Source organism: Bradyrhizobium sp. USDA 4473 (assembly GCF_054063335.1).
Genome location: NZ_JBSSGE010000001.1, coordinates 4449778 through 4680463, shown reverse-complemented (window position 1 = coordinate 4680463; position 230686 = coordinate 4449778). Strand labels below are relative to the sequence as shown.

The 230686-nt window shown below is 64.2% G+C and carries 192 protein-coding genes and 6 pseudogenes (2 of these 198 running past the window's edge); 59 read left to right on the top strand and 139 right to left on the bottom strand.

Translation table 11 applies throughout. From position 1 onward, the window contains the following. From ACVW17_RS21685 to ACVW17_RS21675, 3 genes are all read right to left on the bottom strand, one after another. Positions 1-250, bottom strand: partial view of a flagellar hook-basal body complex protein gene (locus ACVW17_RS21685; RefSeq protein WP_456753812.1) — the 5' portion only. 1583 nt of this gene lie to the left of the window's left edge; the window shows 250 of its 1833 coding nt (coding positions 1-250); its start codon is at positions 248-250; its stop codon lies beyond the left edge, outside the window. A 223-nt stretch (positions 251-473) separates the two neighbouring features. Beyond that, complete coding sequence (msrB, locus tag ACVW17_RS21680; protein WP_456753811.1) at positions 474-989, bottom strand: peptide-methionine (R)-S-oxide reductase MsrB; 516 nt, start codon at positions 987-989, stop codon at positions 474-476. A gap of 74 nt (positions 990-1063) precedes the next feature. Next, positions 1064-2560, bottom strand: a complete 1497-nt coding sequence (locus ACVW17_RS21675; RefSeq protein WP_456797866.1) for an NAD(P)/FAD-dependent oxidoreductase — start codon at positions 2558-2560, stop codon at positions 1064-1066. A 95-nt stretch (positions 2561-2655) separates the two neighbouring features. On the opposite strand from ACVW17_RS21675, the gene ACVW17_RS21670 reads away from it, so the two are divergent. Then, the gene (locus ACVW17_RS21670) at positions 2656-3198 is read left to right on the top strand and encodes a SixA phosphatase family protein (RefSeq protein WP_456797865.1); all 543 of its coding nucleotides are present in this window, start codon (positions 2656-2658) and stop codon (positions 3196-3198) included. A gap of 145 nt (positions 3199-3343) precedes the next feature. Further along, positions 3344-3769 carry a universal stress protein gene (locus ACVW17_RS21665; protein WP_163159795.1) on the top strand — a complete coding sequence of 142 codons (426 nt, stop codon included), beginning with the start codon at positions 3344-3346 and terminating at the stop codon, positions 3767-3769. Positions 3770-3871: 102 nt separating this feature from the next. On the opposite strand, the gene ACVW17_RS21660 is transcribed toward ACVW17_RS21665, so the two are convergent. The 8 genes from ACVW17_RS21660 to ACVW17_RS21625 form a co-directional block, all read right to left on the bottom strand. Then, the gene (locus ACVW17_RS21660; RefSeq protein WP_456797864.1) at positions 3872-4381 is read right to left on the bottom strand and encodes a hypothetical protein; all 510 of its coding nucleotides are present in this window, start codon (positions 4379-4381) and stop codon (positions 3872-3874) included. 17 nt (positions 4382-4398) lie between these two features. Next, positions 4399-4719 carry a hypothetical protein gene (locus ACVW17_RS21655; protein WP_456753807.1) on the bottom strand — a complete coding sequence of 107 codons (321 nt, stop codon included), beginning with the start codon at positions 4717-4719 and terminating at the stop codon, positions 4399-4401. 72 nt (positions 4720-4791) lie between these two features. Continuing rightward, positions 4792-5247, bottom strand: coding sequence for a small heat shock protein HspD (gene hspD / locus ACVW17_RS21650; RefSeq protein ID WP_456797863.1), 456 nt, complete (start codon positions 5245-5247; stop codon positions 4792-4794). Positions 5248-5714: 467 nt separating this feature from the next. Beyond that, a complete protein-coding gene (locus tag ACVW17_RS21645) occupies positions 5715-6200 on the bottom strand; it encodes an Hsp20/alpha crystallin family protein (protein ID WP_456798989.1) in 486 nt (161 codons plus the stop codon). 212 nt (positions 6201-6412) lie between these two features. After that, the gene (locus ACVW17_RS21640; protein ID WP_456797862.1) at positions 6413-6736 is read right to left on the bottom strand and encodes a hypothetical protein; all 324 of its coding nucleotides are present in this window, start codon (positions 6734-6736) and stop codon (positions 6413-6415) included. A 445-nt stretch (positions 6737-7181) separates the two neighbouring features. Beyond that, entirely contained in the window at positions 7182-8573 is a 1392-nt protein-coding gene (locus tag ACVW17_RS21635; protein WP_456797861.1) for a serine hydrolase domain-containing protein, read from the bottom strand. A gap of 21 nt (positions 8574-8594) precedes the next feature. Then, entirely contained in the window at positions 8595-11138 is a 2544-nt protein-coding gene (locus ACVW17_RS21630) for an EAL domain-containing protein (RefSeq protein WP_456797860.1), read from the bottom strand. Between the two features lie 208 nt (positions 11139-11346). Next, positions 11347-11517, bottom strand: a complete 171-nt coding sequence (locus tag ACVW17_RS21625) for a DUF1127 domain-containing protein (RefSeq protein ID WP_456753802.1) — start codon at positions 11515-11517, stop codon at positions 11347-11349. Positions 11518-11764: 247 nt separating this feature from the next. On the opposite strand from ACVW17_RS21625, the gene ACVW17_RS21620 reads away from it, so the two are divergent. Further along, positions 11765-13108 (top strand): aminotransferase-like domain-containing protein, encoded by a 1344-nt coding sequence (locus tag ACVW17_RS21620; protein WP_456753801.1) that lies wholly within the window; start codon positions 11765-11767, stop codon positions 13106-13108. A gap of 46 nt (positions 13109-13154) precedes the next feature. On the opposite strand, the gene ACVW17_RS21615 is transcribed toward ACVW17_RS21620, so the two are convergent. Both ACVW17_RS21615 and ACVW17_RS21610 read right to left on the bottom strand, forming a co-directional pair. Next, positions 13155-13511, bottom strand: a complete 357-nt coding sequence (locus ACVW17_RS21615; RefSeq protein WP_456797859.1) for a hypothetical protein — start codon at positions 13509-13511, stop codon at positions 13155-13157. 88 nt (positions 13512-13599) lie between these two features. Continuing rightward, positions 13600-14214, bottom strand: a complete 615-nt coding sequence (locus tag ACVW17_RS21610) for a hypothetical protein (protein ID WP_456756492.1) — start codon at positions 14212-14214, stop codon at positions 13600-13602. Positions 14215-14297: 83 nt separating this feature from the next. On the opposite strand from ACVW17_RS21610, the gene ACVW17_RS21605 reads away from it, so the two are divergent. Then, positions 14298-14732 (top strand): hypothetical protein, encoded by a 435-nt coding sequence (locus ACVW17_RS21605; RefSeq protein WP_456753799.1) that lies wholly within the window; start codon positions 14298-14300, stop codon positions 14730-14732. A 26-nt stretch (positions 14733-14758) separates the two neighbouring features. Here ACVW17_RS21605 and ACVW17_RS21600 read toward each other — a convergent pair whose 3' ends face one another. Beyond that, on the bottom strand, positions 14759-16765 hold the full coding sequence (locus ACVW17_RS21600) for a S9 family peptidase (protein ID WP_456797858.1): 2007 nt from the start codon (positions 16763-16765) through the stop codon (positions 14759-14761). Positions 16766-16843: 78 nt separating this feature from the next. Continuing rightward, entirely contained in the window at positions 16844-18262 is a 1419-nt protein-coding gene (locus ACVW17_RS21595) for an MFS transporter (RefSeq protein WP_456753797.1), read from the bottom strand. Between the two features lie 592 nt (positions 18263-18854). Between ACVW17_RS21595 and ACVW17_RS21590 the strand changes: the two genes are divergently transcribed. The 7 genes and pseudogenes from ACVW17_RS21590 (at position 18855) to ACVW17_RS21560 (ending at position 27714) form a co-directional block, all read left to right on the top strand. Continuing rightward, a complete protein-coding gene (locus ACVW17_RS21590) occupies positions 18855-19931 on the top strand; it encodes a lysylphosphatidylglycerol synthase transmembrane domain-containing protein (RefSeq protein ID WP_456753796.1) in 1077 nt (358 codons plus the stop codon). 105 nt (positions 19932-20036) lie between these two features. Then, complete coding sequence (locus ACVW17_RS21585; protein ID WP_456753795.1) at positions 20037-21998, top strand: hypothetical protein; 1962 nt, start codon at positions 20037-20039, stop codon at positions 21996-21998. A gap of 299 nt (positions 21999-22297) precedes the next feature. Then, entirely contained in the window at positions 22298-23887 is a 1590-nt protein-coding gene (locus ACVW17_RS21580; RefSeq protein WP_456753794.1) for an ABC transporter substrate-binding protein, read from the top strand. 59 nt (positions 23888-23946) lie between these two features. Next, a complete protein-coding gene (locus tag ACVW17_RS21575) occupies positions 23947-24882 on the top strand; it encodes an ABC transporter permease (RefSeq protein WP_456753793.1) in 936 nt (311 codons plus the stop codon). After that, positions 24879-25700: an ABC transporter permease gene (locus ACVW17_RS21570; protein ID WP_456753792.1), complete on the top strand. Its 822-nt coding sequence runs from the start codon at positions 24879-24881 to the stop codon at positions 25698-25700. Before ACVW17_RS21575 ends, ACVW17_RS21570 begins: the two co-directional genes overlap by 4 nt. After that, positions 25697-26678: pseudogene (locus ACVW17_RS21565) on the top strand (ABC transporter ATP-binding protein). The gene ACVW17_RS21570 and the pseudogene ACVW17_RS21565 overlap by 4 nt, the downstream one beginning before the upstream one ends. Further along, positions 26671-27714: an ABC transporter ATP-binding protein gene (locus tag ACVW17_RS21560; RefSeq protein WP_456753790.1), complete on the top strand. Its 1044-nt coding sequence runs from the start codon at positions 26671-26673 to the stop codon at positions 27712-27714. The pseudogene ACVW17_RS21565 and the gene ACVW17_RS21560 overlap by 8 nt, the downstream one beginning before the upstream one ends. A 59-nt stretch (positions 27715-27773) precedes the next feature. Here ACVW17_RS21560 and ACVW17_RS21555 read toward each other — a convergent pair whose 3' ends face one another. Together ACVW17_RS21555 and ACVW17_RS21550 are read right to left on the bottom strand one after the other, a co-directional pair. Continuing rightward, entirely contained in the window at positions 27774-28337 is a 564-nt protein-coding gene (locus ACVW17_RS21555; RefSeq protein WP_456753789.1) for a DUF2147 domain-containing protein, read from the bottom strand. Between the two features lie 127 nt (positions 28338-28464). Next, positions 28465-29493 carry an NAD(P)/FAD-dependent oxidoreductase gene (locus ACVW17_RS21550; RefSeq protein ID WP_456753788.1) on the bottom strand — a complete coding sequence of 343 codons (1029 nt, stop codon included), beginning with the start codon at positions 29491-29493 and terminating at the stop codon, positions 28465-28467. A gap of 164 nt (positions 29494-29657) precedes the next feature. On the opposite strand from ACVW17_RS21550, the gene ACVW17_RS21545 reads away from it, so the two are divergent. Next, complete coding sequence (locus tag ACVW17_RS21545) at positions 29658-30119, top strand: acyl-CoA thioesterase (RefSeq protein ID WP_456753787.1); 462 nt, start codon at positions 29658-29660, stop codon at positions 30117-30119. 98 nt (positions 30120-30217) lie between these two features. On the opposite strand, the gene ACVW17_RS21540 is transcribed toward ACVW17_RS21545, so the two are convergent. Together ACVW17_RS21540 and ACVW17_RS21535 are read right to left on the bottom strand one after the other, a co-directional pair. After that, a complete protein-coding gene (locus ACVW17_RS21540; RefSeq protein WP_021078007.1) occupies positions 30218-30538 on the bottom strand; it encodes a 2Fe-2S iron-sulfur cluster-binding protein in 321 nt (106 codons plus the stop codon). Between the two features lie 152 nt (positions 30539-30690). After that, positions 30691-31068: an Hpt domain-containing protein gene (locus ACVW17_RS21535; RefSeq protein ID WP_456756491.1), complete on the bottom strand. Its 378-nt coding sequence runs from the start codon at positions 31066-31068 to the stop codon at positions 30691-30693. A gap of 379 nt (positions 31069-31447) precedes the next feature. Between ACVW17_RS21535 and ACVW17_RS21530 the strand changes: the two genes are divergently transcribed. After that, positions 31448-37393 (top strand): apolipoprotein A-IV repeat region-like domain-containing protein, encoded by a 5946-nt coding sequence (locus ACVW17_RS21530; RefSeq protein WP_456753786.1) that lies wholly within the window; start codon positions 31448-31450, stop codon positions 37391-37393. A gap of 207 nt (positions 37394-37600) precedes the next feature. On the opposite strand, the gene ACVW17_RS21525 is transcribed toward ACVW17_RS21530, so the two are convergent. The 3 genes from ACVW17_RS21525 to ACVW17_RS21515 all read right to left on the bottom strand — a co-directional run bounded on the left by ACVW17_RS21525 (position 37601) and on the right by ACVW17_RS21515 (position 40493). Further along, entirely contained in the window at positions 37601-38467 is an 867-nt protein-coding gene (locus ACVW17_RS21525) for an MlaD family protein (RefSeq protein ID WP_456753785.1), read from the bottom strand. 119 nt (positions 38468-38586) lie between these two features. Further along, positions 38587-39357 carry an ABC transporter ATP-binding protein gene (locus ACVW17_RS21520; RefSeq protein WP_456753784.1) on the bottom strand — a complete coding sequence of 257 codons (771 nt, stop codon included), beginning with the start codon at positions 39355-39357 and terminating at the stop codon, positions 38587-38589. Between the two features lie 2 nt (positions 39358-39359). Next, on the bottom strand, positions 39360-40493 hold the full coding sequence (locus ACVW17_RS21515; RefSeq protein ID WP_456753783.1) for an MlaE family ABC transporter permease: 1134 nt from the start codon (positions 40491-40493) through the stop codon (positions 39360-39362). 143 nt (positions 40494-40636) lie between these two features. Between ACVW17_RS21515 and dgcA the strand changes: the two genes are divergently transcribed. Then, positions 40637-41638, top strand: a complete 1002-nt coding sequence (gene dgcA / locus ACVW17_RS21510; protein ID WP_456753782.1) for an N-acetyl-D-Glu racemase DgcA — start codon at positions 40637-40639, stop codon at positions 41636-41638. Here dgcA and ACVW17_RS21505 read toward each other — a convergent pair. Beyond that, a complete protein-coding gene (locus ACVW17_RS21505; RefSeq protein ID WP_456753781.1) occupies positions 41608-42807 on the bottom strand; it encodes an MFS transporter in 1200 nt (399 codons plus the stop codon). The genes dgcA and ACVW17_RS21505 overlap by 31 nt on opposite strands. 75 nt (positions 42808-42882) lie before the next feature. On the opposite strand from ACVW17_RS21505, the gene ACVW17_RS21500 reads away from it, so the two are divergent. Both ACVW17_RS21500 and ACVW17_RS21495 read left to right on the top strand, forming a co-directional pair. Further along, positions 42883-44169: a hypothetical protein gene (locus ACVW17_RS21500; RefSeq protein WP_456797857.1), complete on the top strand. Its 1287-nt coding sequence runs from the start codon at positions 42883-42885 to the stop codon at positions 44167-44169. A gap of 119 nt (positions 44170-44288) precedes the next feature. After that, positions 44289-45851, top strand: a complete 1563-nt coding sequence (locus tag ACVW17_RS21495) for a caspase family protein (protein WP_456797856.1) — start codon at positions 44289-44291, stop codon at positions 45849-45851. 64 nt (positions 45852-45915) lie between these two features. On the opposite strand, the gene ACVW17_RS21490 is transcribed toward ACVW17_RS21495, so the two are convergent. The 4 genes from ACVW17_RS21490 to thiD all read right to left on the bottom strand — a co-directional run bounded on the left by ACVW17_RS21490 (position 45916) and on the right by thiD (position 50017). Then, positions 45916-46905 carry a threonine/serine dehydratase gene (locus tag ACVW17_RS21490; protein ID WP_456797855.1) on the bottom strand — a complete coding sequence of 330 codons (990 nt, stop codon included), beginning with the start codon at positions 46903-46905 and terminating at the stop codon, positions 45916-45918. 42 nt (positions 46906-46947) lie between these two features. Continuing rightward, the gene (locus ACVW17_RS21485) at positions 46948-48039 is read right to left on the bottom strand and encodes a glycosyltransferase family 4 protein (protein WP_456797854.1); all 1092 of its coding nucleotides are present in this window, start codon (positions 48037-48039) and stop codon (positions 46948-46950) included. Then, complete coding sequence (locus tag ACVW17_RS21480) at positions 48036-48848, bottom strand: UDP-2,3-diacylglucosamine diphosphatase (protein WP_050403538.1); 813 nt, start codon at positions 48846-48848, stop codon at positions 48036-48038. Before ACVW17_RS21480 ends, ACVW17_RS21485 begins: the two co-directional genes overlap by 4 nt. Before the next feature lie 371 nt (positions 48849-49219). After that, positions 49220-50017, bottom strand: a complete 798-nt coding sequence (gene thiD, locus ACVW17_RS21475; RefSeq protein ID WP_456797853.1) for a bifunctional hydroxymethylpyrimidine kinase/phosphomethylpyrimidine kinase — start codon at positions 50015-50017, stop codon at positions 49220-49222. Positions 50018-50220: 203 nt separating this feature from the next. Between thiD and ACVW17_RS21470 the strand changes: the two are divergent. After that, positions 50221-50467: pseudogene (locus ACVW17_RS21470) on the top strand (Lrp/AsnC ligand binding domain-containing protein). Positions 50468-50531: 64 nt separating this feature from the next. Here ACVW17_RS21470 and ACVW17_RS21465 read toward each other — a convergent pair. Continuing rightward, positions 50532-51461, bottom strand: coding sequence for a c-type cytochrome (locus ACVW17_RS21465; RefSeq protein WP_456797852.1), 930 nt, complete (start codon positions 51459-51461; stop codon positions 50532-50534). A gap of 167 nt (positions 51462-51628) precedes the next feature. Between ACVW17_RS21465 and ACVW17_RS21460 the strand changes: the two genes are divergently transcribed. Then, positions 51629-52051, top strand: coding sequence for a CHRD domain-containing protein (locus ACVW17_RS21460; protein WP_212015693.1), 423 nt, complete (start codon positions 51629-51631; stop codon positions 52049-52051). Positions 52052-52160: 109 nt separating this feature from the next. Here the strand turns inward: ACVW17_RS21460 and ACVW17_RS21455 are convergent, their stop codons facing one another. The 6 genes and pseudogenes from ACVW17_RS21455 to ACVW17_RS21430 form a co-directional block, all read right to left on the bottom strand. Next, the gene (locus ACVW17_RS21455; protein WP_456797851.1) at positions 52161-52607 is read right to left on the bottom strand and encodes a c-type cytochrome; all 447 of its coding nucleotides are present in this window, start codon (positions 52605-52607) and stop codon (positions 52161-52163) included. A 104-nt stretch (positions 52608-52711) separates the two neighbouring features. Then, a complete protein-coding gene (locus ACVW17_RS21450; RefSeq protein WP_456797850.1) occupies positions 52712-55021 on the bottom strand; it encodes a xanthine dehydrogenase family protein molybdopterin-binding subunit in 2310 nt (769 codons plus the stop codon). 128 nt (positions 55022-55149) lie between these two features. Continuing rightward, entirely contained in the window at positions 55150-56679 is a 1530-nt protein-coding gene (gene murJ, locus ACVW17_RS21445) for a murein biosynthesis integral membrane protein MurJ (protein WP_456797849.1), read from the bottom strand. A gap of 42 nt (positions 56680-56721) precedes the next feature. Further along, positions 56722-57873 carry a DegT/DnrJ/EryC1/StrS family aminotransferase gene (locus ACVW17_RS21440; RefSeq protein WP_456797848.1) on the bottom strand — a complete coding sequence of 384 codons (1152 nt, stop codon included), beginning with the start codon at positions 57871-57873 and terminating at the stop codon, positions 56722-56724. 50 nt (positions 57874-57923) lie between these two features. Next, positions 57924-58940: a Gfo/Idh/MocA family oxidoreductase gene (locus ACVW17_RS21435; protein ID WP_456797847.1), complete on the bottom strand. Its 1017-nt coding sequence runs from the start codon at positions 58938-58940 to the stop codon at positions 57924-57926. Between the two features lie 251 nt (positions 58941-59191). Next, positions 59192-60605 (bottom strand): annotated as a pseudogene (locus ACVW17_RS21430) (mannose-1-phosphate guanylyltransferase/mannose-6-phosphate isomerase). A gap of 348 nt (positions 60606-60953) precedes the next feature. Here ACVW17_RS21430 and ACVW17_RS21425 point away from each other — a divergent pair. Together ACVW17_RS21425 and ACVW17_RS21420 are read left to right on the top strand one after the other, a co-directional pair. After that, positions 60954-61919, top strand: coding sequence for a lysylphosphatidylglycerol synthase transmembrane domain-containing protein (locus ACVW17_RS21425; protein ID WP_456753769.1), 966 nt, complete (start codon positions 60954-60956; stop codon positions 61917-61919). A gap of 10 nt (positions 61920-61929) precedes the next feature. Continuing rightward, the gene (locus ACVW17_RS21420; protein WP_456753768.1) at positions 61930-62940 is read left to right on the top strand and encodes a glycosyl transferase; all 1011 of its coding nucleotides are present in this window, start codon (positions 61930-61932) and stop codon (positions 62938-62940) included. A gap of 5 nt (positions 62941-62945) precedes the next feature. On the opposite strand, the gene ACVW17_RS21415 is transcribed toward ACVW17_RS21420, so the two are convergent. The 6 genes from ACVW17_RS21415 to rfaD form a co-directional block, all read right to left on the bottom strand. Next, entirely contained in the window at positions 62946-63887 is a 942-nt protein-coding gene (locus ACVW17_RS21415; protein WP_456753767.1) for an NAD-dependent epimerase/dehydratase family protein, read from the bottom strand. Next, positions 63884-65098 carry a glycosyltransferase family 4 protein gene (locus tag ACVW17_RS21410; protein ID WP_456753766.1) on the bottom strand — a complete coding sequence of 405 codons (1215 nt, stop codon included), beginning with the start codon at positions 65096-65098 and terminating at the stop codon, positions 63884-63886. Before ACVW17_RS21410 ends, ACVW17_RS21415 begins: the two co-directional genes overlap by 4 nt. Positions 65099-65146: 48 nt before the next feature. Then, complete coding sequence (locus ACVW17_RS21405; protein WP_456753765.1) at positions 65147-67060, bottom strand: SDR family NAD(P)-dependent oxidoreductase; 1914 nt, start codon at positions 67058-67060, stop codon at positions 65147-65149. Between the two features lie 84 nt (positions 67061-67144). Then, positions 67145-68425 carry an O-antigen ligase family protein gene (locus ACVW17_RS21400; protein ID WP_456753764.1) on the bottom strand — a complete coding sequence of 427 codons (1281 nt, stop codon included), beginning with the start codon at positions 68423-68425 and terminating at the stop codon, positions 67145-67147. An 8-nt stretch (positions 68426-68433) separates the two neighbouring features. Further along, on the bottom strand, positions 68434-69906 hold the full coding sequence (gene rfaE1, locus ACVW17_RS21395) for a D-glycero-beta-D-manno-heptose-7-phosphate kinase (protein ID WP_456753763.1): 1473 nt from the start codon (positions 69904-69906) through the stop codon (positions 68434-68436). 12 nt (positions 69907-69918) lie between these two features. Beyond that, positions 69919-70899, bottom strand: a complete 981-nt coding sequence (rfaD, locus tag ACVW17_RS21390; protein WP_456753762.1) for an ADP-glyceromanno-heptose 6-epimerase — start codon at positions 70897-70899, stop codon at positions 69919-69921. A 137-nt stretch (positions 70900-71036) separates the two neighbouring features. Between rfaD and waaF the strand changes: the two genes are divergently transcribed. Continuing rightward, on the top strand, positions 71037-72098 hold the full coding sequence (gene waaF / locus ACVW17_RS21385) for a lipopolysaccharide heptosyltransferase II (RefSeq protein ID WP_456753761.1): 1062 nt from the start codon (positions 71037-71039) through the stop codon (positions 72096-72098). Here the strand turns inward: waaF and ACVW17_RS21380 are convergent. Then, on the bottom strand, positions 72080-73126 hold the full coding sequence (locus ACVW17_RS21380; RefSeq protein ID WP_456797846.1) for a glycosyltransferase family 4 protein: 1047 nt from the start codon (positions 73124-73126) through the stop codon (positions 72080-72082). The two genes, waaF and ACVW17_RS21380, sit on opposite strands and share 19 nt — an antisense overlap. A 131-nt stretch (positions 73127-73257) precedes the next feature. Here ACVW17_RS21380 and galE point away from each other — a divergent pair, with 131 nt between their 5' ends. Together galE and ACVW17_RS21370 are read left to right on the top strand one after the other, a co-directional pair. Beyond that, complete coding sequence (gene galE / locus ACVW17_RS21375) at positions 73258-74271, top strand: UDP-glucose 4-epimerase GalE (protein ID WP_456753759.1); 1014 nt, start codon at positions 73258-73260, stop codon at positions 74269-74271. A gap of 107 nt (positions 74272-74378) precedes the next feature. Beyond that, positions 74379-76190 (top strand): ABC transporter ATP-binding protein, encoded by a 1812-nt coding sequence (locus ACVW17_RS21370; RefSeq protein ID WP_456797845.1) that lies wholly within the window; start codon positions 74379-74381, stop codon positions 76188-76190. 3 nt (positions 76191-76193) lie between these two features. Here ACVW17_RS21370 and ACVW17_RS21365 read toward each other — a convergent pair whose 3' ends face one another. After that, entirely contained in the window at positions 76194-77381 is a 1188-nt protein-coding gene (locus ACVW17_RS21365) for a dipeptidase (protein ID WP_456753757.1), read from the bottom strand. A gap of 147 nt (positions 77382-77528) precedes the next feature. Between ACVW17_RS21365 and ACVW17_RS21360 the strand changes: the two genes are divergently transcribed. Further along, entirely contained in the window at positions 77529-78230 is a 702-nt protein-coding gene (locus ACVW17_RS21360) for a fumarylacetoacetate hydrolase family protein (RefSeq protein WP_456753756.1), read from the top strand. 62 nt (positions 78231-78292) lie between these two features. Here the strand turns inward: ACVW17_RS21360 and ACVW17_RS21355 are convergent, their stop codons facing one another. Further along, on the bottom strand, positions 78293-78559 hold the full coding sequence (locus ACVW17_RS21355; RefSeq protein ID WP_456753755.1) for a hypothetical protein: 267 nt from the start codon (positions 78557-78559) through the stop codon (positions 78293-78295). A gap of 178 nt (positions 78560-78737) precedes the next feature. Next, positions 78738-78959, bottom strand: coding sequence for a hypothetical protein (locus ACVW17_RS21350; RefSeq protein ID WP_456753754.1), 222 nt, complete (start codon positions 78957-78959; stop codon positions 78738-78740). 204 nt (positions 78960-79163) lie between these two features. On the opposite strand from ACVW17_RS21350, the gene ACVW17_RS21345 reads away from it, so the two are divergent. After that, positions 79164-79433: a hypothetical protein gene (locus tag ACVW17_RS21345; RefSeq protein WP_456797844.1), complete on the top strand. Its 270-nt coding sequence runs from the start codon at positions 79164-79166 to the stop codon at positions 79431-79433. Positions 79434-79436: 3 nt separating this feature from the next. Here ACVW17_RS21345 and ACVW17_RS21340 read toward each other — a convergent pair whose 3' ends face one another. Beyond that, entirely contained in the window at positions 79437-79865 is a 429-nt protein-coding gene (locus tag ACVW17_RS21340; protein WP_456797843.1) for an SPW repeat protein, read from the bottom strand. After that, a complete protein-coding gene (locus ACVW17_RS21335; protein WP_456753751.1) occupies positions 79840-81186 on the bottom strand; it encodes an MFS transporter in 1347 nt (448 codons plus the stop codon). Before ACVW17_RS21335 ends, ACVW17_RS21340 begins: the two co-directional genes overlap by 26 nt. Before the next feature lie 216 nt (positions 81187-81402). On the opposite strand from ACVW17_RS21335, the gene ACVW17_RS21330 reads away from it, so the two are divergent. Beyond that, positions 81403-82506: a trypsin-like peptidase domain-containing protein gene (locus ACVW17_RS21330; protein ID WP_456753750.1), complete on the top strand. Its 1104-nt coding sequence runs from the start codon at positions 81403-81405 to the stop codon at positions 82504-82506. A 116-nt stretch (positions 82507-82622) separates the two neighbouring features. Here ACVW17_RS21330 and ACVW17_RS21325 read toward each other — a convergent pair whose 3' ends face one another. Then, complete coding sequence (locus ACVW17_RS21325; RefSeq protein WP_456797842.1) at positions 82623-84320, bottom strand: NAD-dependent malic enzyme; 1698 nt, start codon at positions 84318-84320, stop codon at positions 82623-82625. Between the two features lie 381 nt (positions 84321-84701). On the opposite strand from ACVW17_RS21325, the gene ACVW17_RS21320 reads away from it, so the two are divergent. Together ACVW17_RS21320 and ACVW17_RS21315 are read left to right on the top strand one after the other, a co-directional pair. Then, complete coding sequence (locus tag ACVW17_RS21320) at positions 84702-86039, top strand: MFS transporter (RefSeq protein WP_456753748.1); 1338 nt, start codon at positions 84702-84704, stop codon at positions 86037-86039. Positions 86040-86374: 335 nt separating this feature from the next. Further along, a complete protein-coding gene (locus tag ACVW17_RS21315; protein WP_456753747.1) occupies positions 86375-86530 on the top strand; it encodes a hypothetical protein in 156 nt (51 codons plus the stop codon). A gap of 89 nt (positions 86531-86619) precedes the next feature. Here the strand turns inward: ACVW17_RS21315 and ACVW17_RS21310 are convergent, their stop codons facing one another. Beyond that, the gene (locus ACVW17_RS21310; protein ID WP_456753746.1) at positions 86620-87549 is read right to left on the bottom strand and encodes an aspartyl/asparaginyl beta-hydroxylase domain-containing protein; all 930 of its coding nucleotides are present in this window, start codon (positions 87547-87549) and stop codon (positions 86620-86622) included. Between the two features lie 388 nt (positions 87550-87937). Here ACVW17_RS21310 and ACVW17_RS21305 point away from each other — a divergent pair, with 388 nt between their 5' ends. The 3 genes from ACVW17_RS21305 (at position 87938) to ACVW17_RS21295 (ending at position 91840) form a co-directional block, all read left to right on the top strand. After that, positions 87938-89101 carry an ABC transporter substrate-binding protein gene (locus ACVW17_RS21305; RefSeq protein ID WP_456797841.1) on the top strand — a complete coding sequence of 388 codons (1164 nt, stop codon included), beginning with the start codon at positions 87938-87940 and terminating at the stop codon, positions 89099-89101. A 10-nt stretch (positions 89102-89111) separates the two neighbouring features. Beyond that, positions 89112-90830, top strand: coding sequence for an FAD-dependent oxidoreductase (locus tag ACVW17_RS21300; protein WP_456753744.1), 1719 nt, complete (start codon positions 89112-89114; stop codon positions 90828-90830). A gap of 215 nt (positions 90831-91045) precedes the next feature. Next, positions 91046-91840, top strand: a complete 795-nt coding sequence (locus tag ACVW17_RS21295) for an IclR family transcriptional regulator (protein WP_456753743.1) — start codon at positions 91046-91048, stop codon at positions 91838-91840. Positions 91841-91911: 71 nt separating this feature from the next. Here the strand turns inward: ACVW17_RS21295 and ACVW17_RS21290 are convergent, their stop codons facing one another. The 5 genes from ACVW17_RS21290 to ACVW17_RS21270 form a co-directional block, all read right to left on the bottom strand. Further along, positions 91912-93381, bottom strand: coding sequence for an HlyD family type I secretion periplasmic adaptor subunit (locus tag ACVW17_RS21290; RefSeq protein ID WP_456753742.1), 1470 nt, complete (start codon positions 93379-93381; stop codon positions 91912-91914). Then, positions 93381-95555, bottom strand: a complete 2175-nt coding sequence (locus tag ACVW17_RS21285) for a type I secretion system permease/ATPase (protein WP_456753741.1) — start codon at positions 95553-95555, stop codon at positions 93381-93383. The genes ACVW17_RS21290 and ACVW17_RS21285 overlap by 1 nt, the downstream gene beginning before the upstream one ends. Then, positions 95527-96858 carry a glycosyltransferase gene (locus ACVW17_RS21280; RefSeq protein WP_456753740.1) on the bottom strand — a complete coding sequence of 444 codons (1332 nt, stop codon included), beginning with the start codon at positions 96856-96858 and terminating at the stop codon, positions 95527-95529. The genes ACVW17_RS21285 and ACVW17_RS21280 overlap by 29 nt, the downstream gene beginning before the upstream one ends. A 29-nt stretch (positions 96859-96887) precedes the next feature. After that, positions 96888-97649, bottom strand: coding sequence for a hypothetical protein (locus tag ACVW17_RS21275; RefSeq protein ID WP_456753739.1), 762 nt, complete (start codon positions 97647-97649; stop codon positions 96888-96890). A gap of 221 nt (positions 97650-97870) precedes the next feature. Beyond that, complete coding sequence (locus tag ACVW17_RS21270; protein WP_456753738.1) at positions 97871-98995, bottom strand: calcium-binding protein; 1125 nt, start codon at positions 98993-98995, stop codon at positions 97871-97873. Positions 98996-99662: 667 nt separating this feature from the next. On the opposite strand from ACVW17_RS21270, the gene ACVW17_RS21265 reads away from it, so the two are divergent. After that, on the top strand, positions 99663-101348 hold the full coding sequence (locus ACVW17_RS21265; protein ID WP_456753737.1) for a glycosyltransferase family 4 protein: 1686 nt from the start codon (positions 99663-99665) through the stop codon (positions 101346-101348). Between the two features lie 144 nt (positions 101349-101492). On the opposite strand, the gene ACVW17_RS21260 is transcribed toward ACVW17_RS21265, so the two are convergent. Further along, positions 101493-104384: a beta strand repeat-containing protein gene (locus ACVW17_RS21260; protein ID WP_456753736.1), complete on the bottom strand. Its 2892-nt coding sequence runs from the start codon at positions 104382-104384 to the stop codon at positions 101493-101495. A gap of 612 nt (positions 104385-104996) precedes the next feature. Between ACVW17_RS21260 and ACVW17_RS21255 the strand changes: the two genes are divergently transcribed. Both ACVW17_RS21255 and ACVW17_RS21250 read left to right on the top strand, forming a co-directional pair. Continuing rightward, positions 104997-107132 carry a calcium-binding protein gene (locus tag ACVW17_RS21255; protein WP_456797840.1) on the top strand — a complete coding sequence of 712 codons (2136 nt, stop codon included), beginning with the start codon at positions 104997-104999 and terminating at the stop codon, positions 107130-107132. Between the two features lie 334 nt (positions 107133-107466). Next, complete coding sequence (locus tag ACVW17_RS21250) at positions 107467-109101, top strand: calcium-binding protein (protein WP_456753733.1); 1635 nt, start codon at positions 107467-107469, stop codon at positions 109099-109101. 98 nt (positions 109102-109199) lie between these two features. On the opposite strand, the gene ahcY is transcribed toward ACVW17_RS21250, so the two are convergent. From ahcY to ACVW17_RS21235, 3 genes are all read right to left on the bottom strand, one after another. Then, the gene (gene ahcY, locus ACVW17_RS21245; protein ID WP_456753732.1) at positions 109200-110627 is read right to left on the bottom strand and encodes an adenosylhomocysteinase; all 1428 of its coding nucleotides are present in this window, start codon (positions 110625-110627) and stop codon (positions 109200-109202) included. Positions 110628-110751: 124 nt separating this feature from the next. Further along, the gene (gene metK / locus ACVW17_RS21240; RefSeq protein WP_456753731.1) at positions 110752-111948 is read right to left on the bottom strand and encodes a methionine adenosyltransferase; all 1197 of its coding nucleotides are present in this window, start codon (positions 111946-111948) and stop codon (positions 110752-110754) included. A gap of 60 nt (positions 111949-112008) precedes the next feature. Next, positions 112009-113364, bottom strand: a complete 1356-nt coding sequence (locus ACVW17_RS21235; protein WP_456797839.1) for a hypothetical protein — start codon at positions 113362-113364, stop codon at positions 112009-112011. 208 nt (positions 113365-113572) lie between these two features. On the opposite strand from ACVW17_RS21235, the gene ACVW17_RS21230 reads away from it, so the two are divergent. Then, positions 113573-115300 (top strand): caspase family protein, encoded by a 1728-nt coding sequence (locus ACVW17_RS21230; protein WP_456753729.1) that lies wholly within the window; start codon positions 113573-113575, stop codon positions 115298-115300. A 103-nt stretch (positions 115301-115403) separates the two neighbouring features. Here the strand turns inward: ACVW17_RS21230 and ACVW17_RS21225 are convergent. The 6 genes and pseudogenes from ACVW17_RS21225 to ACVW17_RS21200 all read right to left on the bottom strand — a co-directional run bounded on the left by ACVW17_RS21225 (position 115404) and on the right by ACVW17_RS21200 (position 121193). Beyond that, positions 115404-116523, bottom strand: a pseudogene (locus tag ACVW17_RS21225) (cobalamin-independent methionine synthase II family protein). Positions 116524-116542: 19 nt separating this feature from the next. Beyond that, a complete protein-coding gene (locus ACVW17_RS21220) occupies positions 116543-117259 on the bottom strand; it encodes an ABC transporter ATP-binding protein (RefSeq protein ID WP_456797838.1) in 717 nt (238 codons plus the stop codon). Then, entirely contained in the window at positions 117252-118004 is a 753-nt protein-coding gene (locus ACVW17_RS21215) for an ABC transporter ATP-binding protein (protein ID WP_456797837.1), read from the bottom strand. The genes ACVW17_RS21220 and ACVW17_RS21215 overlap by 8 nt, the downstream gene beginning before the upstream one ends. After that, positions 118001-119032, bottom strand: coding sequence for a branched-chain amino acid ABC transporter permease (locus tag ACVW17_RS21210; RefSeq protein WP_456797836.1), 1032 nt, complete (start codon positions 119030-119032; stop codon positions 118001-118003). Before ACVW17_RS21210 ends, ACVW17_RS21215 begins: the two co-directional genes overlap by 4 nt. 7 nt (positions 119033-119039) lie before the next feature. Further along, complete coding sequence (locus ACVW17_RS21205) at positions 119040-119909, bottom strand: branched-chain amino acid ABC transporter permease (RefSeq protein ID WP_021080514.1); 870 nt, start codon at positions 119907-119909, stop codon at positions 119040-119042. Positions 119910-120011: 102 nt separating this feature from the next. Further along, complete coding sequence (locus ACVW17_RS21200) at positions 120012-121193, bottom strand: ABC transporter substrate-binding protein (protein WP_456797835.1); 1182 nt, start codon at positions 121191-121193, stop codon at positions 120012-120014. A 237-nt stretch (positions 121194-121430) separates the two neighbouring features. Between ACVW17_RS21200 and ACVW17_RS21195 the strand changes: the two genes are divergently transcribed. Next, positions 121431-121841 carry a hypothetical protein gene (locus tag ACVW17_RS21195; protein WP_456797834.1) on the top strand — a complete coding sequence of 137 codons (411 nt, stop codon included), beginning with the start codon at positions 121431-121433 and terminating at the stop codon, positions 121839-121841. Between the two features lie 97 nt (positions 121842-121938). Here ACVW17_RS21195 and purU read toward each other — a convergent pair whose 3' ends face one another. Then, on the bottom strand, positions 121939-122802 hold the full coding sequence (gene purU / locus ACVW17_RS21190; RefSeq protein WP_456797833.1) for a formyltetrahydrofolate deformylase: 864 nt from the start codon (positions 122800-122802) through the stop codon (positions 121939-121941). Between the two features lie 137 nt (positions 122803-122939). On the opposite strand from purU, the gene ACVW17_RS21185 reads away from it, so the two are divergent. Further along, the gene (locus tag ACVW17_RS21185) at positions 122940-123782 is read left to right on the top strand and encodes a uroporphyrinogen-III synthase (protein WP_456797832.1); all 843 of its coding nucleotides are present in this window, start codon (positions 122940-122942) and stop codon (positions 123780-123782) included. A gap of 10 nt (positions 123783-123792) precedes the next feature. Here ACVW17_RS21185 and fcl read toward each other — a convergent pair whose 3' ends face one another. The 3 genes from fcl to ACVW17_RS21170 all read right to left on the bottom strand — a co-directional run bounded on the left by fcl (position 123793) and on the right by ACVW17_RS21170 (position 126633). After that, complete coding sequence (gene fcl, locus ACVW17_RS21180) at positions 123793-124749, bottom strand: GDP-L-fucose synthase (protein WP_456797831.1); 957 nt, start codon at positions 124747-124749, stop codon at positions 123793-123795. After that, positions 124730-125815: a GDP-mannose 4,6-dehydratase gene (gene gmd / locus ACVW17_RS21175; protein ID WP_456797830.1), complete on the bottom strand. Its 1086-nt coding sequence runs from the start codon at positions 125813-125815 to the stop codon at positions 124730-124732. Before gmd ends, fcl begins: the two co-directional genes overlap by 20 nt. Positions 125816-125958: 143 nt before the next feature. Next, positions 125959-126633: a Crp/Fnr family transcriptional regulator gene (locus ACVW17_RS21170; RefSeq protein ID WP_456797829.1), complete on the bottom strand. Its 675-nt coding sequence runs from the start codon at positions 126631-126633 to the stop codon at positions 125959-125961. A gap of 414 nt (positions 126634-127047) precedes the next feature. Here ACVW17_RS21170 and ACVW17_RS21165 point away from each other — a divergent pair, with 414 nt between their 5' ends. From ACVW17_RS21165 to ACVW17_RS21140, 6 genes are all read left to right on the top strand, one after another. Continuing rightward, positions 127048-127869, top strand: a complete 822-nt coding sequence (locus ACVW17_RS21165) for an ABC transporter ATP-binding protein (protein ID WP_076858884.1) — start codon at positions 127048-127050, stop codon at positions 127867-127869. Beyond that, positions 127866-129794 carry an AMP-binding protein gene (locus tag ACVW17_RS21160; protein ID WP_456753716.1) on the top strand — a complete coding sequence of 643 codons (1929 nt, stop codon included), beginning with the start codon at positions 127866-127868 and terminating at the stop codon, positions 129792-129794. Before ACVW17_RS21165 ends, ACVW17_RS21160 begins: the two co-directional genes overlap by 4 nt. A gap of 208 nt (positions 129795-130002) precedes the next feature. Further along, the gene (locus ACVW17_RS21155; RefSeq protein WP_456753715.1) at positions 130003-130896 is read left to right on the top strand and encodes a branched-chain amino acid ABC transporter permease; all 894 of its coding nucleotides are present in this window, start codon (positions 130003-130005) and stop codon (positions 130894-130896) included. A 104-nt stretch (positions 130897-131000) separates the two neighbouring features. Further along, positions 131001-132074, top strand: a complete 1074-nt coding sequence (locus ACVW17_RS21150; RefSeq protein ID WP_456753714.1) for a branched-chain amino acid ABC transporter permease — start codon at positions 131001-131003, stop codon at positions 132072-132074. 51 nt (positions 132075-132125) lie between these two features. After that, positions 132126-133409 (top strand): ABC transporter substrate-binding protein, encoded by a 1284-nt coding sequence (locus ACVW17_RS21145; RefSeq protein WP_456797828.1) that lies wholly within the window; start codon positions 132126-132128, stop codon positions 133407-133409. 176 nt (positions 133410-133585) lie between these two features. Then, positions 133586-134425, top strand: coding sequence for an ABC transporter ATP-binding protein (locus ACVW17_RS21140; RefSeq protein ID WP_456753712.1), 840 nt, complete (start codon positions 133586-133588; stop codon positions 134423-134425). Between the two features lie 75 nt (positions 134426-134500). On the opposite strand, the gene ACVW17_RS21135 is transcribed toward ACVW17_RS21140, so the two are convergent. Beyond that, positions 134501-135652, bottom strand: coding sequence for an AGE family epimerase/isomerase (locus ACVW17_RS21135; protein WP_456753711.1), 1152 nt, complete (start codon positions 135650-135652; stop codon positions 134501-134503). Positions 135653-135747: 95 nt separating this feature from the next. On the opposite strand from ACVW17_RS21135, the gene ACVW17_RS21130 reads away from it, so the two are divergent. Together ACVW17_RS21130 and ACVW17_RS21125 are read left to right on the top strand one after the other, a co-directional pair. Continuing rightward, positions 135748-136971: a phenylacetate--CoA ligase family protein gene (locus ACVW17_RS21130; protein WP_456753710.1), complete on the top strand. Its 1224-nt coding sequence runs from the start codon at positions 135748-135750 to the stop codon at positions 136969-136971. Positions 136972-137075: 104 nt separating this feature from the next. After that, the gene (locus ACVW17_RS21125; RefSeq protein ID WP_456753709.1) at positions 137076-137606 is read left to right on the top strand and encodes an HAD-IIIA family hydrolase; all 531 of its coding nucleotides are present in this window, start codon (positions 137076-137078) and stop codon (positions 137604-137606) included. Positions 137607-137638: 32 nt separating this feature from the next. On the opposite strand, the gene ACVW17_RS21120 is transcribed toward ACVW17_RS21125, so the two are convergent. From ACVW17_RS21120 to rfbA, 6 genes are all read right to left on the bottom strand, one after another. Beyond that, the gene (locus ACVW17_RS21120) at positions 137639-138736 is read right to left on the bottom strand and encodes a DegT/DnrJ/EryC1/StrS family aminotransferase (RefSeq protein WP_456753708.1); all 1098 of its coding nucleotides are present in this window, start codon (positions 138734-138736) and stop codon (positions 137639-137641) included. A gap of 18 nt (positions 138737-138754) precedes the next feature. Next, complete coding sequence (locus ACVW17_RS21115; RefSeq protein ID WP_456753707.1) at positions 138755-139222, bottom strand: acyltransferase; 468 nt, start codon at positions 139220-139222, stop codon at positions 138755-138757. Continuing rightward, the gene (locus ACVW17_RS21110) at positions 139219-140280 is read right to left on the bottom strand and encodes a Gfo/Idh/MocA family protein (protein ID WP_456753706.1); all 1062 of its coding nucleotides are present in this window, start codon (positions 140278-140280) and stop codon (positions 139219-139221) included. The genes ACVW17_RS21115 and ACVW17_RS21110 overlap by 4 nt, the downstream gene beginning before the upstream one ends. Before the next feature lie 220 nt (positions 140281-140500). Then, a complete protein-coding gene (locus tag ACVW17_RS21105; protein WP_456753705.1) occupies positions 140501-141331 on the bottom strand; it encodes a methyltransferase domain-containing protein in 831 nt (276 codons plus the stop codon). A 114-nt stretch (positions 141332-141445) separates the two neighbouring features. Next, positions 141446-142504 carry a dTDP-glucose 4,6-dehydratase gene (rfbB, locus tag ACVW17_RS21100; protein ID WP_456753704.1) on the bottom strand — a complete coding sequence of 353 codons (1059 nt, stop codon included), beginning with the start codon at positions 142502-142504 and terminating at the stop codon, positions 141446-141448. Between the two features lie 11 nt (positions 142505-142515). Next, positions 142516-143406: a glucose-1-phosphate thymidylyltransferase RfbA gene (gene rfbA, locus ACVW17_RS21095; RefSeq protein WP_456753703.1), complete on the bottom strand. Its 891-nt coding sequence runs from the start codon at positions 143404-143406 to the stop codon at positions 142516-142518. 290 nt (positions 143407-143696) lie between these two features. Here rfbA and ACVW17_RS21090 point away from each other — a divergent pair, with 290 nt between their 5' ends. After that, positions 143697-145058: a hypothetical protein gene (locus tag ACVW17_RS21090; RefSeq protein WP_456797827.1), complete on the top strand. Its 1362-nt coding sequence runs from the start codon at positions 143697-143699 to the stop codon at positions 145056-145058. Positions 145059-145123: 65 nt separating this feature from the next. Here the strand turns inward: ACVW17_RS21090 and ACVW17_RS21085 are convergent, their stop codons facing one another. The 37 genes from ACVW17_RS21085 to ACVW17_RS20905 all read right to left on the bottom strand — a co-directional run bounded on the left by ACVW17_RS21085 (position 145124) and on the right by ACVW17_RS20905 (position 186068). Then, positions 145124-146428 carry a nucleotide sugar dehydrogenase gene (locus ACVW17_RS21085; protein WP_456753701.1) on the bottom strand — a complete coding sequence of 435 codons (1305 nt, stop codon included), beginning with the start codon at positions 146426-146428 and terminating at the stop codon, positions 145124-145126. Positions 146429-146586: 158 nt separating this feature from the next. Beyond that, a complete protein-coding gene (locus tag ACVW17_RS21080; protein ID WP_456753700.1) occupies positions 146587-147285 on the bottom strand; it encodes a WbqC family protein in 699 nt (232 codons plus the stop codon). 13 nt (positions 147286-147298) lie between these two features. Further along, positions 147299-148090 (bottom strand): ABC transporter permease, encoded by a 792-nt coding sequence (locus tag ACVW17_RS21075; protein ID WP_456753699.1) that lies wholly within the window; start codon positions 148088-148090, stop codon positions 147299-147301. Beyond that, positions 148087-148323, bottom strand: a complete 237-nt coding sequence (locus tag ACVW17_RS21070) for a hypothetical protein (protein WP_456797826.1) — start codon at positions 148321-148323, stop codon at positions 148087-148089. Before ACVW17_RS21070 ends, ACVW17_RS21075 begins: the two co-directional genes overlap by 4 nt. Before the next feature lie 61 nt (positions 148324-148384). Continuing rightward, a complete protein-coding gene (locus tag ACVW17_RS21065; RefSeq protein WP_456797825.1) occupies positions 148385-149314 on the bottom strand; it encodes an ABC transporter ATP-binding protein in 930 nt (309 codons plus the stop codon). Beyond that, positions 149314-150474 (bottom strand): ABC transporter ATP-binding protein, encoded by a 1161-nt coding sequence (locus tag ACVW17_RS21060; RefSeq protein WP_456753697.1) that lies wholly within the window; start codon positions 150472-150474, stop codon positions 149314-149316. Before ACVW17_RS21060 ends, ACVW17_RS21065 begins: the two co-directional genes overlap by 1 nt. A gap of 229 nt (positions 150475-150703) precedes the next feature. Continuing rightward, positions 150704-151375: a formyltransferase family protein gene (locus ACVW17_RS21055; protein WP_456753696.1), complete on the bottom strand. Its 672-nt coding sequence runs from the start codon at positions 151373-151375 to the stop codon at positions 150704-150706. 57 nt (positions 151376-151432) lie between these two features. Beyond that, positions 151433-152188, bottom strand: a complete 756-nt coding sequence (locus ACVW17_RS21050) for a hypothetical protein (protein ID WP_456797824.1) — start codon at positions 152186-152188, stop codon at positions 151433-151435. A 21-nt stretch (positions 152189-152209) separates the two neighbouring features. Continuing rightward, positions 152210-153154, bottom strand: coding sequence for a methionyl-tRNA formyltransferase (locus tag ACVW17_RS21045; protein WP_456797823.1), 945 nt, complete (start codon positions 153152-153154; stop codon positions 152210-152212). Continuing rightward, positions 153151-153903 (bottom strand): polysaccharide deacetylase WbmS family protein, encoded by a 753-nt coding sequence (locus ACVW17_RS21040; protein WP_456753692.1) that lies wholly within the window; start codon positions 153901-153903, stop codon positions 153151-153153. Before ACVW17_RS21040 ends, ACVW17_RS21045 begins: the two co-directional genes overlap by 4 nt. A 45-nt stretch (positions 153904-153948) precedes the next feature. Further along, a complete protein-coding gene (locus ACVW17_RS21035) occupies positions 153949-154812 on the bottom strand; it encodes a methyltransferase domain-containing protein (RefSeq protein WP_456753691.1) in 864 nt (287 codons plus the stop codon). Positions 154813-154827: 15 nt separating this feature from the next. After that, complete coding sequence (locus ACVW17_RS21030) at positions 154828-155748, bottom strand: NAD-dependent epimerase/dehydratase family protein (protein ID WP_456753690.1); 921 nt, start codon at positions 155746-155748, stop codon at positions 154828-154830. Positions 155749-155754: 6 nt separating this feature from the next. After that, positions 155755-157665, bottom strand: coding sequence for a hypothetical protein (locus ACVW17_RS21025; RefSeq protein ID WP_456753689.1), 1911 nt, complete (start codon positions 157663-157665; stop codon positions 155755-155757). Positions 157666-157940: 275 nt separating this feature from the next. Then, entirely contained in the window at positions 157941-159833 is a 1893-nt protein-coding gene (gene asnB, locus ACVW17_RS21020; protein ID WP_456753688.1) for an asparagine synthase (glutamine-hydrolyzing), read from the bottom strand. A gap of 33 nt (positions 159834-159866) precedes the next feature. Further along, positions 159867-160865: an NAD-dependent epimerase/dehydratase family protein gene (locus ACVW17_RS21015; protein ID WP_456753687.1), complete on the bottom strand. Its 999-nt coding sequence runs from the start codon at positions 160863-160865 to the stop codon at positions 159867-159869. Positions 160866-161001: 136 nt separating this feature from the next. Continuing rightward, on the bottom strand, positions 161002-162063 hold the full coding sequence (gene wecB, locus ACVW17_RS21010) for a non-hydrolyzing UDP-N-acetylglucosamine 2-epimerase (protein ID WP_456753686.1): 1062 nt from the start codon (positions 162061-162063) through the stop codon (positions 161002-161004). Continuing rightward, positions 162063-163121, bottom strand: coding sequence for an NAD-dependent epimerase/dehydratase family protein (locus ACVW17_RS21005; RefSeq protein ID WP_456753685.1), 1059 nt, complete (start codon positions 163119-163121; stop codon positions 162063-162065). Before ACVW17_RS21005 ends, wecB begins: the two co-directional genes overlap by 1 nt. A 2-nt stretch (positions 163122-163123) precedes the next feature. Further along, positions 163124-164056, bottom strand: coding sequence for an NAD-dependent epimerase/dehydratase family protein (locus tag ACVW17_RS21000; protein WP_456753684.1), 933 nt, complete (start codon positions 164054-164056; stop codon positions 163124-163126). A 13-nt stretch (positions 164057-164069) separates the two neighbouring features. Then, a complete protein-coding gene (locus ACVW17_RS20995) occupies positions 164070-165017 on the bottom strand; it encodes an NAD-dependent epimerase/dehydratase family protein (RefSeq protein ID WP_456797822.1) in 948 nt (315 codons plus the stop codon). A 23-nt stretch (positions 165018-165040) separates the two neighbouring features. Continuing rightward, positions 165041-166957 (bottom strand): asparagine synthase (glutamine-hydrolyzing), encoded by a 1917-nt coding sequence (gene asnB, locus ACVW17_RS20990; RefSeq protein WP_456797821.1) that lies wholly within the window; start codon positions 166955-166957, stop codon positions 165041-165043. 47 nt (positions 166958-167004) lie between these two features. Beyond that, the gene (locus ACVW17_RS20985) at positions 167005-168333 is read right to left on the bottom strand and encodes a hypothetical protein (protein WP_456753681.1); all 1329 of its coding nucleotides are present in this window, start codon (positions 168331-168333) and stop codon (positions 167005-167007) included. Positions 168334-168377: 44 nt separating this feature from the next. Beyond that, entirely contained in the window at positions 168378-169799 is a 1422-nt protein-coding gene (locus ACVW17_RS20980; RefSeq protein ID WP_456753680.1) for a hypothetical protein, read from the bottom strand. A 37-nt stretch (positions 169800-169836) separates the two neighbouring features. Further along, positions 169837-170427, bottom strand: coding sequence for an acyltransferase (locus ACVW17_RS20975; RefSeq protein WP_456753679.1), 591 nt, complete (start codon positions 170425-170427; stop codon positions 169837-169839). Further along, positions 170424-171362, bottom strand: coding sequence for a Gfo/Idh/MocA family oxidoreductase (locus tag ACVW17_RS20970; RefSeq protein WP_456753678.1), 939 nt, complete (start codon positions 171360-171362; stop codon positions 170424-170426). Before ACVW17_RS20970 ends, ACVW17_RS20975 begins: the two co-directional genes overlap by 4 nt. 116 nt (positions 171363-171478) lie before the next feature. Next, complete coding sequence (gene nusG, locus ACVW17_RS20965) at positions 171479-171994, bottom strand: transcription termination/antitermination protein NusG (protein ID WP_456753677.1); 516 nt, start codon at positions 171992-171994, stop codon at positions 171479-171481. Continuing rightward, the gene (locus ACVW17_RS20960; RefSeq protein ID WP_456753676.1) at positions 171994-172632 is read right to left on the bottom strand and encodes a winged helix-turn-helix transcriptional regulator; all 639 of its coding nucleotides are present in this window, start codon (positions 172630-172632) and stop codon (positions 171994-171996) included. The genes nusG and ACVW17_RS20960 overlap by 1 nt, the downstream gene beginning before the upstream one ends. Positions 172633-172770: 138 nt before the next feature. Then, a complete protein-coding gene (locus ACVW17_RS20955) occupies positions 172771-173988 on the bottom strand; it encodes a glycosyltransferase family 4 protein (protein ID WP_456753675.1) in 1218 nt (405 codons plus the stop codon). Further along, positions 173985-175076, bottom strand: coding sequence for a glycosyltransferase family 4 protein (locus ACVW17_RS20950; RefSeq protein WP_456753674.1), 1092 nt, complete (start codon positions 175074-175076; stop codon positions 173985-173987). The genes ACVW17_RS20955 and ACVW17_RS20950 overlap by 4 nt, the downstream gene beginning before the upstream one ends. Positions 175077-175084: 8 nt before the next feature. Beyond that, positions 175085-176899, bottom strand: a complete 1815-nt coding sequence (gene asnB, locus ACVW17_RS20945) for an asparagine synthase (glutamine-hydrolyzing) (protein WP_456753673.1) — start codon at positions 176897-176899, stop codon at positions 175085-175087. Positions 176900-177065: 166 nt separating this feature from the next. Beyond that, complete coding sequence (locus tag ACVW17_RS20940) at positions 177066-178247, bottom strand: glycosyltransferase family 4 protein (protein ID WP_456797820.1); 1182 nt, start codon at positions 178245-178247, stop codon at positions 177066-177068. Then, positions 178247-179176, bottom strand: coding sequence for an NAD-dependent epimerase/dehydratase family protein (locus tag ACVW17_RS20935; RefSeq protein ID WP_456753671.1), 930 nt, complete (start codon positions 179174-179176; stop codon positions 178247-178249). The genes ACVW17_RS20940 and ACVW17_RS20935 overlap by 1 nt, the downstream gene beginning before the upstream one ends. Before the next feature lie 3 nt (positions 179177-179179). Further along, a complete protein-coding gene (locus tag ACVW17_RS20930; RefSeq protein ID WP_456753670.1) occupies positions 179180-180031 on the bottom strand; it encodes a class I SAM-dependent methyltransferase in 852 nt (283 codons plus the stop codon). Further along, entirely contained in the window at positions 180021-180590 is a 570-nt protein-coding gene (locus tag ACVW17_RS20925; protein WP_456753669.1) for an acyltransferase, read from the bottom strand. The genes ACVW17_RS20930 and ACVW17_RS20925 overlap by 11 nt, the downstream gene beginning before the upstream one ends. Then, positions 180587-181429 (bottom strand): methyltransferase domain-containing protein, encoded by an 843-nt coding sequence (locus ACVW17_RS20920; RefSeq protein ID WP_456797819.1) that lies wholly within the window; start codon positions 181427-181429, stop codon positions 180587-180589. Before ACVW17_RS20920 ends, ACVW17_RS20925 begins: the two co-directional genes overlap by 4 nt. A gap of 146 nt (positions 181430-181575) precedes the next feature. Continuing rightward, positions 181576-182670: a glycosyltransferase family protein gene (locus ACVW17_RS20915; RefSeq protein WP_456753667.1), complete on the bottom strand. Its 1095-nt coding sequence runs from the start codon at positions 182668-182670 to the stop codon at positions 181576-181578. A 3-nt stretch (positions 182671-182673) separates the two neighbouring features. Then, entirely contained in the window at positions 182674-184512 is a 1839-nt protein-coding gene (asnB, locus tag ACVW17_RS20910; protein ID WP_456797818.1) for an asparagine synthase (glutamine-hydrolyzing), read from the bottom strand. Between the two features lie 2 nt (positions 184513-184514). Further along, complete coding sequence (locus ACVW17_RS20905) at positions 184515-186068, bottom strand: lipopolysaccharide biosynthesis protein (protein WP_456753665.1); 1554 nt, start codon at positions 186066-186068, stop codon at positions 184515-184517. 301 nt (positions 186069-186369) lie between these two features. Between ACVW17_RS20905 and ACVW17_RS20900 the strand changes: the two genes are divergently transcribed. Continuing rightward, entirely contained in the window at positions 186370-187563 is a 1194-nt protein-coding gene (locus ACVW17_RS20900) for a CaiB/BaiF CoA transferase family protein (RefSeq protein ID WP_456753664.1), read from the top strand. A gap of 97 nt (positions 187564-187660) precedes the next feature. On the opposite strand, the gene ACVW17_RS20895 is transcribed toward ACVW17_RS20900, so the two are convergent. The 9 genes and pseudogenes from ACVW17_RS20895 to ACVW17_RS20855 form a co-directional block, all read right to left on the bottom strand. After that, positions 187661-189172: a tripartite tricarboxylate transporter permease gene (locus ACVW17_RS20895; RefSeq protein WP_456753663.1), complete on the bottom strand. Its 1512-nt coding sequence runs from the start codon at positions 189170-189172 to the stop codon at positions 187661-187663. Positions 189173-189194: 22 nt separating this feature from the next. After that, positions 189195-189737 carry a tripartite tricarboxylate transporter TctB family protein gene (locus ACVW17_RS20890; protein WP_456753662.1) on the bottom strand — a complete coding sequence of 181 codons (543 nt, stop codon included), beginning with the start codon at positions 189735-189737 and terminating at the stop codon, positions 189195-189197. 76 nt (positions 189738-189813) lie between these two features. Further along, positions 189814-190911 (bottom strand): S-methyl-5-thioribose-1-phosphate isomerase, encoded by a 1098-nt coding sequence (gene mtnA / locus ACVW17_RS20885; protein WP_456753661.1) that lies wholly within the window; start codon positions 190909-190911, stop codon positions 189814-189816. Further along, on the bottom strand, positions 190908-191783 hold the full coding sequence (locus tag ACVW17_RS20880) for an S-methyl-5'-thioadenosine phosphorylase (protein ID WP_456753660.1): 876 nt from the start codon (positions 191781-191783) through the stop codon (positions 190908-190910). The genes mtnA and ACVW17_RS20880 overlap by 4 nt, the downstream gene beginning before the upstream one ends. A gap of 209 nt (positions 191784-191992) precedes the next feature. Then, complete coding sequence (locus ACVW17_RS20875) at positions 191993-192970, bottom strand: Bug family tripartite tricarboxylate transporter substrate binding protein (protein WP_456798988.1); 978 nt, start codon at positions 192968-192970, stop codon at positions 191993-191995. 438 nt (positions 192971-193408) lie between these two features. Beyond that, positions 193409-194206: an enoyl-CoA hydratase/isomerase family protein gene (locus ACVW17_RS20870; protein WP_456753659.1), complete on the bottom strand. Its 798-nt coding sequence runs from the start codon at positions 194204-194206 to the stop codon at positions 193409-193411. Positions 194207-194239: 33 nt separating this feature from the next. Further along, positions 194240-195434: pseudogene (locus tag ACVW17_RS20865) on the bottom strand (pyridoxal-phosphate-dependent aminotransferase family protein). A 116-nt stretch (positions 195435-195550) separates the two neighbouring features. Beyond that, positions 195551-196834 carry an MFS transporter gene (locus tag ACVW17_RS20860; protein ID WP_456753657.1) on the bottom strand — a complete coding sequence of 428 codons (1284 nt, stop codon included), beginning with the start codon at positions 196832-196834 and terminating at the stop codon, positions 195551-195553. Between the two features lie 105 nt (positions 196835-196939). After that, entirely contained in the window at positions 196940-198139 is a 1200-nt protein-coding gene (locus ACVW17_RS20855) for a pyridoxal-phosphate-dependent aminotransferase family protein (protein ID WP_456797817.1), read from the bottom strand. A gap of 132 nt (positions 198140-198271) precedes the next feature. On the opposite strand from ACVW17_RS20855, the gene ACVW17_RS20850 reads away from it, so the two are divergent. From ACVW17_RS20850 to ACVW17_RS20840, 3 genes are all read left to right on the top strand, one after another. Continuing rightward, entirely contained in the window at positions 198272-199024 is a 753-nt protein-coding gene (locus tag ACVW17_RS20850) for a GntR family transcriptional regulator (protein WP_456756489.1), read from the top strand. Positions 199025-199160: 136 nt separating this feature from the next. After that, positions 199161-202139, top strand: coding sequence for an FAD-binding and (Fe-S)-binding domain-containing protein (locus ACVW17_RS20845; protein WP_456753655.1), 2979 nt, complete (start codon positions 199161-199163; stop codon positions 202137-202139). Next, positions 202132-202560, top strand: a complete 429-nt coding sequence (locus ACVW17_RS20840) for a GlcG/HbpS family heme-binding protein (RefSeq protein WP_456753654.1) — start codon at positions 202132-202134, stop codon at positions 202558-202560. Before ACVW17_RS20845 ends, ACVW17_RS20840 begins: the two co-directional genes overlap by 8 nt. A 190-nt stretch (positions 202561-202750) precedes the next feature. On the opposite strand, the gene ACVW17_RS20835 is transcribed toward ACVW17_RS20840, so the two are convergent. From ACVW17_RS20835 to ACVW17_RS20825, 3 genes are all read right to left on the bottom strand, one after another. After that, positions 202751-203530 (bottom strand): enoyl-CoA hydratase/isomerase family protein, encoded by a 780-nt coding sequence (locus ACVW17_RS20835; RefSeq protein ID WP_456753653.1) that lies wholly within the window; start codon positions 203528-203530, stop codon positions 202751-202753. Positions 203531-203607: 77 nt separating this feature from the next. Then, positions 203608-205707, bottom strand: a complete 2100-nt coding sequence (locus tag ACVW17_RS20830; protein WP_456753652.1) for a molybdopterin oxidoreductase family protein — start codon at positions 205705-205707, stop codon at positions 203608-203610. Positions 205708-205830: 123 nt separating this feature from the next. After that, the gene (locus tag ACVW17_RS20825; protein WP_456753651.1) at positions 205831-206901 is read right to left on the bottom strand and encodes an extracellular solute-binding protein; all 1071 of its coding nucleotides are present in this window, start codon (positions 206899-206901) and stop codon (positions 205831-205833) included. 198 nt (positions 206902-207099) lie between these two features. Between ACVW17_RS20825 and ACVW17_RS20820 the strand changes: the two genes are divergently transcribed. Both ACVW17_RS20820 and ACVW17_RS20815 read left to right on the top strand, forming a co-directional pair. Then, positions 207100-208026 carry a tripartite tricarboxylate transporter substrate binding protein gene (locus ACVW17_RS20820; RefSeq protein WP_456797816.1) on the top strand — a complete coding sequence of 309 codons (927 nt, stop codon included), beginning with the start codon at positions 207100-207102 and terminating at the stop codon, positions 208024-208026. 33 nt (positions 208027-208059) lie between these two features. After that, positions 208060-208761 (top strand): molybdate ABC transporter substrate-binding protein, encoded by a 702-nt coding sequence (locus ACVW17_RS20815; protein ID WP_456753650.1) that lies wholly within the window; start codon positions 208060-208062, stop codon positions 208759-208761. 14 nt (positions 208762-208775) lie between these two features. Here ACVW17_RS20815 and ACVW17_RS20810 read toward each other — a convergent pair whose 3' ends face one another. Beyond that, entirely contained in the window at positions 208776-209582 is an 807-nt protein-coding gene (locus ACVW17_RS20810; protein ID WP_456753649.1) for an SDR family NAD(P)-dependent oxidoreductase, read from the bottom strand. Between the two features lie 81 nt (positions 209583-209663). On the opposite strand from ACVW17_RS20810, the gene ACVW17_RS20805 reads away from it, so the two are divergent. From ACVW17_RS20805 to ACVW17_RS20785, 5 genes are all read left to right on the top strand, one after another. Further along, the gene (locus tag ACVW17_RS20805) at positions 209664-210407 is read left to right on the top strand and encodes a GntR family transcriptional regulator (RefSeq protein ID WP_456753648.1); all 744 of its coding nucleotides are present in this window, start codon (positions 209664-209666) and stop codon (positions 210405-210407) included. Between the two features lie 44 nt (positions 210408-210451). Then, positions 210452-211474 carry a TRAP transporter substrate-binding protein gene (locus ACVW17_RS20800; RefSeq protein ID WP_456753647.1) on the top strand — a complete coding sequence of 341 codons (1023 nt, stop codon included), beginning with the start codon at positions 210452-210454 and terminating at the stop codon, positions 211472-211474. Between the two features lie 42 nt (positions 211475-211516). After that, positions 211517-212029: a TRAP transporter small permease gene (locus tag ACVW17_RS20795; protein WP_456753646.1), complete on the top strand. Its 513-nt coding sequence runs from the start codon at positions 211517-211519 to the stop codon at positions 212027-212029. Between the two features lie 15 nt (positions 212030-212044). Further along, positions 212045-213340, top strand: a complete 1296-nt coding sequence (locus ACVW17_RS20790) for a TRAP transporter large permease (RefSeq protein ID WP_456753645.1) — start codon at positions 212045-212047, stop codon at positions 213338-213340. Between the two features lie 187 nt (positions 213341-213527). Beyond that, positions 213528-214622, top strand: coding sequence for an amidohydrolase family protein (locus ACVW17_RS20785; RefSeq protein WP_456753644.1), 1095 nt, complete (start codon positions 213528-213530; stop codon positions 214620-214622). A gap of 50 nt (positions 214623-214672) precedes the next feature. On the opposite strand, the gene ACVW17_RS20780 is transcribed toward ACVW17_RS20785, so the two are convergent. The 7 genes from ACVW17_RS20780 to ACVW17_RS20750 form a co-directional block, all read right to left on the bottom strand. Beyond that, positions 214673-214942 carry a hypothetical protein gene (locus ACVW17_RS20780; protein ID WP_456753643.1) on the bottom strand — a complete coding sequence of 90 codons (270 nt, stop codon included), beginning with the start codon at positions 214940-214942 and terminating at the stop codon, positions 214673-214675. A 137-nt stretch (positions 214943-215079) separates the two neighbouring features. Continuing rightward, on the bottom strand, positions 215080-215817 hold the full coding sequence (locus tag ACVW17_RS20775; protein ID WP_456753642.1) for a Crp/Fnr family transcriptional regulator: 738 nt from the start codon (positions 215815-215817) through the stop codon (positions 215080-215082). 239 nt (positions 215818-216056) lie between these two features. After that, on the bottom strand, positions 216057-216896 hold the full coding sequence (locus tag ACVW17_RS20770) for a phosphodiesterase (RefSeq protein ID WP_456753641.1): 840 nt from the start codon (positions 216894-216896) through the stop codon (positions 216057-216059). Positions 216897-216905: 9 nt separating this feature from the next. Then, the gene (locus tag ACVW17_RS20765) at positions 216906-217964 is read right to left on the bottom strand and encodes an ABC transporter ATP-binding protein (protein ID WP_456753640.1); all 1059 of its coding nucleotides are present in this window, start codon (positions 217962-217964) and stop codon (positions 216906-216908) included. Next, positions 217961-218746, bottom strand: a complete 786-nt coding sequence (locus ACVW17_RS20760; RefSeq protein WP_456753639.1) for an ABC transporter permease — start codon at positions 218744-218746, stop codon at positions 217961-217963. The genes ACVW17_RS20765 and ACVW17_RS20760 overlap by 4 nt, the downstream gene beginning before the upstream one ends. 4 nt (positions 218747-218750) lie before the next feature. Then, positions 218751-219566 carry an ABC transporter permease gene (locus ACVW17_RS20755; RefSeq protein ID WP_106329293.1) on the bottom strand — a complete coding sequence of 272 codons (816 nt, stop codon included), beginning with the start codon at positions 219564-219566 and terminating at the stop codon, positions 218751-218753. 37 nt (positions 219567-219603) lie between these two features. Then, on the bottom strand, positions 219604-220611 hold the full coding sequence (locus tag ACVW17_RS20750; protein WP_456753638.1) for an ABC transporter substrate-binding protein: 1008 nt from the start codon (positions 220609-220611) through the stop codon (positions 219604-219606). Between the two features lie 185 nt (positions 220612-220796). Here ACVW17_RS20750 and ACVW17_RS20745 point away from each other — a divergent pair, with 185 nt between their 5' ends. Next, positions 220797-221948, top strand: a complete 1152-nt coding sequence (locus ACVW17_RS20745) for a zinc-dependent alcohol dehydrogenase (protein ID WP_456753637.1) — start codon at positions 220797-220799, stop codon at positions 221946-221948. A 35-nt stretch (positions 221949-221983) separates the two neighbouring features. Here ACVW17_RS20745 and ACVW17_RS20740 read toward each other — a convergent pair whose 3' ends face one another. The 8 genes and pseudogenes from ACVW17_RS20740 to ACVW17_RS20705 all read right to left on the bottom strand — a co-directional run bounded on the left by ACVW17_RS20740 (position 221984) and on the right by ACVW17_RS20705 (position 230456). Beyond that, the gene (locus ACVW17_RS20740; RefSeq protein WP_456753636.1) at positions 221984-222688 is read right to left on the bottom strand and encodes an ABC transporter ATP-binding protein; all 705 of its coding nucleotides are present in this window, start codon (positions 222686-222688) and stop codon (positions 221984-221986) included. Positions 222689-222691: 3 nt separating this feature from the next. Further along, a complete protein-coding gene (locus ACVW17_RS20735; RefSeq protein WP_456756487.1) occupies positions 222692-223462 on the bottom strand; it encodes an ABC transporter ATP-binding protein in 771 nt (256 codons plus the stop codon). Next, a pseudogene (locus tag ACVW17_RS20730) lies at positions 223459-224446 on the bottom strand (branched-chain amino acid ABC transporter permease). Before ACVW17_RS20730 ends, ACVW17_RS20735 begins: the two are co-directional and overlap by 4 nt. A gap of 7 nt (positions 224447-224453) precedes the next feature. Beyond that, positions 224454-225338: a branched-chain amino acid ABC transporter permease gene (locus tag ACVW17_RS20725; protein ID WP_456753634.1), complete on the bottom strand. Its 885-nt coding sequence runs from the start codon at positions 225336-225338 to the stop codon at positions 224454-224456. 51 nt (positions 225339-225389) lie between these two features. After that, positions 225390-226643 (bottom strand): ABC transporter substrate-binding protein, encoded by a 1254-nt coding sequence (locus ACVW17_RS20720; protein WP_456797815.1) that lies wholly within the window; start codon positions 226641-226643, stop codon positions 225390-225392. Positions 226644-226711: 68 nt separating this feature from the next. Next, the gene (locus tag ACVW17_RS20715; RefSeq protein ID WP_456798987.1) at positions 226712-229102 is read right to left on the bottom strand and encodes a xanthine dehydrogenase family protein molybdopterin-binding subunit; all 2391 of its coding nucleotides are present in this window, start codon (positions 229100-229102) and stop codon (positions 226712-226714) included. Next, the gene (locus tag ACVW17_RS20710; RefSeq protein WP_456753632.1) at positions 229099-229584 is read right to left on the bottom strand and encodes a (2Fe-2S)-binding protein; all 486 of its coding nucleotides are present in this window, start codon (positions 229582-229584) and stop codon (positions 229099-229101) included. The genes ACVW17_RS20715 and ACVW17_RS20710 overlap by 4 nt, the downstream gene beginning before the upstream one ends. After that, positions 229581-230456, bottom strand: a complete 876-nt coding sequence (locus ACVW17_RS20705; protein WP_456753631.1) for an FAD binding domain-containing protein — start codon at positions 230454-230456, stop codon at positions 229581-229583. Before ACVW17_RS20705 ends, ACVW17_RS20710 begins: the two co-directional genes overlap by 4 nt. Before the next feature lie 167 nt (positions 230457-230623). On the opposite strand from ACVW17_RS20705, the gene ACVW17_RS20700 reads away from it, so the two are divergent. After that, positions 230624-230686, top strand: the 5' portion of a protein-coding gene (locus ACVW17_RS20700) for an LLM class flavin-dependent oxidoreductase (protein ID WP_456756486.1). It continues 1035 nt past the right edge of the window; 63 of the gene's 1098 nt are visible here — the first part of the coding sequence; the start codon lies at positions 230624-230626; the stop codon falls past the right edge of the window.

Sequence of the window (230686 nt, the reverse complement as noted above, 5' to 3'; positions counted from 1 at the left end):
CCATGAAGGTCGCGACCGAGGCCGACTGCACGTCGCCCTGCACCGAGTTGGTCGAGCGCGACTGCGCGGTGACGCCGCCGGCGAGCTGCGCGGTCAACGCGGTCTGCGGGACGAGATCGAGAAAGGAGGTATCGATGCGCTTGAAGGCCGTGGTCTGCGAGTTGGCGATGTTGCCGGAGATGTTCTCGAGCGCGTACGACCCTGCGCGCAAGCCACCGACCGCGGTCGTAAGTGCGCCGAAGATACCCATGACATGTTCTCCAATTCTAATCCCGGCGGCTGGCAATCAGCAGGTGGCCGCATCGGCGGAGCACGTCGCAAGGGTCGTGCCAGGAAACGAACCGTAACAAAATCATGCGCTTGAAAAAAAAGCCCCGGCCGTTTAACCGGGGCACAATTGCCGGGCAGGCAACAATTGCCGGGACGGAGCGCTGTCGTGACCCGCGCTCCCTGGCTGAAGATGGCGGTACTCGTCAGGTCGCCGAGGGCGCGGCCGGGTGAAACACCAGCGCAAAGCCGTCCATGCAGTAGCGCAGTCCGGTCGGCTTCGGGCCGTCGTCGAACACGTGGCCGAGATGGCCACCGCAACGGCGGCAGTGCACCTCGGTGCGCACCATGCCGAAGGTGCGGTCCGACGTGGTGCCGACCGCATTCTCCAGCGGCTTCCAGAAGCTCGGCCAGCCGGTGCCGCTCTCATACTTGGTCTCGGACGAGAACAACGGCAGGTCGCAGCCGGCGCAGGCGAAGGTGCCCTTGCGGTGCTCCTTGAGCAGCGGACTCGATCCCGGCCGCTCGGTACCCTGGTTGCGCAGGATCTCGTATTGCTGCGGCGTCAGCTGCGCCTTCCACTCGGCGTCGGTCTTCTCGATCTCGAATTTCTCGGCGGCCTTGTTATCAGAGGCCTCGGCCGGCGAGGCGCGCAGCCAGCGGAAGGCGGCGAAGCTCAGCAGGCTGGCGACGGAAGCAAGCAGGATACGGCGATCGATCATCAATCATCTCCGATGCGGGCGGCCAAGTCGGGCCGAACGGGCTCGTCAACAAATACGAACCCCGTCGCTGGACGTTACATCCGCCCGTCGGTGATCCGCTCACTTTCTTGCGAGGCGCGAGGATACCGCGGCTCATCGTCCTCGACCGGCCGGGGCGCAGGCGGGGCCGCCGGCCGCATCGCGGCCCCCGGCGGGCGACGGGGCGCCGGTCCCCGGGTTCCCGCCTTGAGATTGGCCTCGGCGAGCCGCGCCTCACGGGCCTCCTCCCTGGCGCGCGCCCCCTCGCGGTAGCGCGCCAGGACGCCCGCCACGGAGGAAGCGCCCCTCGTCCACAGGCTGACGAAATGCCCGGCAACGCGGCCGGTGGTGCCGCCGGCCCAGACCAGTTCGAACGGCGAGAACAACCGCCAGCGGTCGTCGCCCCACAGGATACTGCGTGCGATCAACTGGCCCGCGAGCGCCGAGGTGCTGAGCCCCTGCCGGCCGAAGCCGCTCGCCACCCACAGGCCTCGGCGCAATTGTCCGATCTGCGGCATGCCGTGCACGGTGACGCCGACCGCGCCGCCGAACACATCGGCGACCGGAACCTTGCCGAGCTGCGGAAACACCGTGGCGATGCGGCGCTGCACCGCCGCGCTGAGCCGCTTCGGCCGCGCATTCCAGGTGGTTTCCGGACTGGCCCACAACAGGCGATCGCCGTCGACGACGCGGAAATGGTCGATGCCGTCGCTGTCGACGACCGAGCCGGGAAAGGCGATGGTCTCCGCCAGCCGTTCACCGAGCGGCTCGGTCAATGCCGCGTAGCGCCACACCGGCAGCAGCGTATCGGACAAGCGCTTCAGCGGCGAACCGAGATGGACATTGCCGGCGAGGACAATGTGGTTGGCGCGCAGCCGCGCCGTCGGCGTCACGATGCGTTTCCGGATGCCCGAGAAATCGATGCTGACGACCGGCGTCTCCTCGAAGATCCGCACGCCTGCCCGCACGGCCAGCGCGGCGAGCCCGTGGACATATTTGCGGCCGTCGATCTGCAACGCCCTGGGGTAATAGATGCCGTGGAAGTAGCGGCCGGTCCTGAGCACGCTGCGCACGCGATCGACCTGCCAGCCTTCGACCTCGGTGGCAAAATCCTCGCCCAGCGTCTGCAACCGGCTGATCAGCGCCTCGCCGATATCGACGTTGGAGACTTCCAGCGCGCCGTCGCTCGGCTTGATGCCGGGGATCAGATCCTCGGTGGCGGTGGCGCGGACATAGTCGGCGCCTTCTTTGGACAGCGCCCACAATTCGCGGGCATTGTCGAGGCCGACGCGCTCGATCACATCCGATATCGGCAGGCCATAGCCCGGCATCACAGTTCCGAGATGATGGCCGGAGGCGTTCCAGCCGACCTGGCGGCCCTCGAGCACGGCGACGCTGGCGCCAAGCCGCGCCGCCTCGCGCGCCACGGTCAGGCCGGCCAGCCCCGCCCCGACCACGCAAATGTCGACGTCGAGGTCGAACGCCAGGCGGTCGCGGAACGCCGAGGCCGCCTCGTCGGGGCCGTCCGCCGCACTTGTGGAAGTCTCGCTCATGGCGTTTCTTACGAACCGCTGCGGCGCTTGTCACCTTGTCCAGGGCATGAGCCTGTAGAATTAATTCGACCAGACCGAATCGAGAATGGAAGTTCATGCGCCGTTTGCTGCTGCTGCGTCACGCCAAGACCGAAACCGACGCGCCGTCAGGGCAGGACCAGGACCGTCGCCTCGACGAGCGCGGCCACCGCGATGCGGCGGAGATCGGCGGCTGGATCGCCCGCCATCCGCCCCTGCCCAACCTGGCACTGGTATCGCCGGCGGTCCGCACCACGCAGACCTGGGAGATCGTGCGCGACGCACTGGAGGGTGCGGGACCTGCGCCGAAAGTCGAATTCGTGCCGGACCTCTACGGCGCCGATCCGGCGCAACTGCTGACCGCGATCCGGATGGCGTCCGTTACCGATCCGAAGCGGCTGCTGCTGATCGGCCATAATCCCGGCATGCATGAGCTCGCCTTGACGCTGACCGGCAACGGCGAGGAGGCCGCCAAGCGCGCACTCGCCGACAATCTGCCCACCTCGGGGCTTGCCGTGTTCGAGTTCGCGACCGACGACTGGAATGAGGTCTCGTTCCGGCGCGGCAAGCTCGTGCTGTTCGTCAGTCCGAAACTGTTGAAGCTGGCCTCACGCAACTGACGCGAGCGGACAGCGCGGTTCCGTCATGCTATATTGAATTCCGCGCGACAGGGGGACCGGTTCGCGTCGATGCAACGAAGAAGAAGGCGCGCGTCCCGGCACAGGGACTAAACGGCTCCAGACCAATCGCGGACAGGAGGCGCAGATGTACAAGTCCATTCTCGTGCCGATCGACCTCGCCGATACCGATCTGGCGAAGCCGGCGATCGCAACCGCTGCAACGTTGTCGCAAACATGGAACGGCGCGGTGCGCCTGCTCAACGTGCTGCCGATGACACCGGTGATGCTCGCCGAATACGTCCCGGCGGATTTCGACAGCCAGCAGCGTGAAACGTCGGAAGAAGCGCTTGCCATCGTCGCGCGCGAATCCGGCATCGCGCCCGGGCGCATCTCCGGCGTGGTCCGCCAGGGCGGCATCTATCACGAGATCCTCGAAGAGGCCGCAAACATGAAGGCCGATCTGATCGTGATGACATCGCACCGGCCGGCGATGCGCACCTACTTCCTCGGCTCGAATGCCGGGCACGTGGTGCGCTATGCCAAATGCTCGGTGCTGGTTGTGCGGCACTAACGGGGGTGGGCCATGGGGCCGCCGCTGACGGCTCGGCCCAAATATCGAGGAACAACCCCATGCAAAGGAGCCGGCGGCTCACATTCTGCCCCTCGGAGCTTCTTAGGCGTCCATGGAAAGACCGTCCGGACCATCGCGCCCCTGGTGACGGCCAGATTTCTTGCCGTGATCGGCGGCGGGCTCGGGTTCCGGCTCCACACGGTGCAAGGCGTCAAGGATATCGTCGAAGCTGACGGCATTATCCTGAACGGACTGGCTTGGTCCCGGGACCCCGCAAGCGTTTGCGGCCCAGGATGACAGGATTGCCCGCTTCTCGTACCGTGTCAGATCGCAGTCGTCGACGACGTCCATGGGATGAGCGAACGCGCCGGCCGGGTTCAGCAGCGCGGCCATTTCAAGCGTTGTCGTTCGTCCCTCGATCCTCGGCAGCAGCGCGGAGAGGCGCTCGGGGAACGTCTCTCGCAGAAGTTCCGCCGCGGAAGCCTGCTCTTCGCTCAATCGGCGCTCGACATAGGAGCGCTCAAGATCCGAGAGACGCGTTGCCAGCAGCCTGCGATAGCGGTCGATATTCCTTTGATGCGCGCGCAGCCGTTGCAGGTTCGCTTCGAGCATGGTCCGACCTCCCCGCCTCAGGCAGCGATGGCACGTTCGGTAGAGCGCAATCTGCAGGGCTTGCCTCCGGGAGAATTCCGGGGACCGCCATCGAGCTCGCACAGCGCTTCGAGGATCTCGTCGATCGAAACCGGCTTCTTCAGTCCGGCAGGCGAGCGCATCGAGGGGCAAGATGCGATTGCGGAGGCATCCGACGCCCAGGACGCCAGAATTGCCCTCTTCTCGCCGGTTGTCAGGACGGGGTGATTCACCACGTCCTTCGGGTGCTCGAAGACCGTGCCGGGATGAAGCAGCGCGTTGAAGTCGAAAACATTGTCGTCGGCGGTCGTCGGCCGCATGGTATCCTCCTTTTCATTGACGACGAGCGGCAGCCGCGCGGCGCGTCGCGCGGCCGCCAATCTGAGCCCTGACTAGGCTGCCTTGGCTTCCAGCTTCTGGACGTTGTCGGCCGGCACGCCGTTGATCGCGATCCGGCGCGGCTTCATGGCTTCCGGGATCTCCCGGACCAGCTCGATCTTGAGCAGGCCGTTGTCGAACGCGGCGCTCTTGACCTGAACATAGTCCGCCAGATTGAACTGGCGCTTGAAGTTGCGGGTCGAGATGCCGCGATACAGGAAGTCCCGCTCGGCCTTGTCGGACTTGCTGCCTTCGATCGTGACCACGTTCTGCTCGGCCGTGATCGTGATATCGCTTGGCGCAAACCCGGCAACCGCCAGCGAAATCTGATAGCGGTCCTCCGCCAGCCGTTCGATATTGTAGGGGGGATAATTGTCCTCGCCGGCCCGTTGGGCCATTTCCGCGAGGTCAAACAGGCGGTCGAAGCCGACGGTCGAGCGCCACAAGGGAGAGAAGTCGTAAGTGCGCATAGCCAAATCCTCCTAAGAGCAAGATGGATACGAGCGGCACCGGACACGACCGGTGCCCGTCTCACTGCCCGGGCCCATGCGGCGCCCGGACGCCACCATTCGGTGGCGACTAAAAAATTAGCAAAGTCGCTTTTGGTTTCAAGAGGGACGCAGAAAATTTTCTGAAGACCGTTGGCGCTGGCCCGGCGCCTCCGGCTTTCGTTAACAAACGCCGAAAAACTTTCCGCTGGGCTCGGTTGCACCGGTGATGATTGCGGCCCGTGCACCGCCCATGGCGATGCCCCTTCACCATGAACGCAAGCAGCAATGCGGGCGGCGTCTTCGGCGCCGCCCGCATTGATTTGGCTTGGAGCACGATCCGGAAAAGTGTCGAACGGTTCTCCCTTGCGACAAACGCGGAACGCGTTTGCGCGAAGATCAGCTCGAGGCAAAAGCGCGAAGACGATTCAACGCAATCTCGTCGCGCTTTAATGGGCGTTGATTGCGACGCGCTTGACGCCTTCTCGCGGCTTGTCGGATTTCGGCAAGGAGATCGTCAGGACGCCGTTCTTGAACGACGCCTCCGCCTTGTCCTCGTGCACGCCCTCAAGCGGGATCTGGCGCTCGAAAGAGCCATAATAGCGCTCGGTGAAGTACTTCCCCTCGCCGTTGCGTTCGGCCTTCCTCTCGCCGCGGATGGTCAGGACGCCATTGGCAATTTCGACCTGGACGTCCTTCTCGGTCATGCCGGGCAGCTCCGCCGAGATGGTCAGGTTCTTGTCGCCATCGTTCAGCTCGAGCCTTGGCCAGCCGAAGCGGCCCTCCATGAGCGGGCTGGTGCCGCCGAAGCCGCGAAACACATCGTCAAACAGACGATTCATCTCCCGATGCAACGTCATGAACGGATCGTAGGTATCGCGCACGGGCGCAAGCTCCTGGTTCTTTGTCCAGGGAATGAGATCACGAATAGCCATGTTTCTTCTCCTGTCGGTACGGGTTTGTTCTCCTGTTGATACGGGGCGGTGCGGGCGCCCTGCGCCCACACCCGGCGTCCCGATGCTGTGACTGCGGTCAGATCTGCGGTTCTTTCAAGGGCCTCCTTTGATTTTTTTAAGCTGGAAGCGGCCGCCCGCCCTGCGATGCGGGCGGCCTCGATGCAGGCTGGGACATTCCGGCCTCGTCGACTTCAGCTGACGTGGGGCAGGTCCCGCTCGTCATCCCAGGGAAGGCGGAACATGCCCGGGTGGGTGCTGTCCGGCAGCAGCAGGGTGTCGACCTTGAACAGCGGCGCGTTCGGCTTCCAATCCATCCAGCGCATCGAATCGAGATAGCGGACGGGTGGGAGCGGCAGTGCATGGCCGGCTCGATCGGACGTCACTTTGGGCGTGCTGTCCATGGCGATGGCGCCGGTCGGCGACAACATCGCCAATGCGAAGGCGCCGGCAATAAATCTCCGGCTACGGCTGAAGGTCTCCCGGGCAGCGGAGACGGGTTTTCGATTCCTGGTCATCTCATCCTCCTGTCGGTACGAAGCTGATCCATCCGATCGTCAGAAAGCTGAGGACGAACATGAGCCAATGCAGTACAGCCGTCCCGCTTTTGCGCGATCGAGTTTGCATGCGTCTGCTCATCTTGGGTCTCCTGGTGTGTCTCTCCTTTCTCCTTCAAACGTGAGCCGGCCATCGTTGCGGATGGCCTGATCAGCAGTGCCTCGCCGGCGCCGCTGTCGCGGGCTTCGACTTCCTCGGCCTCGGCGACCAGCGTCCAGAACCGGCTCGGCGGCAACCGACTTGGGAATCGAAAAAATGCCCTTCAAGGGCCTGCCCAAATTTTTTTTGCGACTGACAGCGCCGGAACCTAATCTCGGCGGTCAGGCTCGATGAAATGCTGACCGAAGGCGCGATGGTCGCTATGCGCCGAAAAGCGGACACAGCGAGCCGACTGCTGCATGCAGATCACTGAGGCAGCACCACCCCGGCGATTTGCATGACACCGAGCTGGTCGAACAACTCAATCTGTTCACCGTTCAGCACTGGAATGTAGCAGCGACGTCTGGCACCCGGGTTGAGGATACAGAGCTTGTCCTCCGCGACCGTCCATGTCCCGGCCGCAGGTTCGAGGGCCTCGTCTCGGTGCGTATAGGTCATCCGGCCGTCGGGATCGAATCGCATTGTGCGCGGACCATCCCTGAGCTTGGGACCGAAGCTGATCGTCCTGCCCCGGAGTTTTGCGGCCAAGGTCTCCCCTGTCGGTCGTTCGCCGATCGCTGCGGTGAGCGAGGCATCGGGCCCGGGATCATAACCCTCGGCCTTCAGGATCAGCCAGAAGAGCCTGCCAAAACTACGCATGGAAGGTTCGGTGTAGGGCGTGTCGCGGTCGACACGATGCACCACGACGAGGTCGAGCGCGGGCACGACCAAGGCGTATTGGCCACCTTGACCTTCGGCCCAAAAGCTGCCCTCGGGCAAAGTCACCGTAGGCGCAACGGCACCACCCAGAAAGCCGGTCCACCAGAGATAGCCATAGCCCGGCCCGAACGCCGCTCTCGAATAGCCACGCGTGCTCTCTTCCACCCACTCCCGCGGCACGATCTGGTGTCCGGCCCAACTGCCGTTGTGCAGATAGAGAAGTGCAAAACGCGCCAAGTCCCGTGCGCTCATGCGGATCTCATAGGCGGGGTGGATAGACGCTTCGCCGCGGACGTAGCTGCCATCCTGTTGCCGGTAGTCCTGCATGCCGATTGGCTTTGCGATCTTTTGGTCGAGCGCCTCGAAGATGCCGCTTCCGGTTGCGTGCTCGTAGATCGTGCCGAGCGCGTTGAAGTCCCAATTGTTGTAGTACCAGAAGGTGCCGGGCGGGTGGCTGCCGCGCGGCGGTCGCATCTTGGCCATGTCCGGCGTCTCGTAGAGCGCTGCGTGGTAGACCCCGGAACGCGCTTCGAGGAGTTCGCGCACCGTCGCGCCCTTCTCGCTCCCGCTCAGGCCGGGCGGATTATCGTCGATGCCGAGTTCGCCAAGCGTGCTGTCGAGATTGATCAGGTGATCCGACACAGCGATGCCGATCAGGGCGCTGAGCAGGCTCTTGCGGACTGAAGCGACTTCCATCGGCTTCGTCGTATTGCCCCACTCCGCCACCACCTTTCCGTGCTGAACGATCACAACCGCGCTCGAGCGAAGTTGATCCGAAAAGGATCGCGCCTGGGCCAATGCGGTCTCCGACCAGCCCAACTCTGCAGGGGTGACATGCTCCCACTCCGCGGCTGGGAAGCCGTCTTCAGCTGTGGCAGGCCCGAACCGAACCAAACCGCCGAGCAGCACGACGGCGAAAACAATCTGGCGAATATACATTGGATCCCACCCGTTGTTCGCCTAGCCGCGATTCTGTTTCGGCTCGGTCCGGCGCGCCTCGCGCTCGATCGAGGCGGCGACCAGCGGCGCCTGGTCGGCTGCGATCGGCGGCGAGAACACGAAGCCCTGCACCAGGTCGCAATTGAGGGTGCCGAGCACATCCACTTCGGCCGGCAATTCGGCGCCCTCCGCCACCACGGTCATGCCGAGCCCGTGCGACAGCGCGATGATGCCGCCGAGCAGCTTGCGCTTCTCCGGCGCGCTGGAAATGCCGTCCACGAAGGCGCGGTCGACCTTCAGGCAGTCGAACGGCAGCCGTGTCAGATAGCCGAGCGAGGAATAGCCCGAGCCGAAATCGTCCAGCGCCAGCCGGGCGCCGAGGTCGGAGAGCGCCGTCAGCGTGCGGCTGATCCGCTGCTCGGTGTGATCGACGAACAGGCTTTCGGTCAGCTCCAGGCAGAGCAGCTTCGCCGGAAAGCCGGTCTCTGCCAGCACGGCCGCGACCGCCGCCTCGAAATCCACGTTCCAGATCTGCGCCGGCGAGACGTTGACCGAGACGGAGCGTGGCGGCAGCCCGGCATCGAGCCAGGCGCGGCCCTGCCGGCAGGCCTCGCGCAGCACCCACAGGCCGAGATCGACGATCAGCCCGGAGCTTTCGGCGATCGGGATGAACTCCGCCGGCGAGATCGGGCCGCGCTCGGGATGGCTCCAGCGCAGCAGCGCCTCGAAGCCGGTGACGCGGCCGGTCTTCAGGTCCAGCTGCGGCTGGTAATGCGCCTCGAGCGCGCCGGCCTCGACGGCGTGGCGCAGATGCCGGCCGAGATCGAGCCGCTCATCGACCGCCTGGGCGTAGACCGGCTCGAACAATTGCGCCCGGCCGCGCCCGGCCTCCTTCGCCATGTAGAGCGCGAGATCCGCATTACGCATGGCGGTTTCCGCTGTCGCGCCATGCTCCGGCAGGCGCGCGATGCCGATGGTGGCGCCGACCGAGGCCTCGCCCTCGATGAGTTCGACCGGGCCGGAGAGCTTGCCGATGAGCCGATCGGCAAGCCCGGTCAGCGCGGTGTCGGACGCGCCGTATCCGTCGGCCAGCACGGCGAATTCGTCGCCGCCGAGCCGGGCGATGAAGGCGCGCGGCCCCAATTCCTGCCGCAACGCGGCCGCCACCCGGATCAGCAATTCGTCGCCGGCGGCATGGCCGAGGGAATCATTGACCTCCTTGAAGCGATCGAGGTCGATCAGCAGCAGCGCGCCGCCGCGGCTGCCCGGCGCGCAGCCCTCGATCAGGCTGGCGAGCTGGCGCTTGAACAGCGCGCGATTGGCAAGACCGGTCAGGGGATCGCTGTAGGCGAGCTGCTCGAGCTGGCGCTCGGCCTCCTTGCGCTCGGTGACGTCCTGCACGGTGCCGATGATGCCGATCACCTTGTCGTGGGCGACCTCCGCCTTGCAGATCACGGCCAGATCGCGCGCCGTGCCGTCTGCGTGCAGCACACGCAGGTCGGTGGCCTCGGTCCTGCGGCTGCGCAGCACCCGCTTCTGCACCTCGCGGAAGCGCTCGGCGTCGCCGTCCAGGAAATAGGGCTTCATGCTCGCATCGGTCGGCTCGAACGTGCCGGGCGCAAAGCCGAGCAGCTGGTAGAGCTCGGGCGCCCAGACCGTGCGGCCGGTGTCCAGCCGGTAGCTCCAGGTGCCGATCTTGCCGAGGCGGTGGGCTTCCTCCAGCGCCCGCGTGCGCTGGTCGAGCAGCGCCTTGGCCGCGCGGAGCTGGGTGATGTCGCTCGACGTGCCGCGATAACCGCGGAAGCTGCCATCATCGGCGTAGATCGGCTTGCCGCTGGTGCAGATGCTGACGCGCGAGCCGTCCTGGCCGATCAGCGTATAGGTGAAGTCGCGAAAAGGGCGACGGGCCTCCATGTCGGCGCGGTGCTGCGCCATGGCCTCCGCGTCCTCCGGCGCATAGGCCAGTTCCCAGCGCGCCTTGCGGCCGGCGGCCACCGTCTGGAAGGCGGCATTGCCGGCGAGCGATTTGGGATAAGGCAGCAGGCGATGCTCGGCATCGCTTTCCCAGCACCAATCCGAGGCGGTCGAGACAAAATCGGCCAGCCGCTGCTCGCTCTCCGCCAGGCGCCGCAGCGCGGAGGTCTCCTCGGTGACGTCGCGAACAATGCCGGACACGCGCCGGACCTGACCACGCGCGTCGAAGTCCGGCTCGCCATGCACCACGCAGTCGAGCAGGCTGCCGTCGGAGCCGCGCAGCCGCGTCTGCACGGCATAGGGCCGCCCCTCCGCCCAGCAGGCCGCGTAATGCGACTCCAGAACCTTGCGGCTTTCAGGCAGATAGCGCTCGCGCACCTCAGCGATGGAGACGAAGCCGTCGACCGTCTCGAATTGGTAGAAGGCAGCTAGCTCCGGCGATATCCAGAATTCGGTCGCGGTGGCGCTCTGCGATTCCCAGTAGCCCATGCGGGCGAGCCTGATCGCACAGCGCAGCGACCGCTCCTCGTGCCAGCGGCGACGCGCTTCCCGGGTCGGGGCCTGCCCTTGCGACAATTTGCGAGCGGCCATCGGTCCCCAACTACCACGCTAGCGTACGCGGCGAATACGCTAGCATAGCGCGTCACAACCTTGCAGCGACGCAGATCACAAACCGGGGCTCTTCCGCTTCTTTGGTGTAGTTTCGGTGAATGCTGCAAACCGGCGCCGAGCTCGTTGTTTGAGCACGAAAAACCGCTGCGTCGTTTTCCGGATCACGCGCCAGCGCAGCAGCAGCAGCCTAACGCACCCGCACCAGTTCCAGATCGAGATCGCCGGTGACGGCGGTCTCGATCTGACAGCGCGAGATTCCGATGTCGCGCAGCGTCCGGTCGTCGAGCTGGCGCAGCGTCTTGATCGCCTCGCGGCGCATCCAATGGCCCGCCAGCGCATCGCCCGTCAGTCGGAGCAATCGGAGCAATCCGCCGCGCATGCTGGACCGCGCGGGCGTAGGGGCGGTTGAGGTTACCGTCGTCATCGTCTATCTCCTTCTATGCCCAGACGGCAAAGCTGTGCCGTTGACGCAAATGCCATTTCGCAGCCGCGCCGTCATCACCTCGGGTTGCTTTCGCGCTCCTCGGTACAATCATGGGCTTGTTTCCCCTTAAATGATCCGGTACATTGCTCGGAGCAAGCGAAACATTGTTCTCGGTGCAATAATGTCCCGGTTCGAATATCTGAAGCTGGCGGATGCGGTGGCCGCCGAGATCGCCAGCGGCGCGCTAAAGGCCGGCGACCGCCTGCCGCCGCAGCGTCATTTCGCCTATGACCGCAACATCGCGGTCTCGACCGCGAGCCGGGTCTACACCGAGCTGTTGCGGCGCGGGCTGGTGGTCGGCGAGGTCGGCCGCGGCACCTTCGTGTCCGGTGAAGCGCGCCGCGGCAATGTGGCCCCGCCCGAGCCGCGCGGCGCCCGCATCGACCTCGAATTCAACTATCCCCTGCTGCCGCACCAGGCGACGATGATCGCCAAGAGCCTGGAAGGGCTCGAGCGGCCCGAGGTGCTCGAAGGCGCGCTGCGGCCGGCCACCAGTTTCGGCACCCGGGCGGCGCGGACGATCTCCGCCGAATTCCTCGCACGCAAGAGCTGGTCGCCGAATCCGGATCAGATCGTGTTCACCGCCAATGGCCGGCAATGCATCGCCGCCGCGCTCGCCGCTGTTGTGCCATCAGGCGGACGCTGCGGCGTCGAGGCGCTGACCTATCCCTTCGTGAAGGGCATCGCCGCGCGGCTCGGTGTCTCGCTGGTGCCGCTTGCGATGGACGAGCACGGCGTCCGCCCGGACGCGGTGCAGAAGGCGCATCGCGAGGCGCATCTGTCCGCGATCTATGTCCAGCCCACGATCCAGAACCCGCTCAGCATCACGATGCCGGCCGAGCGTCGCGCCGAGCTGTTGCGCGTGGTGGAGAAGCTCGGCCTCGTCATCATCGAGGATGGCGTCTACGGCTTCCTCGATGACGAGGTGCCGCTGGCGTCGCTGGCGCCGGACAGCTGCATCGTGCTCGACAGCCTGTCGAAGAAGGTCGCGCCGGGCCTCGCGCTCGGCTTCATCGTCTCGCCGCCGCGGCTGCGCGAGAGCGTCATGGCCGCGGTGCGCTCGGGCGGCTGGACCGCGTCGGGCTACGCCTTCGCGGCGGGGCAGCGGCTGATGGCCGACGGCACCGCCGCCGAATTGTCACGGCTGAAGCGGATCGACGCCGGCCGCCGCCAGCAGATCGCGGCGAAGCATCTGGCCGATTTCGAGATCCAGACCAACCCGAAATCCTATCACCTCTGGCTGACCTTGCCGCCGCACTGGCGCTCGCAGACCCTGGTCGCGGCGGCAGCGCGCCGCGACATCGCGCTGACGCCGTCGACCACCTTCGCCGCCACGCCGGGCCATGCGCCCAATGCGGTGCGGCTCGCGCTTGCCGCGCCGCCGATGGAGCAGCTCGATCTCGGCCTGCGCACGCTTGCCGGCATGCTGAGCGCGACCGAAGAGGATTTCGATTCGACGGAGTGACATCGCATCTGCACTCCGAGTTGGCCTTCGGAACGCAGCACCAACATCAATAACCGCAGGCGGCGTACGTCTTTCGAGCGAGACGAAAATGCGCGCCCTCGGCAACGAAGTCGACATCGAGGCACTGGTCGCCTCTGCGATACTCTCCGATCACGCCGCACTGCAGATATTCGAGGTTGATCCGCCAGCGCTTCTCCTGCGGCGAGTAGGTCGCGAAGTCGTGCTGCGCGACAGGCGCCCCCTTGCAAATCCCGGCAACGTATTGCCGCACATCGACGGGCAGATTGTCGATGTGATGGTGATCAAGCGGATCATGCTTGTTGCCCACGCTGCCCTTGGAGAGAGCCGGATGCATGCTCAAGAGGATGAGGCATAGAGCCAGAATGGGGGTCCGGATTGTCATCTGACACTCCAGCTGAAAGCAAATCAGGCGCTAATATTACAGCGTGTTGCTTACAGCCCGCTTACAGTCGGTCGCGCGAAGCGCTGCTTCATTGCGCTTGATTGCGGGTGACCTTCGGCAGCAGCGCATCGGGCAACCGATCGAAACTGTAGCGCCGCGGATGGTTGCGGGTGACGAAGCCGCCGACCTGCCAGGTGAACAGCGCGGCAAAGCCGACCAGGAACAGCGCACCCATCCAGTTCGCGGTCCATAGCGCCATCAGCAGCAAGCCGAGCATTGCCACCGCAAGGCAGGCCAGCAGCGCCAGCGCGGCGGTGTATGTCTTCGGCCCGAGCCCTCCGACCAGCCGGGCCGTGCTGCCGGCCGCCTGCATCCTACGATGCAGCGCGACGATGAAGTCGCGATAGAGATGGCCCTGCGGCGCCACCAGCGTCGCGGTCTGCCAGGTGGTCGAGAGGATCGCGATTCGACCGCCTTTGGCGTTGTCGATGTCGGCGCGAAACCGTTGCTGCTGCATCGAGACCGGGCGATAGGACAGCTTCACGGCGGAGATGTCGGCGTAGTCCCAGACGCCGGACCGGCCGGCGATCCGCCACGCCAGCCCGTCCTCGGTCAGTTCGAACTGGTGCGCCGAGCCGATCAACGAGGCCTTGTACGCATAGCGCACCGCTGTGCCCTCGCCTGCCTCCGACCGGTCCTGCAACGTTGTTGGCAATCCGCCGTTCCACCTGATCGAGCGTATCCGCGCGCTTGCGCGGAAGGTCGGGCTTATCCTACAAGCGGGCCATGCCCGAGACGACCTATTTTCCACGCTACCTCATCCTCGGCGGCGCTATGATATCCGGCGTGCTGCTGGCGCTTGCCGTGCATATGCTCGGCGCGCGCTACGGGCTCGATCTCGGCGGCCTGTGGCGCTCCGATACCCGCGAATTCATGCCGGCCGGCGCGGCGATCGCCTGGTGGCTGATCGCATCCGTCGGGTTTTCCGGCGGCTACTTCACCGCCAATCTGATGCACAGCGCGGTCGCCGGCCAGATCCCGCAGCGGATGCGACAGTTCCTGATCGTCGTCGGCGTGCTGATGCTGGCGGGCGCCGGCCAGGCCGCCTCGGCGCCGAGCACGGTCTCGACCATTTCCGCCGTGGTCGCCGGCCTCGCCGCGCTGTGCCTCGGCGCCGTGATGGCGTTCTGCGGCGCCTATTTCGCCCTGCGCAAGGACTAGGACGCTTTCGAGCGGCGCGATCCGTCTCAGCCGCGCAGCCCGGGCACCAGTTCGGCTCCGGTCTCGACCTTGAGCGACGAACCCGCGAAGTCATTGCCAATCGGCTGGCAACGACCGCCAAGGTGCTTGGCGAGGAATGCTTCGGTGACACCATAAAAGGCGAGCCGATTTTCCGGCCGCACGAAGCCGTGCCCCTCGTCGGCGAATGTGACGTAGGTCACCGGCACGCCACGCTGCTTGAGCGCATTGACCATCTGCTCGGACTCGGCAGCCACGACCCTCACGTCGCGCATGCCCTGGGCGATCAGGATCGGCTTGGTGGCGCGATCGATGTGGGTCAGCGGCGAACGTTCGACCAGGAACGCGCGGCCGGCCTCGGTGTCGGGATCGCCGAGCCGGTTTTTCCAGACGCTGATCCACGGGCCCCAGTAGGGCGGGATCGTCGCCATGAATGTGACCAGATTGGAGATGCCGAACAGATCCACGATGCAGGCGAAGACGTCGGGCGTCTTGGTCGCGGCCACCAGCGCCGAATAGCCGCCATAGCTGCCGCCGAAGAAGCCGACGCGCTTCGGATCGGCGATGCCTTGCGCGATCGCCCAATCGACCGCGTCGATCAAATCGTCATGCATCTTGCCGCCCCATTCGTGGTCGGCCGTGGTGACGAAGGCTTTGCCGAAGCCGGTCGAACCGCGATAGTTGACGGCAAGCACCGCATAGCCGCGGCTGGCGAGCCATTGATGGACCGGGCTGAAGCCCCAGCTGTCGCGGTAGTAAGGACCGCCATGGATCACCAGCACCAGCGGCACGCGGCCGGCTTCGGCCTCGACCGGCCGGGTCAGGTAGCAGTTGAGGCGCAGGCCATCGCGCGCGGGGATCACCACCGGTTCCAGCTTGCGTAACGCCAGGCCGTCGAGTGCGCGGCGCTGGGTGAACAGCTTGTGCACCTCGCGCGTCTTGCGGTCGAGCAGCGCGTATTCGCCGCTCTCGGTATCGCGCTCGTAGTAGATGCTGCCGAGCCGCAGATCGTCGCTGTTGCTGACGAAGCTGATGTCGCCGGCGCCGTGCCGAGTCAGATCGGCGAGATTCTGGCTGACGCCCGGATCGATGGCGTGCCAGCGGACCCGGTCGGTGACCGCCAATGCCGCGATCGGCCGGCGGTGCTCGTCGAAGATCGCGCGCACGATGTCGGCGTCTTCGTCGGCGGCGAGCAGCGTGGTCTGGCGCGTCGCCATGTCGAGCGCGAAGAACGCCGCCTTGTCGCGGCCCCGCGAGTCGATCAGGTACATCGTGTTGCCGTCCTCGCTGAAATCGAGGATGTGCGTCGTGTCGGTATCGGCAATCGGCACCGTCGCGAACGGCGCCCAGCTGCCGTCCGGACGACGCTCGAACACTTCGGCAGAGCCATCGGCGGCCAGCCGCGTGGCGATGCGCAACTGGAATGCGCTGTCGGTAACCAGGCCGGCATAGTCCGGATTCTCGTAAACGAGCACGCTTGCGCCGGTCACGATGTTGACGCGGTACAGATCGAAATATCGCTTGTCGCGCTGGTTGTGCTGCAGCAGCATCTCGTCGGGAAACTTGCGATCGGATTCCTGCACGAACGACTTGACGCCGGCCTCCGGCGTCAGCGGCACGATCTTGCCGTCCGTGACGTCGACGCTGGCGGCGCGCCAGTTCTCGTCACCGTCGCGCTCGCGAAAGAACACCAGATGGCGGTTGGTATGGGCCCAGCGATACACGTTCGAGATGTTGCGGTCGGTGACGCGGGTGACCGGCCGCGCCGCCTTGAGGTCGGACAGCGGCGCGATCCAGAGATTGTTCACGCCGTCGAGCGGCGCAACCCAGGCGAGCTGCGTCCCGTCGGGGCTAAGGCGGACGTTGATGTAATCGGGATTGTCGAAGAATACCCGGCGCGCGATCAGACCGGGTGCTCCTGCGCGCGCCGAACCGGTCAGGTTGGCAAATGGCAGCGAGGCGCCGAGCATGGCGGCGCGGCGCAGCAACAGACGACGGTCGATTGGCGCAGACATCTGATCGGCCCCCTCGGCGACAGCCCTCGACGGTGCAAGGTTAAATGCCGCGCCGCGACCGCGCAACGACGGCCTGGCTCATTGCCGCGCTTGTGATGATGCGCCGATCCAGATCAGCGCGGCGGCGGCAAGCAACACGCCGGTGGAGATCACGAGTGCCACATGCAGGCCGGCGATGAAGGCCGCGGACCGGCCGACCAGGGAGCCGAACAACGCGACGCCGAGCACGCTGCCGGTCTGCCGGGTCGCATTCAGCACCCCGGCCGCGATGCCGGCGTGCCGCGGCTCAGCACTGCCGAGCAATGTCGATGTCAGGGGCGGCACCAGCAGGCCGAGGCCGCCGCTGATCGCGACGAGTTGCAGACAGATCGCGGGATAGCTCGTGCCGGGGCTGATGAACAGCAGTGCCAGACAACCGGCGGCGGAGACCGCGGCGCCAAGCGCGATCGCCGCCGGCGCGCCGATCCGCTCCGCGAGATGCGGCGCGATCAGGTTGGCGGGCAGCACCGCGCCGAGCATCGGCACGAACGCCAGACCGGTCGCAAACGCCGACAGCCCGTTGATCTGCTGGAAGTAGAGGCTGAGCACGAAGATCAGTCCGTAGAACGCCACATTCACCAGAAGACCGACCAGCGAGGTCAGCGCGAACATCCGACGGCTGAACAGCGAGAGCGGCAGCATCGGCTGCGGCGCGCGCGCCTCTTGCCAGATGAACAGCACGGAGAAGATCGCGGCGAGAACGAAGCCTGCGACCACGAACGGGCTGTCCCAGCCGAGCGCGCCGCCTTCGATGAGCGCGCCGGCCAAAGTGCCGAGCGCGGCAATCGCGGCGAGCTGCCCCGGCAGATCGAGCCGGTGCTGCTGATGGCGGGTGGTTTCGTCGGCAAAACGCCAGGCGAGCCAGAGGCCGGCCAAGCCGATCGGCAGATTGACCAGGAAGATCGCACGCCAACCGACCAGCGTAATCAGTCCGCCGCCGACAAACGGGCCCGCGGTCAGCGCAAGGCTCGCGCCGGCAGCCCAGACGCCGACCGCGCGTCCGCGCGCCTTGTCGTCCGCATAGGCGTGGCGCAGCAGCGCCAGCGAGTTCGGCACCAGGATGGCCGCGGCCAGCCCCTGCACGCAGCGCGCGGCAATCAGTGTCACCGCATCTGGCGCGACCGCGCACGCAACCGATGCCGCGGTGAAGATCGCAAAGCCCGCCATGAAGACGCGCTTGGCGCCGATCCGGTCACCGAGCGCACCCGCGGTCAGGATGAAGGCGGCAAAGGCGATTGTGTAGGCGCTGACCACCCATTGCAGTTCGGCAACCCCGCCGCCGAGCGAGGCGCCGATGGCATTGAGCGCAGTGTTGACGATGGTGACGTCAAGCTGCACGACGCCGTAACCGAGGCTCATCGCGGCGAGCGTCAATGTCGCCGCAAGCCCGGTCCTTTGTGGATCGGACGCCGCGCGCTCGTCCGGCGTGCGCCGGAGGTTCAGGAATGTCTGTTGCATGCTCTTGTCCTCGCTCTGGGCGACCAATGCGAGAGATAGACCTTCGTTTCTATGAAACACTTCGCCAATGATCGAAGTGTGTCATGGTCGACGCTGGCTGGGCCGTCGCCACCTTGCGCGGCGTTTTGCCTCAATAGACCTACGGACCGGCTCCGGCGCGCCGCGTCCCGGCCCGCACTCCACAGCCGGATCATGCGTGGACGCGGATCGACTTCACACTTTGGTAAACGCCAGCGCGGGCGCTGACGTCCCATGCCGATGCATATCGTCCATTCGCTGTGCGCCAGCTGCCCGCGACAGTGCCGAGACGACCACAAAATCGGCAAAAATACCGATGAAATCGCTGGGAACGATGGAACATGCAGTCGTTCCGTCATAGCGGACCCCACGTCTGCGACTCACATTCCGCAGAGCGAGAACATATGTAGCCAGTATGACAATGGCGCTGGACGAGGGTCGAAGCTTGGCTTGTCAAGGGCTGCACAACGCATCGGTTTTGCCTTATGGGTCATCGCGTACGGTGCGTTTGCCCGTCACCCGTCGCCGTCCGTGACCGGGTCCCACTGAAATTGCCGCCCCGCCGGGAGGATGAATGCTTCGGCTGCTGACCACGCTTGGGCGTGGTTTCAAGGAAAAGATCGGCTGGAAACGGCTCGGGATCGCCGCGAGTGTATTGATCATCGCGCTGGCGATCATGTCGCTCGTCCACACCCTGAAAGGCGTCGACACCGGTGTCATCCTCACCGCGCTGACCGACATCGCGCCGCACCGGATCGCGCTGGCGGCGCTCTGCGTGGTCGGAGCGTTCTGCACGCTGACCTTCTATGACTTCTTCGCGTTGCGCACGATCGGCAAGACCCACGTCCCCTACCGCATCGCAGCGCTGTCGAGCTTCACCAGCTACACGATCGGTCACAATATCGGCGCCACCGTCTTTACCGGCGGCGCGATCCGCTTCCGGATCTATTCCGATTACGGCCTCTCCGCGATCGACGTCGCCAAGATCTGCTTTCTGTCCGGCCTGACCTTCTGGCTCGGCAATCTGTTCGTGCTCGGCTTCGGCATGGCCTGGCACCCCGCGGCGGCATCGGCGATGGACCTGCTGCCGCCGGCGATGAACCGGCTGATCGCGCTCGGCTGCCTTGCCGGCATCGGCGCCTATTTCGTCTGGCTCTTGACCGGCGAGAAGCGCCGCGAGCTCGGCCAGAACGGCTGGAAGGTGGTGCTGCCGTCAGCCAAGCTGACGCTGCTGCAGATCATGATCGGCGTGGTCGATCTCGGCTTCTGTGCGCTTGCGATGTACCTGTTGATGCCGACCGAGCCGCATATCGACTTCGTCTCGCTGGCGGTCGTGTTCATCCTGGCGACGCTGCTCGGCTTCGCCAGTCACGCCCCCGGCTCGATCGGCGTGTTCGATGCGGCGATGCTGGTGGCGCTGCCGGAGTTCAGCAAGGAACAATTGCTGGCGACGCTGGTCGTGTTCCGCATCCTCTATTTCCTGATCCCGTTCGGGATCTCGATCTCGATCATGGGCATGCGCGAGCTCTGGCTCAACGTGGTGCAGCCCTGGCAGGAACGAAAGCGATTAAGCCAGGCCTGCACGGCCTCGGCGACCGTGCGGCAACCGATCGAAAGCCGGCAGCAGCGGATCAGGCAGCTGAAACGGTAACAGGCAACGTCGTCGGCCCGCATCCCGCTCACTCGATCCCGGATTTTCGATCCCCCCGCAGCCGCTTCTCTTATTTTCGCCGTACCGCTCGCGTCAAACCGCGCCATGATTGGCTTTTTGGTTCGATTTTCGTTTCGTGTGACGGTCTGCAGCGTGCTGCTCGGCAGCGCGCTGGCGGGGATACTCGCCTCGGCCGCCGAGGCGCAGGACGACAGCCAGCTGCAGATCTCCTGGGAGGTCCGCAACCGCTTCCGCCTGTTCCGCGAGGAACGCGACTTCCGCCTGCATGTCGAAAGCGGGCTCGGCCGCAGCGTGCTGGCCTCGGAACAGGCGCTGGAACTGCAGAGCGACGGCCGCGGCTGGGCGCGCAACACGGTCAACCGGCTCTGCATCGACCTGCAGGGCCGCGTCAACGAGCCCTGCACCCGCGACAACGTCAAGGAAAGCTATCTGACGCCGATCGATCACCCGATCACCGTGCGGCTCACCGGCCCGGTTCCGGTCGGCGCCACCTGCGCCTGGTCGTTCGACGACGGCGACGGACCGCAATCCCAGACCTTCGACTGCGCCGAGCCGGTCAATCTGCGGGTCCGCTACGGCCGCACCACGGTCGCGACCGTCGACGTCGCGAGCGGCGCCGAAGCCAACCAGCGCGTCACGACCCAGATCGCGGTGCGTGACTTGCTGATCGCCGGCCTTGGCGACAGCATCGCATCCGGCGAAGGCAATCCCGACCGCGCCATTGCGCTCTCCGACGAAGGGTTCTGCTTCCGCTCCTATCTCGGCGGCGCGCAATATTACCGGCCGAGCCGCGCCGGCTACAAAGGCGGCCGTGCCTGCGAGGCGCCGGATACCCTGACCAACTGGCAGCGCCAGAGCGCGCTGTGGCTCAACTCGGCCTGCCACCGCTCGCTCTACAGCTATCAGACCCGCACCGCGCTTGCGCTCGCCGTGCAATATCCGCACATCGCGGTGACCTATCTGCCGCTGGCCTGCACCGGCGCCAGCATCGCCGACGGCCTGCTCGGCTCGCAGCAGGCGCGCGAATGCCTCCCGACCAAGACCGCCAACACCTGCTCGGGCACCGTCAACGGCCAGATCGCCGAGCTGCGCACCGCGCTCGCCGCCGCCAAGCGCCGCCAGCCGGACCGCACGCTCGACCTCGTGCTGCTGTCGATCGGCGCCAACGACATCTACTTCTCCGGCCTCGTCGCCAACGTGATCGTCGACACCCCGACCGAACGCACGCTGTTCAGCCAGGGCGGGTCGCTCGCCAGCGTCGATGATGCCCGCTCGGCACTGGCGCGCGACCTGCCGGCCGGCTTTGCCAAGCTGCGCGAGGCGCTGAAGCCGCTGGTCGGCGGCGACCTCTCGCACGTGATCTATACCGCCTATGCCAACCCGGCGCTGGCCAATGGCGGCACGCCGTGCCCTGGCGGCCGCGCCGGCTTCGAGATTCATCCCGCCTTCAACGCCGACCCGCGGCGGCTCGCCGAGGTCTCGGGCTTCGTGCAGAACGAGTTCCTGCCGCAGATCAAGGCGCTCGCGCAGTGCCAGTCCGGCATCATCTGCCGCAATCCGCGCGCCGACCGCATGACCTTCGTCGATGCGCATCAGGATGCATTCGCAAGCCACGGCTTCTGCGCGCGCGCCTCGAGCGATCCGGAGTTCGACCGCGACTGCTTCGCCGCCAATGGCGACAGCTTCGAATCCGATATCGTCGCCGCCGCCAACCAGCCGCTGAAATGCGGCCGCAGCGCCGGCGAATACCGCGCCTATCTGCCGCGTGCGCGCTGGATCCGCGACGCCAATGACAGCTACTTCGCCGCGATGACCTACCCGCAGGGCCTGCCGTCCTCGATGCAGCCAACCGACATCCACGATGCGACATGGGGCATCCTGTCGGCGGTGTATGGTGGCGCGGTGCACCCGACTGCCGAAGGCCATGCGGCGATGGCCGATGCCGCGGTGCCGGCCGCCGCCAACGTTCTGCAGTTGAACACCGCGGTGCCAGAGGTGATTTCCGAGCCGGTCGCCCCGCTGCCGACTCCGCCGCAGCAGCGCTGAAGCGGTGATCCGCCGGCCAAATTTCATTCAATCGCAATTACTTAATTACCGTCCATTTGCAGACCAAAGAGGTGAGCGCGGCTGATTCAACTGCAGCGTGCGTTCTGCCGTTGCAACTCTGGATACGCACGGTCCCCCACCCCATGCTTTTCATTCGCCGGGCTCCCGATGGTCGTCCGGCGCTGGCGTTGAGCGTTCCACACCTATTGGAGCCGATCGCCATCACCACCGAACGTGTGCCTTGCGCTTGACGTGCTGCGAGTGGTCAACTCGCTGATCGATATTCCAGTTGGGGAAGCATGATGTTCAGGCGGATTGCGATCGTGGCCGGATTGGCACTGGCCCTATCGGGCGCGGCGGAGGCCCAGACTCCGCGCAAGGGCGGCACCATCAGGATGACGGCGCCCTACGGCTCAAGCTTCACCAGCATGGACATCCACACCACACCGCGCGCCCAGGACGAGATCTACGCCAAGGCCCTGCACCGCTCGCTCTACATCTGGGACTCAGCCGAAGGCAAACCGGTTCTGGAACTCGCCAAGGAGGTCACCGTCTCGGGCGGAGGTCTCATCCATACCTTCAAGCTGCGCGACGACGCCTATTTCCACAACGGCCGCAAGATGACGGCCGACGACATCATCTGGTCCTACAACCGCATCATGGACGGCACCAAGGCCTATCCCGGCGCACGCTTTGTCCGCGTGATCGAGGGCGCCGCCGAGGTCGAGAAGGGCCAGGCCAAGGAAATCTCCGGCCTGAAGAAGATCGACGACTTCACCCTCGAAATGAAGCTGACCGAGAAGGTCGATCCCGCCTTCTATTTCTTCACCGCGCTGACCTCGATCTATCCCGCTGATGAGGCGGCGAAAGAGAGCTTCATCCAGAAGCCGATCGGTCTTGGTCCGTTCAAATTCGTCGAGCACGTGCCGGGATCGCGCATCGTGCTGGACCGATGGGACCGGTTCTACAAGCCCGGCAAGCCCTATGCCGACAGGATCGTGATCTCGCTGATGGGTGAAGCCGCGGCGCGCGATGTCGCCTTCCGCAACAAGGAGATCGATACCTCGGTGCTCGGGCCCGCGCAATATGTCGCCTATCAGGCCGACCCCGACCTCAAGGGCACCATCGTCGAGGTCGCCGAGGTGTTCACGCGCTATATGGGGATGAATCCGATGTTCAAGCCGTTCTCCGACAAGCGGGTCCGGCAGGCCATCAACTACGCGATCGATGCCGATCTGATCATCAGCAAGCTGGTCAAGGGCAAGGCCTATCGCGCCACCAGCTGGCTGCCTTTGACCTCGCCCGCCTACGACAAGGCGATGAAGCCCTACCCCTACGATCCCGCGAAGGCCAAGCAATTGCTTGCAGACGCGGGCTATCCCAACGGCTTCGAGTTCGAATGGACCACCAGCCAGAATGAAAGCTGGGGCCTGCCGATCGTCGAAGCCGCCATCCCGATGCTGGACAAGGTCGGCATCAAGGTGAAGGTCAAGCAGGTCGAGACCGCGGTGCTGGCCGAAGTCATTCGCAAGGGCGACTTCCAGGCCTTCATCTATTCCCAGGCGACCGGCCCGGATCCGCAGGCCGCGCTGAAATGCTTTCACTCGGCGACGCCGCAATCGGCCTGCAACTACACGACCTTCAAGAACGCCGACTTCGACAAGCTGATCGATGCGGCCGGGCAGACCGACGACGCCGCAAAGCGCACCCAGCTGCTGCAAAAGGCCAACGCGCTGCTCCAGGAGGAAGCGCCGATCTGGTTCTTCAACTACAACAAGGCCGTCATGGCGGTGCAGCCCTGGCTCAAGGGCATTCAGCTGGACGCGACGGAACTGACCCATCAGAACGTCGAAGACCTCTGGGTCGACGACACCTCGCCGGCGAAGTGACAGTGCCATTGCGCTCCCTCCATCGCGAGCAACGACGGAGGGAGTGAGGAAAACGTCCAATGCTGTCCTTCGCGATCCGCCGAGTGCTGCAGACCATTCCGACCGTGCTGGCCGTCGTGCTGCTGATCTTCGTGCTGTTCAGCATCGTGCCGGGCAGCATCGCGTCGAGCATGGGCGACGACGGCCGCGGTCCGACTGACCCGCAGGTCGTGGAACGCATGAAGAAGCAGCTCGGCCTCGACGATCCCGTCTACGTCCGTTTCGGCTCCTATATCGGTCGGCTCACGACGGGTGATTTCGGGACCTCGTTCCGGACCCGTGAGCCGGTCACAACCATGATCGCGAAACGGATGTGGCCGACGCTGCAATTGATCTTCGCGGCGCTGGCATTTGCGATCGCGGTCGGCGTCCCGCTCGGCTTCGTCGCCGCGCTGCGGCCGGGCAGCATCGTCGACACGGTTTCGATGGTGCTGGCGGTGTCCGGCCTTTCGATGGCCAAGTTCTGGCTCGGGCTGCTGCTGATGTATCTGTTTGCATTGAAGCTCGGCTGGCTGCCGAGTTTCGGCTATGGCGACGGCGGGCTGAAATACCTGTTGCTGCCCGCCGTGACCCTCGGCGTCTCGCCGATGGCGCTGCTGGCGCGGACGACGCGGGCCGCGGTGCTCGAGATCATGACCGCGGATTTCGTCCGGACCGCGCGCTCAAAGGGCATGAGCGAAACCCGGGTCGTGACCTGGCACGTGATGCGCAATGCGCTCGTCATCATCCTCACGGTGATCGGCCTGCAATTCGGCGTCGTGATGGGCCAAGCGGTGGTGGTCGAGAAACTGTTCTCTTGGCCCGGCATCGGCTCGCTGCTGGTCGACAGCGTCCTGCAGCGCGACATCCCGGCCGTGCAAGGCACCATTCTCGTCGTGGTGCTGTTCTTTCTCGCGGTCAATACGTTGATCGACCTGCTCTACGGCGTGATCGATCCCAGGATCAGATACGCATGAAGCTTGGCACCAGCACGATCATCGGCGGGGTGCTGTTCGCGCTTGCGATCTTCGTCGGCCTGTTCGCGCCCTGGCTGGCGCACACCGATCCAGTCATGGGTGCCAATTTGATGAATGCGGAAGAGCCGCCGAACTGGATCTGGTGGTTCGGCACCGATGCGCAGGGGCGCGATATCTATTCCCGCGTCGTGCACGGCGCACGCATCTCGCTGACGGTCGGCATCGTCTCGCAGCTCGTCAACAGCGTGATCGGCGTGACGTTGGGTCTGACCGCCGGCTATTGGGGCAGCTGGTGGGACGATGTCGTCAACGCCCTGACCAATCTGATGCTCGCGATCCCCTCGCTGATCTTCGCGCTCGCCATCATGGCGGTGCTTGGACCCGGCCTGACCAGCCTCCTGATCGCGCTCGGGCTGACCAACTGGTCGTTCTCGTGCCGGATCGCACGGGCGTCGGCCTTGTCGCTCAAGAGCCAGGGCTATGTGCAGGCGGCAAAGGTGCTGGGCTACGGCGATCTGCGCATCATGATCACGCAGCTGCTGCCCAACATGCTCGGCCCCATCATCGTCATCAGCACGCTGGGCATGGGCGGCGCGATATTGGCGGAAGCCGCGCTTTCGTTTCTCGGCCTCGGCATCCGCCCACCCTATCCGAGCTGGGGCAGCATGCTGTCGGAGGCCCGCGACCAGATCACCACGGCACCGTGGCTCTCGGTTTTCCCGGGCCTCGCCATCTTCCTGACGGTGCTCGGCCTCAACCTGCTCGGCGACGGCCTGCGCGATATCCTCGATCCACAATCGCGGAGCCGGCGCACATGACGGCCCCTCCCTTGATCGAAGTCGAGAACCTGCGCATCGACCTCGACGACGGGGCGCGCCGGATTGCGGCGGTCGAGGGGGTTTCATTCCGCATCGATCGCGGCGAGACGTTCGGCCTCGTCGGCGAATCCGGCTGCGGCAAGAGCATAACGGCGCTCGCGTTGATCGGGCTGTTGCGCCGGCCGCTTTCGCTCGGTGCCGGCGCGATCCGCTTCGACGGCCGCGAGATCCAGGACCTTCCGGCGGCCGAGCAACGCACGCTGCGCGGCAACCGCATCGCCATGATCTTCCAGGAGCCGATGACGGCGCTCAATCCGGTCTCGCCGATCGGCCGGCAGATCGCGGAAATGTTCGTGCTGCATCAGGGCAAGAGCTGGCGTGACGCCGACCGGCTCGCCGTCGAGGCACTGGCGAGCGTCCGCGTCCCGGCGCCCGAGCGCAGGGTGAGGGATTACCCGCACCAGCTTTCGGGCGGCATGCGTCAGCGCGTGATGGTCGCCATCGCGCTCGCATGCGGGCCCGATCTCCTGATCGCCGACGAGCCGACGACCGCGCTTGACGTGACCGTGCAGGCGGAGATCATCGAGTTGATGCGGAATTTATGTGCCGAGCGCGGCACCGCGATCCTGATGATCAGCCACGATCTCGGCCTGGTCGCCAATGTCTGCCGCCGCGTCGCGGTGATGTATGCCGGCCGCATTGTCGAGGAGCGCGGGCTCGGACGCGCTGTTCCGCGCATCCGCGCATCCCTACACCAAAGGCCTGGTCGACTCGCTGCCGCGGCTCGGCACGCGTGCAGCACTCGGCCGGAGCAAGCTCAAGGAGATCGCGGGCGTCGTGCCGGCGATCGCGGATTTCCCGGCCGGCTGCCGGTTCAATCCGCGTTGCACGCAGGCGACCGAGATCTGCCGGACCACCGCGCCGGAGACGACACAGCTCGGCGACGGCGGGCTCGTCAGGTGCCATCACCATGCATGACGCAGCGCACGGCTCCAGCGACGATGTCATCCTCCGCGTCGAGGATCTCGCGGTCCATTATCCGATCGGGGGCGGCTTGCGAGGCGGCGGGCGGCGACTGTTGCGTGCGGTCGACGGCGTCGATCTCGAGCTGAAGCGCGGCGAATGCCTCGGTCTGGTCGGCGAATCCGGCTGCGGCAAGTCGACGGTCGCGCTGTCGATCCTTGGCCTGCAGACGCCGACGCGCGGCCGGATCGTGCTCGACGGCCAGGTCGTCACCGGCGGTCAATCGCTCGATCGCATGGCATTGGCCCGCATCGTCCAGATCGTGTTTCAGGATCCCTACGCCTCGCTCAATCCGCGCCAGAGCGTTCGTCGCACGCTCGAGGCGCCGCTGCGGCTGCACGGCGTGACGGCCAAAAGCGAGATCGACGGACGCATCGAGGCGATGCTGAGGCAGGTCGGCCTGCGGCCCGAGCAAGCCGGCCGCTACCCGCATGAATTCTCCGGCGGCCAGCGCCAGCGCATCGGCATCGCCCGCGCACTGATCCTCAATCCCAGGATCGTCATCTGCGACGAGCCGGTATCGGCGCTCGACGTCTCGATCCGGGCCCAGATCATCAATCTGCTGCTGGAGTTGAAGGAAACGCTCGGCCTCTCCTACATCATGATCAGCCATGACCTCGGCGTCGTCGAGCACATGAGCGACCGGGTCGCGGTCATGTATCTCGGCCGCATCGTGGAGAGCGGCGACTGGCGCGAAATCTTCGAACGGCCGGCGCACCCCTATACGCAAACCCTGATCTCGGCGATTCCCGATCCGCTGCGCCGCGCACCGCTTGCGACCACGAGGGGCGAGCCGCCCAGTCCGCTGAATCCGCCGGACGGCTGCGCGTTCAATCCGCGCTGTCGTCATGCCGAGGCGGTCTGCCGTCGCGCGCCCGCGCCATCGCTTGAAACGCGTCCCGACGGACACGCGGTCCGCTGCTGGCGGGCCGACGAGATCGCCGGCCAGATTGTTGCGGATTCCGCCGCAGCCTTCAATCGCGCGACCTGAAGTCGTTCGTGGGTGCAGGCCGCGTGCCGGAGTACGGCGAACAAGATCGAGAGCGAACCTTACCGCTTCTTCAGCGGCTGTGGCGGCGGCTGTTTCACCGCGGCGGCCTGCGCCGGCAGATACTTCGCGACGATCGCAGGATCGAGCTGCGCCATCGCGGTGTCCGGCAGCCGGGTCCAGACCTCGTCCTTGCCGAACAGCGAGATGCCGAGATAGCCGCGCATGGTCAGCGTCTGCCCATCGGCGCTCAGCGTCATCTTGGCCTTGTAGATCTTGCCATTGCGCGGATCGAGCACGTTGCCGCCCTCATAGGCGAGCCCGTTGCGCTTCATGTCGCGGATCAGGGGAATGCCGAGCCACGGCATATCCTTGCGATCGTCGGTGCATTTCGAGCAGACAGGATTGGGCGGATCGTCGGGCGATGCGAACATCTTCGCGATCATGCCCTCGTACACGCCGTTGCGCTCGACCACCAGGAACCAGCCCTCCGGCTTGCCGTCCTCGATCTTCTGCCAGAGGCCGGCTGCCGACAGCTCGGCCGCCGAGGCGGCAAGCGGAGCCGCCAGCGCAAAGGCCGTGGCGATCGCAAGGATCAGCCGAAGTCTGGACAGCGTGTTCCGCATCATCATCACCTGATCAATCGACGACCCCGAATAGCCGCAGACTACGGCCATTTCGCGGAGTGTTCCAGTACCCGCCCCGCGCAGGAACTGACCCGTGCCCCCGGCATTGGTCGCTGTCGGAGCGGAATCAGTTCACGCCAAGCTTCTTCTGCAAACTTGATGACGAGGTTGTGTACTGGAACACCAGCCGCTTGTCCGGATAGACGTAGCGATGCGCCTTCTGCGCCATCAGCGCGCCTTCGTGGAAGCCGGAGAGAATGAGCTTCAGCTTGCCCGGATAGGTGTTGATGTCGCCGATCGCGAAGATGCCTGAGACGTTGGTCTCGAACGCCGCGGTGTCGACCGGCACCAGATTGTTCTCCAGCGCGACGCCCCAGTTCGCCACCGGGCCGAGCTTCATGGTGAGCCCGAAGAACGGCAGCATCGTATCGCAGGCGATCGTCGACAGCGCATTGTCGTTGCCCTTCAGCGCGGCGCCCGAGAGCTGACCGTTGGCGCCTTCGAGCCCGGTGACCTGCCCGATCCTGAGGTCCATCTTGCCGTCGGCGACCAGCGTGCGCATCTGCTCGACGCTGTGCGGCGCCGCGCGGAAATCGTCGCGCCGGTGCAAGAGCGTGATGCGCTTGGCGATCGGATGCAGGTTGAGCGTCCAGTCGAGCGCTGAATCACCGCCGCCGACGATCAGGATGTTCTTGTCGCGGAACTGCTCCATCTTGCGCACGGCATAGAACACCGAAGTGCCTTCATAGGCCTCGATGCCGGGCACCGGCGGCCGCTTCGGCTGGAACGAGCCGCCGCCGGCCGAGATCACCACCACCTTGGCTTCGAACTCCTTGCCGGCATCGGTCTTCACGCGGAACAAGGGATCGCCGATCTTCTCGATGCTCTCCACCATCTCGTTGAGATGGAAGGTCGGGCCGAACGGCTTGATCTGCTCCAGCAGCTGGTCGGTGAGGCCCTGGCCGGTGACCAGCGGAATGCCGGGAATATCGTAGATCGGCTTCTCCGGATAAAGCTCGGCGCACTGCCCGCCGATCTTGTCGAGGATGTCGACCAGATGCACCTTCATGTCGAGCAGGCCCAGTTCAAACACGGCGAACAACCCGCAGGGGCCCGCGCCAATAATCAGCACATCGGTCTTGATCGCTTCGCTCATGTCCGCTTCTTTTCAGTTGAGATCGACTGCACGGTTCTCGCCTGTCCAGCCAAGCATGGGCCGGATCGGGACATGCATAATAGGGACAGCGGCTGGCGCGGCAACCCCTTGCCGAGCCTGCGCAACTCGGCTGTATGGACGGCAAACCGACGGAGATCCCCCTCGTGAATGCCCCTGTCCGTGCTGACGATGCGCCGCGCCTGGAAGACTTCCCCTATCGGCTGTCCGACAATGTGCGCTTTGCCGATCTCGACCCCAACGGGCACGTCAACAATGCGGTGTATGCGAGCTATTTCGAAACCGGCCGCGTCACGCTGGTGAAGGATCGGACCATGGGGCTGATGCCGGCAGGGCTTGGCTGGATCATGGTGCGCCTCGACATCCATTTCCGCGCCGAGTTGCACTGGCCGGGCCGGATCGAGCTCGGGCTCGGCCTCGTCAAGTTCGGACGGACATCGACCACCTTCGATCAGGTGGTGTTCTCGGAAGGACGCTGCGTGGCGTCGGCAAAGGCGATCACCGTGATGATCGATGAGGCCACGCGCAGGCCGACACCGCTGCCGGCGGAGGTCAAGGAGAACTTCCGCCGCTGGGTCCGTCGCGGTGTGAATCCGGACGGCGAATAGAAGCGTTTTCGAGCGAAGTGGACGCCGGTTCGCGTGAAGCAAACGCGTCAAAGCAAAAAGCGAGAGCTCGGTTCTGATTCGATCAGAACCGAAAAACTCTAGGCCTGCCGCTCGGGCGTCGACACGACCAGTCCGTCGAGCTCGTCGGTGACCTTGATCTGGCAGGACAGCCGCGAATTCGGACGCACGTCGAAGCCGAAATCCAGCATGTCCTCTTCCATCGGAGACGGCGCGCCGACCTTCTCGCGCCAGGCTTCATCGACATAGACATGGCAGGTCGCACAGGCGCAGGCGCCGCCGCATTCGGCTTCAATGCCGGGAATGGCGTTGCGGATCGCGCCTTCCATCACCGTCGCGCCGTTCTCGATATCAATGGAGCGTTTCTCGCCGGAATGGTCGATAAAGTGGATTTTGGCCATGATTGCTCGTGCTGCCGGAATGCGCCGGACGATGGATGGAAAGGTCCCGGCAGTCGTATAACGGGTCGGTCCGCGCAGCGCTAGCGCGGAGACCGAAAAGCTGTCAGCCCGGCCGGCAAGTCTCCTGGCCGGCCTGTGGAGATGGCTGGAGCCTAGGATCGGCCCAGAATCAGCTCGATCGCGGTCCGCGCCTCGGCGATCGCGGTCCCGAGCGCGGCCAGCGGCTGGGCCGGATCGGAACCGGCCGTCAGCGCGGTTTCCAGCCGGGCGGCGGCCTCGGCGACGCCAAAGGCGCCGATCGCCCGCGCCGATCCCTTCAGGGTGTGGGCGTGGGTCGCAGCCTCCGCCGGCAGTGCGGCCAGCTCCCCGAGAATCCGGGCCGACTGGGTCGAGAACATCGCCAGCACCTCCCGTTCGAGCTCCGGGTCGCCCAAGGTCATGCGCTGGAGGTGCTCGACGTCGATCGGGCCGTCGCCGGGGGCGAGCGGCGGCGATTGTGTCCATTCAACCCGTTCGAGATGAAGCGGCATGGCCTGTCCCTGTCGTCTCCGCCCGGCCCTGGCCGGCGGATCGTTGGCCCAGCCAATCACGAAACTGGTTAACGGATTGTTGTCGGGATGATCGGCAAAACCGCCTGATTCTGGACAATTTCCGGACACAATCGGCGTGCTGCGGCGGGAATTTCGAGTACCCATAAGGCCTTATGGCGCAAAGCTGTTAACGATGATTAAGAAAGTATTAATCGCAAGCATTTCATTCGCATCACTCTCCCCATAGGATGTTTGCGGATGTAGCGGACAAGCCGCCGAGGGGGCGCTTGCGCTCCGCTTGTGGGCACCGGCTTCGAGCATGCGTGGGGACGATCGCAGGCTCGCCGACGCGTAAATAGTGAGAGGGCTCAGACTGAACATGGCGAACACTCCCAAGAAGGTCAAAGATCCCACCGAAGTCGCGCTTTCTGCCATCCAGGAAGCCCTCAACATCAGCGAACAGGGCGCGGAGAACCGCAGCCCCCACAATGAAGGCGCCACGCCGCCCAGCCTGCCGTCGTCAGCTCCGGATTTTTCAGCGACATCGTTCGATCAGCGTCCGACTCCCGAACGTTCGGCGTTCGAGCCGATCGAGGAACCGCGCGCGCCGCGCCGCGCCGCCAATGACGACCGCGAGAGCATCGGCCAGATGCTGCAAACGTTGCAGGGAGGCCGCGCCCGCAACGCCTTCACGCTGTTCTTCGTCTGCTCCGGCGCCTGGCTGCTCGGCGGCGTCATCCTCACCATCGCGTTCTGGCCGGCGCTGCAGGCCTCGATGGCCCAGGGCACCGGCGTGCTGGTGCTCGCCGGCCTCGCTGCGCTGTTCGCCGTTCCGATCCTGCTGTTCTACTATCTCGCCAGCCTCGCCTCGCACGGCCAGCGCATGCAGATGATCGCGCAATCGATGGCGCAGGTCGCGATGCGCTTCTCCGAGCCGGAGAACGCCGCCGCCGATTCCATGGTGACGGTCGGCCAGGCGATCCGCCGCGAGGTCGCGGCGATGGGCGACGGCGTCGAGCGCGCGATCGCGCGCGCCGGCGAACTCGAGACCTTGGTTGCCAACGAGGTCGCTGCGCTGGAACGCGCCTATTCCGACAATGAGGTGCGCATCCGCGCGCTGCTGCAGGACATCGCCCATCAGCGCGACAATCTGGTCGGCCAGGCCGAGCAGGTGCGCAGCGCGATCTCCGGCGTGCAGATCGACCTGCGCCACGACATCGCGCTGATCTCGGACGCAATCGCCTCGCGCGTCGACGAGGTCGCCAAGAGCATCACCGGCGCGCTGGAAGAGCGCGGCCAGCACATCACGACTGCGCTGAGCCATGCCGGCGACAACATGATCCTCGCGCTCGGCGAGCGCGGCGGCGACCTGCTCGACCGCCTCGAGGAAGCCAGCGCCGAGACCACGCGCGCGGTGCTCGATGCATCGGAACGGCTCACCACCAGCCTCAACTTCAAGACCGGCCACGTCCATGACGAATTCGTCGACCTGGCCGATCGCGTCCACGAGATGCTGAACGAGCGCATCGACCGCATCACCGGCGAGTTCGAGCAGCGCTCGTCTGCGATTGTCGATGGCATCTCCGACCGCACCGAAGAGGTGCACGACTCCCTGAAGAACTCGGCAGACTCGCTGCTGCTCGAGCTCGAGCTGCGCAGCAACGACCTCGTCAGCAAGATCGACGACGCCGGCAACCGCCTCGCCGGCCAGATCATGACATCGGGCGACAAGGCGAGCGAGGCGCTCGACGTCACCGTCAATTCGCTGGTCGCCAAGGTGGTGGGCCAGACCGAGACCGCGCATGACTCGCTGTCGCTGCAGATGAGCGCGTTCGACGACCTGGTGAAGAACCACGGCAGCGAGCTCGCCGAGAAATTCGCCCGCGACTCCGGCACGCTCGGCGCGCTGATCACCCGCCATATCTCCGAATTCGACCGCACGGTGAAGACCTTCGGCGGCGATATCGTCGAGCGCATGGGCCAGCGCACCCAGGACATCGCCGACAGCTTGAAGACCTATGTCGACACCTTCGACCATCGCGTCACCAGCAATAGCGGCGAGATCACCGCCTCGCTCGACCAGCGCCTGCTGCAGTTCGAGACCACGCTCGGCAGCCGCGTCAGCAATCTCGACGCCTCGCTGACCGACAAGCTGTCGTCGTTCGACAGTTCGCTCGCCAGCAGGATCGGCTCGTTCGACGGCCGCCTGCAGTCGCTGGATGAGGCGATCGACGGCCGCATGAAGACGCTCGAAGTCACCTTCGAGAGCCGCGCCAAGTCGGTCACCGACACCATCGATGGCCATCTCGGCACGCTCGCGACCCAGCTGACCGAAGGCGCCACCCAGGCGATCCATTCGATCGACTCGCGCCTCGGCCTGCTCACCACGACCCTGACCGAAGGCACCGCGCAGGCGATCGCCGCGGTCGACCACCGTATCAACGGCGTCACCGAGACCATCGACGGCCACAGCATCCGCCTGGTCGACACCATCAACGGCCACAGCACCCGCCTCGCCGACACCATCAACGGTCACAACACCCGCCTGGTCGAGACCATCAGTGGCCATAGCTCGAACCTGACCGACACCATCTCGGCGCGCTTCGCCGACATCCAGCAGGGCATCGAGAGCCGCGTCGGCGTCATCGCGAGCGACATCGACACCCGCGTCGCGCAGTTCGAGGACCTCCTGGGCTCGCGCGTCGAGGCCGTCGCCGGCCGCATCGAGAGCAGCGGCCGCCAGGCCAGCGAGGACCTGATGTCCCGCGCCGAGCTGTTGTCGTCGAGCATCAAGTCCCATGTCGAGGACGCCGAGCGTTCGCTGACCAATCTCGTGGTCAACACCAGCGAAACCATCCAGACCGGCGCGCGCACCGCGCAGCAGGCGCTGCTCACCGTGTCCGCCGACGTCGGCAACCAGCTCAAGCTGAGCTCGGCCGAGGTCGAGGGCGTGCTGACCGCCGTCGGCACCTCCGCGGCCAACTCGATCCTCACCAGCGCCCGCGACGCCCAGGTGTCGCTGGTCTCCGCCTCCGGAGACGTCGCTTCGCAGATCAAGGCGCTGTCGGAGGATGTCGAGCGCACGCTGCAGGCCGCCGGCAGTGCCACCGCAGCCTCCGTGCTGTCCGGCGCCCGCGACGCGCAGACCACGCTGGTCTCCGCCTCGGTCGAAGCCGCAAGCCAGGTCAAGTCGCTCGCGGCCGACGTCGAGCAGTCGCTGTCGATGTCCGGCTCCGCCGCGGCCGAAGCGATCATGACCGGTGCCCGCGAGGCCCAGACCACGCTGATCGCGACGTCGACCGACGTCACGGGTCAGGTCAAGTCGCTCGCCAGCGACGTCGAGCGCTCGCTGTCGATGGCCGGCACCGCGACCGCGGAAGCCGTCGTCGCCTCCGCCCGCGAGGCCCAGAGCACGCTGGCCGGCGCATCCACCGAAGCCGCCAACCTGGTCCGCACGCTCGCGGCCGACATGCAGCACTCGCTCTCGACCGCCGGCACCGCGACCGCGGAAGCCGTCGTCGCCTCCGCTCGCGAGGCCCAGAGCACGCTGGCCGGCGCGTCGACCGACGCCACCAATCTGGTCCGCACGCTGTCGGCCGACATCGAACGCTCGCTGTCGATGGCCGGCTCCGCAACCGCCGAAGCCATCGTCGCCGCGGCCCGCGAGGCCCAGAGCACGCTGGCAGGCGCATCCACCGAAGCCACCGATCTGGTCCGGACACTGGCCGCCGACATGGAACGCTCGCTGTCGATGGCCGGCTCCGCCACCGCGGAATCGATCACCGCCGGCGCGCGTGAAGCCCAGAGCACACTGGTCAATGCCTCGACCGACGTTGCAAGCAAGGTGTCGGCGCTCGCCTCCGACATCCAGCGTGCGCTGTCGATGGCAGGCTCGGGCACCGTCGAGGTGCTGACCGCCGGCGCCCGCGAGGCGCAGAACACCCTGGTCACCGCCTCCACGGAAGCTGCCAACCACGTCAAGTCGCTGGCAGCCGATGTCGAGCGTACCCTGACGTCGGTCGGCACCAACACCGCCCAGTCGATCCTCGGCAGCGCCCGCGATGCCCAGACCTCGTTCGTGGCAACCTCCACCGAAGCGGCAGCCCAGATGCGCGCGATCTCCGTCGAGATCGAGCGCTCGCTGACCACGACCAGCGCGGAGACCGCGCAGACCATCCTGGGCAGCGCCCGCGAGGCCCAGAGCTCGTTTGCGGCGACCTCGGCTGATGCCGCCGCCCAGATCCGCACGCTCTCGACCGATATCGAGCGCGCGCTGGGCTCGGTCACGGCCAAGACCACCGACAACATCCAGACCTCGGCGCAGAACGCCCAGGCCGCATTGATCACGATGTCCAACGAGGTCTCGACCAAGGTCAAGACGACTTCCGCCGACATCGAGCGTTCGGTGCTGTCCGCGACCAGCGCATTCGGCTCGGCGATGACCGGCAAGACCGACGAGATCGTCACCTATGTGCAGCAGCAGACCGAGCGCCTGTCGCAGATGGTCGACGGCCGCCGCGGCTCGCTGGTCGAGGCGCTGACCGCCAAGACCACGCAGCTGTCGGCCGACATGGATCGCGCCACGGCAGACGCGTTGAAGGCGATCGAAACCCGCGGCCTCGCCTTCTCGCAGTCGATGGCGGCGCATGGCGGCGATGTCGCCCGCAACATCACCTCGGCCGGGGATCAGGCGACCGGCGCCGTGGCCAAGTCGCTCAAGGAGCTCGAGCAGGCCTCGCGCGCCGCAATCGACCAGTCGCGCCAGGTCTCGATCTCGGCCGTCACCGAGATGCAGGAGACCAGCAAGATCCTGCGCACCGACACGGTCGCGCTGTTCGAGCGGCTGCGCGAGGGCAACATCCTGCTGCAGGAAGTGTTGACCGGCGCCCACGACAACCTCAACTCGCTGGAGCGCGCGCTGGTGACCCGGGTGGCCGACTTCGTGTCCGCCATGAACGACGTCACCTCGCGCAACGGCGTGGCGACCCAGACGCTGGAAGACCAGCTGACGGTGTTCAACAGCAAGACCGGCAAGGCGCTGGAGGATCTCGGCGCACTGTCGAGCCAGTTCGAGACCCATGGCAAGGCGCTGATCGAGGCGGCTGCCGTGGTCGAACAGGCCAACCGCTCGACGACGGCTTCCGTCAGCGAACGCAAGGAGGCGCTGGAAGCGCTGGTCACCACCATCGACCTGCGCACCACCGATCTCGACCAGCGGCTGTCGCGCTTCACCGGGCTGCTCGATGAATCGCTCGGCGCGGCCGAGGAGCGCGCCCGCGATATCGCGCGCGTGGTGGCGGAGACCGCCGGCGCCGGCTCGGCTGCGATCAGCCGGCAGTTCGAGGCGGTGCGCCAGGCGGCCGAGAACGAGCGTCAGCAGACCGTCGACGCGATGAACGAGCTCTACCAGCAGAGCAACGCCGAGACCGATGCGATGTTCAAGGAATCGACGGAGAAGTTCTCCGCGATGGTCACGGCGATGAAGCAGATGGCGAGCGAGATGCACAGCGAGCTCGAGGCCACCCGCAACGAGCTGCGCCGCGGCGTGCTCGAGATGCCGCAGGAAGCCGCCGAGAACACCGCGCAGATGCGCAAGGTGATCGTCGACCAGATCGAGGCGCTCGCCGAGCTGAACCGCATCGTCGCCCATCACGGCCGCGGCCTCGACGTGGTCTCGACCAACCGCGCCAGCGTCCGCCACGAGGAGCCGGTGATGGCTGCCGCCGCTGGCGGCCGCGCCGACCTGCGGATGCGGGACGACGCACGGATGCGGGACAATGGCAACAGCGCTTCGACGCTGCCGCCGCCCGACCTCGGCATGGCGAGCTCGCGCCGCACCGAGGCCCCGTCGGTCAGCCCGGCGGGCCCCAACAACGGCGACGGCTGGCTGTCCGACCTGCTCAACCGCAGCGATGCGCCGCCGCCTGCCCCGCAGGGCCGCGACGCGCAGCAGCGCCCGCGTCAGCAGCAGCCGCAGCAGCCGGCCGCCAATCCGCTGGAGTCGCTGTCGCTCGACATCGGCCGGCTGATGGACCGCACGCTGGCCGCCGAGATGTGGGACCGCTACCAGCGCGGCGAGAACAAGGCGTTCAGCAAGCGCCTGTACACGCCGGCCGGCCAGAAGGCCTTCGACGAGGTGGCCCGCAAGTATCGCGCCGACCGCGGCTTCAAGCAGACGGTCGACCGCTACATCGCGGAGTTCGAGCGTCTGCTCGATGAAGTCGCCCGCGACGGCCGCGGCCAGCAGGAGCTGGCCGGTCACCTGACCTCGGAGACCGGGCTGGTCTACACCCTGCTCGCGCACGCCGCGGGACGGCTGGGGTAGAACTCACGAGTTGCGAATAGCGAACGAAAAACGGAGACCGAGAGGTCTCCGTTTTTGTTTGGGCTAACCGATCCGCAGACTGCGCATCTGCGATACCGCGCTGGCGCCAACTATCGTCATTGCGAGCGAAGCGAAGCAATCCATTTCGCCGCTTGCGGAGCAATGGATTGCTTCGTCGCTAGCGCTCCTCGCAATGACGATGCTACGTCACTGCCGCCGGCGCGGCCCGGGCGCCGCCGGGGCCGGTGCGGGCTCGGGGGCGGCGTTGTTGCTGCCGCCGAAGATCACCCGGCTCGGATTACGGTCGAAATTGTTCACGGCGCGGCTGATGTCGGCCAGCGTGCGGCGGCCGTCGTTGATCAGGAGATTGGAGCGCTTGTCGATGTTGTCGGCGAGCTCGCGGATCGACTTCACCATCAGGTTCAGCTCGCTGCCATTGTTGCCGCCGGCGATCGCGTTGAGGCCCAGCATCAGATTGTCGGCCTTGCCCATCACGCCGTCGACCTTGAGCATGACGTTGTCGATCTTCTCCGAGTTGCGCGCCAAGGCCTCGGTGAAGACCTCGAGATTCTTCAGCGAGTTCTTCACCGACTGCTGATTGTCGGCGACGATGCGGTTGACGTTCTGCAGGGTGGCGCGGATCGCCTCGGTGACGTCCTGCAGCGCATTGGGGTCGGCGGTCAGGACCGGGATGCCGTCCTCGTCCAGCGGCACCGGCGGGGCGGCCTCCTCGCCGCCCTTCAGCGAGATCGCGGCGACACCGGTGAGGCCCTGGAATTCGAGACCGACCAGGGTGTCCTTGCGCAGCGGTGCGGTGTTCTCGATCATCGCCAGCGCGATCACGCGGCGCGGATTGTCGAGCTTCACCGAGACGACTTCCCCTATTCGAATACCGTTAAAATTGACATTGCCGCCATTGCGCAGGCCCGACGCCGGCCCCTCGAAGATCACCCGCAGCGGACTGCGCTGCTTGGTGGTGTGCAGGCTCTGGAACCACAGCACGAAGCCGAACGCCGCGGCGATCACCGCCAGCGTGAAAGCACCGATCAAGACGTAGTTCGCCCGCGTTTCCATCAATTGCTCGCGTTAATCACTGTTGGGCTCTCGCGCAGCCGGCCTGCGCTCGAGCCCGTCGAATTGCTGTTGGCGCATGATCTCGTCGGACAACCGGTCTCCAGTTTCGGGATCATGGGCTAGGCCACAACGGCACGGGCGCGCTTGCCGTTGAAATATTGCTGCAGCCAGGGATGCTGCGATGCCTTCATGTCGGCGATCGATCCTGCAGCAATGATCTTACCGTTCCCTAAAACGGCGATACGGTCGCACGCGGTGTAAAGACTGTCGAGATCGTGGGTTACCATGAAAACGGTCAGCCCCAAAGTGCGCTGCAGGGTGCGCACCAGCTCGTCGAAATCGCCGGCGCCGATCGGATCGAGGCCCGATGTCGGCTCGTCGAGAAACACCAGCTCCGGATCGAGCGCGAGCGCGCGCGCCAGCGCGACGCGCTTGATCATGCCGCCGGACAGTTCGGACGGATAGCGATCGGCGACTTCGGGCTTCAAGCCGACCATCACGAGCTTCGCCACCATGATCTCGTCGAGCAGCCGCTGCGAGACGCGCAGATATTCGCGCGCCGGAAACTGGATGTTCTGGCGGACCGTGAGCGAGGAGAACAGCGCGCCCTGCTGGAACAGGATGCCCCAGCGCCGCTCCACGGCGCGGCGCTGCGACGAGCTCGCGGCATCGAGATCGACGCCGAACACCTCGATGCGGCCGGAGACTTTCGGCACCAGGCCGATGATGGTGCGCGTCAGCACCGATTTGCCGGCGCCCGAGGGGCCGACGAAGCCGAGGATCTCGCCGCGCTTGACGTCGAGGTTGAGGCCGTCGAGCACGCGCGTCTTGCCGAATTGCACGGTGATGTCGCGGACCCGAATGATGGCGTCGATGTCCTCTTCCGCCATGGTCACATCCCGATCGAGGCGAAGAAGATCGCGAACACGCCGTCCATCACGATCACGAAGAAGATCCCTTTCACCACCGATGCGGTGGTGTGCTGTCCGAGCGATTCCGCCGAACCCTGTACCGCCAGCCCTTCGACGCAGGCGACGATGCCGATCACCGCCGCCATGACAGGCGCCTTGACCATGCCGACGATGAAATGGTCGATCGATATGGCATCACGAAGGCGGAGCAGGAAGGCCTCCGGATCGACGCCGCCATAGAGCCAGGCGACGAGACCGCCGCCATAGAGCGCCGCCATCGCGCCGAGGAAGGCCAGGATCGGCAGCGCCAGGACCAGCGCCAGCATGCGCGGCAGGATCAGCACCTCGATCGGATCGAAGCCCATGGTGCGCAGCGCGTCGATCTCCTCGCGCATCTTCATCGAGCCGAGCTCGGCGGTATAGGCCGAGCCGGAGCGGCCCGCGACCATGATCGCGACCAGGAGCACGCCGATCTCACGCAGCACCAGCACGCCCAGCATGTCGACCACGAAGATGTCGGCGCCGAACCTGCGGAAGTGGAAGATGCCCTGCTGCGAGATGATGCAGCCGATCAGGAAGGTGATCAGCACCACGATCGGCACCGCGCGCCAGCACACCTGCTCGAGGTGATGCACCGTCGAGGTCAGGCGGAAGCTGCGCGGATGGATCAGCACGTGGCCCGCCGCGGCGATCACCGCGCCGAGCATGTCGACCAGGCCGATGATGGTGCCGCCGATGCCGGCCACGGTGCGCCCGATCTGCTCGAGCATGCCCGTGATCGACAGCGGATCGCTGACGACCCTGGGCGCCGGGCCGACGCGCCGGACCTCGTCGACCAGGCTGGAATAATTCGCCGACAGGCCCGCGATCTCGGCTTCCGCGCTGGGATCGCTGAGGCTGCGGCGCAGCCGCTCGATCAGCCAGGCGCCGAAGGTGTCGAGGCTCGCGACCTGCGACACGTCGATGAAGATGTGGGGACGGCTGCCGCGCAGCTTCTCGGCGTCGGACACGATCCGCTCGAGCGCGGGAGCAAAGCGGGCGGTCCAGTTGCCCGCCGCGCACAGCGCCAGTCCTTCGCCTTGGGCTATCCGCTCCAGTGTCGGGTCGCCGCTCACCTTTTGCCTACCCCTCAAGCCGGTTGGCCGCCGCTCACGCAGATCTCCGGCGGCTTGCCGGATCGGCTTGTCGAATCTGCCACTAACCAGCCATAGTTGGTTGCAGCTCGCAAGCTACGGTTCAGGAAATAGTAGACTTTAAAATGACTTCCACCCCACAAGGAGCGATTTCCCTGAACGCGCGGATCGAGCGCTGGCCGATCGCGGGGACGTTCACGATCAGCCGAGGCGCCAAGACCGAGGCGGTGGTTGTGGTGGCCGAGGTGAGCCAGGGCGGCTTCATCGGCCGCGGCGAATGCGTGCCCTACCCGCGCTACGGCGAAACGCCCGAGGCGACGTTGGAGGCGATCCAGGCCATGCAGGGGCTGCTCGCCAACGGCATGGGCCGGATCGCCCTGCAGGCTCGCATGCCCGCCGGCGCCGCCCGCAACGCGCTGGACTGCGCGCTGGCGGACCTCCAGGCCAAACGCGCCGGCCAGCGAATCTGGAACCTGCTCGGCCGGCCGGCGCCGGAACCGCGTACCACCGCCTATACGATCTCGCTCGGAACGCCCGAGGCGATGGCGGAAGCCACCGCCAAGGCCGCGCATCGCGCGCTGCTCAAGATCAAGCTTGGCGGCGATGGCGACGGCGCGCGGATCGCTGCCGTGCGCAAGGCCGCGCCGGCCTCCGAATTGATCGTCGACGCCAATGAAGCCTGGACGGACGACAACCTCGCCGCCAATCTCGCAGCCTGCGCCGATGCCGGCGTCACGCTGATCGAGCAGCCGCTGCCGGCGGGCAAGGACGAGGCACTGGCGCGGATCAAGCGCCCGGTTGCGGTGTGCGCCGACGAGAGCGTGCATGACCGCAACTCGCTGCAAGGCCTGCGCGGCCGCTATGATGCGGTCAACATCAAGCTCGACAAGACCGGCGGACTGACCGAGGCGCTGGCGATGGCGGATGTCGCCCGTGCACTCGGCTTCGAGATCATGATCGGCTGCATGGTCGCGACCTCGCTCGCGATGGCACCGGCGATGCTGATCGCGCAAGCCGCACGCTTCGTCGATCTCGACGGCCCGCTGCTGCTGGCCAGCGACCGCGACAACGGCCTGCGCTACGAGGGAAGCCTGGTCTATCCGCCCGACGCCGCACTCTGGGGCTGATGGGATAGGCGTCGACGCGCCAGCCACATCACCAGCCCGCCGATCGCCGCCATCACGGCCATCATGTCGTAGACACCGAGGCCGAAGCGCGCATAGACCATGCCGCTGACGATCGCCGTGGTGCTCGCGACGATGCCGCCGCAGGCGGTGAGATAGCCTTGCGCGCGCGCCATCACGTGCCCCGGCACATGCTGCACCATCAGGCCCATGACGCCGACCTGCGTCAGGCCGAAACTCAACCCGTGTCCGAGCTGGACTACGGCAAGCACTGCAAGCGGCGGCTCCTGCGCGGTGATCGCCCAGCGCGCCACGGCGCTGGCGGCCGCGATCATCACCAGCACCGCCGACGGCAGCGTGAAGCGCGGCGAGGCCGCAAACAGCACGATCTCGGCGAGGACGCCGAGCACCCAGAGAACCGCAATGGTCAGCCCGCTCAGCCCGGCCTGCTGCCAGGCGATCGATGCGAAGATGTAATAGGCGCCATGGCTGCCCTGGATCAGCGCTGAGGACACGATGATCGCGAGGAAGGTCGGATTGCGCAGCAACTTCGGCGCGCCGATCGCATGCGCGACTGAGGTCACTGGACGACCGAGCGGCCGCAAGGTCAGCCCGACCAGCGCGCCAAGCAGGGTCATGGCCGTGATGATCCAGATCAGATCGACCTCGGCGACATAGCGCAGCAGGAACCCGCTGATCAGCGCGCAGACCGCGAAGGCCGCCGAGCCCCACAGCCGCAACGGTCCGTAATTGAGGCCGAACTGCCTGACGCCGCGCAGCGCATAGGCGTCGGTCAACGGCACCATCGGCGTCCAGACGCAGCAGGTCAGCGCATAGACCGCGAGCAGCACGAATGGGTGGTGCTGGGTGCCGATCACCGCAAAGCCGAACGCGGTGGCGAATCCCGTGGCAATGATCGCGCCGCGCAGCATCTGGCGCCGCTCCGCCGTGGCGGTGACCAGCGGCAGCACGGTGAAGCGCGTCACCGGCGGCACCGCGGTGATGATGCCGATCCAGGTGGCATCGATGCCGATCGCCTTCAGCCACACCGTGAAAAACGGCAAGTGAACCCCGGTCATCCCGAACAGCGTGGCATAGAATGCCGCGAGGCTGCGCGCGAATCGCCGCGATGCAACCTTTGCTGCAATGGGGATTTGTGATTCGGAAGACATCAATTCAATTGCGATTCGCGCGATATCGTGGTGATCGTTAACCCAACGCGCAGTGATTTGCGCGGAGAGATTGTGATGGCCGAAGAAGCATTCGCCCTGTCGCCGATATCCGCCCGCGCGGCCCTGCCGAGCGAGGAGGATTATGCTGCGATCAGCGCGGCCTTCATGGAGACGTCGCGGGGCCGCTGGTTCCTCGGCGAATACGCCAAGCGCAACCGCAATGCCGACACGCGCATGGTGCTCGATGCGGTGGCGCGGATCGAGGAAAGCCTCAGCGCGCAGCGGCAGGCCGCCGCCGCGGCGATCAGGGACGAGCAGCTGGCCCAGACGCTGGCCGCCCTGCGCGGCGCGATCGAGGCTGCCCAGGCCTCCGCCATCTCAGCGCTTGACGGCATCAGCTTCGAACAGAACCTCGCGCCGGTGCGCAAGGGCGTGCGCGTGATTCGCGAAATCTCCTGGCGGCTGCGCGAGATCGGCAATGACGGCCGGATCTGCGACATCATCGATTCGCAGGCCAGCGCGATCGAGGCCGGCGCCGCCGAGGTGTCGATTGATGACGCCAAGGCCGTGCTGGAGACCGCCTTCGCGGCGCTGGCCCGCCGGCTCGGCGAGTTCGATCCGGACAAGGCGACGCCCGCGGCCGAACCTGTTGTGGCCGAGGCACCGGTCGCGGAGCCGCCCGCAGCTGCTCCCTCGCTGCCACCGGTGGCCGAAAGCGCCGCCGCCGATAGTGCGCCCCCGGAAGCCACGATGGCCGCCACGCCGCCAGCGCCGGCTCAGGAGCCTGCTACAATACCCCCCGCTGAGCCGGCCCCAGCCGCTGCGCCGCAGCCGAGCGAAGCCTGGATCAAGGCTGAAGCCGCACTGGCCGAAGCCGAAGCCGCAGAGCTTGCCCGCGTCACCGACGAGGCCGCCGCCGACGCCCAGGACGAAGCGGTGCTCGACCTGATCGCGATGGAGATGGGCGCGCCCGATCCGATCGACGAAGAGGCGATCGCAGAGGAGATGCGCGCAGCCGAGGAGATGCGCGTCGCGGAGGCGATGGCGGCCGAGCCCGAAATGATGGCACCCGCCATTCAGCCCGAGCCTGCACCGGCGCCCGAGCCCAAGGTTGAGATCAAGGCCGAGATCAAGGTCGAGCCCGCACCGGTCGCGGTCGCAGCCGTTGCCGAAGCGCCGGCTCCCGTGCCGCCGCCTCTCCCGCCCGCCGTCGAGGCTGCCGCCGCGCCCGCAGCGGAAGTCTCGCTCGGCTCGACCATCATCGCGAGCGGCCTGTTGAAGAAGCCGAATGTCGCAGCCAACGACCCGCTCGCGCCGATCCGCCGCATGAGCCAGGCCGAGAAGATCGCGTTCTTTTCGTAAGCGCGGACGATCTCCAACCGCGCACCTCCGTTGCGTGACCCAGCTCACGTACCGCGGCCGCATCTACGCCTAGCCTCCCACGACCGGGTCCCGCACCGGGATCAGCCTAGGAGTGCGCCATGGTCCGCCTGACATCGATGATGATATCGGCCGCATTGCTCGGCCTGTTCAGCCTTGCTGCGCCCCGCGCAGGAATTGCCGAGAGCGGCAACATCACCGTCGGCAATGCTGCGCAGGCGCCGGCGCAATCCGTCGATCAAGCCGCGTCACCGGCGATGCCGGCTGGCACGACGCCCGCTGCGTTGCGCGGAGCCGAGCAGCGCGTCGCACTGGTGATCGGCAATGCCAACTATCAGAACGCACCGAAGCTCGCCAATCCCGGCAACGACGCGCAGTCGATGGCCGAGCTGTTGAACGCGGCCGGCTTCGAGGTGATCGCCGCGACCGACCTCAGGCAGGGCGACATGGTGAAGGTGTTGCGGGACTTTTCCGACAAGGTCGCCGCGCGCGGCCCCAACACGGTCGCGATGATCTATTACGCCGGCCACGGCGTGCAGCTCGCCGGCGAGAACTATCTGATTCCGGTCGACGCCAGGATCGCGACGCCGTCCGATCTCGACGGCAATTCGGTGCGCCTCGTCGACGTGATGGGCACGCTCGAGAACATCCCGAGCCGGATGCGCATCGTGGTGCTCGATGCCTGCCGCAACAACCCGTTCCCTGACGTCAACGATGCCGGCCGCGGCCTTGCCGTCGTTGACGCGCCGAGCGGCTCGATCGTCGGCTATTCGACCGCGCCCGGCATGGAAGCGCAGGACGGCAGCAACGACGGCCACAGCCCTTACACCAACGCCTTCCTGCGCCTGGCGCGCCAGCCCAATCTGCCGATCGAGCAGCTGTTCAAGCGCGTTCGCCTCGAGGTCAACTCGGCAACCGACGGCCGGCAGACGCCGTGGGAAAGCTCGTCGCTGACCTCCGATTTCACTTTCTTCGGCGACACCGCGATGGCGGCGGCGCGCGCGCCGGCGAATGGCCCGGTGGTGCAGATGGCGTCGAACCTGCCGAACCGCTCGGTGCGCCAGGCCTATGACTTCGTGCTGTCGGAGGGCCGGCCGGACTATTATGAGGAATTCATCCGGCTCTATCCGCGCGATCCGCTGTGTGACCGCATCCGCTTCCTGTTGACCAACTGGCTACAGGTCGCGGCCTGGCACAAGGCGGTGCTCGCCAACACGCCGTTCGCCTACAAGACCTTCCACGACAATTTCGCCGGCAGCCCCTACGCGCAGCAGGCCCTGAAGCTGCAGATGCAGCCGAAGGCAGTGCCATTGATGCAGTTCACGCGGCTTTCGAGTCGTCAGACCTTCCGGCCGATCAATGCGGGTGCGCAAGGCGCGATCGGCAAGATCGTGACCCTGCCGGCGCCCGGCGCGAAGCCGGTCGGCATGTCGAACTCGATCGGCAAGAACAAGGTTGCGAACCTTCCCGCGGTGAATGCCGGCAGCAACACCTCGAACCGCGTCATGAAAGGCGACGGCAGGCAGCATGTCCGCACCGAGCGGCAGAGCATGCCAGTCAACCGGATGAGATCAGGCGGCAGCCATACGGCCTTCCATTCGGGTTCATCAGGCTCGCACGTCGGCGGAATCGGCGGCGGCCACGGTGGCGGGTTCAAGCACTGATCCGCAGCACAACAAAACGGGGGCAGTGTGACCACCGCCTCCCCTGCTTTTCAAAGTGCTGTCCTCAGGCGACGAGCTTCGCGAACAGGTCGGCATCGACATTGCCGCCCGAGAGCACGATGACGACGTTCTTGCCCTTGGCGTCGATCCGGCCAGCTAGCAGCGCAGCAAGACCGATCGCGCCGCCGGGCTCGACCACGAGCTTCAGCTCGCGATAGGCAAACGCGACGGCGGCACCGACCTCGTCGTCGGAGGCGCTGACGCCGTTTGCCAGCAGCTTGCTGTTGATGGCGAAAGTCAGCTCGCCCGGCATCATCGCCATCAGCGCATCGCAGATGGTGCGCGGCGCAACCGCATGCGCTTCGCGATGGCCGACCTTGAGCGACAAGGCATGATCGTCATAGCCCGCAGGCTCGGCGACGATCACCTGGGCCTGCGGATACTTGACCTTCACCGCGGTGGCGACACCGGCGATCAGGCCGCCGCCGGAAGCCGGCGCCACGACGATGTCGGGCACGAGCCCGAGCGCGGCCATGTCCTCGGCGATCTCGCGGCCGGCGGTGCCCTGGCCCGCGATCACCAAGGGATCGTCATAGGGAGGCACGAGCGTCGCGCCACGCTTGCTGGCGATGCCGCTGGCGATCGCCGCACGATCGTCGCGATCGCGATCGTACAGCACGACCTCGGCGCCGTAGGACTTGGTCCGCTCGCGCTTGGTGAGCGGCGAGTCCGCAGGCATCACGATGGTCGCCTGCATGTTGAGGATCTTCGCCGCCGCGGCCACGCCCTGGGCATGGTTGCCCGAGGAGAACGCCACGACGCCGCCGCTCCGCTTGTCCTGCGGGATCGAGGCGAGCTTGTTGAAGGCGCCGCGGAACTTGAACGATCCGGTCCGCTGCAACATCTCGGGCTTGAGGAAGACCCGGCTGCCGACGCGTTCGTTGAGAACGGGAAAGGCCAGCAGCGGCGTGCGCACCGCGAACGGCGCGACCACCCTTGCGGCGGCATCGATGTCCGCGGCAGCGACGGGTGGATTTAGAACGGTGTCCGTCATCCGCAATTTGTATCGCGACGGCAGGCAGCCCGGCAAGACGCTTTAGCGTGAGGTTTGGTGGCTCGCCGGCAATGCCGCAAAATGATGCTCTTCGGCACCGAATTCCAATGCCTCCCCCTCACCGTCCGGCGGCGCGGGGCGGACATTCATGCAGCGATCGATGAACACCCGGGCCGACGCCTGCCAGGTGTGGAGCGCGGCAAAATCGACGCAGGCCTGGCGCGGAATGCTGAGTGCCTCGAGGCAGGCGTGGTGCAGATCGTCGTCGAGCACGCCGACCGGCGCCGCGCCGATCACGTCGCGGGGACCGGTGACCGGAAAAGCGGCAACCGGCAGTCCGCTCGCCAGCGCCTCGAGCAGCACCAGACCGAACGTATCGGTGCGGCTCGGGAAAACGAACACATCGGCCGAAGCATAGATCTCAGCCAATTCTTCCCCATGGCGAGCGCCGAGGAACACGGCTTCCGGATATTTCCGCTCCAGCGCCGCCCGCGCCGGGCCGTCGCCGACCACGACCTTGGTGCCGGGCAGGTCGAGATCGAGGAATGCCTCGAGGTTCTTCTCCACCGCAACCCGGCCGACGCTGAGATAGACCGGCTGCGGCAGGCAGAGATCGACATCACGCGGATGGAACAGTCCGGTATCCACGCCGCGCGACCACAGCACCACGTTGCGGAAGCCGCGCTGACGCAGCTCGGCCGCCAGCGCCGGGGTCGCGGCCATCACCGCCCGGCTCGGCCGGTGGAACCAGCGCAGCGCACGCCACACCCAGCCTTCCGGGACCGGCGTGCGTGCCGACACGTATTCGGGAAAGCGGGTGTGGAAGCTGGTCGTGAACGGCAGGCCGTGCTTGCGGCAATAGCGGCGCACCGAGAGCCCGATCGGACCCTCGGTCGCGATATGGATGCTGTCGGGTTTGGCCGCCTCGATCAGGCTGGCGACCTTGGCCCGGTACGGCAGCGCCAGCCGGAGATCGCGATAGCTCGGCATCGCGAAGGTGCGGAACTCGTCCGGCGTCAGGAAGCTCACCTCGACGCCGAGCGATTTCGCCGCCTGCGCCATCATGGTCAGCGTGCGGACAACCCCGTTGACCTGGGGATGCCACGCATCGGTCGCGACCAGGATATGCGTCATGCAGCGCGTGCCGTCACTCGCGGAACGGGCGCGATCCGGCGCACCGGATCGGTCCAGGTGATGATCTCGAAATGGCCGTCCTCATGCTCGGCGAGCGCGGTGCAGCTCTCCACCCAGTCGCCGCAATTCATGTAGCGGATGCCGTGCTCGTCATGAATCGTCGCGTAGTGGATGTGTCCGCAGATCACGCCGTCGCAGCCGTGACGCCGCGCCTCTCCCGCCAATGTCGCCTCGAACGCGCCGATATAGTTCACCGCCTTCTTGACCTTCAGCTTGGCCCATTGCGACAGCGACCAATAGGGCACGCCGAACATCTTGCGGAAGAAGTTGACGAAGCGGTTCATCTGGATCGCGAAGTCGTAGGCCTTGTCGCCGAGATGGGCGAGCCAGCGCGCGTTCTGCACCACAAGATCGAAGATGTCGCCGTGGATCACGAGGTAGCGCTTGCCGTCGGCGCCGGTGTGGACGGTGTTCTCCACCACATCGATGCCGCCGAAATGCGTGCCGTAATATTTGCGCAGGAACTCGTCGTGGTTGCCCGGGACGTAGATCACCTTGGCGCCCTTGCGCGCCTTGCGCAGCATCTTCTGCACGAAATCGTTGTGCGTCTGCGGCCAGTACCAGTTCGACTTCAGCGCCCAGCCGTCGACGATATCACCAACGAGGTAGATCGTGTCGGCATCGTGAGAGCGGAGGAAGTCCAGCAGACGGTCGGCTTGCGAACCGCGGGCTCCGAGATGGACATCGGAGATAAACAAAGTGCGAAAGCGCCGCTCGGGGCTTTCTTCACTCAAGGAGTCGCTTCCCATGCCTGTGCACCTAACAGATTCCTGTGACAAGGCGATGACGATCCCCGCGACCCAAGGCCCCACAAACAGTTAACGAGAATCAGCACTACGCCCCTCCAATGCGGATAACAGCGGCGTGCGACAATCTGGCGACACGGGCGGTCGCCGCTGTGTGGAACGGGCATTACGGAAATGCACGGGAGCTCTCGTCCACCGTCATTGCGAGCGAAGCGAAGCAATCCATCGCCTCGCAAGCGGGGATATGGATTGCTTCGTCGCTGACGCTCCTCGCAATGACGGGCTTCACCGTTGCAAACGAACGTAATCCGGGGCCTTCGCGCGCGGAGGGTTCATTCCCGGATTGCGCTGCGCTTCATCCGGGCTACAGGCAATCAGTAGTAATTGTGAAAATGATGCACCGGCCCATGACCGTGGCCGACGGCAAAACGATCGGCGGCGGCGATCGCGTCCGTGATCCAGGCCTTGGCATGACGCACGGCAGTCTCCATCGTCTCACCCTTCGCGAGTCCTGCCGCGATCGCCGACGACAGCGAGCAACCGGTGCCATGCGTGTTTGCTGTCGCGATGCGTGGCGCCCACAGCGCGATGCTTCGTTCAGCGTCGATCAGATAGTCGATGCTGTCAGCACCATGTCCGTGGCCACCCTTGACCAGCACCGCGCGACATCCCATCGCCAGCAATCGCTTGCCTTGCCGCTCGACATCGGCTTCGCTCGAGGCGACCGGCTCGTTCAATAGCGCCGCCGCTTCCGGCAGGTTCGGCGTGATCAGCGAGGCCAGTGGAAACAGCATGGACTTCAGCGCATCGACCGCCTCGGCGGCCAGCAGCCGATCGCCTGAGGTTGCGACCATCACCGGATCGAGCACGACGTGGCGCGGCGCCCAGCGCGTCAGCCCTTCGGCGATCGCAGCGATGGTCTCAGCTTGCGCCACCATGCCGATCTTGACCGCACCGACATCGAGGTCGGAGAACACCGCATCAAGCTGGGCGGTGACGAATGCCGCCGGCACCGGATGGATGCCGCTGACCCCGGTGGTGTTCTGCGCGGTCAGCGCCGTGATCGCGGAGGCGCCATAGACCCCGAGCGCCGCGAAGCTCTTGAGGTCGGCCTGGATACCCGCCCCGCCGGAGGAATCCGAGCCCGCAATGGTGAGCGCGATCGGCGTCATCGTGCGACACCGGCGGTCGAGACGAATAAGATCGTGACAATTGGGACCATGGCCTGTCCTAGCCCGGCCGCGCACCGGCAGCAAGTTCGCCTGACTTTGCCGCGCGTTGGCCTTGAGTTGCCGTTGCGTTGCCCCTTCTTGTCCCCTTGCCTTGGCCGCCGGTTTTTGGCCTATAGTCGACCAAATCCCCGGAGACGACTTTGATGGTTCCTTTCTTCGTCCAGATCAAATGCAAGCTCGGCCAGTCCTACACCGTCGCCAACGCGCTGGCGGAAGCCGAGATTGCGTCCGAGATCTATTCCACCGCGGGCAATTACGACCTCCTGGTCAAGTTCTATGTCGACCACGACACCGACATCGGCCATTTCATCAACGAGAAGGTTCAGGTGATCCCGGGCAATCCAGGACACCCTCACCATCATCACCTTCAAGGCGTTCGGCGCGAAGTAGAGCATGATCCGGTAAAGTGCGAAGCGGCTTTCCGAGCGGATCATGCTGAAACAGGAACCCGCCGCTAGGGCTTCTTCTCGGGCTTCGTCGGCTTCGGCGGCCCCTCGACCGGCGGCAGCGACTTGATGTACTCGGCGATCGCGTCGCGATCACTTGATGAGAGCTGCGACGTGTTGCGGATCACGCGCACCATCGATCCGCCGGCGCTGTCGCCGTCCGGCGTCTGCCCGCTCTCGAGGAAATAGGCGACATCCTTCGCGCTCCAGTCCGCGATCCCTCTCGGCGTGATGTTGGGCACCCAGCCTTCGCCTTCCGGATTCGGGCCGCCGGCGAAGCGCTGCGCGGTGATGATGCCGCCGAGAAAATTCCGCGGGCTATGACATTCGGCGCAATGGCCGAAGCTGTTGACCAGATAGGCCCCACGATACCACTGCGCCGAGCGGCTTGCGTCCGCGATAAACGGCTTGTCGTCCATGAACAGGAATTTCCAGACCCCGACATTCCGCCTGATGTTGAAGGGGAATGGCAAATCATGGTCGCGCACCTTGCCGGCAACCGGCGGCAGGGTCTTCAGATAGGCGAACAGGTCGCGCACGTCATTGACCCTGGCGTGCTGATACGACGTGTAAGGAAACGCAGGGAAATAGTGCGTCCCTGACGGCGAGGTCCCCTTCATGACCGCGGTGACGAAATCGGCCTCGCTCCAGCGGCCGATGCCGTCGTTCGGATCCGGCGAGATGTTCGGCGCGTAGAAGGTGCCGAACGGCGACGGGATCGCGAGCCCGCCGCCCAATCTGGTGCGGTCGTCCTGCTTCGGCACGGCGTGGCAGGAGGAACATCCTCCCGCGTTGAACGTTGTGAGGCCGTTGGCCAGGTTGGGCTGGTAGGCGGGCAGCGCGCTCGCAGCAACGGTCGCGGGGATGGTCAGCCACCAGTACACACTGAGGCCGATGATGCTGGCGAGGCCGGCAAGGAGAAGAATTCGTCGCAACATTCACCGATCCGTCATTGGTCGCGTCAGCATATCAACCACTATGATGACAACCCGTCGTACAAGCTCTCATCAAATTTGCCGCAGCTCACGATCATTTTGGGAATAATTCGGCAAACCCGCTGTTGAAGAAACTGCAACCGTCCTGTGACGTCAAAGGGGAGAGAACCATGCCAAACAAGACCTTGCTTGCCACGCTGACACTCGGTGCTGCCGTCGCCCTCGCCGGTCCGGCCTTCGCCGAGAAGCTGCACGCCAAACTGGACGGCAAGTCCGAAGTGCCTGCCAACACCAGCGCCGGCACCGGCACTGCCGATATCGACTACGACGCGGCCAGCAAGAAACTCAGCTGGAAACTGACCTATTCCGGCCTGTCAGGCCCGGCCACGGCGGCGCATTTCCACGGTCCCGCCGAGGCCGGCAAGAATTCCGGTGTCGCGGTCGCGATCCCGAACGCGACGTCGAGCCCGGTCGAAGGCAGCGCCACGCTGACCGATGCGCAGGCCGCCGATCTGCTCGCCGGCAAGTACTATGTCAACGTCCACACCGCGGCCAACCCGGGCGGCGAGATCCGCGGCCAAGTCACGAAATAACGAGTCACGAAGTAACAAGTCACAACGTAAGACTTCAACAAGAAACGGCCGGCACAAAAAAGGGCGGACGTCTCACGGCGTTCGCCCTTTTCATTGACCGGATTGGTGATCAGCCCTTCTTGAGGCGATAGGTCTCGTGGCAGCCGCCGCACTGCTTGCCGATGACACCGAGCTCCGCCTTCAGGGTGTCGACATCCTTGATCTTGCCTTTGGCGTCCGCAACGGCCTTGGCATAGCTCGCGATGTGCTGCTCGAAGCCGGCCTTGTCCTCCCAGATCTTCGGTCCGGCCGAGTAATCGCCATCCGTCTTCAGGCCCTTGGAGCTTTCAGGGAACAGCGTCGGCAATTTCTTGGCGGTGTCCTCGAACTTCGCCAGTGCCGCGTCGACCGTCGCCTGGTCGTAGGGCTTCTCGCCCTTGACGATGGCCCCGAGCGCACCGGCGTTCTTGCCGGTCTCCTTCATCTGGGCCTGGGTCTGCTTGACCTGCTCCTGATCGGCCACGACCGCACCCATACTCAACACCAGCATCGCTGCAACGACGACGACCCGCTTCATCGGCAAAACCCCTCAATTCCGCTCTGTCCCGGTCCGCAGGTACGCGGCCGGCCTGGTTTGCAAAACACCGCAGGCGGAATCTTCATTCCGCCTGCGACAATTTATCAGAGATTATGGCGGCGCTGCGCCTCGCGGATCGCGATCCAGACCCGTTCCGGCGTGGCCGGCATGTCGATGTGGTCGATGCCGTATTCACGATGCAGGCCCTCGACAATCGCGTTGACGACCGCCGGGCACGAGCCGATCGCGCCGGCCTCGCCTGCGCCCTTCACGCCCATCGGATTGGTGGTGCAGGGCACGTTGTGGGTCTCGAACACGAAGGACGGCCCGTCGGAAGCGCGCGGCATCGCATAGTCCATGAAGGTGCCGGTGACGAGCTGGCCGTCGGTCGGGCTGTACACCGCCTGCTCCATCAGCGCCTGCCCGATGCCCTGCATCGCGCCGCCATGGACCTGGCCCGCGAGCATCAGCGGATTGAGCGTGACGCCGAAATCGTCAACGATGACGTAGCTGACGATCTTGATGATGCCGGTGGCGGGATCGATCTCGACTTCGGCGAGATGCGTGCCGTTCGGATAGGTGCCGTCGGCACTGGCAAACGTCGCGCTTGCATTCATCTTCGACGTATCGCCGCCGGGACGCTTGGCGAGATCAGCGAAGCTGACCGAGCGGTCGGTGCCGGCGATGCGGATGCGGCCGTCGGCGATTTCAAGATCGCCGGTGCCGGCTTCCAGCGCCTGCGCCGCGAGCTCCTTCAGCTTGTTGCCGAGTTCATGCGTCGCCCGCTGAACGCTGACGCCGCCCGACGGAATCGAGGCCGAGCCGCCGGTGCCGAGCCCGGTCGCAATCTTGTCGGTGTCACCCTGCAACACATGGACGCGCTCCGGCGGCACGCCGAACTGCTCGGCGACGATCTGCGCATAGGCGGTCTGGTGGCCCTGCCCGCTCGACTGCGTGCCGATCAGGACCGAGATGTCGCCATTGGGATCGAGTGCCACATTGGCGGTTTCCTCGCCCATCGTGCCGCAGACCTCGACATAGCTCGCCATGCCGATGCCGCGCACCAAGCCATCCTTCTTGGCCGCCTTGGCGCGCTTGGAAAACTCCTTCCAGTTGGCGATCTCCATGGCGCGCTTCATATGCGCGACGAAGTCACCGGAGTCGTAGACCTTGCCGGTCGCGGTCGTGTAGGGCAGCGACTTCGGCGGGATAAAGTTCTTGCGCCGGATCGCATCGGGCGTCATGCCGAGTTTTCGCGCGGCCGCATCGACCAGCCGCTCGATCACATAGGCGGCTTCGGGACGGCCGGCGCCGCGATAGGCATCGACCGGCACCGTGTTGGTGAACACGGTGCGGACACGGCAGTGGAAGGCCTGAATGTCATAGAGCCCCGGCAGCATGCCGGCGCCGCCATGCGGGATGTAGGGTGCAAAGGTCGAGAGATAGGCGCCCATGTCGCCCATCAGATCGACATCCATACCGAGGAATTTGCCGTCCTCGGCAAGTGCCATCTTCGCGGTGGTGAGGTTGTCGCGGCCCTGCGCATCGCCCATGAAATGGTCGGAGCGCTCGGCGGTCCATTTAACGCTCTTCTTGAGCTTGCGCGCCGCGACCGAGATCAGCGCATATTCGCGATAGGGAAACAGCTTGGTGCCGAAGCCGCCGCCGACATCCGGGCAGATCACCCGCATGTTCTCCTTCGGCATCTTCAGGATCATGTCGCAGAGGATCTCGCGCAGACGATGGCTGCCCTGGCTGCCGATCGTCAGCGTCAGATGATCCTTCTTGGCGTCGTATTCAGCGACCGCCGCGCGCGTCTCCATGAAATTGGTGATGACGCGCGGGTTGACGATCGTGATTTCGGCCACCGCATGGGCCTTGGCGAACGCGGCCTCAGCAGCGCCCTTGTCGCCGATCGAGACGTCGAACAGAACGTTCCCCGGCTTGTCCGGCCAGACCTGCGGCGCATCCTTCTTCACCGCATTGACGAGACCTGCCACCGCCGGCAGCGGCGTCCACTTGACGTCGATCGCCTCGATCGCGTCGCGCGCATGATCGACGGTGTCGGCGACCACGAAGGCGACGGCGTCGCCGACATGGCGCACCTCATCCTTGGCGAGGATCGGATAAGGCGGCGCGATGAACGGATCGGTTTCGAGATTGAACAGGCACGGCAGCCCGCCGAGCTCGGCGACATCGGCCGCGGTCAGGATCAGCGCCACGCCGGGCATGCCGCGGGCCTTGCCGGCATCGATCGTGTAGGTCGCGTGCGCATGCGGCGAGCGCAGCACCAGCGCGTGCAGTGCGGGAGACGGTGCGACGTCGTCGGTATAGCGGCCTTTGCCGCGAATCAGCGCGTCGTCCTCCTTGCGCCGCACACTTTGTCCGACGCCGAATTTGATGGGAGCTGCCATCGTCTCTCCAATTGGCTTGGTTGTTTGCGTGCATATTGGCGTGGTTGTCCGCGAAGCGCAAACCGCTTTCCGCCGCACGCGGCGTCATCGCACAGCCGGCTCCTATGCATTTGATTTGACAGGTAAAACTATACGCGTCGAAGGGCGAACAGCCAGCCGCGGCCGAACAGCGTGAGGATCAGGAAGCCGTAGACGAAGACGCCGACCACGATCAGCAGCAGCAGGATCATCTCGTCGCGGAAGAACCGCATCGGGGCAAACCACACATAGGCGAAATGCGAGGTCAGCCACAGCGCGAGCGCCAGCAGCACGCCGCACAGCGCGAAGGTGGCGAACGAGCGAATCAGTGCGCGATCGAACGCGAGATAGCCGCGGCGGACGGCAAACATCAGCACCAGCAAGAGATTGACCCAGGCACCGACGGCGGTCGCGAGCGCCAGCCCGACCTGCGCCAGCGTGCCGACCAGCGCGATCTTCAGCGCGACGTTGACCGCGACGCCGGTGAGCGCCGCCTTGACGGGCGTGGCGGTATCCTTGCGGGCATAGAAGGTCGCGACCGCGCTGCGGATCATCACGAAGGGAATGAGCCCGACCGCATAGGCCGCGAGCGTGGCGCCGGCGCTGGCGGCATCGGCCTTCGAGAACGCGCCGCGGGCAAACATTGCGCGCATGATCGGGTCGGCGACCGTCAGGAACGCCGCCACGAACGGCACCGAGAACAGCAGCGTGAAATCGAAGGCGCGGCGCTGCGCCGCCATGGCACCTGTGTGATCGTCGGCGGTCAGGCGCCGCGACATCTCCGGCAGCAACACGGTGCCGATCGCAATCCCGATCACGCCGATCGGCAATTGATTGAGGCGGTCAGCGTAATACAGCGCCGACAGCGCGCCCGCAGGCAGGAAGGTCGCGATGATGGTATCTGCAAACAGCGCGACCTGAGTTCCCATCGAGCCCAGCGTCGCCGGCCCCAGTGCGCGGAAAAAGCCGCGGACGTCCTCGTCGAGCTTCAACGGCGCGAACCGCGGCAGGCCGCCATGGCGTGCGAGGTCGCCGGCGAGCAGGACAAATTGCAGGAAGCCCGAGATCAGCACGCCCCAAGCCGCGGCATGGCCGGCGCTCGGGAAGAACGCTGCGAGCGCCAGCGTCATCATCATCGCGAGGTTGAGGAAGATCGGCGCTGCCGCGGCGCTGGCGAAGCGATGCATCACATTGAGCATGCCGCCATACAACGTCACCAGCGTGATCAGCAGCAGATAGGGAAAGGTGATCCGCGTCAACTCGATCGCGAGCTTGCGCTGCTCGGCGTCCTCGGTGAAGCCCGGCGCGAGGATGCTCATCGCCTGCGGCATGAAGGCCATCGCCACCACCAGCAGGATCACCTGCGAGGCGAACAGCAGCGTGAAGATGCGGTCGGCGAACAGCCGCGCCGACGCCTCTCCCCGCTCGCCATGGACATGGGCGTAGGCCGGCACGAAGGCGGCGTTGAAGGCGCCTTCAGCAAAGATCGCGCGGAAATGATTCGGCAGCCGCAGCGCCACGAAAAAGGCGTCGGCGACCGGTCCGGCGCCGAGGATCGCCGCGAGCATGATGTCGCGCGCGAATCCGGTGACCCGCGATAGCAAGGTATAGCCGCCGACGGTGAAGATGCGCCCAAGCATGGCTGCTTCTAGCGCATCATCACCCTACGTCAAAATGACCTATCAGGCCGAAAGCGCGCTGCGCACAGCCGCGATGACGCGGCCCTGCGCCGCCTCGTCGAGATAGGGGTGCATCGGCAGGGCGATGACGTCCTTCGACAACCGTTCGCTGACCGGCAGGCCGCCATCGGCAACCGGATAGTGGCTGTAGGCCGTCTGCTGGTGCACCGACTTCGGATAGTAGATCATGGTCGGAACGCCCTGCGCCTTCAGCGCGGCCGCGAAGGCGTCGCGATCGATGCCCTCGGACAGGCGGATGGTGTACTGGGCCCACACCGAGGTACAGCCCGGGGCAACGCGCGGCACCGCGACGAGGTTGCCGAGCGCGCGCGAATAGCGTTCCGCGACCTTGTTGCGTGCGGCGATCTCGTCGTCGAAGATCTTCAGCTTCTCGAGCAGGATCGCCGCCTGCATGGTGTCGAGCCGCGCGGTGAGGCCGAGCCGCACATTGTCGTACTTGTCCGAGCCCTGGCCGTGGACGCGGATGCTGCGCAGCGTGCGCGCGAGTTCCTCGTCGTCGGTGAAGATTGCGCCGCCGTCGCCGAAACAGCCGAGCGGCTTGGCCGGGAAGAAGCTGGTTCCGGTCGCGAGCCCGAAGGTGCCGAGCCTGCGGTTCTTGTAGGTGGCGCCAAAACCCTGCGCGGCATCGTCAAGTACGAAAAGCCCCTCGGCCTCGGCGACCGCAGCGATCGCATCGTGGTCGGCGCTCTGGCCGAACAGATCGACCGGGATCACGGCCACCGGCTTCAGCCCGCGCGCCCGCGCCGTCGCGATGCCGCGCTTTAGCGAGCTGACATCGATGTTGAAGGTCTCTTCGTCGACATCGACGAACACCGGCGTCGCGCCGGTCAGCGTCACGACCTCGCCGGTCGCACAGAAGGTGAAGGTCGGGCACAGCACCGCATCGCCCGGTCCGACATTCTTCGCCATCAACACCATCAGCAGCGCGTCGGTGCCGCTGGCGCAGCTCACCACATGCTTGGCGCCGGTATAGTCCGCCAGCGCCTTCTCCAGCGCGGTGACTTCCGGACCGTTGATGAACTGGCAGTGATCGAGCACGCGCGCAACCGCGTCATCGATCGACTTGCCGAGCCGCCGGCGCTGCGCGGAGATATCGATGAAGGGAATGGGCTCAAGCTGCATATGCTGGTTCATGGAAACTCTTTGCACGTGTTGAGTGAATGACAACAGCCGGTGAACGACGATCAGCCGGCAATGCGGCGCGGTCCCTTGCGGATCGTCGAGGCGGCAGGCCGCGCCGGCGATTCCAGGCAGCGGATCGCGATTTCGAGGCTGGCGACGCCCTCGTCGCCGGACACCGCCGGCAGCTTGCCGCTGCGCACGGCATCGAGGAAGGCGATCAGCTCGGCGCGCAACGGCTCGTCGTGGCCGACCGGCAGATGACGCATCGAATAGCTGCCGTCCGGCTTGAAGCCGAAGCATTCGGTGACCTGGCGCGTGAGCAGATCACCCATCACGTATTTGCCGCGGGTCGCGACCGTGACGTTGCGTGCCTTGAACGGCGTCAGCCAGTTGGTGTTGATGTGGGCGAGCACGCCGGAAGCGGTGCGGAATTGGAGCAGCGCGATGTCCTCACGCTCCGCGACCGCGCTGGAAAGCTGCGGCTGCACCTCGACGATGTCGGACTCGGTGAACCAGCGGATCAGGTCGATGTCGTGCACGGCGAGGTCGATCACGACGCCGACATTGGACATCCGCGGCGGGAACGGGCCGACCCGGGTGATGCCGATCGACAGGATGTCCTCGCCCGAGATCGCCTGCTTGATCGCGGCAACCGCCGGATTGAAACGCTCGACATGGCCGACCATCAGCGTGACGCCGGCGCGCGCGGCGGCCGCGACGATCTCGCGGCCTTCCTCGACGGTGGATGCGACCGGCTTCTCGACCAGGATGTGGATGTTGCGCGCGATGCAGGCGAGCGCGATCTCGTGATGCAGATGGGTGGGAGCCGCGATCGTCACCGCGTCGATGCCCTCTGCGAATAGCTGATCGAGGGTTTCAAAGGCGCGGCAGCCGACCAGGTCGATGGCGCGGGTGCGGTGCTCCGGAAGCGGATCGACGATGCCGATCAGCAGGACGCCGGGCAGTCCGGCCAGCACGCGGGCATGGTTGCTGCCCATCACGCCTGCGCCGATCACACCGACGCGCAAGGCGCGGCCGATATCGGCCTTCGCGCCGGCTGCGGACACTTTTGCATTCATATCGTAGACCCCAAGTAACGTTCTGGCGGTTGTCCCGGCTCCTCGGGGAGCCACACCGGCTCCGAGGGAATCAGCACCCAGGCCCCTCTTCCCGATCTGCGCCTTCGGCGCAAATCACCCCGCTTCGTTGGCAGCCGCTATAGCACGGCGTCACAAATGTGGCGAATGCCAACAACGAAATCCGGACACGTTTTGATTCAAAGAGTTACATCGCCCGCGGCTCAATTCCGAGCGCGGGGACCAGCTCGACCTCAGGTGCGCTGATAGTCGTCCTCGATGCGAATGATGTCGTCCTCGCCGAAATAGCTGCCAGTCTGCACCTCGATCAGCTCCAGCTGAATCTTCCCGGGATTCTCCAGCCGGTGCACCGCGCCGATCGGGATGTAGATCGACTCGTTCTCGTGCACTGTCTTGATCAGCTCGTTGACGGTGACCTGCGCGGTCCCGCGCACCACGATCCAGTGCTCGGAGCGGTGATGGTGCTTCTGCAAGGAGAGCCGCCCGCCCGGCTTGACGATGATGCGCTTGACCTGGTGGCGGTCGCCATTGTCGACCGACTGATAGGAGCCCCAGGGCCGATGCACCTTGATGTGGTCCTCGGTCACCTTAGGCGCCGCCACCTTCAATTTCGCGACCAGCCGCTTCAACCCGTTGGCGTCGTTCTGGCGCGACACCAGCACGGCGTCCTGGGTCGCGACCACGACGAGATCGTCGACGCCTTCGAGCGCGACCAGCGCACGATCGGTCGAGACGTTGCAATTGCGGGAGTCTTCGAACACCGCTGCGCCGCGTGCCGCATTGCCCTGGCCGTCCTTGTCGGAGAGTTCCCAGACCTGGCGCCACGAGCCGATGTCGGACCAGCCGCACGCCACCGGCACCACCGCGGCATGGGCTGTCTTCTCCATGACGGCATAGTCGATCGAGATCGCCTTCGCCGCGCCGAAGGCCGCGGCGTCAAGCTTGTAGAACCCGAGGTCCGCGCGTCGCGGACACAACCGACTGCTCCACCGCGGCAACGCTGTCCGCATCGACATTGCGATACTCGTCGAGCAGCACGCCGGCGCGGAACATGAAGTTGCCGCTGTTCCAAAGATAACCCGCATCGATATAGCCGGCTGCAGTTGCGCCATCCGGCTTCTCGACGAATTTCGCCACCGCGCGCACTTCGCCCGCGACCACCTCGCCCGGATTGATGTAGCCGTATTCGGTGGCGGGCCGTTCCGGCTTGACGCCGAAGGTCACGATGCGGCCGGCTTCCGCGGCCACCAGGCCGCCGCGGCACGCGGCGGCGAAGGCCGACGTATCCCGCACCAGGTGGTCGGCGGCGAGCGCCAGCACGATGGCTTCGCTGTCGCGGCTTTGCGCGAACGCCGCCCCGGCCGCGATCGCCGGCCCCGAGTCGCGGCGCATCGGCTCCAGCAACACATCAGCTTCGCGGCCGATCTCGGCCAGCTGCTCCAGCACCATGAAGCGATAGGCCTCGTTGGTGATCACGATCGGCCGCTCGAACAGGCCGGCATCGGAGACCCGCAGCAGCGTCTCCTGGAAGGTCGAGCGCGCCCCGAACAGCGACAGGAACTGCTTCGGATGCACCTCGCGTGACGCCGGCCACAGCCGGGTGCCCGCACCGCCGCACATGATCAGGGGAATAATTCGTCGATCCATCGATGCCTCAAGTCCTGTCGTGCAAGGCCTGCGGTGTCCATCCGCGGACGGACACCAAATTGGCCCGGCCGCCGCGGCTGGCGGCCCTGTTACCTGGGAAGCATTATCCGGGCAGTCACGCGCCCCCACGCGTCTGGTCGGATTTTACCGGTCTTGTAACCTCCCGGCGAGCGGCTGGCCGCCCCCCGTTCCGGCCTGTTTAGCCATCCCTTCGCGCCTGCCGCAATAGGGACCACTACGGGTATTGCCAGATCGGTGCGGAAACCATACCAAGGCGGCGAATTTGGGCGCGCGAAAGCGGTTTGCGCTGTTTTTGACACATCCTGAAACCTTGCAGCGCGAACGGAAATGCGCCGAATCCTGCTTTCGACCGTCAAGATCCTGATCTCGGCTGCGCTGCTGTATTTCTCGCTGCGCAAGGTCAATCTGCATGACCTCGCCTCCCGGATCCAGGCCGAGAGCTTGGGCTGGCTCGGCCTGGCGATTGCGGTCACGTTCCTGCAGATCTTCCTCGGGGTGCTGCGCTGGCGCGAGATCAGCGTAGAGTGCGGCGCGCCGCTGCAGACCGGGCAGGCGATGCGTTATAACGTGATCGGCACCTTCTTCAATCAGACCCTGCCCTCCTCGATCGGCGGCGACGCCGTGCGGCTGTGGCTGGTCGCGCGTGCCGGTGCGGGCTGGCGCGCCGCAACCTATTCGATCTTCGTCGACCGCGCGATCGGACTGATCGCGCTGGCCGTCGTGATCGCTGCCGCCCTGCCCTGGAGCTATCGGCTGATTTCCGACTTCCACGGCTGGACCGCCTTGCTGCTGCTCGACCTCGCCGCGCTCGCGGCCGGATTTGGTTTCCTGCTGATCGGCGTGTTGCCGTGGTCGTGGCTGAAACGCTGGTGGGCAACGCATCACATCCACGCCTGCGCCGTGATCACGAACCGGGTGTTGTTCAGCCGCCAGCACGGATTGTGGGTCGCGACTCTCTCGATCGCCATCCACGTGGTGACCGTCGTGATCGGCTGGTGCGTGGTGAAGTCGATCGCCGCCCCCGTCACCTTCGGCGAGATCTTCCAGCTGCTGCCGCCGGTGATGCTGATCACCATGATGCCGATCTCGATCGCGGGCTGGGGCGTGCGCGAGGCCACGATGGCACTGGCCTTCGGCTATGCCGGATTGATCGCCAATGAGGGCGTCAACATCTCGCTGCTGTTCGGCGCGGTCTCGTTCGTGGTCGGCGTGTTTGGCGGACTGGTGTGGATCGCAAGCCCGGAAAAGGCCGCCAAGGGCGCCGAGCCGATCGAAGTCCCGGGATCGCAATAACCGGACCACGATGAGCCATTTCGAAATCCTCCTGTCGTTGATCGCCGCGGTTATGGCCGCGTCGATCTCCGCTATCCTGATCCGGGCGACACGGCCACTGCTGCTGCGTGTCGCACTGGCGAAGCCGAATGCGCGGTCGTCGCACCGCATTCCAACGCCGCAGGGCGCCGGCATCGCGGTCACGGTTGCCACGCTGCTGGCGGGCGGGATCGTCATCGCGCTCGCCGGATCGCCGGACCTGACGATCCCGTTCATCGTGTTCGCAGCCTGCCTGTTCATCGCCGTGGTGGGCTTTGCCGACGACATCCGCTCGCTGCCGGTCGTGCCGCGGCTGTTGTTGCAGGCCGCCGCCGTCGCGGCCGTGGTGCTGTCGGCACCTGGCGACCTCAGGCTGGTTCCGGCTGTCCCGCTCTGGCTTGAACGCGGCCTGCTGCTGATCGCCGGCCTCTGGTTCGTGAACCTCGTCAACTTCATGGACGGGCTCGATTTGATGACGGCAGCCGAGGCCGTACCGATCACGGTCGCGGTCGCCCTGCTCGGCTGCTTCGGCCAGGTCCCGGCTGCAGCCGCGCTGGTCGCGGCGGCGCTGTGCGGGGCGCTGCTCGGTTTCGCGCCGTTCAACCGGCCGGTCGCGAAGATCTTCCTCGGCGATGTCGGCAGTCTGCCGATCGGCCTGCTGCTCGGCTGGTGCCTGCTCGAGCTCGCCTTGCATCAGCAGTTCGCCGCCGCGCTGCTGCTGCCGTTGTATTATTTGACGGATGCGACGGTCACGCTGATTCGCCGCATGGCGCGACGCGAACCGTTCTGGGCCGCGCATCGCTCGCACTTCTATCAGCGGGCGACCGACAACGGCTTCACGGTATGGCGCGTCGTCGGCGAGGTCTTCGCGCTCAACCTGGTGCTGGCGCTGCTCGCATTCGCTTCGGTCGCCCTCAACTCCCTCGCCGCTGATATCGCGCTGCTGCTGGCCGGCGTGCTCGCCGTCAGCTGGCAGCTGCGGCGGTTCTCGCGGCCGCTCTGATCAGGTCAGGCTTCCGTTTTGCGCAGCGCGCGCTTCAGTCCCTCGTCGAGGCTCAGTGGCTGCCGCCAACCAGTGCCCGCGATCTTGGAGAGATCAAGTTCAAGCGAGGCGTACAGGCTGTCATAGGCCTCCTTGCGCCCGCTCATCGTGAGCGACACCTTCAACAGCGGCGGCGGCAGCCAGAACAGGCGCGGCGAGGTTTCTGCCGCGCGGGCAAGGCGCTCAACGAACTCCCGCGTCGAGACCTGCTCGCGATCGGCCACTAGAAACACGTCGTAATCGTTCCCTGGATGCGACAACCGGTGCAGGATGAACGACGCCAAGTTCTCCGCCGACACGAACGCGCGACGATTCTTGACGTAGGCGAGCGGAAGCGGCAAGCGATTGATCACCGCGCGCTTGAGCAAGGCGAAATTTCCCTTGGCACCGGCCCCGTAGATCAACGGCGGCCGGATCACGGTCACCCTCATGCCGCTGCCTGGCGCAATTTCCTTCAAGCCGACTTCGGCAGCGGCCTTCGAGTTTCCATAGAGGCCGCGGGGCGTCAGGACATCGTCCTCGCGAAATGGCGGGCGCCCGTAATTGCTACGCCCGTGCACCAGGATCGTGCTGACGAAAATGAAATCCCGGACACCCGCCGCGGCCGCGGCACGCGCCAGATGCAGCGTGCCTTCGATATTGACATTGCGGTAAAGCTCGATCGCCTGCTCGTCGGACTGCTGGTGAACGCGGGCCGCAAGATGAACAACGACGTCGACGCCGTCGAGAGCGGCGCGCCAATCGGTGGCTGGACTGAGCGAGCCGATCGCCACGTCGTTGGCGTCTTGCGGCGTGGTTCGCACCGCGCTGCGCACCATCCAGCCATTGCGCGTCAGCGCGGGCACCACATGGCGACCGACAAAGCCGCTGGCACCCGTCACCAGTACCGTCCGCCGACCATCGCTCATGCCGTGCGCTCCACTTCGCGATTGGATAGCAGCTCCGCAACCAGCGCGGCATAGCTCGCCAGCGCCCGCTCCGGACTGAAGGTCCGCGCGGCCGCGACGGCGCGCTCGGCCATCGCAGCGTCCTGCGATCGCGACGCTAGGCGGATGGCGTCGGCGAGTTGATCCGGTCTGCCCGGAGTGACCACCCAGCCCAGCCGGTTTTCGCTGACGGTCAGCGCCGCCTCGGCCTCGGGCTCGGAGACCAGGATGACGGGCCGGCCGGCCGCAAGCAGGTTGTAGAACCGGCTCGGCACCGACACGCCGGCGACGTCCTTGCGATAGGGAATGAGCCAGACGTCCGCGCTGGACAGCAACGCGTCCAGTTCGCCGTCGGCGACACGCTCGACCAGCGTGACGTTGGCAAGCTGCGCCGCGGCTTGCATCTCTTTCAATCGCGCAAAGCCCATACCCCAGCCCGAGAGCAGGAAATGGATGTCGCTCTCGTGGCGCAACAGCTGCGCTGCGTTAAAGACGATGTCCGGATCGTGGGTGAAGCCCAGATTGCCGGACAGGCCGACCACGAAACGGGCGCCGATCGCCTTGCGAAACGGATTGTCGGGGCTGACGGGACGATTGCCCGGGGCAAGCGTAGCCCAGTTCGGGATGAACCTGATCTTGTCCTGTGTCATGCCGCCATAGCGCAGCAGCAACTTCTCGGCATCGCGGCCGATCACGATGACGATGTTCAATGCACGGAACATCAGCGCGTTGATCGCGCGCATCGCCCGCGCTACCAGCGAGGCTGGCCGCAGCAGCCCGGCCATCACGAGCACATCGGGAAACAGGTCGTGCAGGATCAGCGCCGACTTCGCGCCCTTCAACCGTGCCGCGGCGGCGACCGCATAGGGCAGCGCAAACGGGGCGGTCACCGTCAGCGCGACATCGCCGCGCTTGAGCCGCGACAACAGCGCGAAAAAGATTCTGCCGGTGAACAGCGCCTCGGCGAGCGCGCGCTTGACCAGCGCCGCCTTGCCCGGCAGCCAATTTCTGATCTCGACGACGACAGGTCGTCCGGCCTCCGGCGCGCGCGCCGAGCCTGGCATCCCCGAGACCACCATCACGTCCGTCTCCTGCGCGATCCGTTCGGCGATCGCGGCCATGATCGCGGCGGTCGTGCTGTGGTCCGGCGGATAATGCTGGCTGACGACCACGACTTTTCGAGAATGAGGCATCAATAGCTTTCGAAATAGTCCTGCCCTATCCTCCGCAGGACGGCGCGGTCAGGCGGCATTCGATCCGAACTCGGGCACGGCATCCTGCAGCACGGCGCGGATGGTCACTCGATCGTCTCGCTCGATCGCATCCTCCAGCGCCGCGAGCCACTTGCGCAGCGTCGACATCGGCGGCTGGTTCGGCTTGGCCGCCATCACGCCGGCGACGCCGATCTCGAGCGTCGGCTCCTGGCTCGCGAACAGGATCTCGTTCAGCCGCTCGCCGGGCCGGATGCCACTGAACACGATCTCGACGTCGACGCCCGGTTGCAGGCCCGACAGGCGGATCATCCGCTCGGCGAGATCGACGATCTTCACCGGCTGGCCCATGTTCAGCACATAGACCGAGACGTCGGGCCGCGCCGGCGTCATGGCGTGCGTCGCCGCGGTGATCACGAGATCGCAGGCTTCGCGGATCGTCATGAAGTAACGAACCATGTCCGCATGGGTCACCGTGATCGGCCCGCCGGCCTCGATCTGCGCCTTGAATTTCGGCACCACCGATCCGTTGGACGCCAGCACGTTGCCGAACCGCACCGAGATCAACCGCATGTGCGGCTTGCCCTTGGCCTCGGTCATCAGGTCGTGGTCCAGCGCCTGGCAATACATCTCGGCGAAACGCTTGGTCAGGCCGAGCATCGACACCGGCTCGATCGCCTTGTCGGTCGAGATCATCACCATCGCGCTCGCGCCCGCGGCACGCGCTGCATCGGCCACGTTCACGGACCCGAAGATGTTGGTCTTGACCCCCTCGCTCCAGTCACGCTCCAGGATCGGCACATGCTTGAGCGCCGCGGCATGGAACACGATGTCGGGCTTGAACTCGCTCATCAGGCGCGTGATGCGCTCGCGATCCCGGATGTCGGCGATCCGCCCTTCGATCTCGGGCCCGCTGTCGCGCGCAGCCAGCGCCTCGGTCACCGCATAGAGCGCCGGCTCCGAGTTCTCGACCACCAGGAGGCGCGCCGCCCCGAAAGTCGCAACCCGCTCGCAGATTTCCGCGCCGATCGAGCCGCCGCCGCCGGTCACGATGACGGACTTACCCTTCACCAGCGTCTCGAGTCGCGCGTAGTCGATCTTCTGGCTTGGGCGCAGCAGCAGATCTTCGACCGCGACATTGGTGAGCCGCGGCGCGTCGCCGCCCTCCAGCGACGGCAGCCGGCTGACCATCAGGCCGAGCCGTCTGGCGCGCATCAGCACGCTTTCCGGATGCGCGTCCGGCTCAAAGGCCGAGGGTGTCATGACCACGCGCTTGATCGGCCGCTGGCGGCTCTCGAAATCGCGAATCACGGCCTCGATGTCGTCGACGCCGCCGACCACCGGAATGTTGCGGATCATCTGGCCGCGATCCGCGGCCGACGGCGACAGCACGCCGACCGGCCAGAGCCGCTTGATGGCGCCGTTCTCGATGCCGCGCAGCACGACTTCCGCATCGGCGGTGCGTCCGACCAGCAGCGCCGGCGCGGCGTTGTCGGAGCGGGCGTGCAGGCGCGTGCGCGAGTAACGGAAATAACGATAACCGAGCCGCAGCGCGCTCAGCGCGAACACCTCGAGGAAGAAGAACAGGACGATCGTGATCCGGCCGAGGAACACCGGACTGTGCGAGTTCGCTCCCTTGAAGAAGTAGACGTAGTCCAGCACGACCAGCGCCAGCGTCAGCACCGCGGCGACCCGCAGGATATTCACCGCGTCCGGCAGCGAGGTGAAACGCCATTTCGCGGTGGTCAGATTGGAGAAATAGCTGACGACAACGCTGAACAGCACGAACCAGGGCAGAATGCGCAGCAGATGCGGCAGTCGATCGGTGAGCAGGCTGCCTTCGAAACGCAGGTAGAAGCTCGCCAGCAACGCAAACGTCGTCGCCAGAGCGTCATGCGCCAGGATCAGGAAGTTGCGCAGGGTAAGTTGTGAAAGACGCGTCATCTAATGGACGGGTTGCCGGCAACTGGGAATTCGCGATGGGACATTGGCAGGCTGATAGCGTATCTGCAGGGCCCTTGCCAGCGATCACGGACGGATCGGAGGCCCGGGTTCCATATCGGCCCCCGCTCGCCCCTTCAACGCCATGCCGCCGGCAACCCCGACGCCCAGCACATACATCCAGCCTTCGTGAAAGTCGAAGATGTGTGAATTAAACAACGAACTTGAAATATTCTGCACCACGACGAGAAGTCCAATCCAATTGACGAGACCGTCGCCGCGGAACAGCACCAGGTGCAGCAGCCACATCGCGTACAGGATCGCCACACCCACAATGCCCCACTGCACGGCGACGTTCAACGTCTGATTGTGCGGGTTGCCGATCACTTCGCTTGAGGCTTCCCTCACGCCGCCGGTCGCGACGCGCTCGAACAGTCCTCGCGTCGCTCCGGTGCCGTGGCCGATGACCGGAGCCTCGGCGAAGAATCCGAGCGACTTTCGCCAGAATTCGAGCCGCAGACCGAGCGAGGTCGGCTCATTGCGCTCCATGTAGAGCTTGTAGTCGCGCTGGAACGACTCGGCCGTCCAGCGCAGTTGTGGCGATGCGTACCACGCCACCACGGACGCCGCGGCGGCCGCGCACAGGATCAGGACGATGCTGCGCCAGCGCAGATGGAGCAGCGCGAACACCGCGAACATAATCGGAACCGTCACCAACGCCGTCCGCGACACCACCACCATCGCCAAGTTGGCGAACAGGCTGAGCGCAACCGCGATCAACAGCACCGCCGGCCGGACGCGCTTGGCCCGCAGCAGCATCACGATCGGATAGGCCAGCCCGACCGCGCACAGGGTGAATTCCTGGCTCTGGTCGATGTAGTTCTTGACGAAGACGCCCTGCTCGCCCGGAGCCGGCGCCCGCAGCGCGAGATGCGGATAGGCAAGCACCAGCCAGGACATCAGCATCAACAGCGTGCAGGACACGACGAAGGCCGCGAACACCCAGGTGCCGCGGGTCGAGCGCTGGAAATGATAGAGCAGGACCGGAAGCACCAAGAGCTTCGCGGTCGGCCCGACCGCATACAATCGCGCCCCCCAGGCGGCGTCGGACCACAGCGTGCCTGTTAGCGCGAGACAGAACAGCGCGATCGGCGCCACGCAGATCGGCCGTTGCAGCAGCGCCCAGAACGCCTTCAGGTCGACCGTCGGCGCGATCGCGATCAAGAGCACGACGCCGAAGATGCCGACCAGCGAGGTCGACCACGGCAGCGACAGCGCGATCAGCACCGCGACCACGTCGGTCGTGGCCTGCCAGCGCGCCGGATCGCGCCACGCCGGGCACGCCGCGGCGCCTGCCGGGGATGCCACGCTCGCGCTCACGCCTTGCCCTCGCGGGCGCGGGCCACCAGCGAGGTCGTGCTGTGGCCGGCCAGGATCTCGACCAGCACCACCTCGCCGCCGGCGGCCTCGACGATCTCGTGGCCAACCACCTGCTCGCGGGTATAGTCGCCGCCCTTGACCAGCACGCTCGGCCGCACCTTGGTGACCAGGTTGATCGGCGTGTCCTCCTCGAAAATGGCGACGAGATCGACGGCCTCCAGCGCCGCCAGCACCTCGGCGCGGGCGCGCTCGTTCTGCACCGGACGCCCCTCGCCCTTCAGCCGCTTCACCGAGGCGTCGCTGTTCAGGCCGACGATCAGGCGGTCGCAGGCGCCGCGCGCGGCGGTCAGCACCTTGACGTGTCCGGGATGCAGGATGTCGAAACAGCCATTGGTGAAGCCGATGCGCAGATCCCGCCGGCGCCATTCCGCAAGATGCGCGTCGATGTCACCGCCGGCCGGAACGATCTTCTCCTCGGCCACCAGCGAGGCATGCGGCAGGATCCGGCGCCGCAACTCATCGGACTTGACGATCGCTGTGCCGGTCTTGCCGACTGCGACCGCGGCTGCAGCGCTCGCGATCCGCAGCGCGGCTTCCCAATCGGCACCGCCCGCCAGCGCAAGCGCCAGCGCCGCGGCAACGGTATCGCCAGCCCCGGAGACGTCGCGCACCTTGACCGGTAGCGCCGGCACATGGATCGAGCCGCCGTCCCGCGTCACCAGCGTCATGCCGCGCTCGCCCTGCGTCACCAGCATCGCCTCGCAATCGGCGAGATACATCGCGTCGGGCGCAGCCTGCGCGATGCTGTCCTGGCTGTCGGCGCGGCTGCGGGTCGCCTCGGCGAATTCCTTGCGATTCGGCGTCAGCACGGTCGCGCCGCGATAGATCGCCAGATTGGCGCTCTTGGGATCGACGATCACGCGCTTGCCAGCCTGGCGCGCGGCATCGATCACGTTGCGGATCACGCGCGCGGTGAGCACGCCCTTGGCATAGTCGGACAGCAGCACGATATCGGCACGCGCGAGGCACGGCAGGATCGCGTCGATCAGCTGCTGTTCGATCGCGGGCGCGGCCGGCGCGGCGAGCTCCCAATCGGAGCGCAGCATGTGGGTCGAGAACTGTTCGGAGACGAAGCGCACCTTGCGCGTGGTCGGACGCGCAGTGTCACGCACCAGCACGGTCTCGATCCCGGCCTCCTTCGCCAACGCCTCTGACAGCATCGTGCCGGCGGCATCCTCGCCGATCAGGCCGACGAAGATGCAGCGGCCGCCGAGCGAAGCGATATTGCGCGCGACGTTGCCGGCGCCGCCGATATTGGTCTCGCTGCGCCGAACCGCGATCACCGGTGCCGGCGCCTCCGGCGAGATCCGCGATACGTCGCCATAGACGAATTCGTCGAGCATGAGATCGCCGACGCAGAGCACGGTCTGGCCCGACATGGCACGCGAGATCGTTTCAAAATCGAACATCAGTCATCCGCTCTAGCGATAGCGATCGGCACGATCGAGAAAGCCTTTCACATAGGCCCCGACCGCGTCTTCCAACCGTGTGAAACCGCCATTGTATCCGGCGCGCGCGAGGCGATCGACGACGCTCTCGGTGAAGTACTGGTAACTGCCGCGAATCTGCTCGGGCATGTCGACATACTGGATGTTCGGCGAAAGCCCGAGCGCGCCATAGGCCGAGACGATCAGATCCTTGAAGCTGCGCGCCTGGCCGGTGCCGACGTTGAACAGGCCGGAGACCCGCGGCGTCGCGATCAGCCACATCATCACCCGCACGACGTCGTCGACATAGATGAAGTCGCGGCGCTGGTCGCCGTCGGCGATGCCCTCGCGATGCGACTTGAACAGCTGCACGACGCGGCCCGCCCGGATGTCGTCGAAGCGGCGCGCCAGCACGCTCATCATCGGGCCCTTGTGATATTCGTTGGGGCCGAACACGTTGAAGAATTTCAGCCCGGCCCATTGTGGCGGCAGCGGTTCGCGCTTCGCCACGCGCTCGGCAACCGCGAGATCGAACAGGTTCTTGCTCCAGCCATAGAGGTTCATCGGCCGCAGCCGCTTGAGCGCGTCGACCGATCCATCGTCGTCAAACCCCTGCTCGCCGTCGCCATAGGTCGCGGCCGAGGAAGCATAGATCAGCGGGGTTGCGGTCGCGGTGCACCAGTCGAGAAGACGTAGCGGTGTCCTGAAATTGGCTTCCATGACCGCATCACCATCGGTCGCGGTGGTCGACGAGATCGCGCCGAGATGGAGGATGGCATCCAGCCGACGGCCCTGCAGCCAGGCCATCAACTCGCCCGGCGGCACAAAATCGGCGATCTGGCGCTTGGCCAGGTTCCGCCACTTGCCGTCGTCCCCAAGAATGTCGCAGACCGCGACGTCGCTGCGGCCGGCGTCATTCAACGCGGCCACGACGTTCGACCCGATAAAACCGGCGCCCCCGGTTACCAGAAACATGATGAAATCCCGCCAGATTCCTTTGCCAGCCGCCAGCTTTGCCCCACTCCCGCGCCACAGGCAACGACGGCTTTACCTCTCATCGCGAACCGGTTACCGACTGGGCCGCGCCCGGTCCGGCTTTGGCCTATTTAGAAATGAATATTGATTCAATATCTGACATCGAAACACAGGACACCGAGGATACCAGACCGATCCTCGTCGTACCCTATGTTTGGATCGGCGATTTCGTGCGCGGCCACACCGTGGTCCGGGTGCTGCGCAAGCGCTGGCCCAACCGGCCGGTCGATCTGCTGACCACCCGCCAATGCGCCCCGCTGGTGGACTACATGCCCGGGGTCCGGGCCGGGATCGTGTCCGACCTGCCGCGCAGCCGGCTTGCCCTCGGCCGGCAGCGCTCGCTCGCCGCTGAACTGCGCAAGCGCAACTACGCCACCGCGCTGGTGCTGCCGCGCACCTGGAAGGCGGCGATCGCGCCAGCGTTGGCGGGGATTCCCGAGCGGATCGGCTTCTTCGGCGAGGCCCGGTTCGGCCTGATCAACGCGATGCGCTGGGGCGAAAAGCAGCAGCCGCGCTTCATCGACAAGAACGCGATCCTGGCGCTGCCTGAGGGCGCGGCCCGTCCGCCCGAATGGCCGGTGCCGCAGCTTCGGGTTCCGGCAGACGAGATCGGGCGCTGGCGGCAGGCCAACGGCCTCGGCAACGGTCCGGCCATCGCGCTCGGCCCCGGCTCGGTCGGCGTTTCGAAGCGCTGGACCTATTACCCGGAAGCCGCGCGGCTGTTCGCCGAACGCGGTTTCGAGGTCTGGGTGGTCGGCGGCCCCGGCGAGAACGCGATGGCGCAGGAGATCGTGGCGATCGGCGGCCCGCGGGTCCGCGACCTCACCGGAACCGATTTGCGCAACGGCGCGCTGGCGATGGCCGCGGCCAGCGTCGCCATCACCAACGACTCCGGGTTGATGCACATCGCGGCCGCGATCGGCACCCCGACCATGGGCATTTTCGGCCCGACCGATCCCCATCTCTGGGCTCCGCTCAATGGCCTCGCCGAGACGGTGGTGACCAAAAGCAAGCCTTCGTGCCAGCCGTGCCAGCGCACGGTCTGCACCATGAACGACCATCGCTGCATGCGCAGCATCGCGCCCGAAGAGGTCGTGGAGCTCGCGCAGCGCGTGCTGGCTCAGATCAGCGTGCGATAGACCGCAGCGATCGCGTTCGCCTCGGCATCGAGGCTGAACTTATCCACAACTCGTTGCCGCGCCCGCGCGCCCATGGCCACGGCAGATGCCGGATCACGCATCAAGGGCTCGAGCGCCGCTGTCAAGGCGTCCGCATCGCCCGGCGGAATCAGCACGCCGGTGGCGCCATCCTCGACGACGAATTCGGCGGCGCCCGCCCGCGCCGCCACCAGCGCGGCGCACGCCGACATCGCCTCGATCAGGGTCAGGCCAAAGCCTTCGTTGCGCGAGGTGAAGGCATAGATCGTCAGCCGCTGATACCAGCGCACGACCTCCTCGATCGGCAATTCCCCCGTGACGACGATGCGCGATTGCAGCCCGGCGGCCTCGATCTTCCGCTTCAGCTCGTTGGCAAAGGCCAGTTGCTCCGGCACCACCGCGCCGACGATGATTGCGGTGAAATCGGGATAGCGCGGCAAAAGCCTGCACATCGCTTCGACAAAGACATCGCTGCCCTTCTGCGCGCGCACCCGTCCGAAGCAGCCGATCGCATAGCGCCCCGGCAATCCGCTCTCGGCAAAGGCTGCGGCCCGATCGGCCGGCGGCGCATAACGATCGGTGTCGACGCCGTGCATCACCACCGTCGCCTCGCGCTTCAGGTACGAGGCCGACAGCGGGCTGGTGGCGATGATCGCATCCATGTTGCGGATCAGCCAGCGCGTCAGCCAGGTGTGATGACGTTGCGCCGCTGACGTGAACAGCAGTTTCAGCGGCCAGCCGAGCGCGCGCAGCACGAGGCCTGCGATCATCTCGTCATTGCGACGCGCGTGCCAGATCACGGGCCGTGCGCGCCGCCACAGCCGCATCAGATCGGCAAATCCGATCGCGTCGATGCCGTCGGGGCGATGCGAGCCGAGCCAGGCCGCGCGAAACATCTTGGCAAGCTTCGGCGCGACCATGCGGTTGGTCGCGGTGACACCCGAATAGCGTCGATGCAGATTGGGCACGATGAGCTCAAGCTCGCCGGCTGCTGTGTTCTCGATCGGCACGCAAGTCTCCGTTTCGTGCCAGTTCCTATACGCAACATTAAGCATAGTGGCCAGTTCGGCCGCGGCGAAACCCCCTCTTCACCGCACTCCCGTTAGCATCGTCGGTTAAAGATATCGGGAGAGCTCTCACCATGACCGTGCTCGTGACCGGCGGTGCCGGCTATATCGGAAGTCACATGGTTCATGCGCTGGTCGATGCCGGCGAGAGCGTCGTCGTGATCGACAATCTCTCCACCGGCTTCTCCGCGTTCCTGCCCGAAGCTGTTCCGCTGTTCATCGGCGATGCCGGCGACGAGAACCTGGTCGAGGGCGTGATCGCACAGCACGGCATCGACAGCATCATCCATTTCGCCGGCTCCGTCGTGGTGCCGGACTCGATGCGCGATCCGCTGGGCTATTACCGCAACAACACCATGACGACGCGCAGCCTGCTCAATGCGGCGGTGAAGGGCGGCATCAGTCGCTTCATCTTCTCCTCGACCGCGGCGGTCTACGGCAATCCGGACCAGGTGCCGGTGCCCGAGATCGCGCCGACCCGGCCGCTGTCGCCCTATGGCTCATCGAAATTGATGACCGAGATCATGCTGCACGACGTCGCCTCCGCCCATGGCATGAGCTACGTCGTGCTGCGCTACTTCAACGTCGCCGGCGCCGACCCGAAGGGCCGTGTCGGCCTTTCCACCATCGGCGCCACCCATCTGCTCAAGATCGCGGTCGAGGCCGCGACCGGCCAGCGCGCCAAGATCGACGTGTTCGGCACCGACTATCCGACCCAGGACGGCAGCTGCGTGCGCGACTTCATCCATGTCAGCGACCTGGTCGAGGCGCATCGCTCGGCGTTGTCCTATCTGCGCGGCGGCGGGCAATCGGCCACGATGAATTGCGGCTATGGCCGCGGCTATTCCGTGCTCGAGACCATCGAGGCGGTGCGCCGGGTTTCGATGCGCAATTTCGCGGTCGCCTACGCCGGACGCCGGCCCGGCGACATCATGACCATGGTGGCCGATACGGCGCGGATCCGCTCAGTTCTCGACTGGACCCCGCGGTATGATGATCTCGAGACCATCGCGAGCCACGCGCTGGCCTGGGAGGAGAAGCTGTTCCGGGAGCGCGGCGGCGCCGCGCGACAGGCAGAATCGGCCTAAAAATCAAGCCGTTATCAAGTCGTTATTGGACTTGAAAAAGCCCCGCCAAGCGGGCAAGGAGGACCGCAACCTGACGGCCGGCGCTACCCGCCGTCAATGGAACGCGGATGGCTCAGTTTCCAAAGAAGATTACCGACGATCCCTATGGCGCGGCGATCCTGATTCGCCGCCTGGTCACGGAGCAGGGGATCATCTACTGGCGGCGCTATCTGACGGCGTTCGCCCTGATGGCTGTGGCGGCCGGCGCGACAGCCGGCGCCACCTACGTGCTCGGCCAAGTCATCAACCAAGCCTATGTCGACAAGAACATCCCCGGCATCGCGATGTTCGCCGGGATCACGGTGATCCTGCTGTTCATCAAGGGCGTGGCGACCTACGGCCACATGGTGATCCTGTCGAAGATCAGCAACGCCATCCTGGCGCGGAACCAGCGGCAATTGTTCGCCAAGCTGATGAGCGAGAGCATCGGCTTCTTCTCGCAGCGGCACTCGTCGGAGTTCCTGGCGCGGCTCACCGCCGGCGCCAAGTCGATCACCGACGTGCTCAACATGCTGGTCAATGCGATCGGCCGCGACTTCCTGATGCTGATCAGCATGGTCGCGGTCATGGTCCGGCAGGACCCGCTGATGTCGTTCATCGGACTCGTCGCGGTGCCGCCGGCGATGCTGGTGCTGCGCAAGCTGGTGAAGCGGATCAAGGGCCTTGCCTATAACCAGTTCACCGGCACCGCCGACATCATGGAGACGATGCAGGAATCGCTGCAGGGCATCCGCACCGTGAAGGCGTTCACGCTGGAAGATGCCATGCAGCAGCGTATCGACGAGAACATCGCGATCGTCGAGCGCAACGCCAACAAGATGGCGCATGTCGCCAACCGCTCCAACCCGCTGATGGAGATGCTCGGCGGCTTCGCGGTCGCCGGCTGTCTGATGTATGGCGGCTACAGCGTGGTGGCGCTCGGTTCGACGCCGGGCCAGTTCTTCACCTTCCTGACCGCCTTCCTGATGGCGACCGAGCCGGCCAAGCGGCTGGCGCGGCTCAATATCGATCTCAACAGCCAGCTGGTCGGCGCGCGCATGCTGCTCGAGGTGGTCGACAGCCCGGCAAGCGAGCAAGCCGACGACGACAAGCCGGCGCTGAAACTGTCCGACGCGCGGATCGAGCTGCGCGATGTCGGCTTCGCCTACCGGCCGAGCGAGCCGGTGCTGAACCACATGAGCTTCACAGCCGAGCCCGGCAAGGTCACCGCATTGGTCGGCCCCTCCGGCGGCGGCAAGTCGACGGTGCTCGCACTGCTGCTGCGCTTCTACGAGACGCGCGAGGGCGAGATCCTGATCGACGGCCAGTCGATCCTGTCGGTCTCGCGCAAGTCGCTGCGCCAGCAGACCGCCTATGTCGGCCAGGACGTCTATCTGTTCCGCGACACCATCCGCGCCAACATCGCCTTCGGCAAGCAGGGCGCCACCGAGGCCGAGATCATCGACGCCGCCAAGGCGGCCTGCGCGCACGACTTCATCATGAGCTTCCCGCTCGGCTACGATACGCCGGTCGGCGAGCACGGCACGCAGCTGTCCGGCGGCCAGCGCCAGCGCATCGCGGTCGCCCGCGCGCTGATCAAGAACGCGCCGATCATCCTGCTAGACGAGGCCACCGCCGCGCTCGACTCGGAATCCGAGAAGCAGGTGCAGGAGGCGATCGAGCATCTCTGCCAGGGCCGCACCACGATCGTGATCGCGCACCGCCTGCACACCATCATGCATGCCGATGCGATCCTGGTGGTCGAGGGGGGCACGATCGTCGAGCGCGGGCGGCATGAGGAGCTGCTGCGCCGCGGCGGCCGCTACGCCTCGTTCTTCCGCCTGCAGCACCATCACGACCCGTCGCCGCTGGCACTGGCGCCGATCAGCGCCACCGGCTGAGGCTCATTGCCTGTCGTCCTTGGCGACAAGGCCTGCGCGCAGCACGCGCAGGACGTTGCCGCCCATCACCTTGCGGACGTCGTCATCGGAGAATCCGCGCGACATCAGCGCCTGGGTGACGGCGACGATCCCGCCGGCATCAAAGCCCGTGGTGGTCGAGCCGTCGAAATCCGAGCCGAGGCCGACATGGTCGATCCCGACCAGGTCGCGGACATGGGCGATCGCCTTAGCGACATTGCTCGGATCGAGCGAGCACACCGCCCCTTGCCAGAAACCGATGCCGACCACACCGCCGGTACGCGCAATGCCCCTGACTTCGTCGTCGGTGAGATTGCGGTTGATCTTGCAGGTCGCCTGAACACCGCCATGGCTTGACACAACCGGTCGTGTTGCCATCGCCAGCACGTCGGCAACCGCCGCGTGGCTGGCATGGGCGAGGTCGACGATCATGCCGATCGCCTCCATCCGCTGCACCACCCGGCGGCCGAGCGGCGTCAGGCCGCCCTTGGCGACGCCATGCATCGAGCCCGCGACATCATTGTCGAAGAAATGCGCGAGGCCGGCCATCCTGAAGCCGGCGGCGTAGAGTACGTCGAGATTCTCGATCTTGCCCTCGAGATCATGCAAGCCCTCGATCGACAGCATGCCGCCGACCACCGTCGCGCCGCTGGTGCGGTCGGCAAGCAGGCGATCGATATCGGCCGGTGTCCTGATCACGCGAAGCCGCCCGGCCGACTGCTCGGCGAAGCCTTGCAGTTTCTCGGCATGCCACAGCGAGCGCTGCAGCAGCGAGAACCAGGTCCGCGGCGGTTGCAGATCGATGATCGCGAGGTTCGTGATCGTGTCGCTGTCGCCGCCATTGGCGTCGTAGTTCTGGCCCTTCGGCGACTTGGTCACCGACGAGAACACTTGCAGTGCGTAATGCCCCTCGATCAGGCGGGGCAGGTCGATATGGCCGCGGTCGGATCGCGCGAGCAGGTCGCGCTTCCACAACAGGCTATCGGCATGCATGTCCGCCACATCGAGGCTCGCCTGCAGGGCCTGTGCGGCGGGCGCGATGTCCACGGCCACGTGCTGGACCTTGTTCTGCCCGCGGTCGATCCGTTCCGGGGTGATCACAAAGAAACGGACGGCGGCGGCGACCAGGACCGCTGCGACCAGCGCAACGCCGAGGGAAAGCCATTTCCGCATCGGCATCACCGCCGGCCAGCGATGGGCACACCCGGCGGAAAGCTCGCCTCACATCTGCGTCTGGTGCAGCCGCAGCCCCTAGCCCCCAGCGCCGTAACCGCGTAAACACGGCCCGCGCTGCCTCCTTCAACCCTTCGGGACCCGTTCATGAACGCCGCTTCCACCGTCATTCCGCTTCCCCCGCAGCCCTCGCTTCCCGTTGTCGGCGAATCCGGCACCTATCCGGTCCGCCGCATCTGGTGCGTCGGACGCAACTATCTCGAGCATATCAGGGAGATGGGCAATGACGAGCGCGCGCCGCCGTTCTTCTTCGGCAAGCATGCCGACATGCTGGTGCCTGATGGTGCGACGATCCCCTATCCGCCGCTGACCAAGGACCTGCATCACGAGGTCGAGCTGGTCGTGGCGATGAAGAGCGGCGGGCTGAACATTCCCGCCGACAAGGCGCTCGAGCATGTCTACGGCTATGCGGTCGGCATCGACCTGACCCGCCGCGACCTGCAGATCGCCTCGCGCAAGAAGGAGCGGCCCTGGGAGGTCGGCAAGTCGTTCGACTATTCGGCGCCCTGCTCCGCGATCCAGCCGGCTTCCAAGATCGGTCACCCGACCGCGGGCAAGATCTGGCTCACCGTCAACGGCAAGGAAGCCCAGAAGGGCGACCTCACCGAATTGATCTGGAACGTGCCTGAGATCATCTGGCAGCTGTCGCAGCAGGTGAAGCTCGCCGCCGGCGACCTCATCATGACCGGCACGCCCGCGGGCGTCTCGCAGCTGCAGGTCGGCGACAAGCTCGAATGCGGCGTCGACGGCGTCGGCAAGCTCACTGTGACGATCGGCAAGCCGGAATAGACCCCGGATTCGCCTCATCATCAGGCTGCGGCCCCGAACCTGGTTCGGGGCCGTTTGCTTTTTCAGAATTGCTCATGGCCGGGATGATTGGGGTCGCCCAAATATCCGCCGCCTCCGCTGCCACCGGCACTGTCGCCGCTATAACCACTTCCGAGGCCCGGCGACGGATCGATCGGCTGACGATGCGGGCCGCCCGAGCCGCCCGGGGGCAGTTTCGCGCCCACATTCTTCGGCGGCGCCATGGGAAGTCTGCCCGCCTGCGCGGAGTTCAGCGCGGTCACGCCGAACGCGACAACGGCAACGAAGGCAAGAAGCGAATTGCGTGTCATGCGACGTCTCCTTGAACTCGGGCCGGGCACCATGCACCAGCTCCGACGCCGCAGTCGTCACACGATCGCATCAGCCTGGCTGTGAGGCGGGTCACGCTCAATCCCGGCCCCTTCCCGACGCCCTTGTATCGTCCCGGAAACCCCGGACCAAAGGTCCGGGGCTTTGCGCGGCGTGTACTCAGCGCATCGTGCCGGGCATGCAGGGCGGTTCGGTGAAGGGCGCGGTTGCGAACGAGCCGACGTTCGGCGCCCGCACGCAATCGGTGGTCTTGCTGCTGACCGGTGTCGTCGCCTGAGCATGGGCGCGCCGCGCCGCAGCATTGCTGCCGGCGGCGGACGCCTGAGCCGAATACGCAGCTGCCGCAACCAGAGCAACCGTCACGAGGGTCAATTTGGTCATTGGGTTTCTCCGCAATGGGTGAAGCCGACCAAGCTCGGCTCCTGTGACTAGGGAGCGTCATCGCCCTATCATTATTTCATCACGTGCGATCACCGAACCGAGAGCGCTTCATCACGCGCATCGAGCGGGAATATCGGAACGACAGAGGCACTCCATTTCATCAGGGCCGCCTGCAAGCGCGGCGATGACGGTATGGAGATTCTCATGAGCAATTGTCGGCGGCTTGGCAGGCAGGTTGGCCTGGCCGCAATCCTGTCTGCGACAATGGCGACAGCTTGCTTCGCACAGGTATCGGTGCAGGAGCCTAGCGCCTACGCATCAAACGAGACGGCGACGCGGCCATGGTCGGCGCCGGTCGGCCATCGCCAGCCGCGCGCCGCCGACATCCCCGCGGCAGCGGCGTCGCAGCAGACCATCGATCAGGAAGACGCGATCGTCGATCGGAAGATCAGAGGCATCTGCCGCGGCTGCTAGCTTCTAATGCTTTGCTGTGGCCTGCGACGCTGCCGACCCGAGATGCGTCTTCTCGTACTCGAGCCACAGCTCGAGCAGCGCCATGAACGCGACTACCGCACCCGCCGCAATGGCAAAATGCATCGCGCGGGTGTGGGTGAAGCCGAGCAGCCAGGGCGAGACGATCAGCCAGCATCCGACGACCAGGTTGATCCATTCCTCCCAGACTGAGAACGCTGCGATCGCCGCCAGCGACATGATCGCGATCGCGGCGCCACTGATCCTGAGATCGATCGCGGCCGTCGGGTTGGCGTGTGCGAACAGCCACGGCGCAGCGAGCAGGAAGATCGCCGCGACGAGGTTGTAGAGATCGAGTGCCGATTCCTTGCGCCATTTCACCATCGTCTTCTCCCTTGCTGTCTCGAACTCACCGCCGGTGCGCGGCTGCGGCATTGATGTCCTTGCCGGTGTAGTCGGTCATCAGCGCGGTCGCGACCAGCGTGATGACGGCGCAGAGCGCGACATAGATCGCGATTGCGGTTGCCGAATGATAGCTGCCGAACAGCCAGGCCGCGATCAGCGGCGCCGGTCCGCCGGCGATGACAGATGCGAGCTGGTAACCGAGCGAGGCGCCGCTGTAACGCAGCCGTCCGGTGAAGCTCTCGGCGATCAGGGCGGCCTGCGGCCCGTACATCATGTCGTGCGGGATCAGCGACAACACGATCGCAAGGAAGATGATCGCCGCCGATCCGGTGTTGAGCATTGCGAAATAGATGAAGCCGAAAATTCCGGTCACGACCGCGCCGATCATGTACATGTTCTTGCGGCCGATCTGGTCGGACAGGTGCCCGAACACCGGGATCGAGACGAACGACAGCACCGAGGCCGAGAGCACGGCGGTCAGCAGGAAGTCGCGCGACACGTGCAGCGTGCCGATGCCGTAGGAAAACACGAAAGCGGTGAAGATATAGAACGGCGCCTGTTCGGCCATCCGCGCGAAGGCGGACAGCAGGATCTCCTTTGGATGATCGCGGATGACGGTCAGCATCGGTGTGCGGTCGAGCTGGCGCTCGGCCAGCAGCTTGCTGAACACGGGCGTTTCCAGAATGCCGAGCCGGATATAGAGACCGACTCCGACCAGAACGATGCTGAGCGCGAACGGAATGCGCCAGCCCCAGGCCAGGAACTGCTCGCCCGACATCTGGCTGAACGCCAGCACGGCAAGGTTGGCGAGGAACAGCCCGCAGGGCACGCCGAACTGCGGCCATGACGCGACCAGGCCGCGGGAGCGATCATTGCGCGCCCACTCCATCGACATCAGCACCGAGCCGCCCCATTCGCCACCGACGCCGACGCCCTGGATGAAGCGCAGCACGGTGAGGATCACCGCGCCCCAGATGCCGATGCTGGAATAGGTCGGCACCAATGCGACCGCAGCGGTCGCAAGGCCCATCAGCAGCAGCGTCGCGATCAGGGTCGACTTGCGGCCGATGCGGTCGCCATAATGCCCGAAGATCGCGGCGCCGATCGGGCGCGCGACGAAGCCGACCGCATAGATCGCGAATGCCTCCAGCGTACCGACCCAGGGGTCGGAATGCGGAAAGAACAGTTTTGCGAACACCAGGCCGGTGACGGTGCTGTAGAGGAAGAAGTCATACCACTCGATCGCGGTCCCGACCGTGGAGGCGATCACCGCACGGCGCAGCTGGAGCTGGTGTTCGGATGGCGTGAGCTGGCTGGCGTCGAGGCCAATTGATGGGCCAAATATTGCCATGGGGGCGTCTCCCTTGGACAAGCCCCCGGATGAATTTTTGACCGTTTGGGTCGTTTGAACGCAAACGATACGGCGGACCGGAAGTTCCAACTGAAGGGAACGCAACGGCTAAAACTTTAGTCGAGCCATTGCCGGATAAGGCGTCGAGGCGAGCATTTGCCGCGCGGCCACAAAGTTTTCCAAATTCGAACCTACGCGAAAAACGGGGTGACGAAGATGGCTCGCATGCGTTCATTCTCGATCGGAGTCTTGCTGCTGGTGCTGTCGGCGACCAGTCCTGCCGCGGGCCAGATCCCGGATCTCAGGACCGGCGGTTCGGTCCCGACATTGGCGCCCCTGGTCCGCCAGATCACCCCGGCCGTCGTCAACATCTCCGTGCACGGCCGGATTCGCGAGGACAACCCGCTCTACCGTGACCCGGTCTTCCGTGAGTTCTTCGACATCCCGAAGCAGATCGAGAAGGAGGTCAACGCCACCGGGTCGGGTGTGATCGTCGACGCGCAGCGCGGCTATGTGCTGACAAACAATCATGTGGTCGAAGGCACCTCGGTCGTCCAGATCACGACCAAGGACGGCCGTCAGTTCTCCGCCAAGGTGGTCGGGCGCGACCCGCCGACCGATGTCGCCGTATTGCGGATCCAGGATCCTGGCGGACTCAAGGCGCTGCCGCTCGGCGATAGCGACGCACTGGAGGTCGGCGACTTCGTACTCGCGATCGGCAATCCGTTCGGCCTCGGCCAGACCGTGACCTCGGGCCTCGTCAGCGCGCTGGGGCGCACCGGGCTAGGCAAGCAGGGGTATGAGGATTTCATCCAGACCGATGCAGCGATCAATCCCGGCAATTCCGGCGGCGCGCTGGTCAATTTGCGCGGCGAGCTGATCGGCATCAACTCGGCGATCATCTCGCCGGCCGGTGGCAATGTCGGAATCGGATTTGCGATCCCGGTCAACATGGCACGGCGCGTGATGGAGCAGATCATCGCCACGGGACGGGTCGAGCGTGGCCGGATTGGAGTTGCGCTGCGGGACCTCCATCCGTCCAGCAACAGGGGCCGCACCGAAGGCGCCGTGATCGCCGAAATCGCGGCGGATTCGCCGGCAGAGCGGGCCGGATTGCGCAAAGGCGACGTCATCACCATGGCCGACGACCGCCCGATCCGCACCGCGGCGCAGCTCCGCAATCTGATCGGCCTCGCCCGCATCGGCCAGGAGGTGAAGTTCACACTGCTGCGCGACGGTGCCACCGGCAGCGCGGTCGTGAAGGTGGCGCCGCCGCTGGAGCAAAGCGGCACGCTGACCAGCGGGAATTGGCTTCGCTAACGCCTGATGCGAATAGGTTGAGCAGGAGCGGCGTCGAAGGTTCACCGCTCCCTTTGGACACGCGGATTTCTGAGCCGACGCATATCGCGCCAATACGCGACGGATGGCGCTACTCGTCAGCCCGCCACGCTGCGCCGATGCGGTACGTAGCGCGGGGTCCAGACCTTGGCCTGGATGCGGGCTTCGACCTGGTCGATCGGAATATCCTTGGCGAGCCCTTCCTTGTGCGCCTGCAACGCCACCGCGAGCGCAACGGTCTGTGAGACTTCGCGCAGCGCGCTGACCGGCGGCAGCAGATTGTGCTTCGGGTTGTTGCGCGCCGGCGAGGCGCTGGCCAATGCCTTGGCGGCCGCCATGAACATCCCGTCGCTGACCCGGCTGGCGCCCACCGCGAGCGCGCCGACGCCAACGCCCGGGAAGATGTAGGAGTTGTTGGTCTGGTCGACCTTGAAGCGCACGCCGTCGCGCATGATCGGCGGGAACGGGCTGCCGACGCCGATCAGCGCCCGCCCCTCGGTCCAGGCTTCGATGTCGGAAGGCGTTGCCTCCTCGCGCGACGTCGGATTGGACAGCGGGAAGATCACCGGCCGCTTGTTGCACTCGGCCATCGCGCGCACGATCGGCTCGGAGAACGCGCCGGCCTGGCCGGAGACGCCGATCAGGACCGTCGGCTTGGCGTTGCGCACGACGTCGAGCAGCGCGATCTTGTCGGGATGGCTGAGCTGCCAGCCGGCGATCGCCTCCTTGTTTTGGACGAACGGCAGCTGGAACGGCGCGAGCCCGCTCATGCCTTCGAGCAGCAGCCCGTCGCGGTCGACCATGAAGAAGCGTTTTGCGGCCTCGCTCTCCGACAGCCCGGCATCAATCATCGCGACACGGATCAGGCTGGCGATGCCGCAGCCGGCCGAGCCGGCGCCAAGCACGGCGACGCGCTGCTCGGTCAGCGGCACACCGGTGACGTTGATCGCGGAAAGCAAGGCGCCGGTCGCCACCGCCGCGGTGCCCTGGATGTCGTCGTTGAAGGTGAGGAGCCGGTCGCGATAGCGCTCGAGCATGCGCGTCGCGTTGTTCTTGGCGAAATCCTCCCACTGCAACAGCACGCGCGGCCAGCGCTTGATCACGGCCGAGACGAATGCCTCTATGAAGTCATCATATTGCTGGCCGCGGACGCGCTCGTTGCGCCAGCCGATATAAAGCGGATCGGCCAGGCAGTCCGGATTGTCGGTGCCGACATCGAGCATGATCGGCAGCGTCGTCGCCGGATGCAGGCCGCCGCAGCCGGTATAGAGTGCGAGCTTGCCGATCGGGATGCCCATGCCGCCGGCGCCCTGGTCGCCGAGGCCGAGAATCCGCTCGCCGTCGGTGACGACGATCGCCTCGACGTGATCGAAGCGCGGATGGGCGAAAATGCGGTCGATCCGGTGCTGGTGAGGAATGCTGAGGAACAGCCCGCGCGGCTTGCGAAACAGCCGGCTGAATTTTTGGCAGCCCTCGCCGACGGTCGGCGTGTAGACGATCGGCAGCAGCTCTTCCAAGTTGCCGACCAGGAGCGCGTAGAACAGCGTCTCGTTGGTGTCCTGCAATTCACGCAGAAAGGCATAACGCTCGATGTCGGTCTCGTAGCCGCGCAACGCCTCGAGACGGCGCGAGACCTGCTCGTCCAGCGTCAGGATGTTGGGCGGCAGCAGGCCATGCAGGTCGAATGCCTCGCGCTCGGCCTCGGAAAACGCCGTGCCCTTGTTCAACTGCGGGTCGGCGAGCAGCTCATAGCCGCTCAGCGCGGTGGTGGCGAAATCTGCAGTGGACTCGGACATGACAAGGCCTTTCGCTACGGAGGTCAGCGGCACTGTAGCACTTCGACGCCAGCGACCGGAACCCGAACCCCGGCTCGCCAGCTCTTGTCAAGCCATGAGGCCGCGCCGGTTGCCTCGCAGCCACTGATGACAGTGCGATGAAGCCGGCACCGATGCCCGGATTGCGTGCGCCGGCTGCGATGCGCCTGTGGAACGTTGCATGGTTGCTAATCACATCATCGCGAGCGCGAGACCGATGGTCGTAGCGGAGAGGCGATCAGGACCGCGAGCAACATGTCGTCCATGTCGAAATCGCAACGCAGGCTTGGCAACTTCCGTTCTGGTTCGACGCCAGCTGCGCCGATACTGTCCGGCAAAACAACAGGTGAGGAAAAACGAATCATGTCGGGAATGCAGTTTGCGACGCCACGTCTGAAATCGATTCAGCGCGTCGCGCTGGCTCTGCTGGTCGTTGCCGGGGTCGTCAACTACATTGATCGCGCGACGCTTGCGGTGGCCAATCCGCTGATCCGCGAGGAACTCGGATTGTCCATTGCGGACATGGGTTATCTGCTTTCGGCGTTCCTCTGGGCCTACGCGTTCTCGCAGCTCCCCACCGGCGCGATGGTCGACCGGCTCGGCCCGCGCCTGCTGCTCACCATGGGCCTCAGCCTGTGGTCGCTGGCGCAGCTCGTCGGCGGGCTGGTGCAGAATTTCGGCCAGTTCTTCGGCGCCCGCGTCCTGCTCGGAATCGGCGAAGCCCCGCAATTTCCGACCGGCGCGCGCGTGGTCCGCGACTGGTTCAATCAGCGTGACCGCGGGCTTGCCACCGGCGTGTTCAATTGCGCATCATCGCTCGGCACCGCGATCGCCGTACCGCTGCTGACCTACCTGATGCTGACCTTCGGCTGGCGCGCGATGTTCGTGATCATGGGCGTCGCCGGCCTTGTCGTCGCCGCCTGCTGGTACCTGCTCTATCGCAATCCCGAGCAGGTCGCGCTCACCGCGCAGGAGAATGCCTACCGGACGCAAGCCGATCCGCCCGGCGGGCGCACCAAGGTCACATTCCGCGACTGGTCGCTTCTGTTCCGCTTCCGCACCACTTGGGGCATGATCTTCGGCTATTTCGGCTGCATCTACCTGACCTGGATCTACACCGCTTGGCTGCCGGGTTATCTCGAGATCGAACGCCATATGAGCGTGAAGTACACGGGATGGGCCGCCGCGGTGCCGTTCGCCTGCGGCGTGGTCGGCGGCGTGCTCGGCGGATACATCGCCGATTTCCTGGTGCGGCACGGCGTCGAGCCGCTGCGGAGCCGGCGCTATCCGGCCGCGATCGCCCTGCTCGGCACAGCCGCGTGCACGGTGGCCGCGGCCTATGTCGAGAGCAACGCGCTGGCGATCGCCTTCATCTCGATCTCGCTGTTCCTGGTCTATGTGACCAGCACCTGCGCCTGGGCTCTGAGCTCGGTCGCGGTCCCGACCAATTGCACCGCCTCGATCGGCTCGGTGCAGAATTTCGGCGGCTATCTCGGCGGCGCGCTGGCGCCGACCGTGACCGGCCTGATCGTGCAGACGACCGGTTCGTTCGTGCCGGCGCTGGTCGTCGGCGCCCTGATCGGCGTCGTCTCGGCCGGATGCTATCTGTTCATCGTCGACCAGCCGATCACGGCGGCCGACATGGATGCCGCGGCCGACGCCATCGGCTCACTCGGCGTCGGCGCGAATCGGGAACCGTAATTCCGAACAGGCAGCGGAGAAATCGTAGGGCGGATTGCGCTTCGCTAATCCGCCCTACCGCATCTTACGCATTCACATCAGCGCGCATTCGACGTCACCGCGGCATGAGGATCGGCGCGTCCACAACATACCTTGGTATGCCGTTCTCATTCGTTGTGATGTCCTGTGCTGACGCGTGTACAGTTGAGCGGTGGCAGGCGATTCTTAAACTCGCAGCTACGTCAACGGATGCGCATGAGTTCCGTGATCGGGATCACTGCTCCGAAGCGTGAGTCGCGAAACGATCGCGACAAGCAAATGCCACCTGGAACGCGGGATCTACGAGGAACACTCCGATGATCGTCAACATTCAGAAGCTGGACGGCCTGTGGCACCTCATCATCGGGTCGTGCAAGATCCGAACGCCGTTCCTGGAGACCCAGGACCGGGAGTGGGTGGTCGCGTACGCCCGGCGCGTCTACCCCGGCGCCAAGGTTTTCGAGCGCGACTGACGCTGCTGCGCCGCGCAGCTTATCCCGCAGACAAAAGCCCCGGAGCATGCTCCGGGGCTTTTGCTTTCAACGTGGCAACGCCGCGGCGATCAGCGCAGCGCCGACATCACGATCAGGCCGAGGATCAGCGCGGTCGCGGAATATTTGAGCGTGTAATATACGTTCCGATTCCATTCCTTGACCTTGCGGCTGGCGAGATGGATCTCGTAGAGCTTCCCGAACACCTTGTTCAGCGCGCCGACATGCTCACCGTCGACGTTCTGGGTCGCCGACGCCTTGACGATGTTGTGGCTGACCCAGCGGTTGATGCGGGTCATGAAGCCATACTTCATCGGACGCTCGACGTCGCAGAACAGGATGATGCGGTTGACGTCGGTCTTGTTCTCGGCGCTGTGGATGAAAGTCTCGTCGAACATGAAGGCCTCGCCGTCGCGCCAGACGCATTCGACGCCGTCGACGAGAATGCAGCACTCATTCGAGTTCGGCGTGACGAGGCCGAGGTGATAGCGCAGCGAGCCGGCGAAGGGGTCGCGATGCGCACCGAGCTTGCCGCCGGGCGGCAGCATCGCGAACATCGCGCCGTGCACGTTCGGGATCGAGTTCAAGAGCTCCACCGTCTGCGGGCACAGCGTGCGCGCCGACGGCAGGAAGTCGTCGTACCATTTCAGGTAGAATCGCTTCCAGCCGCTCTTGAAGAACGAATAGAAGCCCCAGTCGTTGTTCTTGGCGGCGGCGCGGATGAAGCCCTCGTCGAACAGCCGCGTAGCCTCGTCACGGATCGTCTGCCAATTGTCGGAGAGCATTTTGAGCTCGGGAAACTGCTCGACCGGAATCACCGGCGTGTTGGGCACCGCGGAGCCCGCATACATCAGCACATTGTAGGGCGCGAGATAGGTCGAGTGATCGCCGAGCTGGCGGGCGAAGCGGAGCCGCTGCTTGCCGCGGAAGTGGACGTAGAGTGTGGAGGCCACCAGCACGTAAAGAATGACGAGCTGCGGCGCGAAGAGCTGTCTCAACATGATCCGTCTATGATCGCAGCCCGCCGACGCCCTTGATGCGCCGCCCCCTGCAGCCTTCCCCCGTGACGGGTGGCTCAGTCAGGGCGGCGAAGCGCGCTACCGTTCCGCGAAAATCCCCTGTTTCATAGTAACTTGGTACTTCAGCAAGCTCTGGCGCGAGCCGAAAGCCTGCTGCCGTGCCATCCCGGATGAGCCATGTAAGCGTCTACTCACCAAATGTGAAGCACCGCCTCATTCGAAGAAGTATCTTGTGGCAACATTCCCACACGATGATTTGCCATTGACAAACTTATTAGATAATTCCTAATCGTAAGATGAACCGCCGAAGATGCGGACATCCAGGGAGGAATGATGAGACATTTGTTGGGCGGCAGCCATTCTCGCGGCGATGACCACGGCCGCGCACGCCCAGATTTCCGATGACGTCGTGCGCATCGGCGTGCTGACCGACCTGTCGAGCTGGGGACGCGACAATTCCGGTCCCGGTTCGGTCGAGGCGGCCAAGATGGCGGTGGAGGAATTCGGCCCGACCGTGCTCGGCAAGCCGATCGAGATCATCTCCGCCGACCACCAGATGAAGACCGACGTCGGGGTCCAGATCGTGCGCGGCTGGTTCGACAACACCAAGGTCGACGCCGTCGTCGACATTCCCAACTCCGGTATCGCGATCGCCGTGCACAACATGGTGCGCGAGCGCAACAAGATTGCGCTGTTGTCCGGTCCCGGCGCGAGCTCGCTGACCGACGAGCTGTGCAGCCCCAACACCGTGCACTTTACCTACGACACCTACGCGCTTTCGAAGGTGACGGCGTCGGCGGTGATCGCGGAAGGCGGCAAGTCCTGGTACTTCATCACCGCGGACTACGCTTTCGGCCAGCAGCTCGAGAAGGATGCGACGCGCTTCATCAACGAGATGGGCGGCAAGGTGCTCGGGGGCGTCAAGCATCCGACCAACACCGCCGACTTCTCCTCCTTTGCACTGCAGGCGCAGAGCTCGAAGGCCGATGTAGTGGCATTCGCCAATGCCGGCCAGGACACCGACAATTCGATCAAGCAGTCCGGCGAGTTCGGCCTCGTGCGGGGCGGCCAGAAGCTGGTCGGCCTCCTGATGTTCGACACCGACGTGCATGCGATCGGCCTCAACGCCGCGCAAGGCACCTACATGACGACGGCGTCCTACTGGAACATGGACGAGAAGACCCGCGCCTGGTCGAAGAAATTCTTCGCCCGCACCAACGTGATGCCGACCATGATCCAGACCGGCGTCTACGGCTCGGTGCTGCACTATTTGAAGGCGATCCAGGCCGCCGGCACCGATGATCCCAAGGCGGTGATGGCCAAGATGCGCGAGCTGCCGATCGAGGACACCTTCGTGCATGGCGGCAAGCTGCGCGAGGACGGCCGCGTGATCCGCGACATGTATCTGGCCAAGGTGAAGAAGCCCTCGGAATCTAAGGAGCCGTGGGACTATCTTGACATCATCAAGACGGTGAAGGGCGAGGACGCCTTCCGTCCGGTCTCCGAGTCGAAGTGCCCGCTGCTCAAGAAATAGGATCGATCGCGTGGCCCACGAAGAAACCTATGAATGCGACGCGCTGGTCGTCGGCTCCGGCTGCGCCGGGCTGTCGGCGGCGGTCACCGCCGGCCATCACGGACTGAAGGTCCTCGTCGTCGAGAAGGAGCCACGCTTCGGCGGCACCACCGCGCGCTCCGGCGGCTGGCTGTGGATTCCCGGCACCTCGCTGGCCAAGGCCTGGGGCATCGAGGAAAGCCCTGACCAGGCCAAAACCTATCTGCGCCACGAGGCCGGCAACAGCTTCGATGCCGCGCGCGTCGATGCGTTCCTGACCGAAGGACCGAAGGCGGTCGACTTCTTCACGACCAGCACCGCGGTTCGCTTCGACATGCCGCTGACCTTCCCGGACTATCACGCCGAAGCACCCGGCGGCGCGCAGGGCGGCCGCTCGATGGTGACGCGGCCATTCGATGCCCACGAGCTTGGGCCGGCCCTCAAGGATCTCGGCAGCCCCCTGCCCGAGCTCACCGTGTTCGGCATGATGCTCGGCTCCGGCAAGGAGATCGTGCATTTCATGCGCGCGACGCGGTCGCTGAGCTCGGCGGCCTATGTCGCCAAGCGATTGTCGAAGCACGCCATCGACGTGATGCGCAACGGCCGCGGCATGACCCTGACCAACGGCAATGCGCTGGCCGGACGGCTGGCGAAATCCGCCTTCGACCTCAAGATCCCGCTCTGGCTCAACTCGCCGGTGCGCGAATTGATCGTCGAGAACGGCGTGGTGCGCGGCGCGGTGGTCGTGCGCGAGGGCCGTGCCATCCGCGTCGACGCGAGGCGTGGCGTCGTGCTCGCCTGCGGCGGCTTCCCGCACGACGTCGCACGGCGGCAGAAGATGTTTCCGCATGCGCCCACCGGAAAAGAGCATTATTCGCCGGGCCCGCCCGGCAACACCGGCGACGGCCTGCGGCTTGCGGAATCCGCCGGCGGCCGCATCGACGATTCGCTGCCGAATGCTGCGGCCTGGGTGCCGGTCTCGGTCACCACGCGCAAGGACGGCTCGAAGGGCGTGATGCCGCATTTCATCGACCGCGCCAAGCCCGGCGTGATCGCCGTGATGGCCGACGGCAAGCGCTTTGCCAATGAAGGCAATTCCTACCACGACTTCGTGCAGGCGATGATCAAGGCGGCGAAGCCTGGCGAGGAGATCGCAGCGCACCTCGTATGCAATCATGCGACGCTGCGCAAATACGGCCTCGGCTGCGTGCCGCCGCGGCCGATGCCGCTCGGCCATCATCTCAAGACCGGTTACCTGAAACGCGGCGCGACGCTCGCGGAGCTTGCCGCGCAGACCGGCATCGATGCAAAAGCCCTCGAGGCAACAGTCGCCGAGTTCAACATGACCGCGGCCGAAGGGCGGGATCCCGCCTTCGGCAAGGGCTCACGCGCCTACAACCGCTACCAGGGCGACGCATTGCACGGGCCCAATCCCTGCATCGCGCCGATTCAGCACGGGCCGTTCTACGCCATCAAGATGGTGATCGGGGATCTCGGCACCTATGCCGGAATCCGGACCGACGCCAATGCCCGTGCGCTCGACGCCGACGGCCAGCCGATCGAGGGCCTCTATGCGGCCGGCAACGACATGGCGAGCATCATGGGCGGCAACTATCCCGGCGCCGGCATCACGCTCGGCCCCGCGCTGACCTTCGGCTATATCGCGGGCAAGCACCTCGCGGGTGCAATGGAGGAGCGAAACGCAGCATGAACCGACTCCCGTCGCCCTGAGGAGGCCGCAACGCGGCCGTCTCGAAGGGTCGACGGCCCGACTGTGGCCGTGCATCCTTCGAGACGCCGCTTCGCGGCTCCTCAGGATGACGGAGAAAGACGGATGCAGTGCGCCAGGATTGTGGTGCCGTCACGCGTCTCGCGGACGGCATGGTTTCCTGCTAATTGCGACAGCACGAACGCGAACAGGGGCACATGGCCAGAGAAAGCCGCGGCATACAGTCGATCGAGGTCGGCGGAGAATTGCTTCGCGCGCTCGCGCGCAGCGGCGAGCCGATGATGCTGCGCGATCTCGCGCGCGAGGCCGGCATGCCACCGGCCAAGGCCCATCCCTATCTCGTCAGCTTTTCCCGCATCGGCCTGATCGAACAGGACGAGACCACCGGCCGTTACGAGATCGGTGCATTGGCGCTCGAGCTCGGGCTGATCAGCCTGCGCCGGCAGTCCGCGGTGCGGATCGCAACGCCGCGCATCGCCGCCCTTGCCGACAGCATCAATCACGCAGTGTCGCTGTCGGTGTGGGGCACCCACGGCGCGACCGTGGTGCGGCTCGAGGAGCCGAGCCATCCCGTGCACATCGCGATGCGCGTCGGGTCGGTGGTCGCGCTATTGGAGACCGCGACCGGCCGGGCCTTCGCCGCCTTCATGCCGCCGAACGCGATCAGGACCGCGCTCGACAGCGGCCTCGACCGCCTCGGCGTCGGCTTCAATCCGAAGCGTGAGACCGCCGGCGCCAAGATCACGGAGCTGCTCGCCGAGGTCCGCAGCCGCGGCCTTGCACGCGCGATCGGCGATCCCCTGCCCGGCGTCAACGCCTTCGCCGCGCCGGTGTTCGATCACGCCGGCCACGTCGCGCTGGTCATCACCGCGATGGGCCCGGAAGGCACCTTCGACGCGGGCTGGGACAGCGCGATCGCAACCGCCCTGCGCAGCTGTGCCGGCGATATCTCGCGGCAACTCGGACACAGCACGGTGCAGACATCAAGCTGATGGAGGCTGCCCCCTCCGGTCGGGAGAAGGCCTTCTCGTTATGCTGCATGCGGAGCGGAGGGAGTATTGGCTCAGCGCTCCCTGAAGGCCTCGGACGTAACCTTTGTAAGCGGCGAGAGCAGATAGCTGATGATGCGGCGATTGTCGGTCTTGACTTCGGCGGTCAGGGTCATGCCCGGCGTGAGCGGGATGATGGCATCATCGATCTTCATCGCCGTCTCCTCCAGCGCTATAGTGACGAGGAAGACGAAATTCTGCGGCTGCCCCGGCGCGCCCGGCTGGTTTGCCATCGCATTCACGGTGCTGGTCGGATTGGCCTGCTGGCGTCGAGCGGTCTGTTCATCGATCGCATCATTGGCCACGTTGATGACCTTGCCGTGCAGCGATCCGAAGCGGGTGAACGGGAAGGTATCGACCTTGACCACGACGTCCTGGCCGACTTTGACGAACCCGATATCGGTGTTCGAGACGTAGACCTCGGCCTGCAGTTTCCCGCCGTCCGGGACGATGCTGAGGAGCTGCTGGCCGGTGGTGACCACCTGGCCGAGCGTGGTGACGGCAAGCCCCTGTACGGTTCCGGAGGTCGGGGCAAGCAGTTTGGTGCGGGCCAGCTTGGTATTGGCCTTGGCATATTGCTGCACGGCGTCGTCGAGCTTCTTCTCGGCGTCGGCAAGCTTCGTGCTGTTGTCAGCGATGAAAGTCGCGAGATCCTTGTCCTTCTCGGCTCCCAGTTCGGCGATCGCGGCCTCGGTCTCGAGCAGCTGGCCCTTGTCGCTGGCAAGCGACGATCGTGACTTGTCCAGCGACTCCAGCGCATCAAACAGGTTGATCTTGGTGCCGACCTCGAGCTTGAGTGATGCCTCGCGAACCGCCACGCGGTCCTGCAGTGTTTTGATCAGTTCGGTCTGATAGGCGATGCTCATGTTCAGACGTTCTCGGGTCGCGTGCTTCTGCGCGATCTGCTTCTCCAGCGTCCCGAGCGTCTCGGCGAGCTGGGACACGTCCGCCGCCAGGACACGCGTCTCACGGCCGCGGAAACCGGGCGGTACATCGTCCTGCCATTCGATCTCGGTAACCGGAAGCAGCGGCTTGAGCGGCCAGGCCTTGGCCTGATCGATCGCCACTTTCCGCCGCGCGACCTCCGCGCGAAGCGCGCTCGCCGCCTCGCTTTGCCGCCTGGCCTCGGCCTCTGCCTCGGCGGCATCAAATGTCATCAACTCCTGCCCGGGCTCGACATGCATTCCGTTGGTCACAGACAGCGAGACCACGGTACCCGGATCGAAAGGCTGGATGAACTTGGTTTGGCCGGACGGAACGATCTTACCGAGCGCCACGGCATGCACGTCCAGCTTGCCGAACACCGACCAGGCAAGCGCCGCTGCCACGAATGCGCAGATCGTGAGCATCAGCGCCACCTTGACCGGCGACGCAGGAGTTTCCAGGATTTCGAGCGCGGACGGCAGGAACTCGCGGTCGGGACCGCGAACGTCCGACTTGAACGGAAAGAGAGCCTGGCGAACCGGCGTGACGTCCTTGCCCATCACTTTGTCCAATCATTCTGCAGCGACCACAGACGCGCGTAAAGGCTGCCGCTGTTTGCAATCAGTTGGTCGTGATTTCCCTGCTCGACGATCTTCCCGTCGGACATGCCGATGATCCGGTTGCACGGCCGCACCGCGGCGAGTCGGTGCGCGATGATGATGACGGTACGCCCCTTGGTGATGGCGCGCATGTTGTTCTGGATGATGCGTTCGCTCTCGTAATCGAGCGCGCTTGTCGCTTCGTCGAGGATCAGGATCCGCGGGTTGGTCGCAAGCGCTCGGGCGATGGCGATGCGTTGACGCTGCCCCCCCGAGAGGTTGCTGCCGCGCTCCTCGATCATCGTGTCATAGCCTTGCGGCAGCGCACCGATGAACTCGTCCGCACCGCCCAGACGCGCGACGTGCATCACCTGCGCACGCGTCATGGCGGGGTTGGCCAGCGCGATGTTCTCGTGAATCGTCCGGTTGAACAGCAGGTTTTCCTGCAGCACGACTCCGATCTGCCGGCGCAGCCAGCTCGGGTCGAGTTGCGCCACGTCCACGCCATCGAGCAGAACCTGGCCACGCTCCGGCAGATAGAGCCGCTGAATCAGCTTGGTCAACGTCGACTTGCCCGAGCCTGATGGCCCGACGATCCCGATCACTTCGCCGGCCTTCAACCGCAGCGAGACGTTGCGCAGAACCTCGGGGCGGCCAGGCTGATAGCGGAACGAGACCTCGCGCAACTCGATATCGCCTTTCGGTGGCGGCAGCGTCGGCAGGCTTGCCGGAATCGGCTCGACCGGCGTGTTGAGAATGTCGCCCAGTCGTTCGACCGACACCTGAACCTGCTGCAAATCCTGCCACAGTTGCGACAGCCGCAAGATCGGCTGCAGGACCTGGCTCGAGATCATGTTGAAGGCGATCAATTCGCCGACCGTCATCGACCCGGAGATCACCGCCTGCGCGCCAAATAGCAGGATCATCGCCGTGGTGAGCCTGCCGACATACTGGATCAGATTCTGCCCGAGGGAGCCCAGCATCGACGCTTCGAAGGATGTGCGTACATACGCGGCCAGCCGGTCTTCCCACTCCGCCTGCATGATCGGCTCGACACTGGCGGCCTTGAGCGTCAGCGCGCCGACGATCGACTCGACCAGGAATTGCTGGCTACGTGCGCCGCGATTGAATTTCTCCCGGATCTTCTCGCGCAGAAACGGGCGGATCAGGCCCGCGATGAGGATGTAGAGCGGCAGCGTCGCCAGCACGACGAGCGTCAATGGCACGGAATAGAGGAACAGGACACCGACGAAGACAAAGGTGAAGAACAGGTCGAGAAGCGACGTCAGTCCCTGGCCGGTGAGGAAGTTCCTGATGGTCTCGAGCTCGCGCACGCGCGCGATCGTCTGGCCTGTTGCACGGGTCTCGAAATAGGCGATCGGAAGCCGGAACAGATGATGGAACAGCCGCCGCCCGAGTTCGACATCGATGCGGTTGGTGGTATGGCTCAGGGCATAGGTCCGAAGGTATTGCAGCGTCGCCTCGAACAGGCCGAGCGACACCATGCCTACGACCAGCACGATCAACGTCGACATCGCCTTGTGAACGAGCACCTTGTCGACCACGAGCTGGAAGAACAGCGGCGTGATCAGGCCGAATATCTGCACAAAGAACGAGGCCAGCAAGACGTGCGAGAGCACGCGCCGGTAACGCCAGATCGACGGCAGGAACCAGCTGAATCCGAACGTCTTCGGATCGATGCCGGCGCCGCCGGCCCGCCGCGTGACCAGCACGATCTCGCCGTTCCATTGCTGGGACAATTGCTCGAGATCGACTTCGGCGGTGGCGCGCCGCACAGGGTCGGCCAGACGGAACTGGCCGGTCTTGGCGCCGGGCGCGAGCACCAGGAAGCCGCCTTCCTTGAGTCCGATAATGGCCGGCAACGGACACCTTGTCAGACGCTTCGCCGTGGCGTTGGTGATCCAGCGCGCCTTCAACTCCAGACGTTTTGCGGCCGCAACGAGGTCCGCGGACTCGGCCATCCGTCCGGCCAGCCCCAGTTCGTGGCCGAGCTGCCGCGGATCGGCGGCGATGCGGAAATAGCCCGCCACCAGCGCCACGGAATACAGGCCCGTGTCGACCTTTTCGACCGACGCCGGAGCGTCGTCATCGCGGATTGCTGATTGCAACGTCATGACTATCCCTTGCTACCACCGCAATACCGCTTTCAACACCAAGGACCCGTTCGACGCTTGCTCTTGCCGGTTTGCCGGGCCTGGCCGGATCGAACTGTCGAACAAATTCCATCCATTCCGGCAGGCAGCGCCGCTTCAGATCGTACCGATCGACGATGGTGCGGCGCGCAGCTTTCCGCAGGCCCTGAAACCGCGACGGCGCCGCCAGCGCCTCGATCGTGAGCTCGGCGAGCCGTTCCGCGTCAAAGAAATTGACCAGCAGTCCGTTCTCGCCGTCGACGATCACCTCTTCGACGGGCGCCGTCTTCGAGGCGATCACCAGCGCGCCGGCGCTCATCGCCTCCAGCATCGACCAGGACAGCACGAACGGATAGGTCAGATAGAGGTGCGCGCTCGATATCTGCATCAGCGCGACGAATCTGTCGTACGGGATCGATCCGACGAAATGCACCCGATCGAGCGGCAGCGAATCCCGGACCTCTTCCAGGAAGATGTTTTTCCAGCTGCGGCCGTCCCGCGGCCGCGGTCCATAGGACGCGCCATCGCCTCCCACGATCACCACCTGGGCGTTCTTTCGCTCCGCGAGGATCGCCGGCAGCGATCGCATGAAAATATGATAACCCCGGTAGGGTTCGAGATTGCGGTTGACGAAGGTAATGACTTCGTCCTTGGCGCCGAGCGTCCGGCCGTTCGGCAGCACGAAGGTCGCTGCCGGATCGGGTGCCACGACGTCGGTGTCGATGCCCTCGTGCAGCACCTGGATCTTCGATTGCAGATGCGAGGGATATCGCGCCCTTTGCCACTCCGTCGGAGCGACCGCGGCGTCGGCGTCGGCCATCGAGAGCAGGATCGGCGCGTTGTTCAGGCGCGCGGCATAGCGTTCGTTGAACGTCAACGTCGCGCGGAACTCGGGATCGAAACCGATATTGGCCCCGTCGGCCGAATAATAGAACTCGGCGTGGACCGCGAGCTTCGCCGACGGCCAGACGTCGCGCACCGCGAGCGCTTCGCCCCATCCGACATGGCCGAAGACGAGATCGGGAACGTACCCTTGATCCCTCAACTTCAGCATTTCGTCGGCGGCATGCCGTCCACGCACCACGTGTTGCGAGAAGGAAGCCGCTAGCGGAGAGGGCTTGCCAATATTCGCTTCATTGAAGCGGTAGCGCCGGACCGGCACGATTTCCGGCCTGGTGTTACGACTATCGCAGAGCGCCAGGACGTCGTCGCCGGACTTTTTCAAGAGCTGCGCGATGTGTCTGAACTGCGCCGGAAAGTTCTGGTGAATGAAAAGAACGCGCATGATCTGATGTTCGGTTTGAAATGATTTTCCTAGCGCTGCTTCTCAATAAGCAACGTCTTCGGCCGCCGCGATCTGGCGGTCTCGAACAATGAATAGGTCCGGCTGACATAGTTGGTCACCGAGGATACGCCCTGCATGTACTCGCGCAGCTGTGGCGTCATGTCCGCCTCGACCAGACGAACGGGCCGGGTCGGATCCTGGAATTCGAAGCGAACGTAGAACCACGGGTCGCCGCGCTTCAACACCAGCTCTTTGCTGATATCGTGCCATTCGAACGCCCACATCATCGGACGCGGCCAGATATGGATCGGCAGTCGGCCGCCGATCATGACGCCCGGCAACGGCGTCGAATAGTAGTGATTGAAAGCGGGCAACTGCATCATGTAGGCGAGTTCATCGGCCAGGAAGATGTAGGGGCTCGCAATTTGCAGAATCGGCCGCTTGGGATGCCGCCATTCCTTTGGGGAATTGAGCCGGACCAGTTCCGCAAGCGCCTTGGGCCGGATCGTGGCCATGTCGCCCGCCGTACTGCGGAGCCGTGGCTCGTTGGTCTTCGGATCGAGTTCGATACGGATCTGAATGTCGACGGGGCAATTGACCTGGAATATCCGCGAGTCGTGATCGATCACGGCAGGGCAGAACGACACGCTCTTGGCGTGCGAGGTGCGCTTCTCTTCCCGGGTGAGCCGGCTCGGCGCCTCCCAGATGAAGGTGGCCTTGGTGGTATCAAGCGTCCAGCCGACCTCGACAGCCCGGCTGAGGGATACCTTCTTCTTCAAAAAATCAAACATCCCCTGAACCTCTGCCGGCCATCATAGATTGCCTGGGCCGGCCCCTGCAATTGACACCCCCACCGCAGCCACCTCCGCAAAAACACGGTGAGAAACACTCCGCGCCCGGCCGCTTCGAGAGCGGACGGGCGCTTTCGGTCTGAAACCGGGGGTCGTGGACCATCCAGCTCCGGTTGCGGCCGCGAAAAGGGCCCGGGAGAGTACTCCCGGGCCATTTCGCGTTAACTGACAATCGAGAAATTCGACGCCGTGACCGTCGATGCGGTAGCCCCATTCAGCCAGACCGCAGTGTCGCTGTCGACCTGGATGACGAAGTACGCGCCGTTCTGGAAGGAATGCGACAGCACGTCCGCGAACGAGGTGAAGCCGGAACCATTGAACTGCACGGTATCGGTGGCCGCGTTGAAGTCCTGGACCACCTGGACGCTCGGCACGTCGTTGGAGACGAACGTGTTGTTGCCGCCGCCGCCGAAGTAGTAGTTCACGCCTTGGCCGCCATCGAAATAGTCGTTGCCGGCACCGCCGAGAAGCACGTCGACGCCGTCACCCCCGTACATGGTGTCGTCGCCGTTGCCGCCGTAGAGATAATCATTGCCCTTGGCACCGTACAGGACGTCGTTGCCGTCGTCGCCGTTCTCGACCACCGAACCCTGGGTGGCGATCAGGACGTCGTTGCCCGCTCCGCCATAGGCGTTGCTGAGATTGCCAGCGCTCAAATAGATCCAGTCGTCGCCGGCATCGCCTTCGATCAGATCGACGCCGTCGTTGCCGACCATCGTATCGTTGCCATTGCCGCCATATGACGTGTCGTTGCCGTCGCCGCCGTACGTCAGATCGTTGCCGTCGCCGCCGAACAACAGGTCATCGCCACCGCCGCCTGCCAGCACATCGTCACCCGCACCGCCGTACAGACCAGGCGCGACACTGATGCCGGCGGCCACGATATTGGCGCCGCTGTCATTGCCGTCGCCGCCGAAGATCGTATCGTTACCATTCGAACCATACAGTGCGTCTCGGCCGGCACCGCCGTCGATTATGTGGGCCTGAGTGGTTAGGCCGAACGTATCATCGTTGATATAGTCGTCGCCGGCGCCACCGTACTCCTGCTGAACGACGGCGCTATTGCCGCCCTGGATCCAGTCATTTCCGTCGCCGCCATAGAAGTTGCCCCAAGCAGGACTTGTCCACAGGGCGTACAGGTAGTCGTTACCTTGGCCGCCTTCCCAGTAGTCGAAACCGACGATGCTGCTACCCAGCGTGTCGTTGCCCTGGCCGCCGTAGAGTGAGTCATAACCAGCTGTGGAGCTGACGCTGTTGTCAGTGCTGTCGCCGTAAAACACGGGCATAGAATGTCTCCGTCAATATGGGCTCTCGGTCGAGCCAGCCAAAAAACACGAAGGCAGCAGCAGAATAAAATTAAGAGCTGCCCGACGAACCGGCCTCGAGAGGCCGGGCGTAAAAATAAGCCGTTAACCTAGCATCCAACTGTTTTGGTATCGGCGCTGGGTGCGAGGTTCAATGGAAACGAAAAAACACCTACCTTAACTTCCAAAGCCGGCGGTGGAGCTGGGTGATCGGCGTTGGCACCAAGTGCCGGAGTTGCGAAGATGTGCGGTCCGGCTTGGAACAGTGCACGCGGCTCGGCAACAGAGTCCCGGAGCCTGTCTTGCCTGCTAACAATAGAGGAAATCATCGCCGATTAATGTGGTCGCGCTCACACTTGGTTCGACCGACCAGAAGGCCATGTCGCTACGCACCATGGAACAGCTCCGTCAATATCCGGGCTCTTGGTCGAGCCCGCTGAAAATATCCGGCGACGCAGCGTTGACGTCACCCCGACAAAATGGCCGCGGAGGCCAGACCTGCAATAGACTGATACGCTAACACGGTCTTGGCCAACCACGCTATCGCTCGCAGGTTGCAGGTTCAAGGAGATTGCAAAAAGAAAACGGGTTCCAATATCTTGCCCTCTCCTGATATCAATCTCCGGTTTAATTTATTTTGGATAACCAGATGTCGTTTCCGACTGCCGCGATCTCGTATCTTCCCGAAGCCTACTCGCTTGGCGATAAGCGAATCATGGGACGCCAGGCCGCTGGCGCCGGATTTCTTAAGGCGCTCGCGCGCGAGAAACCGGAACGGCTGTTCTGCTACACGCCAAAGCGGGAATTCGTCGACCAGTTCGCGACCGACATCCGGCGCTCCGGATCGGATGCCACCACCATCGAATGGCTGCCGCCGCCGGCGCACCGACGGCTTGGCGAACCGGGGTTGCTGTATCTGCCCGATCCCGGCCTCAGCCAGTATGCCTGGCGACGGGCGCGGCATTCGCCCCGCGCCTACAGCCTGTGCGGCATCACGCACACGACGATGACACATGTCGCGATGGGCATGCTGTCGTCGATGCCCCTCAGTCCACTCGAGCATTGGGATGCCGTGATCTGCACCTCGCTCGCGGTGCACAAAAGCGTTGACCAGTTGCTCTCGGCACAGGCCGCGTTCCTGAAGGCGAGGCTCGGCGCGCGGCGCATGCCGATCCCGCAGCTTCCGGTTATCCCGCTCGGGGTGAACTGCGCCGACTTCACGTTTCGCGATGGCGAACGGCAGCGCGCCAGGCAGATGCTGGGCATCGACGACGATGAGATCGTCTTGCTCTACGTTGGACGGCTGTCTTTCCACGCCAAGGCCCACCATGTTCCGATGCTGCTGGCTGCGGAACAGGCCAGCAAGGGGCATAGGGTCGTGCTGGTGCTGGCGGGTTGGTTCGGCAAGGACGCCACCGAGCAGCTCTTTGTCCGCGAGTGCTCGGAATTCGGCCCATCGCTGCGACGCATCTTTGTCGACGGACGCAAGCCCAAGGACCTCAGGGCCGCATGGGCGGCAGGAGACATTTTCACCTCGCTTGCCGACAATTTTCAGGAAACGTTCGGGCTTACGCCGGTCGAGGCAATGGCCGCCGGACTGCCGGTCGTGGTGTCGGACTGGAATGGCTACAAAGAGACCATCCGTCACGGCACCGATGGCTTCCGGGTACCAACGTTCACCCTGCCACCCGGTTCGGCCGAATTCCTGGTCGAGCGGGCAGACTTCGGCTTCGACAACTACGATACCTACACGGCACTGACGAGCGCAATGATCGCCGTCGACATTCCCGCCGCAGCAGCCGCCTATGCCGCACTCTTTGCCAATCCCGATCTGCGGCGACAGATGGGCGCGGTGGGGCAGAAGCGCGCGCGCGATCATTATGACTGGTCGCAGATCATGAAGCTGTATCGCCAGCTGTGGACCGAACTCGCCGACCGCAGGCGAAGCAAAGTCGAAGGCACAGTTCCGGCCGGAATGGTTCGTCCGGACCGGCTCAATCCATACACCATGTTCAACGGCTATCCGACCCGAACGCTCGAGGGCGCATGTGCGTTCGCGCTTGGCGATGGCGTGGACCGCAAGGAAGTGCAACGCAGGCTATCAGCCGAAAGCATCGGTCGTGCCGCACAGACACTGACCAGGCCGCAGGCCGTGGACGGCATCGTCAACGCATTTGAAAAGCATGGTCCATCATTGTCGATGTCGGAACTGGTTAAACACACACCCGACATCCCGCGCGATGTCGTCGACAGAACGGTGATGATTCTCGCCAAGTGTGGCGTTCTCAGGCTCTTGCCCAACCCGCACGCGACGCCTTCCGCGAGCAAACGATAATCCGGCAGCCGGCTGTCCTGCTCGCAGCTTCACCGCACCGACCCCCGGGAACGGGATCACAAATGAGAAGGCCGCCTCAACCGGCGGCCTTCTTTGGAGCGTATTGCAGTCAAAACTCCGGAGATCAGGGCCCGGTCTCAATTCTCAACTGAACTTGAACATGCTCGCATCGAGCTGTGCCGGCGCCACGCCGATCAGCCAGACCGCACTGCCGGCAGCATCGGTGATGATCGTGGTGTTGATCCCGGCAACGTAGGTCTCGGCCGCCTGTACGTCGGCAAACGAATGCAGCGATGTCCCTGCAAAGTTCACGAAGTCATTCACGCCGCCCGTATTGAAGTCCTGGACGACCATGACCTCCGAAGAGGCGTCGCTGATCACGAACGTATCGGAGCCACCACCGCCCCAGGCGTAGTCAACGCCGCCGCCACCGCTGATGACATCGTTGCCGCTGCCCATCAGGAACACGTCGACGCCGCTGCCGCCGGTCACCGTATCGCCGCCGTTGGAGCCATAGACGTAGTTCTGGCCCGAACCGCCGTAGATGACATTGCCGTCGGCCTCGCCCGACGAGATGAAGATGTTCAGGCCCGAGCCGCCGTACATGGTGTCGACGCCTGCGCCGCCGTAGAAGTAGTTGGTGCTGTTCCCGCCATAGAGATAGTCGGTGCCATCACCGCCAAACATCACGTTGACATCGCTTCCGCCGGTCCCACCCGAGCCGATCAAGGTATCGGTGCCGGCCCCGCCAAACAGATAGTTGAAGCCGGCGCCTCCATAGAGCACATCATTGCCGTCCTCTCCCAGCAACACGTCGAGGCCGTTGCCGCCGATCAGGACGTCATTGCCGGCGCCGGCATAGATATAGTCGTTGCCGTCGCCGGCATCGCCATAGTCGTCGCCATTGCCGAGAACGAGCACGTCGTTTCCGGCGCCACCGGTCGCGGTATCATTGCCGTCACCGCCGTAAAGCGAGTTATTGCCGGCATTGCCCGTCAGGACGTTGTTCAGCGCGTTGCCGGTGCCGAAAAGATTGCCCGAACCGTCCAGGATCAGATTCTCGACGTTGGCGGTCAGGCTGTAGTTGATCGTGGTGTGAACAGTGTCGGTGCCTTCACCGGTGTTTTCGACCACCACGTCGCCGGGATCGTCGACGTAATAGGTGTCGTTGCCCAGCCCGCCGGCCATCGTGTCCGCACCGGCCCCGCCGTCCAGCGTGTTGTTGCCTGCGCCGCCCGTGATGAAATTGGCGAGCGCGTTGCCGGTACCCGAGACATTGTTGGACGTCGCGATCGCGAGGTTTTCAACGTTGGCAGCGAGCGTGTAGTTGAAGTTACCGACGATCACTGCCGTGTCGGTGCCCTCGCCCACATTCTCGGTGATGGTGTCGCCGGGATTGTCGAGAATGTAGGTATCATTGCCGGCACCGCCGACGAGCGAATCTGCGCCGCCGATACCGTCGAGCAGATTGTCGCCGCCGTCACCGATCAAGGTATCGTTGAAATTCGACCCTCTCAGTCCTTCGATCGAGGTGTAGGTATCGCCGGCAGCGTCGCCGGTGTTCGAGGCCGGATTGGCCAGGCTGGCCAGCACGCCGGCCGCGGCGTTGACATACTCCGCAACGTCGTTGCCGGCTCCGCCATCGAGCGCGTCGGCACCTGCGCCACCACGCAGATTGTTGTCACCGCCGTCTCCGGTCAGCGTGTCGTTGAAGGCCGAGCCGATAATGCCTTCGATCGAGCTATACGTATCGCCCGCGGCCTCGCCGGTATTGCTGGCCGGATTTGCAAGACTGACGACCAGCGCCGTCGCCGCATTGCCGTAGTCCGCGTAGTCCGTGCCGGCGCCGCCGACGAGCGAGTCGGCGCCGAGGCCGCCTCGCAGGTTGTTGTTGCCTCCGTCGCCGATCAGGGTGTCGTTGAAGTTACCTCCCTGGATGCCTTCGATCGAGGTGTATGTGTCGCCGGCAGCTTCACCGGTGTTCTGGGTGGGATCCGCTAGGTCGGCCACAATGCCCGTGGCCGCATTGCCGTAGTCGGCGTAGTCGTACCCCGCTCCGCCATCAAGCGAGTCCGCGCCGGCGCCACCGCGCAGGAAGTTGTTGTTGGCGTCGCCGATCAGCGTATCGTTGAATGCACTGCCTCTGATCGCTTCGATCGAGATGTAGACGTCTCCGGCGGCTTCTCCGGTATTCAGCGCGGAGTTCGCCAGATCGGCAACGACCCCGGTTGTTGCATTGAAATAGTCGGCATAGTCAAAGCCGGCGCCGCCATCCAGCGTATCGGCTCCGAGACCGCCCTGCAGGAAGTTAATTCCGGAATCACCGACCAGATGATCGTTGAAGTCGCTGCCGCGCAATCCTTCGATCGAGATATAGGTGTCGCCGGCCGCTTCGCCCGTATTCTGGGTCGGGTCTGCGAGGTCTGCCGTGATGCCGACGCCCGAGTCTGAATAGGAAGCGAAGTCGAAGCCGGCACCGCCGTTGAGCACGTCGGCTCCGGCGCCGCCGCGCAACGTATTGTTGTTGGAGTCGCCGATCAGCGTGTCGTTGAAGGCCGAGCCTCTGATCTTGGAGATGTTGGAGTAAGTATCGCCGGCTGCTTCGCCGGTGTTCTGGGTGGGATCGGCGAGGTCGACCACAAGCCCGGCGGATGAATTGGCGTAGTCGGCATAGTCATTGGCCGAGCCGCCGATGATCGAGTCGGCCCCCAACCCGCCCTGCAGGTAAGAGGTGTTTCCATTGCCGATCAGGGTGTCGTTGAAGTTGCTGCCGATCAGGCCTTCGATCGATGTATAGGTGTCACCGGCCGCAAAACCCGTATTGACGGCTGGGTTTGCCAGGCTCGCTTTAATGCCGACGCTGGAGTCGATGTAGGATGCAAAGTCTATCCCGGTTCCGCCGTCCAGGGAGTCGGCGCCATCGCCGCCGATCAGCGTGTCATTGCCGGCAAGTCCCAGCAGCGTGTCATTCGTGTTCGAGCCGTTGGGTGTTCCGGTTACGGTGTCGTTGCCTGACGTGCCTGTAAATGTCGCCATGATATAATCCCCTTGCGTGGTCAAAAAAGTCGTTGTGCAATGCGAGTAGTCGGCAGAATCCAGATCTCGGCAGGAGAAACGAAGCGGGAAACGCCGATTGGCTAAACAGAGCGTGAGAGCAAAAACGACAGCAGTGCAGCAGCGAAAGAGCTGCCGCTCAGTTAGTGCGTTGAGTTGATCAGGTGACGAAAATCCAATCGGGGCGCGTTCAGCCGACCTGGACCGGCAATGAGTTCCCCCTCCCCTTTTCCAATATTAACGAAATAGTAAATATGGAAACAATCTAAGCGAGAGGATTTACGCGAGTCAACGCTCATCTGCACGACGATTGTCGCGGAATTCGCCTGGTCGATCTGCGGACCAGCTCACGGCAGCGCCACGAGCTCGGGTGGGTAGTCTCGTCGGCCGCAAGCTTGCGACTATGCGCTGCGGTGCACTCGCAACCGCAACATGATTCCAGAGCCTGGCATGAAGACAACATTGCGTTCAGCTTGACGACGATAGGTCGCAGACGCTTTGGCCAGGATCTCGGGCATCGGCACTTGCCGGAACCGAAAATCACTGGAAACTGCGCGTCGATTGCAAATGTCAGGGAAGGTGGAGGATCAAGCGATGGGAAGCGTATGGCGAAACCCCGTACTGATCGCGAGCGTGCAGCCCAATCCTCCTGTCAACGGCACCGATAACGGGTCCAACAACCTCGATGCACCTGTGCTCGCCGCCATCGGCAACGACCAGATGGCGATGGTCTACATGCAAGGTGGCTATGCCAACTTCCCTGACCTCAGCTACCGATCCATCGCTCTGCAACGGGTCGATCCGCTCGGCAATACGTTCGGGACCCCGATCACGATCACCAGCAGTTCTTACAGTCCGACCTTGATCGGCTCGGTCGTTTCGTCGCCTGGCGTGACCGCGCTCTCCACTGGATCGGTCGCCGTTTCCTACACTTACGGATCCTACAACACGGGCACGCTGCGGACCGACGTGTTCGCGAAGATTGTCGCGCCAGACGGCACCGTCGGGGCGGAAATCAAGCTCAATACCACCGCGGGCAACCAAACCAACGCAACGATTACGGCCGTGGCAGGCGGCGGATTTCTTGCGGTCTGGCAAGATGCCATTTCCCCTCTACCGGGCGGCGTCGGCGGCGACGGCTCCGGCTCGGGCATCAACGCCCAGCTGTTCGATGCCGCCGGTAACAAGATCGGTTCCGAGTTTGCGGTCAACACGACGACCGCCGGGAGCCAGACCACCCCTTCGGCGACGACGCTCACCAATGGCAACATCCTGGTCAGCTGGATCAGCGGCGCCAATGTCGAAGCGCAGATCTACACCTCGGCCGGCGTTGCGGTCGGATCGGAGATGACCTTGTCGACCGCGCCCGGGCCCAGCGCCTCGGTCGGCTACGACAAGGTCGTCGCGCTCTCCGGCGGCGGCTTCGCGCTGGTGCGGGACTACACGAACTCGATCATCGCTGCCCTCAACCCCGTGATCGATGTGCAGGTGTTTGACGCGACGGGCACGGCGGTCGCGCCGGCGCTGCAGATCGACGGTGTCGGCACCGGCTATTTCATCAATTCAATCGACGCAGCCGCGGCGAGCGACGGCGGCGTGACGGTGACCTACAGCGCCAACGACGCGATCGTTGGGGTCACGGCGGTCAGCCGCTACCACATCGCAAGCAACGGATCGCTTGGTGACGCCAGCACGGTGACGACAGCCTCGAACAGCACGTCGGCAATCGGCGCGGCCGCGATCGCCATGTATGGCGACGGACGCGAGCAGATCGTCTGGGAGCAGCACCAGCCCGGCTTCGCCGACACCTTGCAGGAATCGATCTACGACGATCGCAACACCACGACGTTTTACGCGACCGCCACGCAGCCGACCGCGGTCGGCAGCATCTCGAACGACCTGATCTACGGCCACGCCGGCGCGGACACGCTGTATGGCTACAGTGGCAACGATGTTCTTGTCGGCCAGGGCGGTGACGACATCGGCTATGGCGGCGACGGCAATGATTATTTCTATGCCGGCGCCGGCAACGATACGCTGTTCGGCGATGCAGGGCTCGACGTGCTGCTTGGCGAAGACGGCAACGACGTGCTCTACGGCGGCACCGGCTTCAACTATCTCTATGGCGGCAACGGCAATGATATTCTGAACGGCTCGGGCGGCGCGGCTCCCAGCGACGTCAACGTGATGTACGGCGGCGATGGTGCCGATCTGCTGTATGGCGGCGCCGGCACCAACTATTTTTACGGCGGCGCCGGCGTCGACACCATGTACGGCGGATCCGGTCTCAACATCTTCATCTCGTCGGGCGAGAGCGACGGCAATGTCATCTATGGCGGCACCGGCCAGAACTATGTCTATGGCTCGAACGGCGGCGACACCGTCACCGGCGGCACCGGCGTTGACGTTTTCCTGATGGGTTCCGGCAACGACAGCATCACGGGCGGCGGCGGCGTTGATTATGCCTCGGGCGGCGGCGGCAGCGATACCTTCACCCTCAACGATTCGACGTCCGAGGTGATGGTGATCCAGGACTTGAATGCCGGCGGCGTCAACGACCTGATCAATTTCGCTGGCACGTCGCTGCACTCCTTCGCCGATGTCCAGGCGGCGTCATTCTACGTGGCCGGTACCAACACCACCATCATCACCGACGCCGCAGGCAACGCGGTCTGGCTGACCGGCGTCGCTCCGGAACAACTGGACGGCAGCATGTTCAAGTTCAGCTGAATGCTTCGGGCCCAGACGGCATCTGCAACGCCCGGCTTGATCCGCGCCGGAGCCGCTAGTAAATGTTACCGCTCGTTGTTGAGCCTTGCGAGTGCCCCGCGCTAGGCCCCCAACACCGGAACCGTCACGGCCGCGAACCTCTCGATCGTGAGCTAAAGATTTTTTAGGCGGGCTTTTCCGCGCCGAACGCCCCCCGAAAATTCCGCGGGCCGAGCGAGTTTTTTCGCCTCGGATCAACTAAAAGTGGTATCAAGCGTCGATAAAGCGAAATTATTCAAATGCATCTTGCAACGGGCGGTTGGATCGGGCGGACGATTTTACTGAGGGGTAGGAAATGGCTTGGACTTATACTGTTCAGCTCAGCGGTAGCGCTGGAGCGGCGACGGATTCGGCCCTGGTTTACGACCTGCAACAGGCGCTAAGCGTCTGGCAGGACTATATCGGCGGCATCGGCAATCTTGTTGTCGACCTCAATATTACGACCACCGCCGTGGGGCGGGCAGATGGCGGGCCGACGTCGTCCTATTATGTCGGAACCAACGGCGGCTTCGACGTCTATGAGCCTTCGAGCCAGTACGAACTGACGACGGGACAACACCTCAGCGGCACGACGAGCGACATCACCATCGATGTCGACACCTCCTATCTGCAATATCTCGATCTGGACTACGGTCTGAGTCCGAGTAGTCAGGTCCCGTACAACAAGCTCAACCCGATCGACGTGTTCCTGCACGAGGTGATGCACGGGTTCGGGATGACGGGCTGGTACAGCCAGAGCGGTCAACTCCCCAGCAACTATGAATCGACCTTTGACACTTTTATCCAGAAGTCCGGATCGCTGGCCTATTTCATCGGTGCGCATGCGGAGGCCGCGTATGGCGGCCCGGTACCGCTGACGACGGACAGCAACGACGGGGAAAACTACTATCACTTCGGCAATCAGCAATCCGACTTCAACGCCTCGCCATCAACAGTCACGGACCCGCTCACGCTGGATCTGATGAATGGGATCGTGTTCTTCGACGACTACCAATACGTCGTTTCATCGCTCGATCTCGGAGTGCTGAAGGACCTCGGATACAGCGTCCGTGGCTACGCCGACGACACCATGTACGGCACGGTTGGTGCGGACTCGCTCTATGGAACGGCATCAAACGACCTGATCTCCAGCGGCGCAGGCAACGACATCATCGTTGCGGGCGCCGGCTTCGATACCATCGACGGCGGCGACGGTAACGACTACATCTACGCCGGCGCCGACGCTGACGTTTTGAGCGGCGGCAACGGCAACGACGTATTGCTCGGCGAAGACGGCGATGACGTGATCTATGGCGGCACCGGCTTCAACTATCTGTTCGGCGGCAGCGGCAATGACACACTGGTTGGCGCGGGCGGCACGTCGGCCAGCGACGTCAATGTGATGTATGGCGGCGACGGCGCCGATTATCTGTTCGGCGGCGCCGGCACCAACTACTTCTATGGCGGCGCCGGCGTCGACACGATGTATGGCGGCTCGGGTCTGAACATTTTCATCTCGTCGGGCGAAACCGACGGCAATCTGATCTACGGCGGCTCCGGCCAGAACTACGTTTACGGCTCGAACGGCGGGGACACCGTCACCGGCGGCACCGGCGTCGACGTCTTTCTGATGGGCTCGGGTGCGGACGATATCACCGGCGGTGGCGGCGTCGACTACGCCTGGGGCGGCGGCGGCAGCGACACCTTCAACCTCAACGACAAGGCGTCCGATACCGAAGTGATGGTCGTCGAGGACTTCAACGCCGGCGGCGTCAACGACTTCGTCGATTTCGCAGGTACCTCACTGCATTCGTTCGCAGACGTCCAGGCTGCCGAATTCTACGCGGCCGGCATCAACACCACCATCATTACCGACGCCGCAGGCAACGCGGTGTGGCTGATCGGCGAGGCACCCGCACAACTGAACGCGGGCATGTTCAAGTTCAGCTGAGAGTGTTGGCTTCACGCCGTGGGCGATAAACGCGCCCGCAGCAAAAAGCCCCGGACGATGCCGGGGCTTCTCACGTGATCGATCGCAATGACCGCAGCTCAATAGCGGTAGTGATCCGACTTGTAGGGACCTTCCTGCTTGACGCCGATATAATCGGCCTGGTCCTTGCGCAGCTCGGTCAGCTTGACGCCGATCTTGGCGAGGTGCAGGCGGGCGACCTTCTCGTCGAGCGTCTTCGGCAGCACGTAAACCTTCTTGGCGTACTTGCCGTCCTTGTTGTTGGCGAACAGCTCGATCTGCGCCAGCGTCTGGTTGGTGAACGATGCCGACATCACGAAGGACGGGTGGCCCATCGCATTGCCGAGGTTCACGAGGCGGCCCTCCGACAAGAGGATGATGCGGTGCTTGTCGGGGAATTCGATCTCGTCGACCTGCGGCTTGATGTTGGTCCACTTCAGATTGCGGAGCGAAGCGATCTGAATCTCGTTGTCGAAGTGGCCGATGTTGCAGACGATGGCGCGATCCTTCATCGCGCGCATGTGCTCGATGGTGATGATGTCCTTGTTGCCGGTGGCGGTGACGAAGATGTCGGCGCGCGGCGCGGCATCTTCCATGGTCACGACCTCATAGCCTTCCATCGCCGCCTGCAACGCGCAGATCGGATCGACTTCGGAGACCATGACGCGGCAGCCGGCCTGGCGCAGCGAGGCCGCCGAACCCTTGCCGACATCGCCGAAGCCCGCGACCATTGCGACCTTGCCCGACAGCATCACATCGGTACCGCGGCGGATGCCGTCGACCAGCGACTCGCGGCAACCATAGAGGTTGTCGAACTTCGACTTGGTGACGCTGTCGTTGACGTTGATCGCCGGGAACAGCAGCGTGCCCTTGTTGGCCATCTCGTACAGGCGATGCACGCCCGTGGTGGTCTCTTCCGACACGCCCTTGATGTTCTTGGCGATCTCGGCGAAGTAGCCCTTCGGCTTCTCCTTCAGCAGGCGCTTCACCAGCGCGTAGAAGATCTCCTCTTCTTCCGAGCCCGGCTTGTCGAGGAATGCGGTATCGCCCTGCTCGGCGCGCACGCCGGCATGCACCAGCATGGTGGCGTCGCCGCCGTCATCGAGGATCATGTTTGGCGTGCCGCCGCCGTGCCAGTCGAACAGCTTGGCGGTGTAGTCCCAGTACTCGGTCAGCGTCTCGCCTTTGATCGCGAACACCGGAATGCCGGCAGCCGCAATCGCGGCGGCGGCATGATCCTGGGTCGAATAGATGTTGCAGGAAACCCAGCGGATATCGGCGCCGAGCGCGGCCAGCGTCTCGATCAGCACGGCGGTCTGGATCGTCATGTGCAGCGAGCCCGCGATGCGCGCGCCCTTCAGCGGCTGCTTGGGGCCGAATTCTTCGCGGGTGGCCATCAGGCCGGGCATCTCGGTCTCGGCCAGCGAGATCTCCTTGCGGCCGAAATCGGCGAGCGCAATGTCCTTGACGATGTAGTCGGTGAAGCCGGGCTTCGTGGGGGCGTTCATGTGAGCGTCCTGTTGTTGAATTGGTCATTCCGGGACCCCTCAAAGAGGCGAACCCGGAAGCTCGAGGTGACGGATAAGGATTCCGGGTTCGCTCGCTCCCGCGAGCGCCCCGGAATGACGCAAGTCAGAGCGCGCGCTTGAGCTGTTCGACGAGATCGGTCTTCTCCCAGGAGAAGCCGCCCTCATTGTCGGGCGTGCGGCCGAAATGACCATAGGCCGAGGTGCGCGCGTAGATCGGGCGGTTGAGGTCGAGATGGGTGCGGATGCCGCGCGGCGTCAGATCCATCGCCTTGGCTGCCGCCTTCTCGAGCTGATCCTCCGACACCTTACCGGTGCCGTGGGTGTCGATGTAGATCGACAGCGGGCGCGCCACGCCGATTGCGTAGGCGAGCTGCAGCGTGCAGCGGTCGGCGAGACCGGCCGCGACGATGTTCTTGGCGACGTAGCGCGCGGCATAGGCGGCCGAGCGGTCGACCTTGGTCGGATCCTTGCCGGAGAACGCGCCGCCGCCATGCGGAGCCGCGCCGCCATAGGTGTCGACGATGATCTTGCGACCGGTCAGGCCGGAATCGCCGTCGGGACCGCCGATGAAGAACTTGCCGGTCGGATTGATGTGCCAGATCGTCTTGTTGCTGATCCACTCCTGCGGCAGCGCCTCGCGCACATAGGGCTCGACGATGTCACGGATCTGCTTCGAGGTGAGGTCCTCGACCAGATGCTGGTGCGAGACCACGATCTCGCGGACGCCGACCGGCTTGCCGTTTTCATACTGCACGGTGACCTGGCTCTTGGAGTCCGGACCGAGCACCTTCTCCTTGCCGGAGTGGCGCGCTTCGGAGATCAGGCGCAGGATCTTGTGGGCATAGAAGATCGGCGCCGGCATCAGGTCCGGCGTCTCGTTGGTGGCATAACCGAACATGATGCCCTGGTCGCCAGCGCCCTCTTCCTTGACCTCGCCCGGCTGCAGCGCGTCGACGCCCTGCGCGATGTCGGCCGACTGCGGATGCAGCAGGATCTCGATGTCGCAGTTCTTCCAGTGGAAGCCGTCCTGCTCGTAGCCGATGTCCTTGATCGCGTTGCGAACGACGCTCTCGATCTGCTCATTGGTGACCGAGCTCGGGCCGCGCGTTTCGCCGGCGATCACCACCTTGTTGGTGGTCGCGAGCGTTTCGCAGGCAGCGCGGATCTGCCACGGGTCGATGCCCGCTTTCGGTCCCTCGCGGTAGAACAGGTCGACGATCTCATCGGAGATACGATCGCAGACCTTGTCCGGATGGCCTTCGGAGACCGACTCGCTGGTGAAGAGATAAGACGCGCGCATCAACTAAACCCCTTGTTTCGTCGAAGTCCGACGTTGGTTGGTGAATATGTCCCCGGAATGTCAGTCTCGTCGCCGTGAGATGACGTAGGATTCGTCGTAGAACCACAGCCCGTTGTGTTTGCGGAGAACCTCGCGTGTGGCCTCGAGAGCTCGTCCGTTTTCGGTCGTTTCGGTCAACCGCTCGTCTTCGATCTGCGCGACATATACCGCCGCATTCCACGCCGCAAAGGCCGTCGAGGTTCCGATCGAGCCGGTCACCTCATTGGGCAGCGCTTCCATATCATATCGAAAGATCGAACGGTTATCGGCGTAGGCGTTGAAGTTCAGCTCGCGTCCGGCGGAGCCCAACTCGTATTTCACGGCGCGCAGTATCTCATGGCGGCTGACGGCGAAAGGATTTTCTCCGGGCCACACCGCTTGAATCATTTCGAGCCCGGGATCGCCGCCGTGGGAGTGGATTCCTATCAACCGTCCGCCGCCGCGCAGCGCGCGGGCGAGCGGCGCGATGATCCGCTTGGCGCGGAAGTTCACCGAGGATTTGGCGCGGTAGGGCTGCGAGGCGATCACGAGATCGAAATTAGCCTCGGTGCGGCCGGCCCGCGGAATGATGGAATCGAGCAGGAAGCGGTGATCATCCCGATACAGCACCAGCGCCACCGGCCGCTCATAGATCGGCATCGCATTGCCGGGGCTCAGATTCGCTCGCCAGTTCTGCTCAAGGAATGGGCCGAGTTCGGCGATCTGGGCCTCGAATTCCCCAGAGGACGCACCCCGCAAGGCCACCTCATGCCAGATCATGCTGGCGGCGGCCGCGGAATTCTTCGGCGTCAGCCAGGGTGCCTCGGCGTAGTACATGTTGGTGAAGACGAAGACGCTGGCCGGATGCTCGAACAGGCGGTCGGGGACCTTGTCGAGGGTGAGACGGACGTCCTCGAGGCTCAGTTCCTTGCCGGCGATATAGAACGGCATATGTGGGAAGCGGCCATGCATGGCACGCAGGACCCGCGCCAACACGGTGCCGTCGCCCATCCCGGCATCGAATACCCGCAGCGCCGGCGGCCGGGGGTGGATCGCGGCCAGTTCCAGCGCCACCCGGTCGGCGATCACCCGCTTCTCGCTGCAGGTGTGCACGAACAGCAAATAGCGCTGGCGATTCTCGAAGAACCGGAAATTGCCCCGCGGATCGCGCTTTTCCGGCGGCACCACGAGGCCGCGCGGCGGCGCCACACCGCCCGGCGTGGACGTCGCGATGAAGCCGTTGATGCGGTCGAGCGTGTCGATGGTGATGCGCTTGCCCTCGCGCAACCGGTGCACCAGCTTGCCGTCGTTGACGGCACGGCGGCCGAACGTCGTCTCCGCCATGTCGGAACGGCGGCAGAAATCCGTGATCTGACTGAGGATTTCGTCGTTCTTCATGGGGCCAAGGGCGGACGGCGGTGTGGGCAGCGGTGAGTGGGACAAAAGTGGGCAGAGATCGTGCGTGACGGCGTGTTACCACCATTTTCCCACCAATTGAACCCCTTCCGCGGCTCCATCACCAAACAGTCATGGATTGCACCTGGATCGCCGTTTCAACCGCCTCGCCGTCGCCGATCACCATGACCGCTCACCCCGGGGATGACCGATGCGCCGCCTGCTCCTGATTCCCTGCCTGCTTGCCGCCCTGCTGTGGGCGGCGCCCAATTTCGCCCAGACGCGCGCCCAACTCGGCCCGCTCTGCACGACCGACACCACGCCCGCCGACCAGATGATCGACGCCTGCACCAAGATCATCGCGTTGAAGGTGTTTTCCGGCGAGAAGCTCGCCACCATCCATTTCTGGCGCGCGGTCGGCTGGAACAAGAAGGGCAACTATGCGCAGGTGATCGCTGACGCCACCGAGGCGTTGCGCCTCAAGCCCAGCACCGCCGTCTACAATTTGCGCGGGTCGGCCTATTACGACAAGGGCGAGTACGACATCGCGATCGCCGACTTCAACGACGCGCTGCGCATGGGGCCGCCAAGCGGCATCATCTTTCACAACCGCGGCAACGCCTATCGCGGCAAGGGCGACTATGCCAAGGCGATCGCCGACTACGACGCCGCGATCAAGGCGGGCCCGAAGTCGGCGTTTTCCTACCAGAACCGCGGCTCATCGAAGCAGGCGCTCGGCGATCTCGACGGCGCGCTTGCCGACATCAACGAGGCCGTGCGGATCGACCCGTCGCTGCCGCAACCGCTCATCAGCCGCGCCGTCATCTGGCGGGCCAAAGGCGACATCGCACGCGCGATCGCGGACACCACGGAAGCGATTCGACTGGCGAAGGCGAAGGCGCCAGCCAACATCATGACGCCGCCAGGCAGCGTGCTGATCTCAGCCTATACCCAGCGCGGCCTCGCCTATGAGGCCAACGGCGACGCCGCGCATGCCAAGGAGGATTACGCCGCGGTTCTCGAGGGCGCCTCCTCCGATGCCGGCAGCAAGGCCAACCAGGCCACCGCCAAGGTGCGGCTCGCGCTGCTCAAGGAGGCCGACGCGGCGCCGCGCAAGACGGCATCGTCACCTGCCGCCGAGAGCAGCCCAGCTCCCGCACCGCCGGCGCCCACCGCTGCACCAGCCGCCCCCGCAGCGCGCATGCAGGCCGCCACAACCGGCCGGCGCGTCGCGCTGGTGATCGGCAACGGCGGCTATGCGCATGTGAAGGCGCTGCCCAATCCGCCGAACGACGCGCGCGCCATCGCCAGGAGCCTGCGTGAGATTGGCTTCACCGTCACCGAAGGGCTCGACCTCGATCGCTATGCGATGCAGACGACGATCCACGATTTCCTGCGCGAGGCGGCGCGGGCGCAAATCGCGGTGGTCTACTACGCAGGTCACGGCGTGCAGGTCGACGGCAGCAACTACCTCGTGCCGGTCGATATCGAGTTCAAGGCAGGAAGCCGCATGACGGACGCGATGGTCGACATGGACACCATCATGGCCGGCCTCGACGATCAGATCCGCACCAACATCCTGATCCTCGATGCCTGCCGCAACAATCCGATGGCGCCGCAGCTGGCCTCCGCAGGCCCGAGCCGCGGCATCGAGGCCGGCTCCGGCCTTGCCGCGCCCGCGACGCTCGGATCCGGCTCGACGCTCGGCGCCGGCACGCTAATCGCGTTCGCGACCGCGCCGGGCCAGATCGCGCTCGACGGCGAAGGCGCCAACAGCCCGTTCTCGGCAGCGCTGTCGCGCCATGTCGGCACGCCCGGCCTTGAGGTGCAGCAGATGCTGACGCGGGTCCGCGCCGAGGTCGTCGCCGCGACCAAGGGCAAGCAGGTGCCTTGGTCGAACTCCTCGCTGCTCGGCGAGGTGTATCTGGCGGAGCAGTGACGGTACAAGAGACAGCGTCATTCCGGGGCGATGCGAAGCATCGAACCCGGAATCTCGAGATCACGGGTTCGCGCTTTGCGTGCCCCGGGATGACGCTAGCGCGTCACTTGCCCCACACCTCGTTCGCGACTTCGACGGCGAGCCGCAGCTTGGCCCACTGCTCTTCCTCGGAGAGGATGTTGCCTTCCTCGGTCGAGGCGAAGCCGCATTGTGGCGACACCGCGAGCTGCTCGAGCGGGGCGAACTTCGATGCCTCCTCCAGCCGCCGCTTGATGTCGTCCTTCTTCTCGAGCTCGCCGAACTTGGAGGTGATGACGCCGACCACCACGACCTTGTTGCCCTTGGGCAGGAAGCGCAGCGGCTCGAAGCCGCCGGCGCGATCGGAATCATATTCGAGGAAATACCCGTCGTAATTGGTGCCTCCGAGCATGGTCTCGGCGACCGGCTCGTAACCACCGGAGGAGATCCAGGTCGAGCGGAAGTTGCCGCGGCAGACATGCGTGGTGATCACCATGTCGGACGGCCGATCGGCGATCGCGTAGTTGATGACACGCGCGTAGATCTCCTGCAGGCCGTCGGGATTGTCGCCGCGGTCGCGCGACTTCTGCAGTTCCTACCGGCGAGCACAGATAGGCCCACACCGTGTCGTCGAATTGCAGATAGCGGCAGCCTGCATCGTAGAACGCCTTCACCGCTTTGCGGTAGGTCTTGCCGAGATCCTGATAGAATTCCTCGAGGTCCGGATAGACCTCCTTCGAGATCAACTTGCGGCCGCCGCGGAAGTGCAGCACGGCCGGCGAAGGGATCGTCATCTTCGGCGTGACATGGGCCTGGTCGGCGTATTTCTTCAGGAACCTGAAATGATCGAGCATCGGGTGCTGATCGGAGAAATCGAGCTTGCCGATCACCCTGATGGCGTCGTGCCGGGTCTGCACGCCTGCGAACTGGATGCCCATGTCGGGATGAAACAGTTCACAGCCGGTCAGATGGCTGAGGAAGTCGAAGTGCCACCAGGAGCGGCGGAACTCGCCGTCAGTCGCAAGCTTGAGGCCGACCGAGGCCTGCTTGTGCACGACCTTCTCGATCTCCATGTCCTCGATCTTGCGCAGCTCGTCGGCCGAAATCTCGCCCTTCTCCAGTTTGGCGCGGGCCTCCTTGATCTTCGGCGGCCGCAACAGGCTGCCGACCTCGTCGGCGCGGAACGGAGGCTTGGTTCGCTGCATGGTCAACTCCCGAACGTTTCTAATGTGCTTTGGCCCCGGAGACGCCGAGATGGCGCTCGAGGACGGACGGATCGGCTTTCAGCGCACTGCTTGCGGCATCGTGCACGATCGTGCCGCGTTCCAATATCACAACGCGGTCGGCGAGCCCCAGAATCTTTTGCGCGTTCTGTTCCACGATGATCGAGCAGATGCCGCCGGACCGCGTGATGGTTCCGATCGCCTTTAACAATTCCTCAACGATGATCGGCGCGAGGCCTTCGGTCGGCTCGTCCAGCAGCAGCACTTTCGGGTTCAAGGTCAGCGCGCGGCCGATCGCCAGCATCTGCTGCTCGCCGCCGGACAGCTGGTTGCCGAAATTGCCGCGCCGCTCCTTCAGCCGCGGAAACATCTCGTACACCCGCTCGACCGTCCACGGCCCGGGCTGCGCCACCGCGGTCATGTTCTCTTCCACCGTCAGCGAGCGGAAGATGTTGCGCTCCTGCGGCACCCAGCCGATCCCGGCGCGGGCACGCTGGTCCGGCCGCATCGCCGTGATGTCGTGGCCCGCGAGCGCGACGCTGCCGCCGAAGCGGCGCGTGATCCCGACGATCGAGTTGATCAGCGTGGTCTTGCCGGTGCCGTTGCGACCGAGCAGCGCGAGCACCTGGCCCTCAGCGAGCGCCAGCGACATGTCGGGCAGCACCACCGCCTCGCCGTACCCGGCACGCAGGCCCTGGATGGAGAGCAGGTCAGGCATCGGCGGCCTCGCCGAGATAGACCGCCCGCACCTGCGGATCGCGCGCGACCTCTTCGGGTGCGCCCTCGGTGAGCAGGCCGCCATTGACCAGCACCGAGATACGGTCGGCGAAGGAGAACACGAGGTCCATGTCGTGCTCGATCAGCAGCACGGTGACGTCGCGCGGCAGTGCCGCGACCGCCGCCAGGATATCGTGGCGCTCGCTTTCGGGCACGCCGGCAGCGGGCTCGTCGAGCAGCAGCACCCGCGGCTTGGCGGCGATCGCAACCGCGATCTCGAGCAGCCGCTGCTTGCCGTAAGGCAGCGTCGAGGTGAGCTCGGTCATCACGTCGAGCAGGTGGAAGCGCGACAGGATCTCGGCGATCTCGGCGTTGACCTCGTTCCGCGTGCCCATCCGCCGCCACCAGTCGCCGCCGCGGCCCATTCGCTGGGACACCGCAAGCCCGATGGTTTCGAGCGGCGTCAGGTCGGCATAGAGCTGGTTGATCTGGAAGGTACGCGACAGCCCGCGCAGCACCCGCTTGTGCACGGAGAGGCCGGTGATGTCGTGTCCTTCGAGCAGTATCTGCCCGCTGTTCGGCGTCAGCACGCCGGTGAGTTGATTGATGACGGTGGTCTTGCCCGCACCGTTCGGCCCGATCAGCGCGTGGCGGGCGCCCTGCATCACCTTCAGCGAGAGGTCGCGGGTGACGCGAAGACCGCCGAAGGATTTTTCGAGATTGCGGGTTTCCAGCGCGATCGTCATGACGCATCACCATCGGGCACCGCGACAGTCGACTTGCGGCCGGCGGACTGGCGGATGATCAGGTTCGGCACGAACAGCACCCAGCGATGAATCCGCGCGCGGCCGACCATCACGATCACGACCAGCACGAGACCGATCCAGAACAGCCAGTATTGCGGGGTGATGCTCTGAAACAGCTCCTGCAGCATCTTGAACACGACGGCGCCGATCAGGCCGCCATAGAGATAGCCGGTGCCGCCGATCACCAGCACCAGCATCAAATCGGCCGAGCGCTCGAAAGAAAACACGTCGAGCGAGGCGAGCGCCGTGGTCTGGGTGAACAACGCGCCGGCAATTCCGGCATAGAAAGCAGCGAGCGTATAGACCGCGATCAGGCGGCGGTTGACCGGCATGCCGATCGCGGCCGCGCGCAGCGGATTGTTTTTGATCGCGCGCAGCGACAGGCCGAACGGCGAATGCACGACGCGGCGGGCGAGCAGGAACAGGATGAACAGCACGGTCAGCGAGTAGAACAACCCGGTCTTGCCGAACATGTCGAAGGCGAACAGCCCGAGGATCGGCTGCATCTCGATGCCCTGCAGGCCGTCGGTACCGCCGGTGATGTTGGAAAAGCGTTCGGCAAGTGCTTCCAGCAGCAGCGCGATGCCGAGCGTCACCATCAGCCGGGTCAGGTCGACGCCGCGGATGACGAGGAAACTGGTCAGAAAGCCGAGCACCGCCGCAACGAGACCGGCGGCGATCAGCGCGATGACCGGCTCGTTGATGATGCCATGCAGCGCCAGCAGCCCGGCCGAATAGGCGCCGACGCCGAAGAACGCCGCATGGCCGAGCGAGACGATGCCGGCATAGCCGAGGATCAGGTCGAGCGACAGCGCGAACAGGCCGAGCCGCACGATGTCGGTCATGATCAGGTAGCGCGACGGGAACATGAAGGCGCAGGCCAGCGCCAGCACCCAGAACGCGATCTCGCTGATCCGCCAGCGCGCGGTGGCCATCGCATGAGTGGAGACGTCGGACAGCGCGGTCATGACGGCCTCACCGCGCCGCGGTGCGGCCGAACAGGCCGTTCGGGCGCCAGAGCAGGATCACGATCATGACGGTGTAGATCACGAAGGGGCCGACCTTCGGCACGTAGTATTTGCCGGCGACGTCGGCGATGCCGAGCAGCAGCGAGGCCAGGAACGGACCGGTGATCGAGGAGGAGCCGCCGACGGTGACGACGATCAGGAAGTAGATCATGAACTTCAGCGGGAAGTACGGATCGAGCCCGAGGATCTCCGCACTCAGCGCACCGCCGAGACCAGCGAGGCCGCAGCCGAAGGCAAAGGTGAAAGCGAACACCTGCGGCACGTTGATGCCGAGCCCGATCGCGGCACGCGGATCGTCGACCGCGGCGCGCAAGCGGCTGCCGAACCGCGTCTTCGCCAGGATCAGTTGCAGCGCCAGCGTGAGCAGGCCGCAGATCACGACGATCATCAGCCGGTAACGGCCGATGCCGACGCCGAACAGGTCGATCTGGCCTTCCAGCGCCGCCGGCAGCTTGATGAAGACCCGCGACGATCCCATGATGTAATCGACCGCCGCAACCGACATGAACACCAGACCGATCGAGAACAGCACCTGATCGAGATGGCTGCGGCTATAGAGATGGCGATACAGCGTCCGCTCCAGCGCGATGCCGATCAGCGCACTTCCGACAAAGGCGAGCGGCAGCGCCGCGAAGAACGGCCAACCGGAATTGTTGACCAGCACGGCGCAGATATAGCCGCCGGCCATCGCGAAGGCGCCGTGCGCGAGGTTGACGAAATTCATCAGCCCGAGCGTCACCGCAAGCCCACAGGCCAGCACGAACAGCAGCATGCCGTAAGCGACGCCGTCGAACAGGTTGGTGAGGATTGAGGCCATGAAGTCAGCTTAACCGAGAAGACGCAAACGACACCACGTCAACAGGATCGTCATGGCCGGCTGGTCCCGGCCATGACGTGGAGGGAGGCGGAGCTTCGCGCGTCACTTCTTGGTCTTGCCGGAATCCTTGACAGCCTCGAAGGTCGCGAACTCGACATTGTAGAGCTCGCCGTCGACCTTCTCGACCTTGCGGATATAAATGTTCTGCACGATGTCGCGGGTTTCCGGATCGATCGAGATCGGGCCGCGCGGGCTCTCCCACTTCATGCCCTTCATCGCCTCGATCAGCTTGTCGCCATCGGTAGCACCACCGGTCTTCTTCAGCGCCTCGTAGATCAGATGAATGCCGTCATAGCCGCTGACCGCCATGAAGCCGGGACGATTGCCGAACGCCTTCTTGTAGGCGGCGACGAAATCCTTGTTCATCTGCGACGGATGCGCGGCGGAATAAAGATGCGCGGTCACGGCGCCGAGCGCGGCATCGCCCATGTTGTTGAGCAAATCGTCGTCCATGACGTCGCCGGGGCCGATCACCTTGATGCCGCTCTTGTCGAGCCCGCGCTCGGCATATTGCTTCATGAAGTTGCCACCCTGCCCCGCCGGCACGAACACGAACATCGCGTCGGGCTTGGCATCCTTCATGCGTTGCAGGAACGGCGCGAAGTCGGGATTGGCGAGCGGGACCTTGACCTCCTCGACGATCTCGCCGCCGCCGGCGGTGAAATGCTGCTTGAAGAAGGTCAACGCGTCGTTGCCCGGCGCATAGTCGGAGGTCAGCGTCGCGACCTTCTTGATGCCGTTCTTGACCGCCCAGTCGCCGATGATGGTGGAGGACTGCGCCAGCGTGAAGCTGGTGCGCACGATGTAGGGCGAGCGCTCGGTGATGATCGAGGTGCCGGCGGCCATCACGACTTCCGGGATCTTGGCCTGCGTCGCCAACGGCGCCGCCGCAAGCGCCGCGGGCGTCACGCCGAAGCCCGCGATGAAGTTGACCTTGTCGTTGACGATCAGTTCCTGCGCCAGCCGCTTGGTGTTGTCGGGCACCGCGGCGTCGTCCTTCAGGATGATCTCGATCTTCTTGCCGGCGACGGTATCGCCCTTCTGCTGCATGTAGAGCTTGATGGCGTTATCGATCTGCTTGCCGGTCGAGGCCTGGCCGCCGGTCATCGGCAGGATCAGGCCGATCTTGACGGCGTCCTCCGCCCGCGCCGGCAGGCTCGCGCACAACCCCGGAAGCACCGCCGAGGCGGCACCCCACAGCAGCATCTTGCGACGATTGAACATCGACATCCCTCCCCCTTCCAATCTTCTGCATCGAGCCGAGTCCCCCGGCCCTTAACCCAAGCATGTCACGGCCAAGCCGCAACGCGACAAGGCGTCTCCCCGTGCCCGCTGTCAATCGGACGATGGGCGTGTGTCGCGCGCAGTCATCGGATCGTTGCAACAGCAACCAGTATCAGGGTACCAGAATTTTCCCACGAAACTCAACGTCCCGAACGGCGTGCCCCGGTCGCCGTGCGCTTGATTTATTTGTACGATCGTACAAATGAAGCCGCGATGTCAACAAACAAGCACAATTGCAGCCGAACGGTCGCGGCCGAGATCATCATCCATAAAGACCAGGGCTGTATCCTGCCGCCAATGCCGATCCTCACCCGCCCGATCCCTGTCCTGACTGCCCTCGCGCTCGCAGCCTGCGCGCTCGGGGGATGCAGCACCATGAACCAAAAGCTCTCGGCGGGGATGGCCGACTACATTCCGGCCTGGGCCGGCGGCCTGCCCGCAGACGCGCCACCGCGGGCGGGCACCCCGGAATACGACAAGTTCATGCAGGAGCGCGAACGCAAGCGCCTGATGCCGGCGGCCGAGCGCGGCGACGACGCCAGCAAGCCGTCAACGCCAGCCTCCACACCGCAGAACGCGACTCAATAAAGCGCGACGAGATCAGGCTGAAGCGTCATCGCGCTTTGGCGCCCTGTCTGAGCATGATCCTTTCGGAAAGCTGCTTCGCACCTTTCCGGATCAAGCTTTAATCCACGAACACCACAGTCTTGCGCCCATTGAGGATGACGCGGTCGGCGAGGTGGTAGCGGATCGCGCGCGCCAGCACGCGGCGCTCGATATCGCGGCCCTTGCGCACGAGATCATCGGGGGTGTCGCGGTGGCTGATGCGCTCGACGTCCTGGTCGATGATCGGTCCCTCGTCGAGATCGCTGGTGACGTAATGCGCGGTGGCGCCGATCAGCTTGACGCCGCGCTCATGCGCCTGGTGGTAGGGCTTGGCGCCCTTGAAGCCCGGCAGGAAGGAATGATGGATGTTGATGCAGCGGCCCGACAGCCGCGCCGACATCTCGTCCGACAGGATCTGCATGTAGCGGGCCAGCACCACGAGGTCGGTCTGGGTGTCCTGCGCGAGCTTCCAGACCGCGTCTTCCTGCTGGCGCTTGGTCTCTTTGGTCACCGGCAGATGATGGAACGGGATATCGCCGAAATCGAGCGAGCCATAGGTCTCGCGCGGGTGGTTGGAAACGATCGCGGTCGGGATCATCTCGAGTTCGCCGGTGCGCCAGCGATAGAGGATGTCGACCAGGCAGTGATCGGACTTGGACACCAGCAGCATCACCCGGCGGAGGCTGGCGCGATCGCGCATCTGCCAGTCCATGCCGAAGCGTTCGGCGATCGCGGCAAAGCCGGTCTGCAGCGCCGACAGCCCGACGGCGAGGTCGGCGGCGGTGAACACCACGCGCATGAAGAACTTGCCGGTCTCGACGTCGTTGAATTGCTGGGCGTCGAGGATGTTCTGGCCGTTATGCGCCAGGAAGGTCGAGACCGCGGAGACGATTCCCGGCCGATCGGGACAGGACAGAGTCAGAACGAATTGATGGTCGGGCATGCCAATTGACCAAAGCTTGAGCAGATGTGTGGAACAGTCATTTTCGGCCCTCGTCTATCACCGCCGGCGGCCTTGCGCCAATGCCGCCGCAGGGGTCAAATCGAACAAATGACGGCAATGTTAGTTTAAGGACCATCATGGCTGACCGGCTGAATGGCTACCGCATCCTGATCCTCGAGACGCGCGAGGAGGCGCAGTTTTCCCGCCTGCTCACCGAGCAGGGCGCGGACGTGCTGCAATGCCCGATGTTCACCATCCACGATGCGCCAGATCCGGCCCCGATCGAGGCCTGGATTCGCCGCGCCATCGAGCGGCCGTTCGACGACCTGGTGCTGATGACGGGGGAAGGCCTGCGCCGGCTGATGAAGGTCGTGCGCCGGATCGGGGTCGAGGCGGAGTTTGTCGGCAGCCTCGGCAAGGCGCGCAAATTCGCCCGCGGGCCGAAGCCCGGGCGGGCGCTGCGCGAGATCGGCCTGGAGCCGCAGATGACGACCGAGAAGCCGACCTCGGAAGGCGTCGCCGAGATGCTGTCGAAGCAAGACGTGGGCGGCCATCGGCTCGGCTTGCAGCTCTATCCGGACAAGGACCACAGCACCCTGATCGGCGCGATCAAGGCGCAGGGCGCCGACGTCGATACCGTGCTGCCCTATGTCTATGACGCGCAGGCCGCCGACGCCAACATCGTCACCGCGATCGAGGAGATGGCACAGGGCCGCATCGACGCCATCGCGCTGACCAGTTCGGGCCAGGTTCGCCGCCTGATGGAAGTCGCCGAGAAGCATCGCTGCGAGGCAGAGTTGCGCGAAGGGCTGAAGCAGACGCCGATCGCCTCCGTCGGACCGGTGGTGTCGGACGAGTTGAAGGCCTACGGCCTGCCCACCGATATCTATCCGGCGAACGATGCGTTCTTCATGAAGCCGCTGATCTCGGCGATGGCGACGGCGCTGGCAAAGGCGCCGCCGCGGACAGCGGCGAAATAGCCGCTCGGCGTTATTCCGCCGCCTGCTTGGTTTCGCTCAGATAGGCCTGGTACGCGCGCTTGATGCCCTCCTCGAGCGAGGTCGAGGCGCGCCAGCCGAGCTTGGCGAGCCGGCCGACGTCGAGCAGCTTGCGCGGCGTACCATCGGGGCGCGAGGCGTCGAAGCTGATCTCGCCGCGATAGCCGACCGTGGCGGCAACCACGCGGGCGAATTCGGCGATGGTGATGTCCTCGCCGGTACCGATATTGACCAGCTCCGGCGAGGAATAGGTCTTCATCAGGTGGATGCAGGCGTCGGCGAGATCGTCGACATAGAGGAATTCGCGGCGCGGCGTGCCGGTGCCCCAGACCACGACATTGCCGGCGCCCGAGATCTTGGCCTCATGGAAACGGCGGATCAGCGCGGCGACGACGTGGCTGTATTCAGGATGATAATTGTCGCCGGGGCCGTAGAGGTTGGTCGGCATCACGCTGATGAAATCGGCGCCGTACTGGCTGCGATAGGCCTCGGCCATCTTGATGCCGGCGATCTTGGCGATGGCGTAGGGCTCGTTGGTCGGCTCCAGCGGGCCGGTCAGCATCGAGTCCTCGCGCAACGGCTGCGGCGCCAGCCGCGGATAGATGCAGGACGAGCCGAAGAACATCAGCTTCTCGCAGCCATTGGCGTGGGCCGCCTGGATCACGTTGGTTGCGATCGCCAGATTGTCGTAGAGGAATTCGGCCCGCAGCGTGTTGTTGGCGACGATGCCGCCGACCTTGGCCGCGGCGAGGAACACCGCCTGCGGCCGCTTGGCGGCAAACCAGGCGTTGACCGCGGCCTGGTCGCGCAGGTCGACCTCGCTACGGGACACCGTCAGCAGATCGACCTGTTCGCGCGCCAACCGGCGCACCACCGCCGAACCGACCATGCCGCGATGGCCGGCAACAAAAACCGTCTTGCCCTTCAGTTCAAACGCCGTGCTTGCCATTGGCCGCATCCTGCCTGGCCTCGACGAGATCGCCGGCGACCATTTCCTTCACCAGTTGCGCGAACGACGTCTTCGGCGCCCAGCCGAGCTTGGCGCGCGCCTTGCTGGCGTCGCCGATCAGAAGATCGACCTCGGTCGGACGGAAGTAGGTCGGATCGATCTGCACCAGGGTCTTGCCGGTGGCCTTGTCGACACCGACCTCCTCGATGCCCTTGCCGCGCCATTCGATGGTGCGGCCGACCTCCGCAAACGCCAGCTCGACGAACTCGCGGACCGATCGCGTCTCGCCGGTCGCGAGCACGAAGTCACCGGGCTCGTCCACCTGCAGGATCCGGTGCATGCCCTCGACATAGTCGCGGGCATGGCCCCAGTCGCGCTTGGCATCGAGATTGCCGAGATAGAGCTTGCTGTCCAGTCCGAGCTCGATGCGGGCGACGCCGCGCGTGATCTTCCGGGTCACGAAGGTCTCGCCGCGGATCGGGCTCTCGTGGTTGAACAGGATGCCGTTGCTGGCGAACATGCCATAGGCCTCACGGTAGTTCACCGTGATCCAGTAGCCGTAGAGCTTGGCAACGCCGTAGGGCGAGCGCGGATAGAACGGCGTGGTTTCCTTCTGCGGCACTTCCTGCACGAGGCCGTAAAGCTCCGAGGTCGAGGCCTGGTAGAACCGCGTCTCCTTCTCCATGCCGAGGATGCGGATCGCCTCCAGCAGGCGCAGCACGCCGATCGCATCCGCGTTGGCGGTGTATTCCGGGCTCTCGAAACTGACCTGGACGTGGCTTTGGGCCGCGAGGTTGTAGATCTCGGTCGGTCGAATCTGCTGCACCAGGCGGATCAGATTGGTCGAATCGGTCATGTCGCCGTAGTGCATCAGGAACGGCACATTGCCGACATGAGGGTCCTGGTAGAGATGATCGACGCGGGCGGTGTTGAGCGAGGACGAGCGACGCTTGACCCCGTGCACGGTATAACCAAGGCTGAGCAGATATTCGGCGAGATACGCGCCGTCCTGTCCGGTAATGCCGGTGATCAGCGCAACGCGCCGCTTTGAGTCCTGAGCCGCCATATCATCTCCAGAGAGCGCGAAAACCGCGCGGTCCCGACGAGGCCGGTCTGTAGCAGACGGCTTCCTCCAAGTCTAATGGCATAATCGTTTGCAAGATCAGGACTTTAGAGCACCCGAAATGGCTCGGTCCGACCCGGCGCCGGTCATTCCCCGTAGTGGCGCAGCCGGTCGAGCTCGATGATCGTCACCCCGCCATATTCGAGCCGCAGCAGCCCCTCGCGCTCAAGCCGCTTCAGGCACTGGTTGGCGTTCTGGCGGGAGATTCCCGACAGCGCCCCGATCTCCTCCTGGGTGATCTCGAGGTGCAAGGTGAGTTCGGGGTAGAGAATCGGATTGAACAGCGAGGCGATCGAGCGCGCCAGCCGCGCGGTTGCGTCGAGCGTCCGGCCGTATTCGAGCAGCGCGATGAACTGGCCGAGCCGCTCGTTGAGCTGTCCCACCAGGAAGCGGTTGAAGCCGACGCTGTTCTCGAACAGCCAGACGAAGGTCCGGCGGTCCATCATCGCCAGCCTCGTGTCGCGCAGCGCGACCACGTCGTAGCGCCGCGTCTCGTTCTTGAGGACGGTGCCCTCGCCGAACCACGCGCCGGCGGTGAGGCCCGCGAAGCTCGCGGCCTTGCCGCCGCGCGAGACGATGCCCATCCGCGCCAGCCCGGTGACGATGCCGGTCCAATATTGGAAGTTGTCGCCACGCATGAAGATGAATTCGTTGGCGCGGTAGGATTTCTCGGAAATGCCGGCGCGCGCGATATCGATTTCTTGCTCGCTCAGTTCGCGCGACCAGGCCGCGATGCGCTTCAGGTAATCAGCAGCGATCATTCTAGCGACGGCATCCCACCCCAAAGACCAGACACGATATTGCACCGCAGCAATGTCGTGCACCAAGTCGTGCGCAAAGTCAGGAACCCGCCTCTTGGAATGCCAGCGAAAATTCCTGACCAATTGTCGGGCACATGACAATTCAACCTATCGCTTTCTCGTATTCAGAGCCACCTCGCGTAACGCCGCGCGCCGCTCCTCGATGGATCGCGGACAGCGGACGACGCGAGAGACGGGCTTGCAGGCAGGGTGCGGCGTTACCGCGCATGATGCAGGCGATCGGGGCAAGCGATGCTCCCGAACGCCGGCATCATTAGTCGGATGGTCTCCCTTCGGCGGCCCGTATAAGATCGAGGCAAGATCGAAGCGAAAGATAAAGAGCGCACCAAAGCGCCCGTATCTGGAGGGAACAGGGTGGCCAACAGTCTCGAGGTGCGCGGAGTCTCATTGCGCTTTGGCGGCGTCCGCGCGTTGACCGAGGTGAGCTTCGGCGTCAACGAGGGCGAGCTGTTCTCCATCATCGGCCCGAACGGCGCCGGCAAGACCTCGATCGTCAACTGCATCTCCGGCCGCTACCGCCCCACCGAAGGCCAGCTGTTCTACCGTGGCCAGGACATCACCGGCCTCACCCCGAACGCACGGCCCCGGCTCGGCATCGGCCGGACCTTTCAGAACCTCGCGTTGTTCCACCACATGAGCGTGCTCGACAACATCATGGTCGGCCGCCATCACCTCCTGAAGAACAATTTCATCACGGGCTCGCTGTACTGGCTGACCGGCGCCCGCCGCGAGGAGCTGGAGCACCGCCGCAAGGTCGAGGAAATCATCGACTTCCTCGACCTGCAGTCGGTCCGCAAGGCGACCGCCGGCACCCTGCCCTACGGCCTGCGCAAGCGCGTCGAGCTCGCCCGCGCGATGGCGCTCGAGCCGCAACTGATCCTGCTCGACGAGCCGATGGCCGGAATGAACTTCGAAGAGAAGGAAGACATGGCGCGCTACATCGTCGATCTCAACGAAGAGTTCGGCATGACGGTGATGATGATCGAGCACGACATGGGCGTCGTGATGGACATTTCCCACCGCGTCATGGTGCTCGATTTCGGCCGCAAGATCGCCGAGGGCGATCCGGCCACCGTGCTCGCCGACCCCCACGTCAAGCGCGCCTATCTCGGCGAAGAGGACGAGGCACTGGTCGATCCGGACGACAAGCCGGCGGTGCGGGAGAGCGCGGCATGATGGACTATGCCGGTCGGGCCGCGCAGGCCGACACCTTCCCCAAGATGCTGCGCCTCAACGCCAGGGAGCACGGCAACGAAATCGCGCTGCGCGAGAAGGATTTCGGGCTGTGGCGTGAATTCACCTGGAACGACCACCAGACGCGCACCCGTGATTTCGCGCTCGGCATGGTCGAACTCGGCCTCGGCCGCGGCGACGTGATCGGCATCATCGGCGACAACCGGCCGGATTGGGTCGCCGCCGAGATCGCTAGCCACGCCATCGGCGCGTTGAGCCTCGGCCTTTACCGCGACGTGCTGGACGAGGAAGCCGCCTACCTCCTGACCTATGGCGAGGCCAAGCTGGTGTTCGCGGAGGACGAGGAGCAGGTCGACAAGCTGCTCGGCCTTGCCGACCGGGTGCCGCATCTCAAGCACATCATCTATTCCGACCCGCGCGGCATGCGCAAATACGACGATCCGCGCCTGATGGAGGCGAACAAGCTCGTCGAACTCGGCCGCGACCGCGCCGCGCGCGAGCCTGGCCTGTACGACCGGCTGGTCGACGCCACTGATGGCGAGGACGTCGCGATCCTCTGCACCACCTCGGGCACGACGGCCAACCCGAAGCTCGCGATGCTTTCGGCCGGACGCGTGCTGCGGCACTGCGCGACCTATCTTGCCTTCGATCCGAAAGGGCCGGACGACGAATATGTCTCGGTGCTGCCGCTGCCCTGGATCATGGAGCAGATCTACGCACTGGGCAAAGCGCTGCTCTCCCGGATGAAGGTCAATTTCGTCGAAGAGCCCGACACCATGATGCACGACTTCCGCGAGATCGCACCGACCTTCGTGCTGTTCGCGCCGCGGGTCTGGGAATCGATCGCGGCCGACGTCCGTGCCGGCGTAATGGATGCCTCGCCGTTCAAGCAGCGCCTCTACGAGCTCGGCATGAAGACCGGGCTTGCGGCGCTCGCCGAGGGCAAGCGCTCTGTTTTCGCCGACCAGCTCCTGTTCCGCGCGCTGCGCGACCGGCTTGGCTTCACCCGGCTGCGCTCGGCGGCGACCGGCGGCGCGGCGCTCGGGCCGGATACCTTCAAGTTCTTCCAGGCGATGGGCGTGCCGCTGCGGACACTGTATGGCCAGACCGAGCTGCTCGGCGCCTACACGCTGCATCCCGCGGGCAAAGTCGACCCCGACACGACAGGCGTGCCGATGGCCGACAACATCGAGATCCGCATCGACAATCCCGACGTCAACGGCGTCGGCGAGATCGTGGTGCGGCACCCCAACATGTTCCACGGCTATTACAAGAACCCGGACGCCTCGGCCGCCGACATCAAGGACGGCTGGATGCATTCGGGCGACGCCGGCTACTACAACGACAACCGGCAGCTCGTGGTGATCGACCGCATCAAGGATCTCGCCGAGACCTCGCGCGGCGAGCGTTTCTCGCCGCAATATATCGAGAACAAGCTGAAGTTCTCGCCCTATGTCGCCGAGGCGGTCGTGCTCGGCGCCGGCCGCGACGCGCTCGCCGCAATGATCTGCATCCGCTACTCGATCATCTCGAAATGGGCCGAGAAGAACCGGATCTCGTTCACGACCTACACCGACCTGTCCTCGCGCCCCGAGGTCTATGCGCTGCTGAAGAAAGAGGTCGAGACGGTCAACGCCACCCTGCCGCCGGCGCAACGCATCTCGCGCTTCCTGCTGCTGTACAAGGAGCTCGATGCCGACGACGGCGAGCTGACGCGCACCCGGAAAGTCCGCCGCGGCGTGATCAACGAGAAATACGCCGACATCATCGAGGCGATCTACCGCGGCAAGGCCAAAATCCCGGTCGACACCGTGATCCGCTTCCAGGACGGCTCCACGCAGCGCGTCCGCACCACGCTCGAGGTCGTCGATCTCGGCCGCGCGGCCATCGCGGAGGCCGCGGAATGAGACAGCCTCAAGCGATGGCAGTTGATGCGCCCTCTCCCCTTGTGGAAGAGGGCTGCACTGCCGGTAGACACGAACTCGCTTCGGTGAGGGGTCCTCTCTCCACAATCCCGATGCGGAGACAACCCCTCACCCGGCTTCGCTTTGCGAAGCCACCCTCTCCCACAAGGGGAGAGGGTGCAGCCGCCGCAGTCCGGAGCTACCACACCCCATGAACACCCAGTTCCTGATCCAGCTGATCGTCAACGGCCTCGTGGTCGGCACGCTTTATGGCGTGGTCGCCATGTCGTTCGTGCTGATCTACAAGGCGACGCAGGTCGTGAATTTCGCGCAAGGAGAGCTGCTGCTGGTCGGCGCCTGGGTGTGCTGGGCATTGCTGACCAAATACCAGCTACCGTTCTGGATCGGCATGCCGATCACGCTGGTGTTCATGTTCATCTTCGGCATCGCGATCCAGGTCGTGATCCTGCGTCCGATGATCGGCGAGCCGATCATCTCGGTCATCATGGTGACGATCGGACTCTCGACGGTGTTCCAGGCCGCGCTGAAGTGGATCTTCGGCGTCAACCCGCAGCCGTTCCCGCATATCTTCCAGAGCCAGTCAGTCAGCCTGTTCGGGCTGCAGATCCAGACCGTCTATGTCATGAGCCTCGTGGTCTCGCTCGCCATGATGGTCGGCATGGCCTGGTTCTTCCGCGCCTCCAAATACGGCCTTGCGATGCGCGCCACCGCCTTCAACCAGCAGGTCGCGCAGTCGCTCGGCATCTCCGTGAAGAGCGTGTTCGCGATGGCCTGGGCGATTTCGGCCACGGTCTCGGCAGTCGCCGGCGTCGTGGTCGCGGTGGTCAACGGCGTATCGTCCGGCCTCTCCGCCTACGGCATCAAGGTGTTTCCGGCCGCCATCCTCGGCGGGCTCGACTCGGTCGGCGGCGCCGTGCTCGGCGGCATCATCATCGGACTGTTGGAAAACGTCGCCCAATATGTCGACAGCCAGTATCTGCACTGGGGCAATCTCTACGAGATTGCGCCGTTCTACGTCCTGATCATCATCCTGATGATCAAGCCGTACGGCCTGTTCGGCACCAAGGACATCGAGCGGGTCTAGGCATGGTCGCCGAAAAGTGGAAACCGGTTTTCGGAAACGACCATGCCCAGACAAAAAGGGGCGTGACGATGACTTCACTCCGGCAGGGAGCACAATAGAGCCCCATGGCAACGAGCACCCTCATTCCGTCAGGCGATTTCCGCACCAGCTATGCGGCCGACACCACCATCTTCCCGACCGCGACCAGCCGCAATTTCGCGATCCTCGGCATCGTGCTCGCCTGCTTCGCGCCGATGCTGCTGTCCAATTACCTGCTCTCGATCGCGATCCAGATCGGCATCTTCGCGATCGCGGCCCTCGGTCTCAACGTCCTGGTCGGCTTCACCGGTCAGATCTCGATCGGCCATGCCGCGTTCTTCCTGTTCGGCGCCTTCACCTCGGCCTACATCTCCAACAACGCGCCGATCCCGGTGTTCTTCGCCATCCCCCTCGCCGGCGTGATCACAGCGCTGGTCGGTCTGATCTTCGGCGTGCCGGCGGCGCGGCTGAAAGGGCTCTACCTCGTCATCGCGACGCTCGCCGCGCAGTACATCCTGCTCGACTTCTTCTCGCGCGCCGAATGGTTCTCGGGCGGCTCCGTGCCGGCCAGCGCCAACCCTTTCTCGATCTTCGGCTACACCCTGCGCGGCGACCGGCAGTATTTCTACGTCGTGCTCGCCTACATGGTGGTCAGCTATCTGCTCGTCACCAACCTGATGCGCACCCGCGACGGCCGCGCGCTGGTCGCGATCCGCGACCACTATCTCTCCGCCGAGATCATGGGCATCAACCTGACCAAGTACCGGACGCTGTCGTTCGGGCTGGCCGCGTTCTTTGCCGGCATCGCGGGCGCGCTCTATGCGCATTATCAGCTCGTCGTGTCCCAGGAAGGCTTTGGTATCGAGCGCTCGGTGCTGTTCCTCGCCATGGTCATCATCGGCGGCACCGGCTCGGTGATGGGCACGCTGATGGGCACGGCCTTCGTGGTGCTGCTGCCGGAATCGATGGAGTGGCTGAGCGCCTGGCTGAAGGGCGGCGCCATCGACAAGGCGCTGCAGCTCAACAACAACATCACCTTCCTGCGCGAGATCGCGATCGGCCTGATCATCATCGGCTTCCTGATGTTCGAGCCTGATGGCCTCGCGCATCGCTGGCGGCAGATCAAGGCCTACTGGAAGCTTTATCCGTTCTCGCACTGACGCATCGAGCAACTCAAATTCGGTTCAACGAATAAGCAGGAGGAAACAACAATGACGATTAGATCCCTTTTGAGCTCGGTCTCCCTCGCGCTGCTGATCAGCAGCGCAGCCGCCACCGCACAGGCGCAGATCGCCATCGGCCATCTGCAGGACCTCTCCGGCGGCACCTCCGACGTCGGCACGCCCTATGGCCAGGGCGTCGCCGATACGTTTGCCTGGGTCAACAAGAACGGCGGCATCGGCGGCAAACAGCTCAATGTCGACAGCAACGACTACGGCTACCAGGTTCCGCGCGCGATCGCGCTGTACAAGAAGTGGTCGGCGCCCGACGGCAAGGTCGCCGCAATCATGGGCTGGGGCACGGCAGACACCGAAGCCCTCACCGGCTTTCTGGCGCAGGACAAGATCCCGGACATCTCCGGCTCCTATGCGGCCGCGCTGACCGATCCGGAAGGCACCAGCGGCAAGGCCAAGCCCGCACCGTATAATTTCTTCTATGGTCCGAGCTATTCGGACTCGATGCGCGCAATGCTGACCTGGGCCGCCGAGGACTGGAAGTCAAAGGGCAAGCCGGGCAAGCCGAAATTCGTTCATATGGGCGCCAACCATCCCTATCCGAACGCCCCCAAGGCGGCCGGCGAAGCGCTTGCGACCGAGCTCGGCTTCGAAGTGCTGCCGCCGCTGGTGTTCGCGCTCTCGCCCGGCGACTACTCGGCACAATGCCTCAGCCTGAAGAGCTCCGGCGCGAACTATGCCTATCTCGGCAACACGGCGGCCTCGAACATCTCGGTGCTGAAGGCCTGCAAGACCGCCGGCGTCGACGTTCAGTTCCTCGGCAATGTCTGGGGCATGGATGAGAATGCGGCGAAGACCGCCGGCGATGCAGCCGACGGCGTCATCTTCCCGTTGCGCACGGCGGTGAGCTGGGGCGGCAACGCGCCCGGCATGAAGACGGTGATGGAGATCTCCAAGATGTCCGACCCGTCGGGCAAGGTCTATCGGCCCGTGCACTACATCGCCGCGGTCTGCAGCGCGCTCTATCTGAAGGAAGCGCTCGACTGGGCCGTCAAGAATGGCGGCGCTACCGGCGAGAACGTCGCCAAGGGCTTTTACCAGAAGAAGGACTGGGTGCCGGCAGGCATGGACGGCGTCTGCAATCCCTCGACCTGGACGGAGAAAGATCACCGCCCGACCACGAAGGTCGATCTCTATCGCTCGAAGGTCTCGGGCGCGACCGATGGCGACATCAACGACCTGATGGCCAAGGGCACGATCAAGCTCGAGAAGGACAAGACCGTCGAACTGCCGCGCAAGCCGGAATGGTTTGGCTGGTGAGGTCGTGAGGCCGGCACCAGCGCAGCCTCGACAACAATCGTCATCCCCCCGAAAGCGGGGGATCCAGTACGCCGCGGCCTCTCGTTTGGTCTCTGGCGCCTCTGGAATACTGGGTCACCCGCTCTACTGCGCTGTTGCGCACGAGGCGCGGGTGACGACAGCGGAGAATAATCGAGATGAACGAAACCCTCGAAGCCACCCGCCCGGTGCCGACGGCCGTCCCGCCGCCGCCGCTGCTCAGCGTCAACAACATCGAGGTCGTCTATGACGACGTCATCCTGGTGCTGCGCGGCCTCAGCCTCGGGGTGCCGAAGGGCGCGATCGTGGCGCTGCTCGGCGCCAACGGCGCCGGCAAGTCGACCACGCTGAAGGCGATCTCCGGCCTGCTCAAGACCGAGGATGGCGAGGTCACCCGCGGCGAGATCCTGTTTGAGGGCCAGCGCATCAACGGCATCGATCCGGACAAGATCGTCCGCCGCGGCATCTTCCAGGTGATGGAGGGCCGCCGCATCGTCGCCGACATGACGTCGCTGGAGAATCTGCGGCTCGGCGCCTTCACCCGGCGCGACGGCGAGGTCTCTGATGATATCGACATGGTGTTCAAATATTTCCCGCGCCTGAAGGAGCGCACCGGGCTCGCCGGCTATCTCTCCGGCGGCGAGCAGCAGATGCTTGCGATCGGTCGTGCGCTGATGGCACGCCCGAAGATGATCCTGATGGACGAGCCGTCGATGGGGCTGTCGCCGCTGCTGGTCAAGGAAGTATTCGCGATCATCAAGGAGATCAACCGCGATCTCGGCGTCACGATCCTCTTGGTCGAGCAGAACGCGCGCGCCGCGCTGTCGGTCGCGAGCCACGGCTACATCATGGAACAGGGCAAGGTGGTGCTCGACGGCTCCGCCGACGAGCTGCGCGACAATGAGGACGTCAAGGAGTTCTACCTCGGCGGCGCCGGCGACCAGCGCAAGAGCTTCAAGAATTTGAAGAGCTTCAAGCGGCGCAAGCGCTGGCTGTGAGGCCATGGCGCGCTTTTCGCGCGGAGTTGAGGACCAGTTCGCGTGCAGAAAGCGCTTGCAGCCATCAAGACGGTTCTAGCCGAGCACCTGCTCGGCTTCGGTGACCGCGCAGAGCACATGGTAGAACGACGACGCCGGGATCGTGGCGACCAGCGAATTGCCGTCACGGTCGAACTGGTCGTACCAGCCGCCGGCCACCGGATGGCTGAGATAATGCCGCTCCAGCAGCACCAGCGCCGCGCGCGCCTCGTCCGCGGCGCCGGCTTCGCCCGACTCCGCCTGCGCCGTCCAGGCTTTCGCCAGCTCGCTCTGCGGCCACAGCCGCCTGGTGTGGCGGCGAATGTTGCCCTCGGCATCGCCCTCGTCGACAAGGCAGCCGGTGGCGGCGTCGCGATAGCGCAACGCCGAGGCCAGCAGTTCGCCGCGCGGGCGCCCGGTGGGGCAGCCGGTGATGCGCTCAAATCCCTTCAGCAGCCAGATCCACTCCGCGAGGTGCCCCGGCTCGACGCTGACCGGCGGGATCTTCGACCAGTCCTCCTCGAAATATTCGCCGAGGGTGCGCGTCTGCTTGTCGTAGAGATTGGCCAGGAACAGCGCGAAGAAATCGCCGGCGCGGTTCTGGAACGACAGATCGTGGGTCGCGTCGAAGCAGGCGATCATCGCCTCGAACAGATGCATCTGCGGGTTCTGCCGGCGCGGCATCGACGGCGGCAAGCCCTCGTGAAAACCGCCATGGGACGAGCGCAGCTGCGTATCGAGAAACGCCAGCAGCGCATCGATCTCGGCGCGGACCTGCGCGTCCTGCTCGAGGCCATAGACGGTCGCCAGCGCGAGCAGGATGAAGGCATGGCCATAGGTGTCGCGCAGCGGGTCGAGCACGCTGCCTTCCGCGGTCAGGCTGTAGACGAAGCCCGGCCGGCCGTCGGGCGCCTTGGCCTTGGCCAGCAGGTAGTCCAGCCCCTCCAGCGCGATCGCGCGCCCGTCCGGATACCAGCCCAGCTGGGCCGCCTTGGCGTAGCAATAAATCTGGCGCGCCTGCACCATGACCCGGCGCGGCGCCGCGTGATCAGCTGTCCCATCCTGACGCAACCGGTCGACGAAGCCGCCGGCGGTGCCGTCCCAGCCGGTGGTCGACCACAGCGGCAGCGCCTGGTCGATGATGCGGCGCTTCAATCTCGCGACGACATCGGCGGCCCCGTCCGCCGCAACGCTCTCTGCCTCAGCCATCGTGCTTCCTGGAACCGTCCCACTGTCAGCGGTCACCGTCTGATAGCACGGGCGGACCGGCACGCAACCTGCGCACATCCTCTCAAGGACCTGACATGACCGACCATTACGATGCCCTTGAAACGCGCGATCCGGCCGCGCGCGAGGCCGCGCTGTTCGCCCGCCTGCCGGAGGTGCTGGGCAAGGCGATAGCGGCGCCTGCCTACGCCAACCTGCTCAGGGGCATCGACCCTGCCTCCATCACCAGCCGCGAAGCGCTGGCGGGGCTGCCGGTGCTGCGCAAGTCGGAACTGCCGGCCCTGCACAAGGCGGCGCCGCCATTCGGCGGATTCGTGGCCGACAAGCCCGGCTCGTTCGCCCGGCTGTTCACCTCGCCCGGACCGATCTTTGAACCCGAAGGCCGCCAGGCGGACCCCTGGCGCGGCGCGCGGGCGCTGTTTGCGGCCGGCTTTCGCGAGGGAGATGTGGTGCTGAACACCTTCAGCTATCACCTGACCCCCGGCGGCTTCATCTTCGACGTGTCGGCACGGGCACTCGGCTGCGCGGTGATCCCGGCGGGCCCGGGGAATACCGAGCAGCAATTCGAGCTGATCGAGGCCTATCGCCCGATCGGCTATAGCGGCACGCCGGATTTCCTGAAAATCCTGCTCGACGCCGCGGCCAGCGCCGGCCGCGACGTCTCCTCGATCAAGCGCGCTCTGGTCTCGGGCGCCGCATTTCCGAAATCGCTGCAGGAGGAGATGAAGTCGCGCGGCGTCGAGGCCTATCAAGCGTTCGGCACGGCCGACCTCGGCCTGATCGCGTTCGAGACGCCGGCGCGCGAGGGAATGACGGTCAATGAGGATTTGATCCTGGAGATCGTCAAGCCCGGCACCGGCGATCCCGTCGCGTCCGGCGACGTCGGCGAGATCGTGGTGACCTCGCTCGATCCGCACCATCCCTGGATCCGCCTCGCGCTCGGCGATCTGACGGCCGCCCTGCCCGGCGCGAGCCCGTGCGGACGCACCAACATGCGGATCAAGGGCTGGATGGGCCGCGCCGACCAGACCACCAAGGTCAAGGGCATGTTCGTACGACCCGAGCAGATCGCCGAGATCGGCAAGCGCCATCCCGAGCTCGGACGGCTGCGTCTCGTGGTCACGCGCGCCGGCGAGGCTGATGCGATGACGCTGCGGGCCGAATGTGCCTCAGCGCCGGCGGCCCTGTTGAATGAGGTTGCGGCAACACTGCGTGCCGTGACGAAACTCGGCGGGGCTGTCGAGCTGGTCGGTAGCGGCTCGCTGCCGAACGACGGCAAGGTGATCGCAGACGAGCGATAACCGTCGAAATCACCCGAAGCGTGATCGATCCGCATTTGTCGCGCGCGGCATTGTGAACTATTGAGCAGGCTCATGCCGCGTGGAGACGAACGGATCATCAGCTCATGAGCAGCGCTTCAACGAATCAGCCGCGACGACCGGCGGTTTTCTTCGATCGGGACGGCGTCTTGAACAGGGACATCGGCTTCCTGTTCGAGAGTCACAGATTGATCTGGATCGACGGCGCGCGCGAGGCAGTGAAGGCTGTCAACGACCAGGGCTACTATGCATTTGTCGTGACCAATCAGTCCGGCGTTGCACGAGGTCTCTATGAGGAAGCACACGTCCAGCAGCTCCACGACTGGATGGCGGCTGAGCTCGGCAAGATCGGCGCCTATATCGACGCCTTCGAGTACTGCCCGTTCCATCCTGAGGGGACCGTTGAGCAGTATCGGCAGGACAGCCATCGCCGCAAACCCTCGCCGGGCATGATCAATGATCTGCTGGAGCGTTTCCCGGTCGATGTCGGACGCAGCTTCCTGGTCGGCGACCAGCCGAGGGATCTCGAGGCGGCGCGCGCCGCCGGTCTGAAGGGATACCTGTTCGCAGGCCCCAATCTGGAGCTGTTCCTGAAGCCTCTGTTGCAACGCAGCTGAGCGCCGCGCGAGGCGCGAGGCCAGGATCGAGATCAGAACCTTCGGACCAGCTCGATCACCTCGTCCTGCTGCTCGCGCGTGATCTCGGCGAACATCGGCAGCGAGAGAATCCGGCCCTGATCGCGATGCGCGTTCGGGAATTGCTCCGGCCGGTGGTCGAAGCGCGCATAGGCCGGCAGGAACGGCAACGCGGTGGGATAGTTGATCGCGGTCTGCACGCCGTTGGCGTTGAGATGGGCGGCGAGCGCGTCGCGGCGTGGATGTCTGATCGTGTAGAGATGATAGACGTGGCTGCGCCCCGGCGCGACCTCAGGCACCACGACGTCCTCGATCTGGTTGAGGCCGGCATCATAGACTTCGGCGGCGGCCTGCCGGGCTTCGGTCCAGGCGGCGAGATGCGGCAGCTTGGCCGACAAGATCGCGGCCTGCATGCCGTCGAGCCGGCTGTTGACGCCCTCGGTGTTGTGCTGGTGCTTCACCAGCCCGCCATGGCGCGCCAGCATGGCCATCTGCTCGGCCAGCGCCTTGTCATTGGTGACGACCGCGCCGGCGTCGCCCATCGCGCCGAGATTCTTGCCGGGATAGAACGAATAGGTTGCGGCCTCGCCGAACGTGCCGACCATGCGGCCCTTGTAGCGCGCGAGATGGGCCTGGGCGCAATCCTCGATCACCCAGAGCTTGTGCTTCTGCGCGATCGCCATGATCGCGTCCATGTCCGCGGGCTGGCCGTAGAGATGCACCGGGATGATGCCGACCGTGCGCGGCGTGATCGCCGCCTCGATCGCTGCGGGATCGATCGTGAACGTCGCATCATCAGTGTCGCAGAACACGACGGTGGCGCCGGAATGGGTGATCATCGCCGCGGTCGATATCCAGGAATGCGCCGTCGTGATCACCTCGTCGCCCGGCTTCACCTTCAGCGCCCGCATCGCGAGATAGAGCGCGTCGGTGCCGTTGGCGCAGGAGACGCAATGCGCGACCTCCGCGGCCGCGGCGAATTCGCGCTCGAAGGCGTCGACATAGCCGCCGCGGATGAAGGCGTTGTCGCGGATCACGCCGGCGATCGCCGCATCGATCTCGCCCTTGATGGACTGGTACTGCAATTGCAGGTCGGCATACGGCACAGCCATCGATATTCCCCTATTGCCCTATTGGCTCGCCAGCAGCCGGCGCGCCGGATTGCCGGCATATGTGCCCGGCGTCGTGATGTCCTTGGTCACAACCGATCCCGCACCGATGACGACGTCGTCGGCGATCCTGACCGGCATGATCGTGGCGTTGGAGCCGACCGACACGCGGTTGCCGATCACGGTCTCGCGCCACAGCTCCTTGCGTCCGCGCGCCGGGCCGCCCGTGGAGAACGTGTCGTTGACGAACATCACACCGTGGCCAACGAAGCAGTCCTCGCCGATGGTGACCAGTTCGCAGACGAAGGCATGCGACTGCACGCGGGTGCGCGCGCCCACCACCACGCCCTTCTGGATCTCGGTGAACGGCCCGACGAAGCAATCGTCGCCGAGCGTGCAGCCATAGAGATTGCAGGGCTCGACGATCTTGACGCGTTCGCCGAACGCGACGTCACGGACGCTAGCCTGATGCACGTCCGGCCGATTCACGAAACGACACCCAGCCGGCTCAGCCGCGGCGTGAAGCGCAGCGCGACCTCCTCGCCGGTCTCGATCGATTCATAGAGCGCCGAAATCAGCTCCAGGCTCTTGCGGCCCTCGAGCCCGTCGACCAGCGCCGCGCGCTGGTTCTCCAGGCAATCGACCACGTGATGATAGTAGGCCTGATGGCCGAAGCCGTAGACGTTGGGCGGGTTGACCGAGAACTTCTCCACCACGTCCTTGTCCGACGGCAGCTCATTGACGAAGCGCCAGTGCCGGATCTGGTTGACGGCGAAACCGGAAATCTCGACCGTGCCCTTTTCGCCGAGGATCGACAGCGAGCCCTCGAGATCGGTCGGACGCGCCGCGGTGGTCGCCTCGATGATGCCGAGCGCGCCGTTGCGGAACTTGAGCGTCGCGACCGCCGTGTCCTCGGTTTCGATGTGGGCGAGCGCCGTCGCCGCGCGTGCATGCACGCTGACGACGTCGCCGAAGAACCACTCCAGCATGTCGACATGGTGGCTGGCCTGATTGGTCAGCACGCCGCCGTCATAGGCCCAGGTGCCGCGCCAATCGTCCTGGTCGTAATAGGCCTGGTCGCGGCACCAGCGCACCCGCACGGTCCCCAGGATCAGCTTGCCGAAGCGGCCGGCATCGAGCGCCTCGCGCGCCTTGACCACCGGCACGTTGAAGCGGTTCTGCTTGACGATGAACATCTTGACGCCGGCCTCGTCGCAGGCCCGGATCATGTCGTCGGCGTCCTGCAGCCGCAGCGCCATCGGCTTCTCGACCACGACGTGCTTGCCGGCTTTGGCGCAGGCGATCACATGCGCGGGATGCAGCCCGCTCGGCGTCAAGACGGCAACCGCATCGATATCCTTGCGCGCCAGGAACTCGTCCATGTCGCAATGGGCCGGGACGCCGAACTTGCCGGCAACCGCATCGGCGCGCGCGCGAATCGGATCGCAGACCGCGACCAGGCTCGCCCCGGCGATGTGATTGCCACCCAGGAGATCGGAATGACGCTTGGCGATACGCCCGCATCCGAGCAGGCCAAATCTGATCATGCACAGGCCCTGTCTTGTCTCGTGGCCGACCGTTGCGGCCGGCCGAAGAGCCGAGGGAACAAGCGGCCTTGCGGCCACGCGGTAAGGTCCATTACCCGGAAAACTCGGGATTAGGCAAGGCCATGCGCCAAACCCGCCGCTAGGCTGGCGCCATCATCGCGTCCTAGCCTGCGCAACCGATCAGTCTCGAAATTTGCGGCCTCAAACCAGGACATTTGGCTCAGGCGCCCGACTTGTTGCAGCTCCAATAGATGTCGAGTCCGCAGTACCGCGGAATTGGCGAGGCAAGGAGCTGAGGACGCTTCCATCGTGTGAATGGGCGCTCCTGATCGGCGTTCTCGGGAGTGGCCTGAAAATTCGAAAATCCCGCACAGAGCGTCCGCAGAGACCTGGCCGAGATGAACTCGGTCGCCGGCGCGAGCGAACCGTCCTGCGTTTTATCATAGGCGCCCGTTTCGCCGTCGCGGAAGGTCCCCCGATAGCCTCCGAGTTCACGCATCATATAGCGGAGCGCTCGCTTCGGCTCGAGCACGAACTGCCGATAGGAGTAGGCGTAATAAACCATGCCGATGAGGCGTCCGCCCGGCACCAACAGCCGGCGGCAGGCCGCGATCGCGGCAGCAAGGTTGCCAGTATGATGCAGGCAGCCGATCGCGACGACCGCATCAAACGAATTGTCGGGAAGCGAGTTGCTGAGGATGCTGCCTTGAACGGCCCTGCCCTTCAGCCCGCTCTGCGCGATCCGGTGATTGACCATCGTGCACGGATTCGCAGCGATATCGAGGCCGGTGAAGTCCGCGCCGCTCTCCGCGATCTTCTGCGAGACGCTGCCGTAACCAAGCCCGATCTCGAGCACGCGCTTGCCGCGCATCGACTTCCAATCGATGTATTTCTCGAGATACGGATAGAACTGGAAATAATTCTCGTCGTAGCGACGCAGCGACTCCATCGAGGAATCGGTGATCCCCCACGCCCGCGCGGCCGCGGAGCCGCACAATTCGTCCCAGAACGCCGCATTGGCCGCGTCGATCGCCTGTTGAGTTTCAGTCATTGCGGCCCCTACCTGCTTCAGCCAAGGAATGTGTCCCGACGCATCCGACGCCGAATATCCGGTATTGCTCGTTCTGCCAACAACCAAAGCCCCGCGAGCTCCGAAGCGCGTCTGCTATCCCAACCGCTGGGCTTGGTAGCCTCGCCGCAGAATCTCGTCCCACCAAGGCCTATTATTAAGGTACCAATATACCGTCTTCCTGATGCCAGTTTCGAAACTCTCTTGCGGGTTCCAACCGAGGTCCCGCTCGATCTTGGATGGATCGATGGCATAGCGGCGATCATGACCCGGACGGTCCCTGACGAACGAGATCAGGCGCTTGTGCGCGCCCGCCTCGGCTCCCTTGGCCTGATCGAGCAGTGCACAGAGCAGTTCCACGACCTCGAGATTCGTTCGCTCGCTCCTGCCGCCAATATTGTAGGTGTCCCCCACTCTCCCGTGCTGAAGAACGCGGATCAACGCGTCCGCATGATCCTCGACATACAGCCAGTCACGGACGTGCTGACCGTCGCCGTAAACAGGCAGCGCCTCGTCGGCCAATCCCCGGATGATCATGTGAGGGATCAGCTTCTCGGGAAACTGAAAGGGTCCATAGTTGTTGGAGCAATTTGTCACTAGGGTCGGTAGTTCGTAGGTCTCGTGCCACGCACGTACGAGATGATCGGAAGCGGCCTTGCTGGCCGAATAAGGCGAATTCGGCGCGTAGGGGCTCGTCTCCACGAAATGGCCATCGATCCCCAGCGTGCCGAACACCTCGTCCGTCGAGACATGAACGAGCCGGAATGCGTCGCGCTCGGCAGGGTCCGACGCGCGCCAGTAGCGGAGGGACTCCTGCAGCAGCGTGAAGGTACCCACAACATTGGTCTGAATGAAATCGCTGGGAGCGTCGATCGAGCGATCGACATGGCTTTCCGCAGCAAGATGGATGACCGCCTGAGGCCGGTAATGATCGAACAACCTGCGCAAGTCCGGGCCGTTGCAGATATCCGTTTGCGAGATAACGTAGCGTTCGCTGCCGGCTGCCGACGGTACCGAGTGAAGGCTGGACGCGTAGGTCATCTTGTCAACATTGACAATCGAAGCGTCGGTGCAGGCCAGCAAACGGCGTATGACGGCAGAGCCAATGAAGCCGGCTCCCCCGGTGACAAAGATAGTTGCTCTGCTAGGCAGCACTGGCCCCGACCTCAGTTCGACGGCCTGGAATTTGCGAACAGATCATAGATCGACAGAAGATACTCGCCATAGCTGCTCTTCGCATTACGAAGTGCGGCGCTACGAAATGCCTCGAGCGAGATGTAGCCGAGCCTCAGCGCGATCTCTTCCGGACACGCAATCCGCAGGCCCTGGCGCTGCTCGAGAATTTGGACAAAATGACTCGCTTCGACCAGCGAGGCGTGCGTCCCGGTGTCCAGCCACGCGAAGCCGCGTCCCAAAACCTCGACATGCAGATCGCCGCGATTCATGTAGGCGCGATTGACGTCCGTGATTTCCAGTTCGCCTCTGGGCGAGGGCCTGATCGAGGACGCAATCTTCAGCACGTCGTTGTCGTAGAAGTACAGACCCGTCACCGCGAGATTGGATTTTGGCCGCCGCGGCTTCTCCTCGATCGAGATCGCCTTTCCATCCGCGTCGAGCTCGACGACACCGTAGTCCTGAGCGCGCTTGGCGACATAGCCGAAAATCGTGGCCCCCGAGACTCTCGCGGCGGCGCGCGCCAGCATTTCAGGGAGTCCATGACCGAAGAAGAGATTGTCGCCGAGGATCAAGGCGACGTTGTCGTCAGCGACGAAATCGCGCCCGACAATGAAGGCATCGGCAAGCCCGCGCGGATGATCCTGGCTGGCATACTCCAGCTTGAGGCCGAAATCCGAGCCGTCGCCCAACAATCGGCGAAACAATGGCTGATCCTGTGGCGTGGAGATAATCAGAATCTGGCGGATGCCGCTCAGCATCAAGGTCGACAGCGGATAATAGATCATCGGCTTGTCGAATATCGGCAGGAGCTGCTTCGAAACCACGGTCGTCACCGGGTAGAGGCGCGACCCGGTACCACCAGCAAGAATGATGCCCTTCATCCAATCCCGCCTGTGCAATTATCCCAATAGTCTATCAGAGGCCCGCGGTTCGGCAAACGCGCCGCCCGGTAACGGGCGCGTGGTGCCCCCGAAGGAGCAAGACGCATTTGCGCTCTTGGGCAGGAATAATAGAATGAAGCACAAGCATAATTCTTGTCGTCTTCCCTATGTCGTGCCATGTCCTTGACCCAAGAGGGGACATCGGTTGGCGATCGTGTAGGGATGGTCTGCCGATACGAAATCAACAGCGAACCAGTCCAAACGCACAGCCGATACGGCGGTAGATGAGAATGAACGATCGCGCTATTGAGCTGGAGCCTGGTTTCGGTTGGCGCCAGGCGAAACTTGCCCTGCTGGCTTATGCCCACATCGTGGTGTGCTGCATCTCGCTCTACTGCATCACGGTCACCGAATCCTTTCCAGGCATCATCGGCTTCGACAAGTCGCATCTTGCGGCTGCAATCGTGAATGTCCTGGCGTTCAGCCCGGTCGTGATCGTGTTCGCAATCGGTCGCTTCAGCTTCGGATACCTGGTCGGCTTCTACTTCTACGTCATGGTGCTTGGATATCTCTGGCTGATCGAATTTTCACTGCTTGATTACGATCACCGCCTGGCGCTCGTCTCGATCGTGCTGTCGGCATTTGCGTTCCTCGCCCCTGCGCTGCTCATCACCGCGCCCATGCGGCAAGTTGTCGTGATGCCGGAACGCGCCTTTCACATGATGCCGTCCGTTATCTTGCTCGTCTCAGCGGTCATCATCGGCGTCGGTTCTCTGTACAATCTCAAGCTTGTCGACCTCTCGGAGATGTACAAATACCGCGCGGAGGTGGCGCTACCGGGCGCCTTGCGATACGCGACCTGGATCGCCTCAAATGCGCTGCTGCCGCTCGCCTTTGCCTGCTTCGTTACCAGCAAGCGGTTCTGGCAGGCCGGCATCGCGCTGCTTCTGATGCTTCTGTTCTACCCGATCATGCTGACCAAGATGGCGCTGTTCGCGCCGGTCTGGCTGCTGTTTCTCGCGCTCATCTGCAAGCTGGCCGAGGCCAGGGTCGCTACGATCCTTTCGTTCTTCGTGCCCGTCCTGATTGGCGCGATCCTGTTCGGCCTGGTCAAGATTGGCCTGGTTCCTTTCAAGCCCGGGATGGTCTATTTCGGTACCGTCAACAACAGGATGATCGCCATCCCCTCGCTCGCCCTCGAGGTTTACAACAACTACTTCTCCGCGCACCCGCTGACCCATTTCTGCCAGATCAACGTGGTGAAGCTCGTGGTCCCGTGCGCCTACGACGAGCCGATATGGGCTGTGATGGCCAAAGCCTACGATCTCGGGGCCTTCAATGCTTCGCTGTTCGCCACCGAAGGAATCGCTTCGGTCGGCCTTGTGCTTGCCCCGCTGTCCGCGCTGGGCTGCGGCCTGATCATCGCACTCGGAAATCGCCTGTCGTCCGGCTTGCCGTCGCAATTCGTACTGCTATCCGCCGGGCTCCTGCCTCAAGTTCTCCTCAACGTACCGCTCTCGACAGCACTGCTGACCAACGGCACCGTGCTGCTCTTCCTGCTCTGGTACGTTACACCGCGGTCGGCCTTCGATCGGAAGACCGCATCGACCGCCACGCTAACCGAACATCTGCAAGAGGCGCACGCCGGCTAGCGCTCCGAACGCAGCGGCCACCGCTCTTCAACAGACCGCACCGGCTGCGAGGGCAGCCGGTACGCCTACGCGCGAATGATGTTGTCTGCCGGCTGCGGGAACTTGCCACGGCAGTCGACCAGCAGCGGAGCATGCGCGCCGAGCAGTTGATAGTCGAACTTGTCGTGATCGGTCGCGAGCAGGACACAGTCGAAGCGCCGCAGATTATCCTCGGTGAGCGCGACACTCGACAGGTCGAACGAATGCGCTCGCATTTTCGGGAAGGCGGGGACGTGCGGATCGCTGTAGGCGATCTTGGCGCCGAGATCGCGAAGCCTTTCCATCAGGAGGACCGAAGGCGATTCGCGAACGTCATCGACGTTCTTCTTGTAGGCGATCCCGAGAACCAGGATCGAGCTGCCGCTGATCGACTTGTGTCGCTGATTGAGGGCCAGCGAGATCTTCGACACCACGTAGTCCGGCATCGAGGAATTGATCTCACCGGCGAGCTCGATGAAACGCGTGTGCATCCCATATTCCCGCGCCTTCCAGGTCAGGTAGAACGGGTCGATCGGAATGCAGTGGCCGCCGATGCCGGGACCGGGATAGTACGGAACGAACCCGAACGGCTTGGTCGCCGCGGCGCGGATCACCTCGTGAATATCGATCCCCATCTTGTCGGCGACCATCTTCATTTCGTTGACGAGGCCGATGTTCACCGAACGATGGATGTTCTCCAGCAGCTTGGTCAACTCGGCGGCCTGCGTCGAGCTGACGGGAACGACCTTGTCGATCACCTGGCGATAGAGGGCGATACCGGCCTCGAGACAGGCGGGGGTGCAACCGCCGCAAACCTTCGGGATCGACCGGGTCGAAAAATTCTGGTTGCCGGGGTCTTCGCGTTCCGGCGAGAAGACGAGAAAGATGTCGCGGCCGACGGTGAAGCCGCACTTCTCGATACGCGGCTTCAGCTCCTCCTCGGTCGTGCCCGGATAGGTCGTGCTTTCGAGCGACAGCACCATCCCCCGGTGGAGATATGGCAGCAGCGACTCCGTCGTATTCAGCACGAAGCTGAGATCCGGCTCGCGATATTTGTTGAGCGGGGTCGGGACGCAGAGGATCAACGCGTCGACCTCTTTCGCACGCGAGAAATCCGTGGTCGGCTCGAAGCCGAGCTCGGTTGCTCCCTTGATGCTGTCGCTCGAAATATGTTCGATGTAGGAACGCCCGGCCCGAAGTGCATCGACCTTGGCCTGGTCGATATCAAAGCCAACAACCTTGTAACCGACCTCGCTGTAGCGAAGCATGAGCGGCAGGCCGACATAGCCCAAGCCCACGATGCCAATCTTGGCGGTCTTGCGGTCCAGCCTATCGATGAGTTCGGTATTCATGTCTAACGCTCATAGGTGTGTTGTGTGTTCAAATCAGCGTGCCGAAAAATCCGCAAGGTCGAGCGCCTTTGGCGACGGTTGCATAGACGCCCCGCCCCCCTCCGACAAGCCCCAAAAGCAGGGCCAGTCGTGGCCCTTGCCCCTGGCAGGAGCGGCTCTCAAGCCCGTCCACCCGCCGTTGCCGGCCACCCGTCCCACATCAAATAGTCGATCACGGAAAGGCCCGGAATGAAGGCCTCGTCCGGGCCATAGCGCAGGGGCACGAAACCCTGGTTTACCAGACGGATGCCGTGTTCCTGGAACAGGCCGTCCTGCTGATAGCCTCCGGCACCGCCGCCGGCAAGGTAAGCATCCCCGCCGACCGCTTTGACGAGCGATATCAGCAGTTCCGTCGCCTTGCCTGCATGCGGCAGCTCGGACTGCCGCTGAAATCTCGTCGCAAAGCCGAGGTGCTCCGCGATCGCCTTAATGGCCGCGATGTTGAATGCGGCGAGGTTCGTTTCATGCTGCTCGATCAGGGGCTGCAGCAGCGCCATCGCCTCGCCAAAGTGAGGCGCCTTGCCGTAACTTGCCCGCAGCGTCGCAATCATCTTGCGACGCCAGGGCCGGCCGTCGTCGATCTCCGCGGCATTGATGGGTGCCCCGAAGGGCAGCCGACGGACCGGACAGGTGGCCCAGCGCGCCTCGCCCTGGATCGCAATTCGTACCCTGTTCGACCACGAACCCATGCCGCCCGATCCCGAGCGCGGATAATCGACGGCATCGAGCAGCACGAACACGTCTGCTCGCCGGATCTTGTCAAAGTATCCGAGCCACGGAAAGAAGTTGGGTTGATGGATCGCAACGAGGCACCCCATCGCAAGACACTCGCTACAGCCGCGTATCGAAGAACGATTTGAGCCGGCGGAACCACCACAGCCCGGCCCAGAAGGCCGCCGCGCCAACCACTGCGAGATAACAGATCATCCAAAGGCTCGGCATCGCCCCGTCCACGACAGCCATGCGGTAGCACTCCGCGATGACATAGAACGGGTTGAATTGCAGAACGGGCCGAATGAAATCCGGATAGGACGACAGTGGGTAGAAGATCGGAGAGGCGAACAGCAGGACGGTGAGCACATTCGGCAGCGCCAGGGCGGTATCCCGCACAAAGACGTTCAGCGCGCCCAGGAATAATCCCAGCCCCGACACGAACAGGATGTGCAGGGCCACGATCAGCGGCAGCGCCAGATAACCCGGACCCGGCATCTCGCCTGAAACGACCTGCAAGGTGAATATGATGGCGAACGCGACGACGAGCGGCACGATCCCCATCAGGGCGCCCACCATCGGCAACAACTCCGACTTGAAGGCAATGTTCTTCACGACACCGGCATTTCCGACCACGGACGTCGTTGCCGCCGACAAGCCTTCACTGATCGCGAGCCACGGCCCGTAGCCGCTGAGCAGCCAGATCACGTACGGCAAGGCGCCGGTACGCCCTGGCAACCGTCCTGGAAAAACCACCGTGAACACGAACGTGAAAATGCACATCAGCATCAGCGGCGACAGCACCGCCCACACCAGGCCCAGCGCCGACCCCAGATAACGGTCGCCCAGCGTCATGCGGAACAAATTGTTCAGCATGCCGAGGTCTCGCCGATCAAAACCCGCCAGCATCATGTCTTGACATCCTCAAGGCGTCGCGCGGCGATCCGCGGAGGATAGAAGATCAGCGGACGCCCACCGACTTGCCCTTCCTCGTCGATGACCTCCAGCACGCGCGACGTGACTTCCCCGTCGCATCCCTGACCGAGAAGCGCAACATCGAAGCGATACAGATCGGCTCCCAGCACGAAGGGATCCATATTGATGGTGACCGTGAAGGGTCCCGACGCCGGCAGCGCCTTGCCCACCTCTCCAAGACGCCGCCGCCAGACCAGTCGTCCGTCGACCCGTGTCAGAACAAGCTCGAGATCATGCGTTGGCCGGGCCGGATCGATCCGGCCCCCGCACCACGATCGCCAACGGCACCATCGCAAGCGCGGTCGCCTTGCATGCGTCTCCGCGTTGAATGATTTCGACGGCATCGAGCTGAAGCGGATGAAGCGGTGCGGCCCTACTCACCAAGCGCCCTTCAAACTTGCGCATCAGCTCCGCTTCATCCGCCTCGCGCACGGCGGCCTCATAGGCCTTGGTGACGACCTGGGGCGAGCCGTCCATGACGAGCCTGCCGCCGTCGAGCCAGAGGCATCGTGAGCACATTTCCACGATCGAACCCAAGCCGTGACTCACGACGATGACAATACGGCCGCTGGCCGCGACTTCCTGCATGCGCCGCGTCGCCTTGGCCGCGAAGAAGGCATCGCCGACCGAGAGCGTCTCGTCGATGACGAGAATGTCGGGATTGATGAACGCGCCCATCGAGAACGCGAGACGGGCCTTCATTCCCGAAGAATAGGTTCGCACCGGGCGATCGATGAATTCACCGAGTTCGGCGAACGCGATGATTTCATCGGCGACTTGATCGATCTGCTGACGGCTGCGGCCATGCACGGCAGCGTCGAGGAAAATGTTGTCGCGGCCGCTCATGTCCTCGCGCAACACTGCGCCCACGGTAAGCATCGCGTGCAGGTCGCCGTCGACCTCGACGGAGCCCGAGGTCGGCTCTGTCAGCCCCGCAATGATTGAAAGCAGCGTCGTCTTGCCGGCACCGTTGCGGCCGATGATGCCGACGCGTTCGCCCTCAGCCACCTCAAAGCTGATCTGGTCGAGCGCCTGCACATGACGCGTCGTGATTTCGCGCCTGCCGGTGCGCAGCGCCTCGATCAGCGACACGGGGCCGCCGCCATGGTCGGCAAGCGCAAACACTTTGCTGACGTCCTTCACCCGAATTGCCGCGCGCATCAACCGACCACTTTCCACTCGGCCGGCAGACTGAAACCGCGCCCGTCCACCCCCTCGACGCCGAGCTCGAGCCCGTTGCCGTCGAGCCAGCTGAAGCCGTCGAGGACAATCTTGACCGTCGAATTGTGTGGGTCCGGCATCACAAGGTGCATACTGATCTGATAGCTGCCTGGCGGCAGCGGTAGCGCCGGAATATCGACGCTGAACGCGTAGCGCCCCGGCTCTTCGCCGACAGGCGTGGTCCGGCGCGACATCAGCCCGGTCTCCCAGCCGTAGGCCGGCTGGAGGCGCTCGACCGCCACCACCACACCTACCTCCGCCCGGGCGAGGATCTCGACCTTGGCCTCAAGGCTGAAATCCGTTCCCGTCATGATCGTGCGCGGATAGACCGGCGCGCTCGCGAAGCGCGCGATGCCGTCCCGGTAGGTCGATTTAGCCTGCTCGCCGTAGAGATAGCGCCGCACGGCACGCTCTGCCGGCCCGGAAAAAACCACCTTGCCGCGGTCCAGCACGTGCGCCGTTTCGCACAGGCGCACAATCGCCGACCAATCGTGCGTCACGAGGACACCCGATGCCCCGCCTGAGACCCGTTCGCGCAATCGCCGCCAGCACTTCGACTGAAAATGCTGATCGCCGACCGCAAGCACCTCGTCGAGCAGATAGACTTCGTATTGCCCGGCGGTCGCGGTCGAGAAATAGAGCCGCGCGCTCATCCCGGCCGAATATGTCAGCACCGGATCCTCGAACCGATCTCCAAGTTCGGAGAAGTCGTGAATATCCAAGATCATTGCCGCGCGCTCGCCGGGCGAAAACCCATGCACGGTCAACAGCCGATCGGCGTATTGTCGCCCCGTGAGCTCCGGATTGCCAACGAGGCCTAGCTCATAGAGGCCCGACATGGCCCCGTGCACTGCGACCCGGCCGGAATCCGGCGCGTAAACGCCGCCGATGACCCGAAGCAGTGTCGACTTGCCGGCCCCGTTGCGGCCGAGCACCCCGAGGAACTGGCCTTTGGGCACATCGAAGCTGACGTCCTCCAGCGCCGTGAAATGAGGGACATCACCACGCAGTCCAAATGCCAGTCGCCAGGCGCTGCCGCCGTCGACAAGTGCAAAGCTCTTCGAGACACCCTGACAGGTGATCGCAACGGCCCGCGACATCATGCCTTCGTGCGCCGCCGGTGCCGACAATCAGCTGTAAAGTCAGTGAACGGGTGTTCAAACATTTTCGAGATCGAAGTACGCATTCATTTCTGTAGGCGGAGACCGCCTGCCGATTCGCTGTCCGATACACGTCCATTGGGGACGCCAAACGGCCGGCTCGTCGTCTAGCTCAAGGCGCAACCGAATCCAACGGCTATTGCGCAGGTCCGGGGTGGTTCTCACCGGCTCAACAGTTGCGGCCTTTCTTCTTGTCGATGCGAAAAGTCCAGCCTTGAATTTCCACGGTTAGATTGTCGTACATCTCGCCGTCGAACGCCCGGAACCGGCGTGCGAACTCGGCCTCCGAGATATCGGCTGGAATGCGACACGCGGCCAGGAAATCGGCGCGGGTATGTTTGGGCTGCCCCCAGGCCATGTCGGCCAAAGGTGGCATCGGTTGCTCGGCACAGATCAAGCGTGCGTTCGCCTCGATCAACCGAACTCCCGCGGCGTTTGCCAACCGGAGCAGCTCACCAGGCTTGATGGCTTCCGGCACGTCGAACAGCTCCGTCGCAACGATTGGACCCGCATCGACGCTCGCTGTCATCACATGCAGCGTCGCCCCGTAGCGGGTCGCCCCGGCGTAAACAGCAAAATGGTGCGGATCCCGTCCAGGAAACGCCGGCGACGCCGCGTGGAGATTATACGCCGGCCGCGACATGGATTTGAGCAGCGCCGCCGGAACAATCACCCCGGTGCCGAACGCCAGCAGCGTGGTGCGTTGATCGAACTCCACCTTTTCCAGATCGGCCAAGGCGCGAGCCACGACGACTTCGCAGCCGACCTCGGCCAGTATCGCATTCAGGCGAGCAAGATCATCTCCCTCGAAGACAGTTAGCAGAACAACCCGGTGCAGCACAGAAAATCCTTACTCGACCAGCAAGCGACACGATGAATGTTCGTCCAGCCCCGCCGATCACCGGATGTTCGGACGATCATGCGTGGCTGTGATCTCGTCGTACCAGCGACCCATCGCGCTCGCGTAGCCGTCAATGGCTCTTTGCAACCTCTCCCGCGGCGGCATGACTTCGGGGGTCCACCACTCCGGATGCGTAAGCACCTGCAGCCGCTCATCCGTCGCCTGCTCGAGCACGGTCTTGAGGCGCCGGTGGCGCCAGACGCCATTGCTATCCGATACATAGCCATAGCTTGCCCTCAGCGAGCGGCCATACGCGTTGACCATGCCGGCGATGATATCGTCCTCGAGTTCGGACGGATCGAGAATGCCGAACAGATGGAAACTGATCGCCAGGGGCTGCGAACCGAATTCACCGGCGATCAAATCGCGCTCACGGGTTATTGCCTGCAGCAAGGCCGGCCCTCGCAGCGTCTGTCCGTAATATGTCGGATCGAAATGCAGCGCGATGTCGTGCCCCAGCGACCTTATCCTGCGTACACACTGAGCCACGTCTGCCGACATCAGATTATAGTAGAGACACCTCGGAAACAGGAAATATGTCGCCTTGACGCCCTCCTCAGCTTCGATCTCCGCAAGTTTCAAGGCGCGATGCATCGAGGCGTCACAGTCGTGGCGCCAAAGGATCGTGCGGCTGGCACCGGCCGTCGAAAAATCAACGAACCGATAGGATGCCTTGGCGAGCCGAAGCAAATCCCGATAGCTTGCCTCGGTGAAGTCCACGAATTCCAGTTCATGCTGACGATCGGACAACATCGATAGTCAATCCTATCTGGTTCAGATCAGCCGGTTACGAAGAGAGCTCAAAACGAACTGCTTCGCGCTCTTCGTTGTGACGGTGCCGTCCAGCTCCAGATCCGTCAGCCTCAATAGCCCGTCGCCGGTCGCAATGACGGGATCGCCGGCCGCGGTATGGACGACCTGTCCGGGCACCGCAACAAATGGCTCGCGATGCGCCTCTACGCGCGCGCCCCAGACCAGAACTTTCGTATCGCCTTCGAGCATGGTGAAGGCGCCCTCAAATGGCCGTCCGGAAGCGCGAACAAGCCGCGAGATGGTCTGGGCAGACTGCGCCCAATCGATCCGCCCATCCGACGCGCGTCTCGGATAACATCGCAGACCAAGTTCCGGGCTGGTCGGCTGCGGTGCCAGGCTGAGATTACCTTGTGCCACGGTCTCGATCAGGTTCGAGAACTGAACCGGCACTTCAAGTCGCAGCCAGTCGTAGACATCGGCGATCGTGGTCTCGGCATCGATCGGAAGAAAGGACTTTGCAGCGACCGGTCCGGCATCCAGTCCGTCCGACATTTGATGGATCGTCAAACCGATACGTTCCTCACCGAGCAATATCGCCCAATTCGGACACGCATTGCCCTTGAAGCGAGGCAGATCACCCGGATGAGAATTGAAAATTCCATGGGTGAACTGGGCTCGGACAACCGGCGGTATCAGACCGACCCAATTCATCGAAATCGCGGCATCGCAGCGCGCATCCTGCAGCGCCGCGATTGTGTCTGGCTGGTCAAGTCGCGAACCGAGCAGGAAGCGGGCGCCGATGTCCGCAGCCCATCTCTCGTAGTCGGCTTCCTTCTTCAATTCATGGCCCGATGCCCGGCACGTGGCGACGATCGGAATGTCATGCCCAGCATCGTGGATTCGTCGCGCCGCCTCGAACAGCATCTCGGTTCGACCGATCACGCCGATCCTGAGCTTGCGGGTCACGACGCACCTCCGATCTCGGTGTCGCCGGACGATTGATCCCACGGGGCGGCAACTTCCGAGATTGTGAACGACTGGGCGCAGCGCAGACGGGCCAGGCACTGGTCGAGGAACCAGCCAGTTCCGGGTTGTGTTCTGCTGGCAGGACTCAGATCGCTTCGCCGCCACTGCGGAAGCGGTCTGCTCGACTTGAGCGCCTCATAGACCGCCACACCGTTCGAGTTCAGCCACGCATGCACCGGGTGAAAATTCAGGACCTTGAGACCCGGCGAGCGCAGCCATCCCGGCTCTGCCGACCACTTGTGTCCGGCGATCATGAACATGTTGTCCTGGAAGACATGCGGGATGCGGACGAGTTCGGCTCCGCCGGGGCTGTAGCGAAGCTTGTGCGGCCTGACGTCGCGCGTCAGAGGCAAATAGATCGAACAATCCACTTTGAAGCCGTAGGTATCAGCCATCAACTGAAGCAGCCGCTCCGACTGATGGAGCGAATGCGTCCGCACGACAGTTGCCGCGTCGAACCATCTCCGCATGGTCTGGAGCACTTCATCCGGAGTTGCCCCCTGCGTGCTGCCGGCGAGAAAATTTGGATGCACTCCGACTTCAAACAAAGGATTGCCCAGCAGCCGGGAAACCGCCGCGCTCTGATGGGTTGCAAACCAGGTTGCGCGGACGTTCGCCTCGATCACGCGCTCGGCAATGTCGTCGATCATCCAGTCCGGCGCCCAGTCGATATCGAATGTCAGAACCATCAGAGACTCTGAAAGCATCGAACAGCCTTGCATGTCGTCGCAGGTCTACTGTTTGGTCGCTTCGAGATAGATGCCGAAGCGATGCGGATCACCCTTCCAGCCATATCTCTTGATGCGAGCAACTGAAAATCCTCTCAAGGCACCTTGAATCTCATAGTCGCGGAAGTGATGAAAATGGATCGAGTCTCGATAGAGCTCGGCGCGTTCCGTCCAGATCAGGGTTGCCAGATAAAGCTTTCCCCCCGGCCTCAGCACGCGCGCCGCTTCGGTTATGGCCGTGTGGTGGTCGAGAACGTGATCGAGGCTGGTCAGGAACGCGACACAATCGAAAGTATCGCTGGCGAACGGAAGGAATTCGGCCATCCCGACGACCCGAAAGTGGTCGCGTCTGCCGAGCGACGGTTCGATCCCAAGATATTCGCAAGAGGCCGGAAACAAGCGGCGGCTCAAGTCCGGGTTGTCGCAACCGACGTCGAGTACAAGGCCCTGGGCTGTTGCGACGAGGCTTCGGGAGCGGAACAGATGGCGCCTATACCAATGGTCCTGCAACGGCGTATTTGGCTCGCCGACCGCGTTTTTGATCGCGCACAAGTATAGATACTGGTCAAAGGCGTTCTTTATCGATCCGATCGACAAGGTCTCGATCGGCAGATCGCAGAAATGTCGCGCAGCCTGCGGCAAGAGGACCGGCAACTTGTCCTCGATCGGAAACGATTCGCCTGCCCCCGTCGTTAGAGCCAATCCATTGAAATGAAGTGGCAGGCCGGAGTCGGGCGAAATGAGCATTTCATTGATTCGACCGAATTCGACGGCGCTGGCATGCCCTTCGGGGTAGTCAAACGTGGGATCGAAAAGATCTTCATTTTCGTCGATGACGACATCGCGCCAAGGCGCTCTCAGCCAATCCATGAGTGTTCAAGCTTTCTAGAACTGGCCCGCGCGCGATAGCCCGTCTCTGAGTCCGGTCGCCGGCGGCCCGAGCAATTGCACCATTCGGTCGATCGCGCCGACATAATCTTCAGGCTGCTTGTCGACGGTTTCGATCGTGAAACGATGATTCGACGCGCTCGCAATCATCTCTGCAATTTCCTGAAGCGACGCGACCTCGGGGCCGGCGACATTGATGGCATGAGACTCCTTGAGCTCCAACGCCGCGATAGTCGCCTGTGCTGCATCGTCGAGAAAGATCGGGTTGAGGCGTGGGCCGCAGGACTTGGCAAGGCGGATCGGCTCTCCGCGCGCAATGGCCCCCCTGATCCGGGCAATGAGAAATTCCCTACTTTGTCCTGGACCGTAGACAAAGAAATATCTGAGGCGTGAGACGACAAAATGCGGCTCAAAACAGCGCAGCAGCGTTTCAGCGGACACCTTCGCCTGAAGATAGAAGCCCAGCTCATTAGTCGGTCGAATGGGCGCATCCTCGTTCAATGCATGCGCGGATGGTCCATAGATTCCGCCGGAAGAGGCCAGGACGAATTGGCGAGCGCCATGACCGACCCCGTATTCCGCCAAGCGTGCGGCAGCGGCGATCGAAACCGCGGCTATCGCGCCTGTCTGCCGGGGAAACTCCTTCCAGCCGCCTGCTTGCGCAAGGTGAATGATTGCATCGATCCGACCGACCTGTTGCAGGTCAGATGAAAAATTACCCGACAGATCGGCTTCCACGATGCGCACATTGCTGGAACGCGCCAGCTGCGTTCCCGGCCTGATCAACGCCGTTACGGACGCTCCCCTGCCCTGCAGCAGGCTCAGCAGGCGGGAGCCAACGAACCCGGTTGCGCCCGTCAGCAGGACGTGGCGATCCGCCAGATCCAATCCGGAATGCCCGATATTCTGCGAAGCCATTCGCTCTTACTCTAGCGTCGCGGGAGGCCGGCCATGCCGATGCAGGTGGTCGTAAACCCGTTCATAGCGTTCGGCCAATACGTCCCTGGACCACCAGCGCTCCGCGTGCGCGCGGCTCGTGGCGCCGATGCGGGCGCGTTCGCCCGGATCGGCCACCAGGCCCCGCAGCACCTCGTAGATGGTTTCCTCCGACGCGTCGACGATCGGACACTCGGCAATGGCCTGGACGGCGGGCAGACCGCGTGCCTCGACCTTGTTGACCCGACCAACGACGGGACGCCCGAGCATCATGCCTTCGCGCGCAGTGGCGCCATAGCGGCCATAGTTGAGCTGATCGACGATGATGTCGGCTTGTGCGAGCATCCAACGATTGTCGGCGCTCGGCACGTCCTTGCGGAATAGCAACCGGACCGGATGCCCCTCCGCCTTCAGCCGATCGATCGCAGCAACGACCGCGCCGGTCCCCTTGACGTTGACGCCCTGGCGGGTGCGCATCTCATAATTGCCGACCGAGTGATAGATCAGGATTTCACCGTCGGCCTTGGGCTCGCGCCACAATTCGGGCACGGGAATTGTCCTCCCAAGTTCCGGGTCCCAGAACTCGGGATCGACAGCAAAGGTGAGCGGCTCGCGAAAAACAGCCGCCGCATCCCGGAAATCGAGCGGGGGATCGGTCTCGATGCAGATCAGATCCGCCAGTTGCCGGACCTTCCAGCCCCAGGCAGACATGCGATGATCGGAACAGATCTCGGGCCGCTCGCGCCAGGCGCATTTCGGGCACATTCCGGGGCTCCAGGCCTCGAAGCCCGTTTGCGTGATCAAGTCATGGCATCCCGTGATGCTGTAGGCGATCTTCGCGCCGCGTCGCTTCAGTTCCAGCACATCCCAAGGGATGCTGTCGTGATTTTTCGAGATGTCGTCATAGTTGTAGGGAAAGAACGACAGCGTCCCTACGCCGGCGAAATGAAACATGTCAAATCGCTCGGCCGCTTCCTGGAATCGCTCACGCAAGACCTGTTGCTGTTTGTTGGCGTCCGCTTCGAACAGGTTCCAATCGTGGCCGTGGAAATGCTGGGCGTAGTCGGAGTTCGGGTCAATGATCGCCATCGACACGGCATCCCAGCCACGCTTGCGCAACGAGCCGGCCAGAAAGTGAAAGTTGTAATAGCTCGGATTGACGAAGAGAACCGAACGGCGGCGGGGAACGGCAGGATCCCTCTCAGGCCGCGGAACGTCTCGAATCGGCTCCTCGCCATAAGGCGGATTGAGGGTGGGCGGCTGCCCCGCGGCTTCGATATGGTGCAGCGCCATCAGGCTTTTAGGGAAAGCAAGACCAAGCGCGATCATCAGCCGACGGCGGCGAACGTCAGGATTGGCCTGCTCCGGCCGGAATCCGAGGGGCCAGGCCGTTAAACTCCCTGCGCCACCGGTTGCTTGATCAGAGGTGATCAAGGTCCTCCACACCAATTCGTTGTCGCGCGTCGACGAAGCGATCAACGCGCGCACAGCGAGACAGCTCTTCTCCGACCAACGATCGTCGCGAGACTGGGGATCGCCGGATATGCACTCGGCCAGCTTCCACTCGAGGGCCGTATCCCGGGCCCACTCCCGTAATTCGGATTTGTTCGGTACAAGTGCAACCAGATCTGCCGGAAGGTCCGCTCTAACCTGGAGCAACGTAACCGAAGTCGACGCGCGGATCGGCAATAGCCGCAAGCGGCGAGACCTGGTGCCCACCATTCGGAACAGGACGGAAGCGTAAGTCCCACCAAACGGCTTCATACCCGTGATCACGGCATCTTTGGCGCGAAGGACGCGCATCGCGTCAACCTCTGCCTTCGACTCCGAACGTGCGGTCCGTAGGGTATCCTTCCACTTCTTCGCGCGGCGTACCACGTTGAACGGAATGGTAGTCATCAACGACTTCAAAACTGGCGACCTTTCGTGGGGCCGAGCGACCCTGCAAACATCTGGATTACAGATGGCCAGCCGGCTACTCCGGATCAAGGAGCTGATGTCCTCAGCCGGCACTTTAGGTGAGGCAAGTCGGTCGGCTCCGAGATCGGAAGATCAACTCGGCATCGGCGGTACAGCATCCGGGCGTTGGCGACGACTCAGCTCTACACACATCGATCCGACAATTTGTCTTTGTTGAGATCGCGCGGGAAATTGCTCGCGGCTCTGCTGGGATATCACCCGCGGTTCTCAACATGTGCACGCAACGCGTATTCAACGTTGATCAGCGACCAAATCAGCAGTCTGCGGTTCTCCCGGCCGTTGAGGTGATCATCGACCAGCTCCCTAATCGGCTTGGGATCGAGATAGCTATAGATCTTCGCCTGATCATCGAACAGGACGCTGCGGACGAAGTCGATGCTCTGACCCTTGAACCAGCTTGCGTCAGGACCAGAGAAGCCTTGCTTCTCGCGTTCCACGACTTCCTGGGGGATGTGCTGCTGCATCACGTTTCGCAACAGCATCTTGCCATCACGGGCCTTCTGAAAGTACCTGGCCGTTTTCCTGCCCAGCTCGTTTTCGTCCAAGGCCACGACTTCATCGAGCTTGCCGAGCTTCATCCGGACCGGAAGCTTCATGGCAAAGTCGACGAGATCGTTATCGAGGAACGGCACGCGCGTCTCGAGCGAATGCGCCATCGACAGCTTGTCTTCCATGGTCAACAAGCCATGGAGAAACGTCTTGGCTTCCAGATAGAGCGAATGATTGACGTAATCCTCCGGACGGGTCAGACGCTCGGCGTGCTGATTGAACATGTCCCTGAAGATATCGCGGGTCGATACGCCCTGCACGTCGCTCCAGACCGGAGCGAAGACACGCTTCAGCACATCGTTGGGCATCAGCCGTTGCCAGTACTCGTAGTACTTGTCGATGTACTCCTCGAAGCTCTGGTTGACGACCGCCCGGTAATAACGCCAGGGATAGCCGCCGAAGATCTCATCGCCGCCGGTTCCTGCAAGGACGACCTTGTTGAACTTGCTGGCGAGCTGAGCGACGTAGTAGTTCGGATAGCTCTGTCCAACGCGCGGCTCTTCCAGATGCCATGCCAGCTTCGGCAGCACGCGCTCCATGTCACCGGACTTGAGCACCATTTCGTAGTGTTCGGTACGAAACAGATACGACATTCGCTCCGACGCCGCGCGCTCGTCGTAGTAAAGCTCGATACCGGACACGGAGCTCAGGTCGAAGCCGCAGGTGAACGTGCGCATGTAGCTCAGTGACTGCGCCGCGATCGCTGTGACCGTGCCTGAGTCCATTCCGCCCGACAGATACGCGCCGATGTCCACGTCGGACACCAGTTGCCGCTTCACCGCCTGCTGAATCAGATGGTCGAGCTCATCCTGATAGTCCGCCTCCGACCGGGCGGTTTCCGGCTCATGAAAATTGTAATCCCAGTATCGCGTCGGTCGTGGCTGCGTTCCGGGCGCATCCTCAGACGATATGCTTAGATAGCAGCCTGCCGGAAGAATGCGGACACCCTTGAGCAGGGTCCGGTCCGTGAAGAAATTCTGGAATGTGAAGTATTCCAGCAAGCCCTCGGAATCGAGCTGCGCGTCGAAGTTTGGAGCGGCACGAAACGCCTTCGATTCCGATGCAAACAGCAACTGGTTGCCGCCGAACCAATAGTACAGCGGCTTGATCCCGTAGCGATCCCGGGCAAGCGTAAGCCTGCGTTCCTTGCGGTCCCACAGCGCGAAGGCGAACATGCCGTTGAAGCGCTGCAGGGCACCAAGCCCCCAAGTCGCGATCGCCTGCAGCAGGACTTCGGTATCGCTGGTCGACCTGAAGACATGTCCCTGCGCTTCGAGCTCGGCGCGGAGCTCCCGATAATTGTAGATCTCGCCATTGTACGAAATCACAGACCGGCCGTCGGCGGTATGCATCGGCTGCGCGCCGGTCGGGCTCAGATCGATGATCGCCAGCCGGCGATGCCCGAGACCGATCGAACCGTCGATCCAATGGCCTTCGCCGTCAGGGCCACGATGCGCGATCGCCTGCGTCATTGCACGCAGCACATCCGGCGACACCGGCCGCCCATCGAGGTTAAGAATGCCCGCGACGCCGCACATGTCTAAATCCGCTTGACCTCGGACCGCAGGGGTTTACTCAATGCCAGCCTTGGCGCGGCGCCGCTCGACTCCCGCGCGATGCCTCGACCGCCATTCGATCAGCATCTGCAGGCCTTCGCGCAAATCGATCTCGGCGGTGAAGCCGATTTCGTCGGCTGCACGCTTGGTGGAGCCGACTCGATTGCGCACGAACGTCGCATTGCTGCGCGGCGCATATTGGATCGGCTGGTTCGACCCGGTCAGCTGCAGCAGCATTTCCGCGAGTTCCTTGAGCGAGGTGCGCTCGCCCGTTCCGACATTGTAATAGCGCGCAACCGTATCGGCCGACATCGCGCAGATATTTGCGCGCGCGCAATCAAGCACCGACACAAAGTCGAACGCTTCCGAGCCATCTCCCAGGATCGTCGGCCCTTCGCCGCGATCGATCGCGTCGAGCATCTTCATGATAACCGCGATATAGGCGCCCTGATAGTCCTGCCTCGGCCCGTAGACGTTCATGTAGCGCAGGCCGACCGCGGGCAGGCCGTAGCGATGACAGAATGCGGTGGCCATCGCCTCACCGGCGATCTTGGTCGCTCCGTAGAAGTTCTTGTTGTTGAACGGATGATCCTCGGTCATCGGTTCTTCGATGGCGTCACCATAGACCGATGCCGACGACGAATAGACCAGACGTTTGATCCGGTTCGCGACGCAGGCTTCGAGCACGTTGAACGTGCCACGGATGTTGGTGTCGAACGCCGCTCGCGGAAATTCATGACATTGCAGCAGCCACAGCGCGGCAAAGTGGAACACGCCATCCTTGCCCTTCATCGCGGCATCGAGGATGTCGGATTGGCAGACATCGCCGCCCGCCTCGAATATCTTGACCCGTGGATCGCTGAGAATCCGGTCGAGATTCTCGAGGGAGCCGCGCGCGAAATTGTCGTAGATCACGATCTCGCCGACGTCGTGCTTCGCGAGCTGCTCGACTGCATGCGAGCCGATCAATCCGGCTCCGCCGATGACGAGGAACTTCTTGCCATTGACTTCCAAGGCTGACCTCTTGGACTGGAGTTTTACGCTTCACCGCGAGCGGACAATGTCGAGCTCGCGGCAAGGTTAAGATGAGTGTCGGACGCCGGGACGACCGCCGTGCTGCCCACAGGTGCGAACCCCGTCGGCTATGGTCTCAGCCTGCTGCATGCAGTGGGGCCTGGGCCCGCAGCAGCTCCGCGATCGCGAAAGCCGCCTGGCCCTCCCCGTAGTCTGTGATGTCGTTCCGCGCCAGATGCGCCGGTCCTTTCCAGAGCCGGTTCCAGCCGTTTTCGACCGTCTCGGTCCACTCGGTTTCATCACGCAGCGTCACGCACGGCACCCGATGAAAATAGGCTTCCTTCTGCAGGCCGCCGGAGTCCGTGTAGACGTCAGTGGCGTGATGCAGCAGCTTTGCCATGTCGAGATAGCCGACCGGGTCGATGATGCGCAGCCCGTCAAGGCTCACGCCCAGCCGCGAGGCCGCGGCGCGGGTGCGCGGATGCAACGGCAGCACCACGGTGCGCCCGCGCGACTGCTCCAGCAGGAATTGAACGACCTCGCGGAGCCGCTCCGGATCATCCGTATTCTCCGCGCGGTGCACGGTTGCGAGCGCGTATCGCTTCGTCTGCAACTGCAACTCGGTCAGGATCGTGGAGCTGCCCTCGGCCTTCTCCAGCGCGAACAGCGTAGCGTCGTACATCACGTCGCCGACGTGATGTACGCCCTTGACCACGCCCTCTGCTGCCAGATTCGCGATCGCCGTCGCCGTCGGGCAGAGGTGAAGCGTCGAGAGATGATCCGTCACGATGCGGTTCAGCTCTTCCGGCATCCGCCGGTTGAAGGAACGCAGCCCGGCTTCGACATGGGCAACCGGAATGTGGATCTTGGCCGCGGCGAGCGAACCGGCCAGCGTCGAATTGGTGTCGCCGTACACCACCACCCAATCCGGCTTTTCGGCAAGCAGGATCGGCTCGATTTCCATCAGCATCCGCCCGGTCATGTCGCCGTGACCACCGCCATTGATGTCCAGATGATGCTTCGGCTTCGGGATCGCCAGTTCCTCGAAGAACAGATCGGACATGTTGGCGTCGAAATGCTGCCCGGTGTGAATCATCACCTCCGCCAAGCCATCCGTTTCACGGATCGCCCGGCTGACCGCAGCGGCCTTGATGAACTGCGGTCGCGCGCCGACCACAGTGAGGATCTTGATCGACATCAGGAATACTTCGCGACGTCGGGCACGTGGGTCACGTGATTGCGCATGCAGCCGAGGATGCGGCGGCGGTTTTCCTGCGTCCAGGCGATGGTCCGCCTAAGGCCATCCTCATGCGCCACGCTTGCAACGAAGCCGAGCTTCTCGCGCGCCTTCGCCGGATCGCCGAAACGCTGGCCCGACCGGTCCCAGTCGCGTGCCGGCGTGAGCGCGATCGGGGTCTTGTTGCCGGTGATCGAATTCACCCGCTTCGCCAGTTCAAGAATGCTGGTCTCGACGCCCGAGGCGAGATTGTAGATCTCGCCGGGATCACCCGACAGGGCGCAAGCCATCAAGCCGCGCGCCATGTCCTCGACGAAGATGAAGTCGCGAGACGCGATTCCGCCATTCTCGACCGGCAGCGCTTCGTCGTGCAGCGCCTTCCAGATGAAGGTCGGGGTGACGTTCCGCCAAACCGTGTGAACGGTGCCGCGCCAGCGACCAGCACCCAGAATTTCGCCCGGTCCGTAGACGTTCTGGAACCGTGCTTTCACGAACGGCAGCTTGTAGCGGGTGAAATAGTAGTTGCCGTACATCTCGCCGATCAGCTTGGAGATCGAATACGGACTGTCGTGATACAGCGAGACCGGAGCATCCTCCTTTGTCGCCGAAGCGCCTTCGAAGGTCTTCTCGGCCACCGCACAGCCGGCTGCGGCATACACCACCTTCTGCAGCGAGCGGATGTCCTTGAGCCTTTCGAACAGCTTCAGGCTGGTCAGCGTGTTGTTGTCGTGATCCGCCATTGGATCTGCGATCGACGACTGGTTGCCGTGGAAGCACGCAAGATGGAAGGCAAAGTCGAGATCGTCGGGCAGTGCGGCAAGCACGGCATCGTCGGTGATCGGACGCGAGACGAACTGAATCCGCGGATCGGGCGGCACGTTCGAGGCGTCGGCCGACAGCAGATTGTCGACAACGATGACCTTGGTCGGCGCCTGCTCGAGCAACAGCCGCACGAGATTTGAGCCGACGAATCCGGCCCCGCCGACGACGAGAATGGTCGATCCATTAAAAGACTTCATGATCAGCTCTTGGGTGCTGCCAGGTGACTGTAAACGTCGCTCACGCCATGGGCGTCGTACCACGCAAGCAGACGACGAATGGTCTCATCGAAGGGCACCTTGGCCTGCCATCCGAGACGCTCGCGGGTCCGGCTTGGGTCCGGAACGACCGACGGTACGTCGTCGTCGCCCACCGGCACCACCTTCACGTCGGGATCGGCCGGCAGCCCAAGGTGGGCCCGCACGAGGTCGTAGATTTCCTTGATCGAGTGGCCGATCCCGCTCGAGACGTTAAAGACGCCGGTCGGCGCCTGCTCGGCCATCGCGAGGTCGACCGCAGCGAGGAAGTCGGACATATCGAGGAAGTCGCGCTGCGCGTCGCTGCAGAAGCAGCCCTGCCCGGCCTTCAGGCGCTTGTAGAAGGTCGGGATCGGACCGATCGCCAGACGGGGACCGGTCACGTTCGCAAGCCGCAACGACATGTAGGGCAGGCCGCTCATCGCCAGATACTGCTCGCCCGCAACCTTCGAGATTCCGTAGCTGGTGAACGGCCGCAGCGGGTGCTCGACCGGGATCGGCGTGGTTTCGGGCCGCCCGTAGCACAGCACGGTCTGAAAATTCAGGATCCGGCTCGCGCCGGCGGCACGTGCCGCGTCAATCACGTTCACGGTGCCATCGACGTTGGTTACGACGTCTTCCCGCCAATTCGCCGGATCCTTGTAGGACGCCGCCGAATGCACGACATGCGTCGGCCGGAACTTCTCGAACGCCGAGGTGACGAGATCCCGATCGGCGATCGAGCCCTCGATCAAGGTCAGGCCGGGAAGCGCGGGCACGACCTCGCGCTTGCCGGTGGCGAAATTGTCGATCACGAGGATCTCGTGGCCCTGCGGCAGCCAGTGTTCGATCAGGTTCGAGCCGAGGCAGCCCGCGCCGCCGGTGATGATGATGCGCATGTCGCTGTTCCGATCAGGTGCGGATTTCCGCACGCGCTTCCTTCAGGTGCGTATAGCCGCCGACGACTCCTTCCTTCTCCCAGCGCTCGACCGACAGCCGAGCGATCTCATCGAGCGAGGTGAATTCGACGGTACCGAAATCCTTGAATGTGCGTGACGGGTCGAGCAGGATCGAAGGCGCATCGTCCGGGCCGAGCGGCTTCACTTCCGGCTCCGGATAATCATTGATCTTCATCGCCCGCACCACGGAATCGTAGAGCTCCTTGATCGCGACATCCTTGCCCGACGAGAAGTGATAGGTGCCGCGGCCTACACCATCGGCGGCCTTGACGACGACGCGGGCAAGGTCGCCCGCGTAGCAGAAGTCGCGGCGCGCCGGGGTGACGAAGCACTTCTGTCCCTTGGCCAGACGTCCGTAGAAGATCGGCAGCGGTCCCGACACGTTGCGCGGCCCGATCACGTTGGCCAGGCGGAACGTCACCCATTCGACGCCGGAGAACTGCACGTAGTGCTCGCCGGCGGTCTTCGAGATCGCGTAGCTGGAATTGACCGGGTTGATCGGATGGTCGAGCGGGATCGGGGACTGCAGCGGCTTGGTGCCGTAGCAGAGCGCGGTCTGGAAGTAGATCAGGCGGGATACGCCGAAGGTCTTGCAGGCCTTCGCGATGTTGGCGGTGCCAACCGCGTTGACCAAGGCATCGCTGCTCCAGTCCTCCGGATCCTTGTAGGACGCCGCGGTATGGATCACGACCTCAGGCCGGAAGTCGGAAAACAACTGATCGACCACGGCAGCATTCGCGATCGTGTCCTCGACCAGGGTCAGATTCGCGTGCTTGGTGAGGTTGTCGGCTCTGCCGGTCGCATAATTGTCGATCGCAACCACCGTGTCGCCGCGCGACAGCAGCATATCAATGACAGTCGATCCGACCTGCCCGGCACCGCCGGTTACAAATATCTTCATAGCCACCATCCAGATTGAGAAGTTTAAGCACTGACCATCGCGCGGAACTCGGCCGCCCGGTCATGAAACCGTTGGTGCCAGAGTTCCAGACTGAGAAGACCCCACGTCTTTCGGGAGAAGCGGGATTGCTCGCCAAAGCTGGAGAGCACGACATCACTGTTGAAGAACGGGCGATGCTTCGCGCGCTGCTCACCAAAGATGTCGAGAACAAAGTCCTTGAGCTCGCCGTCGAACCATTCCATCAGCGGCACCGGGAAGCCCATCTTGTCACGCCGCTGCAACAACGCCTTCGGCAGGGTATCGCGATACGCCGTCTTCATGAGCTGCTTCATCTGCCCGCCCATGAACTTCACGTCGGCCGGCACTGTGGCGAGAAACTCCACGAGAGGATGATCCAGCAGCGGCACGCGGCTCTCCAGGCCGTGCGCCATGCTCATGCGGTCCTCGACTTGAAGCAGCGCCGGCAACAGGCACTTGAAGTCGAAGTGCGTCATCTTGTCGAAATAGGCTTCCTTCCGCACATTGTCCTGGTTGTTGAAGATCGCGCGGAAGGAGTCGAACACCGCCTCCTTGTTCAGCGCGCTCCAATCGACCTCACCAACCATGTCGGTCGAACGATCGACCAGGCGGAAGTACCGGCGATCAAGATCCTCGAACAGGCCGTCGCGCCAGAATTCCTTGATCATCGGCTTGTATTCGCGCAGCAGGCCGAGATTGGGCACGATCGACTCGATCGTGACCACGTAGTGACCGCTCTGGTAGGTGCCGTCGACCGCCGCCTTGATGCATTGCTCGAAGTAGGCGACCAGATACCGCGCATAGCCGCCGAGCAGCTCGTCGCCGCCCTGCCCGCCCAGCACGACCTTGACGTTCTTCGCCGCGAGCGCGGACACCATGTATTGCGGAAACGACCCCGGTCCGGCAACCGGGAAATCCAGATGATAGATCACGTCGCCGATGCTGTTGCGGAAGTCGGCGGCGGTGATGTCGACCATATGGAGCGACATGTCCGCCAGATCGGTCACCGTCTTGGCGTAGCCGCTCTCGTCATAGCCTGGAAATTCGAGAAAGCGGCCGTGGAATGCGTCACGGCTGCGGTGATCCAGCTTGGAGGCCATCAGCGCGACGAGGCTGGAGTCGAGACCGCCCGAGACGTAACCGCCGACCGGAACGTCGGAGCGCAAATGCACCTGCATCGAGTCGGATAGCAGTTCGGTGAAGCGCCGCTCGAAGTAGCTCGGACTGCGATCGAAATCGACATCGTACTGCACGTCCCAGTAGCGGGACGTCACGACGTCGCCGCCTTCGAGCCGAAGCAGATGGCCGGGCAGCAGCGCCGATATTCCCTTGAACAGGGTCTTCTTGCCGATCGTGTACTGGAACGTGAGATACTCGCTCAGCGCATCGGCGTCGGTTTGGATGTCGCTCAGGAACGGCAGCAGCGCCTTGGCCTCCGACGCGAAGTAGAAGACCCCCTGTTGCACCGTGTAGTAGAACGGCTTGATCCCGAAGCGATCGCGCGCGGCAAACAGCTTCTTGTTCCTATTATCCCAGATCGCGAAGGCGAACATCCCGCGCAGATGATCGACGCAGCGCTCGCCCCATTTGGCGTAGGCGGCGAGGATCACCTCGGTGTCCGAATGGGATTGGAACGTCCAGCCGTCCGCGAGTTGCTCGCGAAGCTCGATGAAGTTGTAGATTTCCCCGTTGTAGGAAATCACGGTGCCGTTGGCCCCCTTCATCGGCTGGGCGCCGGCAGGCGACAAATCGATGATCGCAAGCCGGCGGTGCACCAGCCCGACGCTTCCGCCGTCATCGCTCCATTGCCCCAAGCCATCTGGCCCGCGATGAGCGATCAGGCTGCTCATCGCATTGAGCGACGCGACGCGCCTTGCGACGGAATGACCGGACAGAGATGCAAATCCTGCAATGCCACACATGAATTCAGAGAACCTCGATATTCAAGATCGCTGCAAAGACACTAAAGCTATCCGCGAATTCTGCGCGCGAGTGACAGCATCTGGCGGACAAGCGTAACGACAACTGTGTGAACGAAATTGGGTAGCAACCTGATTTCCTTCACATCCTCGATGTGATGCTGATGCGCGCGAAGAACGGCGCGGGTAAACGATTCCCGCAAGGAAAGCTCGTCTGTTACCGCACCGGTTGAGGTGCCGCAATCGGGGAGTGACCGCCCCTTCCTGCCCGCAGCATCACGGACTTCCGCTAGCAGACCTGCCACGAAATTCCCATAGCGGAACTTCGGGTTCTCGACCAAAGCGCGGTAACATGCCTCGATCCGCGCCATATTGGCGTCCTGGTCCTGCATCTGCTCATAGACGTCTTCGGCATTCGAGCAATCAGGCGCGAGCGCGATGTAGTGCTCTCCCGCCTTCAGGGCACCGGCGTAATTGCCTGGCGTCAGTATCTGACAGGACCGCGCGATCGCCGCCTCGAACAGCCGCGGACCCGCCGCGGTATAGACATTCCTCATGTCCTGGCCGGGAAAGCAGGCCTGCTCAAGTTCCTCGAAGCTGGCCGCCGGATTACGCTGCAGCCGCCGCTCGACGCATTCCCTGATTTCCCCTCTGGCGTCCAGGAGCGAACTTCCGCTCTCGCAGCCCAGGGTGAACTTGCTGTTGCCCAGGAACCGGAGCCAGGCGTCGCCGACGAGCGCGTCGCGCGCCTGTGTCGAGATATCGAGCTTCAGCCGGCGATCGGTCATGCTGGAGCGGAAGCGGTCACCCAATTCGGTCTTCAGCTGGCCAATTCTTCCGAAATAGGCCGGCAGCGCCCTGGCCCGATAGCCGACGTCGATCTCCCGGTCCCCGAACGGTACCGCAAAGCGCTGCATCAGGCCGATGTCGGCGTCGTCGACGTATCCGGTAAGCGCCTCGAGCACCCGGGCATGCTTTCGCGCGCGAGGATAAAACTCCGCATGTTGATCGTAGCAGACGGAATAGATGAGATCGACTTTCCAGTCCGAGAGCCAGTTGTCGAGTATCTCGGCATGGTCGTATTCGTCCTGGGGCAGCGCCACCTTGATCGCATCCGATTTCGCGACGAAGTCGTAGGCATCGAGGATCCGGTCTAGCCACAGCGATTTCGGCCTCGCCCACCTCCAGCACAGAAAGGTGGTGTCGAGAATGATCGCGTCGAAGACCTGCTCGCGGAGGCGCGCAGTGACGGGTTGGCGTGCGCTATGCAGCGTATATTCGTGCTGAGGAGCATATTTGACGAGTGCGAACGCGTGATTGATCGACGTACGCCGCGCCGAGCCAAGATCGTCGAGTTCGTGCAGGATAAGGATGCGCACGATCGAAGATTAACCCTGCACCCGGCACCGTGGGACGGCAACTGTCACGCATCAATCCCGATCAGCCGACGAATTCTCGTGTGGCGCAACACGATCCGTTTCGCCCAACGACGGAGCGGCCCCGGCGTCAAACGCGCCACGTGGATGACGCCATTCGCTGCAACGACCTTCGCGATGACGACCAGACGGTGGCGCACCATCTGCTTCGCCTTCCGCATCACCTTCTGCACAAACTCCCGGCGTCGCGCGCGGCGCTTTTCGCGCTCGAGCAACGTGACAAGCTCCCCTTCGGCATAACACCGCTTCGTTGCCGCCATTTCGGGCTGATACCGACGGTCGATAGCGCGATCGACCTGACGGACCATTGCATCGAAGCTGTTGTCGGGATTGAGCGCAACCTCACGATAGGCCCGATCAACAATCTCCTGCGCCCGTACCGGATCGCGCAGCACCTCGATGACCTCGGCCATGTTGGAATGATCCTTTTTCAGCGGCACATAGTGTCGCCAGGGCTCAAGCCTGCCGGAATAGGTGCCCTCATACAGGATCATCAATGTCCGCAGCGCTGCCGCCTCGAAGCATCGCGGCGAGATGACGGCAAGAATGACGCGATTGTCCTCATCCTTGAAATAGAGATCGCGCAGCGTTTCAAAGCTCGCCGACGGATCGCGGGCCAGATGTTGATCCACATTGCGCTGAATCTCGCCGGTGAAGTCGCAGACGCTGGCGCCACTTTCGGTGCCGAGGACGGCCTTGCAGTTGGCAAGGAAATTGATCCAGTTCTCGCCGTAGATGCGGTCTTCCTCGCGCGTGGACATGTCGCAGGTCAGTCCGTACGGGGCGGCATCCGCCTCAAACCGACCGGCTATCAGCCATTTCTCCTGGGCGAAGCTCCCCAGCCAGTCGGGAACCTTTCGCGCACGGTAGCCGACATCGATGGAACGATCCTCGAGACGCGGCACCTTCCTGTCGAGCAATTCGCCCGGCACGTAGCCGGTGAGCACGGTTTCCCGGACGACATTCGGCAGCCGATCCTGCGGATAGTAGTCGTCCATGATCTCCTGCGGGACGACACTGAACAGGATATGGATGCCGAGCTGCCGGAATGCGGCCATCGTGTCGTTGATCCAGCGATACTCGTCCTGGATGAAGGCTGCCTTCAACCCCTTGAACCTGCAGATGGCTGCCCGCAGATTGGGACCAATATAGGTGTCCATGCAGGCGACGAGAGAATAGTGGATGATGACACCGTCAAACCGGTCGAGCTCAAGCAGGCTGGAGACGTCGCCCCGCGAGTTGAAGATCTGGATCGAGTGCCTGGAGAACTCCTTCAGGCCCATGACGTGGTCGATAATCGTGGAGGCGCTGCCCGGCATGAAATCGCAGAGCAGCAGAAAGTTGAGACGCTTGAGATTGGGCGCGTCGACCGCAGTGAGCGGAGAGACCGGATGGGTGACTGGAATCATCTGGACTAACTGAAGGTTGGTTTGAAAAAACGCTGACCTAGTGCTTCTGTTTGAGAAGGCCGTCAATTTCAACGTAAGCTTCGCCGGATCGCGGGCACTTCAGATCGTTGCCGAGCCGCTCGCCGGCCCTGCTCATCCAGCCGATCCGTCTTGCGGGATTTCCCGCCATCAATGCAAACGCAGCAACATCCTTCGTGATCACCGAACCGGCCCCGATGAAGCAGTATTCGCCGAGCGAATGCCCACAGACAATCGTCGCATTGGCGCCGATGCTGACGCCGCGCCCGATCGGCGTCTTGCGAAACTCATCCTTCCGCGACACATCGGCGCGCGGATTGTTGACGTTGGTGAAGACGCAGCTCGGGCCGCAAAATACGTCGTCCGCAAGCTCCACGCCATCATAGATCGAGACGTTGTTCTGGATCTTGCAGCCATTTCCGATCCTGACGTTCGGACCGATCATCACGTTCTGGCCGATCGAGCAATTCTCGCCAATCACCGTGCGCGACAGAATGTGACAAAAGTGCCAGACCTTGGTGCCGCGTCCGAGCACAGCGCCATCGTCGACGTAGCTCGATTGATGGATCAATACGCCCGGGAAGCGCGGATCCTCGCGCATCTCGCTCATTTGTGCATCGCCTTCTGGGCAAAGGCGTGAACGCCATTGCTCCGAACGATCGGTGCATGGCGGAACGTGGACACGATATCGATCGAGGGACGGACTTCGTCCAGCCTGAATCCGCGGCCGGCAATGATCTCCTCATAGCTTCGCGTGTGGAGATCGGTGAACCCTTCGGAGAACTCGACCTCTTCGCCATCGACGGTGATGGAGCGGAAGGTCGTCTTCTTGCCCTTTACGCTCTCCGGCAGGTCGTTGCGGTCGAGCGACAGGAACCAGCTGACGTCGGCGCGCTCGCACTCCAGCGAGCCTGCCGCCCGCTCCGCCTCGCGCAAGTGCGCCTCGTTGCGGCTGGCCGGTCCGAACACGAAGCTCAACATGTCGAAGAAGTGCACCCCGATGTTGGTCGCCACGCCACCGGACCGGTCTTCAGCGCCCTTCCAGGAGGCGTGATACCAGCGCCCGCGCGAGGTGATGTAGGTGAGCTCGACCTTGTGGCGCTTCTGCGAGTTGGCGAAGCGGTCGCGAAGCGCGATGATCGCCGGATGCAGGCGCAATTGCAGAATGGTGGAGATCCGCCGGCCGGTGTCGCGCTCGATGGCTGCCAATCCGTCGATGTCGCCGGGATTGAGCACCAGCGGCTTTTCGCAGATCGCATCGACCCCGGCGCGGAGCGCAAACCGGCAGTGCGCGTCGTGAAGGTAGTTCGGCGAGCAGATCGTCATGTAGTCGAGCTTCTTGCCGTCGCGCTGCAACGCGCCGACATGGCGATCGAACAACTCGAATTCGGTAAAGAACTCGGCGTCGGGGAAATGGCTGTCCATGATTCCGACGGAGTCGTTGGGATCGTAGGCCACCGCGAGCTTGCCGCCGGTATCGGCCATCGCCCGCATGTGCCGTGGCGCGATGTAGCCGGCTGCACCGATCAGCGCATAATTGGTCATGAAATCTCCCTCTTCGAACTCTTGGCTTGCTTCAGGCAAGCTACCGCACTCGGGGTGAATCGCGCGTCACACCCGAGCAAAAAACTCCAATACGCCCCGCAAGGCGGCAGACGCGCTCAAGCCGCGGCGATCAGATCCGCCCCGACAAGAACGCGGACCTTGCGGCCCAACAGGTTCAACAGAACGGCCACGCGATGGTGATCGCTGGCGTCCTCCACAAGCGCAAGACTGTCGACGAATGCACCCTCGACAATGCGAACCGCATCGCCAGGCGAGAACGCCGGCCTGCGCGCAAGGGCGATGAATCCGGCCTCGTCCTCGCGCGATTTCAGCGCATCGATAACGGCATTTTCAACTGCCGCGGGCCGATCGCCGACGCAGACGAGATGTGAAACGCCGAGCGTCGATTGAATGGCGCGCCAGCGCTGTGCCGCGACATCGATCGCGACAAACAGATAGCGCGGGAATAGCGGCCGGGCGACGAGCTCGATCTTCCGCGCATGACTGCGGCGCCGCTGATAACGCGGAAGGTAGGTGGAGAACCCCTGTCGCACGAGGCCGGCCGCCGCTTTTGCTTCGGCATTGACTTGTGTCTGCACGACATACCAGCGGGACCCGGGCTGCATCGCCATCACGCTCCCTGCGGCTGCTTGGGACGCAAGCCCAGTAGCTCCGGCGCGAGCACCTTGTCTGCGCCGAAATTGCCAACCGCCTGGTCGAAGACGGTTCGAGCGGCCGTCAAATGGGTCACCACCACCGCATCGAACGGCTCGTCCACCAGCGCATAGGAGGAGACCACCTTGACCCCGATGAAGCGGGTCGCTGTCGCATCGGGATCAACGATGGCAAGCACCGAAATCGGCCCATCGACCGCACACAGGATCGCGATCTCGCAGAGGTCCGATTGTCCGGCGAGCACGACCCGCCTGAAGCCACGCGCCTGCGCGCGTTCAAACAGCCGGCCGTATTCCTCCTTCGCCTTGCGGAACAGCGAAAAGGAGTCCGTGAGGAACTGGACGGTCAGTCGCGATTTCTCGGAGAAGCCCTGCGGGGTGAGATAGTAGGCATAGCGCCGCGCCGGCGCCGAGCCGACCTTGACGAAGCCCTTCTTGATCGCCCGCTTCAGGTAGGCATTGACTAGGCCGAGCGCGACGCCCAATTCGGCCGCGATGTGCCGCTGCGATTGCGCACCATCCGCCTCGAGCGAGGTGAGCAAGCCGAGCACCAGCCGGTCGCTGTCATTCTCATCCGTCGGCAGAGTGCTTGCCATCACGCCTGTCCCCACTGGAGCAGGCTGATACCGCGTTCACTCGATGAACGTCAAGCAAATTCGTTCATGCCATGAACGCTTCAACCAATTGATTACAAAGGGATTTACATCTGACACATGTGACGCGATGGTCACACTTCAGGCCTTATCGGGCAACTCGGCCAAGTATTGCGCCGCGAGCGTTGAATAGCTGTACCGCCGCGCCACGGCCACCCGATCGGCCCGCGGACGCGCCGGGTCGTCGAGGGCAGCGCGCAGGGATGCGGCAAGCGCGTCGGCATCATCAGGCGCGCATCGCGCGGTCACCAGATCCTCGAGCCCGGTCAGCGCCCGCTCCTCACAGGCAATGACACTGCGCGGTGCGAACAGGCAGTAGTCGAACAGCTTGTTCGGGCTGATGCCGTGGTGATAGAGCGCGTTGTTGTGGAAGGCGACCACCGCGCAATCGGACGCGTGCAGCATGCTGTGCACGACCGCCCGATCGACCTCATCGTGAAACTCCACATTGGCGAGCGCAGCCGCCCGCTGTTTCAGCGCCTCCTTCGAGGTGCCGGAACCGATCATCACGAAATGGATCTCGGGGTTTGATTTACCGAGGATCGAAGCGGCGTCGAGAATGGCCTCCACGGCGTTCGGCGGGCCCATGCCGCCGGCGTAAAGCACGACGCGCCTGCCCCGCTGGTGCAGCAGATTGATGCGGTCGACCAGGGGATGGCCGAGAGCCTCGATGGTCAGCGCGCTCTGAATTTCGCCGTCGGAAACTCCGTTGGGGATCCACAGGAACTTGCCCGCGGGCAAGCCACGCGCCCGCATATGAGCTTCCGCTCCGGCCAACAGGCAGATCACGCGATCCGCCGTACGATAGGCGGCGCGCTCCTTCCAGCCGAGCACCTTCATCAGCGGATGCCATGCCGGCGTCATGCCAAGCGCGACGATGCTTTCCGGCCAGAGGTCGCGGACCTCGAGCCAGAACCGCGTCCCGAATTGTCGCGCGACTTGACCGGCCGCTGAGACGAAGAACAGATGCGGGCTCGACGCAATCATCAGGTCCGGCTCGCCGAACTGCGCCGCGATTGCAGATGCCGCCGAACGGAAAGCCGGCGCAAAGCTCAGATTGTTCCGCAGCCGTCCCAGGCTGCCATGGCCATAGCGCGGCGTGTCGAGAAACCAGAAGTCGACGTCATTGATCCGCTGCGGCCCCGGAACGCGCGGCTGCCTGTGCAGGTGGTGAAAGGCGGCGCTGACGATCACCACCCGGTGCCCCATCTTGCCCCAGGCGTCTGCCAGCCAGAACGGACGATAGTGACGCCCGAGGCCAGGGCCTCCGGCAAAGGGATGCAGCAGCCAGATGTTCATGCCGCCGCCCCGAGCGAACCAAGTCGCCGGTAGAGCTCGATGAGTTCCGCCGCGTCGTGCTGCCAGTTGAAATTCCGGGTCACCGCGGCCCGTCCCGCCAGTCCCATTCCGATCGCGAGCTGCCGGTCGTCCGCGAGCCTGGACAGGCAGTCCAGCAGCGCCGCGCGATCGTCGAGCGACACGACGAATCCGCACCCGGCCGCCTCCACGATCTCCTTGGATTTCGGCAGATCACTTGAAATGACAGGTAGGCCGGCAGCCATATATTCAAACAGCTTGGTTGGAAGTGAGAGCAAATAATTCGGTTCAGGCAATAGCAGGTTGAGGCCGATGAGACTCTCGTTCAGCAGCTTCGCGATCTCACCACGTCCCAGCCTGCCCCTGTATGACACGTCGGCAGTTGATTTCTCAAGCCAGGCTTGTTCCTCGCGACCGATTGTTCCCGCCAGCACCAGCGGCAGACGCACCGCGGCACATGCTTCAACCATTTCGACCAGCCCGCGATCGAAGCTGGTGCGGCCAACGTAGACCGCCTGGCGTCGCCGTTGTGTCGTCGGCCCAGGCTCAATGAATTCGTCCAGTCGCACGGTGTTGCGCACCAGCATGACGGCAGCACCATAGCTGCGAAAGCGATCGGCAATAGCCGGCGTCGCCGCGACGATGGCGTTGAAACGGCTGGCGGCGTAGCGTTCCGCCAATTCCATTCCGCGCGAGACGAGCGGCCGCATCCAGGGCCAGATCCACCGCTTGGAATAGATGTCCGCGGGCACATCCTCGTGGACGTCGTAGACCACCTTGCAGTTTCGGCTCTTGAGCCGCAGCGCGAACGGGATCAGCTCCGGATCGTGGAATTGCACGACGTCTGCGCTGGCCGCCCGCGCGAGGGCAAAGGCCGCTCGGCCCGTGACCCACGGGCGCTTCCAGCGGGCAGCCGGCGGCATCTCGATCAATCTGAAATCGATGCGGCCCGGATCGCTCGGGCAAGGTGACCGTGCCACGACGGTCACGTCGTGGCCGGCTTCGGAGAGGCTGCGCGCTTCCTTCTCAACGATTCGAATGTCATCGGCCGCATGGACACTCGACAACATGCAAATCTTCATGGAGATCCGACCCGGAAGCGTTCACCCCAAAGCGCGACGCAATAAAGCCGCCAGCGCATTCCAAGATCGAGCCGGTGGAATTTCTTCTTCACCGCAGCCATGTCGGCGTAGCGGGCAAGCAGGGCGCTGCCGACAACCTTTTCATACATCGCCGGCGAGTGTCGGCTGAGCCAGAGCCGGTCGGGTGCTGCAAAGCCGATCTTGTCCTTGCGCCAGGAGATGCTGGCCGGAAGCGCGTCCTGCATCGCTGCACGGAGCGGCCATTTCGTCCAGCCCTTGTTCAATTTGATGCGCGTCGGCAGGCTCAACGCAAACTCGACAAAGCGGTAATCGAGGAACGGCAACCGGGTCTCGATACCAAACCGCATCGAGTTCTTGTCCTCGAAACGCAGCAGCATCGGCAGGTTGGTTTCGGTGATCTCCAGCACCTGCATTTGCTGCGCATCTCTCGTCTCTCGCGCAAAACGGCGAAGACATTCCGGCAGTTCCGGGCTCTTCAGGAAGGCGTATTGCCAGCGGTAATATGCGTTCCGCAGCGCCGCCGAGCTGGCGCCAAACAGGTACATCAGCAACCGTTGAGCCGAAACGCCGGCCTGCGTGGCCGCGCTAAAGGCGGACAAGAATCCCCCGACGCCGGAGCGAGCCAGCTGGTCGCGCAGCCAGGCCGCATAATAGCGGTGATAGCCCAGCAGCGTCTCGTCACCGCCCTGACCGTCGAGCAGCACGATGACGCCGTTGGCGCGCGCGGTCTTCATCACCTCGTATTGCATCATGATCGAGGGGCCGCCGAACGGCTCTTCCTGCACCTCGAGCAGGGCCTCCGCGGTCGACGCGAAATCCTGATAGCTCGGCTTGGTACGCAACCAGTTCAGCTCGGCCTTTGCGACGACGTCGGCCGCGTATGCCTCCTCGTTGTTCTCCGCCTGCTCGCTGACCGCCGTGATGGCAAAGAAGCGATCGTTGGAGGATGAGGCATAGCGCCGGGCCGCCAGCGTCGCGACGCTGGAACTGTCCAGTCCGCCCGACAGGCAGGTACCGACCCGAACGTCCGAGCGCAAACGCAGACGCGTCGCGTCATCGAGCAGCTCCGCCAGCGAGCTGGCGGCTTGCTGCTCGTCGGCCACGGCCGAACGCGGCGCCAGCGAATAATAGCGCTCGATCTTGATCCGGCCCGTTGCCAGATCGACGCGCATCTTGTGTCCAGGGGCCAGCTTCTCGATACCCTTGAAGAAGGTCCGATCGGTATGGTCGCTGAGGCCGCAGACGAGAAAGTCCCTGACAAGTTCGTCGTCGGCGACGGCGCGCCCGATCAACGGCAGCAACTGGCGAATCTCCGAACCGAAGGCGAACTGGTTTGCCGTGTCGACAAAGTAGAAGGGCTTCACACCGAAGCGATCACGCGCGCAGAACAGCGTATTGTCACGCTCGTCATGAATCGCAAACGACCACATGCCGTTGAAATGCTCGAGGCAGCTTTCGCCCCAATGGACATAGGCCGTGAGCAAGACCTCGGTGTCCGACGCCGTGTGGAAGACGTGGCCGAGCGCTTCAAGCTCTGCGCGCAGTTCGAGATAATTGTAGATCTCGCCATTGTAGGTGATCCAGATCGGCAGCAGCCTGTCGCGCATCGGCTGCGCGCCGTCGTCGGTCAAATCGATGATGGCCAGTCGCCGGTGCCCCAGCCCGACCTTGCCATTGACCCTGACCCCGCGCCCGTCCGGCCCGCGGTGAGCGACCAGATCGGTCAGTCGATCGACTTGGTCAGCATCAACGAGCCCGTTCTTGGCGACTAGGCCGAATATGCCGCACACGTGGGACTAACCTGCATGGTCTGGGTTTCGTGGACAATTCGACAGGACGCGCATTCCGGCCGCTGCGGCACGACATCCGCCCAGCGCCTGCGCTCTCCTCTACCCTGTTCACGCGATGAACGTCAACCTCAGGGGTCAGCGCGCGCCCGCGCGATCCGCTGCTCGACTATCTTTCGATCGGCGCATCGACATCCTGACCGGCAGCCTCTCGCATGGTGGCGGCAAAACTGGCCGCGAATGCGCGGACGCGCTCGTCCTGATGCGGAACGACGTTCCGAATGACGAGCCCGCGCGCTTGCTGCGAAGCCTCCGCAAGGTGGTCGGCCAGCGCATTCGGATCATCGACGCCGAAATAGCGGGCGGCGCCTGAGGTTTGCTCGCGGTGTACGTCGATGTCGGACAGGATCATCTGAACGCCGAATGACTTCGCCTCCTCCACCGTCGTGCTCCAACCCTCGAAGCGCGACGGGTTGAGCAGCGCGGTTGAGGCTCGCAGCAGGGCGTAGACATGGGGCAACGGGATCACGCCGAGGTGCCGGAAATGCGCCTCGAGGCCGCGGCGTTTGATCTCGGAATTGACCAGATCGTAATAACCGGGCTCGCGCCGATCCTCCGTGCTGCCCGATGCGCAGACCACGACATCGACCCCACGACGTTTCAGGATCGTCAACGCGTCGACGACGAGCTGATGGTTCTTGTGGCGGTAGAACTGATTGGGCAGATAGAAATAGTTCTGCGGCAGGCTATAGGTCGCGATCACGTCCGACGGGTCCGTATTCAGGAACGCAGCCGGCGGCTGGGTCGCGAAGCGTACGACGCTGACGCGGCTCTTGGCGTGCGGGTAGTAGGCCCTGAAATCGCGCAAGGCGCTCTCGCTGCTCAGCATGATGGTTCGCCCGGACGCCATCTGAACGCGAAAGCCGATCTCGCGGCGCCAGCGCGCCGTCGTCGGAAACAGCTGAGGCAGCGAACGGTGTTGCAGATCCGGGATCCAGGCCACCGTTGGGATCGCCAACCGCCAGCCGAAGAAGCGCGCGGCTTCAACGACGACATCGATGCGTGCGGAGCGAAACGCCGCCGCGGCTCCCCGGTCCAGACCAAGCGCGAGCGCTGAAGCCAGACCCGGCTGTCCGTCGAATGCCTCGGACCTGACGACCTCGACGCCGGGTATCGCGGCAAACTCTGCGAGTTCGTTCGCATCGGCCCCGGTCCCCGCAAACACGACCGGAGTGAACTCGCCGGGCAGAAACCGGTCGAGCGCCGCGAACAGGTTGCGTTGATAATTAAACCCGCCGGCCCAAAGCCGTCGCGAAATGTGACCAAACGCGAACCGCAATGGGCGCGGCATCACGAAGCATGTCCCTTGAACCAAGCCACATAGTCGGCGATACCCTGGTCGAGCGGAATGCGCCAATCGAATCCGATTTCGCGGAGCATTGTATCGTCGGCCAGCAGGCTGACGGGATCGCCGGGCCGGCTGATGCCGGAGTGCCGTACAACCGTATTGCCGCCCCACTGCTTGATCAGGAGCGCGGCGATATCGGCAACGCTCGTGCCGCGGCCCGAACCGCCATTGATGACGCGGAAATTCTGCTGCGACGACGCTTCCGCGACTTTGGCAAGCAGCCTTGCGACATCGCGAGCGTCGGTCCAGTCGCGGATTTCCTGGCCGCTCCCGCCAAGCGTCAGCACGGGTTGCTGGGCCTCCAGCCGCGAGCAGATGTCCCACAGCAACTGCTTGCGCAGATTGGGGCCATAGACCGAGAACAGCCGCACGATCGTGCAATGCATGCCAAACGACTGCGCGTAGCTCCGGCACAGCTGCTCCATCATGAATTTGTGCTGCCCATAGGGGGACATCGGAGTCGGGACAGCACTTTCAGCGATCGGCCCGGCATGGTCGGCGCCGTACACGGCCGCGCTCGACGCCGCGATCAGCGCGCAGTCAGGCGCGGATCCGCGCAGCCATTCGAGCAGCCGCGCCGTGCTCGCGACCGTCCGCGAAAAATCCTCGAACGGCCGCTCGATCGAGATGCCGACGGAGGAGCCGCCGGCCAGATGAAAGACATGCGTCGGCAGCCCGTGCGCTGCCGCAAGGGCGTTGAGATTGGCCGCGTCGATCTCGCCGTTGATCCAGCTCTGCAAGCCGAGCCGGCGGGCTTCCGTCGCGTCGAGCGCGCCGTGCCCGACGCCGTGCACCGCATGGCCGGCGCCTGACAACTCATGCACGAGATGGCGGCCGATGAACCCGTTCGCGCCGGTGACCCAGACGATCATCGCTCAAGCCTTGTGACAGACAAAGGAGTACAGCCGGCCCGGCCGATTGTCGAAGCGCTCGGCCATCGACAGCAGCGAGCCGAACACAAGGCGTGACGCAAATGCGGTCCGCCACAACGGCGCTGCCGGAATCCTTTGCGACAACTTGGTCACGATCGCAGCCTTCAGCGTCTCGAGCGTGTAGGGAAACAGGTTGATCGGACTTTGCAGCGGCGCCAGCGTGTCGATCTTCGAAAATCCGGCGGTGGCCAGCGCGCCGGTATAGCGATCGAGCAGGAAGGCATGTTCGCCGCCGTAGAGGTGATGCAGCGGATGCTGCGCAAGGAACTGGGGAAGATCCGCCTCCTTGCTGATGACGTGCTCGCGCGCCGCGATCAGCATGCCGCCGGGCCGCAACACGCGAAACATCTCCCGACAGGCACCTTCGAGATCGCGCGTGTGATGCAGCACGGCCCGGGCAAAAACCACATCGAACGTCGCATCGGCGAACGGCAGCCGCTCGGAAAACTCCTCGACCACCTCGATCGGCAGTTGCGCCTGCTGCGCCAGGCTGCGGATCGCCGCCCCTCCCACGATCGCGCTGGGATCCGGCTCGAGCGCGGTCACCGCAAAGCCGCTGCGGGCGAGCGCGTAGCTTGCAATGCCGCGGCCGGCGCCGACGTCGAGCGCGGCACCAGACCGGCCGGCCAGCAGCGCTGAGACCGCCCGCCACTCGGAGCTCTGGAAATAGCGTTCAGCGGCTTCGGCCAGCGGATCGTCGTAGAATGCGTCGAGCACGAGCTGGCGCTGGTCGGGCTGATTGCGCAGCCAGACCACCGCTTCCTCCCAGGTGGTAAACTTGCGCTCACCGTTCATCGGCGCCAAGCTCCCTCACCAGCACGGCCGGATTGCCGGCCACGATCGTAAACGGCGCGACATCCCTTGTGACGACCGCGCCGGCCGCGACGATGGCGCCCTGCCCGACCGTCACCCCGCGCAACACCATCGCAGCCGCGCCGATCCAGGCATCATCGCAAATCCTCACCGGGCTTTCGTCGAGCGAGATGTCGCTCGGATGGCCGCGCGTGAAAATCTGCTGCACCTGCCGGTGCCGCTCCGCCGTCCGCAGCGGATGGGTGAGATTGTCGAACACATTCGCCGAATGCGAGATCAGGACGCGGTTGCCGATCTCGATCAAGGCCGCCGACCAGATCCGGGTGCCTTCGCCGACGTAGCACCACTCGCCGATCCGGATCTCCCCGCCATGCGCGAAGGTCAGGAGCTCCCCGAGGATGCGGCTGTTGCGGCCGACGACGATCTTGTCGGCATCGCCGCGGATGTTCCTGATCCTGGCGGAGCGGCCGAGCGCCGCGTCGGCTTGCAGACGGCACGTCGCGCGACCGATCAGACGTTGGATCAGGTAATCGATATTCATGCGGTCAACTGCAGGCAGGCGACCGCGCGCGACGACGCCGCAAGGTCGTCGCCCTGCCCCTTGCCGGTATGGATGTCGAAAACGGTGGCGTCGGCGAGCGCCTCGGCACTCTGGCGCGACCAGCCTTGTCGCGAATAGCCGAAATAGTCGACATGGTGCGATGTCGCGCCGAATGCCTCGATAATCCGCTCGATCATGGCAAGATCGAACACCTGATACCAACCGAGATTGTCGCGCTTGCCGAACGGCACGGAGATCAGGCACGTCCCGCCGGGCTTGAGAATGCGCTTGAACTCCTTCACCGCCGGGACGAAACCATCCCGATCGGTCTCGGCATCGCGCGGATCGCCCGTGTACAGCATCTGATTGTCGAGCCCGATGTGCTCGATCGTCGAAATGCTGGCGACCGTGTCGAAGACATGATCGCCGAACATCGTCTTGCGGAGATCGCCGAACACATAGGAATAACCATCATGCCAGTAGCAACGCCGCTCCGGCGCCAGCGTCATGATGGTGAGATCCGCGCCGCGCAGCGGCGGACGCCGCAGCAGGAAGTCATGGTTGAAGGTCGATCCCGCATCCAGCATCTTGCCGACATCTTTCAATCGGCCGTAGACCCAGGGATATTCCACCACGCGCTCATCCATCGCGATGCCGTAGCCGGGCGGAAGCTCCTTTCCCGCCTGAAGCAGGCCGCCGTCGATCGCCGCGGTGATGGTGTCGCGTTTGACCGTCTGATAGCCCGGGCCGAACGGCCGCGGCCGCATCCTGAACAACGGCACGGCCAGTCCGTCCGCCATCCATTTCAATTGATAGATCAAGTCACTTGCAGACATCATTCCGGCCCGATCGCCCGCCCGCTGGCCGGCTCTGTGCCCCCGTGTAGAGCCTTTTCCGGTCCGATGGAATCGGAACGGGCTCTAGAATCTCGCTTTTGCGCGTTTTCTTCACGCCAACCGCCACCCACTTCGCTCGAAACGCTCTGTTACGGCTCAATCCGCGCGACGAGATCGATAAACTGTGCCCATTGCGAGGCCTTGCTGTAAGTCTCCTGCACGCGGCTCCGGCCGGACGCGGCGATCCCGACCCATTGCGGCCAATCCCGCAGGCTGCTTGAAATCGCCTCGACGGCCCTTTCGGGCGCGTCATAGGTGCGCATGGTGACACCATCCTGCATCGCCTCCGGATAGTTGCCGGCATCGGACACCAGCAGCGAGCCGCAGCCCATCGCCTCGAAGCAGCGCATGTTGCCGCGATCGTTGCCGGCCATGTCGATGGCGCCGTTGAGCACGATCTTCGCCGACCCGAACAGCTCGTAGAGGTCCCGGCCGAACAGCGGCGTCCTTGCGATGCGCGCGATGACGTCGGGGCGGCGGTGCTTCCCCAGCGGCAGCAATCGCCCGACCGCGCTTTCGGCAAGCCGCGTCAGCCGCGAGGCATCGAGGCAGAATACGATGTTGCGGTCAGCCGCCAGCGCCGCGACCTGTTCGAGCGTCCGGCCGCGCGCACTATGGTGCCGCGAATATCCGCCGACAAACGCCACGTCGATCGGCCGTTCGCCGTTGCCATACTGCGCCATGACAGGATCGATCGCGGGGAAGAACAGCTCCGCCCGGCAGCCCTTGCCGCGCCAGGCTTCGAGGATCGAGGGGAAGTTTCCAAGCACCGCGCCATAGGCGCTCAGGTCGGCGTTTCCCGAGGGCGCCGCGCGCCAGCACAGCGTCTTCTTCACACAGCCGGGAAGCTTGGCGACGAATGCACTGGGATAACGCACCGGATCGAGATTGTAGAACACCTCGGTCCTGTGATGCTCGATCTGCGCGAGCAGAATCGCCTCCAACGTCGGCGTCCCCTGCATGCCCTGCTCACGGGCCCATTGGCGCTGCAGCACGTCGTCGTCTGCATTGGTGAAAAAAGCTTCCGGCGCACCGTCGAGCACCGGCTTGAGGAAATGCGCCGCGCCAAAGCGGTCATGCAGGAAAACGTCGCGGCGCGCGGCGAAGGTCGATGCCTTTGCCGCGAGCTGATTCAGCCGCGGCAGATAGGACGGATAGAGACCGCTATTCTGGAACAGGCGCATCGGTTACGCGGTCCTCGCCAACATCCATTTCATGTTCAGATACGGCCAGATCCGGCCGACCGATTCCCAATCCCAGCCTTGCGACGCCGTCAAGCGACCGACCACTTTCCGCAGCGGCGTCTCGTCGACGAACTCGGCGAATGCCGGAACCTTCCGATCGAGCAATTCCGTGGTCCAGCCCGCCAACGGACCGTTCAGCCATTCCGGCATCGGTGAATTGAAGCCGACCTTGCGGCGCGCGGTGCGGATGCTTTCGGGCATCAAATTCGCCATCGCCTGCCGCGCCACCACCTTGGTCATGCCATCGGCCGATTTGCTGGTTTCCGGCAGCGCCATCGTATAGGTCACCAGCCGCCAGTCCATGAACGGCATACGGACCTCGATCCCGTGCGCCATCGAAAGCCGATCGAAATTGCGCAGGATGGTGGGCAGGGTGGTCGAGTGGAACATGCGGTAGAGCCGCCGGTTCAGCGCACCCCATGTATCAGGCAACTCATCACCCTCGGCAACCAGCGGCAGCGGCGCCGGCATCGCCGTCAGCCCTCCGCGCAGGAAATAGTGCCCCTGGCGCCTGATCATCTGCGCGCGCAGGAAGTCGTGGCCGCGCTGTGCGAGTTGCGATCGGGACGTGAGCGCGGCCGCCGCGTTGCGGATCTTGAATGCGGCCGACTGCCCTTCCTGCAAATAAGCGCCCATCAATTCATCCGCGCCGTGGCCATCAAGCGACACGGTGACGTTCTGGCGGCGCAGCTCGCGATAGATCAGCCAGGGCGCGCTCGGCAGCCCGATATAGACGTCGTCATTGTCGTCGAGGATGCGGTCGAGGTCGGTGAGCGCGTCGGAGCGCCCGATTTCGAGAAAGCTCGGCGCCACATCGGCCCACGCGGCCGCTTCCTCCGCCATCGGCCGCTCGTCATTGCTGGCGCCGGGAAAGGTCGCGACAAAGGCGTGCCGCCAGGCTGTCGAGTCGCGCGGTCCCATGCCGGCCTTCTCATGGCTCGCCATCGCGCAGATCACCGCGGACGAATCGAAGCCGCCGGACAGGCAGGTCCCGATCGGAACGTCGCTGCGCATGCGGAGCGCAACGGACTCGTGAAACAGCTCGCGAAAGCGCCCGACGCGGTCGGCCTCGCTGTTCGGGATCACAGGCAGGTGATCCACGGTCCGCCACCAGCGGCGCACCTGCGCCCGCCCCTGGCGCAGCCACATGCAGTGACCGCCCTGCAGGCGACGGAGTTGCGAGAACAGCGTCCGCTCGCTGCCTTCGATCCCGAACGGGTCAAGCAACAATCGCCGCGCCACGTCGATATCGAGCGACGTCTCGACCAGCCCGCTCCGCGCCAGCGCCCGCTGCTCGGATGCGAACACGAAGCGCTCGGACGTTAACGCGTACAGCATCGGCTTGATGCCGAAGCGGTCCCGCGCAAGGAACAGATCATCCGTGACGGTGTCGTAGATCGCCAGCGCCCACATGCCGTTGAAGCGCAGCAGCATGTCTTCGCCCCAGGCCTGCCAGGCAGCGAGGATCACTTCGGTGTCGGACTGGCTGCGGAACACCGCGCCCTTCGCCTCAAGCTCGCGGCGCAGCTCGAGGAAGTTGTAGATCTCGCCATTGTAGACGATCACATGGCGGCCATCGCCCGATGCCATCGGCTGATAGCCGCCCTCGCCGGGATCGATGATGGCGAGCCGGCGATGGCCGAAGGCGACGTTTCGCTTGGCGTTGAACCAGGTGCCCTCGCCGAACGGCCCGCGATGCGCGATCAGGCTGGTCAGCCGCGAGATCTCGGCCGGCTCGACGGGATTGCCCCGAAGATTGACGATGCCTGCGATACCACACATGTCTAGGCGGCCTTGAAGGGCAAGAAGCGAGTGATGACGATGCGGAGATCGCGCCAGCAGACGGCGCGATAGGGACCCAGCTGAGACACGGCGACAGCGGCGACAAAGATCACCGCCGCCGACACGCCGTAGAGCGAGACCACATACCACCATGACGGCGCGTGGTCGAATGACATATGGCCGAGCTGCGAGCGCAGCGCCAACGCTATGGCGACACCGGTGCCGAGCGGGATCAGGACGAAGTGCAGCATCCGTGACCACATCCCCGAAAGCCTGAAGGTTCGCCGCAGCAGCAGCACCGTGATCACCATCTGCGCGACCATGCCGACACAGGAGCTCCAACCGGCGGCCTGCCAGCCGAAATACGGCAATGCGATGGCGCTGGTCGCCAGCGTGAAGGTGCCCGTGACGAGCGAGATCAGCGCGTTGAAACTGGAACGTCCCTGCGACAGCAGATAGAACGCAAACACATTGGCGCTCGAGCCCAATATCCCGCTGATCGCAAGCACCACCAGCACCAGCTGCGCCTCGGCGGCGACCTCGGCACCGGTCCATCGATAAAGCAGCGCGCCCGCGACCGGGATCAGGCCGCCCAGCGCGCTCGCGGCGAGCACGTTGAGAATCCAGGACGAGCGAAGCAGCAAATCGACCTTGCGATCATCGTCTTCCTTTTGCAGCGTGCTGAAGAACGGGAACAGGATCTCGCCGATCTTCAAGACGCCGATATAGACCGCCTCCTCCAGCCGCTGCGCGACGCTGTAGAAGCCGACGAATTGCGGTTGCAGCAGCGCGCCGAGCAAATAGCGGTCCGCCTGGCCTGCGAACAGCGCTCCGCTTTGTGCCGCGACCTGCCAGCCACCAAGCTTGACCAGCGCACGCAGCGCGCCGCGGTCGAGCGTCGGCGGCGCGAGCCAGTCGCTGATCGCATGTCGCGACCAGGCGAAGGCCATCAGCAGATTCGTTGCGAAGCCCAGCGCCTGGCAGCCGAGGAAGGTCGAGGCGCGCGGCGCGTATGGGATGAACAGCAGCATCGACATCGTCGTCACCACCGTGCCCGTGATGCTGATCGCGGCGATCCGCCGATAGTCCTGGCGCGCCGTGAACAGCGAGAGAAACACCGCGAACAGGCACTGGCACAGCCAGCCGGCACCGGCCAGGGTGAAGGCAAGCCCGAGATCGTCGCCGGCCGGGCCGCCGAGGTGAAATCCCAGTCGCGCCAGCGGCGCACCGGCGAGGATCAGCAAGGCCGCGATCAGGCCGCCTCCGGCGATGGCGAGCGCCAGGGCGGTGGCGAAGAAGCGCCGTGCGTCGTCGCGATCGGACAGTTGCAGCCGTTGCGCAAGCTCGCGCGCCGTCGAAAGACCCAGCGCATTGCTGAACATCAGCGCCGGCGCGACACAGGCGGTTACCAGCCCCGCAACACCGAATGCGGCGAGGCCGAGCCGGAAAATCACGAATGGGAGAATCGCCAGATTGAGCAGCACCGCGACCGCAAAAGCGGTCGCGTTCCACGCCGAATTGCCGAGCAGATGGGACGGACCTCTCTTCACTGCCATGCCCGCTTTCGGTCCATCACGTCGAAACGCCTCAAGTCCCTCTTCCATAAGGGCAAAACCCATTCGGTCGGGCGACGGGCTAGCAGCCAGAAGCGTGATTGTCGAGAGTTGGCGGACGACGGACGGATGCTCAGGTGTGGGCAGGCGCGAATCGCACCTTATGCAGAGCGGTCCGCACGGAACCGTGACTGTTCGTTTCCGGCACTTTGTTATCCGGGTAACAGTTGGAAAGACCTGCCAAATTGTCTATGGCAGATGAGCAATAGCCCCCACAGCGGCCCGCCAAACAAGAGGTGTCTCAATGCCCTTTCCCCGCGCATCCCAAGCCCTGTCCCGTTTCACCGTGCTGGACTTGACCCGGGTCCGCTCCGGGCCGACCTGCGTGCGCCAGCTCGCCGATTGGGGTGCCAACGTCATCAAGATCGATGCGCTGCTGGAGGACGGCGGCGGCGAGCAGCCGGGCGGTCCCCGCGGCGGCTCCGACTTCCAGAACCTGCATCGCAACAAGCGCGCGATGACGCTGAACCTCAAAGACCCCAAGGGGCTCGAGGTGTTCAAGCGGCTGGCCGAGCAGGCCGACGTCATCGTCGAGAACTTTCGCCCGGATGTGAAGGGCAAGCTCGGCATCGACTATGAGAGCATCCGCAAGATCAATCCGAAGATCGTCTACGGCAGCATCTCCGGCTTCGGCCAGGACGGCCCCTATCACAAGCGCCCTGGCTTCGATCAGATCGCGCAGGGCATGGGCGGCCTGATGTCGGTGACCGGCGCGCCCGGCCAAGGCCCGATGCGGGTCGGCATTCCCGTCGCCGACCTCACCGCGGGCCTGTTCTGCGCGCTCGGCATCCTCACCGCGCTGCTGGAACGTGACGTCTCCGGCGAAGGGCAGTGGGTGCAGACCTCGCTGCTGCAGGCGCAGATCTTCATGCTGGATTTCCAGGCGGCGCGCTGGCTGATGGAGAAGGAAGTCGCCAAGCAGGCCGGCAACAACCATCCGACCTCGATCCCGACCGGCGTGTTCAAGACCTCCGACGGCTACATCAACATCGCCACCACAGGCGGGCGGATTTGGGAGCGCTGCGCCCAGGCGATCGGCGCGCCCGACTTGATCGCCGACCCCGACTACGCCACCGCGCCGGCGCGCTCGAAGAACCGTGACGCGCTGAATGCGCGGATCAACGCGCTCACCGAAAAGAAGTCGACCGAGACCTGGGTGCAGGAACTCAACGCCGCCGGCGTGCCGTGCGGGCCGATCTACTCGATCGACCAGATGTTCGAGGACGCCCAGGTCAAGCATCTCGGCATGGCCCAGCACGTGCCGAACGACGAGAACCGGCATATCCAGCTGGTCAGCCAGCCGGTGACGCTGTCGCGGACGCCGAGCAAGATGGTGGCGCGGCCTCCTGAATTCGGCGAGCAGACTGAGCAAGTGCTGGCCGAGTTCGGCTTCGGCAGTGACGAGATCGCCGAGCTGCGCCAGCGCAAGGTCGTCTAGTCTAGACTAGAGCTCTGCTCCTATCACATCGGAACGGAACGCCAAATTCTTGTCTTCGCGAACCGGTGTCCACTTCGCTCGAAAACGCTCTGGAACCTCACGCCTTTGCCGGCCGTAGCAGACCTGCGACGCCGGCAAAGGCCCGATCGATCACCGGCCAGAACAGCAGCACGATCGCCAATGTCGTGATGCTGCCGACGAGGCCGTTCGACCAGAACACCTTCATGTCGCCGCCGGAGCCGATCATCGAGAGCCGGAACGCGTCCTCGGCGCGGCTGCCGAGCACCAATGCCAGCGTGAACGGCGCAAGCGGAATGCCGATCTTCTTGAAGACATAGCCGACGACGCCGAAGCCCAGCATCAGCCAGATGTCGAACATCGCATTCTGGATCGCATAGGCGCCGATCGCGCAGGACACCACGATCATCGGCGCCACCGCCGCGAACGGCACGCGCAGGATCGAGGCGAAGATCGGCACGGTGGTCAGCACCAGCACGAGGCCGACGACATTGCCGAGGTACATCGAGGCGATCAGGCCCCAGACGAAATCCTTGTGCTCGACGAACAGCAGCGGGCCCGGGTTGAGGCCCCACACCATCAGGCCGCCGAGCAGGATCGCGGCAGTCCCTGAGCCTGGAATGCCGAGCGCAAGCATCGGCAGCAGCGCCGAGGTACCCGAGGCGTGGGCGGCGGTCTCCGGCGCGAACACGCCTTCGATGCGGCCCTTGCCAAAACTTTCCTGATCCTTGGAAAAGCGTTTTGCCAGATTGTAGCCCATGAATGAGGCCGCGATCGCGCCGCCCGGCGTAATGCCGAGCCAGCAACCGATCACCGAGGAGCGCAGCAGCGTCACCCAGTATTTCGGCAGGTCCTTCCACACCGACAGCACCACGCGCAGCGAGATGCCGGCGGCATGTCCGCGGAGCGCGAGGCGCTCCTCCATCGTCAGCAGGATCTCGCTGATGCCGAACAGGCCGATCACGGCGACGAGGAAGTTGATGCCGCGCAACAGCTCGGCCGAGCCGAAGGTCATGCGCAGCTGACCGGACACCGTGTCCATGCCGACGCCGGCGAGCAGCAACCCAAGCGACATCGAGATGACGGTCTTGTGCTTGGCTTCGCGGCCGAGGCCGACGAACGAGCAGAACGTCAGCAGATAGACCGCGAAGAATTCCGGCGGGCCGAACTTCAGCGCGAATGACGAGATCATCGGCGCCAGGAAGGTGATCAGCAGCACCGCGACCAGCGAACCGATGAACGACGAGGTGAACGCCGCGGTGAGCGCTTCGGCCGCCCGGCCCTGCTGCGCCATCGGATAGCCGTCGAAGGTGGTCGCGACCGACCAGGCTTCGCCGGGGATGTTGAACAGGATCGAGGTGATGGCACCGCCGAACAGCGCGCCCCAGTAGATGCACGACAGCATCACGATGGCCGATGTCGGGTCCATCGTGAAGGTCAGCGGCAGCAGGATCGCGACGCCGTTCGGGCCGCCGAGCCCCGGCAGCACGCCGACGAAGATGCCGAGCACGAGGCCGACCATCATCAACAGCAGCGTCTTCCACGTCAAAAGGACGGCGAAACCATGCAGCAGGAGACCGAAAGCTTCCATGTCTCGAGATCCTGTCGATCGCTCAGTACCCGAAGGCCGCTTCGAGCGGCCCCTTCGGCATGATGACGTCGAATGCGATGTCGAAGGTCACGAACATCGCGGCGGTGAAGATGAAGGCGGTCAGCAGCGACTTCCACAGCGCGATCTTGCCGACCAGGCGCATGAAGCCCGCGATCAGGAGAAAGCTCGCGACATAGAGGCCGAGATACTGGGTGGCGAGGCAGAACAGGAAGGTCGGCACGAACACCGCCATCACGCGGCGCAGCTGGGCGCGGGTGACAAAGGTCTCGGCAGCTTCCCGGCGCGACACGAAGGCGGCACCCAGCCCATAGAGGCTGGCGGCGCCGAGGATCACCGAAAGATAGAACGGAAAATAGCCCGGCTGCGGTCCGGTCGAATCCCACGAGGCGCCGGTGCGCCAATTGTCCCAGCCCAGCACCACTGCCAGCGCAAGCAACAGCAACGAGACGACGACATCGACGACGCCGGTGGAGACGACGGCCGGGGAATTCTCTTCAGGCGCGGTCGGATCGTCGACGACGATCTCAAGTTCGGTGTTGGACATGGACTGGACGGTCCGGGTTGCGAGGGCAACGATGGGGATAGCGCGCAGATGCAATCACCGTCAATGCAGCCTTCAGCTAACTGGATCGTTCGGGAAACGCGCTCGCAAGTGCAGCACGATTCGCATCGAGCACGCCGCGCTCGGTGATCAATCCCGACACCAGCCGCGCCGGCGTCACATCGAAGCCGAAATTGACGACGCCAGAGCCGTCCGGAACCACGCGCACGGTCTCGATCCGTCCGTCCGCCGTCCGCCCGGTCAGGTGCGTGACCTCGCTGGCCGCACGCTGCTCGATCGGAATTTGCCTGATGCCGTCATCGATACTAAAGTCGATGGTCGGCGACGGCAGCGCGACATAGAACGGCACGCCATTGTCGTGCGCCGCGAGCGCTTTCAGATAGGTGCCGATCTTGTTGCAGACGTCACCATTGGCGGCGACGCGGTCGGTGCCGACGATCGCGAGATCGACCATGCGATGCTGCATCAGATGGCCGCCGGTGTTGTCGGGGATCACGGTGTGCGGCACGCCGTGATGGCCGAGCTCCCAGGCGGTGAGCGAGGCACCCTGATTGCGCGGCCGCGTCTCGTCGACCCAGACATGGACCGGGATACCGCGATCATGCGCCTGGTAGATTGGTGACGTCGCCGTTCCCCAATCGACGGTTGCAAGCCAGCCGGCATTGCAATGCGTCAGCACGTTGACCGGCTCGCCCGGCTTCTTGGTCGCTGCGATTTGTTCGATCAGGCCGAGCCCATGGCGGCCGATCTCGCGGTTGATCTCGACATCCTCGTCGGCGATTGCGCGGGCGCGGGCATAGGCCGCATCCGCCCGCGCCGACATCGCGACCGGGGCGAGCGCGCGCTGCATCTCGTCGATTGCCCATTTCAGATTGATCGCGGTCGGCCGGGTCGCGGCCAGCATCTTGCCGGCGCGATCGAGCGCGGCGTCGGAAGCATCGGCGCGCATCGCCAGCGCCATGCCGTAGGCCGCGGTCGCGCCGATCAGCGGCGCGCCGCGGACCAGCATCGAGCTGATGGCCTCGCCGGCCTCGTCCGCCGTCGTGATCTTCGCAACGACGAATTCATGCGGCAACCGGCGCTGATCGATCGCGCCGACCGACCAGCCGTCGGGCTCGAGCCAGATGCTGCGGAAATGGCGCCCGTCGACCTTCATGACTGCAACACCCGTCCGGCGACCGCATCGAGCTTGGCAAGCAGCTGCGGATCGCGCGCCGTGGGCGCCGTGATCAGCGCGGTGTCCAGCGCGCGGTCCGAGCCGATCGGACAGGGCTCGTGGTCGCGCGGGAAATCCCGCGCCAGCCGCGCCACCAGCGCCTTGGCCTTCTCGGCGTTCGAATTCAGCACGCGGATGATGTCCTGCACCGTCACCGCATCATGCGCCGGATGCCAGCAGTCGAAATCGGTGACCATTGCCACGCTGGCGTAGCAGATCTCGGCCTCGCGGGCGAGCTTGGCTTCCGGCATGTTGGTCATGCCGATCACCGAATAGCCCTGCGCCTTGTAGGTCAGGCTCTCCGCAAGCGAGGAGAATTGCGGCCCTTCCATGCAGAGGTAGGTGCCGCCGCGCGCGAATGCGATGCGCTCGGCTTCGGCGGCGGCCGCGAGATGCTTCACCAGCAGCGGCGACACCGGATGCGCCATCGAGACATGCGCGACGCAGCCTCTGCCGAAGAACGAGCTCTCGCGCTTATGGGTGCGATCGACGAACTGGTCGACCAGCACGAAGGTGCCCGGCGGCAGTTCTTCCTTGAATGAGCCGCAGGCGGACAGCGCGACCAGGTCGGTGACCCCCGCCCGCTTCAGCACGTCGATATTGGCGCGATAATTGATGTCGGACGGCGACAGCGCGTGCCCCGGGCCGTGCCGCGGCAGGAACACGATCGGCAATCCGGCGATCTCGCCACGGCGCAGCGTCGCGGATGGTTCACCCCATGGGCTCGGGATCGGCTCGTCGCGGACATTTTCCAGGCCCGGCAAATCGTAGATGCCGGATCCGCCGATGATTCCGAGAACGGCCTTGGTCATGATCGCTCCTCACGCTCCCGCAACGGCGGCATCATGCGGCGCAATATCGATGGCGCAGCCGCGCGATGCAAGGCGTTTCCGGGCGGAAGGTAAAGCAACGAGGGATGCGCAGCGTACGTCGGGCCAGCGTCGCTGGCCATTTGCTCCGTCATTCCGGGGCGATGCGAAAGCATCGAACCCGGGATGACGGAAGGTTCACGGCCGCAACCTTACTTCGCGACGAAGCCCGCCGCGTTCATCAGCGAGGCATTCTGCTTGTCGTCATCCTCGAGGAATTCGACCATGTCCTTGCCGGTGAGGAAGATCGGCTTCAGCGCCTGCTTCTCCATGTAGTCCTTGTATTCCGGCGTCTGCGTCACCTTCTGGAACAGGTCGACATAGAACGCCTGCTGCTCCTGCGTGACCTTGCCCGGCAGGAACATCGCACGCAGCATCAGGTACTGCACGTCCAGCCCCTCTTCCTTGCAGGTCGGGATATCGTTCCAGGACTGCGTGTCGGTGACCTTGGTCTTGTAGGAGATCCGCTCCTTGTCGAACACGCAGAGCGCGCGGACCTGGCCGGCGCGCCAGACTTCGAGATTCTCGCTGGGATTGTTGACGTTGGATTCGGTGTGACCGCCGACCAGCTGGGCCGCAGCCTCACCGCCGGACTTGTACGGCAGATAGGAGAATTTCGCGCCGGTCTTCTGCTCCATGAACACGGTCAGCACGTGATCCTCGCGCTTGGAGCCGGTGCCGCCCATCTTGAAGGGCGCGCTTGCCGCCTTGGCAGCATCGATGAACTCCTTCACGGTCTTCGGACCCGCGGTGTTGTCCCACAGCACGAACTGGTCGAGCGCGATTACCGACACCGGCGTGAGGTCACGCCAGTTGAACGGAATCTTGGCCGACAGCGGCAGCATGTAGATCAGCGAATAGGCGATCAGCACCTTGTTGGGATCGCCTTCGCTCGACTTCATGTACATCAGCGCTTCCGCGCCCGACGCGCCGCCCTTCAGCGACACCACCATCGGCTGCTTCATCAGATTGTTCTTCTGGATCGCCGCCTGCATCATGCGCGCCATCTGGTCGGAGGCACCGCCGGCGCCGGCCGCAACCACGATCTCGACCGGCTTGCTCGGCTCCCAGCCGGCAAACGCCGGCGTGCTCAGCAAGAGGGCCGCGATTGCAGCCGTGGTTTTTACAATCTGTCCCACGTGTTTCTTCCCTATCTATTTGTTCGGCTTGGCAAAATCTGCGAAGCGGAGCGCGTGCATCATTGTGCCGAGAATGAGGGTGAGTTCAAGCCGCCGAACCGTCGCATGGCGTATGACTTTGGAATGAGGTGGGGTGCAACGTTGCGAGGAGCAGACCGGGTAGAGTGGGCAAAAGCGCGCCGCTTATCCGCTGTCGTCCCTGCAAAAGCAGGGACCCATAACCATAGGGCTGTGTTGTTGAAGCAAGCTGTGGCCCACAGCGCAGCAAACCAACCGGCATCGGTGGCTATGGGTCCCTGCTTTCGCAGGGACGACACCGAGTTTGCTGCGATGGATTCTGGGCTCGTGCTTCGCACGTCCTCAGGTGCGCAATTGCGCACCGGCGAATGGCGACGGAGAGCCCCGCGCGCCCAGAGCCTCTCGCAGCCGCTACTTGCCCTTGAAGTTCGGCGCGCGCTTGTTGAGGAAGGCGTCCATGCCTTCGCGGAAATCCTCGCTCATGTAGGCGCGCAGGATCAGGTCTTCGCCTTCCTCGCGCGACAGCGTGCGGCGGATGCGGCGCACCGCTTCCTTGGTCACCTCGAGCGTGATCGGCGCATGGCCGGCGACGAGCTTCGCGGTCTCGTTGGCGCGGCGCTGCAAGGTCTCCACATCGGGCACGACCTCGTTCAACAGCCCGAGGGCCAGCGCTTCCGGCGCCTCGACCAGCCGTGCCTTGAAGATCAGGTCCTTGGTCCGCGCCGGGCCGATCAGCGACACCAGCCGCGAGATGTTGGACATCGACAGGCAGTTGCCGAGCGTGCGTGCGATCGGGAAGCCGATCCGCGTCGCCTCGGTGCCGATGCGGATGTCGCAGCAGGCGGCGATGCCGGCGCCGCCGCCGGTGCAGGCGCCGGCGATGGCCGCGATCACCGGCACGCGGCACTGTTCGAGCGTGCCCAGCACGCGGTCAATCCGCGCCTCGTAGTCCAGCGCATCCTGCGCGGTCTTGAACGCCCGGAACTGGGAGATGTCGGTGCCGGAGGCGAACGCCTTGTCGCCGGCGCCGGTCATGATCAGCGCCTTGATCTGATGATCCTGATTGATGCTCTCGCAGATCGAAGCCATCTGCTCGTACATCGCAAAGGTCAGCGCATTGCGGGCCTGCGGCCGGTTGAACGTGATGCGCGCGATGCCGTCCTCGACGGAGTAGATCAGGTCTTCGGTCGGTGCCACGGGCGCGTTCATGTCTCGCTCTTTCTGTTGGTTACGATTTGATATTCAGGCGACCTTCGAGGCCTGCGCGACGTCGCGGCCCTTCAGGACCTCCATCGCCGCCAGCACGCCGCCGCCGCGATGCGGCACCTTGGCCAGATCAAGCCCCATCTCAACGCCGGACAGCGTGCCCATCAGCATCAGATCGTTGAAGTGACCGATATGGCCGATCCGGAACACCTTTGCCCTTGACCTTGTTGAGGCCGGTGCCGAGCGACATGTCGAAATTATCCAGCACGACCTTGCGGAAGTGATCGGCGTCGTGGCCGTCAGGTACCCGCACGGCGGTCAGCGCCGGCGAATGCGCGCCCTGCTCCTGACACTGCGTTTCCAGACCCCAGACCTTGATCGCAGCGCGGGTCGCTTCGCTGTGGCGCTTGTGGCGGGCGAACACGTTCTCCAGCCCCTCCTCCTCCAGCATCTTGACGGCCTCGCGCAGGCCGAACAGCAAGTTGGTGGCGGGGGTGTACGGCCAGGTGCCGGCCTTGTTGATGTTGATGACCTCCTGCCAGTCCCAGTAGGAGCGCATGCCCGGATTCGCCCTGGCCACCGCCAGCGCCTTCTCCGATACGGCGTTGAAGCCGAGGCCGGGCGGCAGCATCAGCCCCTTCTGGGAGCCGGCGATCGAGACGTCGATGCCCCAGGCGTCGTGCTCGTATTCCAGCGAACCGAGACCGGAGATGGTGTCGACCATCAGCAGCGCCGGATGCTTCAGCGTGTCGAGGATCTTGCGCACGTCGCGCGGATAGGTGACGCAGGCGGTCGAGGTCTCATTATGGACCACGCAGACGGCCTTGATCTTGTGCGCCTTGTCGGCGGCGAGCCTGGCCTCGATCTGCTCGAGGTCGGCGCCGTGGCGCCAGTCGCCCGCAATGAAGTCGACGTCGAGCTTGAACTTGTCGGCAATGCCGTGCCACAGCACCGCGAACTGCCCGGTCTCGCACATCAAGACCTTGTCGCCCGGCTGCAGCGTGTTGACGATCGCGGCCTCCCAGGCGCCGGTCCCGGACGACGGGTAGATGATCACGGGCTGCTTGGTGCGGAACACGCGCTGCATCGCCGACATCACGGCGAAGCCGATCTCGGCGAATTCGGCGCCGCGATGGTCCATGGTCGGCATATCCATGGCCCGCAACACCCGGTCCGGCACGTTGGTCGGTCCCGGAATCTGCAGAAAATGCCTTCCAGTATGCACGGTCATGAGCGTCTTTCCCGGTCTTGCCTTGGTCTTGGTAAGCCGCTCGCATATCACTATTCGCCGGGTTTGTCCTAGGCCCGTCGGGAGGCCGTCATGCATATCTGACGGCCGGCAGCCCCTCATTCGGCGGCCACCACCTTGCCCGGCGCCACCAGTTCGCCGGTCTCCTCGAACGGCCGCTCGGGGTGCATCAGGAACGCCGAGAAGCCGCCGAGCAGCAACAGGCCCATCGACATCAGGAACGGCAGGTACCAGTTGCCGGTGGCGTCGATCACGAAGCCTGCAACCAGCGGCGAGACGATGGCCGCGAAGGCCGAGCCGGTGTTCATGAGCCCCGCGGCGGTGCCGGAATATTTCGGTGCGATGTCCATCGGGATCGACCACATCGGGCCGATCACCAGCTCGGCGCAGAAGAAGCCGGCCGACAGGCAGAGCGCGACCACCGTGATGTCGTGAACGAACAGGATCGGCATCAGCGACAGCAGTGCGCCGGCAAAGCCCACGATGGTTACGCTGAGCCGCGCCAGCCGCACGTTGCCGGTGCGTTCGAGGATGCGGTCGGAGATGACGCCGCCGATGCTGTCGCCGATCACCCCGGCAAAGAACACGCCGGATGCGAACAGCGCCGAGTTCTTCAGATCCAGGCTGTAGTTGTTCTTGAAGAACAGCGGCAGCCAGTTGAGGTAAAGCCACAGGCACCAGCCGTAGCAGAAATAGGTCAAGGTCACCGGCCACATCCGCTGCAGCAGCGGTCCCCATGGCACCTTCGGCCGCTCGCCTTTAGGCCGCGGCGGCAATGTCGCGAGCTCGGCTGCGGTGATCGCGCCGTGCTCCCGCGGCTCGTTGCGGAAGTACCAGACCCACACGATGCCCCAGATCAGACTGACGATGCCGAGCGCGACGAACGCGCCGCGCCAGGTCAGCCACAGGATCAGGAGCGCGACCACCGGCGGGGTGATGGCGTTGCCGAGCCGCGCGAACGAATGCGTCAAACCTTGTGCGAAGCCGCGCCGGTTGGCCGGCGTCCAGTACTGCATGGCGCGCGTCGCGGTCGGGAACGTCGCGCCTTCGCCGAACCCGAGCGCAAAGCGCGCGACGAACAGCGCGGCAAGACCATGGACGAAGCCCGTCATGATGGTCGCCGCCGCCCAGATCATGCCGCACCAGAACAAGGTCTGACGTGGTCCAAAGCGATCGCCGACCCAGCCGCCGATCACCTGGAACAGCAGATACGGATAGGCGAAAGCCGAGAACACCAGGCCGAGCTGGGTGTTGGAGAGACCCAGCTCCTTCTGGATGTCGCCGGCCGCAGTGCCGATGTTCACCCGGTCCACATAGGTGATGAAATACATCACGCAGAGCATGGCCAACACGACATGGGTGGCCTTGAACCGAAGCCTCATATCCCCTCCCCTCCGCGACTTTTTTGAGCTTGCTGACGCCGGCTGCCAAAGCATGATCCGGACAAGCGCGAGGCGGTTGTCCGAAGAGATCATGCTCAACAAGAGCTAGGTGCCGACCACCTTCAGATGCGACGCGTTGCGCTGATCGCGCTGCTCGAGAATCTTCATCGCGGCCTCGACACCGCCCGCGCGGTGCGGGACGCCGGCGATCGACAAGCCCATCTCGACGCCGGTGAGCGCGCCAAGCAAGGTCAGCTCGTTGCACTCGCCGAGGTGACCGATGCGGAACACCTTGCCGGCGACCTTGGACAGGCCAGAGCCGAGCGACATGTTGAAATTCTCGAGCACGACCTTGCGATACTGATCGGCGTCATGGCCGGGCGGCATCAACACCGCGGTCAGCACCGGCGAGAACTCCGAAGGCTCCTGGCACAGCACCTCGAGGCCCCATTGGTTGACGGCAGCCCGCGTCGCGGCGGCCAGCCGCTGGTGACGCGCGAACACCTTGTCGAGGCCTTCCTCCAGCAGCATCGCGATGGCTTCGCGCAACCCGTAGAGCAGGTTGGTCGCCGGCGTGTAGGGGAAGAAGCCCTTGGCGTTCGGCTTCAGCATCTCCTCCCAGTCGAAATAGGAGCGCGGCATCTTGTTGCTGCGCGACGCGGCGCGGGCCTTGTCCGAGATCGCGTTGAAGCCGAGGCCGGGCGGCAGCATGAAACCCTTCTGCGAGCAGCTGACGCTGACGTCGACCTTCCATTCGTCGTGCCGGTAATCGACCGAGCCGAGCGAGGAGATGGTGTCGACCATCAAAAGCGCCGGATGCGCGGTGCGGTCGATGGCGGCACGGATATCCGCGATCCGGCTGGTCGCGCCGGTCGAGGTCTCGTTGTGGACCACCATCACCGCCTTGATGCTGTGCGCAGTGTCATCGGCGAGTTTGGCTTCGATCCGGGCGGGGTCGGCGCCGCGGCGCCAGTCGCCGGGGAGGAAGTCGACCTCGATGCCGAACCGGCCGGCGAGCTGCCGCCACAGCGTGGCGAAGTGGCCGGTCTCGACCATCAGGACCTTGTCGCCAGGCGACAGCGTGTTGACGATCGCGGCTTCCCAGGCGCCCGTCCCGGACGACGGGAAGATCACCACCGGGCCTTTGGTCTGGAAGATCCTGGCGCTGCCCTCCAGCACCGTCCGGCCGAGCTCGCCGAATTCGGCGCTGCGGTGGTCGATGACCGGCATGTCCATCGCGCGGAGAATGCGATCGGGGACGGGGCTCGGCCCGGGAATCTGCAGAAAATGGCGCCCTTGATGCATGAGATCCTCCTAATCGCCGGAATTCGACCCTTCGGGAAGTCTTTTTGCATTCATTTTTTGTCTTTTCAATCGAATTTTGGTATTCGATTACGGAGATCGACGCGACCGCGCCGCCAAATTATTGTTCAGAATATGAAATCCGCGATTCCCGAGACCGGGGTTCCGATCACCCCGCCCACCGCCGGCAATGGCAGCGACCGCCAGGAGGCCTCACTGCACGGCGAGGTGCTGCTGCGGCTGCGCGACTACGTGGTGGAAGGCAACATCCCCGAGGGCGCCCGCGTTCCGGAACGGCAGCTCTGCGAAATGCTCGGGATCTCCAGGACCCCGCTGCGCGAGGCGCTCAAGGTGCTGGCCGCCGAGGGCCTGATCGAACTGCTGCCCAATCGCGGCGCACGGGTACGCCAGCTCAGCCAGCGCGACCTCGAGGAGCTGTTCGACGTGATGGCAGGGCTGGAGAGCCTCGCTGGACGGCTGGCCTGCGAGCTGATCACCGACGAGGAAATCGCCGCGATCGAGCGGCTGCACTACGAAATGTACGGCCACTACCTGCATCGCGACATGCACGGCTATTTCCAGATCAACCAGCAGATCCACGAGAGCATCGTCGCGGCGGCGCGCAACGGTACGCTGAAGACGACCTACGCCAACTTCGCCGGCCGGATCCGCCGGGTGCGCTATTCCGCCAATTTCGCCCGCAAGCGGCAGCGTTGGGGCGAGGCGATGCGCGAGCACGAGGCGATCCTCGATGCGCTACGCCGCCGCGCGGCGAGCGAGCTCAGCGATATCCTGTTCCAGCATCTTCGCAACAAGCGGTCCGCCGCGATCGATCACCTCGCCGAAGGTCAGGACGCCGACCTGGAAACGACGCCCCAGGGCGACTAGGGGTGAGCCTGGGGGAGCGCGACGAGATCGCAATCCTTGCCCATTCTGAATTCATAATATAATTCTCACGTCGAGAAAATGCATAATCCATGAGCAGGCACGCCCGCCACGCGCCGTGGATCACATCGGATCTGGGATGAAGAACGTCTCCTCGCTCGAACAGCGCCTGCGCTCCGAACTGACCGGCGACATTTTCTTCGACGCCTTCAACCGCGGCCGCTACGCGACCGACGCCTCGTTCTACCAGATCATGCCCGCCGGCGTGGTGGTGCCCCGCACCGTTGACGAGGCGCTGCGGACGCTGTCGATCGTCCGCGACGCCGGGCGGATCGTGACCCCGCGCGGCGGCGGCACCTCGCAATGCGGCCAGACCGTCAATGACGGCATCGTGGTCGATCTCTCCAAGCACCTGAACCGGATCGTCTCGCTCGACGTCGAGGCCCGCACCTGCGTGGTCGAGCCCGGCATCGTGCTCGATGACCTCAACCGCCAGCTGAAAAAGCACGGGCTGTGGTTTCCGGTCGACGTCTCCACAGCGTCGCGCGCCACGATCGGCGGCATGGCCGGCAACAATTCCTGCGGTGGCCGCTCGCTGCGCTACGGCACGATGCGCGACAACACGCTGTCGATGGACGCCGCGCTCGCCGACGGCACGCTGCTGCATTTCGGCGAGGTGCCGCGCGATCTGACGCGGATCAATGCGTCCGACAGCGGATTGAAGCTGTTTCGCGAGATGCTCGATCTCGGCGAGCGCGAGGCCGCCGAAATCGCGGACAAATTCCCCAAGGTGCAGCGCCGCGTCGGCGGCTATAACCTCGATGCGCTGGTGCCGCGCAACGCGCCGAACAACATGGCGCATCTGTTGGTCGGCTCCGAGGGGACGCTGGCCTTCACCACGCAGGTCGAGCTCAAGCTGTGGCCCGTGATCCGCAACAAGGCGCTCGGCGTCTGCCATTTCGGCAGCTTCTATGAAGCGATGGATGCAGCCCAGCATCTGGTCAAGCTGCGGCCCATTGCCGTCGAGCTGGTCGATCGCACCATGATCGCGCTGGGGCGCGAGATCGCGATGTTCCAGCCGATCATCTCGGCGGCCGTGCGCGGCGATCCCGACGCCATCCTGGTGGTCGAATTCGCGGAAGAGGATCAGGCCGACAATCTCGCCCGCCTGAAGCAGCTCGGCGAACTGATGGGCGACCTCGGCTTCGGCTGGGACAAGCCGCAGCGCAAATGGGGCGGCGTGGTCGAGATCGTCGAGCCCGCGCTGCAGACCGGCATCGCCGATTTCCGCGCCGCCGGCCTCAATGTCATGATGTCGATGAAGCAGGAAGGCAAGCCGGTCTCGTTCGTCGAGGACTGCGCGGTGCCGCTGCCGCATCTCGCCGACTACACCGAGCGGCTCAATGCCGTGTTCGCCAAGCACGGCACCCGCGGCACGATGTATGCGCACGCCTCCGAGGGCTGCCTCCATGTGCGCCCGGTGCTCAACCTCAAGCTTGAGAAGGACGTCAAGGCAATGCGCGCCATTGCCGAGGAAGCCTTCGCGATGGTGCGCGAATACAAGGGCTCGCATTCCGGCGAGCACGGCGACGGCCTGGTGCGCTCGGAATTCCACGAGACCATGTTCGGCGCGCGCATCGTCGCCGATTTCCGCGAGGTCAAGCAGCGCTTCGATCCGACCAACACGCTCAACCCGGGCAAGATCGTCGATCCGCCGAAAATGGACGACCGCTCGCTGTTCCGTTTCTCGCCGGACTATCGCGTCGGTGAAATGAAGACGGTGCTCGACTGGTCGGCGTATCCCGGCGCCGGCGGCGGCTTCCAGGGCGCCGTCGAGATGTGCAACAACAACGGCGCCTGCCGCAAGCTCGAAGGCGGCGTGATGTGTCCGTCCTATCGTGCGACCCGCAATGAAAAGGACGTCACCCGCGGCCGCGCCAACACGCTGCGGCTCGCGATCTCGGGCCAGCTCGGGCCCGATGCGCTCGCCTCCGACGCGATGGTGGAGACGCTGAAACTCTGCGTCTCCTGCAAGGCGTGCCGCCACGAATGCCCGACCGGCGTCGACATGGCCAAGATGAAGATCGAGGTGCTGGCGGCACGCGCCGCGACGCAAGGCCTGTCGCTGCGCGACCGGCTGGTCGGCTATCTGCCGCGCTATGTCGATCTCGCCTCGCGCCTTGCGCCGATCGCGAACTGGCGCAACCGCAGCCCGCTGCTGCGCGCGCTGTTCGAGAAAATCGCCGGCATCAGCGCCAAACGCGCGCTGCCGGAATTTCGCCGCGACACCTTCCGGCCCGATGCCGAGGTGCTCGGCCCGCCGGATGGCCGCGAAGTGGTGCTGTTCGCCGATACGTTCAACCGCGGCTATGAGCGGGAGAATCTCGACGCTGCACTCGAGGTGCTCGTTGCCGGCGGCTATCGCGTCCATCTGCCGAGACCATCGGATGGCGCCCGTCCGCCGTGCTGCGGGCGCACCTTCCTGTCGGCCGGACTGGTTGAGCAGGCCCGCGCCGAGCTCGGCCGGCTGGTTGCAACCTACGCACCGTTCGCGGCACGCGGCGTGCCGATCATCGGCCTGGAGCCGAGCTGCCTCTTGACGCTGCGCGACGAGCTGCTGTCGCTGCGATCGGATGGCGCCGCAAAGGCCGTCAGCGCGCACGCGCTGCTGTTCGAGGAATTCCTGGTGCGCGAGGCGGAAGCCGGGCGCCTCGCCCTGCCGCTCGGCGCGGTCGCGAGCAAGGCTGTCGTGCACGGCCACTGCCACCAAAAATCTTTCGGCGCGTTCAAGCCGGTGGAGAAGGTGCTGCGGCTGGTCCCGGGGCTCGAGGTCAAAACTATCGAGTCGAGTTGCTGCGGCATGGCCGGCGCGTTCGGCTATGGCGCCGATACCTACCAGGCCTCGATCGAGATGGCCGAGCTGTCGCTACTCCCTGCGGTGCGCGGCGCCGATCAGGACACGCTGATCGTGGCCGACGGCACCTCGTGCCGGCATCAGATCAAGGACGGCAGCGGCCGCACGCCGCTGCATGTCGCCAGCGTATTGGCGATGAGCCTGAAACGTGCGACATCGAAATCCGACCCATCATTGCCAACAAAGGAAGAGGCCCATGGCTGAGCTCACCCTCGACACCGCCCGCAAGATCCTGGATGCCGCGCTCGCCAAGGGTGTCGAGAAGAAGCTGAAGCCGCTGGTCGTCACCATCCTCGACGCGCGCGGTGCGGTAAAGGTGACGGCAGCCCAGGACGGCACCAGCCTGATGCGGGCCGAGATCGCCCATGGCAAGGCCTATGGCGCGCTGGCGCTCGGCATGGGATCGCGGGCGCTGTTCCAGCGCGCGCAGGAGCAGGCCTATTTCATCGATTCCGTGAACACGCTGGCGCAGGGCCGGCTGGTGCCGGTTCCCGGCGGCGTGCTGATCATGGACGGCACCGCCCTGCTCGGCGCCGTCGGCGTCAGTGGCGACACCTCCGACAATGACGAGATCTGTGCCCTCGCCGGCATCGAGGCCGCCGGCCTGAAGGCCAACGCGGGCTGATACGCGATCGGGCGAGCCGAGCGCAAAATTTTCGGAATATTAGAAACTTACCCCTGATTTGCCCGACGTGTCAAGCTGCCTTGTCGAACGTTGGCCGCGTCGGCTCCTTTGCATGGGGTTGTTTCCCATGTTTTGATAGTGCGCGCCTGCGGCGGCCGCATGCGGGCGGCTGAAGCGGCACGGCGATGCCTCAACGGCCGGTCCAGGTCGGCTTGCGCTTCTCGCCGAAAGCCTTGAGGCCTTCCTTGGCGTCCTCGGTCATCGCGAGCAGCGCGATCTGGCTTTCGGTGTAGGCGATGCTTTCATCGAACGACATCGAGGCGATCGCGCGCATCGCGTATTTGCCGCGCCGGATCGCGGTCGGCGACTTGTCGACGATGCGGCCGATCAGCCAATCGACCTTGGCGTCGAGCTCGGCCGCCGGCACCACGTAGTTGAGCAGGCCCGCGGCCTGGGCAGCCCTAGCGTCGAACGGCTCGCCGGTCAGCGCCCATTCGTTGATCAGACGCGCGGGCGCGATCGACTGCAGCAGGCTCAGCACCTGCATCGGAAACACGCCGACCTTCACCTCGGGCAGGCCGAAGATCACGCCATCGGCGGCGACCGCCATGTCGGTCATGCACAACAGGCCCATGCCGCCGGCCATGCAGACGCCGCCGACCCGCGCGATCGCGGGTTTTGTGGCGCTCTGCGACAGCCGCAACAGGTCGGCGTAGTCGACATTGGGCCGCGAGAAATCCATCGAGAACGCCGCGCCGCTGTTCTGCAGATCGGCACCGGCGCAGAACGCCTTGTCGCCGGCGCCGGTCAGGACGATGACGCGCACGTCCTTGTCGTCATGCGCCTCGCGATAGCCCTTCGCGATGCCGGCGATCACGCCGGCATTGAGCGCGTTGCGCTTGTCCGGGCGGTTGATGGTGATCCAGAAGGCCTGCCCGCGCTTTTCCAAGAGAACGCTGTTGTCGGTCATGTTTCCTGCCTGTTTGTGCCTGTGTGCTGTTGTCAGCCCACATTTGCGGCAGGATCGGCGCCGACTGCAAGCACGATTCAGGCGCCCGCAGACGCCTTCCTGATCCAGACCTTGTTGTCGTGGAACGCGGCACCGCCGAGCGGTGCGACGGCCTCCGCCCCGGTCAGCATGTTGATGCCGCGGCCGCCGATATGGGCCTTGTTCGGATGGATCGACTCGGCGATCAGCACGCCGCGGCGCACGCCATCGAACAGCTTTGCGGTCAGCGTGGTCTCGCCGCGCATGTTGCCGAGCGTGACGGCCTCGCCGTCGGCGATCGACAGCGCGACCGCATCGTCGGGATGGATCATCACGGTCGGCGCGCCCTCGCGGGCCTGCGACGACGGTGTTTCGTTGAAGCTGGTGTTGAGGAAGCTGCGCGAGGGCGACGTCGCCAGCCGGAACGGATGCTGCGCGTCCGCCTCCTCGATGATGGTCCAGTGGTCGGGCAGCGAGGGCATCTTGTCCCATGCGCCCAGCAGCCCGCCGGTTCCGACCGGCACCTTGCCCCAATCCACCTTGAAGTGGAACTTCTTGTCGGCGTGGGCAAAGCCGTCGAGATAGTGCGAGGTGCGGAAATCGGGTTGCAGGTCGCGCCACAGCTCGGCCTCGAGCGTCGCGATATCGCCATGCCCGCTCTTTTGCAGCGTCGCGTCGATCAATTCGCGCGCCGTCATGTCGAAGCCGGGATGCACGGCGTTGAGACGGCGGCCGAGCCCCTGCAGCACCTCGTGGTTGGAACGGCACTCGCCCGGCGGATCGATCAGCTTCGGGCCGACCGAGATGTGCTGATGACCGCCGCCGTAATAGAGGTCGTCGTGCTCCATGAACATCGTCGCCGGCAGCACGATATCGGCCATCCGCGCCGTCTCGGTCATGAACTGCTCGTGCACCGCGACGAACAGATCCTCGCGGGCAAAGCCCTGGCGCACCAGCGCCTGCTCGGGCGCCACCGTCATCGGATTGGTGTTCTGGATCAGCATCGCCTTGACCGGCCCGCCGCCCTTCAACGCTTCGGCATCGCCGGTCAGGATCCGGCCGATCTGTGACTGATCGAGCACCCGCGTCGAGGGATCGATCGCGTCGTGGCCCTCGATGATCGACTCGTCGAAGCGCCAGATCCCGGCATTGTTGAAGAACGCACCGCCGCCCTCATATTGCCAGGCACCGGTGACCGCGGGAATGCACAGCGCCGCGTGCATCTGCGCGGCGCCGTTACGGCTGCGGGTGAAGCCGTAGCCAAGACGGAAGAACGAGCGCTGGGTCTGTCCGACCAGCCGCGCGAATGCCTCGATCTCCTCGACCGGCACGCCCGAGATCGCCGAGGCCCATTCCGGCGTCCGGGTCTTCAGATGTGCTTCCAACTCGTCGGGGCAATCGGTGTAGCGTGCAAGGTACTCGCGATCGGCAAATCCCTCACGGAACAGCACATGCATCACAGCGCAGGCGAAGGCGCCGTCGGTCCCCGGCCGCAGCAGGATCTTGATGTCGGCCTGCTTCATGGTCTCGTTGTTGTAGACGTCGACCGCCGCGATCTTGGCGCCGCGCTCCTTCCGCGCGCGCGAGGCATGCGTCATCACGTTGACCTGGGTGTTCACCGGATTGGTGCCCCAGATCACGATGAGATCGGACACGCCCATCTCGCGCGGGTCGACGCCGGCGATCTTGCCGGTCCCGGCGGCAAAGCCGATGCGCGCGATGGTTGCGCAGATCGTGCCGTAGAAGCGCGAATACTTCTTCACATGCGACAGTCGGTTGAGGCCGTCGCGCATCACGAGCCCCATCGTGCCGGCGTAGTAGTAGGGCCAGACCGATTCGGCGCCGAACTCCCGCTCGGCGGCGTTGAAGCGCGCCGCGATCTCGTCCAGCGCCTCGTCCCAGGAAATCCGCGCGAACTGGCCGGAGCCCTTCGGCCCGGTCCGGCGCATCGGATATATCAGCCGTTCGGCATGATGGATCCGCTCGGCGTAGCGTGCGACCTTGGCGCAGACCACGCCGGCTGTATAGCTCTGCTGCTTGGAGCCGCGGACCCTGCCGATCGAGCGGCCCTCGATGACTTCGACGTCGAGCGCACATGCCGACGGGCAGTCGTGCGGGCAGGTGGAATGGCGGATGTCGACCTTGGCATGCTGGTTCATGCCAAATTGGTAACATCAAATATCGCCTCCGCCGAGGGGCATTATTGCCCAGTCCGGGCGAAAACCGGGCATGAGCCATGCGGCAGGCGCCGAGACCGGACTGCGATCCGCTCGCCCCGTCGGTCAAACGCGGAAGATGCGAGTGTAGTGCGACTTGATCGCGTCCCCTTCCCGCTCCACCGCGGCAGGATCATCCTTCATCGTCTTGATGTCCTTCAGCGGCTTGCGTCCGGCCTTCTCCGGGACCTGCGCGTGGACGGACCTGAGGCCGCCGATCTCGATGTTGAGCTGCTGCCCCTCGCGGCCGAGCGCGAAGGACTGGAACAGCCTGGCGGCATTCGGATGCGGACAGTCCTTGAAGACACCATTCGGGCCAACGATCAGCGGTGATCCCTCGGTGGCATAGACCGGCTCGACCGGGCGGCCCATCTCCTTCATCTGGAAGATGTTGTACTCGTTGCCGTCGGCCATGACAGCGCGCTCGCCGAGATCGAGCTTCTTCGGCGGATCGGTCGAGGACTGCACCTGCATGATGTTCTGCTTGGCGAGCTGCTCGAAGAAGCTCCAGCCGAGATCGCGCTGCATCTGGTAGGTCGCAGTCATGATGGTGCCGCTATAGCCGGGATGCCCCTTCACGATCTTGCCCTTCCATTTCGGATCGAGCAGATCGGCAAAGCTCTTCGGCGCCTCCTCGGCCTTCACGAGGCTGGTATTGTAGGCAATGATCGACAGCCAGACCCGGAAGCTTGCGAACTGACCGTCGGCATCGCGATGCTCCTCCGGATAGAATCGTGCGACCTCCTCCGGGACATAGGGCGCCAGAATGCCGTCCCGCTTCCACACGATGAAATGCGCGGCATCGGAGGAGTTGACGACGTCGACAGCGTGAATGTTGCTGGCATATTCCTGGCCGATCCGCTGGAACACACGCTCGGCGCCGGTGCGTTCGACGCGCACGGAGATCTCGGGATATTTCGCTTCGAACGCCCTCGCCAGCTTCTCGGCGACTGGCAGATCGGTCGAGGTGTAGTAGACGACCTGCCCCTCTTTCTTCGCCGCCGCGATCAATGTCGGCGTCACTGGTTCCGCGGGTGGCGCGGCGGCCATCACGCGGGTTGAAAAGGCGGCCCCTGCCAGCACGGCACCGGTGCCCTTCAGCATTTCGCGGCGCGACAGCCCAGGATGTTTCCTCATATGATTCCCGCACTCAGTGGCGAAGTTTAAGTACACCGTCCTCCCGCCCTCATTCCGATGCGCGAGAACGGAGTCTGTCGTCGACAGACGCTTCAGGTTGCAGCTAGACTTCTCGCCAAGAAACAAGACTAAAGTTGGGGGAAGCGATCAATGGCGGGCTTTCGGTGCGCCTTGGTGTTTGTCGCCGCGTTGCTGAGCATGTCTATCTCGAGCTCGCATGCGGATGCTGAAGACTACCCTGCGCGACCGGTCAGGATCATCGTTCCCTTCGGCCCCGGCGGACCGGCAGATGTCGTGGCGCGACAGATCGGCAACATCCTGCAGGAAGGCCTCGGCCAGCCCTTCGTGGTCGAGAACCGCACCGGCGCCGGCGGCGTGATCGGCACGCTCGAGGTCGCGAAGGCGCCGGCCGACGGCTACACCCTGCTGATGATGTCGAATACCCAGACCGCGAATGAGTCGTTGGTGCCGCAGCGCAAATATGAGCTGATGCGCGACCTGACGCCGATCGCATCGCTGAACACGTCGGATCTCGTGATCGTGGTCCACCCCGCCGTGCCGGCGAAGACGCTGCAGGAATTCATCGCGCTGGCAAAGGCGCAGCCCGGAAAGCTGAACTATGCTTCGTCCGGCCAGGGCACGCCGTATCACATGGCCGGCGAATTGTTCAAAGCCATGGCCGGAATCGACACCGTGCACGTGCCCTATCGCAACAGTGGTGAAGCCCGCAGCGGCATCATCGGCGGCCAGGTCCAGATGATGATCGATGCCGTTCCCGCAATGGCGCCGAATGTCGCCGAAAACCAGGTGCGGGCGCTGGCAACGACCGGAAAGACTCGTTCAGCAGTGCTGTCGGGCGTTCCCACGGTGATCGAGGCTGGCGTTGCCGGATACGAGGCGACGATCTGGCTCGGCCTGATGGCGCCGGCACGGACACCGAAGCCGATCATCGACAAGCTGAACGCAGCCGTGAATGCAGCGATCAAGCGGCCGGACGTCGAGAACCTCTGGGCCGCGCAAGGCGCGGTGCCGATGCAAATGACGCCGGAGGCGTTCGACCAATTCCTGCGCGCCGATATCGTGAAGTGGGCAGACGTCGTCAAACGGTTCGACAAGAACCAATAGACGGACAACGGCAACGCCAATGGAACGGTACGCATGAAGACGTTGAACATCCTGAGCGGAGGCGCGGCGCAGGGCCTGGTGCGCAGCCTCGGACCAGCATTCGAAGCCGAAACCGGCTTCGTCGTTGGCGGCGATTTCGGCGCGGTCGGCGCCATGGCCGACAGACTGCGCGCCGGTGTTCCGACCGACATCGTCATCCTCACCGCGGCCCTGATCGCGACACTGGCCGATGAAGGGCTTGTCGTGCGGTCGTCGATCGCCGACATCGGCCGCGTCGAAACCGCGCTGGCGGTCCGCGCAGGCGATCCGCCGGCGCGCCCCGAGGATGCAGCCGGCCTGCGCACGGTGCTGCTCGATGCTGACGCGATCTTCGTGCCGGATATCAAGGCTTCAACCGCCGGCATTCACGTCGCCAAGGTGCTTGCACAACTCGACATCGCCGATGTCGTCGCCGATCGGCTAAAGATCTTTCCCAACGGCGCTACGGCGATGCGGCATCTGGCCGAGTCAAGCGACCGGCGGTCGATCGGCTGCACGCAAACCACCGAGATCATCAGTACCAGTGGCGTCGTGCTGTCGGCCACCTTGCCGCCGGGATGCGGGCTCGCGACCATGTACACCGCCGCCGTTGCGACGCAGGCGATGGCTGCATCGCAGGCGCAACGCCTGATCGCGCTGCTGACCTCGCCGGAGACGTCGAAGCTGCGCAATCAGGCTGGCTTCGTCTCCGGCTGACTCGGACTCGCCTTTCAGCGCGCCAGCTGCGTGAGGCCCGTTGGCGGTCCATCGACCGCGGTCCAGCCACCATCGACGAACAGCGTGCTGCCACTGACATAGCTCGCCGCATCGGAGGCGAGGTAAGCGACGGCGGTGGCGACCTCGTCGGCGCTGCTCCAGCGGTTGAACACGGTGTGGCCGGCATAGAGATTGTAGATATCGGGCCGCTGCTTGAATGGGCCGGTCAGCGCGGTCTCCGCGATGCTCGGCGCGATCGCGTTGACGCGGACGCCGGATCGCCCCACCTCGGATGCGAAGCCCTTCACCAGAAGACCGATCGCGGCCTTGGTCGAGCCATAGACCGCAAGCCCCGGCTCGATCGTCACCGCGCGCACCGAGGAGCAGGCGATCAGGCTGCCGCCCTGCTGCGCGACCATGATGCGGCCGAACGCCTGGAAGAACCAGACCGTGCCCTTGATGTTGAGATTGATGACGCGGTCGAGGTCCTCCTCGGTATAATCGATGATGGTCTTGCGGATGTTCAGCCCCGGCGTCGTCACCGCGATGTCGACGCGCTGAAATTCCGCCAGCGCCCTCGCCGCCAAGGCCTCGACGTCGGCACGATCGGCGGCATCGCAGGTAGCGGCCGAGGCCGATCCGCCCTGCGCGCGGATCGCAGCAGCCGCCGCATCGGCGCCTTCCTGTGTGCGATCGGCGCACAGCACGCGCGCGCCGAGCGACGCCAGCGCTTCAGCCGAGGATTTGCCAATACCAGAGGCGGCGCCCAACACCACGGCGGTCTTGCCGGTGAGATCAAACAGCTTGCGGTAGTCGGTCATGGGACCTCCCGAGACGCGAACGATGCGCGTTTGCCTTCGACGACGAGTTCATATACTAATATATCAATTCTGGGAGCAACAATGCCCGCGCGCTCGCCGAAAAAGCCGCAGCTCCGCAACATCGCCGGCCATAGGCGGACCGGCCGCCCGCGGACCGCGACGGCGGCCGCGCGGATCTATGCCGAGCTGCGAGCCGAGCTCGTCTCGTTGCAGCGCAAGCCGGGCGACCCGATCCTCGAGACCGAAATCGCTCGTTCCTATGGCGTGAGCCGGACACCGGTGCGGGAGGCCATCCTGCGGCTGTCGGACGAGGGCCTGGTCGAGATCTTCCCGCAATCCGGCATCTTCGTGTCGCGCATCCCGCTCGCCGCCCTGCCCGAGGCGATCATCGTCCGCAGGTCGCTGGAGGAAACCATGACGCGGATGGCGACAGAGCGCGCCAGCGCCAGCCAAATCCTCGGCCTGCACGCGATCCTCGAACGCCAACGCGAGGCCGACATGGCCGGAGATCGCGAGGCATTCCATCAGGCCGACGAGGCCTTTCACGCAGCCATCGCCGACGTCGCCGGGCATCCCGGCATCTGGAAGCTGATCCTGCAGGTCAAGGTCCACGTCGACCGCTTCCGACGCCTGACCCTGCCGCAACGCGGGCGGATGGCCGAGGTCATCGCGGAGCATGAGGCCGTCATGACCGCGATCGAGGCGCATGACGCGGTGCGCGCCGGCGCCGCAATGGTCACCCATCTCGAACGGCTGCTGGCCGACATCTCGGCTACCCGGCACAACAATCCGGAATTCTTCGATCAGCGAAGCGAGCCGGCATGACCGCGGCCGGAGACTCCGGCCAGGCAGTTTTGGAAGGAAACAACATGAACGCTACCGATCGAGCGCAGCACCGCGATGGCGGGCTCAACCGCCGCGAAGTGATCAAGATCGCAGCCGGCCTGGGCGCGGTCGCGGCGAGCCCGACCTTCGCGCAGTCGAAGGCCGTGTTCAAGGCGTCCGACGTCCAGCCGCCCGGCTACCCGACCGTGGTCGCGACGGAAAATCTCGGCAAGAAGCTCGCGGAAGCGACCAACGGCCGCCTGTCGGTGCAGATGTTCCCCTCGATGCAGCTCGGCGGCGAGAAGGAAACCATCGAGCAGACCCAGATCGGCGCGATCCAGATGCTGCGCGTCAGCGCGGGCTCGATCGGACCCATCGTCGACGACATCAACGTCGTCAACATGCCGTTCCTGTTCAAGAACATGGCGCATGCGGAGCGGATGATGGACGGCCCGATCGGCCAGGAGCTGCTGGACAAGATCACGGCGAGCCCAAACGCCGGCCTTGTCGCGCTGTGCTGGATGAACTCCGGAGCCCGCAGCCTCTACAACACCAAGCGCGCGATCAAGACGATCGCCGACATCAAGGGCCTCAAGTTCCGCGTCATAGGCAATCCGATCTTCATCGACATGATGAATGCGCTCGGCGGCAACGGAGTCGCGATGGGCTACGATCAGGTGTTCAGCGCGCTGCAGACCGGCGTCATCGACGGCGCCGAGAACAACCCTCCGAGCTACGTGTTCAGCAATCATTACACCGCAGCGAAGCACTTCTCACTCACTGAGCATTTGATCGTTCCCGAACTGCTGGTGTTCTCGAAGCGAGCCTGGTCTGCGCTGTCAGCCAATGACCAGACGCTGATCAAGAAGCTTGCCCGCGAGGCGCAGATGGAAGAGCGCGGCCTCTGGAACACCTATGAGCAGCAGGCGATGGACAAGGCGAAAGCCGCCGGGTGCGAGATCATCGAGATCGCCGACAAGACGCCATTCCAGAACGCGGTCAAGCCAGTGTGGGACAAATACGGCCCGAAATACCAGGACATGATCGGGCGTATCCAGTCGGCCTGACTCCACGTCACACAGGACATCGACATCTGACAGGACAAGGTCATGGCCGGATCATATCGCCGCGCGATGGACTATTTGTATCTCACCTGCGTCATCACGGGCTGTGCGGCGCTGGTGCTGATTTCAGCGGTCATCCCCTGGGCGGTGTTCACCCGGTATGTGCTGAACAGCGCCGCATCCTGGCCCGAACCGCTCGCGGTGTTGCTCACCATCGTCGTCACGTTCATCGGCGCGGCCGCGGGCTATCGGCTCAACCTGCACATGAACGTCGGATATTTCGCCGGCAAGCTGCCTGACCCGCTGCGCAACGTCGTGGATCTGGTCGTCCAGCTGCTGATGGGGCTCATCGCGCTGTTCATGATCATCTGGGGCGCCCGGCTCGTCGAGGTGACCTGGTACAACACGATCGCCGATTTCCCGTCGCTGTCGGTCGGTGTCACCTATCTTCCGATCCCGATCGGCGGCGGCTGCCTGCTGCTTTTCATCATCGAGCGGATTTTTCTGGGCGCACCGCCCGATCCGATCGGCCCGCATCGCGACGCATCGATCGACTGATCACGGGAAGCAACCATGGATATTTCCATCCTGCTCGCGACCATGTTGCTCTGTTTCCTGATCGGCATGCCGATCGCCTACTCGCTGGCGATGGCGGCGATCGTTGGCGCCTTGTGGATCGGCATTCCGCTGGAAGCGGTGATGCTGAAGATATCCGACGGCGTCAGCAAGGTCGCGATGCTTACGATTCCGTTCTTCGTGCTGGCCGGCGCGATCATGGCGGAGGGCGGCATGGCCCGGCGGCTGGTTGCGTTCGCCGACGTGCTGGTCGGGCTGACCCGGCTGCGTGGCGGCCTCTCGATCGTCAACGTGCTGGCGACGACATTCCTGAGCGGCATCTCGGGATCGGCGGTCGCCGACACATCCGCGATTGGCTCGGTGATGATCCCGCAGATGGAAGCGAACGGCTATCCACGGGTGTTCGCGACCAATCTGACGATCACTTCGTCGGTGCAGGCGCTGCTGGTGCCGCCGAGCCACAATGCGGTGCTCTATTCGCTTGCGACGGGCGGGACGATCTCGATCAGCGCCCTGTTCATGGCCGGCGTATTCCCGGGGCTGCTGCTCGGCTTCTCGCTGATCATCCTGTGCCTTGCGGTCGCCTATCGCGAGAAGCATCCGCATGGCCAGACCGTGCCGGCCAAGGATGCGATCCGGATCGCGATCGATGCGGGCTGGGGCCTCATCACCCTCGTCATCATCCTGGGCGGCATTCTCGGCGGCATCTTCACCGCCATCGAAGCCGGCGCCGTCGCCTGCATCTGGGCGTTCTTCGTCACCATGTTCATCTACCGCGACTATCGCTGGCGCGACTTGCCGGTGCTGCTGCATCGCACGCTCCGCACGGTCGCAATGGTGATGACGCTGATCGCCTGTGCCTCCAGCGTCGGCTACATCATGGCGCTGACCCAGATGCCGGCCAAGATGACCGCTTTCTTTCTGTCGATCTCAGACAACAAATACGTCATCCTGCTTCTGATCAACGTCCTGCTGCTGGTGCTCGGCACGCTCGTCGACATGGCGCCGTCGATCCTGATCGCGACGCCAATCCTGTTGCCGGTCATGAAGAATTTCGGCGTCGATCCGGTTCATTTCGGCATGATCATGCTGCTCAATCTCGGCATCGGCCTCTGCCACCCGCCGGTCGGCGCGATCCTCTTTGTCGGCTGTGCGGTCGGCAAGGTCACGATCGAGCAGGTCATGCGCAAGATCTGGCCGTTCTACGCGGTGATGTTCTTTGTCCTGATGTGCGTGACCTATCTCCCCGAAATCTCGCTATGGTTGCCCCGGCAGCTCCAGGTCCTGCACTGAGCGCGAGCGACATCTTGCACAAGCGCGGCAAACCCGTCAGCATTGCGCTGACATCATCGAAAAAGGCCGGGTCAAGCCGGTCTGAGCAGATCAACATTGCGCGGCACGCGCAGCGTGCGATCTTGCGACCGCTCGCCGGCATCCCTACGCTCCCCGCCCACAACAAAACGACAGGGAGGCGATCGTCATGAGCACAAGGCGGGATTTCCTGAAAGCGGGCACAGCGGCGGCGGCCGGCATCGTGTTCTGCGGCTGTGGGCTCGTCCACAACGCGAGCGCGCAGCAAGCGCGCCAGAAGTTGCCGGTCAGCGTCGGCGGCAAGCGCGTCAAGACCATCGACATTCATTCGCATTGCCACTTCCGCGAGGCGGGCGCCCTGCTCGGCGCCGACGCCGGAAAATATCAACTGCCGCCGGTCAACGGCGCCGCCGAGGCCTTCCTCGAGATCGACAAACGTCTCGCTGCGATGGATTCGCAGGCCGTCGACATGGAAGTGCTCTCGATCAATCCGTTCTGGTACGACCGCGATCGCGATCTAGCGGGCAAGATCGTGAAGATCCAGAACGAAAAGCTCGCCGAACTCTGCGCCTCGAAACCCGAGCGCTTCGCCGCCTTCGCCTCGCTGACGTTGCAGGCGCCGGACCTTGCGGTCCAGGAGCTCGAGACCGCGGTCAAGAAGCAGGGCCTGAAGGGTGCGGCGATCGGCGGTGTCGTCGACGGCGTGGAATTCTCCGATCCCAGGTTTCACCCGGTATGGGCCAAGGCCGAGGAACTCGGCGCTCCCCTGTTCATCCATCCGCAGGGCGTGCCCGAGCTCAACAAGCGGCTGTCAGGCAATGGCTGGCTCGGCAACACGATCGGCAATCCGCTCGAGACCACGATCGCACTCTCGCACCTGATCTTCGAGGGCACGCTCGACCGCTTCCCGAGATTGAAGATCATTGCCGCGCATGGCGGCGGCTATCTCCCGTCTTACGCCGATCGCTCGGACCATCCGTGCCTGGTCGGACCGAAGGGATGCAATCCGGAGATCAAGCTGCAGAAGGCGCCGACCGAATACCTCAAGCAGATCTATTTCGACTCGCTGATCTTCACGCCCGAGGCGATCCGACATCTCGCTGCCCAGGTTGGCGCCGGCCAGATCGTGCTGGGCAGCGACTATCCCTATCCGTGGCAACTGGCGCCGGTCGACCACATCTTCGCCTGCGCGTCGCTGAGCGACGACGACAAGGCCAACATTCTCGGCCGGACTGCGGCAAAGCTGCTCGGTGTTGCGGCGTGAGGTTTGAACCGTCGTCGTCGCGCCATGGCGCGCGACGACGGTGTCGACGATCAGTTGGCCCTCACCGTCCGCATCTGATTGCGCGGCTGAACCGTGGGCGCCAGCTCCGCGACGTTGGGCACCGGATCGGCGTAGACGGCCTCAGTTCCGGCGAACTCCGCTTGCGCCGCGTCCGATACCCATGTGACCGCCGAGGGGTGACTGACCAGCATCCCGATCAGTGCAACGATCACCAGTACCGGCAAAGCGATCAGCTTGAAGCTGAAGCTTTGGTAGTTGCGCTCCGGGTCCTGCCGTCGATTGTCGAACGAGCCCTGCATGGATTCCTCCACATTGCGGATGTGATCCACCGAGGGTTCACTTACCGCAGGGCACGCAAGACCGATGTGAATGGTTTCACAAGCTTTGTCGGGTTCACCGTTTCGTGAGACCCGGACGGGCCGAGCCGCCGCAGCGGCTATTCCCCGTCATCGGCCCCGGCGTCGACCAGCTCTTGCAGCGACTCGGGCTTCAGCACGACGATCGCACCATGCTCGAGCCTGACCCAGCCGCGGGTCGCCCAGGCGCGGAGCTGCTTGTTGATGCTCTCGCGGGTCATGCCGACCATCTCGCTGATCTCCTGCTGGGTGATCGAGATGGTGCGCCCCTGCGGCTTGTGCTTGTCGCTGAGACGCAGCAGCGCGCTCGCCAGACGGCCGGGCAAGTCCTGGAGGATCACCTGCTCGACCTGGTCGCTGGTCCAGCGCAACCGCGCGCACAGCAGCTCGATGAACTTCATCGCCAGTGTCGGCTGGCTGCGCACGAACGGAATGAACTCGCGCCGGTCGATGACGAACAGCTCGCAATTGGTGTTGGCGGTGGCGTCGGCGGTCCGCGACAAGCCGTCGAGCAGCGCGATCTCGCCGAAGATCTCTCCGGCCTCGATCAGGTTCAGAATCGCATTGCGGCCGTCCGGCGACGAGATGCTGATCTTCACCGTGCCCGAAATCACCGCAATCAGGCTGGTGCCGGGATCGCCCTTGGAGAAGATCGTCGTGCCGCGCTTCAGCGTGATGTGCTTGGCATAGCGACAGAGCTGATCGAATGCCTCGGGCTCGAGATCGGCGAAATAGGGATGCTTGCGCAGCACCGACAGCTTGTTGTTGGAAAACGACGGCGCACCGGCAGTTCGTTCTATGGGGAGCGCACCGGTCATATTGATCCAGACTGAATATGTTGCGCTCGATCGGTGCGCCAGCAGCGCGGGCACCGACGAGGCCATCGATCAATGAAAGTGGGACGACTATAACCCCGCCAGCGGCCTACAGCAACAAAAGGTCCGGGCCGGTGGCATCGGGATAGCGGGCATCCAAAGTACAATTTGGAATAAATATGTTCCTTTACAACGCTCAATTGCAGCCGGCGACCGCTGCTTGACGCCCCGTTCGAGCCGACTCACAGCAGCTTGCCGTCCGGCCCAAAGAACGGATGCGGCCCGTCAAACTGGCCGATCGGGAGCTGGTGCGTGACCAGCTGTCCGAAGTCCTGTCCGGGAAACCAAGTGTGCAGGTGAAAGGCAGCCGGTTCCACCTTGAACGACGGCTCCCGAAGCTGGCCAAGGTCCAGGTCGACCGCGTGGTTCGGCGCAGGGCATAGTGTCACGGGGAGCCCGGCAAAGGTCGTCAGCATGGCTCGGTGGACATGCCCGCAGCCGATCAACCGCACTCGCGGGTGACGCCTGACGATTTCCGCCAACGCGTCGGCATTGAAGAGATCCTGCCGGTCCATATGCCAGATGCCGCCCTTAAATGGCGGGTGATGCAGGAAAAGCAGCGCCGGCCGGCCGTCCCCGGTCGCCAACGCCGCATCCAGCCATTGCAGCGTGGACGCTTCCAGCATGCCGTGCGGCTTGCCGGCGACGCTTGAATCCAGCAGCAGAAGATCGAGCCCGTTGACCTCGATCTTCTGGTCGAGCGGACCCGCTGCGTGGACATAGCGCGCGGCTGGAAACGCGGCGCGCATCCACTCACGCGAGTCGTGATTGCCGGGAATTCCGGCAAACGGAACGCGCAGCGGCGCGAGCAAGCGCTTCAGATAGTCGTATTCCTCGACTGAGGGCGTGTCCACGAGGTCGCCGGAGATGACGACGAAATCGGGGGCCGGCGCAAATGCGTTGAGCGCAGCAATACAGCGTTCAAGCGCCTTCGCGGTATCGACCCGGCCATAGGCCAACGCTCCCGGCGGCTTGATGTGGAGGTCGGATATTTGCGCGATCAGGACTGGTTTCGACGGCATCGATAATTCTCAGGGTTCGGAAGGCAGAAGACGAAGCGCGTCGGGCGCGATCGAAAGCCCTACGCGATCGCCGACCTTGGCCTGGATCGTATTGGGCGCGTCGACATTGAGCGGCTTGCTCGACGCAGCGCTCACGACAATTCGCTGCCGGTCGCCAATGAAGCTGACGGCATCGACGGTTCCCGAGAGCTGCCCTGCGCCGGCGTCCACCACGAGAATGGTTTCGGGGCGGATCATCACGGTCGCGTTCGCAGTCGTCGCGCCACCTTCGATCGGCAAGCGCCCGCCGGGCAGGATCAAGACGCCGTTCTCGATCGGCGCCTCCACGATATTCGCCGCGCCGATGAACTCCGCGACGAACCGATCCTTCGGCGCAAAGTAGACCTCGCGCGGCGTGCCGATCTGGGCGATCGCGCCCTTCCGCATCACGACAACACGGTCGCCCAATTCCATGGCTTCGGCCTGATCGTGGGTGACATAGATCGTCGTGATGCCAAGTGCGCGCAGCAGCCGGTTGAGCTCGCTCCGCAGCCGGTCCCGCAGGGCGGCATCAAGCGCGGTCAAAGGCTCGTCGAGCAGCAAGATGCCGGGCCGGATCGCAACCGCACGCGCCAGCGCGACGCGCTGACGCTGGCCGCCCGAAAGCTGCTCGATGCGGCGGTTTTCCAATCCCGTGATGTTGGTCAGAGCCACCAGGTCGGCGACGCGCGCGGTGCGCTCGTCCCTGGCGACGCCGCGGATCTTCAAACCATAGGCGATGTTGTCCGCCACCGTCATGTTGGGGAACAGGGCGTAGGACTGAAACACCATCCCGACATTGCGCCGCTCGATCGGGACCGAGGTCATGTCCTTGCCGTCGAACAGGACCTTGCCGCCCGCATCCGGCAACTCGAGGCCCGCGATGATGCGCAGCATTGTGGTCTTGCCGCAGCCTGACGGGCCAAGCAACACCAGCGTTTCGCCGCGCGAGATGTCGAGGGTTGCGGGATCGAGCGCGCGGGTGCCGTCGGCAAAAGTCTTGCCGCACGCCTCGATCCGCACCGCTGCACCGTGACCGGCCGTACTCATCGCTTGTGATCCTTGTCGGCCAGCAGTTGCATCGCGACCAAGAGCGGAATGATCATCACGAAGAAGATCAGCGTGTAGGCCGAGGCCACTTCGAGCCGCATCGAGGCGTAGCTGTCGGCGAGCCCGATCGGCAGCGTCTTCGTCAACGGCGTATGCAGCATCCAGGTCAGATTGAATTCACCGAGCGACAGCGTGACCACCATCAATGCGCCGGCGAGAATTCCCGGCAGCGCGTTCGGCACGATGACGTCGCAGAAGCGCCGCCAGGGCGACGCTCCCAGCGAAGCGGCGCCTTCGTCGAGCGTCTTGATATCCACCGTCGCAAACACCGCCATCACTGACCGCACCATGAACGGCATGGTGAAGATCACATGGCCAACCAGGATGAAGAGCCAGGAACGGCGGAGGTCGCCAAAGCCGCCATAGGTCAGCAGCAATGCAAGGGCGATCGCAAGCCCGGGGATCGCCAGCGGCAGCGTGATGATCTCCTCGGCGATGCGGGCGAGCCGGCCTCCACGCGTATGCAAGGCATAGGCCGCGGGGACACCGGCGAACAGCGTGACCGCAAGTGTCGCGAATGCGATCACGAAGGAGAGCAGGATGGTACCGGCATAGAGCTCCCAGACCTGCGCGACCCATTGCAGGGTCACGCCGGATTGGATGCCGCGGAAATAATTGACGGTGACGCCGGCGGAAATCGAAAGCCCGGCGGGCACCACCAGGAATGCCGCAACGAGCAGCGTGAAGACGAACTGGCCGGTGAAGATCAGGCGGTCGCGCATGCGCTCACCCGGCCGCCGCGACCGCGCTGCCGCTGAAGGTGCGGGCGAGCGCGAGGATGAGCCAGGTGATCAGGCCAAGCCCCACCGACAACGCCGCCGAGGTCGCGAAGTTGGCGGCCAGCGTGAACTCGGTGTAGATCAGCATCGGCAGCACGTCGATGTTCGTTGCCAGCGTGAAGGCAGTGCCGAAGGCGCCCATCGCGGTCGCAAACGCGATCGCGCCGGAGGCGACGAAAGCCGGCGCCAGCGCCGGCAGCACGACGTCGCGCTGCACCGCCCAGGGGCTGGCGCCAAGCGACCGCGCGGCCTCCTCGAGGCCGACGTCGAGCTTCTGCACGGCGGCCATGATGGTCAGGATCACGCGCGGGATCGAGAAGTAGAGATAGCCGAGGAAGAGCCCGTAGATCGAATAGGCGAAGACGAACTTCTCGCCAAAAATCCGATTCGAGAGATCGCCGATCAGCCCTTGCCGCCCCGCCAGCAGGATGATCATGAAGCCGACCACAACGCCGGGAAACGCCAGCGGAAAGGTCAGCATCGCGATCAGCACGGCGCGGCCGGGAAAGCGGTGCCGCTGCAGGAACATTCCGGCAATCGTCGCCACGATCAGCGTGACGACCGTGGTTGCCGCCGCCAGCAGCACGGTGTTGATCAACGTCGCGCGATAGCGGCCTTCCGTCAGGATGGCGAGATATCCGGCGAGCCCGTGCGGCCCTTCAGCCCCTGCGACCACCAGGCGCGCCATCGGCAGCAGGAAGAAGGCCGTGGTCACGACCGCAAGCGGCAGCAGGCAGAGCCAAACGAAGGATTTTTGCGACATCGGAAGAATGGTGCCCCGCGAGAAGCACCATATTGCCTCAGCGGACCTCGGCGAGATAGCGGTCGACGAAGGCTTTTTGCACGTTTTCCATCTCGCCCCAATCGACGCTCTTGGCGCGGGCGTAGTCGCTGTCGGGGAGGAATTTGCCCTTCACGGACGCCGGCAGTTCGATCGGGCGGGCCGGACGCAGATGGGCATTGGTCCAGATCGCCTGTCCCTTGTCGGACAAGAGATAGTCCATCACCTTCTTGGCCTTCTCCTTGTCGGGCGCGTTCTTCACGAGACCGACAACATAGGGAAACACCACCGAACCCTCGCAGGGAATCACAAACTCGAAGTTGCCCTTCTCCGAATATTTCGCGCGATAGGCGTTGAAGTCGTAGTCGAACAGGATCGGCATCTCACCGGAGACGACACGGGCATACGACGTCTGCTTGGGCACGATCGGATCGTTCTTGCGCAGCTCCTTGAAGAAGTTGATCGCGGGATCGAAATTGCTGGGTGAGCCGCCGAGCGCCAGGTTGACCGCGACCGCGCCGACATAGCCGACCGCCGCCGACGACGGATCGAGGTAGCCGACCATGCCCTTGTAGTCGGGCTTCAGGAGGTCCTTCCAGCAGGCCGGCACCGGCTTGCCGCCGAGCGCGTCCTTGTTCACGAACAGGCCGAGCGTGCCGGAGTGGATCGTGGTCCAATAGCCGTCCGGATCCTTCAGGCCGGCGGGGACCTGGTCCCAATGCGCCGGCTTGTAGGGCTCAAGCGCATCCTGCGCCTTGGCTTTCATACCGAAGGTCACGCCGAAATAGCCGATATCGCCGACCGGATTGCTCTTCTCGGCCAGGATCTGGGCCAGTGCCTGGCCGGAATTCTTGTTGTCGTGCGGGATGTCGTAGTCGAGGTCCGCCTTGATTGCCTTCAGCATCGAGGCCCAATCGGCCCACTCCGGCGGGCAGTTGTAGCAGATCACGTCGGCCGCCTTGGCGGATTGCCACGGCGCGATCAGTGTCAGCGCCAGCAACGCAAGGACAAGGCGGACGGTCTTCATGGGAGGCTCCGGTCTGGGAGAGGATGCAATGCGGATTTCAACATCAACGGAGCGACCAAGTATAGATCGCGCATGACGGTTTTGCGACGCGCTCGCTGCCGTGCAGCAAATGCGAAGCCAACGATGGGACGCTCGTCGCCGCCGGTCATTTCGGGCTAGGCTGCCAGCCAAAAGAGGAAGCGCCCATGTACCAGCCAACCGGCGTCAAGACATCGCCCGACCTTCCCGTCCCCGACCTGATGAAAGCTTGGGTCCTCGGCGACCCCGACGAGCTCATGCTTCGCGAAAAGCCAACGCCGATCCCGTCGCGTGCCGAGGTTCTGGTCCGGATCGACGCGGTTGCAATCTGCGCCACCGATCTCGAGATCATCCATGCCGGGTCGCCGGCCAGCATTCAGGGCGGCCAGCCCTTCAACAAGAATTTCACGCCGGGTCACGAGTACATGGGCACAGTCGCCGCGCTCGGCCCTGATGTGGACGAGTTCAGGATCGGCGAGCGGGTCAGCGTCGAAATCCACGCCGGCTGCGGCCAATGCAAACGCTGCCGCCAGGGCATGTACACATCCTGTCTCAACTATGGAAAGCCGGAGAAGGGTCACCGCGCCAACGGCTTCACGACCGACGGCGGATTCGCCGAATACGCGGTCAATCACATCAATACGCTGGCACGCGTCCCGGAGACCATGAGCGATGCGGAAGCGACGCTCGTGGTGACCGCCGGGACGTCGATGTATGGCTTGACGGAATTGGGGGGATTGGTGGCCGGCGAGAGCGTCGGGGTGATCGGCCCAGGACCGATCGGACTTCTCGCAGTTGCCGTGGCCAAGGCGCTTGGCGCGAGCCCGGTGATCCTGACCGGCACGCGCAACAAGCGGCTCGCGATCGGCAGAGAATTGGGAGCCGATCGCGTCATCAACATCAACGACGAAGACGCCGTTGCGGTGGTGAAGCAACTTACAGGGGGGATCGGTGCTGACTACGTCGTCGAATGCGCCGGCACCGAAGCGACACTCAACCAGGCCATTCACATGACCAATCGTGGCGGCAAGATCTGTCTGGCCGCCTTCCCGCACGAGGCCGCGACGCTGGACATCGCGCATCTCGTGCGAAACAACATCTACGCCTACGGCATCCGCGGCGAAGGCAAAAGCGCGACCCATCGCGCGATGGAATTGATGGCGGCGAAGCGGTTCGATGCGACCAAGATCCACACGCATACGTTTCCGCTGGGCGACCTGCCGACCGCGTTGAGATATGCGCGGGATCGCGTCGACGACGCGATCAAGGTCGTGCTGACCAATCGCAAGGCCGGCGCGATCGCGAGCGCTGCCGAATGAAGCCTATCGTGCGGACGCAGGAGCACTGATCCGGTTCACACCGAACAGTAGCGCTCCTTGACCTCGTCGTCGGCCAACAACTCCTGCGCCGACGCCTGGTGCACCACCGCCCCCTGATCAAGGACGTAGGCACGATCGGCGATACCAAGCGCAAGCTCGACGTTCTGCTCAACCAGCAGAACCGTCGTTCCCTGCGCCTTCATGCTGCGGAACAGCTCGAACATCTCGTCGACCAGGACGGGCATGATGCCCTCCGACGGTTCATCCAGCATGATCAGGTCGGGCTTTGCGATCATCGCGCGCGCGATCGCCAGCATCTGCTGCTCGCCGCCGGACATCGTGACCGCCTCCTGATCCATGCGTTCGGCGAGCCGCGGGAAGATCACGGAAATCTCGTCGATCAACTCGGCTTCCCGCTTCTTCTGCTTTGACGCTACCAGCCCGAGCCGCAAATTCTCTCGCACCGACAACCCCTGCACGATCCGCCGCTCTTCGGGGACATAGGCGAGCCCCAACGCGAAGCGCACATGCGCCGGCCGATTCAGCAGCTCTTCGCCCTTGAAGCTGACCGAGCCGCGCGTCCGCCCCATCAAGCCCATGATCGATTTCAGCGTCGTCGTCTTGCCGGCGCCATTGCGGCCGATCAGACAGACGATCTCGCCGCTGATCACCTCGAGACTGATGTCCTGCAGCGCGTGGCTTGCGCCATACCAGGCATTGAGCTGGCTGATCTGCAGCATTCGTCAATGCTCCCGCTGGCCGAGATAGACGCGCTTCACTGCCTCGTTCTGCCGGACCTCGTGCGGCGTTCCCTCGGCGAGCAGTTCCCCGTGGTGCAGAACCAGGATGCGATCGCTGATCCCGAGCACCAGCTTCATCTTGTGCTCGACGAGGATGACGGTGCGCTCCTTGGCGAGCTTGACGATCAGATCCATCATGGTCCGGGTTTCTTCCGGGCTCATGCCGGCCGTCGGTTCGTCCAGCAGCAGCAAACGGGGTTGGCTGGCAAGCGCCATGCCAATCTCCAGCGCACGCTGCTCGCCATGGGCCAGCGTCCTGGCGGCGCGGTCCCGGGAGTCCCACAACCCGACCAGAGCCAGCAGCTCGTCCGCCCGCTCGACCAGTTCGGTCAGGCGCGCGCGAGGCCGCCAGAGGTCGTATCGCGACACCAGAGCCTGCAGGCCGACGCGGATGTTCTCACGCGTCGTGAGCTGCGGAAACACGCTGGTGATCTGGAAGGACTTTGCGATCCCCATGTGAGCAAAGCGATGCTGCGGCAGGCCGGTGACGTCCCTGCCCTCGAACTCGACGCTACCCTTCGTGGGCGGAAAAGCGCCGCACAGCAAATTGAAATAGGTGCTCTTTCCGGCCCCGTTCGGACCGATGATGGAGGTGATCGCCCCCCTGGAAAACTCGGCCGAGATGTTGTTCAGCGCGACAAACTTGCCGAACGTCTTGCCGACGCCACTGGTGCGCAGAATGATCTCGCCGGCTTGGTTTGCTGCGGCGGTCATCGCTTGCCTCGCGCGATCAGCGTGCCCCAGATGCCGGCGGGGAAGAACAGCACGCATGCAATGAAGATGGCGCCAACGATCAGTTGCCAGTGAACCGTCCACACGGAGACGATATTCTCCAGGACCAGGAAAACCGCCGCGCCGATCATCGGCCCGAAGAATGTCCCCATCCCGCCGAGCAGAGCGATCATCACGACAAGTCCCGAAGTCTCATAGTGCAGGATCTCGATCGGAACGATCGACAGATGCAAGGCCTGCAAAGCACCAGCAAGGCCGCAGAAGCCGCCAGATAAAATGAAGGTCAGCAAGCGTGTCAGGGTCACGTCATAGCCCGAGGCACGGGCGCGCATCTCGTTCTCCCGCACCGCTTCAATGACGGCACCGAACGGCGAGGCAAGAATGCGCGACATCACGAAAAATGCGGCGATCACGAAAGCCGCAATGACGTAGTACCGGGATCATCGGATTGATGAAGTCGATCCGCAAGCCAAACAGATCGATGGTGCGGACATTGATGCCGCGAAGCCCGTTCTCGCCGCCGGTCAGGTCAACCGCCTGGTAGAACAGATAGTAGACGCATTGCGACAGCGCCATCGTGACCATGGCGAAGTAGATGCCGCGGGTCCTGATCGCGAGCACGCCAATCAGCAGCGCCATGAGCAGGCCACCCGCGATGCCGGCAGCGATCGCCGCATACCATGGCCAGCCAAAATGCACGATGGCGATGCCGCAGAGATAGGCACCAGTCCCGAACAGCGCCGCATGACCAAACGACAGAAGGCCCAGATAGCCGAACACAAGGTTGAAGCCGAGCGCGTAGAGCCCATAGATCAGGATGTTCACGGCGAGCGCCGTGAACGGCATCACCAACGGGAAAACCAGGATCACCGCAGCCACGATGCTGGCGCGATGCCGCGTTGCGAACTCGTACCAGCTGACCGTCGTGGCAGGAGGCTGTTTGATCGATTGAATCGTTTCGGTCATGCCGGGCTCAGCTCATCAATCCGGCGCGGCCGAAGAACCCTTGGGGACGCACGATCAGAACGATCGCCATCAGGGCAAAGATCGAAACCTTGGCCATCTCGGGTGCAAACAGCGAAGTGATGCTGACCACCACACCGACCAGCAGGCCTGCAAGGACGGCGCCGCCGATCGACCCCATCCCTCCGACCACCGTCACGACGAAAGCTTCGGCGAGGATGGTGCCCCCCATCTCCGGAATAACGCCCTGAAGTGGAGCAGCCAACAGCCCGGCAAGGCCCGCAATCGCCGTACCGATCCCGAACACGATCAACCAGACCCTGGAAACATCGACCCCAAGGACGCGGACGATCTGCGGATCGCGCGCGCCGGCGCGGATAACGAGCCCGAAGCTGGTTTTCTCCAGGAACAGCCAGAGCGCCAGCAGGACGACGGCCGTCGCTCCAATCACAAACAGACGGTAGAGCGGGAAATAGCCGACACCGATGTTGACGGCGCCTTGCAAGACCTCCGGCGTATCGAAGGGATAGCCAGTCTTGCCGAAGGCGATGCGCACGCATTCGACCATCACGTAGCTCAACCCGAAGGTCAGCAGCAGCGGATAATCGATGCCGCGACCGTAGAGCGGCCGGATCAGCACGCGCTCGACCGCGAGGCCAAACAGGCCGATCAGGATCGGCACAGCCACGAGACAGATCCAGAAATTACCCCCGATCGAGACCAGATAAAGCCCGACATAGGCGCCGACCATGTAGAACGCGCCATGGGCGAAGTTGACGACCGTCAGCATCCCGAAGATCAGCGAGAGCCCGATCGCAAACAGCACGTAGATCGCACCAAGCGCCAGCCCGGCGAACAGTTGCAACGCAATCAGATCGAAGCTCAGGCCCGCCATTTGTGCCCCTCGGACGAAGCGCACCGCTACCGGCGCGCGTCGTCGTATCGCTCAGCTTTTGTGACCAAGGGCTTCGCAGCTGCGCAGGTACTTCTCGTTGGGCTCTTCGGTCGAAAGGACCTCGAACACATCGGACTCGTTCTTCATGTCCTTGGACTTCGACTTGATCACGAGCACCGATTGCACTGACTGATGATCGCATTTGCGGTAGTATTGCGGTCCCTTGTAATAATCGTACTTCAGGGCTTCCAATGCCGCGACGACCTTGTCGGTCTCCACGCTGCCCGCGCTCTTGACCGCCTCAAGCACTGTCCGGACGCCACCATAGCCGAGCGCGCCATAATCGGTCGGCAACTTGCCGTCGTACATCTTGCGGAAAGCTTCGTTGAACGCCTTGGTGGAAGCGAACTTGTCCTCGATGCCCCAGTAGAACGAGCAGCCGCCGACGACGCCGTCGAATGCCTGCGGGCCCGCTGCGACGCGGCTGGCATGCGACAGCAGCGGCGCGATGATCTGGATCGATTTCTTGATGCCGAAATCGGTCGCCTGCTTCAGGGCGATCTGCTGGTCCCGTCCGAAATTGCTGATGCAGAGAATATCGGGCTTCAGCGCCTGAAGACGAGGCAGCAGCGTGGAGAAGTCCGTCGTTCCCAGCGGATGGCGGATATCACCGAGATTCTCGATGTTAAATTCTTTGCCGACCTCGAGGAAGCCGCGAACCATCTCGTGGCCATAGGCGTAGTCCGCGGTAAGGAACGCAACCTTCTTGCCAAATTTAGCGAAGGCGTAACGGCCGACCGCGCCCGACGTCATATGCGGGTTCAACGCCTCGTGGAAGGTGTACTTGCTGAAGTCCGCCGCCTCATTGATGGCGTCCGACTGGCTGATCGAATTGAAGATGACGCCGCGCTCCTTGGTGACGTTGTTGATCGCGAGCTGAACCGCGGCCGACAGGCTGCCGACGACGAAATTCACCTTCTCCTTCTCGACCAACTCCAGTGTCCGCGTCGCCGCTTCACCAGGATTGAGCTTGTCGTCGCGCACGACGAGTTCGGCCTTGCGGCCGTTGAGACCGCCGGCGTCATTGAACTGGGCGATGGCAAGCTGGCCAGCCCGCACCTGGTCCTGCGCCTCGGCACCATACGGGCCGGTCAAGGGAACGGGGAAGCCGACCTTGATGGGAGCTTCCTCGGCCCGCAGCAGATTGATGCGCAACGGTGAGACGGCGAGAGCGGCGCCGGCACTTGCCGTCGTCAGCAGACGACGCCGCGATACCGATCCGGCTTTGGTGACCTTGCTCGTCATGACTATTCCTCCCCAAGAACTGTCTGTGTTTTGCTTAGCGTATTGTCCTTGCCCGAAACTTCTCCACCTCAGATTCGTCCCAAGGCCGTCAGAATAACCCGGGGCGTCAGCGGAATCTCGGTAATTATCGTGCCAAACGGCCGCAGCGCGTCGTTAACCGCATTGGCGACCGCAGCTGCCGCGCCAGCCGTGCCCGCCTCACCCGCCCCTTTGGCTCCCAGCTCGGATTCTTGCGTCGGAGACACCACGTGTCCGATCTCGATATCTGGCATCTCGCCGGACATCGGGACCAGGTAATCCGCCATGTTGGCGTTGGTCAGCTGACCGCGTTCGTCATAGATGCACTTCTCGAACAGCGCCGCGCCGAGCCCTTGCACGACCCCACCCCGGATCTGCTCATCGACCAGTTGCGGGTTGATGATGGTTCCGCAGTCTTCGACAACCCAGTGCTTGAGCAGCGTCACGAACCCGGTGTCGGTGTCGACCTCGAGCCATGAGGCCTGCACGCCGTTGGTGAATGCAAAGGGATACTGGCGCGGAACGAAATGCCGGGTCGCCATCAACTCGGGCTGGATCCCGGGCGGAAGGGTGTCTGGCCGGAAATAAACGATCCGCGCCAGCTCGTTCAGCTCCATGCGTGGCACGCCGTCGCTGGCATTGACGATGCTGTTGTTGACGATATCGAGGCCGGCCGGCGTCGATTGCAGGATGGCAGCCGCGACATCGAGAATATTCCGGCGCAGAACCTTAGCTGCCTGCAACGCGGCTTCGCCGCCGATGCCGGCGCCGCGCGAAGCCCAGGTGCCGCCGCCATATGGCGTATGGTCGGTGTCGCCCAGGGTCACGCGGACCCGGTCCATCGAGACACCAAGCACGCTGCCCACGATCTGGGCGGTCAGCGATTCCGACCCTTGCCCCTGCTCGGTAATGCTGGTCTGGCAGATCACCGATCCCTGCGCGTCGAGCCTGACCGCGACACCATCCTGCGACGAGATTTTCGCGCCACCGACGCCGTAAAAGGCAGCACTGGGATTGGTCACCTCGATGAAGCTGGCGATTCCGATGCCGCGATGCACATTCCCGGCGCGCAAGTCCGCTTGTTCGGCGCGCAATCCGTCGTAGTCCATCATCTGGAGGAGCTTGGCCAGCGAGGCGTGATGCGAAAGCTGTTCGAACTTCATGCCGGAAGGCGATGCACAGGGATAGGCATCGTCGGGAATCAAATTGCGCCGGCGGATCTCAACGGGGTCCATGCCGATCTTGGCTGCGGCAAGATCGACCAGGCCTTCGGTGACCGAACAGGCGATCGGGTGCCCGACCGCCCGGTACTGGCACATCACGTTCTTGTTCTGGAAGACGACCCGCGCCCGCGCCCGATAGTTCGGTGTGACATAGGGGCCACCGACAAGGTTGACCACCTGGTTGGCCTCGATGGCGCTGGTGCGCGGGTACATCGAATAGGGCCCGATCCCCGTCAGGTCGTCGATCTCGAAAGCCGTGATGGTGCCGTCCGGCCTGACGCCGATCCGTCCCCGGCATCGGTGATCGCGGGCGTGAATGTCCGTGTTGAAGCTTTCGACGCGGTCGGCCACGAATTTGATCGGCCGCCGCAGCAGCTTGGCCAGTGCGTAGGTCGCCATTTCGTCGGCGTAAATGTGGACCTTGACGCCGAACGAGCCGCCGACATCCTTGCAGACCACCCGGACCTGCGCCTCCCTCAATCCGAGATGCAGGGCCGCGATGTTCTGCACCATATGGGGCGCCTGCGTACCCTGATAGATCGTGAGCCGCGCCTCGGCCGCATTCCAGTCGGCAACAACGGCCCGCGGTTCGAGCGTCACGCCGGTGTGGCGCCCGAAGACGAAATCGGCCTCGACCACCTCGGACTCCGACAAGGCATGGTCGACGCCGCCGGCCTCGAGCGTTCGCTCGAAGGCAAGATTGTCGCCGAGCGAGGGGTGGATGACCGGGGTTGCCGGATCGAGCGCCGTGCGCATGTCCGTGACTGCCTCGAGCTCCTCGTAGTCGACGGAGATATGCTCCATGGCATCTTCAGCCGCCGCGCGGCTACTTGCCACGATCGCCGCAACGGCCTCCCCCTGCCAGCAGACCCGGTCGACCGCGATCGCGTGTTGCGGCGCCGATTTCAGTCCCTTCAAATGCGAGAGCACGCCGACCCACGGCGTGATGACAGCCTCAAGCTCACGCCCCGTGACGATGGAAGTGACGCCGGGCATGCGCCTGGCTGCGTCGACATCGATCGCCACGATCCTGGCGTGGGCATACGGTGATCGCAGGAAAACCGCGTGCGCCATCCGCGGCAATTCCAGGTCGCTGACATATTGCCCGCGCCCTTGCAGCAGCCGGTCGAGGTTCGGCCGTGGCACCGTCTTGCCGATATAGGAATTCGGGCGATCGAGCACCGAAAGCGTTTCTGCTGGCGCAGGTGTCACCGTCATGCCGACCGCTCCGCGCGCGTCCTGGCTGTCGCCTCCACTGCGTCCACAATGGCCTGATAGCCGGTGCAGCGGCAATAATTGCCGGATAGGTGCTCGCGGATCGCTTGGCGATCAGGCATGAGGGTATGCTTCAGCAGGTCCTGCGCTGTCATCAGCATCCCGGGCGTGCAATAACCGCACTGCAAAGCATTGCGCGCGCGAAAGGCCGCCTGAAGATCGGCGATTTCGCCGCTGTCGGACAGCCCCTCGATCGTCTCGACTGAGGCGCTCTGCGCCTGGACCGCCAGCATCAGGCAGGAGCGAACGATCTCACCGTCGATCCGGACCGTGCAGGCACCACACACGCCGTGCTCGCAACCGACGTGAGTTCCGGTCAGCTTCAGGTTTTCCCGCAGGAAGTCAGCAAGACTGAGCCGCGGCAAGACGAATGCATCGACGGCTTCGCCGTTGACCAACAGCGAGACCGGTATCGGAGCGTTCACGAGGTCACCCCGAGTTCGGGTCGCGCGAGCAACGCGGCCACGCAGCGCCGGAGCAAGACCGCGGCGAGATGTCGGCGCATGGCCGGGCTGGCCTGCTGATCTTCCTGCGGATTGAGTTCGTCGGCCAAAGCGGCCGTTGCCTCCGCGAGCAAGGCTGGGGTCACGGATACATTGATCAATTTGTCGGCGGCCGCTGCGAGCAGCGGCCGATCACCAACCGCAAAGTAGCCGAGCCGAAGCTCCGCGAACCGATCGCCCGCGATCACAGCGCGAGCGGCGAGACCAACGAGCGCATAGTCACCATGCCGCCGGGCATATTCGTGAAAGAAAAATGCCGCGCCGAGCCCTGCGACCGGCACCTCGACCGCGACCAGCAATTCGTCCGGCGCCAGCGCCGTGTCGTAGATGCCGTTGAAAAATGCGGTGGCAGAAATCCGGCGCTCGCCGCGAGGCCCGCGAACAACGATCGAGGCGTCAAGCACAACAACGCAGGCCGGCAGCTCCGACGCAGGATCGGCATGGGCCAGGCTGCCGCCGATCGTTCCCCGATTACGAATTGCGGGATGAGCAACTTGCGCAACCGCATCGCGCAGCAGCGGAGCGTGCAGCGCAACCTCCGGCGAATTGAGCAGGTCGACATGCCGGGTCAGCGCGCCAATGACCAGCAGATCTCCCCTCACCGCGACGCCGCGCAACTCGGCAAGGCCACCGATATCGACCAGAATGTCCGGGGATAACAGCCGCAGATTCATCGCCGGCATCAGGCTCTGGCCACCCGACAGAACCTTCGCCCTGTCGCCATGCGCGGCAAGCAGCTCCAGCGCATTCACGACGCTGGTCGCGCGGGCGTAGGCGAAAGCCGCAGCTTTCATGTGGGCGTGGCCTCCCGGGCCCAATTTTGGTTTGCCCGATTAGAGGGCCGCCCCGATCAAAGGTCAAGTTTGTTTATCGAGTGATTATTTGCTCGGCGGGACTTGTCTTCGTAGCGGGATGGACGCAGGTTCCTAGCCAAATAAAGTCCAACGCAGGGAGGCGGATCATGAAGCTCGGGTTCTTTACGATGCCGATCCATCCTCTCGATAAGGATTGGCGGCAATCGCTC

Coding starts and splice junctions, on each gene's coding strand:
- ACVW17_RS21085 (WP_456753701.1), bottom strand. CDS start 146,428: ATGAATACCGAACTCATCGATAGGCTGGACCGCAAGACCGCCAAGATT.
- ACVW17_RS20955 (WP_456753675.1), bottom strand. CDS start 173,988: ATGAACATCTGGCTGCTGCATCCCTTTGCCGGAGGCCCTGGCCTCGGG.
- ACVW17_RS21220 (WP_456797838.1), bottom strand. CDS start 117,259: ATGCCTGACCTGCTCTCCATCCAGGGCCTGCGTGCCGGGTACGGCGAG.
- dgcA (WP_456753782.1), top strand. CDS start 40,637: ATGACTTCCACCCCACAAGGAGCGATTTCCCTGAACGCGCGGATCGAG.
- ACVW17_RS21480 (WP_050403538.1), bottom strand. CDS start 48,848: ATGGGAAGCGACTCCTTGAGTGAAGAAAGCCCCGAGCGGCGCTTTCGC.
- ACVW17_RS21655 (WP_456753807.1), bottom strand. CDS start 4,719: ATGCGGCCGACGACCGCCGACGACAATGTTTTCGACTTCAACGCGCTG.
- ACVW17_RS21310 (WP_456753746.1), bottom strand. CDS start 87,549: ATGTTGAGACAGCTCTTCGCGCCGCAGCTCGTCATTCTTTACGTGCTG.
- ACVW17_RS21325 (WP_456797842.1), bottom strand. CDS start 84,320: ATGTCCGAGTCCACTGCAGATTTCGCCACCACCGCGCTGAGCGGCTAT.
- ACVW17_RS21410 (WP_456753766.1), bottom strand. CDS start 65,098: ATGCCTCATTCTCGAAAAGTCGTGGTCGTCAGCCAGCATTATCCGCCG.
- ACVW17_RS20940 (WP_456797820.1), bottom strand. CDS start 178,247: ATGCCGCGCCCATTGCGGTTCGCGTTTGGTCACATTTCGCGACGGCTT.
- ACVW17_RS21660 (WP_456797864.1), bottom strand. CDS start 4,381: ATGCTCGAAGCGAACCTGCAACGGCTGCGCGCGCATCAAAGGAATATC.
- ACVW17_RS21435 (WP_456797847.1), bottom strand. CDS start 58,940: ATGAATGCAAAAGTGTCCGCAGCCGGCGCGAAGGCCGATATCGGCCGC.
- ACVW17_RS21130 (WP_456753710.1), top strand. CDS start 135,748: ATGACCGACCATTACGATGCCCTTGAAACGCGCGATCCGGCCGCGCGC.
- ACVW17_RS21595 (WP_456753797.1), bottom strand. CDS start 18,262: ATGCAACAGACATTCCTGAACCTCCGGCGCACGCCGGACGAGCGCGCG.
- ACVW17_RS20905 (WP_456753665.1), bottom strand. CDS start 186,068: ATGGCAGTGAAGAGAGGTCCGTCCCATCTGCTCGGCAATTCGGCGTGG.
- ACVW17_RS21640 (WP_456797862.1), bottom strand. CDS start 6,736: ATGACCAGGAATCGAAAACCCGTCTCCGCTGCCCGGGAGACCTTCAGC.
- ACVW17_RS21440 (WP_456797848.1), bottom strand. CDS start 57,873: ATGAACCAGCATATGCAGCTTGAGCCCATTCCCTTCATCGATATCTCC.
- ACVW17_RS21590 (WP_456753796.1), top strand. CDS start 18,855: ATGCTTCGGCTGCTGACCACGCTTGGGCGTGGTTTCAAGGAAAAGATC.
- ACVW17_RS21675 (WP_456797866.1), bottom strand. CDS start 2,560: ATGAGCGAGACTTCCACAAGTGCGGCGGACGGCCCCGACGAGGCGGCC.
- ACVW17_RS21550 (WP_456753788.1), bottom strand. CDS start 29,493: ATGAGCGAAGCGATCAAGACCGATGTGCTGATTATTGGCGCGGGCCCC.
- ACVW17_RS20765 (WP_456753640.1), bottom strand. CDS start 217,964: ATGAGTACGGCCGGTCACGGTGCAGCGGTGCGGATCGAGGCGTGCGGC.
- ACVW17_RS21405 (WP_456753765.1), bottom strand. CDS start 67,060: ATGACGCGTCTTTCACAACTTACCCTGCGCAACTTCCTGATCCTGGCG.
- ACVW17_RS20925 (WP_456753669.1), bottom strand. CDS start 180,590: ATGAATATCGATTACCTGATCCAACGTCTGATCGGTCGCGCGACGTGC.
- ACVW17_RS20750 (WP_456753638.1), bottom strand. CDS start 220,611: ATGAAGACCGTCCGCCTTGTCCTTGCGTTGCTGGCGCTGACACTGATC.
- asnB (WP_456753688.1), bottom strand. CDS start 159,833: ATGTGCGGCGTCGCGGGCATTCTTAACCTCGATGGGCGGCCGGTGTCG.
- ACVW17_RS21260 (WP_456753736.1), bottom strand. CDS start 104,384: ATGGCGACATTTACAGGCACGTCAGGCAACGACACCGTAACCGGAACA.
- ACVW17_RS21525 (WP_456753785.1), bottom strand. CDS start 38,467: ATGGAAACGCGGGCGAACTACGTCTTGATCGGTGCTTTCACGCTGGCG.
- ACVW17_RS20770 (WP_456753641.1), bottom strand. CDS start 216,896: ATGCCGTCGAAACCAGTCCTGATCGCGCAAATATCCGACCTCCACATC.
- ACVW17_RS21355 (WP_456753755.1), bottom strand. CDS start 78,559: ATGACACGCAATTCGCTTCTTGCCTTCGTTGCCGTTGTCGCGTTCGGC.
- ACVW17_RS21635 (WP_456797861.1), bottom strand. CDS start 8,573: ATGTATATTCGCCAGATTGTTTTCGCCGTCGTGCTGCTCGGCGGTTTG.
- ACVW17_RS21360 (WP_456753756.1), top strand. CDS start 77,529: ATGAACGCCGCTTCCACCGTCATTCCGCTTCCCCCGCAGCCCTCGCTT.
- ACVW17_RS20830 (WP_456753652.1), bottom strand. CDS start 205,707: ATGAACCAGCATGCCAAGGTCGACATCCGCCATTCCACCTGCCCGCAC.
- ACVW17_RS20745 (WP_456753637.1), top strand. CDS start 220,797: ATGTACCAGCCAACCGGCGTCAAGACATCGCCCGACCTTCCCGTCCCC.
- ACVW17_RS21290 (WP_456753742.1), bottom strand. CDS start 93,381: ATGGGCAAGGACGTCACGCCGGTTCGCCAGGCTCTCTTTCCGTTCAAG.
- ACVW17_RS20975 (WP_456753679.1), bottom strand. CDS start 170,427: ATGAGCGAGATGCGCGAGGATCCGCGCTTCCCGGGCGTATTGATCCAT.
- ACVW17_RS20820 (WP_456797816.1), top strand. CDS start 207,100: ATGTCTATCTCGAGCTCGCATGCGGATGCTGAAGACTACCCTGCGCGA.
- ACVW17_RS21025 (WP_456753689.1), bottom strand. CDS start 157,665: ATGACTACCATTCCGTTCAACGTGGTACGCCGCGCGAAGAAGTGGAAG.
- ACVW17_RS21075 (WP_456753699.1), bottom strand. CDS start 148,090: ATGATGCTGGCGGGTTTTGATCGGCGAGACCTCGGCATGCTGAACAAT.
- rfbA (WP_456753703.1), bottom strand. CDS start 143,406: ATGAAGGGCATCATTCTTGCTGGTGGTACCGGGTCGCGCCTCTACCCG.
- ACVW17_RS20920 (WP_456797819.1), bottom strand. CDS start 181,429: ATGATGTCTGCAAGTGACTTGATCTATCAATTGAAATGGATGGCGGAC.
- galE (WP_456753759.1), top strand. CDS start 73,258: ATGACCGTGCTCGTGACCGGCGGTGCCGGCTATATCGGAAGTCACATG.
- ACVW17_RS21000 (WP_456753684.1), bottom strand. CDS start 164,056: ATGCGCATCATCATCACCGGCGGCGCGGGCTGCCTCGGCTCGAACCTG.
- ACVW17_RS20795 (WP_456753646.1), top strand. CDS start 211,517: ATGGCCGGATCATATCGCCGCGCGATGGACTATTTGTATCTCACCTGC.
- ACVW17_RS21040 (WP_456753692.1), bottom strand. CDS start 153,903: ATGGTTCTGACATTCGATATCGACTGGGCGCCGGACTGGATGATCGAC.
- ACVW17_RS21205 (WP_021080514.1), bottom strand. CDS start 119,909: ATGGCCTCAATCCTCACCAACCTGTTCGACGGCGTCGCTTACGGCATG.
- ACVW17_RS21090 (WP_456797827.1), top strand. CDS start 143,697: ATGAACGATCGCGCTATTGAGCTGGAGCCTGGTTTCGGTTGGCGCCAG.
- ACVW17_RS20950 (WP_456753674.1), bottom strand. CDS start 175,076: ATGTTGTCGAGTGTCCATGCGGCCGATGACATTCGAATCGTTGAGAAG.
- ACVW17_RS21285 (WP_456753741.1), bottom strand. CDS start 95,555: ATGACGTTGCAATCAGCAATCCGCGATGACGACGCTCCGGCGTCGGTC.
- ACVW17_RS21275 (WP_456753739.1), bottom strand. CDS start 97,649: ATGTTTGATTTTTTGAAGAAGAAGGTATCCCTCAGCCGGGCTGTCGAG.
- ACVW17_RS20930 (WP_456753670.1), bottom strand. CDS start 180,031: ATGAACGGTGAGCGCAAGTTTACCACCTGGGAGGAAGCGGTGGTCTGG.
- ACVW17_RS20855 (WP_456797817.1), bottom strand. CDS start 198,139: ATGCATCAAGGGCGCCATTTTCTGCAGATTCCCGGGCCGAGCCCCGTC.
- ACVW17_RS21155 (WP_456753715.1), top strand. CDS start 130,003: ATGAACACCCAGTTCCTGATCCAGCTGATCGTCAACGGCCTCGTGGTC.
- ACVW17_RS21185 (WP_456797832.1), top strand. CDS start 122,940: ATGGCTGACCGGCTGAATGGCTACCGCATCCTGATCCTCGAGACGCGC.
- ACVW17_RS21065 (WP_456797825.1), bottom strand. CDS start 149,314: ATGCGCGCGGCAATTCGGGTGAAGGACGTCAGCAAAGTGTTTGCGCTT.
- ACVW17_RS20980 (WP_456753680.1), bottom strand. CDS start 169,799: ATGATTCCAGTCACCCATCCGGTCTCTCCGCTCACTGCGGTCGACGCG.
- ACVW17_RS21520 (WP_456753784.1), bottom strand. CDS start 39,357: ATGGCGGAAGAGGACATCGACGCCATCATTCGGGTCCGCGACATCACC.
- ACVW17_RS20800 (WP_456753647.1), top strand. CDS start 210,452: ATGAACGCTACCGATCGAGCGCAGCACCGCGATGGCGGGCTCAACCGC.
- ACVW17_RS20860 (WP_456753657.1), bottom strand. CDS start 196,834: ATGAGGCTTCGGTTCAAGGCCACCCATGTCGTGTTGGCCATGCTCTGC.
- ACVW17_RS20895 (WP_456753663.1), bottom strand. CDS start 189,172: ATGGAAGCTTTCGGTCTCCTGCTGCATGGTTTCGCCGTCCTTTTGACG.
- ACVW17_RS21255 (WP_456797840.1), top strand. CDS start 104,997: ATGGGAAGCGTATGGCGAAACCCCGTACTGATCGCGAGCGTGCAGCCC.
- ACVW17_RS20785 (WP_456753644.1), top strand. CDS start 213,528: ATGAGCACAAGGCGGGATTTCCTGAAAGCGGGCACAGCGGCGGCGGCC.
- ACVW17_RS21620 (WP_456753801.1), top strand. CDS start 11,765: ATGTCCCGGTTCGAATATCTGAAGCTGGCGGATGCGGTGGCCGCCGAG.
- ACVW17_RS21495 (WP_456797856.1), top strand. CDS start 44,289: ATGGTCCGCCTGACATCGATGATGATATCGGCCGCATTGCTCGGCCTG.
- ACVW17_RS21160 (WP_456753716.1), top strand. CDS start 127,866: ATGATGGACTATGCCGGTCGGGCCGCGCAGGCCGACACCTTCCCCAAG.
- ACVW17_RS21645 (WP_456798989.1), bottom strand. CDS start 6,200: ATGGCTATTCGTGATCTCATTCCCTGGACAAAGAACCAGGAGCTTGCG.
- ACVW17_RS21170 (WP_456797829.1), bottom strand. CDS start 126,633: ATGATCGCTGCTGATTACCTGAAGCGCATCGCGGCCTGGTCGCGCGAA.
- ACVW17_RS21280 (WP_456753740.1), bottom strand. CDS start 96,858: ATGCGCGTTCTTTTCATTCACCAGAACTTTCCGGCGCAGTTCAGACAC.
- ACVW17_RS21050 (WP_456797824.1), bottom strand. CDS start 152,188: ATGTTGTCCGATCGTCAGCATGAACTGGAATTCGTGGACTTCACCGAG.
- ACVW17_RS20780 (WP_456753643.1), bottom strand. CDS start 214,942: ATGCAGGGCTCGTTCGACAATCGACGGCAGGACCCGGAGCGCAACTAC.
- ACVW17_RS20850 (WP_456756489.1), top strand. CDS start 198,272: ATGAAATCCGCGATTCCCGAGACCGGGGTTCCGATCACCCCGCCCACC.
- ACVW17_RS21505 (WP_456753781.1), bottom strand. CDS start 42,807: ATGTCTTCCGAATCACAAATCCCCATTGCAGCAAAGGTTGCATCGCGG.
- ACVW17_RS21420 (WP_456753768.1), top strand. CDS start 61,930: ATGAGCCATTTCGAAATCCTCCTGTCGTTGATCGCCGCGGTTATGGCC.
- ahcY (WP_456753732.1), bottom strand. CDS start 110,627: ATGAACGCCCCCACGAAGCCCGGCTTCACCGACTACATCGTCAAGGAC.
- purU (WP_456797833.1), bottom strand. CDS start 122,802: ATGCCCGACCATCAATTCGTTCTGACTCTGTCCTGTCCCGATCGGCCG.
- ACVW17_RS20755 (WP_106329293.1), bottom strand. CDS start 219,566: ATGTCGCAAAAATCCTTCGTTTGGCTCTGCCTGCTGCCGCTTGCGGTC.
- ACVW17_RS21630 (WP_456797860.1), bottom strand. CDS start 11,138: ATGGCCGCTCGCAAATTGTCGCAAGGGCAGGCCCCGACCCGGGAAGCG.
- ACVW17_RS21120 (WP_456753708.1), bottom strand. CDS start 138,736: ATGGCTGTGCCGTATGCCGACCTGCAATTGCAGTACCAGTCCATCAAG.
- ACVW17_RS21230 (WP_456753729.1), top strand. CDS start 113,573: ATGCGCCGCCTGCTCCTGATTCCCTGCCTGCTTGCCGCCCTGCTGTGG.
- wecB (WP_456753686.1), bottom strand. CDS start 162,063: ATGTCGATCAAGATCCTCACTGTGGTCGGCGCGCGACCGCAGTTCATC.
- ACVW17_RS21615 (WP_456797859.1), bottom strand. CDS start 13,511: ATGACAATCCGGACCCCCATTCTGGCTCTATGCCTCATCCTCTTGAGC.
- hspD (WP_456797863.1), bottom strand. CDS start 5,247: ATGCGCACTTACGACTTCTCTCCCTTGTGGCGCTCGACCGTCGGCTTC.
- ACVW17_RS21125 (WP_456753709.1), top strand. CDS start 137,076: ATGAGCAGCGCTTCAACGAATCAGCCGCGACGACCGGCGGTTTTCTTC.
- ACVW17_RS21005 (WP_456753685.1), bottom strand. CDS start 163,121: ATGAAGTCTTTTAATGGATCGACCATTCTCGTCGTCGGCGGGGCCGGA.
- ACVW17_RS20805 (WP_456753648.1), top strand. CDS start 209,664: ATGCCCGCGCGCTCGCCGAAAAAGCCGCAGCTCCGCAACATCGCCGGC.
- ACVW17_RS21145 (WP_456797828.1), top strand. CDS start 132,126: ATGACGATTAGATCCCTTTTGAGCTCGGTCTCCCTCGCGCTGCTGATC.
- ACVW17_RS21570 (WP_456753792.1), top strand. CDS start 24,879: ATGAAGCTTGGCACCAGCACGATCATCGGCGGGGTGCTGTTCGCGCTT.
- ACVW17_RS20900 (WP_456753664.1), top strand. CDS start 186,370: ATGCCCTTTCCCCGCGCATCCCAAGCCCTGTCCCGTTTCACCGTGCTG.
- ACVW17_RS21455 (WP_456797851.1), bottom strand. CDS start 52,607: ATGAAGCGGGTCGTCGTCGTTGCAGCGATGCTGGTGTTGAGTATGGGT.
- asnB (WP_456797818.1), bottom strand. CDS start 184,512: ATGTGTGGTATCGCAGGCATCGTCAATCTTCGGGGCAATCCCGTCGAG.
- ACVW17_RS20890 (WP_456753662.1), bottom strand. CDS start 189,737: ATGTCCAACACCGAACTTGAGATCGTCGTCGACGATCCGACCGCGCCT.
- ACVW17_RS20880 (WP_456753660.1), bottom strand. CDS start 191,783: ATGACCAAGGCCGTTCTCGGAATCATCGGCGGATCCGGCATCTACGAT.
- ACVW17_RS20715 (WP_456798987.1), bottom strand. CDS start 229,102: ATGACGGTGACACCTGCGCCAGCAGAAACGCTTTCGGTGCTCGATCGC.
- ACVW17_RS21580 (WP_456753794.1), top strand. CDS start 22,298: ATGATGTTCAGGCGGATTGCGATCGTGGCCGGATTGGCACTGGCCCTA.
- ACVW17_RS20915 (WP_456753667.1), bottom strand. CDS start 182,670: ATGCGCCTGTTCCAGAATAGCGGTCTCTATCCGTCCTATCTGCCGCGG.
- asnB (WP_456797821.1), bottom strand. CDS start 166,957: ATGTGTGGCATTGCAGGATTTGCATCTCTGTCCGGTCATTCCGTCGCA.
- ACVW17_RS20995 (WP_456797822.1), bottom strand. CDS start 165,017: ATGAAGATATTTGTAACCGGCGGTGCCGGGCAGGTCGGATCGACTGTC.
- ACVW17_RS20870 (WP_456753659.1), bottom strand. CDS start 194,206: ATGAACGCGCCCGTGGCACCGACCGAAGACCTGATCTACTCCGTCGAG.
- ACVW17_RS21605 (WP_456753799.1), top strand. CDS start 14,298: ATGCCCGAGACGACCTATTTTCCACGCTACCTCATCCTCGGCGGCGCT.
- ACVW17_RS21575 (WP_456753793.1), top strand. CDS start 23,947: ATGCTGTCCTTCGCGATCCGCCGAGTGCTGCAGACCATTCCGACCGTG.
- ACVW17_RS21035 (WP_456753691.1), bottom strand. CDS start 154,812: ATGGATTGGCTGAGAGCGCCTTGGCGCGATGTCGTCATCGACGAAAAT.
- ACVW17_RS21340 (WP_456797843.1), bottom strand. CDS start 79,865: ATGCCGCAGCCGCGCACCGGCGGTGAGTTCGAGACAGCAAGGGAGAAG.
- ACVW17_RS21425 (WP_456753769.1), top strand. CDS start 60,954: ATGCGCCGAATCCTGCTTTCGACCGTCAAGATCCTGATCTCGGCTGCG.
- waaF (WP_456753761.1), top strand. CDS start 71,037: ATGAATATTGATTCAATATCTGACATCGAAACACAGGACACCGAGGAT.
- ACVW17_RS21530 (WP_456753786.1), top strand. CDS start 31,448: ATGGCGAACACTCCCAAGAAGGTCAAAGATCCCACCGAAGTCGCGCTT.
- rfaE1 (WP_456753763.1), bottom strand. CDS start 69,906: ATGTTCGATTTTGAAACGATCTCGCGTGCCATGTCGGGCCAGACCGTG.
- ACVW17_RS21670 (WP_456797865.1), top strand. CDS start 2,656: ATGCGCCGTTTGCTGCTGCTGCGTCACGCCAAGACCGAAACCGACGCG.
- ACVW17_RS21295 (WP_456753743.1), top strand. CDS start 91,046: ATGGCCAGAGAAAGCCGCGGCATACAGTCGATCGAGGTCGGCGGAGAA.
- ACVW17_RS21105 (WP_456753705.1), bottom strand. CDS start 141,331: ATGACTGAAACTCAACAGGCGATCGACGCGGCCAATGCGGCGTTCTGG.
- ACVW17_RS21030 (WP_456753690.1), bottom strand. CDS start 155,748: ATGGCTTCGCAGAATATCGGGCATTCCGGATTGGATCTGGCGGATCGC.
- ACVW17_RS20720 (WP_456797815.1), bottom strand. CDS start 226,643: ATGACGAGCAAGGTCACCAAAGCCGGATCGGTATCGCGGCGTCGTCTG.
- ACVW17_RS21600 (WP_456797858.1), bottom strand. CDS start 16,765: ATGTCTGCGCCAATCGACCGTCGTCTGTTGCTGCGCCGCGCCGCCATG.
- ACVW17_RS21335 (WP_456753751.1), bottom strand. CDS start 81,186: ATGGCAATATTTGGCCCATCAATTGGCCTCGACGCCAGCCAGCTCACG.
- ACVW17_RS21535 (WP_456756491.1), bottom strand. CDS start 31,068: ATGCCGCTTCATCTCGAACGGGTTGAATGGACACAATCGCCGCCGCTC.
- ACVW17_RS20810 (WP_456753649.1), bottom strand. CDS start 209,582: ATGACCGACTACCGCAAGCTGTTTGATCTCACCGGCAAGACCGCCGTG.
- ACVW17_RS20725 (WP_456753634.1), bottom strand. CDS start 225,338: ATGGCGGGCCTGAGCTTCGATCTGATTGCGTTGCAACTGTTCGCCGGG.
- ACVW17_RS21365 (WP_456753757.1), bottom strand. CDS start 77,381: ATGCGGAAATGGCTTTCCCTCGGCGTTGCGCTGGTCGCAGCGGTCCTG.
- ACVW17_RS21665 (WP_163159795.1), top strand. CDS start 3,344: ATGTACAAGTCCATTCTCGTGCCGATCGACCTCGCCGATACCGATCTG.
- ACVW17_RS21500 (WP_456797857.1), top strand. CDS start 42,883: ATGGCCGAAGAAGCATTCGCCCTGTCGCCGATATCCGCCCGCGCGGCC.
- ACVW17_RS20970 (WP_456753678.1), bottom strand. CDS start 171,362: ATGACCAATTATGCGCTGATCGGTGCAGCCGGCTACATCGCGCCACGG.
- ACVW17_RS21540 (WP_021078007.1), bottom strand. CDS start 30,538: ATGGCCAAAATCCACTTTATCGACCATTCCGGCGAGAAACGCTCCATT.
- ACVW17_RS21350 (WP_456753754.1), bottom strand. CDS start 78,959: ATGACCAAATTGACCCTCGTGACGGTTGCTCTGGTTGCGGCAGCTGCG.
- ACVW17_RS21110 (WP_456753706.1), bottom strand. CDS start 140,280: ATGATCAGATTTGGCCTGCTCGGATGCGGGCGTATCGCCAAGCGTCAT.
- ACVW17_RS21585 (WP_456753795.1), top strand. CDS start 20,037: ATGATTGGCTTTTTGGTTCGATTTTCGTTTCGTGTGACGGTCTGCAGC.
- ACVW17_RS21315 (WP_456753747.1), top strand. CDS start 86,375: ATGATCGTCAACATTCAGAAGCTGGACGGCCTGTGGCACCTCATCATC.
- ACVW17_RS20790 (WP_456753645.1), top strand. CDS start 212,045: ATGGATATTTCCATCCTGCTCGCGACCATGTTGCTCTGTTTCCTGATC.
- ACVW17_RS21460 (WP_212015693.1), top strand. CDS start 51,629: ATGCCAAACAAGACCTTGCTTGCCACGCTGACACTCGGTGCTGCCGTC.
- gmd (WP_456797830.1), bottom strand. CDS start 125,815: ATGGCGGCTCAGGACTCAAAGCGGCGCGTTGCGCTGATCACCGGCATT.
- ACVW17_RS20740 (WP_456753636.1), bottom strand. CDS start 222,688: ATGCTGCAGATCAGCCAGCTCAATGCCTGGTATGGCGCAAGCCACGCG.
- ACVW17_RS21370 (WP_456797845.1), top strand. CDS start 74,379: ATGGCTCAGTTTCCAAAGAAGATTACCGACGATCCCTATGGCGCGGCG.
- ACVW17_RS21305 (WP_456797841.1), top strand. CDS start 87,938: ATGACCACGGCCGCGCACGCCCAGATTTCCGATGACGTCGTGCGCATC.
- ACVW17_RS21140 (WP_456753712.1), top strand. CDS start 133,586: ATGAACGAAACCCTCGAAGCCACCCGCCCGGTGCCGACGGCCGTCCCG.
- ACVW17_RS21560 (WP_456753790.1), top strand. CDS start 26,671: ATGCATGACGCAGCGCACGGCTCCAGCGACGATGTCATCCTCCGCGTC.
- ACVW17_RS21485 (WP_456797854.1), bottom strand. CDS start 48,039: ATGACGCATATCCTGGTCGCGACCGATGCGTGGCATCCCCAGGTCAAC.
- ACVW17_RS21250 (WP_456753733.1), top strand. CDS start 107,467: ATGGCTTGGACTTATACTGTTCAGCTCAGCGGTAGCGCTGGAGCGGCG.
- ACVW17_RS20735 (WP_456756487.1), bottom strand. CDS start 223,462: ATGACCGCCGCAGCAAACCAAGCCGGCGAGATCATTCTGCGCACCAGT.
- ACVW17_RS20775 (WP_456753642.1), bottom strand. CDS start 215,817: ATGACCGGTGCGCTCCCCATAGAACGAACTGCCGGTGCGCCGTCGTTT.
- ACVW17_RS20840 (WP_456753654.1), top strand. CDS start 202,132: ATGGCTGAGCTCACCCTCGACACCGCCCGCAAGATCCTGGATGCCGCG.
- ACVW17_RS21210 (WP_456797836.1), bottom strand. CDS start 119,032: ATGACCGCGCTGTCCGACGTCTCCACTCATGCGATGGCCACCGCGCGC.
- ACVW17_RS21080 (WP_456753700.1), bottom strand. CDS start 147,285: ATGGGGTGCCTCGTTGCGATCCATCAACCCAACTTCTTTCCGTGGCTC.
- ACVW17_RS20845 (WP_456753655.1), top strand. CDS start 199,161: ATGAAGAACGTCTCCTCGCTCGAACAGCGCCTGCGCTCCGAACTGACC.
- ACVW17_RS20705 (WP_456753631.1), bottom strand. CDS start 230,456: ATGAAAGCTGCGGCTTTCGCCTACGCCCGCGCGACCAGCGTCGTGAAT.
- ACVW17_RS21465 (WP_456797852.1), bottom strand. CDS start 51,461: ATGTTGCGACGAATTCTTCTCCTTGCCGGCCTCGCCAGCATCATCGGC.
- ACVW17_RS21215 (WP_456797837.1), bottom strand. CDS start 118,004: ATGACGATCGCGCTGGAAACCCGCAATCTCGAAAAATCCTTCGGCGGT.
- ACVW17_RS21450 (WP_456797850.1), bottom strand. CDS start 55,021: ATGGCAGCTCCCATCAAATTCGGCGTCGGACAAAGTGTGCGGCGCAAG.
- ACVW17_RS21320 (WP_456753748.1), top strand. CDS start 84,702: ATGTCGGGAATGCAGTTTGCGACGCCACGTCTGAAATCGATTCAGCGC.
- ACVW17_RS21150 (WP_456753714.1), top strand. CDS start 131,001: ATGGCAACGAGCACCCTCATTCCGTCAGGCGATTTCCGCACCAGCTAT.
- ACVW17_RS20935 (WP_456753671.1), bottom strand. CDS start 179,176: ATGATCGTCTGGGTCACCGGCGCGAACGGGTTCATCGGCCGCCATCTC.
- ACVW17_RS21490 (WP_456797855.1), bottom strand. CDS start 46,905: ATGACGGACACCGTTCTAAATCCACCCGTCGCTGCCGCGGACATCGAT.
- fcl (WP_456797831.1), bottom strand. CDS start 124,749: ATGGCAAGCACGGCGTTTGAACTGAAGGGCAAGACGGTTTTTGTTGCC.
- ACVW17_RS21345 (WP_456797844.1), top strand. CDS start 79,164: ATGAGCAATTGTCGGCGGCTTGGCAGGCAGGTTGGCCTGGCCGCAATC.
- ACVW17_RS21200 (WP_456797835.1), bottom strand. CDS start 121,193: ATGTTCAATCGTCGCAAGATGCTGCTGTGGGGTGCCGCCTCGGCGGTG.
- ACVW17_RS20760 (WP_456753639.1), bottom strand. CDS start 218,746: ATGCGCGACCGCCTGATCTTCACCGGCCAGTTCGTCTTCACGCTGCTC.
- nusG (WP_456753677.1), bottom strand. CDS start 171,994: ATGGCGATGCAGCCCGGGTCCCGCTGGTATGTCGTGCAGACACAAGTC.
- thiD (WP_456797853.1), bottom strand. CDS start 50,017: ATGACGCCGATCGCGCTCACCATTGCGGGCTCGGATTCCTCCGGCGGG.
- ACVW17_RS20835 (WP_456753653.1), bottom strand. CDS start 203,530: ATGACCGACAACAGCGTTCTCTTGGAAAAGCGCGGGCAGGCCTTCTGG.
- ACVW17_RS21330 (WP_456753750.1), top strand. CDS start 81,403: ATGGCTCGCATGCGTTCATTCTCGATCGGAGTCTTGCTGCTGGTGCTG.
- ACVW17_RS20960 (WP_456753676.1), bottom strand. CDS start 172,632: ATGGCAAGCACTCTGCCGACGGATGAGAATGACAGCGACCGGCTGGTG.
- msrB (WP_456753811.1), bottom strand. CDS start 989: ATGATCGATCGCCGTATCCTGCTTGCTTCCGTCGCCAGCCTGCTGAGC.
- ACVW17_RS21415 (WP_456753767.1), bottom strand. CDS start 63,887: ATGAGCGATGGTCGGCGGACGGTACTGGTGACGGGTGCCAGCGGCTTT.
- ACVW17_RS21235 (WP_456797839.1), bottom strand. CDS start 113,364: ATGAAGAACGACGAAATCCTCAGTCAGATCACGGATTTCTGCCGCCGT.
- ACVW17_RS21060 (WP_456753697.1), bottom strand. CDS start 150,474: ATGTCGCGGGCCGTTGCGATCACCTGTCAGGGTGTCTCGAAGAGCTTT.
- ACVW17_RS21555 (WP_456753789.1), bottom strand. CDS start 28,337: ATGCGGAACACGCTGTCCAGACTTCGGCTGATCCTTGCGATCGCCACG.
- murJ (WP_456797849.1), bottom strand. CDS start 56,679: ATGCTTGGGCGCATCTTCACCGTCGGCGGCTATACCTTGCTATCGCGG.
- ACVW17_RS21270 (WP_456753738.1), bottom strand. CDS start 98,995: ATGCCCGTGTTTTACGGCGACAGCACTGACAACAGCGTCAGCTCCACA.
- ACVW17_RS21265 (WP_456753737.1), top strand. CDS start 99,663: ATGTCGTTTCCGACTGCCGCGATCTCGTATCTTCCCGAAGCCTACTCG.
- rfaD (WP_456753762.1), bottom strand. CDS start 70,899: ATGTTTCTGGTAACCGGGGGCGCCGGTTTTATCGGGTCGAACGTCGTG.
- mtnA (WP_456753661.1), bottom strand. CDS start 190,911: ATGAAGGTCGACGGGCGCCATTTCCGCAGCATCTGGCTCGAGCCCGAC.
- ACVW17_RS21135 (WP_456753711.1), bottom strand. CDS start 135,652: ATGGCTGAGGCAGAGAGCGTTGCGGCGGACGGGGCCGCCGATGTCGTC.
- ACVW17_RS20815 (WP_456753650.1), top strand. CDS start 208,060: ATGAAGACGTTGAACATCCTGAGCGGAGGCGCGGCGCAGGGCCTGGTG.
- ACVW17_RS20825 (WP_456753651.1), bottom strand. CDS start 206,901: ATGAGGAAACATCCTGGGCTGTCGCGCCGCGAAATGCTGAAGGGCACC.
- metK (WP_456753731.1), bottom strand. CDS start 111,948: ATGCGCGCGTCTTATCTCTTCACCAGCGAGTCGGTCTCCGAAGGCCAT.